Annotated in this window: 196 protein-coding genes, 2 pseudogenes and 2 riboswitches (2 of these 200 running past the window's edge); of the genes and pseudogenes, 116 read left to right on the forward strand and 82 right to left on the reverse strand. The window is 63.8% G+C overall.

Annotation, left to right across the window (positions count from 1 at the left end; all coding sequences use genetic code 11):
- The 17 genes from CLU91_RS01260 to CLU91_RS01340 form a co-directional block, all read right to left on the reverse strand.
- On the reverse strand, nt 1-181 hold the start of the coding sequence (locus CLU91_RS01260) for a glycoside hydrolase family 73 protein (protein WP_100872637.1). 572 nt of this gene lie to the left of the window's left edge; the window shows 181 of its 753 coding nt (coding positions 1-181); its start codon is at nt 179-181; the stop codon falls past the left edge of the window.
- Nucleotides 168-608 carry a flagellar export chaperone FlgN gene (flgN, locus tag CLU91_RS01265; RefSeq protein ID WP_100872638.1) on the reverse strand — a complete coding sequence of 147 codons (441 nt, stop codon included), beginning with the start codon at nt 606-608 and terminating at the stop codon, nt 168-170. The genes CLU91_RS01260 and flgN overlap by 14 nt, the downstream gene beginning before the upstream one ends.
- The gene (gene flgM / locus CLU91_RS01270) at nt 605-895 is read right to left on the reverse strand and encodes a flagellar biosynthesis anti-sigma factor FlgM (protein WP_100872639.1); all 291 of its coding nucleotides are present in this window, start codon (nt 893-895) and stop codon (nt 605-607) included. The genes flgN and flgM overlap by 4 nt, the downstream gene beginning before the upstream one ends.
- A gap of 16 nt (nt 896-911) precedes the next feature.
- Nucleotides 912-1916 (reverse strand): flagellar motor protein MotB, encoded by a 1005-nt coding sequence (locus CLU91_RS01275; protein WP_232730579.1) that lies wholly within the window; start codon nt 1914-1916, stop codon nt 912-914.
- The gene (motA, locus tag CLU91_RS01280) at nt 1900-2814 is read right to left on the reverse strand and encodes a flagellar motor stator protein MotA (protein ID WP_099764161.1); all 915 of its coding nucleotides are present in this window, start codon (nt 2812-2814) and stop codon (nt 1900-1902) included. The genes CLU91_RS01275 and motA overlap by 17 nt, the downstream gene beginning before the upstream one ends.
- 68 nt (nt 2815-2882) lie before the next feature.
- Nucleotides 2883-3626, reverse strand: a complete 744-nt coding sequence (locus tag CLU91_RS01285; RefSeq protein ID WP_100876526.1) for a FliA/WhiG family RNA polymerase sigma factor — start codon at nt 3624-3626, stop codon at nt 2883-2885.
- 33 nt (nt 3627-3659) lie between these two features.
- Nucleotides 3660-4124 carry a flagellar basal body-associated FliL family protein gene (locus tag CLU91_RS01290; protein ID WP_232730580.1) on the reverse strand — a complete coding sequence of 155 codons (465 nt, stop codon included), beginning with the start codon at nt 4122-4124 and terminating at the stop codon, nt 3660-3662.
- A gap of 11 nt (nt 4125-4135) precedes the next feature.
- Complete coding sequence (locus CLU91_RS01295; RefSeq protein WP_100872642.1) at nt 4136-5287, reverse strand: flagellar hook-length control protein FliK; 1152 nt, start codon at nt 5285-5287, stop codon at nt 4136-4138.
- On the reverse strand, nt 5284-5592 hold the full coding sequence (locus CLU91_RS01300; RefSeq protein ID WP_100872643.1) for a hypothetical protein: 309 nt from the start codon (nt 5590-5592) through the stop codon (nt 5284-5286). Before CLU91_RS01300 ends, CLU91_RS01295 begins: the two co-directional genes overlap by 4 nt.
- Nucleotides 5585-5971, reverse strand: coding sequence for a flagellar export chaperone FliS (fliS, locus tag CLU91_RS01305; RefSeq protein ID WP_198521208.1), 387 nt, complete (start codon nt 5969-5971; stop codon nt 5585-5587). Before fliS ends, CLU91_RS01300 begins: the two co-directional genes overlap by 8 nt.
- A 72-nt stretch (nt 5972-6043) precedes the next feature.
- Nucleotides 6044-7447, reverse strand: coding sequence for a flagellar filament capping protein FliD (fliD, locus tag CLU91_RS01310; protein WP_100872645.1), 1404 nt, complete (start codon nt 7445-7447; stop codon nt 6044-6046).
- An 86-nt stretch (nt 7448-7533) separates the two neighbouring features.
- Complete coding sequence (locus tag CLU91_RS01315) at nt 7534-7971, reverse strand: flagellar export protein FliJ (protein WP_100872646.1); 438 nt, start codon at nt 7969-7971, stop codon at nt 7534-7536.
- Nucleotides 7972-7979: 8 nt separating this feature from the next.
- On the reverse strand, nt 7980-9290 hold the full coding sequence (gene fliI / locus CLU91_RS01320) for a flagellar protein export ATPase FliI (protein ID WP_100872647.1): 1311 nt from the start codon (nt 9288-9290) through the stop codon (nt 7980-7982).
- Nucleotides 9287-9976 (reverse strand): flagellar assembly protein FliH, encoded by a 690-nt coding sequence (gene fliH, locus CLU91_RS01325; RefSeq protein ID WP_099759565.1) that lies wholly within the window; start codon nt 9974-9976, stop codon nt 9287-9289. The genes fliI and fliH overlap by 4 nt, the downstream gene beginning before the upstream one ends.
- Complete coding sequence (locus CLU91_RS01330) at nt 9973-11016, reverse strand: flagellar motor switch protein FliG (protein WP_100872648.1); 1044 nt, start codon at nt 11014-11016, stop codon at nt 9973-9975. Before CLU91_RS01330 ends, fliH begins: the two co-directional genes overlap by 4 nt.
- Nucleotides 10991-12727 carry a flagellar basal-body MS-ring/collar protein FliF gene (gene fliF / locus CLU91_RS01335; RefSeq protein ID WP_100872649.1) on the reverse strand — a complete coding sequence of 579 codons (1737 nt, stop codon included), beginning with the start codon at nt 12725-12727 and terminating at the stop codon, nt 10991-10993. Before fliF ends, CLU91_RS01330 begins: the two co-directional genes overlap by 26 nt.
- 60 nt (nt 12728-12787) lie before the next feature.
- Nucleotides 12788-13126: a flagellar hook-basal body complex protein FliE gene (locus CLU91_RS01340; RefSeq protein ID WP_100872650.1), complete on the reverse strand. Its 339-nt coding sequence runs from the start codon at nt 13124-13126 to the stop codon at nt 12788-12790.
- A gap of 551 nt (nt 13127-13677) precedes the next feature.
- Between CLU91_RS01340 and CLU91_RS01350 the strand changes: the two genes are divergently transcribed.
- The 7 genes from CLU91_RS01350 to CLU91_RS01380 are packed head-to-tail and all read left to right on the forward strand — an operon-like array spanning nt 13678 to nt 19992.
- Nucleotides 13678-14556, forward strand: coding sequence for a FliM/FliN family flagellar motor switch protein (locus CLU91_RS01350; RefSeq protein ID WP_198521209.1), 879 nt, complete (start codon nt 13678-13680; stop codon nt 14554-14556).
- Between the two features lies 1 nt (nt 14557).
- Nucleotides 14558-14923 (forward strand): FliM/FliN family flagellar motor switch protein, encoded by a 366-nt coding sequence (locus tag CLU91_RS01355; RefSeq protein ID WP_071077826.1) that lies wholly within the window; start codon nt 14558-14560, stop codon nt 14921-14923.
- The gene (gene fliP / locus CLU91_RS01360; protein WP_100872653.1) at nt 14920-15690 is read left to right on the forward strand and encodes a flagellar type III secretion system pore protein FliP; all 771 of its coding nucleotides are present in this window, start codon (nt 14920-14922) and stop codon (nt 15688-15690) included. The genes CLU91_RS01355 and fliP overlap by 4 nt, the downstream gene beginning before the upstream one ends.
- A gap of 3 nt (nt 15691-15693) precedes the next feature.
- The gene (locus CLU91_RS01365) at nt 15694-15966 is read left to right on the forward strand and encodes a flagellar biosynthetic protein FliQ (protein WP_100872654.1); all 273 of its coding nucleotides are present in this window, start codon (nt 15694-15696) and stop codon (nt 15964-15966) included.
- A gap of 12 nt (nt 15967-15978) precedes the next feature.
- The gene (locus CLU91_RS01370) at nt 15979-16776 is read left to right on the forward strand and encodes a flagellar biosynthetic protein FliR (RefSeq protein ID WP_100872655.1); all 798 of its coding nucleotides are present in this window, start codon (nt 15979-15981) and stop codon (nt 16774-16776) included.
- Entirely contained in the window at nt 16769-17908 is a 1140-nt protein-coding gene (locus tag CLU91_RS01375) for an EscU/YscU/HrcU family type III secretion system export apparatus switch protein (RefSeq protein ID WP_100872656.1), read from the forward strand. The genes CLU91_RS01370 and CLU91_RS01375 overlap by 8 nt, the downstream gene beginning before the upstream one ends.
- A complete protein-coding gene (locus CLU91_RS01380; RefSeq protein WP_100872657.1) occupies nt 17905-19992 on the forward strand; it encodes a flagellar biosynthesis protein FlhA in 2088 nt (695 codons plus the stop codon). Before CLU91_RS01375 ends, CLU91_RS01380 begins: the two co-directional genes overlap by 4 nt.
- Before the next feature lie 52 nt (nt 19993-20044).
- Here CLU91_RS01380 and CLU91_RS01385 read toward each other — a convergent pair whose 3' ends face one another.
- The 14 genes from CLU91_RS01385 to CLU91_RS01450 form a co-directional block, all read right to left on the reverse strand.
- On the reverse strand, nt 20045-21151 hold the full coding sequence (locus CLU91_RS01385; protein ID WP_198521210.1) for a hypothetical protein: 1107 nt from the start codon (nt 21149-21151) through the stop codon (nt 20045-20047).
- 98 nt (nt 21152-21249) lie between these two features.
- Complete coding sequence (locus CLU91_RS01390; protein WP_100872658.1) at nt 21250-22392, reverse strand: flagellin N-terminal helical domain-containing protein; 1143 nt, start codon at nt 22390-22392, stop codon at nt 21250-21252.
- A 228-nt stretch (nt 22393-22620) separates the two neighbouring features.
- Nucleotides 22621-23367 carry a tetratricopeptide repeat protein gene (locus CLU91_RS01395; protein ID WP_100872659.1) on the reverse strand — a complete coding sequence of 249 codons (747 nt, stop codon included), beginning with the start codon at nt 23365-23367 and terminating at the stop codon, nt 22621-22623.
- A 168-nt stretch (nt 23368-23535) separates the two neighbouring features.
- Nucleotides 23536-24213: a class I SAM-dependent methyltransferase gene (locus tag CLU91_RS01400; RefSeq protein ID WP_232730899.1), complete on the reverse strand. Its 678-nt coding sequence runs from the start codon at nt 24211-24213 to the stop codon at nt 23536-23538.
- Between the two features lie 173 nt (nt 24214-24386).
- Nucleotides 24387-25406: a fatty acid desaturase gene (locus CLU91_RS01405; protein ID WP_157814535.1), complete on the reverse strand. Its 1020-nt coding sequence runs from the start codon at nt 25404-25406 to the stop codon at nt 24387-24389.
- A 1-nt stretch (nt 25407) separates the two neighbouring features.
- Complete coding sequence (locus tag CLU91_RS01410) at nt 25408-26148, reverse strand: class I SAM-dependent methyltransferase (protein WP_100872662.1); 741 nt, start codon at nt 26146-26148, stop codon at nt 25408-25410.
- Nucleotides 26149-26165: 17 nt separating this feature from the next.
- On the reverse strand, nt 26166-27287 hold the full coding sequence (locus tag CLU91_RS01415) for an FkbM family methyltransferase (protein ID WP_100872663.1): 1122 nt from the start codon (nt 27285-27287) through the stop codon (nt 26166-26168).
- 39 nt (nt 27288-27326) lie between these two features.
- The gene (locus tag CLU91_RS01420; RefSeq protein ID WP_100872664.1) at nt 27327-27569 is read right to left on the reverse strand and encodes an acyl carrier protein; all 243 of its coding nucleotides are present in this window, start codon (nt 27567-27569) and stop codon (nt 27327-27329) included.
- Between the two features lie 21 nt (nt 27570-27590).
- Nucleotides 27591-28742, reverse strand: a complete 1152-nt coding sequence (locus CLU91_RS01425; RefSeq protein WP_100872665.1) for a Gfo/Idh/MocA family protein — start codon at nt 28740-28742, stop codon at nt 27591-27593.
- Between the two features lie 3 nt (nt 28743-28745).
- Entirely contained in the window at nt 28746-30299 is a 1554-nt protein-coding gene (locus CLU91_RS01430; protein ID WP_100872666.1) for a class I adenylate-forming enzyme family protein, read from the reverse strand.
- Nucleotides 30296-30976, reverse strand: a complete 681-nt coding sequence (locus tag CLU91_RS01435) for an acetyltransferase (RefSeq protein ID WP_100872667.1) — start codon at nt 30974-30976, stop codon at nt 30296-30298. The genes CLU91_RS01430 and CLU91_RS01435 overlap by 4 nt, the downstream gene beginning before the upstream one ends.
- The gene (locus CLU91_RS01440; RefSeq protein ID WP_100872668.1) at nt 30973-32115 is read right to left on the reverse strand and encodes a DegT/DnrJ/EryC1/StrS family aminotransferase; all 1143 of its coding nucleotides are present in this window, start codon (nt 32113-32115) and stop codon (nt 30973-30975) included. Before CLU91_RS01440 ends, CLU91_RS01435 begins: the two co-directional genes overlap by 4 nt.
- Entirely contained in the window at nt 32112-34682 is a 2571-nt protein-coding gene (locus tag CLU91_RS01445; RefSeq protein ID WP_198521212.1) for a tetratricopeptide repeat protein, read from the reverse strand. Before CLU91_RS01445 ends, CLU91_RS01440 begins: the two co-directional genes overlap by 4 nt.
- A gap of 262 nt (nt 34683-34944) precedes the next feature.
- The gene (locus tag CLU91_RS01450; RefSeq protein ID WP_198521213.1) at nt 34945-36621 is read right to left on the reverse strand and encodes an electron transfer flavoprotein-ubiquinone oxidoreductase; all 1677 of its coding nucleotides are present in this window, start codon (nt 36619-36621) and stop codon (nt 34945-34947) included.
- Between the two features lie 251 nt (nt 36622-36872).
- On the opposite strand from CLU91_RS01450, the gene CLU91_RS01455 reads away from it, so the two are divergent.
- Complete coding sequence (locus tag CLU91_RS01455; RefSeq protein WP_034752351.1) at nt 36873-37649, forward strand: SDR family oxidoreductase; 777 nt, start codon at nt 36873-36875, stop codon at nt 37647-37649.
- Here the strand turns inward: CLU91_RS01455 and CLU91_RS01460 are convergent.
- Nucleotides 37646-38212, reverse strand: a complete 567-nt coding sequence (locus CLU91_RS01460; protein WP_100872671.1) for a LuxR C-terminal-related transcriptional regulator — start codon at nt 38210-38212, stop codon at nt 37646-37648. The two genes, CLU91_RS01455 and CLU91_RS01460, sit on opposite strands and share 4 nt — an antisense overlap.
- Nucleotides 38213-38359: 147 nt before the next feature.
- Here CLU91_RS01460 and CLU91_RS01465 point away from each other — a divergent pair, with 147 nt between their 5' ends.
- Together CLU91_RS01465 and CLU91_RS01470 are read left to right on the forward strand one after the other, a co-directional pair.
- Nucleotides 38360-39061: a CoA transferase subunit A gene (locus CLU91_RS01465; protein ID WP_100872672.1), complete on the forward strand. Its 702-nt coding sequence runs from the start codon at nt 38360-38362 to the stop codon at nt 39059-39061.
- Between the two features lie 20 nt (nt 39062-39081).
- Nucleotides 39082-39732: a CoA transferase subunit B gene (locus CLU91_RS01470; RefSeq protein WP_071077802.1), complete on the forward strand. Its 651-nt coding sequence runs from the start codon at nt 39082-39084 to the stop codon at nt 39730-39732.
- A 53-nt stretch (nt 39733-39785) separates the two neighbouring features.
- On the opposite strand, the gene CLU91_RS01475 is transcribed toward CLU91_RS01470, so the two are convergent.
- Complete coding sequence (locus CLU91_RS01475) at nt 39786-40196, reverse strand: DoxX family protein (protein WP_100876527.1); 411 nt, start codon at nt 40194-40196, stop codon at nt 39786-39788.
- A gap of 235 nt (nt 40197-40431) precedes the next feature.
- Nucleotides 40432-41769 (reverse strand): dicarboxylate/amino acid:cation symporter, encoded by a 1338-nt coding sequence (locus CLU91_RS01480; RefSeq protein WP_232730581.1) that lies wholly within the window; start codon nt 41767-41769, stop codon nt 40432-40434.
- A gap of 348 nt (nt 41770-42117) precedes the next feature.
- On the opposite strand from CLU91_RS01480, the gene CLU91_RS01485 reads away from it, so the two are divergent.
- The 3 genes from CLU91_RS01485 to CLU91_RS01495 are packed head-to-tail and all read left to right on the forward strand — an operon-like array spanning nt 42118 to nt 45689.
- Nucleotides 42118-42999 (forward strand): alpha/beta fold hydrolase, encoded by an 882-nt coding sequence (locus CLU91_RS01485; protein WP_100872674.1) that lies wholly within the window; start codon nt 42118-42120, stop codon nt 42997-42999.
- A 46-nt stretch (nt 43000-43045) separates the two neighbouring features.
- A complete protein-coding gene (locus tag CLU91_RS01490; protein ID WP_100872675.1) occupies nt 43046-43396 on the forward strand; it encodes a RidA family protein in 351 nt (116 codons plus the stop codon).
- 40 nt (nt 43397-43436) lie between these two features.
- Complete coding sequence (locus CLU91_RS01495) at nt 43437-45689, forward strand: RelA/SpoT family protein (protein WP_100872676.1); 2253 nt, start codon at nt 43437-43439, stop codon at nt 45687-45689.
- 80 nt (nt 45690-45769) lie between these two features.
- Here the strand turns inward: CLU91_RS01495 and CLU91_RS01500 are convergent, their stop codons facing one another.
- From CLU91_RS01500 to CLU91_RS01510, 3 genes are all read right to left on the reverse strand, one after another.
- Nucleotides 45770-46720, reverse strand: coding sequence for a cation diffusion facilitator family transporter (locus CLU91_RS01500; protein WP_100872677.1), 951 nt, complete (start codon nt 46718-46720; stop codon nt 45770-45772).
- A gap of 118 nt (nt 46721-46838) precedes the next feature.
- Nucleotides 46839-47714, reverse strand: coding sequence for a pirin family protein (locus CLU91_RS01505; RefSeq protein ID WP_100872678.1), 876 nt, complete (start codon nt 47712-47714; stop codon nt 46839-46841).
- A gap of 57 nt (nt 47715-47771) precedes the next feature.
- Nucleotides 47772-48371, reverse strand: coding sequence for an FMN-dependent NADH-azoreductase (locus tag CLU91_RS01510; RefSeq protein ID WP_100872679.1), 600 nt, complete (start codon nt 48369-48371; stop codon nt 47772-47774).
- A gap of 114 nt (nt 48372-48485) precedes the next feature.
- On the opposite strand from CLU91_RS01510, the gene CLU91_RS01515 reads away from it, so the two are divergent.
- Nucleotides 48486-49391: a LysR family transcriptional regulator gene (locus tag CLU91_RS01515; RefSeq protein WP_100872680.1), complete on the forward strand. Its 906-nt coding sequence runs from the start codon at nt 48486-48488 to the stop codon at nt 49389-49391.
- Between the two features lie 16 nt (nt 49392-49407).
- Here the strand turns inward: CLU91_RS01515 and asd are convergent, their stop codons facing one another.
- Nucleotides 49408-50256: an archaetidylserine decarboxylase gene (gene asd / locus CLU91_RS01520; protein ID WP_100872681.1), complete on the reverse strand. Its 849-nt coding sequence runs from the start codon at nt 50254-50256 to the stop codon at nt 49408-49410.
- Between the two features lie 386 nt (nt 50257-50642).
- Between asd and CLU91_RS01525 the strand changes: the two genes are divergently transcribed.
- The 6 genes from CLU91_RS01525 to CLU91_RS01550 all read left to right on the forward strand — a co-directional run bounded on the left by CLU91_RS01525 (nt 50643) and on the right by CLU91_RS01550 (nt 57791).
- Nucleotides 50643-52724 carry a TonB-dependent receptor plug domain-containing protein gene (locus CLU91_RS01525; RefSeq protein WP_232730582.1) on the forward strand — a complete coding sequence of 694 codons (2082 nt, stop codon included), beginning with the start codon at nt 50643-50645 and terminating at the stop codon, nt 52722-52724.
- Between the two features lie 117 nt (nt 52725-52841).
- The gene (locus CLU91_RS01530; RefSeq protein WP_100872683.1) at nt 52842-54080 is read left to right on the forward strand and encodes a DEAD/DEAH box helicase; all 1239 of its coding nucleotides are present in this window, start codon (nt 52842-52844) and stop codon (nt 54078-54080) included.
- A 53-nt stretch (nt 54081-54133) separates the two neighbouring features.
- Nucleotides 54134-54751, forward strand: a complete 618-nt coding sequence (locus tag CLU91_RS01535) for an LON peptidase substrate-binding domain-containing protein (protein WP_100872684.1) — start codon at nt 54134-54136, stop codon at nt 54749-54751.
- A 142-nt stretch (nt 54752-54893) separates the two neighbouring features.
- Nucleotides 54894-55637, forward strand: a complete 744-nt coding sequence (locus CLU91_RS01540; RefSeq protein ID WP_100872685.1) for a DNA-binding protein — start codon at nt 54894-54896, stop codon at nt 55635-55637.
- A 154-nt stretch (nt 55638-55791) separates the two neighbouring features.
- Nucleotides 55792-56784, forward strand: a complete 993-nt coding sequence (locus CLU91_RS01545; RefSeq protein ID WP_100872686.1) for a chemotaxis protein CheB — start codon at nt 55792-55794, stop codon at nt 56782-56784.
- A 59-nt stretch (nt 56785-56843) separates the two neighbouring features.
- Nucleotides 56844-57791, forward strand: coding sequence for a cupin-like domain-containing protein (locus CLU91_RS01550; protein ID WP_100872687.1), 948 nt, complete (start codon nt 56844-56846; stop codon nt 57789-57791).
- Here CLU91_RS01550 and CLU91_RS01555 read toward each other — a convergent pair.
- Complete coding sequence (locus CLU91_RS01555; protein ID WP_100872688.1) at nt 57788-58699, reverse strand: DMT family transporter; 912 nt, start codon at nt 58697-58699, stop codon at nt 57788-57790. The two genes, CLU91_RS01550 and CLU91_RS01555, sit on opposite strands and share 4 nt — an antisense overlap.
- A gap of 51 nt (nt 58700-58750) precedes the next feature.
- On the opposite strand from CLU91_RS01555, the gene CLU91_RS01560 reads away from it, so the two are divergent.
- On the forward strand, nt 58751-59308 hold the full coding sequence (locus CLU91_RS01560) for a helix-turn-helix domain-containing protein (protein WP_100872689.1): 558 nt from the start codon (nt 58751-58753) through the stop codon (nt 59306-59308).
- 19 nt (nt 59309-59327) lie between these two features.
- Entirely contained in the window at nt 59328-60251 is a 924-nt protein-coding gene (locus CLU91_RS01565) for an ADP-ribosylglycohydrolase family protein (RefSeq protein ID WP_100876528.1), read from the forward strand.
- A gap of 29 nt (nt 60252-60280) precedes the next feature.
- Here the strand turns inward: CLU91_RS01565 and CLU91_RS01570 are convergent, their stop codons facing one another.
- From CLU91_RS01570 to trpS, 3 genes are all read right to left on the reverse strand, one after another.
- A complete protein-coding gene (locus CLU91_RS01570) occupies nt 60281-61534 on the reverse strand; it encodes a voltage-gated chloride channel family protein (RefSeq protein ID WP_100872690.1) in 1254 nt (417 codons plus the stop codon).
- 36 nt (nt 61535-61570) lie between these two features.
- Nucleotides 61571-63160 (reverse strand): pyridoxal-dependent decarboxylase, encoded by a 1590-nt coding sequence (locus CLU91_RS01575; protein ID WP_100872691.1) that lies wholly within the window; start codon nt 63158-63160, stop codon nt 61571-61573.
- 124 nt (nt 63161-63284) lie between these two features.
- Nucleotides 63285-64361 carry a tryptophan--tRNA ligase gene (gene trpS, locus CLU91_RS01580; RefSeq protein ID WP_232730583.1) on the reverse strand — a complete coding sequence of 359 codons (1077 nt, stop codon included), beginning with the start codon at nt 64359-64361 and terminating at the stop codon, nt 63285-63287.
- 297 nt (nt 64362-64658) lie between these two features.
- Here trpS and CLU91_RS01585 point away from each other — a divergent pair, with 297 nt between their 5' ends.
- Nucleotides 64659-66602 (forward strand): CocE/NonD family hydrolase, encoded by a 1944-nt coding sequence (locus CLU91_RS01585; RefSeq protein ID WP_100872692.1) that lies wholly within the window; start codon nt 64659-64661, stop codon nt 66600-66602.
- On the opposite strand, the gene CLU91_RS01590 is transcribed toward CLU91_RS01585, so the two are convergent.
- The 4 genes from CLU91_RS01590 to CLU91_RS01605 form a co-directional block, all read right to left on the reverse strand.
- Nucleotides 66599-67456, reverse strand: a complete 858-nt coding sequence (locus CLU91_RS01590) for a DMT family transporter (RefSeq protein WP_100872693.1) — start codon at nt 67454-67456, stop codon at nt 66599-66601. The two genes, CLU91_RS01585 and CLU91_RS01590, sit on opposite strands and share 4 nt — an antisense overlap.
- Nucleotides 67457-67463: 7 nt before the next feature.
- The gene (locus CLU91_RS01595) at nt 67464-68285 is read right to left on the reverse strand and encodes a substrate-binding periplasmic protein (protein WP_100876529.1); all 822 of its coding nucleotides are present in this window, start codon (nt 68283-68285) and stop codon (nt 67464-67466) included.
- A 100-nt stretch (nt 68286-68385) separates the two neighbouring features.
- On the reverse strand, nt 68386-69666 hold the full coding sequence (locus CLU91_RS01600; protein WP_100872694.1) for a TCR/Tet family MFS transporter: 1281 nt from the start codon (nt 69664-69666) through the stop codon (nt 68386-68388).
- A gap of 72 nt (nt 69667-69738) precedes the next feature.
- Nucleotides 69739-70389, reverse strand: a complete 651-nt coding sequence (locus tag CLU91_RS01605) for an HD domain-containing protein (RefSeq protein WP_100872695.1) — start codon at nt 70387-70389, stop codon at nt 69739-69741.
- A 296-nt stretch (nt 70390-70685) separates the two neighbouring features.
- Here CLU91_RS01605 and CLU91_RS01610 point away from each other — a divergent pair, with 296 nt between their 5' ends.
- The 3 genes from CLU91_RS01610 to CLU91_RS01620 all read left to right on the forward strand — a co-directional run bounded on the left by CLU91_RS01610 (nt 70686) and on the right by CLU91_RS01620 (nt 74737).
- On the forward strand, nt 70686-71177 hold the full coding sequence (locus CLU91_RS01610; protein ID WP_100872696.1) for a chemotaxis protein CheW: 492 nt from the start codon (nt 70686-70688) through the stop codon (nt 71175-71177).
- A gap of 216 nt (nt 71178-71393) precedes the next feature.
- Nucleotides 71394-73022: a methyl-accepting chemotaxis protein gene (locus CLU91_RS01615; protein ID WP_100872697.1), complete on the forward strand. Its 1629-nt coding sequence runs from the start codon at nt 71394-71396 to the stop codon at nt 73020-73022.
- A 77-nt stretch (nt 73023-73099) separates the two neighbouring features.
- Nucleotides 73100-74737 carry a methyl-accepting chemotaxis protein gene (locus tag CLU91_RS01620; protein ID WP_100872698.1) on the forward strand — a complete coding sequence of 546 codons (1638 nt, stop codon included), beginning with the start codon at nt 73100-73102 and terminating at the stop codon, nt 74735-74737.
- A gap of 53 nt (nt 74738-74790) precedes the next feature.
- Here the strand turns inward: CLU91_RS01620 and CLU91_RS01625 are convergent, their stop codons facing one another.
- From CLU91_RS01625 to mgtA, 3 genes are read right to left on the reverse strand one after another with little or no spacing between them, the layout of a single operon-like run.
- A complete protein-coding gene (locus CLU91_RS01625) occupies nt 74791-75303 on the reverse strand; it encodes a ribonuclease HI family protein (RefSeq protein WP_100872699.1) in 513 nt (170 codons plus the stop codon).
- On the reverse strand, nt 75300-75641 hold the full coding sequence (locus CLU91_RS01630; protein WP_100872700.1) for a DUF6677 family protein: 342 nt from the start codon (nt 75639-75641) through the stop codon (nt 75300-75302). Before CLU91_RS01630 ends, CLU91_RS01625 begins: the two co-directional genes overlap by 4 nt.
- 36 nt (nt 75642-75677) lie before the next feature.
- Nucleotides 75678-78362: a magnesium-translocating P-type ATPase gene (gene mgtA / locus CLU91_RS01635; RefSeq protein WP_100872701.1), complete on the reverse strand. Its 2685-nt coding sequence runs from the start codon at nt 78360-78362 to the stop codon at nt 75678-75680.
- A gap of 463 nt (nt 78363-78825) precedes the next feature.
- Between mgtA and CLU91_RS27690 the strand changes: the two genes are divergently transcribed.
- Nucleotides 78826-79179, forward strand: a complete 354-nt coding sequence (locus CLU91_RS27690) for a hypothetical protein (protein ID WP_157814536.1) — start codon at nt 78826-78828, stop codon at nt 79177-79179.
- Between the two features lie 58 nt (nt 79180-79237).
- Here CLU91_RS27690 and CLU91_RS01640 read toward each other — a convergent pair whose 3' ends face one another.
- Complete coding sequence (locus tag CLU91_RS01640) at nt 79238-79846, reverse strand: TetR/AcrR family transcriptional regulator (RefSeq protein WP_100872702.1); 609 nt, start codon at nt 79844-79846, stop codon at nt 79238-79240.
- Nucleotides 79847-79871: 25 nt separating this feature from the next.
- Complete coding sequence (locus CLU91_RS01645) at nt 79872-81089, reverse strand: Bcr/CflA family efflux MFS transporter (RefSeq protein WP_100872703.1); 1218 nt, start codon at nt 81087-81089, stop codon at nt 79872-79874.
- A 146-nt stretch (nt 81090-81235) separates the two neighbouring features.
- On the opposite strand from CLU91_RS01645, the gene CLU91_RS27695 reads away from it, so the two are divergent.
- On the forward strand, nt 81236-81403 hold the full coding sequence (locus CLU91_RS27695) for a hypothetical protein (RefSeq protein ID WP_157814537.1): 168 nt from the start codon (nt 81236-81238) through the stop codon (nt 81401-81403).
- Nucleotides 81404-81581: 178 nt separating this feature from the next.
- Here CLU91_RS27695 and gcvP read toward each other — a convergent pair whose 3' ends face one another.
- The 3 genes from gcvP to gcvT all read right to left on the reverse strand — a co-directional run bounded on the left by gcvP (nt 81582) and on the right by gcvT (nt 86176).
- Entirely contained in the window at nt 81582-84482 is a 2901-nt protein-coding gene (gcvP, locus tag CLU91_RS01650) for an aminomethyl-transferring glycine dehydrogenase (RefSeq protein WP_100876530.1), read from the reverse strand.
- 118 nt (nt 84483-84600) lie between these two features.
- A complete protein-coding gene (gene gcvH / locus CLU91_RS01655) occupies nt 84601-84981 on the reverse strand; it encodes a glycine cleavage system protein GcvH (RefSeq protein ID WP_100872704.1) in 381 nt (126 codons plus the stop codon).
- 73 nt (nt 84982-85054) lie between these two features.
- Nucleotides 85055-86176, reverse strand: a complete 1122-nt coding sequence (gcvT, locus tag CLU91_RS01660; protein WP_100872705.1) for a glycine cleavage system aminomethyltransferase GcvT — start codon at nt 86174-86176, stop codon at nt 85055-85057.
- 79 nt (nt 86177-86255) lie between these two features.
- A riboswitch (glycine riboswitch) is annotated at nt 86256-86361 on the reverse strand.
- Between the two features lie 27 nt (nt 86362-86388).
- A riboswitch (glycine riboswitch) is annotated at nt 86389-86475 on the reverse strand.
- A 169-nt stretch (nt 86476-86644) separates the two neighbouring features.
- Here gcvT and CLU91_RS01665 point away from each other — a divergent pair.
- The 7 genes from CLU91_RS01665 to def all read left to right on the forward strand — a co-directional run bounded on the left by CLU91_RS01665 (nt 86645) and on the right by def (nt 96677).
- Entirely contained in the window at nt 86645-87229 is a 585-nt protein-coding gene (locus CLU91_RS01665; protein ID WP_232730584.1) for an ATP-dependent Clp protease proteolytic subunit, read from the forward strand.
- A 134-nt stretch (nt 87230-87363) separates the two neighbouring features.
- Nucleotides 87364-87999, forward strand: coding sequence for a phosphatase PAP2 family protein (locus CLU91_RS01670; protein WP_232730585.1), 636 nt, complete (start codon nt 87364-87366; stop codon nt 87997-87999).
- A 170-nt stretch (nt 88000-88169) separates the two neighbouring features.
- The gene (smc, locus tag CLU91_RS01675) at nt 88170-91697 is read left to right on the forward strand and encodes a chromosome segregation protein SMC (protein WP_100872708.1); all 3528 of its coding nucleotides are present in this window, start codon (nt 88170-88172) and stop codon (nt 91695-91697) included.
- A complete protein-coding gene (locus CLU91_RS01680; RefSeq protein ID WP_100872709.1) occupies nt 91694-92860 on the forward strand; it encodes a cell division protein ZipA C-terminal FtsZ-binding domain-containing protein in 1167 nt (388 codons plus the stop codon). The genes smc and CLU91_RS01680 overlap by 4 nt, the downstream gene beginning before the upstream one ends.
- Before the next feature lie 14 nt (nt 92861-92874).
- Nucleotides 92875-95226, forward strand: coding sequence for an NAD-dependent DNA ligase LigA (gene ligA / locus CLU91_RS01685; protein ID WP_100872710.1), 2352 nt, complete (start codon nt 92875-92877; stop codon nt 95224-95226).
- Between the two features lie 24 nt (nt 95227-95250).
- On the forward strand, nt 95251-96144 hold the full coding sequence (gene galU / locus CLU91_RS01690) for a UTP--glucose-1-phosphate uridylyltransferase GalU (protein ID WP_100872711.1): 894 nt from the start codon (nt 95251-95253) through the stop codon (nt 96142-96144).
- Entirely contained in the window at nt 96141-96677 is a 537-nt protein-coding gene (def, locus tag CLU91_RS01695) for a peptide deformylase (RefSeq protein ID WP_100872712.1), read from the forward strand. Before galU ends, def begins: the two co-directional genes overlap by 4 nt.
- A gap of 177 nt (nt 96678-96854) precedes the next feature.
- Here def and CLU91_RS01700 read toward each other — a convergent pair whose 3' ends face one another.
- The 4 genes from CLU91_RS01700 to map form a co-directional block, all read right to left on the reverse strand.
- Complete coding sequence (locus tag CLU91_RS01700; protein WP_100872713.1) at nt 96855-97619, reverse strand: flagellar brake protein; 765 nt, start codon at nt 97617-97619, stop codon at nt 96855-96857.
- Between the two features lie 130 nt (nt 97620-97749).
- Nucleotides 97750-98499 carry a pseudouridine synthase gene (locus tag CLU91_RS01705; protein WP_100872714.1) on the reverse strand — a complete coding sequence of 250 codons (750 nt, stop codon included), beginning with the start codon at nt 98497-98499 and terminating at the stop codon, nt 97750-97752.
- A gap of 41 nt (nt 98500-98540) precedes the next feature.
- Nucleotides 98541-101108, reverse strand: coding sequence for a [protein-PII] uridylyltransferase (locus tag CLU91_RS01710; protein ID WP_100872715.1), 2568 nt, complete (start codon nt 101106-101108; stop codon nt 98541-98543).
- Between the two features lie 36 nt (nt 101109-101144).
- Complete coding sequence (gene map, locus CLU91_RS01715; protein WP_096238442.1) at nt 101145-101957, reverse strand: type I methionyl aminopeptidase; 813 nt, start codon at nt 101955-101957, stop codon at nt 101145-101147.
- Between the two features lie 390 nt (nt 101958-102347).
- Between map and rpsB the strand changes: the two genes are divergently transcribed.
- From rpsB to CLU91_RS01815, 19 genes are all read left to right on the forward strand, one after another.
- Nucleotides 102348-103100 (forward strand): 30S ribosomal protein S2, encoded by a 753-nt coding sequence (gene rpsB / locus CLU91_RS01720; RefSeq protein WP_100872716.1) that lies wholly within the window; start codon nt 102348-102350, stop codon nt 103098-103100.
- 158 nt (nt 103101-103258) lie between these two features.
- On the forward strand, nt 103259-104170 hold the full coding sequence (gene tsf, locus CLU91_RS01725; protein ID WP_100872717.1) for a translation elongation factor Ts: 912 nt from the start codon (nt 103259-103261) through the stop codon (nt 104168-104170).
- A 148-nt stretch (nt 104171-104318) separates the two neighbouring features.
- Nucleotides 104319-105035, forward strand: a complete 717-nt coding sequence (gene pyrH, locus CLU91_RS01730; protein WP_100872718.1) for a UMP kinase — start codon at nt 104319-104321, stop codon at nt 105033-105035.
- Nucleotides 105036-105209: 174 nt separating this feature from the next.
- Entirely contained in the window at nt 105210-105770 is a 561-nt protein-coding gene (gene frr / locus CLU91_RS01735) for a ribosome recycling factor (protein ID WP_100872719.1), read from the forward strand.
- A 99-nt stretch (nt 105771-105869) separates the two neighbouring features.
- On the forward strand, nt 105870-106637 hold the full coding sequence (gene uppS / locus CLU91_RS01740; protein ID WP_100872720.1) for a polyprenyl diphosphate synthase: 768 nt from the start codon (nt 105870-105872) through the stop codon (nt 106635-106637).
- Nucleotides 106637-107470, forward strand: coding sequence for a phosphatidate cytidylyltransferase (locus CLU91_RS01745; protein ID WP_100872721.1), 834 nt, complete (start codon nt 106637-106639; stop codon nt 107468-107470). Before uppS ends, CLU91_RS01745 begins: the two co-directional genes overlap by 1 nt.
- Nucleotides 107471-107478: 8 nt before the next feature.
- Nucleotides 107479-108663, forward strand: coding sequence for a 1-deoxy-D-xylulose-5-phosphate reductoisomerase (gene ispC, locus CLU91_RS01750; protein ID WP_100872722.1), 1185 nt, complete (start codon nt 107479-107481; stop codon nt 108661-108663).
- A complete protein-coding gene (gene rseP, locus CLU91_RS01755) occupies nt 108660-110021 on the forward strand; it encodes an RIP metalloprotease RseP (RefSeq protein WP_100872723.1) in 1362 nt (453 codons plus the stop codon). Before ispC ends, rseP begins: the two co-directional genes overlap by 4 nt.
- Before the next feature lie 83 nt (nt 110022-110104).
- On the forward strand, nt 110105-112441 hold the full coding sequence (gene bamA, locus CLU91_RS01760; RefSeq protein WP_100872724.1) for an outer membrane protein assembly factor BamA: 2337 nt from the start codon (nt 110105-110107) through the stop codon (nt 112439-112441).
- A gap of 52 nt (nt 112442-112493) precedes the next feature.
- Nucleotides 112494-113012: an OmpH family outer membrane protein gene (locus tag CLU91_RS01765; RefSeq protein ID WP_100872725.1), complete on the forward strand. Its 519-nt coding sequence runs from the start codon at nt 112494-112496 to the stop codon at nt 113010-113012.
- Between the two features lie 25 nt (nt 113013-113037).
- A complete protein-coding gene (gene lpxD / locus CLU91_RS01770; RefSeq protein ID WP_100872726.1) occupies nt 113038-114093 on the forward strand; it encodes a UDP-3-O-(3-hydroxymyristoyl)glucosamine N-acyltransferase in 1056 nt (351 codons plus the stop codon).
- Nucleotides 114090-114584 carry a 3-hydroxyacyl-ACP dehydratase FabZ gene (gene fabZ, locus CLU91_RS01775; RefSeq protein WP_100872727.1) on the forward strand — a complete coding sequence of 165 codons (495 nt, stop codon included), beginning with the start codon at nt 114090-114092 and terminating at the stop codon, nt 114582-114584. The genes lpxD and fabZ overlap by 4 nt, the downstream gene beginning before the upstream one ends.
- On the forward strand, nt 114584-115375 hold the full coding sequence (lpxA, locus tag CLU91_RS01780; RefSeq protein ID WP_099759501.1) for an acyl-ACP--UDP-N-acetylglucosamine O-acyltransferase: 792 nt from the start codon (nt 114584-114586) through the stop codon (nt 115373-115375). Before fabZ ends, lpxA begins: the two co-directional genes overlap by 1 nt.
- Entirely contained in the window at nt 115359-116543 is a 1185-nt protein-coding gene (gene lpxB / locus CLU91_RS01785) for a lipid-A-disaccharide synthase (RefSeq protein ID WP_100872728.1), read from the forward strand. Before lpxA ends, lpxB begins: the two co-directional genes overlap by 17 nt.
- Nucleotides 116544-116580: 37 nt before the next feature.
- Nucleotides 116581-117219 carry a ribonuclease HII gene (gene rnhB / locus CLU91_RS01790; protein ID WP_100872729.1) on the forward strand — a complete coding sequence of 213 codons (639 nt, stop codon included), beginning with the start codon at nt 116581-116583 and terminating at the stop codon, nt 117217-117219.
- Nucleotides 117216-118001: a TrmH family RNA methyltransferase gene (locus tag CLU91_RS01795; protein ID WP_100872730.1), complete on the forward strand. Its 786-nt coding sequence runs from the start codon at nt 117216-117218 to the stop codon at nt 117999-118001. Before rnhB ends, CLU91_RS01795 begins: the two co-directional genes overlap by 4 nt.
- A gap of 224 nt (nt 118002-118225) precedes the next feature.
- Entirely contained in the window at nt 118226-118573 is a 348-nt protein-coding gene (locus tag CLU91_RS01805; RefSeq protein WP_157814538.1) for a hypothetical protein, read from the forward strand.
- A 73-nt stretch (nt 118574-118646) separates the two neighbouring features.
- The gene (locus CLU91_RS01810; protein ID WP_100872733.1) at nt 118647-118847 is read left to right on the forward strand and encodes a hypothetical protein; all 201 of its coding nucleotides are present in this window, start codon (nt 118647-118649) and stop codon (nt 118845-118847) included.
- Nucleotides 118847-119212: a hypothetical protein gene (locus tag CLU91_RS01815; RefSeq protein ID WP_100872734.1), complete on the forward strand. Its 366-nt coding sequence runs from the start codon at nt 118847-118849 to the stop codon at nt 119210-119212. The genes CLU91_RS01810 and CLU91_RS01815 overlap by 1 nt, the downstream gene beginning before the upstream one ends.
- A gap of 85 nt (nt 119213-119297) precedes the next feature.
- Here the strand turns inward: CLU91_RS01815 and ppsR are convergent, their stop codons facing one another.
- A complete protein-coding gene (ppsR, locus tag CLU91_RS01820; RefSeq protein ID WP_100872735.1) occupies nt 119298-120146 on the reverse strand; it encodes a posphoenolpyruvate synthetase regulatory kinase/phosphorylase PpsR in 849 nt (282 codons plus the stop codon).
- Nucleotides 120147-120297: 151 nt separating this feature from the next.
- Here ppsR and ppsA point away from each other — a divergent pair, with 151 nt between their 5' ends.
- From ppsA to CLU91_RS01845, 5 genes are all read left to right on the forward strand, one after another.
- A complete protein-coding gene (gene ppsA / locus CLU91_RS01825) occupies nt 120298-122730 on the forward strand; it encodes a phosphoenolpyruvate synthase (protein WP_035826959.1) in 2433 nt (810 codons plus the stop codon).
- A gap of 146 nt (nt 122731-122876) precedes the next feature.
- Nucleotides 122877-123374 carry a Dps family protein gene (locus tag CLU91_RS01830; protein ID WP_100872736.1) on the forward strand — a complete coding sequence of 166 codons (498 nt, stop codon included), beginning with the start codon at nt 122877-122879 and terminating at the stop codon, nt 123372-123374.
- Nucleotides 123375-123551: 177 nt separating this feature from the next.
- Nucleotides 123552-123968: an NfeD family protein gene (locus CLU91_RS01835; protein ID WP_100872737.1), complete on the forward strand. Its 417-nt coding sequence runs from the start codon at nt 123552-123554 to the stop codon at nt 123966-123968.
- A 15-nt stretch (nt 123969-123983) separates the two neighbouring features.
- On the forward strand, nt 123984-124928 hold the full coding sequence (locus tag CLU91_RS01840; RefSeq protein ID WP_100872738.1) for an SPFH domain-containing protein: 945 nt from the start codon (nt 123984-123986) through the stop codon (nt 124926-124928).
- A 613-nt stretch (nt 124929-125541) separates the two neighbouring features.
- The gene (locus CLU91_RS01845; protein WP_071077739.1) at nt 125542-125850 is read left to right on the forward strand and encodes an H-NS histone family protein; all 309 of its coding nucleotides are present in this window, start codon (nt 125542-125544) and stop codon (nt 125848-125850) included.
- A gap of 307 nt (nt 125851-126157) precedes the next feature.
- On the opposite strand, the gene smpB is transcribed toward CLU91_RS01845, so the two are convergent.
- Nucleotides 126158-126607: an SsrA-binding protein SmpB gene (gene smpB / locus CLU91_RS01850; protein ID WP_034752217.1), complete on the reverse strand. Its 450-nt coding sequence runs from the start codon at nt 126605-126607 to the stop codon at nt 126158-126160.
- Between the two features lie 93 nt (nt 126608-126700).
- On the opposite strand from smpB, the gene CLU91_RS01855 reads away from it, so the two are divergent.
- The 6 genes and pseudogenes from CLU91_RS01855 (at nt 126701) to CLU91_RS28165 (ending at nt 131919) form a co-directional block, all read left to right on the forward strand.
- Nucleotides 126701-127132 carry a type II toxin-antitoxin system RatA family toxin gene (locus CLU91_RS01855; protein ID WP_071077738.1) on the forward strand — a complete coding sequence of 144 codons (432 nt, stop codon included), beginning with the start codon at nt 126701-126703 and terminating at the stop codon, nt 127130-127132.
- A complete protein-coding gene (locus CLU91_RS01860; RefSeq protein WP_100872739.1) occupies nt 127125-127421 on the forward strand; it encodes an RnfH family protein in 297 nt (98 codons plus the stop codon). The genes CLU91_RS01855 and CLU91_RS01860 overlap by 8 nt, the downstream gene beginning before the upstream one ends.
- Before the next feature lie 134 nt (nt 127422-127555).
- Nucleotides 127556-129016, forward strand: a complete 1461-nt coding sequence (gene guaB / locus CLU91_RS01865; protein WP_071077665.1) for an IMP dehydrogenase — start codon at nt 127556-127558, stop codon at nt 129014-129016.
- A gap of 82 nt (nt 129017-129098) precedes the next feature.
- Nucleotides 129099-130709 (forward strand): glutamine-hydrolyzing GMP synthase, encoded by a 1611-nt coding sequence (gene guaA / locus CLU91_RS01870; protein WP_071077664.1) that lies wholly within the window; start codon nt 129099-129101, stop codon nt 130707-130709.
- A 141-nt stretch (nt 130710-130850) separates the two neighbouring features.
- Nucleotides 130851-130967, forward strand: a pseudogene (locus CLU91_RS01875) (IS110 family transposase); the annotation flags it as partial.
- 436 nt (nt 130968-131403) lie between these two features.
- The gene (locus CLU91_RS28165) at nt 131404-131919 is read left to right on the forward strand and encodes an FxDxF family PEP-CTERM protein (RefSeq protein ID WP_198521214.1); all 516 of its coding nucleotides are present in this window, start codon (nt 131404-131406) and stop codon (nt 131917-131919) included.
- Between the two features lie 244 nt (nt 131920-132163).
- On the opposite strand, the gene CLU91_RS01885 is transcribed toward CLU91_RS28165, so the two are convergent.
- A complete protein-coding gene (locus CLU91_RS01885) occupies nt 132164-132499 on the reverse strand; it encodes a hypothetical protein (protein ID WP_157814539.1) in 336 nt (111 codons plus the stop codon).
- Nucleotides 132500-132662: 163 nt separating this feature from the next.
- Here CLU91_RS01885 and CLU91_RS01890 point away from each other — a divergent pair, with 163 nt between their 5' ends.
- The 3 genes from CLU91_RS01890 to CLU91_RS01900 all read left to right on the forward strand — a co-directional run bounded on the left by CLU91_RS01890 (nt 132663) and on the right by CLU91_RS01900 (nt 137230).
- Entirely contained in the window at nt 132663-133091 is a 429-nt protein-coding gene (locus tag CLU91_RS01890) for a VOC family protein (RefSeq protein ID WP_100876531.1), read from the forward strand.
- Between the two features lie 516 nt (nt 133092-133607).
- On the forward strand, nt 133608-135179 hold the full coding sequence (locus tag CLU91_RS01895; RefSeq protein WP_157814540.1) for a phage tail sheath family protein: 1572 nt from the start codon (nt 133608-133610) through the stop codon (nt 135177-135179).
- Nucleotides 135180-135202: 23 nt separating this feature from the next.
- The gene (locus CLU91_RS01900) at nt 135203-137230 is read left to right on the forward strand and encodes an ATP-binding protein (RefSeq protein ID WP_100872742.1); all 2028 of its coding nucleotides are present in this window, start codon (nt 135203-135205) and stop codon (nt 137228-137230) included.
- Nucleotides 137231-137291: 61 nt separating this feature from the next.
- On the opposite strand, the gene CLU91_RS01905 is transcribed toward CLU91_RS01900, so the two are convergent.
- Both CLU91_RS01905 and CLU91_RS01910 read right to left on the reverse strand, forming a co-directional pair.
- Nucleotides 137292-137828: an ankyrin repeat domain-containing protein gene (locus tag CLU91_RS01905; RefSeq protein WP_100872743.1), complete on the reverse strand. Its 537-nt coding sequence runs from the start codon at nt 137826-137828 to the stop codon at nt 137292-137294.
- Between the two features lie 39 nt (nt 137829-137867).
- Complete coding sequence (locus tag CLU91_RS01910; RefSeq protein WP_100872744.1) at nt 137868-139067, reverse strand: YbfB/YjiJ family MFS transporter; 1200 nt, start codon at nt 139065-139067, stop codon at nt 137868-137870.
- Between the two features lie 311 nt (nt 139068-139378).
- On the opposite strand from CLU91_RS01910, the gene CLU91_RS01915 reads away from it, so the two are divergent.
- The 7 genes from CLU91_RS01915 to CLU91_RS01950 all read left to right on the forward strand — a co-directional run bounded on the left by CLU91_RS01915 (nt 139379) and on the right by CLU91_RS01950 (nt 144566).
- Nucleotides 139379-140053 (forward strand): CsgG/HfaB family protein, encoded by a 675-nt coding sequence (locus CLU91_RS01915; RefSeq protein ID WP_100872745.1) that lies wholly within the window; start codon nt 139379-139381, stop codon nt 140051-140053.
- 8 nt (nt 140054-140061) lie between these two features.
- A complete protein-coding gene (locus tag CLU91_RS01920; protein ID WP_425269243.1) occupies nt 140062-140430 on the forward strand; it encodes a DUF4810 domain-containing protein in 369 nt (122 codons plus the stop codon).
- Nucleotides 140427-141089 carry a DUF799 domain-containing protein gene (locus CLU91_RS01925; RefSeq protein WP_100872746.1) on the forward strand — a complete coding sequence of 221 codons (663 nt, stop codon included), beginning with the start codon at nt 140427-140429 and terminating at the stop codon, nt 141087-141089. Before CLU91_RS01920 ends, CLU91_RS01925 begins: the two co-directional genes overlap by 4 nt.
- 172 nt (nt 141090-141261) lie before the next feature.
- Nucleotides 141262-141615, forward strand: a complete 354-nt coding sequence (locus CLU91_RS01930) for a hypothetical protein (RefSeq protein WP_157814542.1) — start codon at nt 141262-141264, stop codon at nt 141613-141615.
- Nucleotides 141616-142060: 445 nt separating this feature from the next.
- Nucleotides 142061-142471, forward strand: a complete 411-nt coding sequence (locus CLU91_RS01940) for a hypothetical protein (RefSeq protein ID WP_157814543.1) — start codon at nt 142061-142063, stop codon at nt 142469-142471.
- A 125-nt stretch (nt 142472-142596) separates the two neighbouring features.
- Nucleotides 142597-143262, forward strand: a complete 666-nt coding sequence (locus tag CLU91_RS01945) for a response regulator transcription factor (protein ID WP_100872750.1) — start codon at nt 142597-142599, stop codon at nt 143260-143262.
- Nucleotides 143256-144566 (forward strand): ATP-binding protein, encoded by a 1311-nt coding sequence (locus CLU91_RS01950; protein ID WP_100872751.1) that lies wholly within the window; start codon nt 143256-143258, stop codon nt 144564-144566. Before CLU91_RS01945 ends, CLU91_RS01950 begins: the two co-directional genes overlap by 7 nt.
- A 69-nt stretch (nt 144567-144635) precedes the next feature.
- Here the strand turns inward: CLU91_RS01950 and CLU91_RS01955 are convergent, their stop codons facing one another.
- Together CLU91_RS01955 and CLU91_RS01960 are read right to left on the reverse strand one after the other, a co-directional pair.
- On the reverse strand, nt 144636-145274 hold the full coding sequence (locus tag CLU91_RS01955) for an NAD(P)H-dependent oxidoreductase (protein WP_100872752.1): 639 nt from the start codon (nt 145272-145274) through the stop codon (nt 144636-144638).
- A 120-nt stretch (nt 145275-145394) separates the two neighbouring features.
- Entirely contained in the window at nt 145395-146393 is a 999-nt protein-coding gene (locus CLU91_RS01960) for an aldo/keto reductase (RefSeq protein ID WP_100872753.1), read from the reverse strand.
- Nucleotides 146394-146493: 100 nt separating this feature from the next.
- Here CLU91_RS01960 and CLU91_RS01965 point away from each other — a divergent pair, with 100 nt between their 5' ends.
- Complete coding sequence (locus tag CLU91_RS01965; protein ID WP_232730586.1) at nt 146494-147381, forward strand: LysR family transcriptional regulator; 888 nt, start codon at nt 146494-146496, stop codon at nt 147379-147381.
- Here the strand turns inward: CLU91_RS01965 and CLU91_RS01970 are convergent, their stop codons facing one another.
- Both CLU91_RS01970 and CLU91_RS01975 read right to left on the reverse strand, forming a co-directional pair.
- A complete protein-coding gene (locus tag CLU91_RS01970; protein ID WP_100872754.1) occupies nt 147382-148467 on the reverse strand; it encodes an ATP-binding protein in 1086 nt (361 codons plus the stop codon).
- On the reverse strand, nt 148467-149219 hold the full coding sequence (locus CLU91_RS01975; protein WP_100872755.1) for a response regulator: 753 nt from the start codon (nt 149217-149219) through the stop codon (nt 148467-148469). The genes CLU91_RS01970 and CLU91_RS01975 overlap by 1 nt, the downstream gene beginning before the upstream one ends.
- 133 nt (nt 149220-149352) lie before the next feature.
- Between CLU91_RS01975 and CLU91_RS01980 the strand changes: the two genes are divergently transcribed.
- From CLU91_RS01980 to CLU91_RS02025, 11 genes and pseudogenes are all read left to right on the forward strand, one after another.
- Entirely contained in the window at nt 149353-150510 is a 1158-nt protein-coding gene (locus CLU91_RS01980) for an efflux RND transporter periplasmic adaptor subunit (RefSeq protein WP_100872756.1), read from the forward strand.
- A gap of 33 nt (nt 150511-150543) precedes the next feature.
- A complete protein-coding gene (locus CLU91_RS01985; protein ID WP_100872757.1) occupies nt 150544-153690 on the forward strand; it encodes an efflux RND transporter permease subunit in 3147 nt (1048 codons plus the stop codon).
- Entirely contained in the window at nt 153690-155054 is a 1365-nt protein-coding gene (locus CLU91_RS01990; RefSeq protein ID WP_100872758.1) for an efflux transporter outer membrane subunit, read from the forward strand. The genes CLU91_RS01985 and CLU91_RS01990 overlap by 1 nt, the downstream gene beginning before the upstream one ends.
- A 321-nt stretch (nt 155055-155375) precedes the next feature.
- A complete protein-coding gene (locus CLU91_RS01995) occupies nt 155376-156656 on the forward strand; it encodes an arsenic transporter (protein ID WP_100872759.1) in 1281 nt (426 codons plus the stop codon).
- 60 nt (nt 156657-156716) lie between these two features.
- Nucleotides 156717-157301 (forward strand): TetR/AcrR family transcriptional regulator, encoded by a 585-nt coding sequence (locus CLU91_RS02000; protein ID WP_198521216.1) that lies wholly within the window; start codon nt 156717-156719, stop codon nt 157299-157301.
- Nucleotides 157302-157372: 71 nt separating this feature from the next.
- The gene (locus CLU91_RS02005; protein ID WP_100872760.1) at nt 157373-158473 is read left to right on the forward strand and encodes an alkene reductase; all 1101 of its coding nucleotides are present in this window, start codon (nt 157373-157375) and stop codon (nt 158471-158473) included.
- Between the two features lie 31 nt (nt 158474-158504).
- On the forward strand, nt 158505-158888 hold the full coding sequence (locus CLU91_RS02010; protein ID WP_100872761.1) for a nuclear transport factor 2 family protein: 384 nt from the start codon (nt 158505-158507) through the stop codon (nt 158886-158888).
- 39 nt (nt 158889-158927) lie between these two features.
- Nucleotides 158928-159557 carry an NAD(P)H-binding protein gene (locus CLU91_RS02015; RefSeq protein ID WP_100872762.1) on the forward strand — a complete coding sequence of 210 codons (630 nt, stop codon included), beginning with the start codon at nt 158928-158930 and terminating at the stop codon, nt 159555-159557.
- Between the two features lie 47 nt (nt 159558-159604).
- A pseudogene (locus CLU91_RS28350) lies at nt 159605-160021 on the forward strand (GNAT family N-acetyltransferase); the annotation flags it as partial.
- Between the two features lie 9 nt (nt 160022-160030).
- Nucleotides 160031-160627: a flavin reductase family protein gene (locus CLU91_RS28355; RefSeq protein WP_232730901.1), complete on the forward strand. Its 597-nt coding sequence runs from the start codon at nt 160031-160033 to the stop codon at nt 160625-160627.
- A complete protein-coding gene (locus CLU91_RS02025; RefSeq protein ID WP_157814545.1) occupies nt 160611-161912 on the forward strand; it encodes a glycosyltransferase in 1302 nt (433 codons plus the stop codon). Before CLU91_RS28355 ends, CLU91_RS02025 begins: the two co-directional genes overlap by 17 nt.
- 9 nt (nt 161913-161921) lie before the next feature.
- Here CLU91_RS02025 and CLU91_RS02030 read toward each other — a convergent pair whose 3' ends face one another.
- From CLU91_RS02030 to gstA, 6 genes are all read right to left on the reverse strand, one after another.
- Nucleotides 161922-162869 carry a DUF2145 domain-containing protein gene (locus tag CLU91_RS02030; protein ID WP_442906396.1) on the reverse strand — a complete coding sequence of 316 codons (948 nt, stop codon included), beginning with the start codon at nt 162867-162869 and terminating at the stop codon, nt 161922-161924.
- Nucleotides 162866-163297 (reverse strand): hypothetical protein, encoded by a 432-nt coding sequence (locus CLU91_RS02035; RefSeq protein ID WP_100872765.1) that lies wholly within the window; start codon nt 163295-163297, stop codon nt 162866-162868. Before CLU91_RS02035 ends, CLU91_RS02030 begins: the two co-directional genes overlap by 4 nt.
- A 90-nt stretch (nt 163298-163387) precedes the next feature.
- Nucleotides 163388-164221, reverse strand: coding sequence for an HDOD domain-containing protein (locus CLU91_RS02040; protein ID WP_232730587.1), 834 nt, complete (start codon nt 164219-164221; stop codon nt 163388-163390).
- Nucleotides 164222-164310: 89 nt separating this feature from the next.
- On the reverse strand, nt 164311-165417 hold the full coding sequence (locus CLU91_RS02045) for an acyl-CoA dehydrogenase (RefSeq protein ID WP_100872766.1): 1107 nt from the start codon (nt 165415-165417) through the stop codon (nt 164311-164313).
- A gap of 61 nt (nt 165418-165478) precedes the next feature.
- A complete protein-coding gene (locus tag CLU91_RS02050) occupies nt 165479-167035 on the reverse strand; it encodes an FAD-dependent monooxygenase (protein WP_100876536.1) in 1557 nt (518 codons plus the stop codon).
- Nucleotides 167036-167309: 274 nt separating this feature from the next.
- Nucleotides 167310-167924: a glutathione transferase GstA gene (gene gstA / locus CLU91_RS02055; protein WP_100872767.1), complete on the reverse strand. Its 615-nt coding sequence runs from the start codon at nt 167922-167924 to the stop codon at nt 167310-167312.
- Nucleotides 167925-168156: 232 nt separating this feature from the next.
- Between gstA and CLU91_RS02060 the strand changes: the two genes are divergently transcribed.
- The 6 genes from CLU91_RS02060 (at nt 168157) to CLU91_RS02075 (ending at nt 172344) form a co-directional block, all read left to right on the forward strand.
- Entirely contained in the window at nt 168157-168951 is a 795-nt protein-coding gene (locus CLU91_RS02060) for a TOTE conflict system archaeo-eukaryotic primase domain-containing protein (RefSeq protein WP_100872768.1), read from the forward strand.
- 173 nt (nt 168952-169124) lie between these two features.
- The gene (locus CLU91_RS02065) at nt 169125-169637 is read left to right on the forward strand and encodes a DUF1579 domain-containing protein (RefSeq protein ID WP_100872769.1); all 513 of its coding nucleotides are present in this window, start codon (nt 169125-169127) and stop codon (nt 169635-169637) included.
- A 244-nt stretch (nt 169638-169881) separates the two neighbouring features.
- On the forward strand, nt 169882-170004 hold the full coding sequence (locus CLU91_RS28660) for a hypothetical protein (protein ID WP_269800617.1): 123 nt from the start codon (nt 169882-169884) through the stop codon (nt 170002-170004).
- 250 nt (nt 170005-170254) lie between these two features.
- Nucleotides 170255-170449: a hypothetical protein gene (locus CLU91_RS27700; protein ID WP_157814546.1), complete on the forward strand. Its 195-nt coding sequence runs from the start codon at nt 170255-170257 to the stop codon at nt 170447-170449.
- A 720-nt stretch (nt 170450-171169) separates the two neighbouring features.
- A complete protein-coding gene (locus CLU91_RS02070; protein ID WP_100872770.1) occupies nt 171170-172117 on the forward strand; it encodes an alpha/beta hydrolase in 948 nt (315 codons plus the stop codon).
- A 20-nt stretch (nt 172118-172137) separates the two neighbouring features.
- Nucleotides 172138-172344, forward strand: coding sequence for a hypothetical protein (locus CLU91_RS02075; RefSeq protein ID WP_100872771.1), 207 nt, complete (start codon nt 172138-172140; stop codon nt 172342-172344).
- A 52-nt stretch (nt 172345-172396) separates the two neighbouring features.
- On the opposite strand, the gene CLU91_RS02080 is transcribed toward CLU91_RS02075, so the two are convergent.
- On the reverse strand, nt 172397-173458 hold the full coding sequence (locus CLU91_RS02080) for an NAD(P)H-dependent flavin oxidoreductase (RefSeq protein ID WP_100872772.1): 1062 nt from the start codon (nt 173456-173458) through the stop codon (nt 172397-172399).
- Between the two features lie 87 nt (nt 173459-173545).
- On the opposite strand from CLU91_RS02080, the gene CLU91_RS02085 reads away from it, so the two are divergent.
- Nucleotides 173546-174421, forward strand: a complete 876-nt coding sequence (locus tag CLU91_RS02085; RefSeq protein ID WP_100872773.1) for a LysR family transcriptional regulator — start codon at nt 173546-173548, stop codon at nt 174419-174421.
- Nucleotides 174418-175548 (forward strand): YbfB/YjiJ family MFS transporter, encoded by a 1131-nt coding sequence (locus CLU91_RS02090; protein ID WP_100872774.1) that lies wholly within the window; start codon nt 174418-174420, stop codon nt 175546-175548. Before CLU91_RS02085 ends, CLU91_RS02090 begins: the two co-directional genes overlap by 4 nt.
- A 3-nt stretch (nt 175549-175551) precedes the next feature.
- On the opposite strand, the gene CLU91_RS02095 is transcribed toward CLU91_RS02090, so the two are convergent.
- Genes CLU91_RS02095 through CLU91_RS02105 form a run of 3 tightly spaced genes read right to left on the reverse strand, consistent with a single transcriptional unit; the run spans nt 175552 to nt 178399 of the window.
- Complete coding sequence (locus tag CLU91_RS02095) at nt 175552-176589, reverse strand: serine hydrolase domain-containing protein (RefSeq protein ID WP_100872775.1); 1038 nt, start codon at nt 176587-176589, stop codon at nt 175552-175554.
- Nucleotides 176580-177386 (reverse strand): alpha/beta fold hydrolase, encoded by an 807-nt coding sequence (locus tag CLU91_RS02100; RefSeq protein WP_100872776.1) that lies wholly within the window; start codon nt 177384-177386, stop codon nt 176580-176582. Before CLU91_RS02100 ends, CLU91_RS02095 begins: the two co-directional genes overlap by 10 nt.
- The gene (locus CLU91_RS02105) at nt 177383-178399 is read right to left on the reverse strand and encodes a M14 family zinc carboxypeptidase (RefSeq protein WP_100872777.1); all 1017 of its coding nucleotides are present in this window, start codon (nt 178397-178399) and stop codon (nt 177383-177385) included. The genes CLU91_RS02100 and CLU91_RS02105 overlap by 4 nt, the downstream gene beginning before the upstream one ends.
- Before the next feature lie 209 nt (nt 178400-178608).
- Here CLU91_RS02105 and CLU91_RS02110 point away from each other — a divergent pair, with 209 nt between their 5' ends.
- The 18 genes from CLU91_RS02110 to CLU91_RS02195 all read left to right on the forward strand — a co-directional run bounded on the left by CLU91_RS02110 (nt 178609) and on the right by CLU91_RS02195 (nt 221903).
- Nucleotides 178609-179331, forward strand: a complete 723-nt coding sequence (locus CLU91_RS02110) for a hypothetical protein (protein WP_100872778.1) — start codon at nt 178609-178611, stop codon at nt 179329-179331.
- Nucleotides 179328-179903, forward strand: a complete 576-nt coding sequence (locus CLU91_RS02115; RefSeq protein ID WP_100872779.1) for an RNA polymerase sigma factor — start codon at nt 179328-179330, stop codon at nt 179901-179903. The genes CLU91_RS02110 and CLU91_RS02115 overlap by 4 nt, the downstream gene beginning before the upstream one ends.
- Before the next feature lie 8 nt (nt 179904-179911).
- Complete coding sequence (locus tag CLU91_RS02120; RefSeq protein ID WP_100872780.1) at nt 179912-180883, forward strand: FecR family protein; 972 nt, start codon at nt 179912-179914, stop codon at nt 180881-180883.
- A 155-nt stretch (nt 180884-181038) separates the two neighbouring features.
- On the forward strand, nt 181039-193638 hold the full coding sequence (locus tag CLU91_RS02125) for a filamentous haemagglutinin family protein (RefSeq protein ID WP_100872781.1): 12600 nt from the start codon (nt 181039-181041) through the stop codon (nt 193636-193638).
- The gene (locus tag CLU91_RS02130; RefSeq protein WP_100872782.1) at nt 193635-194348 is read left to right on the forward strand and encodes an RNA polymerase sigma factor; all 714 of its coding nucleotides are present in this window, start codon (nt 193635-193637) and stop codon (nt 194346-194348) included. The genes CLU91_RS02125 and CLU91_RS02130 overlap by 4 nt, the downstream gene beginning before the upstream one ends.
- A 76-nt stretch (nt 194349-194424) precedes the next feature.
- A complete protein-coding gene (paoA, locus tag CLU91_RS02135; RefSeq protein WP_100872783.1) occupies nt 194425-195084 on the forward strand; it encodes an aldehyde dehydrogenase iron-sulfur subunit PaoA in 660 nt (219 codons plus the stop codon).
- Nucleotides 195081-196040 carry an FAD binding domain-containing protein gene (locus CLU91_RS02140; protein WP_100872784.1) on the forward strand — a complete coding sequence of 320 codons (960 nt, stop codon included), beginning with the start codon at nt 195081-195083 and terminating at the stop codon, nt 196038-196040. Before paoA ends, CLU91_RS02140 begins: the two co-directional genes overlap by 4 nt.
- Nucleotides 196041-196044: 4 nt before the next feature.
- Nucleotides 196045-198243 carry an aldehyde oxidoreductase molybdenum-binding subunit PaoC gene (paoC, locus tag CLU91_RS02145; RefSeq protein ID WP_100872785.1) on the forward strand — a complete coding sequence of 733 codons (2199 nt, stop codon included), beginning with the start codon at nt 196045-196047 and terminating at the stop codon, nt 198241-198243.
- Between the two features lie 125 nt (nt 198244-198368).
- On the forward strand, nt 198369-200006 hold the full coding sequence (locus CLU91_RS02150) for a response regulator (RefSeq protein WP_232730588.1): 1638 nt from the start codon (nt 198369-198371) through the stop codon (nt 200004-200006).
- Nucleotides 200003-201031 carry an ABC transporter substrate-binding protein gene (locus tag CLU91_RS02155; RefSeq protein ID WP_100872787.1) on the forward strand — a complete coding sequence of 343 codons (1029 nt, stop codon included), beginning with the start codon at nt 200003-200005 and terminating at the stop codon, nt 201029-201031. The genes CLU91_RS02150 and CLU91_RS02155 overlap by 4 nt, the downstream gene beginning before the upstream one ends.
- Before the next feature lie 10 nt (nt 201032-201041).
- On the forward strand, nt 201042-203555 hold the full coding sequence (locus CLU91_RS02160) for an ATP-binding protein (protein ID WP_100872788.1): 2514 nt from the start codon (nt 201042-201044) through the stop codon (nt 203553-203555).
- A 147-nt stretch (nt 203556-203702) separates the two neighbouring features.
- Entirely contained in the window at nt 203703-204689 is a 987-nt protein-coding gene (locus CLU91_RS02165; protein ID WP_100872789.1) for a magnesium and cobalt transport protein CorA, read from the forward strand.
- 141 nt (nt 204690-204830) lie between these two features.
- Nucleotides 204831-205838, forward strand: a complete 1008-nt coding sequence (locus CLU91_RS02170; protein ID WP_100872790.1) for a helix-turn-helix transcriptional regulator — start codon at nt 204831-204833, stop codon at nt 205836-205838.
- Nucleotides 205839-206051: 213 nt separating this feature from the next.
- Nucleotides 206052-206786, forward strand: coding sequence for an STN domain-containing protein (locus tag CLU91_RS02175; RefSeq protein WP_157814547.1), 735 nt, complete (start codon nt 206052-206054; stop codon nt 206784-206786).
- The gene (locus CLU91_RS02180; protein WP_100872792.1) at nt 206776-207318 is read left to right on the forward strand and encodes an RNA polymerase sigma factor; all 543 of its coding nucleotides are present in this window, start codon (nt 206776-206778) and stop codon (nt 207316-207318) included. The genes CLU91_RS02175 and CLU91_RS02180 overlap by 11 nt, the downstream gene beginning before the upstream one ends.
- 14 nt (nt 207319-207332) lie before the next feature.
- On the forward strand, nt 207333-208280 hold the full coding sequence (locus CLU91_RS02185; RefSeq protein ID WP_100872793.1) for a FecR family protein: 948 nt from the start codon (nt 207333-207335) through the stop codon (nt 208278-208280).
- A gap of 211 nt (nt 208281-208491) precedes the next feature.
- Complete coding sequence (locus tag CLU91_RS02190; protein ID WP_232730589.1) at nt 208492-221301, forward strand: filamentous haemagglutinin family protein; 12810 nt, start codon at nt 208492-208494, stop codon at nt 221299-221301.
- Nucleotides 221298-221903 (forward strand): RNA polymerase sigma factor, encoded by a 606-nt coding sequence (locus CLU91_RS02195; RefSeq protein WP_100872794.1) that lies wholly within the window; start codon nt 221298-221300, stop codon nt 221901-221903. Before CLU91_RS02190 ends, CLU91_RS02195 begins: the two co-directional genes overlap by 4 nt.
- A gap of 21 nt (nt 221904-221924) precedes the next feature.
- On the opposite strand, the gene CLU91_RS02200 is transcribed toward CLU91_RS02195, so the two are convergent.
- Genes CLU91_RS02200 through CLU91_RS02220 form a run of 5 tightly spaced genes read right to left on the reverse strand, consistent with a single transcriptional unit; the run spans nt 221925 to nt 228290 of the window.
- The gene (locus CLU91_RS02200; protein ID WP_100872795.1) at nt 221925-222467 is read right to left on the reverse strand and encodes a cytochrome b; all 543 of its coding nucleotides are present in this window, start codon (nt 222465-222467) and stop codon (nt 221925-221927) included.
- 49 nt (nt 222468-222516) lie between these two features.
- Nucleotides 222517-223752: a TolC family protein gene (locus CLU91_RS02205; protein WP_100872796.1), complete on the reverse strand. Its 1236-nt coding sequence runs from the start codon at nt 223750-223752 to the stop codon at nt 222517-222519.
- Nucleotides 223749-224075, reverse strand: coding sequence for a DUF3240 family protein (locus tag CLU91_RS02210; RefSeq protein ID WP_099764025.1), 327 nt, complete (start codon nt 224073-224075; stop codon nt 223749-223751). The genes CLU91_RS02205 and CLU91_RS02210 overlap by 4 nt, the downstream gene beginning before the upstream one ends.
- Nucleotides 224062-227166, reverse strand: a complete 3105-nt coding sequence (locus CLU91_RS02215) for an efflux RND transporter permease subunit (RefSeq protein WP_100872797.1) — start codon at nt 227164-227166, stop codon at nt 224062-224064. Before CLU91_RS02215 ends, CLU91_RS02210 begins: the two co-directional genes overlap by 14 nt.
- Nucleotides 227166-228290 (reverse strand): efflux RND transporter periplasmic adaptor subunit, encoded by a 1125-nt coding sequence (locus CLU91_RS02220; RefSeq protein ID WP_232730590.1) that lies wholly within the window; start codon nt 228288-228290, stop codon nt 227166-227168. The genes CLU91_RS02215 and CLU91_RS02220 overlap by 1 nt, the downstream gene beginning before the upstream one ends.
- Before the next feature lie 161 nt (nt 228291-228451).
- Here CLU91_RS02220 and CLU91_RS02225 point away from each other — a divergent pair, with 161 nt between their 5' ends.
- The 3 genes in view from CLU91_RS02225 to CLU91_RS02235 are tightly spaced (at most 10 nt apart) and all read left to right on the forward strand, a layout consistent with a single transcriptional unit that may run on beyond the window.
- Nucleotides 228452-229147, forward strand: a complete 696-nt coding sequence (locus CLU91_RS02225) for a response regulator (protein ID WP_100872798.1) — start codon at nt 228452-228454, stop codon at nt 229145-229147.
- On the forward strand, nt 229147-230541 hold the full coding sequence (locus CLU91_RS02230; protein ID WP_232730591.1) for an ATP-binding protein: 1395 nt from the start codon (nt 229147-229149) through the stop codon (nt 230539-230541). The genes CLU91_RS02225 and CLU91_RS02230 overlap by 1 nt, the downstream gene beginning before the upstream one ends.
- A gap of 10 nt (nt 230542-230551) precedes the next feature.
- On the forward strand, nt 230552-230686 hold the 5' end (the start) of the coding sequence (locus CLU91_RS02235) for a VIT1/CCC1 transporter family protein (RefSeq protein ID WP_071077573.1). 564 nt of this gene lie beyond the right edge of the window; 135 of the gene's 699 nt are visible here — the first part of the coding sequence; the start codon lies at nt 230552-230554; the stop codon falls past the right edge of the window.

Genomic DNA, 230686 nt, shown 5'->3' on the forward strand with positions numbered 1-230686 from the left:
TGCCGCCGCCCTGTTCGATGAAGCGGGCCACTTCGCCCTGCACTTGCCGGAACACGCTACTGAAGTTGCCGTCGGAGCCGGTGGCGTCGGTGGCGCGCATATTGCTGTGTACGGCGGATGTGGCCGCCGTCGATGGCGTCGCCGCCATGGCGCGCAGTGTGGGGAAATCAGCCTGGCGCATACGTATCTTCCTCGCCATGCAGCACGCGCTGCATGATGCTGTACTGCTCTGTTAATAAATCGCTGTTGCGGGCATTCAGGCGTTTGGATTCCAGCACCATCTGCTCGAGCGCGACCCAGTCGCGCTCGGCGGTGGTGCGCGCATCTTCTTGCAACAACGCAAACAATTGTGCCATATCGCCTTGCGGGCCCAGCAGGGCAGTGACGAGGCTGACGCGCTGGCGGCGGCGCGCATCGAGCGGCTCGACGGCGGCGATGACTTGCTCGGCCAGCGCCGTCAGCTGCGCGCTCTGGTGCTGCAAGGTGGCCTGGAATTGCGCTTCCAATAAGGATTGCAGGGCGGCATAGCCGGCGCGGTCATCCACCATGCCTTGCAGCACGCGGCGCACGGCTTCCTGGCGCGTGATGCCCTTGCGCGGCGCGGTCACGATTCGCCGCCGTGGAAGCGCTGGATCAGGCCGGCCAGTTTCGATGGATCGAAGGGCAATTCGCCCTTGGCCAGCGCATCGCGCAGCATGGCCACGCGCTCGTGGTCGATTTCGGGCATGGCGCGCAGGGCGGCCATGGCCGGTTGCAGCACGGCCGATTGCAGTTCCGCCCCGGCCGACGAGCCGGCCATGGCGCCGGCGGCGCCTGCGTTCTCGGCGATCGCCTCGGCCGGCGCGACGGCGCTGCTGCGCACGGCAGCACCGGTATTGCCGGAGGAGATTTTCATACGTTGTCCCTTGCCCTTAATTTGCATGCTCATCGCGCTCCTTCTTTGCGGGCAGGCCCAGTTTGTCGCGCAGGCGCTGCAAGGTTCCCGAGTCCGGTTCGCCCACTTGCAGTTCGTCGCCTTGCGGCTTTTGTCCGGCCATGCCGAACATGGCGGCGATGCTGTCGGCCTGGCCACGCGTCAATATTAACAGTTCGATGCGGCGGTTGATGCCGGCGCTGGCATTTTTCACGTCCAGCGGCGCGCGGTCGGCCATGCCGACTACTTGCAGCACGCTGTCAGGACTCATGCTGCCGATCAGCAATTGCGCGCGTGCCGACATGGCGCGGTTGGCCGACAGGGTCCAGTTCGAATAGCCTTCATAGCCGGTATTGGCGTATTGCATCGAGTCGGTGTGGCCGACGATCAGCATCTGGTTTTCCATTTGCGCGAATACCGGGCCCATCTGGCGCAGCAGCTTGCGGAAACGGTCGGTCGGCACGGCGCTGCCGCGCACGAACATGCCTTGCTTGTCCGTATCGTGCAACATGACGCGCAAGCCGTACGGCGTGATCACCGATTGCAGATTGCTCTTCAGTCCTGCTTCGTCGCTGAGCTTGTCGAGCGCGCGCGACAGCGAAAGCAAGTCTTCCGGCGACTGGTAGCTGACCTTGGTCTGGTTTTGCGGCGCCGCGCCGGCCTTGCCTTCCTGTGTCTGCTTGCCTTCCGTGCGCGTATCGCCCGAGCCCTTGCGGGGCATGGGGAAGCGCTCGATCAGGCTGCCGCGCGGACCGCCGCTCTGTTCCGGCATGACGCCCTGGCCTTCGCCCTGGCGGCTGCTGGCCGACGCGTCCATCATGATTTCCTTCATCGCCTGCTGCTCGCGCGCGGCCATCAGCCACAGCACGAGGAAGAGCGACAGCAGGGCCAGGCAAAAGTCGGCGAACGCCACTTTCCAGGCGCCGCCATGGCCATCGTCGTCGTGCTTGCGACCGGCACGCTTGATGATGGCCTGTTCATGTTTCTCATGCGGCTTTAGCACGGCGGCCTCCCCGGCCTTGGCCCTGCTCTTGTTCGGCGCCGCCACCTTCGAGCGCAGTGATCCAGCTTTCCAGCTGGGCGAAGCTCGGCTTGATGTTCAGTTGCACCAGGCGGCGTCCCGCATCGATCGCCAGCAGGGGCGGCTTGCCCGCCACGTGCGTGACCAGCACCACTTTCACGCATTCCATGGTCGAGCCTTCCTCGCCCACCAGCTGTTTCATCATGTTGCACATCGGATCGAGCACGCCGTAGCAAAAGAAGATGCCGATGAAGGTACCGACCATGGCGGCGCCCACTTTTTCCGAAATTTCCGCCGCATCGGCGCCGTCGGCCACGGAATTCATGGCCATCACGATACCCAGAACGGCGGCCAGAATACCGAAGCCCGGCATCGCTTCGGCGATCTTGTGCAGGGACTTTGACGGTTGCAGCAGTTCGTCGTGGATGGCTTCGAGTTCCTGTTCCAGCACGCCTTCGAGCTCATGCGCGTTGATCTTGCCCATCGCCATCAAACGGAAGTTGTCGACGATGAAGGCCAGCAGCTTCGGCTCTTCCAGCACCAGCGGATAGCGCTGGAACAGGGCGCTTTCGCGCGGCGCCTCGACGTGCGCGTCGAGCGCTTTCAGGCCGCCGGCGGCCGTTTGCAGCAGTTCATACATCAGCAGCAGCAACTGGCGCTGGAATTCCGAGCCTTGCTTCTTGTGCGTGACGATCTTGCGCATCTGGTGCAGCATTTCCCCGAGTACATGCTTGGGGTTGCCCAGCACCAGGGCGCCGACGGCGGCGCCGATGATGATGATCAACTCGACCGGTTGCCAGATCGCGTGGACGGTGCCGCCCATCAGGGCGAAGCCTCCGAATACACACCCCATCACGATTAAGATACCGATAATTACCATGTCAACTGCCTTTCTGCGTCATTGTGCTACATCAATTTGATGGGTCTTGCTGAAACTACTGCTTCACTTTACGTATCTTGCAGCATGGCTTTCATCTTGCCCAGTGCCGTCTTGTTCAGCTGGCAGACGCGGGCGTCGCTCAGGTCCAGCACGGCGGCAATTTCTTTATAGCTCAGTTCGAACTCGTAGTACATCTGGATCACGCGCTGCTCGCGCTCGTCGAGCGTACGCAGCGCCTGTTCCAGGCTGCGCCGCACCATCAATTGCTCTTCCGGACTCGGTGCGCTGTCGGCCTGTCCCAGGCTTTCCTGCAGCACTTCGTCGAAACTGACGATCAGCTCGGCGTTCTCCGCCAGCTGGTATTCCTGGAAGGCTTCCGGCGTCAGCTTCAGGGCGGCCATGATTTCCGCGTCCAGCGGCTCGCGCCCCAGGCGCCGGGTCAGGGCGCGCACGCTGTCGCGCAATCGATGGCTTTCCTGGCGCACGGCGCGCGGGCGCCAGTCCTGGCGCCGCAGCTCATCGAGGATGGCGCCGCGGATGCGCAGGCTGGCATAGCTGCCGAAAGACTGGTCTGGCACGCCGTAGCGGCGCAAGGCTTCGAGCAAACCCATCAGGCCGATCTGTTCCATGTCGTCGCGGTCGATGGCGCCCGACACCTGCGAATTGAGCTGGCGTACGATGCGCTTCACCAAAGGGGCATACGCCACCAGATGTTGTTGCTCTTCAGCAACGCTGAGCACGGCCGCGCAAGCGCTGGCGGCGGCATATTCGCCGGCGCCATACGCTTCCTGGTATTGCTCTGCATAGGCCACGGGGTCTCCCACTAGGTCGGCTGGCGTGTTGGCTTATTCAATGATCAGCTTGCCGACCATGACTTCGGTGTAGGGCTTTTCCATCTGTTCGCGTTCATAGCTGACATTGAATGCCTTGTTGATCTGTTCGGCAAATTGCTCCACCGTCATGGTCTGTGCCTTGTCCATCGGAAAGCTCGACAAGGTACTCACGGCGATCGAGCGCATCAGCGGCAAGTGGTCCTTGGTCAGTTTTTCCTTTTCCTCGGTGGTGGCGATCACCAGGTCGGCCGACAGGTAATGCGTATCGCTGTCGCCGGGTCCGCGGCGCAGCATCACGATGACCTTGTCGAGGGTGATGAACTTGCGCGCCTTCTTGCCCGTGGCGGGCGGTGGCGAGGCTTTAGTTTCGGCAGCCTCGGCATGGCCGGCGACCGGCTTGGCCAGGTACCACATGGCGCCACCGGCCGCGCCGGCAGCGAGCACGGCCACGGCGATGAAGCCGGCTATCAATTTCATTTTCGTATTCATCAGGCGGTATCTCGCTCATCCATGGCGTAAGTGGTAGCGGCAGTGCTGCCGTCGGACAGGGCGCGCCCAGGTTCGGCGTCGTCGTTCTGGCGGCCTGGCTGACGCTGGCCGCGCGCATCGCCTTCGGCAAACGCCTGGGCGGCAGGGCTGCGCGGGGTGGCGCTGATATTGACGGCCACATCGGTGTACTGGCGCTGTGCCAGGTCGCTGCGCATGTTTTCGCCGATGCCTTGCAACTGGCGCAACACTTCCGAGTTCGACGCCGTGACGTTCACTTGCAGCGCGCCGGCCGTGTGGCGGATGGAAATTTCAATGCGGCCCAGCATCGGCGGATCGAGGCGGATCGTCGCGTGTTCGCTGTTGCGCCCGATCTGTGTCTGCAGGCGTTCGCCCAGCGCTTCGCGCAACGGTTCCTGCCATTGCTGGGCAGGGCCGTTGAGTTTGATCGTGTCGGCGCCCGGCGTTGCAGCGGCGCCATTGTTTACGCCGGTGGCCGGGCCCGGGCTGACGGGCGTGGCCGCAACAAGGCCGCGCTCGCCATCGCGCGTGGCGGCGGGTGCCGCTGCCGCCGGCGTGGCCGTCATGGCCGGCGCCGCATCGAAGCTGGCGGCTGGCAGCGCGGTCTTGCTGCCGGCCGCAGACGCTGGTGTTGGCTGGGCTGCCGCTACCGGTTCGCCCAGATCGCGTGCTGGCGCCATCCTGGCCGTCTGCACATTGAAAGCAAGGGCATCGGGATGCAGGCGGCTGTTCAGGTCCAGGGTCTGCTGTGCATTGCCTTGTTGCGTAGCGGCTACGTCAGCGTTTCCCTTGGCGGCGGCAGCGTCAGCTTGGGGCGACACGGGCAGCATGGGCGCCATCAGCGGTGGCGTCATGGCGGGCAGGCCCGCGTCCTGCGTTGTCGCAGCCTGAGCGATGTCGGCAGCTACGTCCGTGGCGGGGACGCCATCGTCCGTCACGTCCGCGGCCAGGTCTTGCGCCAAGGCGGCATCGCTGGCGACCGTTCTCTGCGCTGGCGTGGGCAGGGAGAACAGGATGTTGCGCGCGGTGCCACTCTCGGGCGCGTCCTTGCTCACGGACGCGTTAACGCCCGCCTCGGCGCTCCTCGATGGCGTGGTCGCAGTGCTCTGTGTTGGGTTGAAGCTCATTTTCATGCTGGATTCTCATCTTGATACATGGCATTTTCAATCGCATACGCGACCCAGCCTTCTTGTTTCGAATGGATTTCGCCCAACTGCATGCCCAGGCGATATTTTTCGTCGGAACACGCCTGGTATGCCTGCGCATGCGCCTTGCGCAAGGCGAGCAGGGCGGCTTTTTCACGTTCGCTCAATATGCCCAGGCTGGCAAGGTGCTGCGCCAGTTTTCTGTCGAGTAATTCCAGCGCATCCCAGTTCTGGCTGGCACTGGCCGCCAGTACTTCGCGGGCCAGCTGGAGCGACAAGGGGGTGCTATCCATTCTTGGCCTGGACGCCGAGCCAGCCTTGTTTGATCGTCGTCAACAGCGTGGTCACCTCGTCGATCAGGGCCGGATCGAGCGTGATGCCGGCCGAATACAGGCGGCCGGTGCAGTACTCGTACAGGCGGCCCAGATTGCCGACGACTTCGCCGCCATTCTCGAAATCGAGCGAGCTCGACAGTCCGTTGATGATTTCCGTACATTTGTTCAGGCTGATGGCCTTTTGTTCATAGCGCTTGCCGACGATATGTCCGCGCGCGCGCGCCAGTTCTTCCAGCAAGCCGTCGGTGAGCAGCAAGACCAGTTCGACCGGGGTGGCGCGCGACGTCTGCGCATCCAGGTTGACGGCGTGGTAATTACTGTATGCATCGTGATTCATTATTTTTTCTCACTGTAAAAGCTTGGTGCGGCTGGAAGGCCGGCGCCGCCGTCATGCAGACGGCGCCGGCCTCTATTTAGTCTTGTCGCTGCTGAACAGGGCATCGAACATATCGGTCGTTTGCGCCATGCGTGCCTGCAACGATTGCAGTTGGGTGAACTGCGCCTTGTAGCGGTTGTACATCGCCGTGTAGTCGGCCTCGAACTTGGTCTGGCGTTCGCCCAGCGATTTTTGCAGCTTGGATACCGAGGTTTCGCGTTGCGTCAGCATGCCGTTGGAGGAAGTCCAGCTGTCGACGAACTTGTTGAGCTTGCCTGCGATGCCGCTCGGTGTGTTGCTCGAGTAGTTGCCGATTGCCTTGTCCAGCCCGGCCGGATTGGCTTTCATCGCCGCTTCGAACTTGGTCGTATCGAGCGCCAGCGTGCCGTTGCGCTGCGCCGTGATGCCGAAAGTGGCCAGCGATCCCGCGGCCGTTTCGCGCAGGGTGCGCACCAGCTGGTCGCGCAGCACGCGCACGCCGCTGTCGGTGGAAAAGACGCCTGCCGCCTTACCGGACGATGGATCGCCCGGATCGGTCAAACCGTCGAGTACGGCCTTGAGCTTGTTGTAGGCGGTGACAAAGCTCTGCGCATTGGTCGTCGTGGCGGACGAATCGAGCGCCACGGTCAGTGTCATCGGCGCGTCGCCGATGGCCTGGGCCTTGGTAAACGTCATCTTCACGCCGTCGATGTTGCTGAAGGTATTCGACGATTGCTCGACGCGGCTGCCATTGTCGACCCCATCTACAGGCCGGGCGCCGACCCAGAGGATGGCGTTTTTGGCCTCGACCAGCTCTTTCGGCTTGGGTGTCATCGCCGTTCCCAGGGCACCGCTACCGAGCGCACTAGTGTCAAAGTCCAGTTTTCCTTCCGCGCCGCTGACATTCGAGGTCAGTACCAGCTGGGCCACGCCGCCGATGGTGATGACGGAGGCGGTCACGCGCGAGTTGTTTTTGGGTTCCGCATTGATGGCGGCGGCAATTTCCTTGACCGACAGCAACTGGTCACCATTGTTGTTGGCCTTGCTCAAGTCCACCGTGAAATCACCGGTGCCCACCTTGATTTTCAGTGTGCCAGCCTCGGCGCTAGGGGTATCCCCCAGGTTACCGAACGACACCTGGTGATTTGTGGCGACCTGTTCCACGAACAGCGAATAGGTGCCCGCTGCCGCCGTCGAAGAAGTCGTGGCGCTGCCCAGCGCAGTGTTGCTGAGGGCGGCGCTCTGCGTCAGCAGGGTCTTGCCGTTAGTCAGTCCCAACAAGCTGGAGCTGAAGGAGGTCAAGGCCATTTTCAGGTTCACCAAGCCACCCGAAGTGGCTGTGGCGGCCTTGGTCTGGGCAGTGATGCGCGCCTGCAGATCGGCCGTGTATTTGTCGGTCAATGCCTGGGCAGACGCCGTCGGGTCGTAGGTATTCGAAGCGGAAGTGGAAAAGGCCATGTCAAACTCCTAAAATTAGCATGCAGGATATACCCAATGACAAGGCGACCAAATATTCACTTTTCTGAAATTATTTCTGTAAAACATTATTTTACCTGCCCGCGGAACCAGAACTGCGTCGCCAGCTCATCTTGTCGCTTGGCATCGACACGTTGTTGCTCGTTTGCAACATGCTTTTGTTTTTGCGTCAACACCTGGTCCAGCACCTCGCGTTTCGCCCAGGCCGTATTCAAGGCGCGCTGCGAGACGGCCATGTTGGCTTCGTGCAGGTGCAAATCGGTACGATGCTGGTCGGCCATCTGCATGACCGCTTGCTTGAAGTTGCCGCAATTGACAGACAGGGCCAGGGGCAGGGCGCCGCTGGGGCCGCTATCCGTGTACAGGCCCGTCAGGCGCTCCAGGTTTTTATGGTAGCGTTCGCGCACGGCCGTCTGCGCCGCCATTTCGCCTTGCAGGCGCTCCACTTCGGTGCTGCGCAGGCCGACCAGGGTGGTCAGGTTGCGGATGGTATGCGCGTCGCTCACATATGCTCCTAGGCCATGATTTGTTCAAGTTGTTCGATGCACGGCCCCATCGGCGCCTCTTCCTTGGTGCCCTGGCACAAGAAGGCTTCGATGGGGGCGTGCAGCTGTACCGCGCGGTCGGTAATCGGATCGGCGCCCGGCACGTAGGCGCCCAGCGGGATCAGGTCGCGCACGCGCGCATGGCGCGCCATCGACGCTTTCAGCGCGCGCGCCGCCTGCATGTGCTCGGGCGTGATCACCTGCGCCATGCAGCGGCTGATCGAGGCGGCGATGTCGATGGCGGGGTAGTGGCCCCGCTCGGCCAGTTCGCGCGTGAGCACGATGTGGCCGTCGAGAATCGCGCGCGCGGTGTCGACCACCGGGTCTTGCTGGTCGTCGCCTTCGGCCAGCACCGTGTAGATGGCGCTCATGCTGCCATCCTGGTGGGCGCCGTTGCCGGCGCTTTCCACCAGTTGCGGCAGGTTCGAAAAGACGGAGGGCGGATAGCCGCGCGTGGCGGGCGGCTCGCCCAGGGCCAGCGCCACTTCGCGCAAGGCCATGGCGTAGCGCGTCAGCGAGTCGACCAGCAGCAGCACGTGCTTGCCCTGGTCGCGGTAATGCGCGGCAATCGAGTGGCACAGTTCGGTGGCCATGATGCGCATCAGGGGCGACTCGTCGGCCGGTGCGATCACCAGCACGGCCTTCTTGAGACCTTCGGCGCCGAGCGACTTTTCGACGAATTCGCGCACTTCGCGACCGCGTTCGCCGATCAGGCCGACGACGACGACATCGGCCACCGTCTGGCGCGTGATCAGGCCCAGCAGTACGCTTTTTCCCACGCCGGAGCCGGCCATCAGGCCCACGCGCTGTCCCTTGCCCAAGGTCAGCATGCTGTTGATGGCCCGCACGCCCACGTCGAGCGGCTCGACCACCGGTTGTTTCTTCAGGGGATTGATCTTGGGTGGCGTCACTTCCAGGACGTGCTCGCCGCCGAGGCGGCCCAGATCGTCGATCGGCTCGCCCAGGCCATTGACCATGCGGCCCAGCCACGAGGGGCCGATCTGCAGGCTGGCCTTGTCGGGCAGGGGCAGCACGCGCGCGCCCGTGGTCAGGCCGGTGGCCTTCTTGAAGGGCATCAGGTAGGACAGTTTTTCGCGAAAGCCGACGACTTGCGCGTCGAGCCACTCGCCGCTCACAGTTTCAATTTGACAACGCTGGCCCGTGTGCAGCCGGCAGCCGGCGCTTTCCAGCAGCAGGCCGGAAGCGCCGACCAGGCGGCCGGTCGGTGTCGCGACCGGAATATCGCCGATCTCGAAACTGCGCAGCGTGTCGGCGATCATGCAGGCGCGCCCTGGTCAGCGTGTTCGGCGGCCAGCGCCAGGTGGCTGCTGACTTGCTCCATGCAGGCCGACAGGCGCTGGTGGCAGCCCGCGTCGACTTCATTGTCGCCCGCCTTGATGCGGCATTCGCCCGCGTCGAGGCGCGCGTCGGCGATCAGGTTCCAGCGCTTGGCGCGCTTCGGATCGAGTTCGCTGATGCGTTTGAGTTCTTCCGGATTGAGGAAGACGTCGATTTCTTCGCGCGTGGGCGGCATCGAGGCGAGGGTCTCGTCGACCAGGGCCAGCAATTGCACCGGCTGCAGCGCCAGTTCCGCGCGGATCACCTGGCGCGCCACCTTGGCCACCAGGTCGACCACTTCCTTGCGCTGCGCTTCGCGGTAGTCGGCGCGCACTTTTTTCAGGTCGCGCAAAATCGCGTCGACGGGACGCGCCAGCCGGTCCAGCGCCACCAGGGTTTCATTGCGGCCTTCTTCGCGGCCCTGCACCATGCCATCGCTGCGTCCGGTGTCGTAGCCGTCCTGCTGGCCTTGCACCAGGCCCACTTCGTAGCCGTCGCGCTGGCCCTGCTCGAAACCTTCCGAGACGGATGCCTGCCACTGGCCATCCGTATCCTCGTTGGAGGCACGCTGGCCGGCGGCGATGAATTGCGACAGGGGCGGGAAACGATACGAGCGGAAGTGTTTCATTCGATCACCGCTTCGGCAAACAGTTGCACTTCGATCTCGCCCGCATCGGCGAGGCCCTTGACGGTGGCCATGATTTCCTGGCGCGTCTGTTCGATACGCGACAGTGGCACGGGGCCGGAACGGCGCATCATGTCTTCGAAGCTCTGCGCCTGGCGACGCGGCATGGTTTTCAGCACGGCATCGCGGATCGCCGGTTCCGCGCCCTTCAGGGCGATGGCCCACTGTTCCATCGGCACGTCTTCCAGGATGCGCGTGAGCGTGACATCGCTTTGCGTGGACAGGATCAGGAAGTCGTACATGCTCAGTTCGATTTCCGAGACCACGTCCGGGTCGTGCGCGCGCAGCAATTCGACCAGCGCGGCGCGGTTGCCCGGCATGCGGTTGAGGATTTCGGCGGCCTGGCGTATGCCTTCGACGCTGGTGCTTTGCGTGTCGAGCGTGCCCAGGCAGCGGCCCACCAGTTCATCGAGCTCGACCAGCAGGTCGCGGTCGATCTCGTCCAGGCGCGCCAGGTTCAGCAAGACCAGGTCGCGGCCTTCGACGGGCAGGGCGTCAAGGATCTGGCCGGCCAGCGCGGGCGGCAAAAAGGCCAGGAACACGGCTTGCATCTGCACGTGCTCGTTGACGATGTATTCGGCCAGCCATTTTGGCGAGGCCCACTGCAGGCGCGCCATTTTTGGACGGATGGCGTCGCCATAGATGTTGTTGAGCACGCTATTTGCGATATCGCTGCCCAGCGCCATGTCCAGCGAGCGCTTCAGGTAGCTGCGCGAGGCGCCGTGCACGCCGCTTTGCTGGCGGTAGTCGTCGAAGAAGGTCTGCATGGCCGTTTTGACGGATTCGACCTTGATGCCGCTCATGCGCGACATCACTTGCGTGACTTCCAGCAATTCTTCGCGCGACAGGCAGCGCAGCACGTTGGCTGCCTGTTCCTCGCCTATGCTCAGCAGCACGATGGCGGCCTGCTCCACGGGATTCAGGCTGGCGCTTTCGTACTCGGCGCCGTCGGAAGGATTATTGTTGTTGTTGAGTTCGGCCATTTTTCTGCATCCATTGTTTGACGACTTCGGCGACACGCTCGGGTTCTTTTTCAGCCAGCACTTTCAGGTGATCGACCATCACGTCGACCGCCGAGCCTGGTGGCGGCAAATCATAGTTTTCCAGCAGCGGTACGACCGGCATGCTGCCAGTGCCGGTCGCTTCGCCTTCGAGCGCCAGCGGGCTGCCATTCACGCCCAGAGCTGGCGCGCCAGCGGCTGCCACGCCAGTCGTGCCGGCGGCGCTGCTGCCGCCCAGTGCCGGCGCAGGATCGAGTTGTTTCAGTGCCGGCGGCGTCATGCGCGTGGTCAGCAAACGCATCAGCGGACGCAGGATCAGGAAGTAGCCGAGCACGGCGCCCAGGGCGTACAGCAGCCAGCTGCTGAAATCGACGACGGTATCGCGCTCTTCCCACCACTGCGCCACGGGCGGCTTGGCAGGGAAGGCCAGCGCAGTCAGGCTCAGGCTGTCGCCGCGCTGGGCGTTGATGCCCAGGCCGCTGTTGAGCATTTTTTCAATATTGCCCAGTTCAGCAGGGGTCCAGCCGGTTTTCGGATTCGGTGCGGCGGCGCTGTTGAGTACGACGGCCACGCTGAGTTTTTCCAGGCGGCCACGGCTGCGCTTGATCTGCGTGATGCTGCGGTCATACGCGTACTGGCGCGTGGTGGCGTTCTTGCGTGCAGTGCCGTCGTCGGCCGCTTTCGGTGCGCCATTGGCCGGCGCGGCGCCGGCGGCGTCGGCCGGTGCCGGCACGGCGGCCGCTGGTGGGCGATTCGACAGGCTGCCGGGAACGCCGGCCACGGTGCGGTTGCGCTCCTGCTCTTCGCGCATCGCTTCGCTCGTCACTTTCGGGGCTTCGCCGTATTTTTCCAGCGTTTCGTCCACACGGTCGTTGTTCACGGCGGCCGTCACGCTGAGCTTGAAGTTGTCTTCGCCGATCACAGGACCGAGCAGGCCCGTGACGTTGCGGCGGATTTCATCCTGGAATCGCTTCGCGCCTTCATTGCCAGCGGCCGAGGCGTCGAAGCCGTCCGTCAGGTCGACGTGCGAGGACAGCAGGTTGCCGCCCTGGTCGACCAGGCTCACGCGCGTAGGCGCCAGGCTGGCGACGCTGCCGGCCACCATGTTGATGACGGCGGCGATCTGTTCCGGCGCCAGGGTGCGGCCCGGTTTCAGCGCCACGACGATCGAGGCGGAGGACTTGTCACCATCGCTGGCGACAAACGAGGTCGACTTGGCAATCGACAGATGGACGCGCGCCGAAGCGATCGCGTCCATCGTCATGATGCTTTGCGCCAGTTCGCCTTCCAGGCCGCGGCGGAAGCGCACGTCCTGCACGAATTGCGATACACCCAGCGGGTCATTCTTGTCCATCAGCTCCAGCCCGGCCGGCAACTGCGCCGTCACGCCCTTCGAGGCGAGCAGCATGCGCACCTTGCCCAGCATGGCATCGGGCACCAGCACCTGGCCGCTGTCCGGATGCAAACGGTAGGGGATGTGCTCGGCGTCCAGCGTGGCCATCATGTCCGTCACGGCCACTTTTTCGCGCGCGCCAAACACCGGCTTGTAGTTGGCCTGGTCGCGCCAGGCATACATGGTCACCATGGCGGTGATGCCGATGGCCAGCACGACGATGGGAACCAGGTTTTTCAGCAGGGCGGGCGGGATGGCGGGCTGGGCACTAAGGCGCCAGCGCGCAAATGCGGACTTCATGGGGGTAATCACTTGGGGTAACTTTCGCTGGGAGGCTGGGCGTGGATCAGGGCGTGAAGATTACAGGGGCAGTTTGATGAGTTCGTCGACGGCGCCCATGACCTTGTTGCGCACCTGCATCAACATGGAGAAGGACAGGCTCGCTTCCTGGCTGGCCAGCATGGCGCCTACCATATCGTCACTCTTGCCACTGTCGACATCGCTCATTTTCTGCGCTGCCATGCGGTCGTCGCCGTTGACCTTGCCGATGGCGTCTTTCATGCTTTGCGCGAAGGAGAAACCGGATGGCTCCTGCGTGCCGAACTGGGCGGCGGGCGCGATGCTGGCGCCCAGGGCGTGCGCGTCATTGCTCAGTGCTGCCAGATCGGCCTTGATCAGACCTGCGAGTTCGTTGCTCATCTTGCCCTCTACTTTCAATATGCGGTGACGTATCAATCAGAATTACTGGTGTTGCCAATCCGGCAGTCGTGCATGTAAATGCCATCCTGCGCGGCCCGATCCGCAAGGCCCATCAGTTTTATCAGTTGCCACACCATCCGCTCAAGCAGACTCAAACAAACCCGGTAAACTCACTGCGAGATGATTTACATGGCCATGATAACTAATAATTAACTGATAAAAGTTTCTGCTGGTGGCAATAACAAGGACTGAAAACTGCCATAAAAACCGGAATCAGGTAAGCGCAATGGCGCACTGCAAATCACTATTTTGTCACTGTAAGCTTACCTCGCGGCAACTATAAAGTAAAGAGAGGATTGGCTCAAGGAATATTGATACATGGCAATATTCAGCTTTTTCATGTATTGTTCAGCACCGTAGTCATCTAGCATGCGATACGATGCGCAATCGTTTGCTTGCGCACCTGTCGGCAAAGCCAAGATGATGCTGTATTTAATTTCGGGCGATCCGTATAATTTGTTCTGCCACCGCAATACCGACATGACTACTACATGACAATCATTACCAAGACAGATCAAACTGCGCGCCATCAAGTCCTCGATTCCTGTCTGCTTGGACGTCCTGTCCATTTGCTGCATGTATTCGGCGCCCAGCTGCGCGACGACCTGGCTACGGCCCTGCGCCAGCCGATGAGCCGTCGTTACTGGGGTAATTTCCAGATCGACGCGGTGACGTTGGCGCGCGCGGAAAACGAGGACAGCGTGAATCGCTGGCTGAATTTTTCCACGTCCGCCGGCCAGACGGGCTTTACGCTCGAACGGCAGATACTCTTGAGCGTGCTGAACTATCGTTACGGTAGTGCCGGCGCCAAGGGCGTGCTGCCCGATCCGGCGCAGGTGCGCGTGACTGCCACCGAGGAGCGCCTCGCTGTGGTGCTGGGACAACAGTTGGTGAACAGCTTGTTTACCCGCATCCACAAGAATTTGCAAAGCGTGGGCAAAAGCAGCGACATCGACACCAGTGCCGAGGTCGCCGTGCAACCGGGCGTGCATCCGCCGCGCGGCAGCTGGGTCGTCAGCGTGGCGCTCAGCGATGTCGCGGCGGGGCAGAGCGGCCACTTCTGGTTCTCGCTGGACAAGCGGCTGATGGCCGACGTGCTGCGCGGCTTGCTGCCCGAGCGCGCGCAGGCGAAGAAAGCCTTGCGCGGCAGTGTGCGCCCGCTCGCTTCGCGCCTGCAAGTGACCCTGGAAGGGCGGCTCGTCAGCAAGCAGGTGCAACTGGGCGCCTTGTTCGACCTGCGCGTGGGCGATGTGATTCCCGTCAGCCTGAGCCGCACCGACGTCATGCTCGACGATTCCCGTTTATTTACAGCGGCTGTTTCCGAACACAAGGGCAAGCTCTGTTTAACCTCATTTGAAGATGTCGAATAATATGAATATCACCGATACCAACCAGAGCGAAACCCTGCTGGAAGACCTGGGCGATGACATGATCATCGACCAGGGCGACATGTCCGACGTGGCCAGCACCCGCGCGCGGCGCGATATTCCGCAGATGATGCGCAAGATTCCCGTCACCCTGACCTTGGAAGTGGGCTCGGCCCGCATTTCGCTGGAAGAACTGATGGCCATCGGCCCGGAAAGCGTGATCGAACTCGACATGCTGGCCGGCGAACCGCTGGTGATCAAGGTCAACGGCACGCCGATCGGCCGTGCCGAAGTGGTGGTGGCCGGCGAGAACTATGGCCTGAAAGTCATCGACCTCGACGGTCTCAATCTCGACCTGATGACAGCATGAAGCTGGCGGTACCCGGTTTGAGCCGGCGCCGTGGCGCGCTGGCTGCCGCGCTGGCTGTCCCCATTCTGATGCTGTGCTGCAGCGCCGCCGGGGCGCAGGATTTGTTGTCCGGCGTGGTGCCTGGCGCGAAGACCGACCTGTCGGTGAAGATGCAGATCCTCGTCGTCATGACCCTGCTCGGGCTGCTGCCCGTGATGGTCATGATGATGACCAGCTTTACCCGCTTCGTCATCGTGCTGTCGCTGTTGCGCCAGGCCCTGGGCCTGCAGCAGGGTTTGCCCAACCGTATCGTCACGGGCATCGCCCTGATTCTCACCTTGCTCGTCATGCGCCCCATCGGCGAGCAGGTGTGGAAGGACGCGTTCGTGCCCTACGACCGCGACCAGATCGGCATGCAGGAAGCGCTGAAGATCGCCGAAGTGCCGATTTCGCGCTTCATGCTGGCGCAGACGAGCAAGGCTGCGCTGGCGCAGATCGCCCACCTGGCCGGCGAGCCGGCTAGCATGCGCCCGCAAGACCACAGTTTCACGGTCAAACTGGCGGCGTTTGTGTTGTCCGAACTCAAGACGGCGTTCCAGATCGGCTGCATGCTGTTCATACCGTTCCTCATCATCGATCTGGTGGTGGCGTCCGTGCTGATGGCGATGGGCATGATGATGCTCTCGCCGCTCGTCATTTCGCTGCCGTTCAAGCTGCTGCTGTTCGTGCTGGTCGACGGCTGGACCCTGACCGTCAACACCCTCGTTACCAGCATACAGGGCTATTGATCGATGTTTACCCCTGAAATCGCCGTCGACCTGATCATTGAAGCGTTGCATGTCGTCATGCTGCTGGTGGTGATCCTGGTCGTGCCAGGTTTGCTCATGGGCTTGCTGGTTGCGCTGGTGCAGGCGGCCACCTCGATCAATGAACAGACCATGAGTTTCCTGCCGCGCCTGCTGGTTACCCTGTTGGCGCTGATCCTGGCCGGACGCTGGATGGCCGGTTACCTGATGGATTATTGCGTGTCCATTTTTCAGCGCGCGGCGACCCTGGTCGGATAGCGCCACGCGCCCATGGATCAGATTTTCAATCAGGTGCTGCCGTTTCTGCTGGCCGTGTGGTGGCCGTTCTGCCGCATCCTGGCCATGCTCAGCGCCTCGCCCGTGATCGGCGACGGCGCCGTGCCCGTCACCGTGCGCATCCTGCTGTCGCTGGTGCTGGCGATCCTGATGCTGCCCGTGATGCAGGCCTCGGGCATCTCGCAGGACTTGTTGAAAATCGATCCATTTTCCCTGTACGCCATCGTCGCCACCCTGGAGCAGGCCGTCATCGGTTTCGTCCTTGGCCTGGCCTTCCACTTCGCCATGTCGGTGATGTCGGTGCTCGGCTACATGGTGTCGAGCCAGGTGGGCTTTTCCATGGCCGTCATGAACGATCCACTCAACGGCACCTCGTCGGACGTCATCACGGGCCTGCTCACCATCATGTGCATGATCGTCTTCTTTGCCGTCGACGGCCATCTGGTGCTGACGGGCGTGATCGGCGCCAGTTTCAAGGCCTGGCCCGTGGGGCAGGGCTATGCCCCGCTGCTGCTGCAGACGGTGGCGTACAACGTGGCGTGGATCTTCGCCGCCGCCATGCTGCTGGCCTTGCCCATCGTCTTTTCCACCATGGTGGTACAACTGGGCTTCGGCTTCCTGAACCGCGTGGCGCCGTCGCTGAACCTGTTTTCGCTGGGCTTTTCCATGATCACCGTGTTCGGCCTGCTGATGCTGGGGCAGATCGTGCGTTTTATTCCCGAGCACTACATCGCCATGACGAACCGCGTGCTCGACATGATCGCCGAACAGATGCGGGTGGCCCATGGCTGACAATAGCACCGGCGACAAGACCGAAAAGGCGTCACAGCAAAAGCTGAAGAAATCGCGCCAGGAAGGGCAGGTGGTGCGTTCGCGCGACCTGTCGACGGCGCTGGGCATCCTGATCAGCATGAAGCTGTTCGTGTTTCTGCTGCCTTCTTATCTGGATACCTTCCGCGGACTGTTCGCCATGGCTTTCATGCCGCTCGACAGCAAGGGCGCGCTCGACAATGCCATGTCGATGGCGTTTACCACCTCGGTGGGCTTGCTGATCAAGATGATCGTGCCGCTGTTCTGCGTGCCCCTGTTTGTCGTGCTCGGCTCCTTGATTCCCGGCGGCTGGGTCATCAGCACGAAGAACTGGATGCCGAAGATGGAGCGCCTGAGCCCGGCCAAGAATCTGGGCCGCCTGGTGTCGCCCAAGCATGGCTTTGAATTCGGCTTGTCCATCGCCAAGGCCGCCGTGCTGGGCATGGTGATCGTGCATGTCTGCCGTTCCAGCCTGGTGCAGTACGTGGATTTGCAGCACCGGCCCCTGCAGCAAGCCATGCTCGATGGCTCGGCCTTGATGCTCGACGGCCTGATGGCCCTCATTTCCGTCTTCATCCTGTTTGCCATCATCGACGTGCCGGCGCAGGCCTTCTTTTTTGCCCGCGACCAGCGCATGAGCAAGCAGGATCTCAAGGAAGAGCATAAAAGCAGCGAAGGCCGGCCCGAAGTGCGCCAGCGCATCCGCCAGTTGCAGCAGCAGATCGGCCGGCGCAGCGTGCGCAAGACCGTGCCCGACGCCGACGTGGTGATCGTCAACCCCGAGCATTACGCCGTTGCATTGAAGTATGACCAGGACCGCGCCGAGGCGCCGTTTGTCGTTGCCAAGGGCGTCGACGAGATGGCGCTGTATATCCGGCAAGTGGCGAAAGAACATCATATTGAAACGCTGGAGTTGCCGCCGCTGGCGCGCGCCATCTACAACACCAGCCAGGTACAGCAGCAGATTCCCGTGCAGCTGTACCAGGCCGTGTCGCAGGTGCTTAACTACATACTGCAGCTGAAAGCATTCCGGTCCGGGCAGCGTGCTGCCCAGCCCGTATTACCCACCGAGATGGCCGTGCCATCTCATCTGAGCGAGGTAGTCCCTTCATGAATTTCCTGAACCGGTTGGTTGCCGAAATGCGCCGCCACAAGTTCGCCACGCCGCTGTTCCTGCTGGTGATCCTGGCAATGATCATCCTGCCGCTGCCGCCCGTGCTGCTCGATATCTTGTTCACTTTCAATATCGTGCTGGCACTGATCGTCATCCTGGTCAGCGTGTCGGCCAAGCGGCCGCTCGATTTCTCCGTCTTCCCGACGGTGATCCTGGCCACCACCATGCTCAGGCTGACGTTGAACGTGGCGTCGACGCGCGTGGTGTTGCTGCACGGACATACAGGCGCGGACGCGGCCGGTAAGGTCATCGAGGCCTTCGGTAACGTGGTGATCGGCGGTAACTTCGTCGTCGGTATCGTGGTCTTCGTGATCTTGATGATCATCAACTTCGCCGTCGTCACCAAGGGTGCCGAGCGTATTTCCGAGGTGTCCGCGCGCTTTACCCTCGATGCCTTGCCGGGCAAGCAGATGGCCATCGATGCCGACCTGAACGCCGGCCTGATCAACCAGGAAAAAGCCCAGATCCGCCGCAAGGACGTGGCCGCTGAAGCGGATTTCTATGGCGCCATGGACGGCGCGTCGAAGTTCGTGCGCGGCGATGCCGTCGCCAGTATTTTGATCTTGATCATCAACATGGTCGGCGGCGTGGCCATCGGCTCGCTGATGCACGACCTGTCGTTCGGAGATGCTTTCCGTCAATACGCACTGCTGACCATCGGTGATGGTCTGGTGGCGCAGATCCCGGCGCTGCTGCTGTCGGCCGCCGCCGCCATCCTGGTGACGCGTATCAGCGATTCGGGCGACTTCGAACAGCAAGTGGCGGGCCAAGTGCTGACTTCGCCAACGGTGATCTTCAGCGCGTCCGGCATGATGGTGGCGCTGGCCTTGATCCCGGGCATGCCGTGGTTCATGTTCATGACCTTTGCCGGCGTGCTGGCCTTCGTCGCCTGGCGCCTGACCAAGCGCGTGAAGGGGCCCGATACGGCCGGCATGGCGGCCATCGAGGCGGCCTTGCGCGAGGACAAGCCTGCCGAGATGGAGTGGCAGCAGCTGCCTGCCGTGCAACCGCTGATGGTGATGCTCGGCTATAAACTGGTGGGCATGGTGGATAAAACGCAAGGCGAACCGTTGACCAAGCGCGTCAAGGGCGTGCGCCAGAGCCTGTCCGAATCGATGGGCTTGCTGCTGCCGAATATCGGCGTGCGCGACGACCTGGCCCTGAAGCCGTCGCAGTATGCGATCGTGCTGTCGGGCACCGTGGTGGCGCAGGCGGAAGTGCAGGCCGACCGCCTGATGGCGATCCCGTCGCCGAACGTGTATGGTCAGCTCGATGGCATTCCCGGCATCGAACCGGCCTACGGCATGCCCGTCACCTGGATCGAACCCGGTGAAAAGGCGCATGCGCTGGGCCTGGGCTACCAGGTCATCGAGGCGCCCAGCGTGATCGCCACGCACTTGTCGAAGATGGTGCGCGAATACTTGCCGGAACTGTTCCGCCATGAAGACGTCTCGAATATGATGGAGCGCCTGACGGCCCTGTCGCCCAAGCTGGCCGGCGCGCTGGACAAGGCCCTCACGCACACGCAGATGCTGCGCGTGTTTCGCGTCTTGCTGGCAGAAAACGTGTCACTGAAGGATATCGTGCCCATCGCCACCACCTTGCTCGACAGTTCGGAAACCACCAAGGACCCGATCCTGCTGGCGGCCGAAGTGCGCTGCGCGCTGCGGCGCCAGATCGTCAGCGGCCTGTTTGGCCAGAAGATGGAAATGCAGGCGTTTAACCTCGGTGGCGAGCTGGAAAACATGCTGCTCGGTTCGCTGAACCAGGCGCGCCAGTCCGGCAAGGTGACCCTGGATAATTACCCGATCGACCCGCACCTGCTGTCGCAGCTGCAAGTGAACATGCCGGTGGCGCGCGAGCAGATGAAGCAGCAGGCCACGCCGCCGCTGCTGCTGGTGCTGCCGCAGATCCGTCCGCTGCTGGCCCGCTATGCGCGCCTGTTCGCGCCTGGCCTGCATGTGCTGTCGTATAACGAAATCCCGGAAAACCGCGAAGTGAGCATCATCGGCACGGTGGGGTAAACGGTGGAATAAACAAAAAACGGCGCTGCGGGCGCCGTTTTTTTATGCTGCATCAATCTTGCTCGTCGATCGGTGGCAGCAGCTCGTGCTCCTGGCCGTCGGCCAGCAGCAGCACGGTGCGGCCTTGCGCCGTTTCTTCCTCATCGCCATAGTCGTAACCGAGCGGCGCCGCCACTTCCTTCGAGACGATGATGGGCTCCTCTTCGGCTTCGGCTTCGGCGGCGTGTGCCGCGGGCGCTTCGGGATCGGCCGCCGCTTCCGCTTCCGGCTGCGTCAGCAGCAGGGCCACTTCGGCCATGGCACGGAACAGGGGCAGCGACAGCGAGGCGGCGCCCGCTTGCATCGGGTAGTTGCCATGCACGCGCTGCGCGTGCAACTGGCGGTTCAGGCGGCAGCGCACCAGACGCAGCCCGGCGCGCCGCACGGCGTCGGCGATTTCGGGCAGGGCCAGGCGCAAGTGGCGCAGCGCCGCTTCCTCGTCGGCCGCCAGTTCCAGCAGCACGCCGTCGCCGGACGGCTCCATCTGGATCACCACCCGGCCGATGCCGATGATGATCAGTTCGACGCGCAGCGCCACCTTGCCGCGCCGCCTCGGTGTTGCGTCCTCGTCTTCATCGCTGGGCAGCACGCGCAGCAGCAGGCGCTGGCCGCCCCAGCCATACACGGCAAAGCGCCACGCTTCGCTGTCGACCGTCAACGGTGGACGGGCGCCTTCGCGCAGCAGGGCCGGTTGCTGCTCGGCCATGAACAGATTGCCCGGCACGTGCTGGCCGCGCGCCTGTTCCTGCAGGGCGGCATATTGTTCGCCATACGTCTTGACCATCACGCGCCACGAGGCGGCCAGCTGCGCCGCGTCGGGCGGTAGCCAGACCAGCTGGCGCGTGAAGAACAGTTGATTGACCTGCATGGCGCTGCTGTCGCGCGGCAGGGCGCCGCCCGTGCCATCGGCATTCGGCTTGATCAGGGATGCCAGGCTGTCCTGGCCTTTTTGCGCCAGTTGCGCGGGCAGGGTGCCGGCGTCGGGCGCTGGCGCCATGTAGGGCCCGATGGGCACCAGCGGCTGCACCACGCCCGGTGTCATCGGCGTAGCAGGGCTGACGTCGAAGCGCTGGGTAATCAGGGGCAGGGGATTGCCTGCGGACACACGCTCTATCGCCATTGCTGCTCCTCCCGCATGGGATGAATAAAAAAAAGCCAACTGCTTGCGCAGTTGGCTCTGGTCGGCCTGACCTGAGCCAGGTCAGGACGCGCTTACTATTATTGCAGCAGGGACATGACCATCGAGGACATGCTGTTGCTTTGTTTCAACATGGCGGTACCAGCTTGCAGCAGCATTTGCGAAGCGGTCATGTTCGAGCTTTCGGTCGCGAAGTCGGTATCCATGATGCGGCCCGAAGCAGCTTGCGTGTTGGTGCTGACGTTGGCCAGGTTGGTGGCAACGTGGTCCAGACGGTTACCTGCGGCACCCAGTGCCGAACGCAGCGAGCCCAGCGCATCGATCGCCGTCGACAGCTTGTCGATCATGGGCGACGCGGTGCCTGCGGTCAATTCGGTACCGGTGACGCCGCTTGCAGCGCCGAAGCCGTTGAAGTTGACGCTGGTTGCCTTGACCGCCGTTTGCATCGTGGTCAGGGTGGTGGAGACGTTCAGGCCCATGGTTTCCGACGTCGAAGCGCCGATCTGGAAACTGAGGGCGGTGGAAAATTTGCCGCCATTGCCAGCTGCCGTCGCCGCCGTCTCGTAGGCGATTGCTGCGGTGCTCTTGGCGCTGGCGGTGGTCGCTGCCAGCTGGTCCTTGTTGTACTGTGCCTGAGCGAGGTTCATAGCGTCGGCGTCGGCGACGGTGCCGGAACCCGCGTAGGTTGTTTGCGCAGTGTTATAGGTGGCCAGCGACGTGGCGGCAGTGGCGCTGGCGGTGGTGGCGGCGGTCGCGGCTGTAGTTTTGGCCAGGGTCGCTGCGGCAATGTCGCCTGCGCTTGCCGCGCTGTTCAGCAGCTTCTGGCCGCCGAAAGAGGTGTTGCCCAGGATGTTGGTCAGTTCGGTGCCCAGCGCATCGTATTCCGACTGCATGGCGACCTTGTCGCTGGCATTGGCGGAGCTGTCTGCAGCTTGGGTCGCCAGGTCTTTCATGCGCACCAGAATGTTGTTCGCTTCGCCCAGTGCGCCGTCGGCGGTCTGGATCATCGAGGTGGCGTTTTGGGTGTTGCGCATGGCCATGGCCATACCGCTGGTTTGTGCTTTCAGGCGGGTTGCAATTTGCAGGCCGGCAGCATCATCCATTGCCGAGTTGATGCGGTAGCCGGTGCTCAGGCGCGTCATCGAAGTCGACAGCGATTGTTGGGTTTTGGAGATGGAATTTTGTGCGGACAAGGCCGCGGAGTTGGTGTGAAGGCTCAGCATGAAAGATACTCCAGTTAGTTGGTTGCGTTTCGGAGCAGCATTTTTGCGCTCTCCCAAGTACAAGACGACCATTCCCTCAGGAAAATTAAATTCTTATGAGAAATTTTTTAAATTTATTTGGCAGTCAGGATTCGGATGGCCTTGCGCCAGCGCTTGCGAATGCGAAAAACTGGCATGCACTTCTTCAATGCGGGCCGTTGCCTGCAGTACCTGGCCCAGGTCGTGATGTCATTGTGGGGCCTCGGGAACCAACGCGCGTGCCTGCCGATAGTGCGTGGCCGCGCCATCGAAGCGATGCTTCGGCCAACGTTGGCTCAAGCTCAACGCGCGCCGATAACATTCAATGGCGGCGCGGTAATCGCCGGCATCCTGGCATGCATTGCCAGGGTTGCCATGTGCCTGGGCGTCTGCGGGACTGAGCTTTACCGCGCGTTGCAGCACCGCCAAGGCGTCCTTGCCCTGCGCTTGCAGAGCGGTGTCGAGGCAGACGTCAACCAGCCGGTGCAAAGCCAGATAATCAGATGTACTGGTGATGTCATGAAAATTCAGGCGTTCGGCCGTGATGCTTTCTTCTGCAAACCACCCCAGCAGCATGTTGCGGAACTGTTCACTGGGCATAGCTCCGACGACCATTCGGGCTTGCGGTACGGCACCTAGCAGCGCAGACCAGCCGGCGATAACTTCGCGGCTGAGCTTGTTGGCGCGATTGAAGCTGCCACAGGTGAGGTGGCCGTGCGCCAACGCTGGTGCTGTGGCGATCGCTGGTTCGTTATGAATCGATGGTTCGTCAGCTTGAAGCAGCAAAGCGGCATCGTAGGCAAGGATGGCTTCTTCGTGGCGGCCCGCAGCGCTCAGCCGTTCTGCCAGTTTGCACTGCGCTACTGCATCATGAGGCAGCGCACTTTGCGCCTGCTGGTTCTTGTCGACAGCAGATTCTGGGCGGCGGCCGATAGGTGACGAATTGTTTGCGCGCATATGGATGGACTGTCAGGAGGAGGAAGGGTAGAGCCACCGGATTGTTCGTTATAAACATGCCACAGAGAAACTCTCCTTGAAGAATATGCCGGCGCGATGGGGCATGGGCATTCGCACACACGAGAGGCAGGCGCCTGCCTTCGCACAGCCCGGCGTGCCGGATGCGCTTCAGCGCAGTTGGAGGAACAAGGCGGTGCCCATCACAAATGCCGAGCTGATCCGTTGTTGTTGTTGTTGTTGTTGTTGTTGTTGTTGTTGTTGTTGTTGTTGTTGTTGTTGTTGTTGTCGCGCCAGGAACTCATCGCCGGCCCGCTGCGGCCCGTCGCCATATGGCCAGACATAATCGTCAATGATGATCCAGCCGCCGGCGACCACATGCCTCTCCCAGGCGGCGATATCGGCCTTGGCTGCCTCGTAGGCATGGTTGCCGTCAATGTGTAGCAGTGCAATACTGCCGGCATAGTTGGTGGTGCCGAAGGACGGGCTATGCACGGCTGCCGTCTGGCGGTACTGCTGCTCCGCCGCGACCGAGGGCAGGCGCAGATAGTTGATATCGTTGGCGCTGTAAGGTAGCAGGTTCATCTCGAACACGCGCAGAGCTTCATCGTAATCGTAATGGTGGATGCAGTTGTCGACCAGGCCGCCAGTGTCGTTTTGCACCACGTACTCACTTTGCCAGGGGGCGATGCACAAGGTGTGGCCGATGTCATGCTGGCGCGCCAGGCGAGCCAGCACAAACGCCGACTTGTCCCATGCGCTGCCGATCTCGACCACGTCGCCGCGCACGCTGTGGCGGGCAATTTCGTAGAGGGCGCTGATTTTCTCGTCATCGCACATGCCTGGCATCACATTGGCATTCCGGATAGGCAGGCTTGCTGACATCGTCGGCGAGCGACGAGGCGACGATTACGGTGTGTCCATCGCGCTTGCAGCGCTCCAGATAGTCGAGCGAGCGAGGCATGCCTGCAGGAAAAATGGACGAGGCATGGATGGAGATTCCTTGTTGGGTAAATCGGACGTTACTGAAGGGCGCTGTCAGCCTGGGTGCGCGGTGGCATGGCCGAGTCGCGCTCCTGTTGCCGCTTGATGGCGGCGATGTCGCGCAGCAGGGCGCGCATGCCGCGCGATGCTGGCGGCAGGTCGTGCTCGATCTGGCCGCGCAGCGCTTTCAGCTGGTAGAACGGTACCGCCGGGTACATATGATGTTCGATGTGGTAATTCATCTGCCAATACAAAAAAGCCAGGAAAGGGTGCAGCAGGACCGTGCGGCTGTTCAGGCGGAAATCGTCGACATCGGGCTGCATGCCGAAGTGCTGCGCCAGCGCCAGTGTCTTGTTGAGCCAGTCCGCGATAAAGGTGGCGAATGTGACGAGCAATAATAGCGGCCAGTGGCCACTGGCAACAAAGGCGGCGGCCATGGCAAGATGGCCGAACAGGATGATGCGGGCAAACCGGATGACGGCCCGGCGCGATGCCTGGTCCGGGAACAGCTGGGCACCCCACTGGCCGCGAATGATGCCTAGGCTGTTTTCCACCACGATCTTGATGGCCCGGTAGCCGGCCGGCAAGTCGAACGACAGCGCCCAGAACCATTCCCTGTAGCGCAGCGTCTGCGGCAAGCGGACTTCACCGTCCTGGCCGGTGAGCACGGTTTTCTGGTGATGGCGGATATGGCTGGCCCGGAAATACACATAGTTATTCCAGGTCAGGAACGCGAACAAGGCCAGGAAGACATCGTTGTACACACGCGTCTTGAAGACAGTGCGGTGTACCAGTTCATGCCCTGCCCCTGCCCAGCCCAGGAAGGAAAAAAAGCTGCCATGAAGGAAGAGTGCTGCCAGGGCCAAGCCATGATGGCCGTTCAGGAAGGCACAGTACGCCAGCGTTCCGGTGCCGCAGAGCAGCAGCAGATGGCTGGCGACATGCAATGCACCCTGCATGTCGCTGCGTCGCATCAAGGCCGACAGTTCGGTGCCTGTCAGTTTGCTGCGGTACCAATTGACACGGGTTGGTGGCTTTGCACCGATTTTTTCTGTCATGTTATTGTGCGAGCAGGTGCTTGAAGTTGCCATTCAGTATAAAGGCCAGCATGGTATTTTCAACATGGATCACGGCCCGGTCGCCACTGAAATCATCGACAAAGCGGGTCACGTCGCCATGGATCTTCGAGCGGTAGTCGTGCCACAGGATAACGGAGTCAGGCTTGGCCATGGCCAGTGCGTTGGTGGTATCGATCGCCACCGTCTCGTAATCATGGCCGCCATCGATGAAGATGAAATCGAATTGACCGCTCAATTGCTGCGCTTGCGGATCGAGCTTGCGGCTGTCCAAGTGCAGGCGGGTAATTGCGGACTGGACGTCGGCTGGCGCGCGGTCGATGTAGAACGCGCCTTTTTCCGCAAACTGGCGGCGCAGGTAATTGTCGTTTTCCGTGTCATTTTGCAGGATCAGGGCGGCCGTGTCGCCGCTGACGGCGGTCAGGTCGATCTCGGCAGGCGGCAGGTCCAGCGTGGTGACATGGGCGCCGGGCGGCGCGTTGCTCGCCAGTAAAACCGAGGTGGCGCCCATGTAGGTGCCGAATTCAAAAAAAGTCTGCGCCCCGGTCAGCTTCGCAAGGCTGACCAGGATCGAGCTTTCCAGCAGCGTCATGCCGCCGATGGCGCTGCTGGGGATGCTGACGCTGAACATGATGTTTGCGTCGGGAAAGGTCGTTTCAACCTTCTGGAAAAGAACTTTGGGGCGTATCGCGCTGACCTGGGGGGCGCTGGTGGTGGTAGGCATGATGGATCCTGTTATTGTTAAGCTGCTGATTCCGCGGTGGTTTGAGCGGTATTGCGGCGTGGCACGAAGTACATGATCGTTTCCGACCAGCCCTGCGTGTAATGGCGCAAATACAGGTCGTAGTCCTGGCGGATGCTGGCGATATAGTCGGGAATGCGATGGAAATCGGCGGCGCTATGGTAGACGGAAATGGCCAGCTTGGGATGCTCGTCGCGGATATGGCGCTGCGAGCCGGCCAGGGCCTGCATTTCCCAGCCCTCCAGATCCATCTTGATGAAACTGACTGCCTGCGTGATGGCCAGGTCGAGGGTGGTTACCTCGATACTGCTGGAGCCGGCCACACTGACTGCGCTGGCCGAACCTGCATCCGGATTGAACCACAAGGTACCGGCCTGGTCGGAAATGCCTTGTTCGATGAAGCTGATGCCGTGCCGCTGCGCCAGGCGCGTTTTTGCGTCCTGCATGTTCTTCGCTGACGGTTCGAACAGGAACACGGCCCGGTAGTCGGGATAGCGTTCGCAGAACAGCTCGGTCGTATCGCCGTCGAATCCGCCGGCGTCGACAAACACTTCGCCCGACAAGCACAGGAAGTCCTCGAAATACTGCTCCGAGAATCGCACCTCGTAGCTTGCCATGTGGCGCGGGTCGGCAGTGAGCCGGTATTGCACCACATGGTCGAAGACCGCCCTTGACTCCTCATCGGCAAATTGGGCGCGCAAGTGGTCCCAGCGGGGACGGTTGGCGGCGACATCGGCACGCATTTGCGCGACGAAGGCGGGTACCGGCACCAGGTCGGGGCGCGCTGCCAGCAGGTCGGCATAGCTGAGCCTAGCCTTCACCGGCTGCTGCGCCAGCTTGCGGGCGGCCGCAACCGGTGCAATCGACATGGCGCAATTGACCACCATGGCATCGGACGGGAGTTGCTGCATGGCGATGACCGGCTTGCCATGCCATTGCGTGCCACTGGCGCCGTCGTCGACGATGCCGTCAATCGGGATGTCCAGCGTCGACAGCAGGGCCAGCGCATGTTCATTACGTCCCAGCAGGAAGCGCGGCGCGCTCACCAGGGCCGATAGAAACGCTTGCGCCTGTTCGTCCGCGACGGCGTGCCGCGTGATCGGTATTGCTGTAGCTGACATGGTTAATCTCCGTGCATGGGATGCTCGATGTGCATCTCTTCAGGCGGTTTTGTTGTCGATCAGGGCAAGCAAGCCCCGTACCGAGCGGAATTGTTGCGACTCGATATCATCGTCGTCCAGGGTGATATCGAAGCGCGCTTCCAGTTCCAGGATGAACTTGATGATGGCCATCGAGTCGATGATGCCGGCGGCAAGGAAGTCGTCGTCGTCGTTGAAATCAGCAGGCAACGGTGATTTCCTGGCCAGCAGGGTGAGGATGAATGCACGGATATCGTCTTGCATGGTGTTGCTTTCTTTGTTGGTTCAGGCCTGGATGGTTTCCCAGCGGCGGCTTTGCGAGGATGCGACCATGGCTTCGAGGAAATGCATGCCTTCCAGGGCCAGTTCCGCACTGTACACAGCGCCGCCCTGCCATGGCAGGCCTTGTTGAAATTGCCTTACTCCAACGGCTATATCGCCGTACAAATTGGCGAAGGCTTCGATGAAACCCGCCGGGTGGCCGGCCTTGAAGCGGTTGTAGCGCAGGGCGTTGGTAACTTCGACCTGGCCTGCCCGGTCGATGATCTCGCGTCGGCCGTCGACATGCGACAGGGTCAGTTCCTCAGGCTGTGCCTGATACCACTCGGCAGAGGCCAAGTCGCCATAGATGCGGATGCGCAAGCCGTTGCGATGGCCCAGCGCCGACTTGCTGAACCAGAATTGGCCTTGAATGTTGCCGCTGTACTGGCACAGGCAGCCCGCGTTGTCGACCACCCCGGCGAACCAGCCATAGTGATTCTGGTCCGATACCAGTTCCAGCGGCTTTTCGCCTGTCAGGTAGGCTACCATCTGGTGCAGGTGGACGCCGAGATCCAGATGCAAGGTCGGGATGGCGCCATCGGCCAGTCGCCACGCCTGCGGTGTCGGCTTGTTGCCCCTGGCGTCGACGCGGACAAAGCCTTCCTGCGGCATTTCGGCCTGGAAGTGCAGGATCTTGCCCAGTTTTCCATCGCGGATCTTGCGCTCGAGTTCGCGCAACATCGGATAGCCAGCATAGTTATACGTCACTGCCAGGAAGGCCTGGTGTGCGTCGCGTACGGCGATGATCTGGCGCGCCTGCTCACTGCTGACGGCAAGCGATTTTTCGCAGATGACGGCGATGCCGGCACGCATGCAGGCCAGTACGCTGTCGACATGTGACGGGGTCGGGGTCAGGATCACGACAGCATCGATGTTGCCCTGTTCGCTGGCCAGCAACGCTTGCCAGGTGTCGTAGATGCGTTCCGGATGGACGCCGTACACCTGTCCGCTTTCCTGGTTGGACTCGGCATGGCGGCTGAAGCAGCCAGCAACCAGTGTCCACAGCCCATCCATGGCGCTCGACACAAAATGTGAATAGCCAACGGCGGAACTGCGCGAGCCGCCGATAAACGCCAGCCGCAGCGGTGCCAGGGGCACTGTGTTTGTATTTTCCATGTTCTATTCCCGCTCCGGGGAGCTTGCGTATGTCTGGACAAGTTGAAATTTCATCAGTTTGCCCATGCTGTTTTTCGGTAGCTGCTCAACAACAAAAAAGCGCCGCGGCTGCTGGAAGTCCGCCAGCGCATGGGCGCAGTGAAAGCGCAGCTGGCGCAGGTCGAAGCTGGCGGGATCCCTGGCGACCAGGGCCACGGCCACCACTTCGCCCAGCCTGGCGTCGGGAAAGGCAAAGGCGGCGCTTTCCGTGACGGAACCGTGCGAGCCGATCGCTGCCTCGATGTCCGCAGGATAAATATTGATGCCGCCGCTAATGATGACGTCTTTTTTTCGTCCCAGAAAGTACAGATAGCCGTCTTCGTCCAGCTTACCGATATCGCCGGTACGGAAATATTCGCCACACATCGCTGCGCGGGTCAATTCGGGCAGTTGAAAATAGCCGCCAAACAACATGGTGGTCTTGCAGACGATTTCGCCGGCCTGGCCTGACGGCAATTGCTCATCGTTTTCACCCAGGATGCGCAGTTCGACCCCGGGCGCAGGTCGGCCCACCGATTGCAGTTTGGTGCGCGCCGCATTGCCATCGAGATTGGTGGCGATGGCGATTTCCGAGGCGCCATAGCATTCATGGAAATCGCAGGAAAAGCGCGCCAGCAGATCGATTTTTACAGCGTTTTCCAGCAGGGCAGAGGATGACACCAGGCAGCGCAAGCTGCTGACGTCGTGTTCGTCCTGCGCCATGTGGGCGGCAATCTGCTTGAGTTGCGACGAGACCGCAATCGTGAAGCTGACCTGTTGCGCCTGCACGCAGCGCAACCATGCCTGGGCCGAGAAATGGGGCATCAGCACGGCGCTGCCGCCGGTCAGCAGTGGCAGCAGTACCAGGCGCTCGGCCAGGGAGTGATACAGCGGCGTGGCGGCCAGGGTGCGATCCTGCGCCGTGATGCCGTAAAGCTGTACCGCCGCGCGTAGACGATTGAGTTTGGTGCGCTGGGTCAGCACGATGGGCTTGGGGCTACCCGTCGAGCCGGAGGTCATGGTCAGGATCAGGGCGTCATCTGCCCGGCCCGCATATAAAGGCAGTGCATCGGCCGGCGCCGCCTGCAGCACCTGGTCCAGCGTGGTGGTGCCGGCGCCGGCGGCATCGATGCTGAGCCAACACCCATGCACAGCGTCGCTGCCTGGCTCTGCGCGCAGGGCCGCCAGTTGTGGTGACGTTGACACCAGGTGCCTGGCCTGCGCTGCCTGCAAGGAGTGCAGGGCGACCGCCGGCGGCAAGGCCGGATTGAGCGGTACCAGCCCGGCGCCAAGGTCGGCGGCCACCAGTATCAGGGCAACAAATTCCACATTGTTGGGCAAGATGACGCCGATCTGGTCGCCGCGTCGCACGCCGTTGGCCGCCAGCGCGTTCGACCAGCGCGCCACCAGTTGCGCCAGCGTCGCGTAACTGATTTCCCGGCCTTCGCAGGCAAGCGCGATTTTTTCCGGCGTGGCCGCGGCGTGGGCAAAGAAAATGCCGCTGATGCTCTCCGGTACTGACTGTCGAGGCTGCATCATGCCTGACCTGCCATGCCGGAAAATTTAAGGAAGGAGCTACTTTTCAGGCGGAACAACTGGCCTGCTTCGGACAGATAGACCTGGTCGTCGAGGGTATCCCGGTTGATCAAGGTATTGGCTGCAATGAAATTGCGCGCACCCAAGCGCAAGCCGTGCGCGGTCGAGGAGTTGACGCCGAAAAAGCAGGCGTCACCAATGCTGCAGCCACCTGCGATAGCGATGCCGGCGTTGATCCAGTTGTAGGTGCCGATCACGCAATCGTGGCCGAGATTGACGTTGCTCGAAATAAAAGTGCCACGTCCGATGCGGCAGCCGGGATGGATAGATACATGGTCCAGGATGATGCAGCCGTCCTCGATCAGCACGTCATCGTGACGCAGCACGGAGGCGTGCACAAAACTGGCCAGGCGGTAGCCTTTTTCCTCGGCTTCGCGGTGCTTGCGCGCCCGTAAGGCATTCATTTCCAGGAATCCCACCGCGATCAGCATATCGTGGTCATCGGGTGGCAGCTGCAGCGCAACCTGGCTGAATGGCAGCAATGGCAAGCCCAGGAAGCTGGTCGTGGCGTCGTCGATACAGGCATCGTCGACTGTGAAGGCGACAATGTCCATGCTGTGGCGTGCGTAGGAATATAACAGTCTGGCAATGGCGCCATTGCCGTAAATAATGGTTTTCATGATGGCTTGGTCATGCAACTTGCCAGGCGAATGACGTCGACCACGCGATCTTGCTGCTCCGCCTGCAGCTCGGGATAGATCGGCAGACAGATGACCTGGCTGGCCACTTCACCAGCCAACGGCAGATTCGCGCGGGCTGCCGAGGGCATGTTGCGGTACATTGGAAAATCGCTGATCAGGGGATAAAAGTAACGGCGTGCAATGATGCCGGCCTGGCGCAAAGTGTCGAACAGGGCATCGCGCGACAGGGCGTAGCCCGGCTGCACCAGAATCGGGAAGTACGAGTGGTTGGCGCGCGTCTCGGGCGCATCGGGCGGACAATAAATGCCGGCGATGCCTGCCAGTTGTTCGCGATAGCGGCGTGTAACCTTGGTGCGTTCGCGCAGCGCGGTGTCGATGTTTTTCAACTGCAGCAGCCCAAACGCGGCGCTGACCTCGTTCATCTTGCCGTTGATACCGGCCGCGACCACCGTCACTTCATCGATAAAGCCGAAGTTCTTCAGATGGTCGATATGGCGCTTCATCTTGGCGTCGTTGCAGACGATGGCGCCGCCTTCGAAGGTATTGAATACTTTGGTCGCGTGAAAGCTCAGTACCGACAGGTCGCCATGTGTGAGCAGGCTGTTGCCCTGGTAGTTGACGCCGAATGCATGGGCCGCGTCATAGATGACTTTCAATCCATAATTGGATGCAATTTCATCGATCGCAGCGACGTCGCATGGCCTGCCATAGCAGTGCACGGGCATGATGGCGGTGGTCTGTGGCGTGAGCGCCGCTTCGATTTTCCTGGGGTCTATATTGAAAGTACCTGGTTCAATATCGACAAATACGGGCTTGATGCCATTCCATAGCAGTGAGTGTGCAGTGGCGACGAAGGAATATGGCGAGGTGATCACTTCTCCCGTGATACGCAGCGACTGCAAGGCGGTCATCAGCGCCAGGGTACCATTGGAAAACAGCGAAATGTATTTCACGCCCAGATAATCGGCCAGGGCCTGCTCCAGTTGGCGATGGAAAGGCCCGCCGTTGGTGAGAATCTTGTTATTCCAGATCTGCTCCAGGTAAGGAATAAATTCCTCCAGGGGCGGCAGAGTGGGCTGTGTAATGTAGATAGGCGTATTTTTTTCTTCTTGGGTCATGGTTGCCCTTCCTCTTGCGGTTCCCCTAGAATACCGCTACTTGTCGCTTCAAAACTTGCCGGCATCTCTCCCGTACACCAGCGTTGCCACATATGACGCAGGGCGACTTCCAGCCCCTGGGCAATCTCGTCCGGTCGCCCGCTGACCGCGTTGTGCAGCCGCTCGCGCATTTCCAGGCGAATGCCGGCAAGCTGGCCGGGATCTCTGGCGTGCGCCACTCCTTTGGCGAGAAATTCTTCTTCTCCATGGGCGATGAAATCCTGCAATCCCGCATGCGACAGGATGGCGGCACTGGAGTAGCCTGGCAAGGTGGAACCCACCATGGTCAGTGTGGGCACGCCCATCCACAAGGCGTGAAAGCCGGTGGTGCCGCTGGTGTACGGGAAGGTGTCGAGGCAGAGGTCGACCTGGCTGTGCAATGCCAGGTAATCGTGCATATTGGTGTAGCCATGAAACGTCAGCCGGTCCGCGTCGATGCCCTCGCGGGCAAACCACGAACGCAGCCTGTCGCTGGCCTGCTTGTTGGGCATCGCCGCGAGCAGCATTTTTGCCTCTGGCACCATGCGCAACAATGCGGACCAGCGGGCGATGACTTCGCGGCTCAATTTGCCCGCACGATTGAAACTGCCAAAAGTGATGTAGCCATTTTCGATCGCCGGTGCCGGGCTGATCGCAGGCGCTTCGGGAGATGGCAGGAAAGGCGCGGTAGCAGGCAAGCGCACCAGCTTCTCGGTGAACTGGTCGTCAAGTTCGCCGGGCGGTGAAAAATAGCGATCCGTCAGAAAATAGTCCATCGCCTGCAAACCTGTCGTCCCTGGATAACCGATCCAGGTAAGCTGCAGCGGTGCTGGCTTGCGCGCAAAAGTGGGCAGGCGATTGAAGCCGGTATGGCCCGACAGGTCGATCAGGATGTCGATGGCGTCACTGGTGATCAGCTGCGCCAGTTCCGCATGGCTCAGTTTTTCGACCTGGCGCCAGAGCGCGAACAGGCCGTGCAGGTGCCGGCTGACAAGGTCATCGTGAAAGCTGTTGGCATAGGCCACGATTTCCACTTGCCGGGATTGGCTCAAGTATTCGAGAATGGGTGTGATGAAATTGGCTACGGCGTGGTTGTACAGGTCGGCGGAAACAAAGCCGATGCGCAGGCGGCGCTCGGGATCGCGCGTGTTGCCGTGCTGCGGCCAGGAGGCGCGCAGCGGCGCCTCGAAATGCTCGGCATAGCGCACATGCTCCGCAAACAGGGCTGTGGCATCGAGATCCTGGCTATGCGTCAGGTAGAACAGCAGGTTGCTGTGCAATTCATCCCAGTCCGGGTTGATCTTCAGTGCTTTGCGGCAATGCACGATGGCTTGGTCGATACGGCCCAGGCGGTTCAATGCGGCACTGATATTGACATACGCCCGACGGTGATGCGGATCGAGTTTGACCACGGTTTCAAAACTGTTGACGGCTTCGCTCAGGCGGCCCATCTCCATCAGGCAAGTGCCCAGGTTGACATGCGCGGCGGTCGATTTTGGCCCCAGCTTCACGGCGCGCCGGCAGCTTTCCAGCGCGGCTTCGCGCTGTCCCATGTCGTTCAGGGCGGCGGCAATATTGCTGTGGGTGACAGGATTGTCCGGTGCCAGCAGGGCCACTTGCCGGAACGACGCCAGCGCCGCCTCCAGTTGGCCGTCTTCCTGCAGGGCCATGCCGAGGTTGTTGAGGGCGTCGATATTATTGGGTTCCAGCAGTAGCACCGCCTGGTAGATGGCGATGGCTGGCTCCTTGCGCCGGGTTTCACGCAACAGGTCTGCGTAATGCAGCATGGGTGCGGCGAGCGAGGCGTCGAGCGCGATCGCTTGCCGGTACGCGCTCTCGGCCTCGGCCGTTGCGCCGAGCGCATGCAAGCTGCGCCCCAGGCCATGGTAGTGTGCCGCGTTTGCCGTCGGCAACGCCGTGGCGCTGCGATAGCTGGCCGCCGCCTGCGCATTGCGATCCAGCCGGAACAGCACATTGCCCATGCCGCCATGCGCCATGGCGTTTTCAGGATCCACTTCCAGCGCTGCCGCATAGCTTTGCAGCGCCGCATCCGGCCGGTTCAGGGCGACGTGCACGTCGCCCAGCTTGCGATGAGTGTCGGCTGCGCCCGGTTCCAGTGTCAGCGCCTGGCGATAGCTCGACTGCGCCGACTGAAATTGTTGCTGCGCCACCAAGACATCGCCCTTGCCACGATGCGCCATGGCCAGCGCGGGATCGATCTCCAGCGCGCCGCCATAGCATTCCGCAGCTTCCTTCGGGTGACCTTGCGCTTGCAGCACGTCGCCCAGGCGGCTGAGCGCTTCGGCAAAGGCTGGCGCCAGTTCCAGGGCGCGCATGAAATACGGCATGGCCAGGTCGGGATGGCCGCCATCCATATGGGCATTGCCCAGGTGCAGATGGGCTTCGGCGTCGTCGGGTGCCAGTTCCACCGTCTTCTGCAGGGCCGGCAAGGCGTCCTTGCCCTGCAGCCGCAAGGCCATGCCCAGCACGCTCCAGGCCAGCGCCGACATGGGCCAGGCGTCCACCAGGGCGCGTGTCGCCTCCTCCATCTGGGCCTGCTCGCCGCTTTCATACAGGCGTACGATGTGATCGATTTCCTGTTGACTCGGCTGTTGAACGTCGCTCGGCGGCGATGTTGCGGGATCGGTAGCGTGCATGAGAGGAGGGGAGAGTGTATGCCACCTTCAATTGTAACGGTTGGCAGTGCTTTATAGAAACATCTTCTTCAGAAAGTTCAGTTTGAAAAAAATGGCGTGTCCGTCTTGCGACGTCCACGCCATTCCACATACCGGCTTGCCAGGAATCAGCAGTTTACATATTCGGATAATTCGGTCCGCCGCCGCCTTCCGGCGTCACCCACACGATGTTCTGCGTCGGGTCCTTGATGTCGCAGGTCTTGCAGTGCACGCAGTTTTGCGCATTGATCTGCAGGCGTTCGGCGCCGTCGTCATTCTTCACGAACTCGTACACGCCGGCGGGACAGTAGCGTGCTTCCGGACCCGCATACATGGCCAGGTTGACGTCGACGGGCACGCTGGCGTTCTTCAAGGTCAGGTGGATCGGCTGGTCTTCCGCGTGGTTGGTGTTCGAGATGAAGACGGACGACATCTTGTCGAAGGTCAGCTTGCCATCGGGTTTCGGATACACGATCTTTTTCGACTGGGCCGCCGGTTTCAGGCATTCGTGGTCGCCATGCGTGTGGTGCAGGGTCCATGGCGCCTTGCCGCGGAAGACGATCTGGTCGATGCCCGTCATCAGGCTGCCCAGGTACAGGCCTTTCGACAGCCAAGGCTTGACGTTGCGCGCCACGTGCAGCTCTTCATGCAGCCAGGATTGTTCAAACGCGACAGGGTAGCTGGACAGTTCGTCGTGCTGGCGCTGTTCGCCCAGGGCGCCGAAGGCCGCGTCCGCCGCCAGCATGCCGCTCTTGATGGCCGCGTGGCTGCCCTTGATGCGGCTCATGTTCAAAAAGCCCGCATCGCAGCCGATCAGCGCGCCGCCAGCGAACACCAGTTTCGGCAGCGATTGCAGGCCGCCGGCCGTGATCGCGCGCGCGCCGTACGAGATGCGCTTGCCGCCTTCGAAGAACTTGCGGATTTCCGGATGCGTTTTATAGCGCTGGAATTCTTCGTATGGCGACAGGTAGGGATTGTCGTAATTGAGGCCGACCACATAACCGACCATGACCTGGTTGTTTTCCAGGTGGTACAGGAAGGAGCCGCCATAGGTCTTCGCGTCCAGCGGCCAGCCCGTCGAGTGGATCACCAGGCCCGGCTGGTGCTGCGCCGGGTCGATTTCCCACAATTCCTTGATGCCGATGCCGTACGATTGCGGATCCTTGCCGGCGTTCAAATCATACTTGGCCATCAATTGCTTGCCCAGGTGGCCGCGCGCGCCTTCGGCGAACAGGGTGTACTTGGCGTGCAACTCCATGCCCAGCTGGAAGTCGGGACCCGGTTCGCCGTCGCGCTTGACGCCCATATTGCCGGTCGCCACGCCTTTCACGGAGCCGTCGTCGTTGTAGAGGATTTCCGCGGCAGGGAAGCCGGGGAAGATTTCCACGCCCAGGTTTTCCGCCTGCTGGCCCATCCAGCGCACCACATTGCCCAGCGAGACGATGTAGTTGCCGTGGTTTTCAAAGCAGGCCGGCACTGCGAAGTTTGGCGTTTTATACGCTTTGGTTTCCGTCAGGAACAGGATGCGGTCTTCCGTCACTGCCGTGTTCAGGGGCGCGCCCAGTTCTTTCCAGTTCGGTATCAGTTCGCTCAACGCTTTCGGGTCCATGATGGCGCCGGACAGGATATGCGCGCCCAGTTCGCCGCCTTTTTCCAGCACGCAGACGGACACTTCCTGGCTCTTTTCAGCGGCCAGCTGCTTCAGGCGGATGGCCGCCGCCAAGCCTGCGGGGCCACCGCCGACGATCACCACGTCATACTCCATGGTCTCGCGCGGTCCGTACTGTTCAACTAAGTTATTAGGCTGTGTCATGGTCTCGATTGTTAGTCACTAAATGGGTGGGTGAGGAATCTTCGGATAAATTTAAGCACGAGTGTGCTTGTTTTTGGCGAGGATTGCAACTTTGGCGCCATTTTGCGTGACATTGCCCCTCGCCGCAATCTAAATCCGGCCATTTTGTGTAATGATGGCGTTTACCTTTGCTCAAGTGTGACGCAGGGTATTTTGCCCCTGTGCCAGTGGCACGGTGTAAAGTGTTGTCTAAAATAAAACAGGAGTAGCTCGTGGGCATAGAAGTCAATTTCGAGGGCAAGATTGCCCTGATTACCGGCGCATCGAGCGGCCTCGGCGCGCGTTTTGCAAAAGTGCTGGCCCAGGCGGGCGCGCAGGTCGTGCTGGCGTCGCGCCGCACCGAACGCCTGAAGGAGTTGCGTGCCGAAATCGAAGCCGATGGCGGCGCCGCGCACGTGGTGTCGCTCGACGTGACCGACTTCGCCAGCATCAAGTCGGCCATCGCGCATGCGGAAACGGAAGCGGGCCCCATCGATATTCTCGTCAACAATTCCGGTGTCTCCACCACGCAACGCCTGGTCGACGTCACGCCCGAGGATTACTCGTTCGTGATGGACACCAACCTGCGCGGCTCGTTCTTCGTGGCCCAGCAGACGGCCAAGCGCATGATTGCGCGCGCCAAGGGCGACCCGAAGAAACAGCACCGCATCATCAACATCGCCTCGATGGCGGGCTTGCAGGTGCTGCCGCAGATCGGCGTGTATTGCATGAGCAAGGCGGGCATGGTGCACATGACGCGCGCCATGGCCGTGGAGTGGGGCAAGTATGGCATCAACACCAACGCCATCTGCCCCGGCTACATTTCCACGGAAATCAATGAAGATTACTTTGCCACCGAGCAGGGCAAGAAGCTGATCGAGATGCTGCCGAACAAGCGTCCGGGCAAGCCGGAAGACCTCGATGGGCTGCTGCTGCTGCTGGCGGGCGAGGATTCGCATTTCATCAACGGCGCGATCATTTCCGCAGACGGTGGAATGAGTACTTTCTAACCTTGCAGCTGCAGTCCCACCAGCTTGTGCACCAGCTCGGACGAGGTCGCGGCCGCAAACTTGCGCATCAGCTTGGCGCGGTGCATTTCCACCGTGCGGGGGCTGAGGTCGATCTGGCGGGCGATGATCTTGCTGGTCTTGCCTTCCACTAGCAGCGCGGCGATTTCGCGCTCGCGCGGGGTCAACTGGGCCGTCACGGGGCGTTTCTCGCTGACATCCTCGAACGTCCAGATGCCCGCTCCCAGTGGCTGGCCCGGCAGCATGGCGTGGCCCGTCACATGGCACCAGAACAATTCACCATTACTGCGGCGCATGATGCGTTCGTCCGAATAGCGGCCCTTGGCGTTCATGATGGGGATGATGCGGTCACCCGTGCGCAGGAATTCGTCGTGCGTGGGGTAGAGTACTTCGAAGGACTGGTCGTCGAGCTGGGCGCGCGCATAGCCGAACATGGATGCCAGCGCCTCGTTGCAGCTGCGCATGATGCGGTTTTCCGACATGCACATGCCCACGGGCGCGTGCAGGAAGATGCTTTCATAATCGATGGCTGACGCGGCGTTCATCTGATACGTATCACTCTCACAGGGGGATTGCCGGCACGGCGCCGGTAGTTCTACGGTATTGTACTTTCCACTCGCGTATTTTATGCTGAGTCGCTGCCTGAGTCATGGACTCAAGACCAAAGCTTAACAAAAGATAGAGGGACACCCATGAATAAAGTTTATCCTGACGCCGTCTCGGCGCTGGCCGGTATCGTCCAAGATGGCCAGACCATCGCCGTTGGCGGCTTCGGCCTGTGCGGCATACCCGAAGCCCTGATCGCTGCCTTGCGCGATTCGGGCGTGACGGGTTTGACGGCCATTTCCAACAACGCCGGCGTGGACGGCTTCGGCCTGGGCCAGTTGTTGACCACGCGCCAGATCAAGAAAATGATTGCCTCCTACGTGGGCGAAAACAAGGAATTCGCGCGCCAGTACCTGGCCGGCGAACTGGAACTGGAATTCACGCCGCAAGGCACCTTGGCTGAAAAACTGCGCGCCGGCGGCGCCGGCATTCCCGCCTTCTTCACCAAGACGGGCGTGGGCACCATCGTTGCCGACGGCAAGGAAATCCGCGAATTCGACGGTGAACAATACGTGATGGAACGCAGCCTGGTGGCCGACGTATCGTTGGTGAAAGCCTACATGGCTGACCGCGCCGGCAATCTGATCTATCGCAAAACGGCGCGCAATTTCAACCCGAACGTGGCCATGGCCGGCAAGATCACCATCGTCGAAGTGGAAAAACTGGTAGAAGTGGGCGAGATCGACCCGGACCAGGTCCACACGCCGAGCATCTTCGTGCACCGCATCGTGGTCAACGCGAACCCGGAAAAACGCATCGAGCAGCGCACCGTGCGCGCCGAAGCATAAAACAGAATACGGAGATTATTATGGCTTGGACACGTGACGAAATGGCCGCGCGCGCGGCGAAGGAATTGCAGGATGGCTTTTATGTGAACCTGGGCATCGGCTTGCCGACCCTGGTGGCCAACTATGTGCCGGATAATATGGAAGTGTTTTTGCAGTCGGAAAACGGCTTATTGGGCATTGGCCCGTTCCCCACCGACGCAGAAGTCGATGCCGACCTGATCAACGCCGGCAAGCAGACGGTGACGGCCTTGCCCGGAGCCGCCTACTTCAGCTCGGCCGATTCCTTCGGTATGATCCGTGGCGGCAAGATCAACCTGGCCATCCTGGGCGCCATGCAAGTGTCGGAAAAGGGTGACCTGGCGAACTGGATGATTCCAGGCAAGATGGTCAAGGGCATGGGCGGCGCGATGGACCTCGTCGCCGGCGTCAAGAGAGTCGTCGTGCTGATGGAGCACGTGGCCACGGCCAAGGATGGCACGACGTCGCATAAACTGCTGAAACAGTGCGACCTGCCGCTGACGGGCGTGGGCGTGGTCGACGTCATCATCAGCGACCTGGGCGTCATCGACGTGACGGAAAACGGCTTGAAGCTGGTGGAACTGGCGCCGGGCGTGACCAAGGAACAAGTGCAGGCGGCCACGGGCGCTGAGCTGGACGTATCCGCCGTGTAAGCCAGGCGGATCGTCGAATGGAAGCAGGGCGGACAGCGATGTCCGCCCTTTTTTTATGCGCCGGCCTTGCCGCGCAAGCCGTCGAGGCTGTAGGCGCCGGCACCCGCTGCGGCGAAGTACAGGAAGCTGAAGCAGTACATCACGGCCATTTCGCCGCCGTTCAGGATAGGCAGGAAACCTGCTGGTGCATGCGCCATGAAATAGGCGGCCGCCATCTGGCCCGACAGGATGAAGGCGACGGGGCGCGTGAACAGGCCCACCAGCAGCAAGGTACCGCCGACCAGTTCGATGACGCCGGCCGCGCCCATCACGGACAACAGTTGCAAGCCATCGAACATGGCCACATGCGGCGCGCCGAACAGTTTTGCCGTGCCGTGCTGCAGGAAGAGGAAACCGAGGATGATGCGCAGCAGACCCAGCAAGCGTGGGGACCAGGTGGCGTAAAAGGCGGGCGAGAGGGACATGGCGTACTCCATTCAAAGGTGGATGGTTCGGTGTCAGGCTTGCATTAACGCAATGTCATTATGCGCGAGCCTGGCGGCGAACAGTAAGTCAGTACTGTAATGGTTTTTGATTCATTGATCATCATGATAAATATTGATGCATGATTTACTATTGGTTGATGATGCGATATAGCCCGCGCGCAATGAAAAAAGCCCCGCGGATCGCTCCGCGGGGCTTTTCAAGTGCTTGAGGCGCTTACTTGACGATATTTACGGCCGGCGCAACAAACGCGTCATCGGCGGGATGGGTAGGATGGGCCAGCTCGCTGTGCAGCTTGTCCATGTCCAGTTCTTTTTCCCATTTCGACACGACGATGGTGGCCACGCCGTTGCCGACGAAATTCGTCAGCGCGCGGCATTCGCTCATGAAGCGGTCGATGCCCAGGATCAGCGCCATGCCGGCCACGGGGATCGTCGGCACCACGGCCAGGGTGGCGGCCAGGGTGATGAAGCCGGCGCCCGTGATGCCGGACGCGCCTTTCGAGGTCAGCATCGCCACGCCGAGGATGGTCAGTTCCTGCCAGATGGTCAGTTCCGTGTTGGTTGCTTGCGCCACGAACAGGGCGGCCATGGTCATGTAGATATTGGTGCCGTCCAGGTTGAACGAGTAGCCGGTAGGCACGACCAGGCCGACGACTGGCTTGGAGCAACCCAGGCGTTCGAGTTTTTTCATCAGGGCCGGCAGGGCCGATTCCGACGAGCTGGTACCGAGCACGATCAGCAGTTCTTCCTTGATGTACAGCAGGAAGCGGCCGATCGAGAAGCCCGTGTACCTGGCGATCAGGCCCAGCACGACGAAGACGAACAGGAAGCAGGTCAGGTAGAACGAACCCATCAGCTTGGCCAGCGGGATCAGCGATGCCAGGCCATATTTACCGATGGTAAAGGCCATCGCACCGAACGCGCCGACGGGAGCGACTTTCATGATGATGTTGACCATGCCGAAAATGGCATGCGACAGCTCGTCGATCAGCTTGGTAACGGGACGGCCGCGCTCGCCCAGCAGCGACAGCGAGAAGCCGAACAGGATGGCGATCAACAGTACTTGCAGGATGTCGCCCTTGGCGAAGGCGTCGACGAAGGTCTTCGGGATGATGTTCATCAGGAAGTCGACGGTCGTCAAGCCTTCGGCGTGCGTGTATTGCGCAATCGACTTGGCGTCCAGGTGGGCCGGATCGGCGTTGAAGCCGGCGCCCGGTTTGAGGATGTTAGCAACCAGCAAGCCGATGGCCAGCGCGAAGGTTGAGACCACTTCGAAGTACAGCAGCGCCTTGCCGCCGACTCTGCCGATTTTCTTCACATCCTGCATGCCGGCGATGCCGGAGACCACGGTACAGAAGATCACCGGGGCGATGATCATCTTGATCAGTTTGATAAAGCCGTCGCCCAGCGGTTTCATGTCGACGGCGTTCGATGGGTAGAACACCCCCAGCAGCACGCCGGCCACGATGGCGAACAGCACCTGGACATACAGGATTTTATAGAATGGTTTTTTCACGAGTGGTCTCCTCTTGCGCGTTGATGCTTTAATCATCCGCCCATTGCCGGGCCGGCTCAATTGTGGATAACCGCAGATATGCAGTTTCGCTATATCGGGTATTGCGCCATGACGAAGGTGCCAGTGCTGTGCTGCGGCGCAGCATTTCAGCCGTGCGCTTGGAGCATTGCCCGCGCTGCGCTACACTGCCGTAGCGTCGCGCGCGAGGCAACCGGCAAATCGCCGGTTTCTTTGTTTTTACTACCAAATAACGACGCCGGACAAAACCGTAGCGAGCGGAAGGTAGTTGTGGCCGAGAAGCGCAACCGTACTGAAGTACGGTGAGCATCGCAGGCCGCAACCACCGACGCGCAGTAGGTTTTCTCCGGTGTTATAAGGAATGGCATGATCGAAGCGAGCATCAAATCCGTGCAATGTATTTCCCCCGCAGGCTTGCACACCATGTCGTACAAGGAGTGGGGCGCGGCCGATAATCCGAACGTGCTCGTCTGCGCCCATGGCGTGACGCGCGTGGCGGACGATTTCGACAGCCTGGCGCGCGCCATGGCCAGCGATTACCGCGTCATCTGCCCCGACGTGGTCGGGCGCGGGCGCTCGGGCTGGCTGGCCAATCCCCAGTTTTACCGCGTACCGCAATATGTGAGCGACATGGTGACCCTGCTGGCGCGCGTGCTGGCCAATGGCGAGCGCCAGACGGTGGACTGGTTCGGCACCTCGATGGGTGGCTTGATCGGCCTGGGCCTGGCCTCGTTGCCCAACAGCCCGATCAGCAAACTGGTGCTGAACGATATCGGCCCGACCCTGGCGCCAGAAGCCTTGCAGCGCATCGGCGACTACATCGGCCAGGACTTGCGTTTCGAAACGTTCGAGCAGGGCGCCAAGTTCGTGCGCGACGTGTCCGCCAGCTTCGGCCCGCATACGGACGCGGAATGGCATAAACTGGCGGTGGATGTGTTGCGCCAGGATAAGGATGGCCATTGGCGCCGCCACTATGATATGGGACTGGCCATGCCGTTCCGTTCGGCCACGCCAGAATCGGCGGCCAGCGACGAAGCCATGCTGTGGGCCGCGTATGATGCCGTGCGCTGCCCCACCTTGCTGGTGCGCGGGTCGGAATCGGACCTGCTGTCGCATGAAACAGCCACGCTCATGCTGGGTCGCGGCCCGAAAGCGGAACTGGTGGAAATCGCCGGCGTGGGCCATGCGCCCACTTTCGTCCATGACGACCAGATCGCCATTGCCCGCAAGTTTTTGCTGGGCAAGTAATAATCAGTAACGCTGTACAGATTTTGAAACAACCGAAAGAAGAAGCATGGAAATTACACGATTGCACGTAGGCAAACGCCTCTCCGAAGTAGCGATACACAACAACACCATCTACCTGGCCGGCCAGATCGCGGAAGACACCACGCAAGGCATCGTCGGCCAGACGCGCGAAGTGCTCGGTCACGTCGACCGTTTGCTGGCGGAAGCGGGCAGCGACAAGACTTGCATCCTGTCGTGCCAGATCTACATCGCCGACATGAAAGACTTCGATGGCATGAATGAAGTATGGGATGACTGGGTAGCGTCCAGCCACACCCCGCCGCGTGCCACCGTGGAGGCGAAGCTGGCCAATCCGGCATGCCTGGTTGAAATCGTCATCATCGCTGCAGAGCGCTAGGTTATTCAGTTATTTAGTTTTTCAGTTTATAAGGCATTACATGGTTTCCATCTCGGCCCCGAATAGCGTCACCTCGGAACAACTGGTAGAGGGCTTGAGTGCGCCGGACAGCGCGCGCGTGCTGGACGCGTTCGCGTATGCCACCGAAGCGTATGGCGACAAGCAGACCTTTGCCGGCCGTTCTGCGCTGGAATTTGCCATCGGCGTGGCCACCACCCTGGCGTTCCTGCGCAGCGATGCGGAAACGCGCATCGCAGGCCTGATGTTCGAGCTGACCCTGCTGGAGCCCGATACGGCGGCCGATATCGAGCCGCGCTTCGGCAAGCAGGTGTGCGACCTGGCAACAGGCGTGCGCCAGCTGATCCGTTTGCGCGCGCTGACCCAGGCGCAGCACGGCGGCGCTGGCGGTCGCGGCAAGAATGCGGCGCAGCAAGCCGTGGCCCAGGTGGAAACCTTGCGCAAGATGCTGCTGGCGATGGCGTCCGACATGCGTGTCGTGCTGGTGCGCCTGGCCGCTTGCGTGACGACCTTGCGCTATTTTGCCGAACTCAAGCTGTTCAACGAAATGACGCGCGAGTACGGCAAGGAAACGCTGGATTTGTACGCGCCGCTGGCCAACCGCCTCGGCATCTGGCAGCTGAAGTGGGAACTGGAAGATTTATCGTTCCGCTTCATCGAGCCGGAAGCGTATAAACGCATCGCCAAGATGCTGGAAGAAAAGCGCATGATGCGCGAGGGTTTTGTTTCCTCGGCGATTTTGCGCCTGCAGACGGAACTGGCTTCGGCCGGTATCCAGGCGGAAGTATTTGGCCGCCCGAAACACATTTACAGCATCTGGAACAAGATGCGCGGCAAGGAACTCGATTTCACGGCCCTGTACGACGTGCGCGCCTTCCGCGTCATCGTTTCCGACGTGAAAACCTGCTACACGGTGCTGGGCGTGGTGCACAATATCTGGACCCCCATCCCGAAAGAATTCGACGACTACATTTCGCGGCCGAAACCCAACGGGTATCAGTCGCTGCACACGGTGGTGACGGCCGAAGATGGCCGCCCGCTGGAAGTGCAAATCCGCACCAATGAAATGCACAGCTTTGCCGAATACGGCGTGGCCGCGCACTGGCGCTACAAGGAAGAGGGCGGCTCGAACTTTGCCGGCCAAAAATACGACGAAAAGATCGCCTGGCTGCGCCAGTTGCTGGCGTGGAAGACGGAAGTGGCCGACGCCGTCGTGGGCCAGGAAGAAATCCAGCGCGAATGGGTGGAAAAGCTCAAATCGGCCACCTTGGACGACCGCATCTTCGTCATGACGCCGCAAGCGCGGGTGCTGGAATTGCCCGTGGGTGCCACGCCCGTCGATTTTGCCTATCACTTGCACACGGACGTGGGCCACCGCTGCCGCGGCGCCAAGGTCGACGGCATCATGGTGCCCCTGAATACGCAATTAAAGAATGGCCAGACCTGCGAAATCATTACGGCCAAGGGTGCGCCGGGCACGGCCGGTCCATCGCGCGACTGGCTGGGCGCCGGCTACGCCGTCAGCACGCGCACGCGCTCGAAGATCCGCGCCTGGTTCCACGCCATCGACATGCAGGAAACCCTGGCCCACGGCCGCGCGCTGGTGGAAAAATCCCTGCAGCGCGAAGGCAAGACGGCCGTCAACCTCGAAGCGCTGGCGCAAAAACTGGGCTTTGCGAAAGTCGACGAGCTGTTCCTGTCGGTGGGCAAGGATGAATTCAGCCTGCGCCACGTGGAGCAGGCGCTGCACGACAATGGCGAAGTGGTGGTGCCGGAAGACGCAGTACTCGTGGGAAAAAGCCGCGCCTCCAGCGTGGAGCAGGGCGCCAAATCGGGCGTGCTGGTGGTGGGCACGGAAGGCCTCATGACGGTGCTGGCCAAGTGCTGCAAGCCGGCGCCGCCGGACAGCATCGTCGGCTTCGTTACGCGCGGCAAGGGCGTGTCGATTCACCGCGCCACTTGCAAGAATTTCGAGGAAATGCGCGCCAAGTCACCCGAGCGCGTGATTTTTACAGAGTGGGGCAGCACGGGCGGGCACGACACCGTGTATCCGGTCGACATTTTCATTCTGGCCGGCGACCGCCAGGGCTTGCTGCGCGACATCTCCGAAATCTTTTCGCGCGAAAAGATTAACGTCATCGGCGTCAACACCCAAAGCGCCAAGGGCCAGGCCCGCATGACCTTTACGGCCGAGATCAGCTCGACGGCGCAGTTGCTGAAGGCGCTGAATGTGATCAAGGATGTGAGCGGGGTTCTGGAGGCACGCCGAAGTTAGCGTATCTTGGGGTCAGACCCCCAAGCCCGCTAACGCAGAGCTCTGCGCTAACGTGGCCGGGGGTCTGACCCCTGTCCTTGCTAGTGGGTTTTGTCACCCTGATGCAACCCCGCCATCGCCGCCGTCTCCGGCTGCAAAGTAATATGGTCGATGCCATGCTTACTCAGTAACATCTTCTTGATCGCCCGCAAGACCTTCGGCCAATGGTCGAGATGCTCGATTTCCACGTGGCCGATCAGGGCCGGCTGGCCTGGCGACATGTCCCACACATGCAGATCGTGCACGGAAATCACGCCGTCCACTTGCTCCACATCCGTGCCCACGGCGATGTAGTCGATGTGCATGGGTACGCCTTCCATCAGGAAGTGATACGACTCGCGCAGCACGCCGAAGGTCGACTTCAAAATCAGCAGCGACACCAGCACGGACAGCAGCGGGTCGATCTGCATCCAGCCCGTGAAGTAAATCACGGCGCCGGCGATGATGGCGGCGACCGAGCCGAGCAAATCGCCCATCACGTGCACGAGGGCGGCGCGCGTGTTCACGCTTTGCTTGTCTTTCGACAAGACCCACGCCACCACCACGTTGATCGCCAGGCCGATGAAGGCGACGATGAAGACCATGCCGCCCTTGACGGGTTGCGGCGCGGAAAAACGCAACACGGCTTCATAGCAGATCCAGCCCACCACGCACAGCATGGCCAGGCCGTTGACGAAGGCGGCCAGCGCCTCGGCGCGGCCGAAGCCGAACGAGTGGCGCGGCGAGGGCGGGCGGCGCGCGATGATTTGCGCCAGCAGGGCCAGGCCCAGAGCGGCCGCGTCCGTGACCATGTGGCCCGCGTCGGAAATCAGGGCCAGCGAATTGGACATGAAACCGGCGATGACCTCGATGCCGGCAAACGACAAGGTCAGCCCCAGCGCCCACGCGAGGATGCTCTGGCTGCGCCCCTCGAACGAGTGGGTGTGCTGGGCGTCGCCCTTCAGGTGGGCGTGCAAATGGGTGGCGTCGTGTTCGGTGTGCGTCGGCTGCATGGCATGCTTTGTGGAATGAGGTTGCCGTCAGTGTAATTGAAAAGCAACAACATAGTCGGCACGTAAAAAAAACCTGCAGGCCGCGAGGCACTGCAGGTTTTACCTGGAGCAAATAACTTTACTGCGCAGCAGTCTCGCCAAACTTGCCTTCACGGAAATCCTGTACTGCCTGGAATACTTCCGCCTGGGTATTCATGACGAACGGGCCATACTGCGCGATCGGCTCGTTCAAGGGCTGGCCGGCGACGAGGATCACGCGGCCGCCTTCGGGCGCTTCGATGCGCACGCCGTCGCTGCCCGGCGTGTTGGCGAAGATGGCCATGCGCAGGGCGGGCACGGCCTTGCCGTCCACCTGCACTGTGCCACGGAACGTGTAAATGAAAGCGTTATGGCCTGGCGGCAAGGGCTGCTCGAAGCTGCTGCCGGCCGGCAAGTCGATATCGAGGTACAACGGTTCCGTCAGTTCGCGCTGCACGGCGCCCGTCACGCCATGGCTCTCGCCGGCGATCACTTGCACGGCTACGCCAGCATCGGTCGTGTAGCGGGGGATGTCGCTGCTGGTAAAATCGCGGTACCACGGCGTGCGCATCTTGTCGCGTGCAGGCAGGTTCAGCCACAACTGGAAACCTTCCATCACGCCTTCTTCCTGCTCCGGCATTTCCGAATGGATCACGCCGCTGCCGGCCGTCATCCATTGCACGCCGCCCGAGGTCAGCAAGCCTTCGTGGCCCGCGCTGTCCTTGTGGCGCATGCGCCCCGTGATCATGTACGACACGGTTTCAAAACCACGGTGCGGATGCTCGGGGAAGCCGGCGATATAGTCGTTCGGCTTGTCGCTGGCGAAATTGTCGAGCATCAAGAACGGGTCGAGACGGCGCTGCAGCTGCTGCGTCAGCACGCGGTTGATCTTCACGCCGGCGCCATCCATGACGGCTTGGCCGGCGATCACGCGCTCGACGCCGCGTGGCTTGTTGACGGTGGTGATATCGCTCATTGCTTTCTCCTCTAGGCCAGGACGGCGCCAGTGCGCCGCCCCTTTCACTGCTGGGAATTACACCAGGATCGCGTTGATCTCGGCGTCCGCTTGCGCTTGCGCCTTGGCCACGGCTTCCGGACCCATGCCCATGCCTTCCGAATACACGTATTGCACGTCGGTCAGGCCCAGGAAACCGAACATGGTGTTCAGGTAAGGCACCTGGCTATCGTTGGCGCTGTCGCGGTGCAAGCCGCCGCGGGACAGGCCCACGTAGACTTTCTTGCCGGTCAAGAGGCCAACGGGGCCGTTTTCCGTGTACTTGAAGGTGACGTTGGCGCGGGCAATCGCGTCGAACCAGCTTTTCAGTTGCACGGTGATGCCGAAGTTATACATCGGCGCGCCGATGACGATCACGTCCGCTGCTTGCACTTGCGCAATCAGCGCGTCGTCCATGGCGATGCGGGCCGCTTGTTCCGGCGTGCGCTTGTCGGCCGGGGTGAACAGCGCTTGCAGGGTCGGCTCGTCGAGCACGGGGTGCGGTGCGGCAGCGAGGTCGCGGCGCGTCAGATTTGCTTCAGGGTTGGCCGCTTGCACGCGGGCGACGATGGCGTCAGCCAAACGGGTCGAGGCGGAACCGGTGCTGCGGGCGCTGGAATTGATTTGCAGGATGTTCATCTTGTTTTCTCCGTTGTGAGGTGTCTTGCGATGGATGAACTATAGCAATTCCAAAATTGATGCGGAAGCCGTTAAAATGGATAACATTAATCCATTCATGGAACAATAAAAAGTATGGATATCGATCCCGGAGATTTGCTGCTGTTCGCGCGCGTTGTCGAGTGCGGCAGTTTCAGTCGCGCCGCCCAGCGCGTGGACTTGCCCAAGTCGACCCTGTCGCGGCGCATCTCGCTGCTGGAAGCGAAACTGGGCGAACGGCTGCTGCTGCGCACCACGCGCAAGCTGGCGCTGACGGAGTTTGGCGCCAGCCTGCTCGAGCACGCGCGCAAGGTGGTCGAGGAAACGGAGGCGGCCGGCGCGCTGGCGCAGCACCGCCAGGCCGGTCCCAGCGGCTTGCTGCGCATTTCCATGCCGGCCGACTTCGGCGACGCGCTGATGCGCCAGGTGCTGGCCGAGTTTGTGCGCCGCTATCCGGCCATTTCGCTGGAACTGGACTTGTCGGCGCGCAGGGTGGATTTATTGGAAGAAAATTTCGACCTGGCCATCCGCATGGGCAACTTGCCCGACGATGCCAGCCTGGCCGCGCGCCGCGTGGCTTTCAGTACCCTGGCGTTGTACGCCTCGCCGCAGTACACGAGCGTGCACGGCTTGCCCGAACATCCCGACGATCTGTACGGCCATGATTTATTGAGCTTGCCACGCGCTGTACATGGCCTCGTGCACTGGACTTTGATTCGAGGCAAGACGACGTGGGAGCGCGATCTGCCCGTGCGCCTGCTGGCCAATTCGCCGGAATTGCTGGTGCGCATGGCCTGCACGGGCGTGGGCATCGCGGCCAGCACGGACCGCTTTGCCAAGACCTATGTGGAGACGGGGGAACTGGTGCGCGTGTTGCCGGAATGGAGTTTTCCGTTGGTAACGGGCTGGGCCGTGTTTCCCGGCCGGCGCTTGATGCCAGCCAAGACGCGCGCATTCCTGGACTTGATGGAAGAGATGTACAAGACGGACGCGCCCGTGTAGCGCGCGTCCGGATGCCTTACTTGGGCAAGTTGCCCATGACTTCGCCCAGCTGCACGGGGCCGGCCGGTTGCCAGCTGGCATTGAACGTCACGGTGTCTTTCGGGAACAGCATGACGACGGTGGAGCCGAGCAGGAAGCGGCCCAGTTCTTCACCCTGTTTCAGCACCACATTGTCGTTCGCATAGCTCCAGTCGCGGATCTCACCCGTGCGGGGCGGGTTGACGACGCCGTGCCAGACGGTGGCCATGCTGCCGACGATGGTGGCGCCGACCAGGGTCATGACGAAGGGGCCGTTGGCCGTGTCGAACACGCAGACGACGCGCTCGTTACGGGCGAACAGGCCGGGAATGCCGCGCGCCGTCGTCGGGTTGACGGAGAACAATTCACCGGGCACATAAATCATGCGCGTCAAGCGGCCGTCGCACGGCATGTGGATGCGGTGGTAGTCGCGCGGGCTCAGGTACAGGTTGGCGAAGCTGCCGTGTTCGAACTGGGCCGCCAGTGCCGCATCGCCGCCGACCAGGGCCGTGGTGCTGAAGTTGTGGCCCTTGGCCTGGAAAATCTGGTCCTTGTCGATCGTGCCGAACTGGCTGATGCGGCCATCGACGGGGCAGATGTAGTCGGCCTTGGCCAACGGGCGGGCATCGGGGCGCAGCGCGCGCGTGAAAAAGTCGTTGAAGCTCGTGTAGTGCGTGATGTCCGGATCCAGCGCCTCATCCATGTTGACGTTGTAGCGGCCGACGAACCAGCGGATCAAACGCGTGGTCATGGCGCCGCCTTTGGCGCCAGCGATTCGGCCGGCAAAGTTGGTCAACGCTCCTTTTGGAAGCAGATATTGAGGCAAAACGGCAAGACGGTCAGACACGATGGGAAGCCTTTGACGGGGTGATGGGAACAATGCTGAAAACGCATTATAGCGGCGATGTGGCGCGCCATGATATGCGCCGTACGCAAGGGCGCGTATCGCAGCCTGCCGCCGAATTTAATTTGCTATAAGAAATATTTTCAGGAAACTGTGCCAGTCGGAAAAAATTGCAGCACAATACGGCGGCCTGTTTTTTAGCTTTTAGCCATTTTTATTCAGCCAACTTTTTTAGCCAGGTCATGATGCCACGCCGTTGCCTCCGTCTTACCGTCCTTTGTTCCGCTGTTTTACTTGCCTGGAATGCCCAGGCCCAGCAATCCGAAACGCCCGCCGCCTCTGAGGCCGCCGCTGCGCCGCTGAAGGCTGAAAAGCCAGCCGCGCCCGCCATGCAAACCGTCGAAGTCAAGGGCAGCGGCTATGACCCGCGCCGTGACGATACGGCCAGCAAGATGGTCGTGGGCAGCGAGGAAATCCTCAAGTATGGCGACACGAATGTCACCGACGTGCTCAAGCGCTTGCCCGGCATCACCGTGTCCGGCGCGGCCGGGCGCTCGGGCGGCGAAATCCGCATGCGCGGGCTGGGCAGCGGCTACACGCAGATATTGCTCAACGGCGAACGGGCGCCGGCCGGTTTCTCGCTCGACACCCTGTCGCCGGACGTGATCGAACGCATCGAGATTTTGCACGCGGCCAGCGCCGAATACAGCACGCAATCGATCGCCGGCACCATCAACGTGGTGCTGAAAAAAGCCGTCAAAACAGCACAGCGCGAGCTCAAGCTGGGCGTACAGGGCAGTGACGTGAGCTTTTCGCCCAGCGTCAATCTGCAACTGTCCGACCGCGACGGCAACTTCTCGTATTCGATGGCCGCCTCCTTGTTCCGCTACGATTACCACTACGACAATCCGGCTCTGGAACTGGGCTACGCGCCCGATGGACGGCAAAATCTGGTGCGCCGAACGAATGGCACCGGCGATGGTCGCCCGGAAGGCATCAACCTGTCGCCGCGCCTGAACTGGGTGCTGGCCAATGGCGATAACGTGACGGCGCAATTCTTTTTCAATGGCGGTCGCTCGGACCACCGCAATTTCAGCCGCGCGCAAACAGAGCAGGGCATGCGCCCCGACTACGACACCAGCACGGGCAGTTCCAGCAACCACAATGCCTTCGGCCGCAGCGACCTGACGTGGATGCACAAGCTGGCCGGCGGCGCCCGGCTGGAATTGAAAGTTGGCGCCTCGGCCGCCCGCAACACGTCCGACAGCCTGCAGCAGGGCTTTATCGATGGCAGCGGCCTGGCGCTCGACCGCCGGGTGGGCGTGAAGGCGACGGAAAACGGCGTCAGTTCCACCGGCAAGTATTCCACGCCTTTGCTGCCCGGCCACGCCCTGTCGATGGGCTGGGACGGCGCTTACACCGAGCGCGAGGAAACGCGCCGCCAGCGCGAAGCGGCCCTGGCTGCCTTGGGCGCGCGCCCGCCCGTCAACAGCGACGAAGGGTTCGACGCCACCATCAAGCGCCTGGCCCTGTTCGTGCAGGACGACTGGGAAATCACGCCGCGCTGGTCGATGTATGCGGGCGTGCGCTGGGAAGGCATCGACACGCGCAGCGCGGGCAATACCTATGATGAAGTGAACCAGCGCACCAGCGTGTGGAGCCCGCTGTTGCAAACCCTGTGGAAGTTGCCAGATACCAAGGGAGACCAGGTGCGCCTGGCCCTGACGCGCACCTACAAGGCGCAGCCCACGGCAAGCCTGATTCCGCGCCGCAATACCTCGACCAACAATAGCCAGACGGACCCCGACCGCGAAGGTAATCCTTATCTGAAACCGGAGCTGGCGCTGGGCATCGACGCCTCGTACGAACATTACTGGGCCGAAGGCGCTTTGCTCAGCGCGCGCGCCTCGGCCCGCCGCATCGACGGCTATACGCGCCAAGGCTTGCTGTTCATCAATGACCGCTGGGTATCGACGCCCGTCAACGACGGCCGCGCCAATACGCAGACACTGGAACTGGAAGCGAAGTTCCCGCTGCGCGCCGTATTGTCCGCGCCCGTGCCAGCCATCGACTTGCGCGCCAGCGTCAGCCGCAACTGGTCGCAGGTGGAGCAGGTGCCGGGGCCAAACAACCGGCTCGACCAGCAAACGCCCGTCAGCGGCAATTTCGGTCTCGACTACAAGACGCCTGATGGCGTGCTGACCACGGGTGGCAGCTTCAATTTCCGCAATGGCGGCCCCGTGCGCATCACCGAGCGCCAGAGCGCCTATACGTCGCCGCGGCGCGACGTCGATATTTATGCGCTGTGGAAATTCGATGCGAAGAACCAGCTGCGCCTGGCCGTGTCGAATCTGCTGGCGCAAGACTTCGAAAGCACCACAGCGTATGCGGACGCCAGCGGCACGATAGTGCGCAACAGCATTTCACCGAGTTCGCCGCAGGCGCGCGCGACCCTGGAAATGAAGTTTTGACGCGTTTGTTTTAACGGTGAAACCCCGGCCGGCATCCCCGCTGGCCTATAATCTCGGCAATTGCGCGCACGGCCCGTCCGTGCGCGCCACCTTTTACTTTGCCAAGATTGCTTCCCCATGACGTTTTCCTCCCTCGGCCTGATCGATCCCCTGGTCCGCAAACTCGATGAGCTCGGCTACGCCAAGCCCACGCCCGTGCAGGCGCAAGCGATTCCTGCCGTGCTGGCCGGCCGTGACCTGATGGCCGCCGCCCAGACGGGCACGGGCAAGACTGCCGGTTTCGCCGTGCCGCTGCTGCAGCGCCTGACATTGGAAGGCGTGGTGGCGCCCCAGTGCGTGCGCGTGCTGGTGCTCGTGCCCACGCGCGAACTGGCCGAGCAAGTGTATGCCAGCTTCCGCAGCTATGGCGGCAACTTGCCGTTGCGCAGCTTTGTCGCGTATGGCGGCGTGCCCATCGAGCCGCAGATCAGCAAGCTGCGCAAGGGCCTCGACGTGCTGGTGGCCACGCCAGGCCGCTTGCTGGACTTGCAGACGCAGGGCGCCGTCAAGTTCGAGCAAGTGCAGACGCTGGTGCTGGACGAGGCGGACCGCATGCTGGACCTGGGCTTCGAGCGCGAGCTTGATATCTTGCTGATGACGATGCCCAAGCAGCGCCAGACCTTGCTGTTCTCGGCCACCTTCTCGGACGCCATCCGCGCCATGGCGAAAACCATGCTGAAAGACCCCGTCTCGGTCGAGGTGAGCGCGCGCAACAGCACGGTCAAGGCCGTGAAGCAATCGGTGATCGTGTGCGACAAGAAACGCAAGCCGGAACTGTTTCTGCACCTGCTGAAGAAAAAGCGCTGGGGCCAGGTCCTGGTCTTCGTCAAGACGCGCAAGGGCGTCGAGCTGCTGGTGAATACCTTGCTGGAGCAGGGCGTGCGCGCCGATTCGATTCACGGCGACAAGACGCAGCCGAACCGTCTGCGCGCGCTGGCCCGTTTCAAATCTGCCGAGGTGCAAGTGCTGGTGGCTACCGACGTGGCCGCCCGCGGCCTCGACATCGATCAATTGCCCGTCGTCGTCAATTTCGACTTGCCCACCGTGGCGGAAGATTATATCCACCGTATCGGCCGCACGGGCCGCGCGGGCGCTTCGGGCGAAGCTATATCGCTCGTTTGTGCCGACGAGGTGGAATTGCTGTCGGCCGTGGAAGCGTTGACGCGGCAAACCCTGAAACGCAACGAGGAGCCCGGTTACGAGGCCGAGCACCGCGTGCCGGGCACGTCCGCAGGCGGCACGATCCAGAAAAAGGCCGTGAAAGTGCTGGCGCCGAAGGCGGCGGAGCGGGCCAAGAAGCGCCGCTTTTATAAATAAGAGTAGGGCACAAGGCGCGCTGCACGGATATCGCATTCGTGCCATCATGCGCCATGACCTCGATACCTTTGTTCCCGCTCAATACGGTGCTGTATCCCGATGGCTATCTGCCCCTGCAGATCTTCGAGGTACGCTATCTGGACATGATACGTCAGTGCATCATGGGCGAGCAGCCGTTCGGCGTGGTGCAATTGCTGGACGGCGCGGAGGTGCGCAAGCCGGGCCAGCACGAGACGCTGGCGCCAGTGGGCACCCTGGCGCGCATCGTCGACTGGGCCGCACCCCTGTCGGGCTTGCTGCAAATTAAATGCATGGGCCTGCAGCGCTTTCACATCGTCTCCAGCGAGCAGCTCAAGCACGGCTTGTGGATGGCGCAGGTCGAAACCCTGGCGCCCGATAAAACCATTCCCATCCCGCAAGAGCAGCAAAACGTCGCCGACGCGCTCGGCGCGCTGATCCGCACCTTGCAGGAGCAAAAGATCCCGCCCGAGCAAATGCCGCTGCAGCCGCCGTACCGGCTCGACGAGTGCGGCTGGGTGGCGAACCGCTGGTGCGAGCTGCTATCCCTGAGCGCCATGCAAAAGCAACTGCTGCTGAGTCAGGACAATCCCGTGCTGCGACTGGAACTGGTGCAAGACATGCTCACTGAAAATGGCCTGCTCGAAGAGTAAATCAGCTGAAGCCGCATGTTTTCTCACGCTTGCGTTGTGCAATTGCAATCTCTATTGAGAAATACTTTACGCTTTGCCGCTGCTGGCATAAGATAGTGCCCCTGGGCAAGATTGCCTTGGGCAACATTCAAGAGCAGACGACATGGCTAAAGTAAGCGCGGAACAGATCAATGCGGCAATGGAAGCGATGGCGGGTGAAGGCCATGCCATCACGGTGCGCGCCTTGCGTGAACGGCTGGGCAACGGCGCCTGTCTGGGCACGATCAGCAAGCTCTTGCTACGCCGCAAGGCCGGTGCGCAACGCCAGATCGCTGCCGCCGCCGAACTGTCGCCCGTGCTGCAGCAAGCCATCCTCGATTATGTAGGACAGGAATTAAGCGCCAGCCACAGCGCGCATGAAGCCGAGATGAACGACAATCAACAGGAATTGATGGACCTGGCCAGCGAGAACGAGCGCCAGCAAGAGTTGCTGGACTTGCAGGCGGGCGAACTGGAAACCTTGCGCGAGGAACTTGAACGCGAGCGGCAAGTGGCGAACCAGGCCCGCACGGACCTGGCCAAGGCGCAGCTGCGCCTGGAAGGCTTGCCACGCCTGGAAGAAGCGGCCGAGCAGGCGCGCATGGACCTGGCCAAGGCGCAATTCAAGCTCGAAGGCATACCACGTCTGGAAGAGGCTGCCGAAGCGGCGCGCGCGGAACTGATCCAGGCCCAGCTGAAGCTGGAAAGCTTGACGCGCGTGGAAACGGAATTGGCGGCCGCGCGCCTGGAACTGGAAGCGGAACGCGAAGAGCTGGGTGAAACGCGCGCCGAACTCGATGAAGAGCGCACCTTGCGCATCAAGGCGCAGCAGTTCATCGTCGACCCCATCTTCAAGACGCCTGTCTGAGGACACCCTGACCAAACCTGCTGCGCGACGGTTTCGTCAGGTGTCGTGACGTCTCTGTTCTAAGCTAACGCTGCGTACAGTGTTAGCCGGCGCACTGAATCTTGTTATTAGGTGCGGCAAACTAGTTCAGTGATCCAGGCGCGAAAGGGCTGGCATGGAAACGCTGATCGTCATGGGGGCCTCGGTGGGCGGCGTGAGCGCACTGTCCACCATCTTTGCCGCCTTGCCGGCGAATTTTCCCGCGGCAATCCTGGCCGTCATGCACGTAGGCGCGCGCAACAGCGTGCTGCCCGATATCCTTGGCAAAACTTCCGCCTTGCCCGTGCGCTTTGCCGAAGCGCGCGAACCCGTGCGCGCGGGGCGCATCTTGCTGGCGCCGCCGGACCGGCACATGCTCGTTGCCAACCTGGCCGGCCAGGCAACGGTCGAGCTGACCCGGGGACCGAAGGAAAACCATACGCGTCCCGCCATCGACCCCCTGTTTCGCAGCGCAGCCGCCGCCTTTGGAGCGAAGGTGGTGGGCGTGATACTCAGCGGCTACCTCGATGATGGCACGGCAGGCTTGCAGGCCATCAAGGCTTGCGGCGGCAAGGCGCTGGTGCAGGAGCCGCAGGACGCGGTGGCGCCGTCGATGCCGCAAAGCGCGCTCGACTATGCCGAAGTGGACTGGCGTCTGCCGTGCGCCGAGATCGGCCCGGCCCTGCTGGCGCTGGCCAACGGCACGCTGGCGCCGGCCAGCGCCGCGCCGTCCTTGCCGCCCGTACCCCAATGGATTGCCGTGGAAAACCGTTTTGCCCGGGGAGTGGGGAATATGGAGCAACTGGAAAAAATTGCCACGCCATCGACGTTCACCTGTCCTGAATGCCAGGGCACCCTGTGGGAACTGCATGGCCAGCAGCCGCAGCGTTTTCGCTGCCATACGGGCCACAGTTTCACGGCGAAGATGCTCGGTGAGTTGCAGCATGACAAGGCGGAAGACGCCATCTGGGCCGCCGTCAGGGCGCTGCAGGAAAAAGAAAAACTGTATCTGAACCTGGCCGCCAAGGCCCAGGTCTGGCAGCATCCGGGCACGGCCAGCGAGTATGCGGCCAAGGCGCGCCAGGCAGGCGAGCAGGCCGATGTGCTGAAACGGGCCTTGCTGGATTAAAATAGCGCACTGTCGTGCCATGCCGTATGCCGTATGACGCCTGATCGCAAAGAAGGTTTATGTCTGTAGAAAAAGAAGTGCCGCTCCCGCTTGCGGCCACCCCCATCGCGCCGCGCGCCTTGCCGCCCAGGCCGCCAGCAGAATTCAGTTCGCCCGAAGCGGCACTGGCGCGCAAGCAGGCGCGCGAAGACAAGGATGCGCAGGTGCGCGGCGTCACGTCCATCGACGCCATGCGCGAGGCCATCAAGCAGGCGGCGCGCGACTTGCCTGCCATTACTGCCGTGCCGCGTCTGGGCATGCTGGACGCCGCCGCCTTCCGCGCGCGCGCCGCGCTCGGTTTGCCATTCCTGATGCGCGGACTGGTGCGGCGCTGGCCTTTGTCCCAGCTGGCGCCTGACGTCTTGCGCGAGCAGTTCAGCCATGTGCCCGTGCGGGCGCGGGTGGGCGACTACATCAACACGGCCTTTGCGGCCGACCGCGCCATGCAGGACATGTCAATGGGGCAATACCTGGATCTGGTAGCAGAGGGCAGGTACGCGTTGCCGCCTTACCTGGGCAACCTGGAATTGCGCGAACTGAACCGCCTGTGCCACTGGCCCACGTATTTCGACAAGATGGGCCCGCCGCGCTTCTGGGTGGGACCGGCGGGCACGGTGACGCCCTTGCATTGCGATTACGACGACAATATCTTCGCCCAGGTGTGGGGCCGCAAGCGTATCTTTTTATCGCCGCCGCACCACGATGTCTTTCTGTATCCCAGCGAGGCGAATGCCATCCTGTTCGGTTCGCCGTTCGATCCGGAAGCGCCCGATTTCCAGCGTTTTCCGCTGGCGCGCCAGGCCACCATGATCGAATGCCTCGTCGAGCCGGGCGACATGCTGTACGTGCCCGCTGGCTGGTACCACCAGGTGCGCGCGCTGACGTTTTCGCTGTCCTCGAATCGCTGGGCCAGGGCCGTGCCGCTGGCGCTGCATGGGGATGCTGCGCTGCGGCGTACCGAGGCTTAATCTGATGGCGCGATGGCCTTGCCATCGGCGCGCAGGCGTTTCGGCCTCCACTCGCTGAGGATGCCAGCAGCGATGATCAATATCCCCCCAACGATGGCCAACGCGGGCATGCGTTCACCGGCGATGCGCCCAATGACACCAGCCCAGACTGGCTCGCCCGCGTAGATCAGGGTGGCCTTGGTGGCGGAAATGCGCTTTTGCGCCCAGTTCATCACATATTGAATCAGCGCGCTGGCGCAGCCCAGGGCCAGCACGCTGAGGATGAACGTCTGGCTCAGGGCGGGTGGCGCTTCACCCATGACGGGCATCAGCAGCAAGGCGATCAGGGATGCGGTCGCCAGTTGCACGATGGTCACGCGCAGGATGTTCAATTGCGGCGAGACGCGGCTGATCAAAATAATTTCCAGCGCGATCGCGATGGCGCCTACGGCCGTCATCAGCTCGCCTTTGCCCAAGCCCATGCTCAAGCCATCCGTGCCCGTGAGCAGCAGCAAGCCGACGAACGCCAGCACCACGGCTACCCAGACGGCGGCGCGGGGCCGCTGCTTGAAGACCAGCCATTGCACCAGCGGCACGATGGGGACATAGAAGGCTGTGATGAAGGCCGATTTACTGCTCGTGATATGCATCAAGCCATAGGTTTGCAGCGCGTAGCCGCCAAAGATGCTCACGCCGATGGCCATACCTGTCAGCAATTCGGCCTTCGTCAGGTGGCGCAGCTGGCCCCGGCAAGCGAGGGCGCCGATGCTGGCGGCCACGGCGAAGCGGGCAGCAACAAAGGCCAGCGGTCCGCTGACCGTCACGGCATGCTGCACGATGAGAAAAGTGCCGCCCCAGATGAAGGTAATGGCGATCAGGGCCAGTTCGGGCAGGCCGAGGGCGGGCGGGGGACTTGCGTGTGTTTTCATGGGGCGCTATGCTATGAGCAAAATATTTCCCATCATAATAGGAGCAATATATTGCGCAGTCAAGCCGAGGCCGGTGGCGTGCTGGCACACCTGGCCACCAATCTGCGGCGCTTGCGCCTGGCCGCCGGCCTCAGCCAGGAAGAGCTGGCGCGTCTGTCGGGCCTCAGTCGGCGCATGGTCAATGGCGTCGAGGCGGGCAGCACCAACATCAGCCTGGCCAACCTCGACCATGTGGCGGCCGCCTTGAAAGTTGCCTTTGTCGACCTGGTGCAGCCGCCGCAGCAGCCGCACGACAGCCTGCGCGTGCTGATGTGGCAAAGCGCATCGCAGGCCAGCCAGGCCGTGCTGCTGGGCGCGGCACCCGCCAGCCGCCAGGTGGAATTGTGGTCGTGGACCCTGGCGCCAGGCGAGCGCTATGATGCGCAAGCCGACCCGGCCGGCTTCAGCGAAATGCTCTACGTGCTCGAAGGCGAGTTGCAACTCGTGCTGGCGGCGCAAACCAGGCACCTGGCCACAGGCGATTTTTTCGTCTTCAGGAGCGCGCAAGCGTATGCCTACGTGAATGCGGGTGCATCCACCTTGCGCTTTACGCGCAATGTGGCCAGCTAGGAATCAAGGGAGAATCATGATGACGTCAACTATATACCAGCCGACTTTGCATGACCGTTATCTGGGCGCCATGCTGGGACTTGCCTGTGGCGACGCCGTCGGCACGACCGTGGAGTTTTCCCCGCGCGGCAGTTTTGCGCCCGTGACGGACATGACGGGCGGCGGCCCATTCGGCTTGCAGCCGGGACAATGGACGGACGATACCTCGATGGCGCTGTGCCTGGCCGAGAGTCTGGTATTGAAAGGGGCGTTCGATCCGGCGGACCAGATGGTGCGGTATTTGAACTGGTGGCAATGGGGTTACCTGAGTTCCACCGGCACCTGCTTCGATATCGGCGGAACGGTAAGGGACGCGCTGGCCAGTTTCCAGGAAACGGGCGACCCCTGGAGTGGTTCCACCGCGCCTGACACGGCGGGCAATGGCTCGCTCATGCGCCTGGCCCCGGTGGTGCTGTTTGCCTATCCGGATGTGGCGGCAGCCGTGGCCTGCGCCGCCGACAGTTCCCGCACCACCCACGCGGCGCCGGAAGCGGTCGAAAGCTGCCAGCTGTTTGCCGCCTTGCTGTGCAGCGCGCTGGCGGGCACGGCGAAGGAAGCGTTGATGGGCAGCATCGCGTACCGACCTGCCGAACCGAAGTTGAGGGAGCTGGCAAGCGGCAGTTTCATCGGTAAAACGGAGCAGCAGATACGCGGCACGGGCTATTGCGTGGAATCGCTGGAAGCGGCGCTCTGGTGCTTCTTCAATACGGATTCACTGGAAGAGGCCGTATTACGCGCCGTCAACCTGGGTGAGGATACCGATACGACCGGCGCCATCGTCGGCCAGCTTGCCGGCGCCTATTATGGCGCCCATGCAATCCCTGCGCGCTGGCTGGAAATGCTGGCCATGCGCGGAGATATCGAAGAGCTGGCGGGCAAATTGTTCGAGCGGGCGCGGGGCTAAGAAGGCGTCGTTGTCGTAGGTATTCTGTGTCATGTATCGAGATCCTTGCTGGCCGTGCGCTTGGCATGGCCGCTGCGTTGCGCCCGGTAAATGCCCGCGTGGCCGGAAAACAGATAGGCCACGACGCAGGCGATGGCTGCGTACACGCCGATCTCGGCGCCGAACAGTTCCATCGCCATCAGGGTCGAGGCGATCGGCGTATTGGCGGCGCCCGCAAACACGGCAACAAAACCGATGGCGGCCAGCAAGGCGGCGGGCTGGTGCAGCAGCGGCCCCAGCGCATTGCCCAGGGTCGCGCCGATGAAGAACAATGGCGTCACTTCGCCGCCCTTGAAACTGGTGCCCAATGAAACAATGGTAAACGCCATCTTGCCGAGAAAATCGTATGCGGGCAACGGTTCCTTCAGCGCATCGACGATGGTGGGGATGCCCAGTCCGATGTACTTGTCCGTGCCGATCAGCCATACGGCGATAGCGACGACGAGGCCGCCTATCAGCGGGCGCAGCGGCGCGTAGGCTATCGAGCGTTTTATCAGTGCGCTCAAGCCGTGCGTGGCTTGCGCAAACAGTTTGCCGGTCACGCCGAACAGCACGCCGGCGATCACCATGGCGGACAAAGTCCAGACAGAAAGGGCGGGGATCAGCGGCACGGCATAATGTGTATGGTGAATGTTGAATAACTGCCCCCACAACAGGCCCACCTGGTCGGCGATGACGGCTGCGGCCAGGCAGGGCAGCATGGCTTCGTAGCGCAGGCGGCCGATGGCCAGCACTTCCAGGCCGAAGAGGGCGCCCGCCAGCGGTGTGCCGAAGACGGAGGCAAAGCCGGCGCTGATGCCGGCCATCAGGATGATGCGGCGGTCTTCGTTGTTCAGGCGGAACAGGCGCGTGAGCTGGTCGGCCAGCGCCCCACCCATCTGCACGGCCGTGCCTTCGCGTCCGACCGAGGCGCCGAACAGATGCGAGATGACGGTGCCGCCCAGCACCAGCGGTGCCATGCGCAAGGGGATGATTTTTTTCGGGTCGTGGATTTCATCGATGAGCAGGTTCGCGCCGCCTTCGACGCTGCTGCCGTAGCGCAGATACAGCCAGCCGACGGCAAAGCCCGCCACGGGCAGCAGCCAGATCAGCCAGGCGTGCGCCAGGCGCGTGCGCGTGGCCCAGTCAAGGGCGAACAGGAAACCGGCCGAGGCGGTGCCAGCCAGCACGGCCACGATGGCAGTGAGCAGCAGCCATTTCAACAGATGCTGTAACAGGTCGGTGAGGGCGCTCAGGCGGTGCATAGTGCATCCAGTCAGGGCTGATGGGTGGGTGTTTCCTTACAGGCCCAGTTCCGCCACCAGCGCCTGGCCGATGGCGCGCTGTTCGCCCAGGATGGCATGCAAGTGGTGGGGGCGCGTCTTGACATTCGTCATGACCACGCGCAGTACATTGGTCGGGCCGGGGTAGCGCGTCGATTCGAGCACCGTGCGCGAGACAAAGCTGTGGCCTTGCGCCTTTTGCCGATTTTGCAGCTTGGCGGTCAAGGTGTTCAGCTGCTGGTTCAGTTCCGTCGCCGCATCGAGCTGGCCGCTGGCCAGCAAGCTTTCCATGCGCTGGCGCAAGTGCGCAGGCACGTAGCGGTAGGTCAGAATGAAGGTGTCCGAGCGCGTGACGAGTTCGAAATCCTGCTGCTCGGCCAATAAATCCTGCAACTGGCCGGACAGGGTGGCCGCCTGCTGCAGCAAGGTCGTGTAGCCGGACACGCCGAGCACCTTGAACGAAGTCCACAGTTTCAAGGCGTCGAAGCGGCGCGAGCCTTCCAGCGACGTCTGGCCCAGGTCGCCCGAGTTGTCGCGCAAGATGTAATTGGCGTTGTGCTTGAGCAAGTTCAGGCTGGCGCTGTCCTTGAACAGCACCATGCTTTGCGCCATCGGCACCCACAGCAATTTATGCCCGTCGATGACGACGGAGTCGGCCAAGGCAATGCCGTCGTACAGCGCGCGGTACTCATCGGCGATCAAGAGCGCGCCGCCCCAGGCCGCGTCCACATGGAACCAGATGCTTTCTCGCGCGGCAATCGCCGCCATGGCGGCCAGCGGGTCGATGGCGCCTGTTTCCGTCGTGCCGGCGATGCCGATCATCGCGACGACCTTGATCTTGCGCTGTTTTAGATCGGCAATGGTCGCTTCCAGCGCGGCCACGTCGATGCGGTTGTCGCGGTCGACGGCCACCAGGTGCAAGGCGTTTTCGCCGAGGCCCAGGGTGGCCAGCGCCTTTTTCACGGAATAATGGCTGCGGGCCGAGCCGATCACGGCCAGCCCTGCGTAGCCGGAGTCCTGCATGGCGGCAAACAAACCGCGCTTGCGCGTGCCGGGCAGTTGCTGCTCCAGCGCCACGGCCAGCGCCGTCAGATTGCCCATGGTGCCGCCATTGACGACATTGCCCAGCGCGCCGCTGGTGGCGGCCATCGCCTGCGTGTAGACGGCGTCCGGTTGCTGGTAGACCTGGCGGTGCAGCCAGCCGAGGATCTGCTTTTCGATCAGGGTCGACACATACGCCGTTTCGATCTTGACCTGGTTCTGGTTCAGGGTGGCCGTAAACGCTTCGGCCAGCACGCTGATCCATGGCAAGGCCTGCGTCATGTGGCCGATGTATTGCGGGTGGTTCAGCTGGGCCGTATTGGCCAGCACGGTGGTGTCGAGTTCTTGCAGGAAATCTGCCACGGCCATGCCGTGTGCGGGCAGGCTGGTGTCGGACAGTTGCGTCAGCAGTTCCGCATACGGCGTGTGCGGATAGGCCGTGTCGCGTTCGGCGGCCAGCCAGCCGCCCAGCATGCGCAGCGCCTGCCGCAGGGGCGCGGGTGCCTGTTGCAGCGCATCGATGGAAAAATGCTGCTGCAGCAGCTGTTCGATAGCGGTATCGGTCATTGCACGTTGTTTTCTTTGCTGATTGCTGATTGCTGAGGCCATGGCCATAAATGCGTTGCGCCCAGGCGGAAGCGGGATTTTACCCGACTCCGCCTGGGCGCATCAGTTTGCTCGCTGCCGTTGATCAGAAGTAGTTGAGACCCAGCGCCGACTTGACTTCATCGGCCGTGCGGGCCGCCACTTCGCGCGCCTTGAACGTGCCTTCTTTCAGCATCTGGATGACTTGTCCCTTGTCTTTGGCGAACTCTTCGCGGCGGGCGCGGATCGGCGCCAGCATTTCCTGCAAGACCAGGTCCAGGCGCTTCTTGACGATGCTGTCGCCCAGGCCGCCACGCACATAATGGGCTTTCATTTCGGCCAGCGCTGCTTTTTCCGGGTCGAACGCGTCCAGGTAGGTAAAGGCGATGTTGCCTTCCAGGTGGCCCGGGTCTTCCACGCGCAGGTGCAGCGGGTCCGTGTAGACTTTTTTCACGGCAGCCGTGATTTCAGCCGAGGTCGCGCCCAGGTTGATGGTGTTGCCCAGCGACTTGCTCATCTTCGCCTTGCCGTCGATGCCGGGCAGGCGGCCGATGTCCGGTACCAGCGCCTTGCATTCCATCAACACTTCGCGGTTGTACATGCGGTTGAAGCGGCGCACGATTTCATTCGTTTGCTCGATCATCGGGATCTGGTCTTCGCCCACGGGTACCACGCCGGCCTTGAAGGCCGTGATGTCGGCCGCCTGGCTGGCCGGGTAGGTCAAAAAGCCGGCTGGAATGTCGCGCTCGAAGCCGCGCAGGCGGATTTCTTCCTTGACGGTAGGGTTGCGCTCGAGGCGCGCCACGGTGACGATATTCAGGTAGTAAAAGGTCAGCTCGGCCAGTTCCGGGATCTGCGACTGGATGAATACCGTGGTCTTGGTCGGGTCGATGCCGACGGCCAGGTAGTCGAGCGCCACTTCGACGACATTGCGGTGCACCTTGTCGATGTCATCCATATTGTCCGTCAGCGCCTGCGCGTCGGCCAGCATGATGAATTGCTTGTAGCTGTTCTGGTAGCGGACCCGGTCGCGCAGGCTGCCCACGTAGTGGCCCAGGTGCAGGGGGCCGGTCGGGCGGTCGCCCGTCAGGATCACGGATTGCGAGGCGATGGCGGCGGCGGACAAGGGCGCCGCTGGCGTGTTGTCGGTGTCGGGAGTGTCTGTGGTGTTAGGCAAGCTCATCAAGTTTCCTTTTGAGCCGCCTGCATCGGGGATGATCCAGGCTGAGCCTGTTACGCCACCGATCGAGGCGGCGTGGATCAAATTCACATCACTATAGAGTGGCCGCGCGAAAGTGAGCGGGACCACCAATTCAAGCAGGCGTGTTGTGACGGGATAAATTTCATGGCGTTATGGTTGCAGTTCGTGCGCGTTCTGTCAAGTTGCGCCCCGATTTATCTGCCGCGCAGGTGGCTGCTGAATTTCTGTCAACCTTGCTTTGCGAGTACTATTGCCGACATGAATCTTTTGGAGAAGCGTATGCCTGTCGTAGCCCCCATCCGCCTGAGCAGCCTGGCCTTGCTGCTCAGCACCTTGTTCAGCGCCCCCGCGCTGGCGCAAACGCCGCCGATGACGCCCGATATCGGTGCCAAACTGGTGATGCCCGACCTGAACGACTATGTCAAGCGCGTGGTGATGATCCCCATGCGCGACGGCGTCAAGCTGTACACGGTGATCGTCGTGCCGAAAGGCGCGCAAAAAGCGCCGATCATGCTCACGCGCACGCCCTACAATGCGGCCCGCCGCGCCCAGCGCGCGGCCAGCCCCAGCATGCTGGCCACCTTGCCGCAGGGCGACGATACCCTGGTGGAAAACGGCTACATCCGCGTCTTCCAGGACGTGCGCGGCAAGCATGGCTCGGAAGGCGATTACGTGATGACGCGCCCCGTGCGCGGCCCGCTCAACCATACCAAGGTCGACAACGTCACCGATGCCTGGGATACCATAGCCTGGCTCGTCAAGAATGTGCCGGAAACGAATGGCAAGGTGGGCATGCTGGGTTCCTCGTATGAGGGACATACGGTACTGATGGCCCTGGTTGACCCGCATCCGGCGCTGAAGGTGGCCATACCGATGAGCGCCATGGTCGACGGCTGGCGCGGCGACGACTGGTTTCATAATGGCGCCTTCCGCATGCCCAGCCTGTCGTACATCGCGGGGCAGACGAGCGTGCGCGGCAGCGGCGAATCGCCGGCCCTGGGCGTCTACGACGATTACGAGGCGTATCTGCGCATCGGCTCGGCGCGCGACTTTGCGAAGAAATTCGGCATCGACAAGCTGACCTATACGAAAAAACTGTTCGAACACCCGGCCTACGACAGTTACTGGCAGGAGCAGGCGCTCGATAAAATCCTCGCAAAACGCCCGCTGATCGTGCCCACCATGCACGTGGTGGGGCAGTGGGACCAGGAAGATATCTATGGCCCCTACGCCAGCTACTGGGCCATGGAAGGGCGCGACACGCGCAACAACCTCAATTACCTGGCCATCGGCCCGTGGCGCCACAGCGGCGTCAACTATGACGGCTCCAGCCTGGGCGCCTTGAAGTTTGACGGCGATACGGCGCGCCAGTTCCGTGAAAAAGTCATGCAGCCATTCCTCAATCAATACTTGAAGGATGGCGCGCCGGAAGCGAACACGGCGCCCGTGGTGTCGTACCAGAGCGGCACCAACCAGTGGCAGCGCCTGCAACAGTGGCCGCTGGCCTGCGAGACCTGCGACACGAAGCTGACGCCGATCTACCTGCACGATGGCTTCCAGCTGGGCTTTGCGGCGCCATCGGGCGCTGCGGATGCGGCGGAAGGTGCCTTCGACGAATACGTGTCCGATCCCGCGAAACCCGTGCCGTTCGTACCCCGTCCCGTGCGCCTCAATGACGCCGACGTGTGGAAGCCATGGCTGGTCAGCGACCAGCGCGGCTATGCGGACCGCACGGACGTGCTCAGCTATGTTTCCGAACCGTTGAAGACGGCCGTGCGCATCGCCGGCGCGCCGATGGTGAACCTGTTCGCCGCCACCAGCGGTACGGATGCGGACTGGGTGGTAAAACTGATCGACGTGTATCCGGACGAGGTGCCGTCGCAGCCGGCCATGGGCGGGTATCAATTGGGCGTGGCGATGGATATCTTCCGCGGCCGCTACCGTGAGAGTTTCGAGCACCCGTCGATGATAACGCCGGGCAAGGTGGAGCGCTACCGCTTCGCCTTGCCGAACGCGAACCACGTCTTCCTGCCCGGCCACCGCATCGCCGTGCAAGTGCAGTCGAGCTGGTTCCCCCTGTACGACCGCAACCCGCAAAACTACGTGCCGAACATCTTCCTGGCCGACCCAGGCCATTACAGAAAGGCGACGCAGCGCGTGTACCACGCGACAGGGGCGGCCAGCGCCATCGAGTTGCCGATTGCGCCGCTCGACGCCCGCTAGGCCATGCGCATGAGAATGGCGCCCGCCGCGATCAAGGCGATGGCCAGGTAGCGGCGGGGGCTGATTTTTTCGCGCAGGAACAACGCCGCGATGGCGATGGCGAACAGAATCGACGTTTCGCGCAGGGCCGCGATGGCGGCCACGGGCGCTTGCGTCATGGCCCACAGGGCCAGGCCATACGACGCGAGCGTGCCGAAACCGCCGATGGCGGCCAGGCGCCATTGCGTTTGCGCATACGCAAACAAGTCGGTCGGACGGCGCAAGGCCGTCCACAGCAGCAGTCCCGTGCCGTTCAAGACAAAAATCCACATCGTGTAGGCGGCCGGTGCGCCCGACAGGCGCACGCCGATGCCGTCGATCAGGGTATAGCTGGCGATGACGCAGGCATTGGCCAGCGCAAAGGCGGTGGCGCGTCCCGTGTTGTTCGGCGCCTTGCCGATAGCGCTGGTGCGCGCGGCAACATACAGGCCGAGGATGCCCGCGCAGATGCAGGCCACGGCACCCATCTGCATGGCGGACAGGCGCTCGCCGATCAGCGGCCAGCTGGCCAGCGCCACGAGCAACGGTGCGCTGCCGCGCATCAAGGGGTAGGCATGGCTCATGTCGCCGGCCTTGTAGGCGGCCGCCAGCAGCGAGTAATAAGCCAGCTGCGCCACGGCCGAGGCTGCCATGTAGGGCCAGCTGGCGGGCGCGGGAGAGTTGACGAAAGGCAAGACGGCCAGCGAAATCAGGGCCGCGCCGGCGGACACCAGCACGGTCGTGAGGAAAGTATCCTTGCCCGACTTGACGATGGCATTCCAGCTGGCGTGCAGCAGGGCGGCAAACAGGACGACGGCGACGACCAGACCGGACATGCCAGCCTTAGCGGGGGCGTATGCTGAGCGAGAGCAGTTCCTGGCGGTGATGGCGCTGGAAGCCTTCCATCAGGATGCCCGAGCGGCCCGCTTTTTCCAGCAGTTCGCGCAGGGTGGCCTGGTCTTCCGCCGTCAGCGACTTGCGCGACAGGTAGACGCCACTCATGCCCCATGGCAGCTCCGGCAAGGCTTCCAGGCGCAAACGGTCGGCCAGGCCGTACACGCGCGCATCGTTTTGCGCCACGCCCGACAGGATGGTGGGACTCATGATGGTGGCGTCGATGAAGCCGCTTTGCATCAGGCGCGCCACGGATAGCGCATCGACTTCATAGAACAGGCGGCCCTGGCTGCTCAGTTCCTTGGCCAGCGCCTGGTACGGCGTGCCGTAGTCGTAGCCGCGCACCAGCGCCACGCGCAATTCGCGCCGCTCGATCAGTTCCTGCATGGTGTTGATGGGCGTGCGTGCGCCCTGCAGCGAAATCAGCAGGGGACGGTTGCCCATCAGGGGAATGAACAGGCCATGCTGGTCGCGCCGCGGCGTACTGTTGGCGGGGATCAGCAAGTCTGCCTTGCCCGCCTCGAACATCGCTTCCAGGCGCGCGCGCGGCACGGGCGTGAAGATGAAGTTGCAGCCGAGCTTGGCGCCCATGCTGCGCAGCAGGTCAGGGTAGATGCCGCTGATCGTGGCGCCATTGATCACCACGCTGGCGCCGATGGCCGAGACGGGCACCTGGATGTCGCGCGAGCATTGCGCGCCCGCCAGCGACGGCAGCGCCAGCGCCAGCAGGGCTACGGTTCGGCGCCAGGCGCTGGAATAAAAGTCAGTCATACCCATCCTTGCTTGCCATCGAATCGCGGGCGTCGGCAACGCCCGCTTGATTATCCCATTCTCGCCTATCTATTTCCCAAATGCAATATTATCCCAGCGACTACTTTGTGGTGGAAACCGCAAGTCTGGCCTGGCGTTGTGCCTTGAAGTAGCGCCAGGCCACCAGGATGCCCAGGGTTTGCATGATGGCACACAGATAGAAGGTGCTGCCGATGCGCCAGTCCTGTGGCGGCAAGTGGCTCACTTCGCCGAGGATCATGCTGCCGAGCAAAGGCATGATGATGATGCCCAGGCTGCTGATCGACTGCAAAGAACCCATCAGTTCTCCCTGTTCGCTGGCGTTTGATGATTTCGAGATGATGCCTTGCAGGGCCGGGGCGGCGGCAAAGGCCAGCAGGTTGCACAGGATCAGCGCATACATCATCCAGCCTTGCGTCGCCAGGCCGTACAGCAAATAGGTGAGGGCGCCCGAAGCCATGCCCAGCAGGGACAAACGCACTTCGCCGAAGCGCTTGATGAGGATGCCCAGCAAGCCCGCCTGCACCACGGCCGCGCACAGGCCCACGCAGAACAGGGCGATGCCGTTCTGGCGCGGCGTCCAGTCAAAGCGGAAATGGGTATATAGCACCCAGGTGGTGTTGAGCATCATTTGCGCAAACGTCATCAGGCCGAAGGCCAGCACCAGGCCGCGGATGTCCACGCGGCGCACCAGTTTCAGCAGGGCGGCAAACGGATTGATGCGCGCCCAGGTAAATGGCGCGCGGGGCCCTGGCTGCAGCGATTCGGGCACGCAGAAATAGCCGTAGATGAAATTGGCTGCCGACAGGCCCGCCGCCACGTAAAACGGCAGGTGCAGATTGATCTCGCCCAGCAAGCCGCCCAGCATGGGGCCGCAAATGAAGCCCAGACCAAAGGCGGCGCCGATCTTGCCGAAGCTCTTGGCGCGGTTGTCGTGCGTGGAAATGTCGGAAGCATAGGCGGACGCGACCGACATGCTGGCCGACGAGACGCCGCCGATGATGCGGCCGATGAACAGGCAGGCGAGGTTGGGCGCCCAGCCCGTGGCGAGGAAATTGATGCCCATGCCGGCCATCGAGTACAGCAGCACGGGACGGCGTCCCACGCGGTCGCTGATGGCGCCCAGCATGGGCATGAAGATAAACTGCAGCAAGCCGAAGACGGCCGCCATGATGCCGTACCAGAACGCTTGTGCTTCCTTGCCGTTGACAAAGTCGCCGATCAGGATGGGCAGCACGGGCACCACCAGGCCGATGCCCAGCATGTCGATGAAGACGCAGACGAGGATGAAATTGAGGTTGCCGGCGCTCTTCAGGGCGGGGGAGGACGGGGAATGGCTGACGTGGCTGGTTTTATCGGACATGCATGCTTTCGGCGCGATAGCTGAGGCTTGCATTATAGACAGCATGCGCGCTGCTGGCTATCGCCGCCAATGTTATGCGCGCATTCCCCATTCGTCGGCAAAGGCTGCGCGGAAATCCGTCAGCACGGCCAGCCGCTGTTCGGCCAGCGCGCGGCCCGCCGCCGTCTGCATCTTGCCGGGCAGCTTGTCGAGCTTGGTGACGATATGGTCGAGCGCGTAGGCCTTGTCGTCGAGTTCACGATGCTGCGCCAGCGGGTCTGCGCCATGCGCGAGCGCACTATCCATGCGCGCCGCCGTGTAAAACAGGCGCGCCAGTCCCACGGCGCCCAGCGCGTCGATGCGGTCGGCATCCTGCACGATTTGCGCTTCGATCGTGTGCGGTGGCAAGTTGGCGGAAAAGCTGTGCGTCTCGATGGCGTGGGCCACGCCGGCCAGTTTTTCTGCTGGGAAATCCAGTTCCGCCAGTTGGCGGCAAGCCTGCGCGGCCGCCTGGCGCGAGGCCAGGTGGCGTTCGGGGTGGTTTTTCGGCAAGTTGACGAGGTCGTGCAAATAGCAGGCGGCCATCACGGTGAGGGCATCGGCCTGCTTATGCTCTTGCAGCAGCACACTGGCATTGCGCCAGACGCGCTGCAGGTGGTTGAGGTCGTGGGCGCCGTCGTCGCCCAGGCCGGCCGTGGCCAGCGCCTGCAGGCGTGGTTGCCATTGAGAAAGCAAAGAGTGCATGGTTCAAGGTCGTAAAAAGCAGGGGCCGCCAGTGTGGCATAAAACGCCGCCGCGTGCGGCGGGGAGGCCGGCGCGCCGGCGTGCCGTATTCGCCACACAGATTATCTTTTTGGAAATTTTCATTCCAGCAATTGCTCTTTTTTAGTGCATGTAAAATTTACATGGGGTAACATTGCCGCACGGAAATTAGAAGCATAAGCTAATTGCGAGAAAGTATTTGCAAAAACATACAAGTGGCCGCCATGCCATCGTGCATGTCTGGCCTGCGCCCCAGGCGAGTTAACCAAAGGATTATCATGAACACCAATTCCAGCGACGCTGGCGCAACCGTTGCCAAGGCTGCCGAATACCTGGCTTTTACCCTGGGCCAGGAAGAATACGGCATCGACATCCAGAAAGTCAGCGAAATCCGCAGCTATGAAACGCCGACCCGCATCGCCAACGCGCCCGAGTTCGTCAAGGGCGTGGTCAACTTGCGCGGCATTATCGTGCCGATCGTCGACATGCGCATCAAGTTCAACCTGGGCACGCCCAGCTATGACCAGTTCACCGTCGTCATCATCCTCAATATCGGCAACCGCGTGGTCGGCATGGTCGTCGACCGCGTCTCCGACGTCACCACGCTGATGCCGGAACAGATCAAGCCGGCGCCGGACATGGGCCGCTCGATCAACACGGAATATGTGATCGGCCTGGGGACCATCGACGAGCGCATGCTGATCCTGGTCGATATCGACCAGCTGATGTCCAGTGCCGAGATGGGCTTGATCGAGAAACTGGCGGCGTAATGCCGCAGTGATGAGAATTTCCCTGCATATTGTCAAAAACTATTGATATTAAGTATTGCATATCGTTTCCGCAGGGAGCACGCTAGCGCATTTTCCTGGCGCACGGTTCAACCGAACCGTGCGCCAGTTTACTTGGCGGGACAGATTTGGCGGCGTCCGCCATGCTGTTCCAGGCGCTGGCTGCAGGGCCTCTCTTCAGGATATTAGGATAGTCACATGAATTTGTTAAGAAACGTCAGCATCGGGGTCCGTCTGGGACTGGGCTTTGCCGTCATTTTGCTGTTTTCCATGATCATCACCGGCATCAGTGTCTGGCGTCTGCATGACGTGGCCAGCGCCACGCGCACGATGATGGAAGAGCCGCTGGCCAAGGAGCGGTATATTTCCGACTGGTATACGCGCATCGACAGCGCCGTGCGGCGCACGATCGCCATCGCCCGCAGCAGCGACACCTCGCTGAGCGGCTTTTTCGCCGAAGAGTCGAAAGTGTCGAGCGCCAGCTCGGCTGTCCTGCAAAAGAAAATCGCGGCGCTGCTCAAAGATCCGAAAGAACAGGCCATGTTCGCCAGTTTGCTGGAATTGCGCGAAGTGTATGTCGGCTCGCGCGACCAGGTCTACAAGCTCAAGGGCGAGTCCCAGTCCGAGGCCGCCAACGAAGTGTTTGAAAAAACCTTCGTGCCCGCCGCAGCCAAGTACCAGAAGATGGTCTACGGTTTGCTGGAGCACCAGCGTGCCACCATCGACGCCACCGCGCGCCAGATTGATGACATCGCCAGCACCAGCCGCAACCTGCTGTTATTGCTGTCGACGCTGGCGCTGGCTTTTGGCGTCGTGTGCGCCTGGCTGTTGACGATGGGCATCGTGCGTCCGCTGCGCACGGCCGTGGACATCGCCCGCAAAGTGGCCGATGGCGACCTGACGGCGCAGATCGACGCCAGCGCCAAGGATGAAACCGGGCAACTTTTACTGGCGCTGAAGGACATGAACACCAGCCTGCTCAACATCGTCGGCGAAGTGCGCAGCGGCACGGACAGCATTGCGACGTCCTCGACGCAGATTGCCGCCGGCAACCAGGACCTGTCTTCCCGCACGGAAGAGCAAGCGGGTTCGCTGGAAGAAACGGCCTCGTCGATGGAAGAGCTGACCAGCACCGTGAAACAGAATGCGGACAATGCGCGCCAGGCGAATCAATTGGCGGCGTCGGCGGCGCAAGTGGCCGTCAAGGGCGGCGAAGTGGTGGCGCAAGTGGTGGGCACCATGCAATCGATTAATACGTCCTCGAACAAGATCGTCGACATCATTGCCGTCATCGATGGCATCGCCTTCCAGACCAACATTTTGGCGCTGAATGCGGCCGTGGAAGCGGCGCGCGCGGGCGAGCAGGGCCGCGGCTTTGCCGTCGTGGCCTCGGAAGTGCGCAACCTGGCGCAGCGCTCGGCGTCGGCGGCGAAAGAGATCAAGACCCTGATCGGCGCGTCCGTGGAGCAAGTCAATGCGGGCAGCATGCTGGTGGCGCAAGCCGGCTCGACCATGAACGATATCGTCGACAGCGTGCAGCGCGTGAGCGACATCATCACGGAAATCACGGCGGCCAGCAGCGAGCAAAGCGTGGGCATCGACGAGATCAACCGCGCCATCGGCCAGATGGATGCCGTGACGCAACAAAATGCGGCCCTGGTGGAGGAGTCGGCTGCTGCCGCCGAATCGATGCAGCACCAGGCGCACAACCTGGCGCAAGTCGTCAGCGTGTTCAAGCTCCATGGCCAGCAGGCCAAGGTAAGTGGCGCGAGCACGCTGAAGCAGCCGGCAGCGCCGCAAACCGCCTTGCGCCTCGGCGCACGCTGAAAGCTGCGGCTGCCCCGTGCAGCCGCAGCTTTCAGCTCCTTTTATATAGTCTGGTTCCGATTTTTCAGGATATTCACATGAATTTGTTAAGAAACGTCAGTATTGGTGTGCGGCTCGGCCTGGGTTTTGCCGTCATTTTGCTGTTTTCCCTGGTCATTACCGGCATCAGCGTCTGGCGTTTGCACGACGTGGCCACCGCCACGCGCACCATGATGGAGCAGCCGCTGGCGAAGGAACGCTATATTTCCGACTGGTACAGCAAGATCGACAGCGGCATCCGCCGCACCACGGCCATCGTGCGCAGCGCCGACACCTCGCTGGGACCGTATTTTGCGGAAGAAGCGAAACAGTCGTCCGTCGTTTCGAGTGAATTGCAAAAGAAGATTGAAGCCCTGATTTCCGGCCCGCAAGAAACGGAACTGTTCCGCCAGGTCAGCGAAATGCGCAAGGTGTATCTGGATTCCCGTGAGCAAGTCTCGAAGCTGAAGGCGGCCGGCCAGACGGAAGAAGCGGAAAAGGCCTTCCAGGCCGTGTTCGTGCCCGGCTCGACGAAGTACCAGAAAGTCATCATGAATATGCTGGAACACCAGCGCGCCAGCATCGACGCCACCGCGCGCGAGATCGATGCCGTCGCCAAGACCAGCCGCAACCTGCTGCTGGTGCTGGCCGCGCTGGCACTGGGCTTTGGCGTCGTGTGCGCCTGGGTCTTGACGATGGGCATCGTGCGCCCCTTGCGCACGGCCGTGGAGATTGCCCGCAAGGTGGCCGATGGCGACTTGACGGCGCAGATCGATGTCAGCGCCAAGGATGAAACGGGGCAATTGCTGCAAGCGCTGAAGGATATGAACACCAGCCTGCTCAATATCGTTGGCGAAGTGCGCAGCGGCACGGACAGCATCGCAACGTCCTCGACGCAGATTGCCGCCGGCAACCAGGACCTGTCTTCCCGCACGGAAGAGCAAGCCGGTTCGCTGGAAGAAACGGCATCGTCGATGGAAGAACTGACGTCGACCGTGAAACAGAATGCGGACAATGCGCGCCAGGCGAACCAATTGGCGGCGTCGGCCGCGCAAGTGGCCGTCAAGGGCGGGCAAGTCGTGGCGCAAGTGGTGGGCACGATGGAATCGATCAATGCCTCGTCGAACAAGATCGTCGACATCATCAGTGTCATCGATGGCATCGCCTTCCAGACCAACATTTTGGCCCTGAATGCGGCCGTGGAAGCGGCGCGCGCAGGCGAGCAGGGCCGCGGCTTTGCCGTCGTGGCGTCCGAGGTGCGCAACCTGGCCCAGCGTTCTGCTTCGGCTGCGAAAGAGATCAAGACCCTGATCGGCGCGTCCGTGGAGCAAGTCAACGCGGGCAGCATGCTGGTGGCGCAAGCCGGCTCGACCATGAATGATATCGTCGACAGCGTGCAGCGCGTGAGCGACATCATCACGGAAATCACGGCGGCCAGCAGCGAGCAAAGCGTGGGCATCGACGAGATCAACCGCGCCATCGGTCAGATGGATGCCGTGACGCAACAAAATGCGGCGCTGGTGGAAGAGTCGGCGGCCGCCGCCGAATCGATGCAGCACCAGGCGCACAATCTGGCGCAAGTCGTCAGCGTGTTTAAATTGAATAGCCAGCAGGCCAGTGTCAGCGGCTTGAAGGGTGTAAAACGTCCGGCAGGCAAGGAAGCCAAGGCTAGCTTGCGGATCGGCCGCGCCGCTTAAGTTGCTTGCCCCGTAACGGCTGGGGTCGTACCCTGAGGGTACGGCCCCGGTATTTAAGCCTCTGGGGTGAAGCCGGCGATCGCCAGCTGCGACAGCCGGTCCGCCTCGCCATTCCTGTGGCGCGGTAGCCAGCGCAAGCTCACATCGTTGAATTGTTCTAGCAGGGCCACTACGTTGGCCCTGTGCATTTCCAGCCCCTTGGCGCCGACCGGCGTCGTTCCCAGCACATCATTGATCACTACCTGGCTGTCGCCGAACAGCAGCAGTTGCTCGGGCGGCGGGCGCACGGCCTGCGCCGCCTGCAGCACGGCGATCAGGGCCGCATATTCGGCGTCGCTGCTGCTGCCATAACCGGCCGCCTGGCTCACTTCGATGCGCTCGCCGTTCGGCCCCAGCAGCAGGGCGCCTATGCCCAGCTTGCCCGGGTTCGGATGGGCGGAACCGTCGAACCAGCCGCGCCAGGCTTGCGGGCCGCCATGGTCCTGGCGGCTGAGCGCCAGCTGCGCGCGGCGCGCCTGCATCTTCGCTTCCTTGCGCAGTTTTCGCGCCTCTGCTTCCGGCGTCATGGCTTGAGGAACCAGGTATCGATCAGGCTGCCGATCCAGCAGGCCACCAGTACGCTTACGGCCACGGTCATGGCGGGGCCGTCATTGGCGGACAGCGCATCGACTTTTTCCACGATCAGCTGCACGTCGAGGGGCAGGGCGCCACTGTCGATCTGTGCCATAACCTGGTCCAATCGTGCCATGATCTGGCGCAATACGAGCACCAGCGCGACCAGCGCGGGCACGAGGAAGAGGCAGCCGCGCGCCTTGCGTTTCAATAGGAAATGCCCGCTGCCGGGAAAGACGAGGGCCGACAGCAGCAGGGGGAGATTGCGCTTGGAAAGGGGGGAACCGCTCATGCGTGCCTTTGTGAGGAGAAAGAGCGTTCCATCATACTATTGCCAGCCGAATTTGCGCAGATACACGCGTTTCATGAACGTCGTCAGCACCGTGTAGCAGACGAGGATGCCCAGCAGCCAGGGGAAGTAGCCCAACGGCAGGGCTTGCAGCTTGAAGTAAGTCGCCAGCGGTCCCATCGGCAGGAACACGCCCGCGGCCATGATGAGGGTCGTGGCCACCAGCAGGGGTACGGAGGCGATGCTGTCGATGAAGGGCAGCTTGGGCGTGCGGATCAGGTGCACGATCAGGGTTTGCGTCAGCAGCCCGACGACGAACCAGCCGGACTGGAACAGGGTCTGCTGTTCCGGCGTATTCGCGCCAAACACATGCCACATCAAAATAAAGGTGCTGATGTCGAAGATCGAGCTGATGGGCCCGAAGAACATCATGAAGCGGCCGATGTCGCGCGGGTTCCAGCTCAAAGGCTGCTGGATCAGTTCGGCGTCGACATTGTCGAAGGGAATGGCGATCTGCGACACGTCATACAACAGGTTTTGCACCAGCAGGTGCAGCGGCAGCATGGGCAAAAACGGCAAGAAGGCGCTGGCCACCAGTACGGAAAACACATTGCCGAAGTTCGAACTGGCCGTCATGCGGATGTATTTGAGCATGTTGCTGAAGGTGCGCCGGCCTTCCAGCACGCCTTCTTCCAGCACCATCAGGCTTTTTTCCAGCAGGATGATGTCGGCCGCTTCCTTGGCGATATCGACGGCCGAATCGACGGAAATGCCGATGTCGGCCGCGCGCAGGGCGGGCGCGTCGTTGATGCCGTCGCCCATGAAGCCGACGATGTGGCCATTGCCGCGCAGGGCGCGCACGAGGCGCTCCTTGTGCAGCGGGCTGAGCTTGGCAAACACCGTGTTGTCTTCAGCCGCGCGGGCCAGCGTGGCATCGTCCATGTCGTCGAGTTGCGGGCCTTGCAGCACGCCATGCACGGCCAGGCCCACTTCGCGGCAAATCTTCGCCGTCACCAGGTGGTTGTCGCCCGTCAATACTTTCACGGTGACGCCATGTTCGGCCAGCGCGCGCAGGGCGGGCGCCGTCGATTCCTTCGGCGGATCAAGAAACGCCACATAGCCTATCAGGGTCAGCGCCGTTTCATCGGCCACGCCGTACACGGTTTTATGCGGCGGCACTTCCTTGACGGCCACGGCCACTACGCGCAAGCCTTCCGCATTCAGGCCCTGCGTGGTGTCCAGCACCTTGTCCAGCAGGGCAGGATCGAGCGGAATGTTCACGCCGCCCAGGCGCAAATGGCTGCAGGCGGCGAGAATTTCCTCGACGGCGCCCTTGCAGATCAGCTCATGGTGATCATTCTTTTCAGAAACGACGACGGACATGCGGCGGCGCACGAAATCGAACGGGATTTCATCGACCTTGAGGTAATCGCGCGCCAGCTGCATTTCCGTTTGCAATTCCACATGGTCGAGCACGGCGCGGTCGAGCAGGTTTTTCAAGCCCGTCTGGTAGTGGCTGTTCAAGTAAGCGAACTGCAGCACTTCATCGGAGGGCTGGCCAAACACGTCCGTATGGCGCTCGAGCACGATCTTGTCCTGCGTCAAGGTGCCCGTTTTATCTGTGCACAGCACATCCATGGCGCCGAAGTTCTGGATCGCATCGAGGCGTTTCACGACGACTTTCTTTTTCGACAGTTTCACGGCACCCTTGGCCAGGGTGCTGGTGACGATCATGGGCAGCATTTCCGGCGTCAGGCCCACGGCGACCGACAGGGCGAACAAAAACGCTTCCATCCAGTCGCCCTTGGTCCAGCCGTTGATCAGGAACACGAGCGGCGCCATCACGAGGGCGAAGCGGATCAAGAGCCAGCTGACGCTGTTCACGCCCGCTTCGAACGCCGTCGGCGTGCGCTCGGTGGCCGTCACTCTCGTGGCGATGGTGCCGAAATAGGTGCGGTTGCCGGTTGCCAGGACCAGCGCCGTGGCCGCGCCCGAAATCACATTCGTGCCCATGAACAGCAAATTGGCCAGTTCCATCGGGTCTTTGCCATGGGCGTCGGCCAGCTCGGCCATCTTTTCCACCGGCAAGGACTCGCCCGTCATGGCGGCCTGGCTGACGAACAGGTCTTTCGCGGAAAGCAAACGGCAGTCGGCGGGAATCATGTCGCCGGCCGACAGCACGATGATGTCTCCCTGCACCAGCTGGCGGATGGGCAGCTCGATCTGCTGGCCATTGCGCAGCACGGTGGCCGTATTGCTGACCATGGCTTTCAGGCGCTCGGCAGCGCGGTTCGAGCGGCCTTCCTGCACGAAGCGCAGCAAGGTCGACAAAATCACCATGGTGCCGATGACGATGGTGGCCTTCGGGTCTTCCGTCAGGTAGGAAACGATGGCCAGCACGGTGAGCAGCAGGTTGAACGGATTCTTGTAGCACAGCCACAGGTGCTGGTACCAGGCCAGCGGTTTTTCATGCTCGACTTCATTCGGGCCCGTTTGCGCGCCGATGACTTGCGCCTCGGCATCGCGCAAGCCTTCGGCCCGCGTGCGCAGGCGGTTCAGCGCGCTGTCCAGGTCTTCATGGGCGGCGGCCAGCAGCTGGCGCGCCAGGTGGTCGGGCACGGGGCGGGCCGTGCTGTTTTCCAGCGGCATGGCGCGCCGGCGGAAATGGCCGGCCGTATGGCGCTTGCGCAGGAACGATTCGAATAAGCGGGTGAAGAGATTCATGGCTCTTCCTTTCACGACGAGGTGTTGACGGGCGGCGCAGCCGCAGGCAAGACTTGCGTGCCGCCAAGACACAATAGTGCTGGCGGGCAATCCGAGTCAGTAGCCGGTCGCGATCGGAAAGAGGGGGAGAGGCGCACGGCCAGACTTGCCGCGAGACACCGCACCTTGCTCAGCAAGGCACGGAGGAAAGAGAGTTCCGCGTTGCTTGCTGTTTAGCTGCCGAGGCAATCACCGATACAAGATCGGCTACTGTCACTAGAACAAGTACCCACGTGGGACTCCGTAAATGAATAATGGGGGCATCTTATGGATGGGCTGCGAGGGTGTCAACTGAAGAAATCTTAGGTTTCCAAAGTGTAATGTGACAATCTGTGATTTTTGCCGTTTGGCAATCCGTTATGCTCGGGTACGCTGATTGGCTGGAAGTAGCCACGGTAAACTCTATGCAAATACAGAAAAATACATGTCTATGGAATTCATCGTCGGGGCAGTCATAGCGGGACTTGTCGTCATGCTCTTTGCCGGCAAGCACTTTTCAAAAAAACTGCCGAAAGAAACACATTTCGAATGTGCCCGTTGCGGCACGGTTGCACGCCATACCGATCGAACGATTGAAGCCTGGCGCAACAACAAAACCACATTCTTTTGCCAGTCCTGCCATCTTAAATGGGTACGTGCCAGGGCGCCACGCGAGCGTGAGCCTGGCACTTCTCCTGCAGGGTCCAGATCTGGAGCGGGATCGGGTTGCCTTGGCATTGTTGTGCTGTTAGCCGTCGTTCCGCTGGCTGGCTTTTTATTGGTGCACGCTTATGCCTGAGCCAGTTTTCGCGCAGTGAGCCTCGCCGAAAACCATGTGGCCTTCACCTTATGCCGCATCAGGCGGTTTGCACCGCCATCGCCAGCGAATCGGACAATATCTGCCATAACGCAGCGTGGCGCTGCTGCAGCGCGGCGCCACCCGCATAAATGAGTTCCACGTGCAGGCTGTCGACGATGCCCAGGTAGGCTTGCGCGTACAGTTCGATGCGCTGCGGCGGCAGGGATGGCGCCAGGCGGCCCAGGCTGGCCATGTAGTGCTGCTGCAACTGCGCCAGCAAGGCTTCATAGCCCGTGCCGACTTCGATGCGCAGGGGCGCGGGCGGTAAATATGCCGTGCGCAGCAAAAAGCGCAAATGGGCCGACTCCGCGTAGCGCTGCGCCATGCGGTCGCAGTACAAGGCACCGGCCAGTTGCCCGCCGGGCGCCGCCAACGCCGCTTCATCGGCGAAGCAGCTGTCCATGAAGGCTTGCTCTTCAGCCAGCGCATCGGCAAAGACGTCGAGGAAGAGGGCATCCTTGCCGGCGAAGTGCGAATACAGCGAGGCCTTGCGCATGCCCGCCTGCCCGGCGATGTCGCTGAGGGACGAGGCGTCGTAACCATGTTCGGAAAAGTGCACGACGGCAACGGCGCAGATGTTATCGGCCGAGGCCGAGCGTTTCTTCATATGAGGCTAATGGTTGGGTGAAGCGTCAGTGCGCGCCCAGGTTGGTGGCGGTTGCCGGATGGACGCGCGCAGTGGCCAGGGTCAGCCATGATACCAGCAGGCCGGCCACGGTCAAGAACAGCAGCCACGGCAGCGGCCCCTGTTCGGACAGGCTGGCCGCCAGCGGCGTGGCCAGGGACGACAAGGTCATCTGGATGGCGCCCAGCAATGCCGCCGTGGAACCGAGCGCGCGCTGCTGCGAACCCATGGCCATGGCCATCAGCGCCGCTTCCGCGATGCCCAGGCCAAACAGGGCCACGAACATGCCGGGCACGACGGCGGTGATGCCGAAGCCCGCCCAGGCGCCCAGCAAGGCCAGCGCGGCGCCGCCCAGCATGGCCACGCTGCCCGCCACGCAGAGGCGCGCCACGCCATGCCTTTCCACCATCCGGCCGCTGGCCATCGCACCGAGCAGCACGGCCACGCCCGTGGCACCGAACACCAGGCCGAAATTGCTGGCGGACAGGCCGAAATCGCGCTGGTACACGAGCGAGGCGCCGCCGATATACGCAAACAGGAAGAAGAAAGCGGCGGACAGGGCCAGCGCGGGCAGCAGGAAGGCGCGGTCCAGCGCGATGCGCGCATAGGTGCGGTGCAGGCCCTTCGGTGAAACGCGGTTCTTCAGTGGTAAGGTTTCCGGCAAGAACAGCGCGCTATTGAGCAGCGTCAAGGCGCCCAGCGCGGCCAGGGCCAGCATCACGGCGCGCCAGCCATAGTGCGCATCGAGCAAGCCACCCACGGCCGGGGCCAGCACGGGCGCCAGGCCCACGATGGTCATCAGCAGGGCAAACAGCTGCGCCGCTTTGACGCCATCGGCCACGTCGCGCACCATGCTCATCACCACCACTAAGGTCAGCGCCGCGCCCAGGCCCTGCAGCAAACGTGCCAGCAGCAGGGTCGACAATTGATCCGCCTGCGCCGCCCACACAGCAGCAAGAATGTAGACGGCGATGCCGGCCAGGAGCGGACGGCGCCGGCCCAGCATGTCGGTCAGCGGACCGCACAGCAGTTGCCCTGCACCCAGGGCCAGCAGGAAAACGGTCAGGCTCAGCTGCACATTCGCATACGAGGTGTGCAGTTCGCGCGCCATGGCGGGCATCGACGCCAGGTACATGTCGATGCCGGCCGGACCGAGCACGGCCACCAGGGCCAGGGAAGCCGCCAGCCCGAGACTGGCGGCGGGGAAAGTGGTTTGCTGCTGCATTGCGATTCCTTCGTGTCATCAAAAAAACGGGGCATGGACGCCGCCGTGTTTTTTATTGTACACTCACTGCCTACCGGTAGGTAGCTTGTGCAGTCAATGAAAAGGATGAGACCGATGAAAAAAGAATCAATTGCGGGAGAGTTGGCATGACGGAAGTGGGAATTGCGCTCAGCGGCGTGGCCGTCGCGTTGCTGTTTGCCGCCTGGAGCTCGCACCGCACCCGCTGCGAGCGGCGCGATGTCATGTTGCTGACGATACTGGGCACGACCCTGGGACTGCCGGGCGCCGTCCTGCTGGCGTTGCCGCTTGCGTAGGTCGGATTAGCGTAGCGTAATCCGACAACATTGTTGGCGAGGCCGGTGGTGGTGTCGGATTACGCGCTTGGGCGCTAATCCGACCTACGCAGTGATGTTCATGCGAACATGAAAAAAGGCAGGCCGTGTGGCCTGCCTTCTTGTCGTCGACACGCCCGCCGAAGCGGGCGCGTGGCGCTTACTCTTCTTCGTAAGAACTGATCGGAGCACAACCGCAGAACAGGTTGCGGTCGCCGTAGACGTTGTCGGCGCGGCCGACCGGTGGCCAGTATTTGCGCTGGCGCAGGGAAGCGACGGGGTAGGCCGCGATTTCACGGCTGTACTTGCGTTCCCAGTTGTCCGACATCAGCACCTGTGCCGTGTGCGGCGCATGTTTCAACGGGTTGTCGTCGTGGTCGAATTCACCGCTGGCGACCTTGGCGATTTCCGCGCGGATGGCGATCATGGCGTCGATGAAGCGGTCGATTTCCACTTTCGATTCGCTTTCCGTCGGCTCGATCATCAGGGTGCCCGGCACGGGGAAGCTCATGGTCGGCGCATGGAAACCGAAGTCCATCAAACGCTTGGCCACGTCTTCGTTGCTGATGCCGGTGGCGTCCGTGATCGGGCGCAGGTCGAGGATGCATTCGTGCGCGACCAGGCCGTCGTGGCCCGAGTACAGCACGGGATAGTGCGGCGCCAGGCGGCGCGCGATGTAGTTCGCCGCCAGGATCGCCGTCTCGGTCGCTGCGGTTAATCCCTCCGCGCCCATCATGGCGATATACATCCACGAAATCGGCAGGATGCTGGCCGAGCCGAATGGCGCGGCGCTGACGGCGCTGATGCCTGCAGCATCGCGCTGGTAGCCGGAGGAACGCTGGTTCGGCAGGAATTTCGCCAGGTGGGCGCCCACGCCGATCGGGCCGACGCCTGGTCCGCCGCCGCCGTGCGGGATGCAGAAAGTCTTGTGCAGGTTCAGGTGCGACACGTCGCCGCCAAACGAGCCGGGAGCGGCCACGCCGACCAGCGCGTTCATGTTGGCGCCGTCGATGTAGACCTGGCCGCCGTGCGAGTGGATGATCTCGCACAGTTCCTGGATGCCTTCTTCAAACACGCCGTGGGTGGATGGGTAGGTGACCATCACGCAAGCCAGGTTGGCGCTGTGCTTTTCCGCTTTCGCTTTCAGGTCGGCCAGGTCCACGTTGCCGTTGGCGTCGCAGCTGGTGACGACGACCTGCATGCCGACCATATTGGCCGATGCGGGGTTGGTGCCGTGCGCCGACGATGGAATCAGGCAGATATTGCGGTGGCCTTCGCCACGCGATTCGTGATACGCCTTGATCACCAGCAGACCCGCGTATTCACCCTGCGAGCCGGCGTTCGGCTGCAGCGAGACGGCAGCGTAGCCGGTCAGCGCGCACAGCATCTCTTCCAGCTGCGAGATCATTTCGCGGTAGCCGACCGTTTGCGCGTCTGGCGCGAACGGGTGGATGTTCGAAAACTCGGGCCAGGTGACGGGAATCATTTCGCTCGTCGCGTTCAGCTTCATGGTGCACGAACCGAGCGGGATCATGGTGCGGTCCAGCGCCAGGTCCTTGTCGGCCAGGCTGCGCAGGTAGCGCAGCATTTCGTGTTCCGAGTGGTAGCTGTTGAAGACGGGGTGCGTCAGATACGCGCTTTCGCGCGCCAGATTCGCCGGCAGCGCGCTGGTCACGGCTGCTTCAACTGCGTCCAGGTCCGGGGCGGCAGGCGCGTTGGCCAGGCCGTGCGCGAACACTTTCCACAGCAGCGCGATATCGTCGCGCGTGGTGGTTTCGTCGAGCGACACGCCGACGTGGGTGTTGTCGATCTTGCGCAGGTTGACGCCGTGGTGCATGGCCGTCGCGTGCAGTTGCGCCGCATCGGCCACATGGATGGTCAGGGTGTCGAAGTAGCTCGCGTTGACGACGCCATAGCCGAGGGTCTTCAGGTTGGCGGCCAGCACGCCCGTAAAGCGGTGCACGCGCTGGGCGATCTGCAGCAGGCCGGCAGGGCCGTGGTAGACGGCGTACATCGAGGCCATCACGGCCAGCAGCACTTGCGCCGTGCAGATGTTGGACGTCGCTTTTTCGCGGCGGATATGCTGTTCGCGCGTTTGCAGGGCCAGGCGATACGCCTTGTTGCCTTGCGCATCGACGGTCACGCCGACCAGGCGACCCGACATATTGCGCTTGAATTCATCGCGCGTGGACAGGTAGCCCGCGTGCGGGCCGCCGAAGCCGAGCGGCACGCCGAAGCGCTGGCTGTTGCCGACGACGACGTCGGCGCCCCATTCGCCAGGAGGCGTCAGCATGGTCAGGGCCAGCAGGTCGGCAGCGACGATGACCATGGCGCCATTCGCATGCAGTTTTTCCACGCCGGCGCGGTAGTCGCGGACTAAACCGTTGACGCCAGGGTATTGCAGCAGCACGCCGAAGCAGGCGTCCAGCGACTCGATTTCAGCCGGGTCGAACGTACGCACGTCGATGCCGATCGGCTGGGCGCGCGTCTGCACCACTTCCAGCGTTTGCGGCAGCACGTCATTGGCGACGTACAGCACGTTCGACTTCGACTTGCCCACGCGCTGGATCAGGGTCATCGCTTCGGCGGCGGCCGTGCCTTCGTCCAGCATCGAGGCGTTCGAGATGCCCATGCCGGTCAGGTCCGTGATGACTTGCTGGAAGTTCAAAATCGCTTCCAGGCGGCCTTGCGAAATCTCTGGCTGGTAAGGCGTGTAAGCCGTGTACCAGGCCGGGTTTTCAAAGATGTTGCGCAACACGACGCCAGGTGTGAAGGTGTTGTAATAACCCTGGCCGATCAGCGATTTGAGCACCTGGTTCTTGCCGGCGATGGCTTTCAGGCGCGACAACGCTTCCTGTTCCGGCATCGGCTGCGAGTAGGCGCCCAATGGCAGGGCGCCCTTGTTGCGGATGTTGGCCGGCACCAGGGCGTCGATCAGCGCGGCGCGCGATGGATAGCCGAGGGTCGCCAGCATGACTTGCTGTTCGGTGGCGGAAGGGCCGATGTGGCGGGCGATGAAGGCATCGCGTGCTTCGAGTTGGGTCAGGCTGGTGCGGGTCATGATATAGAGGCCAAAAAAGACTGAAAAACCGGGATGCGGCGCGCGGGCGCGGCGGCGGGGCATAGCTACAAAATTAAATGCAAACGGGCCGCAAACGCGGCCCGTGAGTCAAACGCGATTACGCGCTGGTGCTGGCGCCATAGGCGGCAGCGTCGAGCAAGCCGTCCAGGGCCGACACGTCGGCTGGCTTGATCTTGAACAGCCAGTTGGCGTAGGCGTCGGCGTTGATCGACTCGGGCGAGTTGACGACGTCGTCGTTGACGGCCACGACTTCGCCGGCGATCGGCGCGTAGATGTCGCTGGCGGCTTTCACGGACTCCACCACGGCGGCGTCGTCGCCGGCGCCGTAGGTATTGCCCACGGTTGGCAGTTCGACGAAGACGATGTCGCCCAGCGCGTCCTGCGCGTACTCGGTGATGCCGACGGTGATGGTGCCGTCGCCTTCAAGGCGTACCCATTCGTGGGAAGCGGTGTACTTCAGGTCTGCAGGAATGTTCATGTGTGGCTCCAGATGGTAAGTGTTCGTTATTGATTATGGTTGTACGGTCTTGTGGGCGGCTCTATAAATACGCTTACGCAGCCAGGATTTTACCGTTACGCACGAAAGGCAGCTTGACGACCGAAGCGGCCAGCTGCTTGCCGCGGATTTCCACGTGCACGCTGTCGCCCACGTTCACGCCGTTGGGCACGCGCGCCAGGGCGATCGCTTCCTGCATGGTCGGGCTGAAGGTGCCGCTGGTGATTTCGCCTGTTTGCTCGTTACCGGCGATGATGACTTTCTGGTGGGCGCGCAGCACGCCGCCTTTTTCGCGCAGGATCAGTCCCACGAATTGCGCATTCTGGCCTTTGGCCAGCAGGGCGGCCTTGCCGATGAAGTCGCGCTCGCTGACCAGGTCGATGGTCCATGCCAGGCCCGCGTCGAGCGGGTTGACGCTTTCGTCCATGTCCTGGCCGTACAGATTCATGCCCGCTTCCAGGCGCAGGGTGTCGCGCGCGCCGAGGCCGGCCGGCTTGACGCCGGCGGCGATCAAGGCGTTCCACAGCGCTTCCACCTGGGTGGCGGCCACGCCGATTTCAAAGCCGTCTTCGCCCGTGTAGCCGGTGCGCGCCAGCATGACTTCGCCAAAAGCCGTGTCCTTGACGATGACGACGTTGAACGGCTTGATGGCTTCGGACGCGGCTTGCGTTTCGGGCAGCACTTGCCATACCTTGGCGCGCGCGTTCGGGCCTTGCACGGCCACCAGGGCCATCGGATCGTTGGCATTGCGGCGTTCGGTGATCGTCAGGCCGCTGTTGGTGGCGGTGTTTTGCTGCTGCATCCAGGCCACGTCTTTTTCCGCCGTGCCCGCGTTGACGACGAGGCGGAACCAGTTTTCATTGAAGAAGTAGACGATCAGGTCATCGATGACGGTAGCTTCGGCATTCAACATGCACGAGTACAGCGCCTTGCCCGACACTTGCAGCTTGTCAACGTTGTTGGCCAGCAAGCCGCGCAGGAAGGCGCGCACGTTCGGGCCTTCGATATCGACCACGCACATATGCGACACGTCGAACATGCCAGCATCGCCGCGCACGGCGTTGTGTTCTTCGATTTGCGAGCCGTAGTTGACGGGCATGTCCCAGCCGCCGAAATCGACCATGCGGGCGCCGAGGGCACGGTGGGCGTTGTTGAGTGGGGTCGCTTTGAGCGTCATGGATTCCTCGGGACGAAGGTAAAGGGGAAGTTAACAGAACACAGAATATCGAGAGCCAAAACGGCACTCCATCGTGATCACTGACCCCCCTGTCCTTTGTACCTGAGAGATTACGGGGGCTTGCCCCGTGCGCCCCTTCGGTGGGCCGCCGGCAATAGCCGCGGCCGCTCTCCAGAGTTGAGCTAAAGATGTCGCCAAAGCAACAGCTTCAGTCCGCCTGATCGGTCCTTTTGCCTGAGAGTTTTTGGGTAGTGCCCCTTCGGCGGCAACGCTGGGTTGCCCTCTCCCGATCAAGTGTGAGGAATATATGTCAGCAGGGGTATTCTGTCAATCTGTAAAGACGTTGCCAAATTGCCGCAAAACCCCCGATTTGCGGGGCTGGGCAGGGGGCTGATCCACTGCAACAGGGCGCCCGGCCGCGCGGGAATGCGCTATGATGAAATCCTGGCTTTCTTGCGGGTGGCTGCCATGAATACGACACAAAGCGGGACACAGCACGAGACACAAAACAACACCGAGCAGCACGGTTACTTTACCCTCTCGGGCGACGTCAACAGTGACATGGTGCGGCGCGTCTTCAACGCCGTGGCCGACATCACGGAAGACAAGCTCACCACCGCGCACATCCTGATCCAGTCGAACGGCGGCTATGTCAGCGATGGCATCTGTCTGTACAACTTCCTCAGCAAGTTGCCGCTTGACATAGTCACCTATAACGCGGGCGCCGTAGCGTCCATCGCCGTCACCCTGTTTTTGTCGGGGCGGCATCGCCATGCCAGCGACACGGCCCGCTTCATGGTGCATAAGTCGCATGCGACCGCCTCGCCCGGTTCGCGCCCCGATGCGCTCAGCATCATCGTCGAGGGCTTGCGCGCCGACGACATGCGTACCGAGCGCATCCTGCGCGGCCACGTCAACCTGACGGAAGAGCAATGGCAGGTGCATGCGTATTCCGACCTGCACCTGACGGCCGACCAGGCGCTGGAAGTGGGCATGGTCGAATCGATCTGCGACTTTGCGCCGCCCAGGGGCAAGCGCCTGACGAATATCTGACGCCCAGGCGGCTGGTATTGACGAGGAAATTTTGTAATCGAATGTAATTCTTCGCTGCAGCACAGCAAAAGCCGCGCGGAACAGGGCACAGTCGTGGCATAGTGCAAGCTGATCATGAAATAAGCGCGTGCACGATGACTTGGTGGAATGGGATTTCTTTTGCGGCCGATATGTCCGTCATGGGGCCGGCCGGCGTGGCGATTGCCCTGTGGCTGCTCGTCTCGCGCCAGTGGCGTTTGGTGCTCAGCTGGAGCCTGTGGTACGGCGGCGGCCTGGCCCTCGTGGTGCTGTCGAAGCTGGCCTTCATGAGCTGGGGCGTGGGCAGCAGCGCGCTCGATTTTACCGGTTTCAGCGGCCACGCCATGCGCGCCGGCGCCGTGTTTCCCGTGCTGATGTATGTGCTGCTGCAGCGGGCCGAACCGCGCTGGCGCCATGCCGGCGTGCTCGTCGGCGTGGCCTTTGCCGTGCTGGTGGCCATTTCGCGCGTGGTCGTGCATGCGCACAGCGTGTCGGAAGCCGTCAGCGGCTGCGTGCTGGGCCTGGCGCTGGCGCTGGGCTTCATGTGGAATGCCCGCGGCGCCGTCCATTTCGCCGTCAGCCATGCGCTGGCGCTGGCCAGCCTGCTGCTGATGGTGGTGCTGAGCTTCAAGGCCGAGCCCATGCCGACCGAGCAGTGGCTGCAAAAACTGGCCATGGTGCTGTCCGGCCATGAGCGCGTTTTTTCCCGTGAAGACTGGAAACTGGCGCAGGATGGCCGCCCAGCCCCTTGATCTGGGGCCGGCCAGCACTCGATGCCGCTGTTTTTTGGCCAGAAAAGCATCAGGAAATGGTATGATGAACCACTTTTTTGCGGTGAGCGGCCAGACTGCCGTCGCCATGGTGCATCTGAACCGGGTTCGCCGATCTCAACCGCCAGCATAGGCCAGGAACTCTAAAACACGTGCGTCTCTCTTCCATCAAGTTGTCGGGATTTAAGTCTTTCGTCGATCCCACCAATTTCCAGGTGCCAGGCCAGCTCGTGGGCGTGGTTGGGCCGAATGGCTGCGGCAAGTCGAACATCATCGATGCCGTGCGCTGGGTGCTGGGCGAATCGAAAGCGTCCGAATTGCGCGGCGAATCGATGCAGGACGTCATTTTCAATGGCTCCACGCACCGCAAGCCCGCCGGCCGCGCTTCCGTGGAGCTGGTGTTCGATAACAACGACGGCAAGGCCTCCGGCCAGTGGGGCCAGTACGCCGAGATCGCCGTCAAGCGCACGCTGACGCGCGACGGCACGTCCACCTATTACATCAATGGCCAGCCCGTGCGCCGGCGCGATATCCAGGATATCTTCCTCGGCACGGGACTCGGTCCGCGCGCCTACGCCATCATCGGCCAGGGCATGATTTCGCGCATCATCGAATCGCGCCCCGAAGAATTGCGCGTCTTCCTCGAAGAAGCGGCCGGTGTCTCCAAATACAAGGAACGCCGCCGCGAGACGGAAAACCGCTTGCAGGACACGCGCGAAAACTTGCTGCGCGTGGAAGACATCTTGCGCGAACTCAATGCCAACCTGGAAAAACTGGAAGCGCAGGCGGCCGTGGCCACGCGTTTCCACGCCTTGCAGGCGGACCAGGAAGAAAAGCAGAAATTGTTGTGGCTGCTGCGCAAGAACGAGGCGCAAAACGAGCAGACGCGCTATTTCCGCGAAGTGGAACAGGCGCAGACGGACCTGGAAGAGCAGACGGCCAAGCTGCGCAACGTGGAACTGACGCTGGAGCAGATGCGTCAGGCGCACTTTGCCGTGGGCGACCGGCTGCATACGGCGCAGGGTCATCTGTACCAGACGAATGCGGAAATCGGCAGCCTGGAAGCGCAGATCAAGTTCGTCATCGAATCGCGCGCCCGCCTGCAGGCTCAGCTGGCCACCCTGACGGCCCAGCGCGACCAGTGGAACAGCCAGGGCAGCGAATACCAGGAACAGATCGAAGAGGCGGAGTTCCACCTCGAAGAGCTGGCCGCCAAGGTGGAACAATCGCAGATGATGGCCGAGCAGAAGGGCGAGCAATTGCCCGAGCTCGATGCCGCCTGGCGCGCCGCGCAAAACAAGAGCACGGAATCGCGCGCGAAGATCATGCAGGCGCAGCAGCAGCTGGAACTGGAATCGGCGCACCAGCGCAACGCCTCGAACATCCTGGCCAGCCTGCTCACGCGCCGCGAGCGCCTGCAGCAGGAAAAGAACAGTCTGAGTTTGCCTGACAGCAGCCATCTGGAAAACCTGAAACTGCAGCTGGAAGAAAAGCAGCAAACGCTGGAAGAGCAGGGTTTTTACCTGGAAGAAGCGCTGGAGCAGCAGCCCAAGCTGGAGCAGGAGCGTGCCGAGGCGCAGGCGCAAGTCAATGCCGAAACGGCCGCCAATGCCCAGCTGGAAGCGCGTCTTTCCGCCTTGAAACAATTACAGGAACGGGTGCAGACGCAGGGCAAGGTCCAGCCGTGGCTGAAAAAGCACGAGCTCGACACCTTGCCGCGCCTGTGGCAAAAGCTGCAGATCGAGGCGGGCTGGGAAGCGGCCATGGAATCGATCTTGCGCGAGCGCACGTCGGCCTTGCAACTGTCGAACATCGACTGGGCCAAGGCTTTCTTTGCCGACGCGCCACCGGCCAAGCTGGCCCTGTACGCGCCGTCCACGGTGGCGCCGCTGCCGATGCCGGATGTGCCAGGCCTGAAACCGTTCCTGAACTTGTTGAAACTCAATGATCCGGGCTTGCGCGGCTTGCTGCAGGACTGGCTGTACAACGCCTACGCCGTGGAAGACGCGGCCGAGGCGCTGGCCGAGCGCGCCAAATTGCCGCCGGGCGGTTATTTCGTCACGCGGCTTGGACACGTGGTCACGGCCACCAGCGTGCGTTTCTATGCGGCCGATTCGGAGCAGGAAGGCATGCTGGGGCGTCAGCAGGAAATCGAGAATATCGGCAAACAGTTGCGCGCCCAGCAATTGCTGGCCGAAGAGGCGCGCGCCCGTTCCGTGCGGGCCGATGCAGCCGTGGGAACCTTGACGCGCAACCTGTCGGACTTGCGCCTGCGCATACAGCAGCTCACGTCGTCCGTGCATACTTTGCAACTGGACGTGGTCAAATTGTCGGAAGTCGAAGCGCGTTTCAACCAGCGCAGCACGCAGATCGGCGCGGACCTGGCGGAAATCGCCGCGCAGGAAGCGGAGCAAATGCAGACCAAGCTGGAATCGGAAGAGAAATTCGAACAGCTGGACATGGAACTGGGCAACTTGCAGGAAGCGCACGAAGACGGCCATACGGATTTCTTGCAAAAAGAACAGCGTCTGGCCGAAGCACGCGAAGCCTTGCGCGACCTGGAACGGGCTGCCAAGGATACGGAATACGCGGAAAAAGCCCACCGTGCGAAGATCGAGGAATTGCGCCGCAATATCGCCACGGCCAGTACGCAGGCGCAGCAAGTGACGGCCAGCCTGCAGGCGGGCGAACTGGAACTGGCCAACCTGGAAAGCGGCGCGGCGGCCGACGGCTTGCAGGATCTGCTGGAGCGCCGCACCACGCAGGAGCGGGCGCTGGCAGACGCGCGCCATGAACTGGACCAGATTACGCAGCAGCTGCGCCTGTCCGAAGATGCGCGCACGCAATCGGAGCGCAGCTTGCAGCCGCAGCGCGACAAGATCATGGAAATGCAGCTCAAGGAGCAAGCCGCGCGCCTGAACCAGGAGCAATTCGCCCAGCAATTGCTGGAATCGGGCGCCGATGAAGCGGCCCTGACGGAAAAGCTGCACCCGGACATGCGTCCATCGTATCTGCAGGGCGAAGTGACGCGCCTGACGAACGCCATCACGGGCCTGGGCGCCGTCAACCTGGCCGCGCTGGACGAACTGGCGCAGGCGTCCGAGCGCAAGAATTTCCTCGATGCCCAGAATGCCGACCTGACGGAAGCGATCAATACCTTGGAAGACGCGATCCACAAGATCGACAAGGAAACACGCGACTTGCTGCAAGACACGTTCGACAAGGTCAACCATCACTTTTCCGAGCTGTTCCCCATCCTGTTTGGCGGGGGGCAGGCCAGGCTGACCATGACGGGCGACGAGATTCTCGATTCCGGTGTACAAGTCATGGCGCAGCCTCCTGGCAAGAAAAATGCCACCATCCACCTGTTGTCCGGTGGAGAAAAGGCGCTGACCGCAACCGCATTGGTGTTTTCCATGTTCCGCCTGAATCCGGCGCCGTTCTGCCTGCTCGACGAAGTCGATGCACCGCTGGACGATTCGAACACGGAACGCTTTTGCCGCATGGTCAAGCGCATGTCCGACCAGACCCAATTCCTTTTCATTTCGCATAACAAGATTGCGATGGAAATGGCCCATCAATTGATCGGTGTGACGATGCAGGAGCAGGGCGTATCGCGCATCGTGGCGGTGGACATGGAGTCCGCCGCAAATTTTGCAACCGAGGCACAAGCAGCATGACAGACTTACAAATTACCTTGTTCGGCGCCGGCGGCGTCTTTATCGTCGGCGTTTTCTCGTACAACAAATGGCAGGAATACAAGGCCAAGAAAAGCGTGGAACGGGCTTTTTCCACCGACCACGACGACGTGCTGATGCGCGAGGGCGACGCCCCCGCAGTGGAAGCCCAGGAACCCGTGCTGCGCCAGGAACCGCGCTTTGACGCCGCGCCTGCCGCCAAGGCCGAGCCGTCGTTCGGCGCGCCGCCAGCCGCGCCCGTGTCCGACGCCCCCGTGCATGCGGAACCGTCGCTGGGGGATATCCCTGCCGAGACGGTCGCGGCAGCCGCCGCCGAGCCCGTGCAAGAAGTGAGCGCTGCCAGCGAACAGGCGACCAGCCTGGTCGACCCGCTGATCGATTGCCTGCTGCCTTTGTCGCTGGAAGCGCCCGTGCGCGGCGACAAGATCCTGCCCGTGCTGCAAACCCTGCGCCTGGTGGGCAACAAGCCCGTCCACTTCATCGGTTTGCACGTGAATGGCGACTGGGAACCGATCACGCATGGCGGTGTCTATACGAAGATGCAGGGCGGCGTGCAGCTGGCCAGCCGCAGCACGGCCTTGAATGAACTCGAATACTCGGAACTGGTCACGCGCTTGCGTGGCGTGGCCGACGAGATCGGTGCCGAGCCGGAAGTGCCCGACATGATGGAAGTGATGGCCGAAGCGCGCACCTTGCACCGCTTCGTTGCCGGCCACGACGCGCAACTGGGCGTCAACCTGCACACGAACGGCGCGCCGTGGGCCATTTCCACCTTGCTGTTTGCGCTGGAAAAGCAGGGCTTCGACGTGCGTCCGGACGGCCGCTTCGTCATGCCCGATGGCGACGGCAGCTATCTGTTCTCGCTGTCGACGAATGTCACCCTGGCCGAGGAAACCACGTCGCGCCTGACCCTGTTGCTGGACGTGCCCTGCGTGGCGCCCGCGCGCGACGGCTTCGGCGCCATGGTCGCTTGCGCCAAGGCACTGGTGGGCCGCCTCGACGCGACCATCGTCGACGATTACAACCAGGCCCTGTCCGATGCTGCGCTGGCCGAGATCGCCGGCCAGGTGCAAGAGTTTTACCAGGAAATGGACGCGGCCGATATTCCCGCCGGTTCCACCCGCGCCCTGCGTTTATTTAGCTGAAGAATCCCGCAATAATGACTGATCTGACCAACCAGGACGCTGCTGCCCGCGTCCTGGCACTCACGGCCGAACTCAATCGGCATCTGCACGCCTACCACGTGCTCGACAATCCCACCATTCCCGACGCCGAGTACGACAAGCTGTTTGTCGAACTGCAGGCGCTGGAAGCGGCCCATCCTGAGTTGCTTCAACCAGATTCGCCCACCTTGCGCGTGGGCGCGGCGCCGTTGCCGCAATTCGAGCAAGTCACGCACACGGTGCCGATGCTGTCGCTGAACAATGGTTTCACCGATGACGATATCGTCAACTTCGACCGCCGCGTACGCGAAGGCCTGGACCTTGACGGTGCGGAAGTCGACTATGCGGCCGAAGTGAAATTCGATGGCCTGGCCATCAACCTGCGCTATGAAAACGGCCTGTTCGTGCAGGCCGCCACGCGCGGTGACGGCGCCACGGGCGAAGACGTGACGGCGAATATCCGCACCATTTCCGGCATCCCGCTGCGCCTGCATGGCGACAAGATTCCCGCCGTACTGGACGTGCGCGGCGAAGTGATGATGTTCAAGGCCGATTTTGCCCGCCTGAACGAACGCCAGCGCGACGCGGGGCAGAAGGAATTCGCCAACCCGCGCAATGCGGCCGCCGGCAGCCTGCGCCAGCTCGATTCGCGCATCACGGCGCAGCGCAAGCTGCGTTTTTATGCGTATGGCATCGGCGCCCTCGATGGCGCCGCCATGCCCGTGTCGCATTCGGCCTTGCTGGACTGGTACGAAACGCTGGGCATCCCAGTGTCGAAGGAGCGCCGTGTGGTGCCGGGCGCGCAGGGCTTGCTGGCCTACTACGCCGATATCGGCGCGCGCCGTCCCGCCTTGCCGTATGAAATCGACGGTGTGGTCTACAAGGTGAACGCGACGCAAGACCAGCAGGAGCTGGGATTTGTGTCGCGCGCGCCCCGTTTTGCGTTGGCGCACAAGTTTCCCGCCGAAGAAGCCTTGACCGTGGTGCTGGGCATCGATATCCAGGTGGGCCGCACGGGCGCCATGACGCCCGTGGCGCGCCTGGCGCCCGTGTCCGTCGGCGGCGTGACGGTGACGAATGCCACCTTGCACAATGAAGACGAGGTGCTGCGCAAGGATGTGCGCGTGGGCGACACCGTCGTCGTGCGCCGCGCCGGCGATGTGATCCCGGAAGTGCTGTCCGTGGTGCTGGAGAAGCGCCCGGACCCGGCGCCGCTGCCGTTCAAAATGCTGGAGCGCTGTCCCGTCTGCGATTCCCACGTGGTGCGCGAAGAGGGCGAGGCGATTGCCCGTTGTTCGGGCGGCCTGTTCTGTTCGGCCCAGCGCAAGGAAGCGTTCCGTCACTTTGCAGGGCGGCGCATGATGGATATCGAGGGATTGGGGGAACGTTATATCGATACCCTGGTCGAACTGGAATACGTGCATGGCCTGGCTGACCTGTACAGCCTGACCCTGGATAAACTGCTGGAAATGAAAGTGCGCGCCGACGAGCGCGATGGTTCGACGCCAGAAACAGTGCAACAAGGCAAAATTCCCACCAAGTGGGCGGAAAACTTGCTGGCCGGCATAGAAGCGAGCAAGCGCCCGCCGCTCGAACGTTTCCTGTTCGCGCTCGGTATCCGCCACGTGGGCGAATCGACGGCCAAGACCCTGGCCGAGTGGCTCGGCAGCTTGGCGTATGTGCGCAAAGCGCCGGCGGCTTTGCTGCGCGTGCTGCCCGACATCGGCGGCACCGTGGCCCAGTCCATCGCCGACTTTTTTGCCGAAGAAAAGAACCAGCAGGCGCTGCAGGCATTGCTGGACGCTGGCGTCACGCCGCAAGGCGAACACGCGCCCAGCGCCAAGCTGCGCACGCAGCTGGAACAAACGACGTTGCTGGCGGCCATCGGCATCCCCAAGCTGACGGAACCGCGCAGCAAGCAGCTGGTGGAGCGGGGCGTGACCCTGGCCAGCCTGGCCGCGCAAGGCGCCAGCTTCCACGCGGGCTTGCCCGCCGCCGTGGCTGAAGCGCTGGCGCAATGGCTGGCCGACGAGAACAATGTCAAGCTGCTCGCTCAACTGGACGCCCTGCGCACTGAATTACTGTCACAATTGCCTGAAATGCCAGCCGCTGGCGGCAAGCTGGACGGCAAGACTTTCGTCCTGACGGGCACCTTGCCCAATATGAGCCGCGACGAGGCCGCGGAGCTGATCGAGGCGGCCGGTGGCAAGGTCAGTGGCTCCGTGTCGAAGAAGACAGGCTATGTCGTGGCCGGTTCTGACGCTGGCAGCAAGCTGGCCAAGGCGCAGGAACTGGGTGTGGCCATACTCGACGAGGCTGGTTTGCTGGCCTTGCTCGCGCAAGACTAATCATTAAAATATTACACAAGACCCATGAAAAAAATCAGAAAAGCAGTTTTCCCCGTCGCTGGCCTGGGCAGTCGTTTCTTGCCTGCAACCAAGGCGCAGCCGAAGGAAATGTTACCGATCGTCGACAAGCCATTGATCCAGTACGCAGTGGAAGAAGCGGTGGCGGCAGGCATCACGGAAATGATCTTCATTACGGGCCGCAACAAGCGCGCCATCGAAGACCATTTCGATACCGCCTATGAGCTCGAGTCGGAGCTGGAAGCGGCCGGCAAGCGCCAGTTGCTCGAGATGGTGCAAAACGTCATTCCCAAGCATATCAACTGCATTTACATCCGCCAGTCGGCGCCGCTGGGCCTGGGGCATGCCGTGCTGTGCGCCCGTCCCGTGATCGGCGACGAGCCGTTTGCCGTCTTGCTGGCCGACGATTTCATGGATGTGGAAGAGGGCGTGCGCCCCGTGCTGGCGCAGATGACCGATGTTTTCCAGTATGAAAATTGCTCGCTGCTAGCGGTGCAGGACGTGCCGCGCGCGGAAACCAAGCAGTACGGTATCGTGTCGGCAAAGAATTATCAGCCGGACCTGGAACTGGTCTCGGCCATCGTGGAAAAGCCGGCACCCGAGGAGGCGCCGTCGACCCTGGCCGTGGTGGGCCGTTATGTGCTGACCAGCCGTGTCTTCGGTCACCTGGAAAACCTGGGTACGGGGGCAGGCGGCGAAATCCAGTTGACGGACGGCATCGCCGCCCTGATGCGCGAAGAGCGCGTGCTGGCTTACCGCTATCAGGGGCAGCGCTATGATTGCGGCTCCAAGCTCGGCTATCTGAAGGCTACGACGGCGATGGGCATGAAGCATCCGGAAACGGGCGCCGCGTTCCGCACTTACCTGCAACAACTGCAATCGGCACTGGAAGCAAAATGACCGTACGTGAAATCCTCAAGATGGGCGATCCGCGCCTGCTGCGCATGGCCGAGCCCGTGCGCGAATTCGATACGCCCGAACTGCAGGCGCTGATTGCCGACATGTTCGACACCATGCATGCGGCCAATGGCGCGGGCCTGGCGGCGCCGCAGATCGGCGTCAACCTGCAGCTGGTGATCTACGGCTTCAAGCAGAATCTGCGCTACCCTGACGCGCCGCAAGTGCCGGAAACCGTGCTGATCAACCCTGTGCTGACGCCGTTGACGGAGCGCAAGGAAGAGGGCTTTGAAGGCTGTTTGTCCGTGCCAGGTTTGCGCGGCAGCGTGCCGCGCTGGAGCGAGCTGCACTATGAAGGTGTGGACCAGTTCGGCCAGCCCATCAGCCGCGATTGCGACGGCTTCCATGCCCGCGTGGTGCAGCATGAAGTGGACCATTTGCACGGCATTCTGTATCCGATGCGTATCGTCGATTTCACGCAGTTCGGCTATACGGAAGTCATGTTTCCGGACCTGGATCCGAACGACGACGATTGATCGGCGCCTGAGAAAACGTCCATGGCGGCGTTGCATTGCCTCGCCGTACTATTCGTACTGTCTTCGGCAATGCGCCTTGCCCTGAACATTTTTCAGGCGCCTCGTGACTTTGGCTGTTAAACAAAAAATGGCCGCGCAGCATGAGCTGGGCGGCCATTTTTTATACGTGAAGCGAACCTAGCGCACCTTGCGGCTGCTGCCCAGGTTATCGAGCAGCGTCTTCAATTCATCCTGCATGGCATCCGTCAGGTTCAGGAAGCGGCAGCCGATCTGCACTTGCTCGCCCAGCAGGAAGGAGCGGAAGGTGCGCGAGAGGCGGATTTCCAGGTCGGCGATCATGACCTTGTCCGGCCCCAGTTCCAGCCGTACGCGCGACAGCTTGCGGCCCACGTACAGGCCGACCGTATCGCGCGGGTGGGCACGCATGCCGATGCCACCGGCGGAGAAATCATACAGCTGCAATTCATACGGCCGGCCTTCCAGCACGAAGGCAGCCAGGTAGTACACGCCCAGCGGCGTTTCCAGGCGCGCCGATTCGCGCCGTTCCAGCACCAGGCAATGGCTGGGGAAGTTCGTCAGGTAGACGTTCGGCCGCTCGGGATACGCTTGCCATTCGCCATTGATGGTAAATTGCAGCTTGGCGCTTTGTACCCACGACACAAACGTGGCGCCGCCTTCGGGCAGGGTAGCGCCCTCATTGAGTTCCAGCACGAATTGCGGCAAGTCGTCGTCGACGGACAAGATGCGCGCCATGATGACGTCTTCGCCGCCTGTCGGGTAAATGGAAATGGCGTCGCCGTTATCAGCCAGGCTGCACAGGGTTTCGCCGATATCCCACGGATCGCTCATATGGTGCGGCTTGGTGCCTGGCTCCATCGGCTCGGCCACATCGGCCAGGCTGGGCGCGCCTTTGCGCAGGGGATTAGGAATGGGATCGTTCACGACAGCGTATCTCTTGTAATTTCTAATGGGGAAGAGTGTATAGGTTCAAGGCAATATTTGCTAACTAAATCACAATAATTGCCTTTATTCCACTATTTTTGTTGCCTGCTGGATATAGATCCCGGCACGCTTAAAACTGTTCGTCCGCACTCAGGTAACGCCATTGGCCCGTCGGCAAGTCGCCCAGCTTGACCTTGCCGATGCGCACGCGTTTCAGGCCCAGCACTTTCAGGCCGACGGCTTCGCACATGCGGCGGATCTGGCGTTTCTTGCCTTCGCGCAGCGTAAAGCTCAGCTGGTCTTCGTTTTGCCAGCGCACCTTCGCCGGCAGCAGTGGCTTGCCGTCGAGCCACAGGCCGTGGTTGAGCTTTTTCAGTTCGCTGTCGGGCAGGACGTCGCCCTTGGTGTAGCTGACGCGCACCAGGTATTCCTTGTCGATATCGGTATCGTGGCCGATCAGCTGCTTGGCCACGCGGCCATCCTGGGTCAGCACCAGCAAGCCGACGGAATCGATGTCCAGGCGGCCGGCGGCCACCAGGCTGCGCAGCTGGGTCGGGTGGAACTGTTCCGGGCTGCGGTCTTCCGCCCAGCGGTTTTCCGCCTTGATCAGGGCCACGGCGGGCGTGTAGCCGTCTTCGGCCTGGCCGCTGACGTAGCCGACGGGTTTGTTGATCAGTACGGTGACGCGCTTCGATTGCTCGGCCGCCGCCTGGCGTTCCACGGTGACTTTCTGGCTCGGGTAAACCTTGCTGCCCAGCTCGGATACCACCTTGCCGTCAACGCGGACCCAGCCGCGCGCGATCCATTCATCGGCTTCACGGCGCGAGGACAGGCCCAGTTCGGACATGCGTTTGGATAAGCGTAATAATTCTTCGGTCATGTTGTTTCAGTTTCAGTAAGGGTAGGCGCTGCGCACCAGGTTTACACCTTCAGCGCATCGAGTAAATCGGTTTCCAGCAATATCTGGTTGCGGGCATTGTTGAGCGCGGGGCCATCGACGAGGAAGACGTCTTCGACCCGCTCGCCCAGGGTCATGATCTTGGCCGTGTGCAAGTTGATGCGGTACTTGGTCAGCACATTGGCGATCGCATACAGCAGGCCCGTGCGGTCGTTGGCGGCCACCGACAGCAGGTAGTACTGGCCCTTTTCATCGGGCCGCAAGTCCACGGTCGGCTGGAAGGGGAAGGTGCGCGACAGGCGCGACAGCCGTCCCTTGCCCGGCTGCGGCAGCGGCGTCTGCGACTGCAGCAGTTCGCCCAGCTCATGCTCGATCAGGCTGATGATGTCACGGTAGCTCTTGGCGAAGTTCTGCTCCGTGACGAGGAAGGTGTCGAGCGCATAGCCGTTCTTCGTCGTGTGGATCTTCGCGTCGAGGATGCTGAAATTCTTGCGGTCGAAATAGCTGCAGATGCGCGCGAACAGGTCGGGCTGGTCGGCCACGTAGACGGCCACCTGCAGGCCTTCGCCGATGGGCGCCAGCCGGCATTTTACCACCGGCAACTTGCTGTCGAGCTTGTCATACAGCGAGCGCGTCTGCCAGGCGATGTCGGAAGCGTCGTGGCGCAGGAAATACGCCACATCGAGCTGTTGCCACAGTTTCAGGTGGGCATCGGGCGGCAAGCCGTACAGGCGCAGGGTGGCCAGCGCTTCCTGCTGGCGGTTTTTCAGTTCGCGGTCGGCCGTGTGCGGCTCGCCGCCCAGCACGCGCAGGGTGATCTTGTACAGGTCTTCCAGCAGCTTGCCCTTCCACGCGTTCCACACTTTCGGGCTGGTGCCGCGGATGTCGGCCACCGTCAGCAGGTACAAACCCGTCAGGTGGCGCTCGTCCCTGACCACCTTGGCAAATGCGGCGATGACGTCGGGATCGGACAGGTCCTGCTTTTGCGCCACTTGCGACATGGTCAAATGATTTTCCACCAAGAAAGCGATCAGTTCCGTGTCATCAAACGACATGCCGTGCTCCTGGCAGAACTGGGTGGCGTCGGCCACGCCCAGCTTGGAATGGTCGCCGCCGCGGCCTTTGGCAATGTCGTGGAACAGGGCCGCCACGTACAGCAGCCACGACTGCGAGAAATCGGCCATCAGCTGGCTACAGAACGGGTATTCGTGTGCATGTTCGCTCATGGTGAAGCGGCGCATGTTGCGCACCACCATCAAAATGTGCTGGTCGACCGTGTACACGTGGAACAGGTCGTGCTGCATCTGGCCCACGATGCGGCGGAAATTCGGCAGGTAGCGCCCCAGGATGCTCATCTCGTTCATGCGCCGCAGCGCGTGGATGATGCCCACGGGTGCTTTCATGATGCGCAGGAACAGGGCGCGGTTGACGGGGTCCTGGCGGAAGGCGGCGTCGATCTTGAAGCGCGCGTGCCACAGGGCCCGCGTGGCGCGCGAGGTCATGCCTTTCAGGGCCGGGCGCTCCGTCATCAGGACGAAGATTTCCAGCACGGCCGACGGGTATTGTTCGAAGGTATCGTCGGCGCTGATGTCGATCAGGCTGTTGACTTCATTGAAGCGCTCGTTGATGGGCACGGCCACGTCGTCTTGCGGGAATAGCCGTGCCTCGATGTTTTGCAGCAAAATCGTGTTGAGCTGGGTCACCGTCTTGGCTGCCCAGTAATAGCGCTGCATCAGGAATTCGCTGGCGCGGCGCATGTGCGGCCCGCTGCCCGTCGCTTGCAAGCCCAGCGATTCGGCGATCGCCGTCTGCACGTCGAACACGAGGCGGTCTTCGCGCCGTCCCGCATGCAGGTGCAGGCGCACGCGGATATCCTTGAAGGCGCGCTCCTTTTCCATCAGCTGGCGCGCTTCCGTCAGGGTGATCAGGCCGCCCGTGGCCAGGGTGCGCCACGAATTGGCCAGGCCGGCCGCCTTGGCCACCCACAAAATCACTTGCAAGTCGCGCAGGCCGCCCGGGCTTTCCTTGCAGTTCGGTTCCAGGCTGAAGGCCGTGTCTTCGTACTTGGCGTGCCGCTGGCGCATTTCCGCCGTTTTCGCCTGGAAAAACGCCTGCGGGTCCATCGCCGCATCGTAGCGCCGCTGCAATTGCGCGAACAGGTCCGCGTTGCCGCACACGAGGCGCGCTTCGAGCAAGCTCGTTTGCACGGTGATGTCGGCCTTCGATTCGAGCATGCACTCATCGACCGTGCGGATGCTGTGACCGATTTCCAGGCCCAGGTCCCACAGCAGCTGCACCAGTTCTTCCAGTTTTTCCTGCGCGGCGGCGTCCGGCGATTGTTGCAGCAGGATCAGCAGGTCGACGTCGGAATACGGAAACAGTTCCCCGCGGCCATAGCCGCCCACGCCTACCAGTGAAGTGCCGGGCGGCAAACCCGCTTCCTGCCAGGCGCGCGCCAGCACGCCATCGACGCTGTGGCGCAGGCTGCGCAGCAGTTTTTCAGGCTTGCCGTCGGCCTGGAAGGCCGCAATGACGACCTGGCGGTCGGCTTTCAGTTGCTGCTTCAGCTGTTCCCGAATCTGCTTTTTCATCTGGGCCCTGGGGTGGCGGTGCGTGGGATGGGAGAATCAGGCTTTGTTCAGGATCAGGGCGGGCGGTGGCGGCATGCCGGGCGAGACGGTCAGCACTTCATAGCCCGTTTCCGTCACCAGCACCGTGTGTTCCCATTGCGCCGACAGGCTGCGGTCCTTGGTTTTGATGGTCCAGCCATCGTTCATTTCGCGGATCTCGCGGCGGCCCGAGTTGATCATCGGTTCCACCGTGAAAATCATGCCCGCTTCCAGGCGCTCCAGGGTGCCCGGTTTGCCGTAGTGCAGCACTTGCGGTTCTTCATGGAAGACCTTGCCGATGCCGTGGCCGCAGAATTCGCGCACCACGCTGTAGCCGGCTTTTTCCGCATGCTGCTGGATGGCGTGGCCGATATCGCCCAGGTGGGCGCCTGGCTTGATCTGGTCGATTCCCAGCCACATGCATTCATAGGTGATTTCCGACAGGCGCTTGGCCAGGATGGTCGGCGTGCCGACGAGGAACATGCGGCTGTTGTCGCCGTGGTAGCCATCCTTGATGACGGTGATGTCGAGGTTGACGGAGTCGCCGCTCTTCAAGACCTTGTCACCGGGAATGCCGTGGCAAATGACGTCGTTGACGGAGGTGCAAATGGCTTTCGGGTACGGCGTGTAGCCAGGAGGACAGTAGTTCAGCGGGGCAGGGATGGTGCCTTGCACGTTGACCATGTATTCGTGGCACAGGCGGTCCAGTTCGCCGGTCGTGACGCCGACCTTGACGAAGGGAGTGATGTAATCGAGTACTTCGGCGCCGAGCTTGCCGGCAACGCGCATGCCTTCGATGTCGGCGGCGCTATTGATACGGATGGTGGACATGGTGTGATTCGCAATCTGCAAGATGTTCGGGTGAAAAGCACAGACGATTCTCAGCGTATGAGGAAAAGTCTGCAAATATGTCGAAATTATAAACGAGGCGCCCGGCATCCGCCGCCTCCATCCTATGGCTGGCAGGCGATTTTTGCGGGAAAACCCATGGGCGATACGCCTTGCACCAGCGTGGTGCAACGCTTGCCGTCGCTGCGCGCGCGATTTGCGCCGTGGACTTGATGGAATGGGCATTTCAGTGTAGAATCCCGGGTTGCTTGAATTCTCTTTTGGGCAATGCAGTAAAACAGTGTCTTTAATTTATATAAACACGCGAATCCGGTCGACAAGGGTGCCTGTATGGTGACTGATCGGATTCCAGACCCAACCCTGGAGTTAATAATGTCCGTAACAATGCGCGAAATGCTGGAAGCCGGTGTCCACTTTGGTCACCAAACCCGTTTTTGGAATCCAAAAATGGCACCGTTCATCTTCGGCCATCGCAACAAGATCCACATCATCAACCTGGAAAAAACCATGGCGATGTACCAGGACGCAATGAAGCACGTGCGTCAACTGGCTGCAAACCGTGGCACCATCCTGATGGTTGGCACCAAGCGTCAAGCTCGCGAAATCATCGCTGCTGAAGCACAACGCGCTGGCGTGCCTTTCGTTGATCAACGTTGGTTGGGCGGCATGCTGACCAACTTCAAAACGATCAAAACCTCGATCAAGCGTCTGAAAGACATGGAAGTCATGGTTGAAGATGGTTCGATCGAGAAGCTGTCGAAAAAAGAAGCGCTGATGTTCTCCCGCGAAATGATCAAGCTGCAAAAATCGATCGGCGGCATCAAGGACATGGGCGGCATTCCTGACGCAATCTTCGTCGTCGACGTCGGCTACCACAAAGGTGCGATCACCGAAGCAGCTAAACTGGGTATCCCGGTCATCGGCGTTGTCGATACCAACCACTCCCCAGAAGGCGTGAACTTCGTGATCCCAGGTAACGATGACTCCTCGAAAGCCATCATGTTGTACGCTCGCGGTGTTGCTGATGCAATCATCGAAGGCCGTGCAGCTGCCGGTAACGAAGTTGTTGAAATGGTTAAAGCAGCCGCTGGCGACGAATTCGTCGAAGTAAGCGAACAGGCTTAATGGCCAGGCTATCGCGAGGTAGCCGTTTGTAAGCACAGCAGTAAGGGAAAAGGGGTGGCAGCAGCTCCCCCTTTTTTTTAACAAAAAAACGATAGTGACCGCTGGCGAGGCATATCTGCCCGGCCGCGACTATCGACTCACCGAATCAGGAGAAACACATGGCAGCGATTACAGCAGCGATGGTAGGCGAATTGCGCGGCAAAACCGACGCACCAATGATGGAATGCAAAAAAGCACTGACCGAAGCCGAAGGCGACATGGCGCGTGCGGAAGAGATCCTGCGCGTCAAACTGGGCGGCAAGGCATCGAAAGCATCGGCACGCATCACCGCTGAAGGCGTCGTGGCAACCTACATCGCCAATGGCGTAGGCGCCCTGGTCGAAGTGAACTCGGAAACCGACTTCGTTGCGAAAAACGACGATTTCCTGGCACTGGCCAACAACGCTGCCCGTCTGGTAGCGGAACACAACCCGGCTGACGTCGCTGCCCTGCTGGCCCTGCCACTCGATGGCAAGACCCTGGATGAAGTGCGCGCTGCCCTGATCGGCAAAATCGGCGAAAACATGACCATCCGCCGCTTCCAGCGTTTCGAAACCAGCGCCAAGCTGGCATCGTACCTGCACGGTGCGCGCATTGGCGTGATCGTCGAATTCGACGGCGCCGATGAGCAAGTGGGCAAAGACGTGGCCATGCACATCGCTGCCATGAAGCCAGTGTCGCTGTCGTCGAACGAAGTTCCAGCGGAACTGATCGAAAAAGAGCGTTCGGTTGCCCAACTGAAAGCCGAAGAAGATGCAGCCAAAGCGGCCGCCGAAGGCAAGCCAGCGCAATCGCCGGAAATTCTGGCCAAGCGCCTGGAAGGTTCCGTACAGAAGTTCCTGAAAGAAGTATCGCTGCTGAACCAGGCTTTCGTGAAAAACGACAAGCTGTCGGTTGAGCAAATGCTGAAGGCGGCTAACACCAGCGTCAAAGGTTTTGCCATGTACGTGGTAGGCGAAGGCATCGAGAAGAAGCAAGACGACTTCGCAGCAGAAGTCGCAGCACAGATGGCTGCCTCCCAGGGAGCGTAAGTAAAGCGGGCCGTGAGGCCCGTTTTTTTGGCCCGCCCGCACCTGTCGTGCCGGGCGGCGGCATGGGCAGCTTCCTCCCGCCTATCCGGCGCTGCAAGGCGCTGCGCCATGTCATACTCGAATAACCTCATTTATGGAGCCCCAGCTCATGTCAAAACCAGCCTACAAGCGCGTCCTCCTCAAGTTGTCCGGCGAAGCCCTGATGGGCGATGATCCCTACGGCATCAACCGTGCCACGATCGAGCGCATGGTGGCCGATGTGGCCGAGGTGGCGAAATTGGGTGTGGAACTGGCAATCGTGATTGGCGGCGGCAATATCTTCCGCGGCGTCGCGCCTGGCGCGCAAGGCATGGACCGTGCCACCGCCGACTACATGGGCATGCTTGCCACCGTGATGAATGCACTGGCCCTGGCCGATGCCATGCGCCACGTCGGCATCGTCGCGCGCGTCATGTCGGCCATCGGCATCGAGCAAGTCGTCGAGCCGTACGTGCGTCCGAAAGCCCTGCAATACCTGGAAGAAGGCAAAGTGGTGGTCTTCGCCGCCGGCACCGGCAATCCGTTCTTCACCACCGACACGGCAGCTGCCCTGCGCGGTGCCGAGATCAGCGCCGAGATCGTCCTGAAGGCCACCAAGGTCGACGGCGTCTACACGGCCGATCCGCAGAAGGATCCGAACGCCACCCTGTTCCACACGATTACGTTCGACGACGCCATCGCCAAGCACCTGCAAGTGATGGATGCGACCGCATTCGCCCTGTGCCGCGACCAGAAACTGCCAATCAAGGTGTTTTCGATCACCAAGCCAGGCGCGCTGATGCGCGTCATCATGGGCGAAGATGAGGGCACGCTGGTTCACGTATAGAAATAAGGAGCACCGAGAAACCGTCCATGGCTGCGTTGCAGCGCCTCGCCGTACATTCGTACTGTCTTCGGCGCCGCGCCTTGCCCTGAACGGTTTTCGGCACTCCCGACTGAGCTAGTGTTTTCATCGCAAGCGCAGTAGAAATATTCATTATTATCAAGATTGGAGAGCAGCATGTCCTTAGCTGACGTTAAAAAGAACACCCAGGAACGCATGACGAAGTCGCTGGAAACACTGAAGGCCGACCTGGCCAAAGTGCGTACCGGCCGCGCCCATACGGGTATCCTGGACCACGTGATGGTCGATTACTACGGTTCGCCGACGGCGCTGACCCAGGTCGCCAACGTGACCTTGATCGACGCGCGCACCATCGGTGTGCAGCCGTACGAAAAGAAGATGGCTTCGACCATCGAAAAAGCCATCCGCGACGCCGACCTGGGCTTGAACCCATCGGCACAGGGCGACCTGATCCGCGTCCCGACGCCGCCGCTGACGGAAGAGCGCCGCAAGGAAATGGTCAAGCTGGTCAAGAGCGAAGCGGAAGACGCGAAGATTGCCGTGCGTAACATTCGCCGCGATGCGAACGAGTCGCTGAAGAAACTGGTCAAGGAAAAAGCCTGCTCCGAGGACGATGAGCGCCGCTCGTCGGAAGAAGTGCAGAAACTGACGGACAAGTTTATTGCCGACATCGACAAGATGGTCGTCGACAAAGAAAAAGAAGTGCTGACGGTCTAGTTTTCAGCCCTTTTGACGCTGCCCGGGAAAGCATGGCTTTTCCGGGCAGTGCTATTTGGCGCATAATAGTCATCTTTTATTTTTGGTATTCGTGTTTTCATGATCTATTCGAGTTCGACAACGGCAGTACCTGAGGTTGGCACTGTGCCGCGCCATGTGGCAATCATTATGGATGGCAATGGCCGCTGGGCAACCAAACGCTTCCTGCCGCGCGTGGCTGGCCACGTCAAGGGCGCTGACGCCGTGCGCGGTGTCGTCGAGACCTGCCTCGAACGCGGTGTCGAATATCTGACCCTGTTTGCCTTCAGTTCGGAAAACTGGCGCCGCCCGGAAGAAGAGGTGTCGATGCTGATGCGCCTGTTCGTCACCATGCTGGAACGCGAAGTGGTCAAGATGCATGCCAACGACATCCGCCTGAAAGTGGTGGGCGACCTGTCGCGCTTCAACGAGCAGCTGCAAACCCTGATCGCCAATGCCGAGCGCAAGACGGCGAACAACACGCGCCTGACGGTGTCCATCTGCGCCAATTACGGCGGGCGCTGGGATATCATGCAGGCAGTCAATAAAATGACGGCCGAGGCCGTTGCCAATGGCCAGCCTGCCGGACAGGCTTACACGGAAGAACAACTGGCGCCGCACCTGGCCATGGCCTATGCGCCCGAGCCTGACCTGTTCATCCGCACGGGCGGCGAGCAGCGCATTTCCAATTTCCTGCTGTGGCAACTGGCGTACACTGAGCTGTTTTTCACCGAGACTTTCTGGCCCGACTTCAATGACGAGTGCCTCGACGCGGCAATCGCGTCTTACCAGCAGCGCGAACGGCGCTTTGGCCGTACCAGCGCGCAATTAACTGAAAAGACAAACTGATGCTGAAAACACGGATAATCACCGCCCTGGTCCTGTTGGCGGTCTTGCTGCCGGTTCTGTATCTGAATTATTTCCCCGCCTTCGCCGTGATCGCCACGGCGTTCTTCGGCGCCGCCGTCTGGGAAAGCTTCCGCATCTTCAAAAATCGCCAGGCGCTCTTGATTGCCGCCGTCTGGACTGCCGCCTTCGCGTATACGTTTTTTGTCGCTAACGGCATGGCGCAGCTCAATTTCTGGTTCGCCCTGTGCGTGGCCATCTGGCTGATCCGCTTCGTGCCCTCGCTGGCGACGGGCTTGCCGCCCACCGAAGGCCTGGGCAATACCTTGCTCAGCCTGGTGTACCCGGTGACCATCGTCGGCTGTTTTGTTGCCATCATCGCCTTGTTCCTGCATAGCCCCTTGTACCTGCTGTCCGTGATGGCCCTCGTGTGGATCGCCGATATCGGCGCGTATTTTTCGGGCAAGGCGTTCGGCAAGCGCAAGCTGGCGCCCAGTATTTCCCCAGGTAAATCCTGGGAAGGCGCCATCGGCGGCGGCATCGCAGTGCTCGTCATCGCCGCCATCACCATCGTCGCCGCGCCATCGCTGCCGGTGCTGCAAGACACCTTCGCCGTGCAGCTGCAATTGCGCCGCGGTTGGCTCGTGGCCTTGCTGGTGCTGCTGCTGATCGTCGCGGCCAGCATCGTCGGCGACCTGTTCGAATCCCAATTGAAGCGCCGCGCCGGCATCAAGGACAGCAGCAATCTGCTGCCTGGCCATGGCGGCGTACTCGACCGTATCGATGCCTTGATCCCGGTCCTGCCATTTGCCGCCCTCGTGGCCAGCTGGCTTTAAGGAAACACATGCAATACATTACCATCCTTGGCGCGACCGGCTCGATCGGCGTGTCCACCCTGGACGTGCTCGCGCGTCATCCCGAGCAATACAGCGTATATGCGCTGAGCGCGCACAGCCGCGTGGCCGAACTGGCCGCCCAGTGCCTGCAGTTCCGTCCCCAGCGCGCCGTCGTCGGCACAGCGGACGCCGCCCTTGAACTGACGCGCTTGCTGCGCGGGCAGGGCGTCGCTACGCAAGTCGAGTACGGCGTGGAAGCCCTGTGCGCCATCGCCAGCGCGCCGCAAGTGACGGGCGTGATGGCGGCCATCGTCGGCGCGGCCGGCCTGGCGCCCACCCTGGCGGCAGCGCGTGCTGGCAAGAAAGTATTGCTGGCCAATAAAGAAGCGCTGGTCATGTCCGGCCAGCTGTTCATCGATGCCGTGCACGATAACGGCGCCGTGCTGCTGCCCATCGACAGCGAACACAACGCCATCTTCCAGTGCCTGCCGCACGCCCATGGCCGCGCGCCAGGCGCCGCGGGCGTGGCGAAAATCGTGCTCACCGCTTCCGGCGGTCCCTTCCTCACGCGCGACGTCGAGACGCTCGACGCTGTCACGCCGGACCAGGCCTGCAAACATCCGACCTGGGCCATGGGACGCAAGATTTCCGTCGATTCGGCCACCATGATGAACAAGGGCCTGGAAGTGATCGAAGCGCACTGGCTGTTCGGCGCGCCGGCCGAGCAGATCGAAGTGCTGATCCACCCGCAAAGCGTGATCCATTCGATGGTGTCGTATATCGATGGTTCCGTGCTGGCCCAGCTGGGCAACCCGGACATGCGCACGCCGATCGCCCATGCGCTGGCCTATCCGCAGCGTATCGCTTCCGGCGTGGCGCAACTGGACCTGGCGCAAGTGGCGACCCTGCAGTTCGAGCGTCCCGATTTCCGCCGTTTCCCTTGCCTGGCGCTGGCCTTCGACGCCTTGCGCGCGGGCGGCACGGCACCGGCCTTGCTCAACGCGGCCAACGAAGTGGCCGTGCAAGCGTTTCTTGACGAACAGATCGGCTTCCGCCAGATCGACAGAGTCATCGCCCACGTGATCGAGACGGTGCCGCATGGCGCCGCTTCCAGCATCGAGGCCGTGATGGAGCAGGACCGCCTGGCCAGAGCAGCCGCGCACGCGTACATCGCCCAGAGGCTGGCCGCATGACGCTCATTACCACCTTGCTGGCCTTTATTGTCGCGCTCGGTTCGCTGATTACCCTGCACGAGCTGGGCCACTATCTGGTGGCGCGCTGGTGCGGCGTGAAAGTGCTGCGCTTCTCGATCGGCATGGGAAAAGTGGTGTATTCGCGCAAGTTTGGCAAGGACCAGACGGAGTGGGCGATTTCCGCGCTGCCGCTGGGCGGCTATGTGAGCATGCTCGACAGCCGCGCGCAAGACCTCAGCGACTTGCCGGAAAGCGAATTGCGCCGCGAATTCACGCGCCAGAGCGTGTGGCGCCGCATCGCCATCGTGGCCGCCGGCCCGCTGGCCAATTTCCTCGTCGCCATCGTGCTGTATGCGGGCCTGTTCATGCATGGCATCGAAGAGCCGTCGAGCAAACTCGGTCCCGTGGCCGAGCAGACTCCAGCCTACATGGCCGGCTTGCGCAGCGGCGATACGGTGGAAACCGTCAATGGCAAGGCCGTGGCCAGCTGGTCCGAGCTGCGCTGGGAACTGATCCAGGCCACCCTCGACAAGCAGCCGGCGCGCATCGAAGTGCGCCGTCCCGACCGTGGCCAGCAGGAAGCGACCTTGCCGACGGCCAGCCTGACGGAGACGGACCTGGAAGGCGACGTGCTGGGCAAGCTGGGCCTGACCCTGGCCCGTTCCGCGCCCACCCTGATGGAAATCATGCCCGGTGGCGCCGCCGCGCGCGCCGGTCTGCAGAAGAACGACCAGATCCTGGCCATCGACGAGCAGCCCGTGCACGACGTGGCGGCCGTCATCGCCACCCTGAGCCAGGCGCCTGGCCGGACCTTGCACTTGCAACTCTTGCGCCAGGGCCAGGACCTGACCTTGCCCATAACGCCGGACGCCGTGCCGGGTGCGGGGACAGAGGGAGCTGTAACAGTTGGTAAGATCCAGGCAAAGCTGGGGCAGGTGCCGGATATGATCAACGTGGCCTCCGGACCGTTCTCTGCCGTGGGCAAGGCGTCCACCAAGGTCTGGGATACCAGTGTCATGAGCCTGAAAATGCTGGGCAAAATGATCACCGGCCAGGTCTCGCTGAAGAATGTGACGGGACCGATTACCATCGCCGATTATGCGGGCCAGACGGCGCGCACCGGCCTGGTAAGCTACCTGAGCTTCATCGCCTTCATCAGTATCAGTCTGGGCGTGATGAATTTGCTACCCATTCCTGTTCTGGATGGCGGGCATTTGCTGTATTATTCGCTGGAAGTTTTGACCGGACGCCCCTTGCCGGAGCGCGTAGGCGAGATTGCCCAGCGCCTGGGGATCGGTTTGTTGCTGACCTTGATGGTGCTTGCCGTCTTTAATGACGTGTTGCGATTGCTGAATTAGGGCGGTGGTTGATGCCATTGCGTGAGTCGCACAAGCAATCTTTTGTGTATGTTGTCCATTGATTTACCCATTGAATAACCCCAATGAAATTACATTCTGCTCGTTTTGCCTTGCCTTCCTTTCGTCGCAGCCTGATCGGCGCCGCCGTCATGGCCTTCTGTGCCGGCCATGCGCTGGCGGTCCAGCCATTTACTGTCAAGGACATCCGGGTCGAAGGGATCCAGCGTACTGAAGCGGGTACTGTTTTCAGCTACCTGCCGGTGCGCGTCGGCGAAACGTTCTCCGACGAGAAGAGTATCGCCGCCATCAAAGCCTTGTACGCGACGGGTTTTTTCAAGGACGTGCGCCTGGAAGTCGATGGCGACGTGCTGGTGGTGCTGGTCGAGGAGCGCCCGGCCATCGCTGCCGTGGAATTCACGGGCACCAAGGAATTTGAAAAAGACGTGCTGGTCAAGGCATTGAAGGAAATCGGCGTGGGCGAAGCGAAGATCTTCGACAAGGCTTCGGTCGACCGCGCGGAGCAGGAGCTCAAGCGTCAGTATCTGTCGCATGGCCTGTACGGCGTGAAGATCACCACCACCGTCACGCCGATCGAGCGTAACCGCGTCAACGTGGTGTTCGCCGTCGACGAGGGCGACGTGGCCCGCATCAAGCAGATCAACATCGTCGGCAACAAAGCCTTCACGGACAAGGAACTGCGCGATCAGCTGGCCCTGAACACGGGCGGCTGGTTCAGCTGGTACACCAAGGCCGACCAGTATTCGAAGACCAAGCTGACGGGCGACATCGAGTCGCTGAAGTCCTACTACCTGGACCGCGGCTATATCGAGATGCAGGTCGACTCCACGCAAGTGTCGATCACGCCCGATAAAAAAGACATTTACCTGACGATCAATATCACCGAAGGTGAAAAGTACAAGATCGCCGGCACCAAGTTCGAAGGCGAGATGTTCGGCCGCGAAGAAGAGCTCAAAGCGCTGAACCTGATGCGCGAAGGCGAGATCTATTCGGGCGCGCGCCTGACGGCCACGAATAAACGCATCCAGGACCGCCTGGCCACGTTCGGCTATGCCTTTGCCAACGTCAATGCCAATCCCGAGATCAACCGCGACAAGCATGAAGTCGGCTTTACCTTCTTCATCGATCCGGGCAAGCGCGTCTACGTGCGCCACATGAATATCGCCGGCAACACCACCACGCGTGATGAAGTCATCCGCCGCGAATTCCGCCAGTTCGAATCGTCCTGGTACGACAGCAACAAGATCAAGCTGTCGCGCGACCGTGTCGACCGCCTCGGCTACTTCAAGGACGTGACCATCGACACGCCGGAAGCGCAGGGCACGACCGACCAGGTTGACGTCAACGTGACGGTGGTGGAAAAACCTACGGGTAACTTCCTGATCGGCGGCGCGTTCTCGCAGTCGGAAAAATTCACGCTGTCGGCATCGATTTCGCAGGCCAACTTCGCCGGTAGCGGCAACACGGTCGGCATCGAACTCAATACCAGCCATTACAGCCGCACGATCGCGTTTTCGCAAACCAATCCGTATTTTACGGACGATGGCATTTCGCGCAGCTTTGAAGTCTACCTGCGCACGACGGAACCGCCGGCGCTGAACATCGGCAGCTACAAGATCAAGCAAACCGGTGGCCGCGTCAGCTTCGGCGTGCCATTCTCGGAAGTCGACACCATCTTCTTCGGCATCGGCGCCGAGCGTTCGCGCATCGAAACCGACATCACCAGCCCGATCCGCTTCAAGCAGTACGTGGTCGACAATGGCGGCCCATCGGACGGTATCGGTTCGGCCACGACGAATTCCATCCCGCTGACGGCGGCGTGGCAGCGCGACAGCCGCGACAGCGCCCTGACGCCATCGATCGGCCGCTACCAGCGCGTCAACCTGGAGGCTGACCTGATCGGCGACCAGAAATACTTCCGTGCCATTTATGAGCACCAGTATTTCCGTCCGCTGTTCAGCAAGGTCACCCTGGCGCTGAGGGGCGAGATCGATTACGGCCACGGCATCGGCAAGCACGTGTACCCGGTCTTCAAGAACTTCTACGGCGGCGGCATCGGTTCGGTGCGCGGCTACCTGAGTTCCTCGCTGGGCGCGGTCGAACCGAGCACCAACGATGCACTGGGCGGCGCCTCGCGCATGTTCGGCAACGCGGAACTGCAGATGCCATTCCCCGGTTCGGGCAATGACCGCAGCCTGCGCTGGTTCGGTTTCCTTGACGGCGGCCAGGTCTACCAGGAAGGCGAAAAAATGCGGATCTCGCAATTGCGCTATTCTGCTGGCTTGGGCATCAGCTGGATTTCGCCGGTGGGCCCGCTCAAGCTGAGCTACGCCAAGCCGCTGAACGCCAAGCCGACGGACCGCCTGGAGCGCTTCCAGTTCCAGATGGGCACCGGTTTCTGACCGGGCCATCTGAACCGGGGCGACAGCTTTTACCTTTTGACCATGGAGTATCATGAACACCGCATCCGCTACCCTGCCCAAGACCCTTGCCGTGATCGCATTGTGCTGGAGTTCGCTGTTGCCGGTGCAGGCGCAGGCTCAGGAGTCGAAGATCGCCTGGATCAGCAGCGAACGTATTTATAACGAATCGAGGCTGGCCAAGCTGGCCAGCGCCAAGCTGGCCGAAGAGTTCCGCTCGCGCGAAAAAGCCGTGCAGGAACTGGGCAGCCGCTTCAAGGTGGCCAACGAAGCCCTGGAAAAGGACATGCCCACCCTGAGCGAGGCCGAGCGCGCCAAGCGCCAGCGCGAATTCTTCGAGCTGGACAAGGAACTGCAACGCCGCCAGCGCGAATTTCGCGAAGACCTGAACCAGCGCACGAACGAAGAGCGCAGCGCCATCGCGGAAAAAGCCAACACCATCATCCAGCAGATGGCGCATATCGAAGGATATGACATCGTGCTGCAGGAAGCCCTGTGGGCCAGCCCGCGCATCGACATTACCGACAAGGTCTTGAAGGCGCTGGACAAGTAACGGTAATTTATTAAGGGTCTTATAGATGGGCACTCGACTAGGTGAATTGGTCGAACGCTTCGGCGGGCAGTTGGCGGGCGATCCGAACCTGGAAGTTTCAGGGATCGCGCCGCTGGCCGACGCCGGCGCTTCGCACATCAGCTTTCTCAGCAATAGCAAATTTCGCGCGCAGGCCGCCCAGAGCGGCGCTGCGGCGCTGATACTCACGCCGGCCGACGCTGCGCTGATCGGTGCCGAGTATGCCGGCGCGCGCATCGTCACACCGAATCCCTATGTGTATTTCGCGCGCGCGGCGCAGTATTTCGCCGCCCTGCACGAGATCAAGGCGCCAATCGGCATCCATCCGGGCGCCTTTGTCGACGCCAGCGCGCAGGTCGATGCCAGCGCCTCTGTCGGCGTGCATGCGGTGATCGAGGCCGGCGCCATCGTCGGTGCCGGCTGCGTCATCGGCCCCGGCTGCGTGGTGGGGCGCGACGCCGTCATCGGCGCGGGCACGCAATTGCTCGCCAACGTGACCTTTCATGCGCGCTGCGTGATCGGCCAGCGCGGCATCATCCATTCCGGCGCCGTGATCGGCACCGACGGATTCGGCTTCGCCAACGAAGGCGGCGTGTACATCAAGATTCCGCAGACGGGCAGGGTGGTGATCGGTGATGATGTCGATATCGGCGCCAATACCACCATCGACCGTGGGGCACTGGCCGACACCATCATCGAAGATGGCGTCAAGCTCGACAACCAGATCCAGATCGGCCACAACTGCCACATCGGCGCGCACACGGCCATGGCCGGCTGCGTCGGCGTGGCCGGCAGCGCCATCATCGGCAAGTACTGCACCTTCGGCGGCGCCGCCATGGTGCTGGGCCACCTGACCATCGCCGACCGCGTCCATGTCGGTTCGGGCAGCATGGTCTCGCGCTCGATTCTTGAAGCGGGCCAGTACACGGGTTTTTATCCGCTGGCCAAGAACGCCGACTGGGAAAAGAGCGCCGCCATCGTGCGCAACCTGTCAAGCATGCGCGAGAAGATCCGCGCGCTTGAAAAAACAATTAAAACACTGACCACGCAAGACGAAAAATGACTACTGAAAAAAAGACCCTCGACATCCTGGCCATCAAATCGCTGCTGCCGCACCGCTATCCGCTGCTGCTGGTTGACCGCGTGCTGGACTGGGAAGCGAACAAAACCATCACCGCCATCAAGAACGTGACGGTCAACGAAGAGTTCTTCCAGGGCCATTTCCCGCACAAGCCGGTCATGCCTGGCGTGCTGATGATCGAAGCGCTGGCGCAAACGGCGGCCTTGCTGTCGTTCCTGTCGATGGGCGTGAAACCGGACGAAAATTCGGTGGTGTACTTTGTCGGCATCGACAATGCGCGCTTCAAGCGTCCCGTCGAACCGGGCGACCAGCTGAAGATGGATGTGGAAATCCTGCGCGTTTCGCGCGGCATCTGGAAATACAAGGCAGTCGGCTCGGTCGACGGCAAGGTCGCGCTGGAAGCGGAACTGATGTGCACCATCCGCAGCGCGCAGGATGCGAGCCAGTCTGCGAGCCAGCCAGCGGTGCAGTGATGGCGGCCATCCACGCTACGGCAGTCATCGATCCGAAGGCTGAGCTCGACAGCTCGGTCGAGGTGGGTCCGTACACCATCATCGGTCCACATGTGCGCATCGGCGCCGGCACCAAGGTTGGCCCGCACGTGGTCATCGACGGCCACACGACGATAGGCTCCGACAACCACCTGTTCCAGTTTTCTTCCATCGGCGCGCAGCCGCAGGATAAAAAATGGGCGGGCGAGGCGACGCGCCTGGACATCGGCGACCGCAACACCATCCGCGAATTTTGCACCTTCAACACGGGCACCGTGCAAGGTGGCGGCGTGACGCGCCTGGGCAATGACAATTGGATCTCGGCATATGTGCACCTGGCGCACGACTGCCTGGTGGGCAACAACACGATTTTCTCGAACAATGCCCAGCTGGCGGGCCACGTGGAGATCGGCGACTGGGTCATCATGAGCGGCTTCGCCAATGTGCACCAGTTCTGCAAGATCGGCGCGCACGCCTTTGTCGGCATGAGCACCAGCCTGACGCAGGACGTGCCGCCGTTCGTGCTCCTGAACGGCAATCCGGCGCAGGCGCATGGCGTCAATATCGAAGGCTTGAAACGCCGCGGCTTTACGCGCGAGCAGATCAACGGCATCCGCACCGCGTATAAGCTCATCTACCGTTCCGGCCTGACCCTGGAAGAATCCAAGGCGGCCCTGTTCGAAGAAGAGCAGGCCTCGTCGCCGGAAGTGGCGCAACACATACGCGCCATGCGTGAATTTTTGGGCGTGGCGTCGCGTGGCATCGTCCGCTGACCAGGGCAGCGGCCTGCCGGTCGCCAACGTCGCCATCGTCGCCGGCGAGGTGTCGGGCGACCTGCTGGCCAGCCGGCTGCTGTCCGGCCTCGTGCCGCAGCTGCCCGGCGCGCGCTTCCACGGCATCGGCGGCGAGCACATGGCCAAACAGGGCTTTGTGTCCGACTGGCCGCTCGACAAGCTGACCGTGCGCGGCCTGTTCGAGATCATTCCCCGCTACCGCGAAATCAAGGGCATCCAGAACGCGCTGCGCGACCAGTTGCTGGCCGAGCGTCCCGCCGTTTTCATCGGCGCCGACTATCCGGGTTTTAACCTGGGGCTGGAACAGCAGCTCAAGGAAGGCGGCATCCCCACCGTGCACTACATCGGGCCGCAGATATGGGCCTGGCGCGGTGGCCGCATCAAGAAAATCATCAAGGCCGTCTCGCATATGCTGGTGATCTTCCCCTTCGAGGAAGAGATCTACCGCAAGGCGGGCGTGCCCGTCACCTATGTCGGCCATCCGCTGGCCGAAATGATCCCCCTGCAGCCCGACGAAGCGGCCGCGCGCCGCACCCTGGGCTTGCCGCAAGACGCCAATGTCGTGACCCTGATGCCGGGCAGCCGCATGGGCGAACTCAAATACAATACGGTGGCGTTCGTGGCCGCCTGCAAGCTGCTGCTGGCGCGCGACCGCTCCCTGCGTTTCGTCGCACCCATGGCCGGCGAGAAGCAGCGCCAGTACTTCCTGCAATTGATAGCGCAAGCGGGCTTGCAGGACGTCGAGATACTGCTCACCGACGGCGGCTCGCACACGGCCATCTGCGCCGCCGATGCGGTATTGGTGGCGTCCGGCACGGCGTCGCTGGAAGTGGCGCTGTACAAGAAGCCGATGGTCATCGCCTACAAGATGATGCGCGCCTCGTGGGAAATCATGCGCCACATGGGCTACCAGCCGTGGATAGGGCTGCCAAACATCCTGGCACGCGACTACCTGGTGCCCGAGCTGCTGCAAAACGCGGCCAGCCCGGAAGCGCTGGCCGAGGCCATGTGGCAGCAGCTGAGCGACGTGCCGGGCCGTCTGCGCCTGGTGCAGCGCTTCACGGACATGCACCACAGCCTGCTGCGCGATAGCGCGCGCGAGAGCGCCAACGCCGTCATGCAAGTCATCGCCGCCAACCGCAATTAAGCACCGTTTCAATCGCAGTTCCTACCAAAGATTCAACGTGAAAAATATCTATCCCGGCCTGTTTGACGACTTGCCATTCTCGCTCGATGAAATCATCTGTGGCGTCGACGAGGCAGGGCGCGGTCCGCTGGCCGGCCCCGTGTTCGCCGCCGCCGTGATCCTCGACCCGCACCAGCCGATCGACGGCTTGCGCGATTCGAAAAAGCTCAGCGAAGCGAAACGCGACTTGCTGGCGCCGCAGATCAAGGCCAAGGCCCTGGCCTGGGCCATCGCCGAAGCGTCCGAAGAGGAAATCGACCGCCTGAACATTTTGCAGGCATCGATGCTGGCCATGCGCCGCGCCGTCGAGGCCTTGAGTACCGTGCCGACCCTGGCCCTGATCGACGGCAACCGCTGCCCCGTGATGCCGATACGCGGCATGGCCATCGTCGGTGGCGACGACAAGGTCGATTCGATTTCCGCCGCCTCGATCCTGGCCAAGACGGCGCGCGACGCGGCCCTGGTGCACCTGCATGCGGCCTATCCCGAGTACTGCTTCGACCAGCACAAGGGCTATGGCACCAAATTGCACCTGGAACGCCTGCACCTGCACGGCGCCTCGCCCGTGCACCGCCGCTCGTTCGCGCCCGTGCGCAACGTGATCGCCCTGTTTGGCGCGCAGGAGGTGGTGGCATGAAGACGATTACCTCGCGCGACAACGCGCAATACAAGGAGCTGCTGAAACTGGCGGGCAGTTCGCAGGCGCGCCGCAAGTCCGGCCGCACCTTGCTCGACGGCGTGCACCTGTGCCAGTCGTATCTGCAGCTGCGCGGCATGCCGGAGCAGTGCATCGTCAGCGAAAGCGCCTTGCGTAACCCGGAAGTGGCGGACATCGTCGGCCAGCTGGAAAGCCAGCGCGCGCATGTACTGGGCTTGCCCGATGCGCTGTATCACGCTGTGAGCCAGGTCGAACACGGCGTGGGCGTGATGTTCCTCGTCGAGACGCCGGAACGGGCCGTCACGCAGCCGCTGAGTGTGTCGGCCGTGCTGCTCGATAACCTGCAGGATCCGGGCAATGTGGGATCGATTTTGCGCAGCGCGGCCGCTGCCGGCATCACGCAGGTGTACTGCAGCGCCGGCACGGCCTTCTGCTGGTCGCCGAAGGTGCTGCGCGCGGCGATGGGCGCGCACTTCGTGCTCGACATCTTTGAAAACGTCGACCTGGCCGCGCTCGTTGCCAGCGCCACGGTGGCGACCCTGGCCACCAGCGGCTACGCCACGCAGCAGCTGTACGACGTCGACCTGCGCCAGCCCGTCGCCTGGCTGTTCGGCCATGAAGGGCAGGGCGTGGCCGGCGACCTGCTGGCTATGGCGACGCACCAGGTGGTCATTCCCCACCTGGGCCAGATCGAATCGCTGAACGTGGCCGCCTGCGCCGCCGTGTGCTTCTTCGAGCAGCTGCGCCAGGGGCGTACTTGACGGTGACATCATGCCTGCGCGGGCGGCGCGGCTGACGTTGGCGCGAGGAAATGAAGGGGGAAAGCAATGGCAGATGACTATTTCGACACGACCTTGACTGCTATGGAGCAGCTTTTGTTGGGTACGAAAATAGCTGTTGAGCATTTTAATGGAAGATTCCACAGCATTCATGGGAGCCGATTGCAGAAGTCGAGATTCGAGGCTTATGGGATCATGCTGTCGTCATGGATAGCGCCACGGTGGCCAGGCTTTTGATGATACCGGATAGCTCTAGCGTCGCTTTTGGGAAAGTTGCGGAGCAGCTGGATGGGGCGCCAACCGGTTTTAGTGCCAGATTCTTCCATGCGTATACGAGGGACGAAGAGACCAACTCCGTGATTGCTTTCATGGACAATGACGGCGCAATGGTTTCAATCGAATCTCTTTACGTGCAGCGGATAATGTTAAATGTGTTGGCGCCTAAATATTTTTGCACTGTGGCATTTGGGCTGATGGCGATAACGGCATATCGGCATATCGGCATATCGGCATGGTTTCAGGAAGATTTCCCTGGTTGCTGCCGGCAGCGGTAAGGAACTTGCCGCCGATCCGGACGCACTGGCCGGCTATGACGTCTGGCCAAAATTCGGTTTCGACGCGCCGCTCATGCGGGTTGATCTGCAGCGCAATGCTCTGCATGCACTGAAGGATTGCCAGTCTGTCCAGGAGGTTTTGGCCATTGTGCCGCAGTGGTGGGCAGATAATGGCACTCCTCGCGAGATGCATTTCGACCTGACCGCCGACAGCAGATCGTGGGATATTCTGCTAGACTATCTGACAGCAATGTTGGACAAAGGAGAAGTCTGATGACTACACATTTAAAGAAACCTGCAAAGGTTTTGTGTGATGATCCGTCCGCGTCGAAGGCTGCGCTGCGGCTGCAGAAATTGCAGAGATTGCTCGTTTCGCGGCCGACAGTTCATGTGGCAGCACCGGAAGCCGCTACAGCGAATAAGAAAAATATTGACCATAAGGCGTCTTACAAAGGATCGCTGGCTTTTGCAGAGCAAGCACGGTCGCACTTTTTTGTTCAAGACGCGGTGCTTAAAGATGGTAGAGTTTCCATCACGGTGTCAGGCAAACCTATTTCTGATGTTCAACGCGCGCAGATGGTTTATGGGTCGAAGATAGACATCCCGGAAATCAGGCGATCCGGGAAAACCCAAAAGTAAAAAACGGTCTGCGGACCGTTTTTTTTGCTTATGGGGGTGAGTGCCATGTTTCTATGCATGTTCACTTGCAATTCCTGCCTGGCGTTCAATACTCGCGGCGGTTCGGCTTGATCTCTTGCAGGATCGTCGTGGAGATCTCTTCGATCGACTTGGTGGTCGACGACAGCCAGCGGATACCTTCGCGTTTCATCATTTTTTCCGCCTCGTTGACCTCGTAACGGCAATTTTCGATGGCCGCATACTTGCTTCCAGCCCTTCTTTCGTTGCGTATTTCCGACAAACGTTCGGGCGTAATGCTTAATCCGAAAATTTTATTCTTAAATTCCAGCAGGGCGGAAGGCAGCTTGTCGCGCTCGAAATCGTCGGGAATCAGCGGATAATTGGCCGCCTTGATACCGTATTGCATGGCCAGGTAGAGGCTGGTCGGGGTCTTGCCAGAGCGCGAAACACCCACCAGAATGACATCGGCCGAGGACAGGTTCTTGTGCGACTGGCCATCGTCGTGCGCCAGCGAATAGTTGATCGCCTCGATGCGGTTCTTGTATTCCTCGCTGTCGACGATATTGTGCGAGCGCCCGATGGTATGGGTCGACATCACGCCCAGTTCCTGCTCCAGCGGGGCGACAAAGGTCTGGATCAGGTCCATGTGCATGCCGCTGGACTTGCGGATCACGGCCGACAGGTCGTTCTTCACCAGGGTGGAGAAAATGATCGGGCGCTGGCCATCGGTGACGAAGGCTTCGTTGATCTTGCGCGCCGCCTCGTAGGCCTTGTCCATGGTATCGATGAAGGGCAGGCGGATCTGGCGGAAACGCAGATCGAACTGCGTCAGCACCGAGTGGCCGAAGGTCTCGGCGGTGATGCCGGTGCCGTCGGAAACGAAGAAGACGGTGCGGGCCGCGGAGGGCAGGGGGGGGCGTGGATCTTGTGTCATGGGTTTTCGATCAAGATTGTGCGTCGTCAATTTGCGCCGCACAAGGTAAAATGGCTGCAACGGTATGATTGTGCTGCACGACGCCAAGAATAACAAGAAGACTGTCCGTGCACCGCGCGTAAAGATTTCTATCATCAGTAAGGGTGTCATTATGACCAACGCAGTATCGCAACAGCAGGAAGACAAGGACGCGGTGTATGTTGCCTCGTTCGAGCATTTGCGCATGACGGATGTCGAATCCGTCGGCGGCAAGAACGCCTCCCTGGGCGAAATGATCAGCCAGCTGGCGGAAGCCGGCGTGCGCGTGCCCGGTGGCTTTGCCACCACGGCGCAGGCATTCCGCGATTTCCTGTCGTATAGCGCCAATGGCGGCTTGCCGCTGGCCGAACGCATCGCCCAGCGCCTCGAAGGGCTGAACATCGATGACGTGCGCTCGCTGGCGCAAGCCGGCGCCGAGATCCGTCAATGGATCGTGGAAACGCCATTCCAGCCACGCCTGGCCGCTGAAATCGACCAGTTCTACGCCAAACTGGTGGCCGATTCCGATACCGAAATGTCGTTTGCCGTGCGCTCCTCGGCCACGGCGGAAGACTTGCCGGACGCTTCTTTTGCTGGTCAGCAAGAAACCTTCCTGAACGTGGTCGGCATCGACAACGTGCTCGACGCCATGAAACAGGTGTTCGCCTCGCTGTACAACGACCGCGCCATCTCGTACCGCGTACACAAAGGCTTTACGCACGCGGAAGTGGCCTTGTCGGCCGGCGTGCAGCGCATGGTGCGTTCCGACCTGGGCGCGGCCGGCGTGATGTTCACCATCGACACGGAATCGGGCTTCAAGGACGTGGTCTTCGTCACCTCCAGCTATGGCCTGGGCGAAACCGTGGTGCAGGGCGCCGTCAATCCCGACGAATTCTATGTGCACAAACCGATGCTGGAAAAAGGCAAGTCGCCTGTGATCCGCCGCAATATCGGCTCGAAGCTGCTGAAGATGGAATTTACGAACGAAGCGAAAGCTGGCCGTTCCGTGAAAACCGTCGACGTGCCCGTCGAAATGCGCAACCGCTACTCGCTGAACGACAGCGAAGTGGTGGAGCTGGCAAAGTACGCCGTCATCATCGAAAACCACTACGGCCGTCCGATGGACATCGAGTGGGGCAAGGATGGCCGCGACGGCAAGCTGTACATCCTGCAAGCGCGTCCTGAAACCGTCAAGTCGCAGCAAAAGGCGACCGACGTGCAGGAGCGCTTCAAGCTGAAAAGCACGGGCACCGTGCTGACGTCCGGCCGCGCCATCGGCCAGAAGATCGGCGCCGGCCCCGTGCGCGTGATTCACGACCCGGCCGACATGGAACGCGTGCAGCCCGGCGACGTGCTCGTTGCCGACATGACGGACCCGAACTGGGAGCCGGTCATGAAGCGTGCATCGGCCATCGTCACCAACCGTGGCGGCCGTACTTGCCACGCGGCAATTATTGCTCGTGAACTCGGCGTTCCTGCCGTCGTCGGCTGCGGTAACGCCACCGACGTGCTGAAAGACGGCACCTTCGTCACCGTGGTGTGCTCCGAAGGCGACGAAGGCAAGATCTACGATGGCTTGCTGGAAACGGAAGTGTCGGAAGTGTCGCGCGGCGAATTGCCGAAGCTTGACACCAAGATCATGCTCAACGTGGGCAATCCGCAGCTGGCGTTCGACTTCCAGTCCGTGCCGAATGCCGGCGTGGGCCTGGCGCGCCTGGAATTCATCATCAATAACAATATTGGTGTGCATCCGCGCGCGATCCTGGAATACCCGAACATCGATGCCGACCTGAAAAAGGCCGTGGAATCGGTGGCGCGTGGCCACGCTTCGCCAAAAGCGTTCTACATCGACAAGCTGGCCGAAGGCATCGCCACCATCGCTGCCGCGTTCTGGCCGAAAAAAGTCATCGTGCGCCTGTCCGACTTCAAGTCGAACGAGTACAAGAAGCTGATCGGCGGTTCGCGCTACGAGCCGGACGAGGAAAACCCGATGCTGGGCTTCCGCGGCGCGGCGCGCTACCTGTCGGCCGACTTCTCCGAAGCGTTCAACATGGAATGCGAAGCGATGAAGCGCGTGCGCAACGACATGGGCCTGACGAACGTGGAAATCATGGTGCCATTCGTGCGCACCCTGGGCCAGGCCGAGAAAGTCATCGACCTGCTGGCGAAAAATGGCCTGAAGCGCGGCGAGAACGACCTGCGCGTCATCATGATGTGCGAAGTGCCGTCGAACGCCATCCTGGCCGACCAGTTCCTCGACCATTTTGACGGCTTCTCGATCGGTTCGAACGACCTGACCCAGCTGACCCTGGGCCTGGATCGCGATTCCGGCATGGAATTGCTGGCCGCCGACTTCGACGAACGCGATCCTGCCGTGAAAGCCCTGCTGGCGCTGGCCATCAAGGCTTGCCTGGCGCGCGGCAAATACATCGGCATCTGTGGCCAGGGTCCTTCCGACCACCCGGACTTCGCCGTCTGGCTGATGGAACAGGGCATCGAATCGATGTCCCTGAATCCCGACTCGGTGATCGACACCTGGCAAAAGCTCGCTGCGCTGAAAGCGTAAGCATCTTTATCGCCCGTTGAAAACCCGCTGCCGCTCACCTGGCAGCGGGTTTTTTTATGTCCATCACGCGGCGCACGGCAGTATCCGATGGGCTTGCGCCAGATCAGCTAAAATGATTCCACCAATACATTGAAACGGGAGTTCTCATGGCAAGCAAGAAACCGAGCAAAGTGGCAAAGATCGACATCGGCATTTCCGAGGCGGACCGCGCGAAGATCGCGGAAGGCCTGTCCGGCCTGCTGGCCGACAGCTACACCTTGTACCTGATGACCCATAATTTTCACTGGAACGTCAAGGGGCCGATGTTCAACACCCTGCACCTGATGTTCATGACGCAATACACGGAGCAGTGGGGCGCGCTGGACCTGATCGCCGAGCGCATCCGCGCCCTCGGCTATCCGGCGCCGGGCACCTACAAGGAATTCGTCAAGCTGGCCTCGATCAAGGAAATCGACGGCGTGCCGCCGGCGCTGGACATGGTCAGCCACCTGGTGGCGGCACAGGAAGCGACAGCGCGCACGGCGCGCCGCCTGTTCCCGCTGCTGGATAAAGCCAATGACCAGCCGACGGCCGACCTGATCACGCAGCGCCTCGATTTGCATGAAAAGACGGCGTGGATGCTGCGCAGCCTGCTGGAGGAATAAAAGCCGGGCCGGCGGCGCTAATTCGCCCCTGCCTATTGACGCCATCAGGAATTGCGTTAGACTGCTTGTATATAGGTGTTTGGCAAGAAGAATATCAGGCAGCACTGCGCATTAAACCCCGTCGCTTATATAGGCTGCGGGGTTTTTTATTTTCGGATTCGCAAAGATGGAGGCATCATGGCTGAATGGGTAGGCTGGTTTGTGGCGGCTGGCGCGGTATTGATCCTGGAGTTGTTTACGGGCACGTTTTATTTGCTGATGATCGCCATCGGCATCAGTGCCGGAGGACTGGTGGCGCTGGCGGGCGGTAATGGCAGCTGGCAGGCCGTGACAGCGGCCATAGTCGGCGTGGCGGCCACCCTGTTATTGCGGCGCAGCCGTTTTGGCAAGGCGGCGCGGCGCGATGCGGCGCAGGATCCGAATGTGAATCTCGATATCGGCCAAAGCGTGGCGGTCGCGCATTGGGTTGATGGCGCGGCGCGCGTCATGTACCGCGGCGCCTTGTGGGATGTGGAATTGATACCCGGCAGCGATACGCAGGCCGGCCATTACACCATACGTGCCGTGCGTGGCAGCCGTTTGATTGTTGGATAACCTGGAGAGTAGATTATGGAAGTAAACATTGGAAGCGTGTCGCTGATCTTGTTATTGCTGGCATTGGTATTTGTCTTCAAGACGGTCAATGTGGTGCCGCAGCAGCATGCCTGGGTGGTGGAACGCCTGGGCAAGTTCCACGCGGTATTGGGTCCTGGCCTGAATATCGTTGTGCCTTTCGTCGACCGCATCGCTTACAAGCACGTGCTCAAGGAAATTCCACTCGACGTGCCGCCGCAGGTGTGCATTACGCGTGACAATACGCAATTGCAGGTCGATGGCATTCTGTATTTTCAGATTACCGATGCCATGCGTGCTTCGTATGGTTCGTCGAATTATATTGCCGCCATTACGCAGTTGGCGCAAACCACCTTGCGTTCGGTGATCGGTAAAATGGAACTCGACAAGACATTTGAAGAGCGCGACCATATTAATACGGCCATCGTGAATGCCATCGATGAATCGGCGGCGAATTGGGGGGTCAAGGTATTGCGCTATGAAATCAAGGATTTGACGCCGCCGAAGGAAATTTTGCATGCGATGCAGGCGCAGATTACGGCCGAGCGCGAAAAGCGCGCCTTGATTGCCGCTTCGGAAGGACGCAAGCAAGAGCAGATCAATATTGCCAGCGGTGAGCGCGAAGCGAACATTGCCCGCTCGGAAGGCGAAAAGCAGGCATCGATCAATCGCGCCGAAGGCCAGGCTACGGCCATCGTCGCGCTGGCGCAAGCCAGTGCCGAGGCGCTGCGCCAGGTGGGCGCCGCCATCCGCGAGCCGGGCGGTGAAGATGCCGTCAATCTGAAAGTAGCCGAACAGTATGTGGGCGCGTTCGCGCAATTGGCAAAAACGAATAACTCGATTATCGTGCCGGCCAATCTGGGCGATATGAGTGGCTTGATCGCCACGGCGATGCAGGTGGTGAAAACGCAGAAGCCGAAAGGCAGCGTGACCATGCCCTGATTATCGGATTACCTGGCTGGCTGGGTGAATAGCAAGCTTGTAGCAAGGTTTCGTCAATACTGCCCGCTGTATAGCGGGCAGTTTGCATTTGCGGGTCTGGAATAGGTGGCGGTGGCCAGGCTGGAATATTAGCGCCTGCATGAATTACGTTGAAAATATTTTCTTCATGCTATGCTATGCGCACTTTGAGGATTATATGCGGCCATGCGGCGCTTATGTCTCTGATCGGCGTCACATTTGCCGCGCAGGCTCCCCGGCTAGCGTTTGCGGGGGATGTGCGATTGGCGATAGTATTGGACCCATGTATATTTTGAATTGCCATTTATAGTTGTTATAAATTGCAATGAAACAGAAAGTACTGCAGAATAAATACGGCCGATGGCGTTGTATGGAATCGTAGCCGTACACGGCAGGGGTATCGCGCAGGCAGTCCATGGCTGATGTGTGCTCCCGTGACTGAAGACTGGCATCGTTTGAAAGTCCGGAAAACGGGGTTTTTGGTAAAAGAATTGAAAAAAACAATCAAATCTTCAGAAAAATCACCTCAGTCGCGTTACAATTGGATAGAATTTAACTGTTCAGTTATATTTTTCAACTCACACAAGGAAATATCATGGATTTGTCGAACTTATCCCTGTCCGAACTGCGCACCTTGCAGGACGACATCAAGAAGCAAATGAAGAAACGCGAACAGGATGATCTGTCCAAGGCGCGCGAGCAAATCCTGGCGATAGCCCAGAGCGTTGGCGTTTCCGTAAAAGATCTGGTTGGTACAGGGATTCGCGCTAAAACCGGTACGGTCGCTGTGCGCTATCGCAATCCGGATGATGCGACGCAGCAATGGACTGGCCGTGGCCGTCAACCGAAATGGGTCAAGGAGTGGACCGATTCGGGTAAGTCGCGCGATCTGCTGAAGGTGTAATGCTGAAGGTTTAAAAACCGTTCATTCGGATGCTTGTCCTGTGAAGTGGTACAGGTGTAGTACAGGCAGCATGCAAGCATCCGGAACTTTGTTGATTCGTTCTCGTTGGCCAGCTCGGCCAGGCTGATTTACCTCGGCTTATCTCCATGGTATTTTTGTTAATGCCAGTCTTTTCCCCCGCCTTACCTTATCTGATTCTTTCCCTGCTTTAATCCTTTTTCCGTTTGCCGCAGATAGTGGCAAAATAAAACCCGGCATATAGCCGGGCTTGTTGATATGCACGCAGCACGCTGCGCGTCATGGCGGATCAGCGGCGGTGTGACTTCATTGCCGCCTGCACTTCGCGCGCGCCATCGCGGTCGCGTTCTGCGGCCCGCTTGTCGTGCTGTTTCTTGCCCTTGGCCAGGCCGATTTCGCATTTCACGCGGCCGCCCTTGTAGTGCAGGTTGAGCGGCACCAGTGTGTAGCCGGAGCGCTCCACCTTGCCGATCAGTTTATCCATTTCCGTGCGGTGCAGCAGCAGCTTGCGCGTGCGTACGGCTTCCGGATGGATATGGGTGGAGGCGGTCGGCAGGGCGCTGATATGCGCGCCGAACAGGAAGAGTTCATCGCCGCGGACGACGACGTAGGCTTCCTTGATTTGTACGCGGGCGTCGCGGATGGCTTTGACTTCCCAGCCTTCCAGCACGATGCCCGCTTCGTAGCGATCCTCGATAAAGTAGTCGTGGAAGGCTTTTCTGTTGTCTGCTATGGTCATGAGATGGTAAATGTGCGCGGGTCGGTTAAACTACTGTCTCGCGCAAGCGCGATCAAATCAAATGTATCCAACATCATAGCAAATGGTTCTTCAATGGCAGTAGTACATAAATCAGTTTTTCTCGGCTATAGCGCCGAACAAATGTTCGCGCTGGTGGCGGCGGTGGAGGATTATCCCAAATTCCTGCCCTGGTGCGGTGCGGTCGAGGTTCGCGAACGGGGCGAGAACACGGTCGTTGCCAGCGTGGGCATACATTACCACGGCGTGCGCCAAAGCTTCACCACGTCCAACGAAAACGTGCCGCCGACTTCCATCAAGATGAAGCTGGTGGACGGTCCTTTCAAGACCCTCGACGGCGTGTGGACGTTCAAGGCCCTGCGTGAAGATGCCTGCAAGATCGAACTGGACCTGCACTACGAGTTTTCCAGCCGCGTGCTTGAGCAGATCATCGGTCCCGTCTTCGGCATGATCGCCAACAGCATGGTCGATTCCTTCTGCAAGCGCGCGGAGACCGTATATGGCTGAGGCCACCATCGAGGTGCAAGTTTGCTACGCCTTGCCGGATAGCAGCTTCCTGCGCTCCCTGAGCGTGCCTGCAGGCACCACCATCGGGCAGGCGGTGGCGCAGAGCGGCTTGCTGCAGGCTATCCCCGGCATCGACCTGGCCATCAATATGGTGGGCATCTATGGAAAGAGAAGGCCGCTCGATGCCGTATTGCGCCAGCACGACCGGGTGGAAGTGTACCGCCCCTTGCAGGCGGACCCGAAGGAGGCGCGCCGACGCAGGGCGGGCAACAAGCCTGCCAAGGCTTGAGCGGGCAGGGCGGCCGCCGCGCAGCCCTTGCCTGGCGAGCGCCATTTTTGCTTTTTTCAAATATCTTTTCTATGCTGCAAGGACGGAGGGTACTTTTTTCTGTATAATCTGCTTTTGCGCCAATAGGAAATGCTATGCGTCTACTTCAAAAAGCACTCACATTCGATGACGTGCTGCTCGTCCCAGCCTACTCCAACGTTCTCCCCGCCGATACGTCCCTCAAAACTCGTCTGACCCGCAATATCACCCTGAATATTCCCTTGCTGTCCGCAGCCATGGATACGGTGACGGAAGCCCGTCTGGCGATCGCGATGGCCCAGGAAGGCGGCATCGGTATCATCCACAAGAATTTGAATCCGAAGGACCAGGCACGTGAAGTGGCCCGTGTAAAACGTTTCGAAGCTGGCGTGCTGCGCGACCCGATCACGATTCCGCCGGACATGAAAATCCGCGATGTGATCGCGTTGACGGAACAATACGGCATCAGCGGTTTCCCTGTCGTCAAGGGCAAGGAAGTCGTCGGTATCATTACCAACCGCGATTTGCGCTTTGAAAAGGAACTCGACGCGGAAGCTTCCGCCAAGATGACCCCGCGCGAAAAACTCGTCGTCGTCAATGAAGATGCCGATACGGCCGAAGCCAAGCGCCTGATGAACAAGCACCGCCTCGAGCGCGTGCTGGTCGTCAATGACGCGTTCGAATTGCGCGGCCTGATCACCGTCAAGGATATCCAGAAGTCCACTTCGCACCCGTTCGCGTCGAAAGACAGCCAGGGCAAGCTGCTGGTCGGCGCTGCCGTCGGCGTCGGTGCCAAGGATGAAGAGCGCATCGACCTGCTGGTCGCCGCCGGCGTCGACGTGCTGGTGGTCGACACGGCCCACGGCCACTCGCAAGGCATCCTCGACCGCGTACGCTGGATCAAGACCAAGTACCCGCAAGTCGAAGTGATCGGCGGCAACATCGCTACCGCCGCTGCCGCCAAGGCGCTGGTGGAATACGGCGCCGATGCCGTCAAGGTCGGCATCGGTCCTGGCTCGATCTGCACCACGCGTATCGTCGCCGGTGTGGGCGTGCCGCAAATCACGGCCATCTCGAACGTTGCCGAAGCACTCGAAGGCACGGGCGTGCCATGTATCGCCGACGGCGGTATCCGTTTCTCGGGCGACATTTCGAAAGCACTGGCCGCTGGCGCCTCGACCGTCATGATGGGTTCCATGTTTGCCGGTACGGAAGAAGCGCCAGGCGAAGTGATACTGTACCAGGGCCGCAGCTACAAGTCGTACCGCGGCATGGGCTCGCTGGGTGCGATGTCCGATGGTTCGGCTGACCGTTATTTCCAGGACGCCACCATGAAGGCCGACAAGTTCGTGCCTGAAGGTATCGAAGGCCGCGTGGCCTACAAAGGCAGCGTGCTGGCGATCATCTTCCAGCTGGTGGGCGGCGTGCGTCAATCGATGGGTTACTGCGGTTGCGCCACCATCGACGAACTGCGCGAAAAAGCGGAATTCGTGGAAATCACCTCGGCCGGCATGCGCGAGTCGCACGTCCATGATGTGCAGATCACGAAAGAAGCGCCTAACTACCGCTCTGAATAAGCCGTAGCGATAGTCCAGACCGGCGCAGGGGTGAAACACCCCGGCGCCGGTTTTGCAATAGCCTCCAGATAAAGTCCCCATCATGCATTCTAAAATCCTCATTCTCGATTTCGGTTCCCAAGTCACCCAGTTGATCGCCCGCCGCGTGCGCGATTCCGGCGTGTTTTCCGAAGTCTTCCCGTATGACGTCAGCGACGAATTCGTGCGCAACTATGGCGCTGCAGGCGTGATCCTGTCGGGCAGCCACAATTCCACGCTGGACGGCGACTCGCCGCGTGCGCCGCAAGCCGTGTTCGAGCTGGGCGTGCCCGTGCTGGGCATCTGCTACGGCATGCAAACCATGGCGGCCCAGCTGGGCGGCAAGGTGGAAAACGGCCTGGTGCGCGAATTCGGCTACGCCGAAGTGCGTGCCCGCAGCCACACCAAGTTGCTCAACGGTATTGCCGACTTCGTCACCGACGAAGGCCACGGCATGCTGAAAGTGTGGATGAGCCACGGCGACAAAGTGCTGGAAATGCCGCCAGGCTTCAAGCTGATGGGCAACACCCCGAGCTGCCCGATCGCCGCTATGGCCGACGAAGAGCGCCAGTTCTACGGCGTGCAATTCCACCCGGAAGTGACGCACACGGTGCAAGGCAAGGCCATGATCGGCCGTTTCGTGCATGAAATCTGCGGCTGCAAGTCGGACTGGAACATGCCCGACTACATCAGCGAAGCGGTGGAAAAAATCCGCGCGCAAGTCGGTACCGATGACGTCATTCTGGGCCTGTCCGGCGGCGTCGATTCTTCCGTCGCCGCAGCGCTGATCCACCGCGCCATCGGCGACCAGCTGACCTGCGTCTTCGTCGACCACGGCCTGCTGCGCCTGGACGAAGGCAAGATGGTGATGGACATGTTCGCCAAGAACCTGGGCGTGAAAGTCATCCGCGTCGATGCGGAAGAGCAGTTCATGGGCCACCTGGCCGGCGTCACCGACCCCGAGCAAAAGCGCAAGATCATCGGCCGCGAATTCGTCGAAGTGTTCCAGGTCGAATCGGGCAAGCTGGTCAACGCCAAATGGCTGGCGCAAGGCACGATTTACCCGGACGTGATCGAATCGGCGGGCAAAGGCAAGAAGGGCCAGACCATCAAGAGCCACCACAACGTGGGCGGCTTGCCGGACACCATGAAGCTCAAGTTGCTGGAACCCTTGCGCGAACTGTTCAAGGACGAAGTGCGTAAACTCGGCGTGGCCCTGGGCTTGCCGCATGACATGGTCTACCGCCACCCATTCCCGGGCCCGGGCCTGGGCGTGCGCATCCTCGGTGAAGTCAAGAAAGACTATGCCGACCTGCTGCGCCGCGCCGATGCCATCTTCATCGAAGAACTGCGCAACACTCCGTATGAGCCGGTCGTGGTTCCTGGCTTCGACCAGGACAGCGTTCCGACCAACTGGTACGAAGCGACGAGCCAGGCGTTCGCCGTCTTCCTGCCCGTCAAATCGGTGGGCGTGATGGGCGATGGCCGCACCTACGAATACGTGGTGGCCCTGCGCGCCGTGCAAACGCAGGACTTCATGACGGCCCACTGGGCGCACCTGCCGCACAGCCTGCTGGGCAAGGTATCGAACCGCATCATCAATGAAGTGCGCGGCATCAACCGCGTCGTCTACGATATCTCGGGCAAGCCGCCGGCGACGATCGAGTGGGAATAATCTCCCATCCGGCAGCGTAAGGTAACGCCGGGTCATTGAAACAGCCAAGCCCCTGATTTTTCAGGGCCTAATGAGATGCTCACCCTCCACCCTATAAGTTACTAAACTTATAGGGTGTTTTCATTTCTGAAAGAGGCCATCATGGAAAACGATATGCTCATCGGCATCGATCTCGGCAAACACAGCTTTCATGTCCACGGACAGGATCGCCAAAGTAAAACACTGCTGCGCAAAAAGTTCAGCCGCCCGAAACTGCTCTAATGACAGCGTGACAGCGCGGCGCTGCGACCCTGGCGTATCTCTGGGCGTCTCGGTGCGCTGCGATTGCTGATGTGCTGAAATGAATGCCTCATCGCCTAGCAGAATCTGGTTAGCTCGCAGGCGGGGCACAGGCTCTGGATGGCGGCGGTGCGAGGATACGCCGGTAGAGTTGCTGCTGATCAGAGACGCGCTGGCGCGCGAAATCGCCGCGGCCCACGAAGGGCCGCATCACCATGGCCAACCGCGATGGCGGCGGGCAGGTCGTCACGATCCTGCTTCCGGTGTCGCCAATCAAGAGCCAAGCTGCGCCCGCCCACCAAATCCCGATATCGCTTTCAAATGACGAATCAACAATATTTTTTACTATTTGATAATTTATATTAAATTTCGATGTATGCTCCTTGTTTGTGGTGTACCTACGGGGTTTAAAAATATGAAACTAAAAACAATCATGCTAGCGGTCACGCTGGCCGCGTCATTTACCGGGGTCCACGCGGGCAACATCAATGGCGTGCCAACGCCTGATGTGCCCCTGCTCTCCAACGGCACGAACCCGCTGCAATACAGCGGCCATTTCGTCAACGACCCGAGGGGGATCTTCGCCGACGTCTTCACCTTCACGCGACTGGACAAGTCTGGCAGCATGGCCAGCGCCGAGTTCAGCATTGACCTGGACAGCGCCGCCATCATCTCCTTCGGTGGTGCCACATTGAATGGCGTCGCCTTCACCCAGACCGGCATCGACCGCTGGTCGCTGGCCAGCACCCTGGTTCCGGCCGGCAATCTTACGCTGAGCATATGGGGCGACGCCAGCGATGGCGGTTCCTACGGAGGCTACCTCAACGTGTTGATGGCGGCGGCCCCGGTCCCCGAGCCCGAAACCTACGCCATGCTGCTCGGCGGCTTGGCCCTGCTTGGCATGGCCGCGCGCCGCCGCAAACAGGCTTGACCAACTGAGGACGTCCGGCACTGCCGCGAAGACGCTTCGGCGTTTTTTTTCTGAGGCAACTGACAATCTGACGCTGCTGCGATGCTGTCATCGGATGGGCTTAGGCGTCCGACCTCAGGCATAGCTATCGATAGCTGCTCGCGTTGCAGGCAAACAGTGGCATACCATTCATGAACTTGTCAGGTGAAGTCCCGATTTCCCGAGCAAACACCTTTGGGGTATGTGTACTTTGCATGCCATCGTCCTATTGAATATCGCCGCTGGCTGCCTGGCGATCCTGGCGGCGGTGGCCGTGTGGACCATGCTGCGACAGGCCCAGCCGGGTACCACGCGCGGATTGCAGCAAGTACCTGCGGTGAAGCCCCTGCTGTTTCGCGTTCTGGCCCAGTAGCAGCTCGTGCAAGCGCTGCGCCTGCTGCTGCGCATCCCACTCACTGGCCAGCCCGGGATGGCGGGTACGCAGCGTGCGCGTGGCCAGTTCCTCGATGCGCATGGTCGAGCTCTGTCCGCAACTCAAGCGCAGCGGGCCGGGGTCAGATACCGTCTTGAATGACAAGTCCTTTTGCCAAGTAATGCGCATCAAAGGGCCTGCCAGCGAGCCCGGGGTCAGATACCATTCTTGATGGCAAGGAGCGGCGGGGAAAGGTGGCTATAATTATTTTGCAACGCTGGCAAACGACGCTTGCCGTTTATTCAGAATGGTGCGAAGCACCGACCGTCCCATTTTCACGGAATCAACCATCATGGAAACCAATCGACTTCATCGCGGCCGCCTGATTGACCACATACAGCTTGTGGTGCGCGATCTCAATGCAAGCGAAAATTTTTACAAGGCGGTCATGTCCGTGTTGGATATACCGGTTTTCAGCACCGAAAGTGACTACTTCGTGGCCGATGAGCTTGTCGTATCCTCCTCAGACAGCGTGACAGCTTCGGGCAAGTTGACTGGACGGCATCATCTGGCTTTTCAAGCGAAAGATCGCGCGACGGTTGATGCCTTCTACAACGCTGCGTTGGCGCACGGAGGGCACGATAATGGCCCACCGGGCGTGCGGGCCTACCATCCTGGATATTACGCTGCCTTCGTACTCGACCCCGATGGGAATAATATTGAGGCCGTTTACCAAGGAGTAGCAAAGCGCAGCGCGCCGTCAGTTACCCTTGATTTCTAAACTTTTTTCGCCATGCCCGTTGCGGAAAAGTGTACGACAAACCGGCAATAAGGAATTTTGCAGGGGAGGGTATTTTTGAGAGGTATCGATAACTGAATGGTTTGGAACGCACCGAAAAATCAATGGCTTAGCGACTTCATTGAGCATCGAGTGAGTTTTCCGCGGAAACTCTGCATGTCGGAATGACTGAGTAAGTAAAAGCCCTGTTTTTACAGGGCTTTTTTATGCGGCCCGCCGCCCTGCAGAAGTACGTTGAACGCGAACAAGCGCCGATGGCATTTCCTCGACGCTATTTTTGCGCAAGGTCTTTTTCAGCTGCGGAGACAGCAGTATTTTTTAATTTATTAAAAAACAAAATTTCATATTAAAATTCCTGCTTGGTCGCCAAGTTGGCAGCAACTTGGCTTGCTCACAAATCACTGACACGGCGATTCTTGCCGTTGTTTATCGTATGTTGACATTCAGCTTGCGGCCGCCGCGACAGCCTTCAAGCCCAGTACCGGACAGGGAGCGATGATGCAATTGAAGACCCCCGGCGTGTATATCGTCGAGCAGGATGCATTTCCCAATACGGTCGTCGAGGTGCCCACGGCGATACCGGTGTTTCTCGGCTACACCGAGAAGGCTGCCGACGGAGCTGTTGCCAAGGCAGGCATCCCCACCCGTATCGGCTCGCTGATGGACTATGTGCGTATCTTCGGAGGGCCACCGGTGCCGAGTTTTTCGCTGGCCCCCGGCACCGACCAGAAGCTCCTCACCGCCGCATTGGCGCAGCAGTTTTTCCTTTACCACGGTGTGAAGCTGTACTTCTTGAACGGCGGCGGACCGGCCTACGTGATATCGGTGGGAACCTTTGCCAGCGTCCAGGCGAATGGCATCCAAGCCTCGGATTTTATGCCGGAGCCTGATCCCGCCGGCGTCAGGGAAGCACCGTTCGATGTCTTGAAAAAAGTGCTGGATGTGACGCTGATCGTGGCGCCGGACAGCGTCTTGCTCGCTAGTGCGGACGATTGCTACCAGTTCTGGCAGGCGGCGCTCCAGCATTGCGGCAGCATGCAGAGCCGCATGGCGCTGATCGACATCCATGGCGGCGGCACGCAGCGTAGCTATGACCCGGACGGTGATGTTATTTCCGGCAAGATGGATGGCTTGCGCGAGAAAATCGGCAGCAATTTCCTCCACTACGGCGCGGCCTATTATCCATGGCTCAATTTTGATGTGGTCGACGAAGGCAGCATCACCTACGACAGCCTGCAAGACGCAGGGCTGGCGGTGCTGGCTGACGCTCTCAAGGCCGAACTGGCGGCGATGAAGCCGCAACCCTCCGCGCAGATGCAAGGCAACATGAACACACTGTATGCCGCCATCCACCATCGGCTGCCGGCCGACGCCGTTCCGCTGCCAGCCGGCACGCAAAGCCGCACGGCGGTGATTGCACGCTGTCATGACCAGCTTCGGCAGGTGAGTCCCCTGTACCAGCGCGTGGTGGCAGACATGCTGGCGCTGGCCAACCAGTTGCCGCCGGCCTGCGCCATGGCTGGCGTGTACGCGCGGACGGATGAAAGTGCTGGCGTGTGGATGGCGCCGGCCAACACCAGCATCATGGGGGCGCTCTCGCCGATGGTGGATATCTCGCATGAGGACCAAGAGGATTTGAACATGCCGCTCGACGGGCGGGCGGTCAACGCGATCCGCACGCTTCCCACGCGTGGCCTGGTGGTGTGGGGCGCGCGCACGCTCGATGGCAACAGCGATGACTGGCGCTACATCAACGTGCGCCGCACGCTGATCATGCTGGAGCAATCGATCAAGAACGCGATGCTCGCCTATGTCTTCGCGCCCAACGTGGCCACGACCTGGGTGGCGGTGCAGAACATGATCTCCAACTTCCTGACCCAGCAGTGGCAGAGCGGGGCGCTGGCCGGCGCCAAGGCGCAGGATGCGTTCAGCGTGCAGATCGGTCTGGGCAGCAGCATGAGCGGCGACGATATCCTGAACGGTTATTTGCGCGTGTCGATACGCGTGGCATTGCTTCATCCGGCCGAATTCATCGTGCTGACATTCCAGCAGCAACAGCAGGTTTCCTGATCGCTTATCGAGGAGTTAATGTGATGGCAGGTGAAGCGCAAGACCCAGGCATATGGCCGCTGGGTGGCAAGACCGGCCTGGTGTCGATGACGGTCACGCTGAACGGGCATGCCATGCCGGATGACTATGCAGTCGAAAGCATACATGTCACGCGCGAGCTCAATCGCCTGGGCACGGCACGCATCGTGCTCGCCGACGGCGATCCGTCCACGGGGGGATTCGAGCTCGGTACGGCAGACACGCTGCTGCCCGGCGTGATGGTGGAGGTCGCAATGGGCTACCACCCGAACACCAGTACCGTCTTCAAGGGCATCATCGTCAAGCACGGCGTGCGGATGCGCGGACAGGGCCGCTTGCAGCTGGTGCTGAGCTGCACCGAGGTCGCCATCGAAGCGCCGGTGCAAGCCGACAACAGCTGCGGGCTGGTACTCACCTGTGGCGAGTCGATCATCGCGTTCAATGCCGAGCTGGACGCGCGCACCGGCGTGTGCGGTACGGTGAGTTTCCCGGGCAATGCGCTGGCGGTACCGGGCAAGACCATCGAACTGGCCGGACTGGGTGGGCGCTTCGACGGCGACGTGTATATCGCCCGTGTGGAGCACACGCTGGAACAAGGTAACTGGATGACCGAGGTCACTTTCGGCTTGCCGCCACGCTGCGTCGCCAGTGACGGCGTGGCCCTGTGCGGCGAGACCCGGCTGCCCCTCGGCGCCGACGAGGACATCGAGATCACGGCCGCCAAGGCCCTGGAGGCCGAACTGGCCTGGCTGGATGCCGTCATCGCGGCGTCGATGGCGCAGTATTTCCAGCGCGCCGACGCTCCTCGCATGCCGGAGCCGCCGACCTTGCCGGCGCACGCGCCGTATGCCTTGGCGTTGCGCAAATGGGGGCTCAGTGCCGAGGAGCGGCTGGTGCTGATTCTCGCGCTGGCGCCGCATGTGCGTCCGCAGGCGCTGGACAGCTTCCTGATTCGCAACGCCAGCCTGGATTTGCCGTTCAGCGAGTTTGGCGGGCAGGGCGGCAGCCACCGGGGCTTCTGGCCGACCGCCGAGACCGCGTCATTTCTGCTGGCCGGCGACCGGCTGGCGGCACGCATGGCCACGCATCGCCTGTTCGGCGCCGGCGCGCCGCTGCGCAGGCTTGGCTTGCTGGCATGGGACGAGTGGCCAGCCGACGGCGCTGCTCCCCGGACCCTGCTCGGTCATCCGCTGCAGCTGGGAGGCGAGGCGCTGTCGTTGCTGGTCACCGGCGAGTCTTGCCAGCCCGACTACGACGGCGGCTTGCCGGCCCGGCGCCTCAGTACCACCTTGGACTGGGAACAGCTGGTGCTGGCGCCGCAGCTGCAGGACAAGGTGGACGACATCCGCGCCTGGATCGAACACCGCGACACGCTGCTGCGCGGCTGGGGGCTGGAACGGCGCATCAAGCCGGGCTTTCGCAGCCTGTTTTATGGCCCGCCCGGCACCGGCAAGTCGCTCACCGCTGCGCTGCTGGGCAAGCAGAGCGGCTTGCCGGTGTACCGCATCGACCTGTCGATGCTGGTGTCGACATACGCGGGCGAAACGGAGAAAAACCTGGCGCGTGTATTTGAGCAGGCCGGGCAGCAAGACTGGATCTTGTTCTTCGACGCGGCCGATGTACTGTTCGGCAAGCGCGGCGCCAACGAGGATGTGGCCCGCCTGTTGCAGCGGATCGAGGATTTTCCCGGCGTGGCCATTCTGGCGAGTAATCTCAATGTCAATATTGACGAGGCCTGCGCGGGGCGCTTCCAGTCGATGCTGCATTTCCCGATGCCCGGCCGCACCGAGCGCCTGCGGCTATGGCAGGGCGCCTTCGCGCCGCCATGCCGGCTGGCGCCGGACTGTGCGCTCGATGCGCTGGCCGATGAATTTGAACTGAGCGGCGGCGCCATCATCAACGTGCTGCGCCACGCGGCGTTGGCTTGCCTGCGTCGCGGCAGCGAGGAAATCGGCATGGACGACGTACGCCAGGGCGTGCGGCGCGAGTTGCGCCAGGACGCTTGCCTTGCCCCTCTGGAGAAACGATGTTAGCGCAGAGCGTTTCCTGAACTCTCCAATGGCAGTCGCAAACTGCCGGCGATACCTGCATCGACTACGCTGTCGTCTGCCCCAGGCCGGCCAGACGGGCCAGCGTCTCCTGTGCATTCATTGACTTTGCCAGTGACACGGCAGTCATGCCGCGGCTGTCCACGGCATCGATGCGGGCGCCGTGTTGCAGCAGCAGGTCGAAGATGGCCAGGCGGTTGAACATGGCGGCCATCATCAACGGTGTCTTGCCGTCGGGACTGTTGCCTTCCACCTTGGCGCCATGCCGCAGCAGCAGTTCGGCGATCTCCAGGTTGCCCTTGTAGGCCACGCCGGCCAGCGGCGTCTGGCCCTGGTCGTTGGGCACGTTGGCGTCGGCGCCCGCTTCGAGCAGCAGGCGCGACGTTTCCAGGTGGCCGAGGTAGCTGGCCAGCATGATCAGGCTGTCGCCTTTTTCGTTGCGGAAGTTGACGGGTACGCCTTGCGCGAGCATGGCGCCCAGTTGCTGCGTGTCGCCTTCGCGCACCAGGGCAAACAGGCCCTGGATGAATTCCAGCGTTTCGGCATCCATCGTTGCCGGGGCTTTTCGTGCATCGGTGTTCATCGTGATCTTTCTGCGCAGGTGGGCTATGCCAGCAGTCTACTATGCGGCTGGCGCCAGCGCCTTTTGCCGCGCGGCCAATGCGGCGCCGATGAAGAGGGCGATGGCTGAGGCGATCAAGCCCCGCTCCAGTCCTGCCGGGCCGTCCGCGATCCAGCCGACCGCGATGGGGCCGACGATCTGGCCCAGGGCGAACACCGTCGTGTAGGCCGTTATGCCGGCCGTCCACGATTGCTGCGGCAGATTATGCCGCACCAGGGCCGTGGTCGACGCCACCACCGACAAGAAGACGGCGCCGAAGACGAGGCCGGAGAGGAACACGACGGGCGCAAAGTGCGTCAGCGCGGGCAGGATGGTGACTGCGCCCAGCACGCCATTCAATATCGCCAGCGATTCGCCGCCCTTGTAGCGGTCGAGCATGCGCGCCCAGATGCGCGACGACGCCACCACCGCCAGCCCCAGCAAAGTGTAGAACACGGTGATCAGGGTAGCGCTCATGCCTTGCTGCTTGAGCAGGGCGATGACGAAGGTCATGTAGCCGATGTAGCCGACGCCAAACATGAAATAGCCGGCCAGGCTGGGGGCAAAATCGCGCCAGGCGAAGCGCCGTGGCGTGTCGAGGGCGCGCGGCGCTTCGCCGATGGCTTTCGCCGGCAAGGCCATGATGGCGGTGGCGAGCAGGCAGGCGATGCCCAGTGCCAGCCAGGGCCATTGCCAGGCATGCGCGGCGCCATGCTCTTGCGCAGCGGCCAGTGCGGCCGGCACCAGCAGGGCAGACAGCGCAATGCCGAAACCCGTGCCGCCGTAATACAGGCCGATGTAGAAGCCGGCGCGCTGGCTGTGCATGGAACCGAGCCGCGCCGCCAGCACGCCGCCGGCGATGAAAATGAAGGCGCTGGCCACGCCCGCGCACACGCGCTGCAGGAACAGGGCGGTCGTATCGCTGACGAGGCCCGACATCAGCATGAAGATGCTGGCCAGCACGGAACCAATGATGAGCAAGCGCCATACGCCCAGGCGGCGCATCAGCGCTGGCGTGGCCAGGGCGCCCAGAAAATAGCCGAGCGCATTGAAGGTGTTCATGGCCCCTGCCAGCAGGTAGGACCAGCCCAGGTCGGCGCGCATGGGCGGCAGCAGCAAGCCATACGAAAAACGCGACAGGCCCAGCGCGACGGCGGCGCCCAGCGACAGGGCCAGCGCGGTGGCCAGCGGATGGGCCGGGGAGTGATCGTGTGTGGGCATGGCCTGGTGACCCGTCTATGTGAACAGCGTGGCGTTGGCGCCGGGGTGGAGCAGGCCGGCGGGCGAGGTCTGTGAGGGACAGTGACATAGGGCGCTGACGACACGCTTTTTTACTGCCAAGTTAATGAATTGGAACAGGGATGTCAAGCAGGGCCACACCTGTGTATGGCAGGCAATAGTGCAATCCTTGCCATCGTTACTTTTGGAGAGAATTATGAGACATGCAATACCATATAATTGCAATTAGGAAATTAACTTGCTTAAAATCAATTTCGCAGGTGGCTCCTGATCTTCCATCTCATAAGGGCACTATGAACAAGAATAAACCCGGCGCGTTGTTGGTTGCAGCGCTGATTGGCGCGGCCTTGGCTGGCTGCGCTTCCGAATCGTCGCAAGCTTTGGCTGTCCCCACGGTTGCCAGCGCGGCCCGTCCCTACGTTGGTCCACGCACGCTGATCGCTGTCGGTAAATTCGACAACCGCTCGAACTTCATGCGCGGCATCTTTTCCGATGGCGTCGACCGCCTGGGCAGCCAGTCGAAAACGATCCTGATTGCGCACCTGCAGACGTCCAACCGTTTCAACGTGCTCGACCGCGACAACATGGCCGAGCTCAAGCAGGAAGCCGACTTCAAGAAGCAGGGCCAGAATATCAAGGGCGCGGACTTCGTCGTGACCGGCGACGTGACCGAATTCGGCCGCAAGGAAGTGGGCGACAAGCAATTGTTCGGCATCATGGGCCGCGGCAAGACGCAAGTGGCCTATGCCAAGGTGACCTTGAACGTCGTCAATATCGCCACCTCGGAAGTCGTGTACTCGGCTGGCGGAGCCGGCGAATACAGCTTGTCGAACCGTGAAGTGCTGGGTTTTGGCGGCACCGCCAGTTATGACGCCACCTTGAACGGCAAAGTCCTGGACCTGGCCATGCGCGAAGCGGTCGAGCGCCTGGTGGCTGGCGTCGAAGCAGGCGCCTTGCGCAAACAATAAGGTATCCCATGAAAACAATGATGAACAAGGGCGCAGCCCTGCTGGCGATGCTCGCCTGTGCGGCCCTGACCGGTTGCGCCACGCAATCGAAGACGCTGTACCAATGGGAAGGCTACCAGCCGCAAGTGTACGAGTACCTGAAAGGTGAAAGCCCCGAGCAGCAGATCGCCGCCATGGAAAAAGACTTGCAAGTGATCGCTGCGAAGGGCAATCACGCGCCGCCGGGCTACCACGCCCACCTGGGCATGCTGTACTCGATCGCCGGCAAGCCGGAGCAGGTCGCCGCGCAGTTCGAAGACGAGAAAAAACTGTTCCCGGAATCGACGCCGTACATGGACTTCCTGTTGGGTAAATTGAAAAAAGGCGAGAAATTATGATGTCGCGCATGTTGAAAATGGCCCTGTGCCTGGGTCCCGCCATCTTCATGGTCGGTTGCGCCACCAAGCAGGCAGCCTACGATTACACCGCATTCAAGGCAGCCAAGCCCCGCTCGATCGTGGTCTTGCCGCCGCTGAACAACTCGCCGGAAGTCAATGCCGGCAACAGCGTCTACGCGCAAGTGACGTATCCGCTGGCCGAAGCGGGCTACTACGTGCTGCCGGTGGCCGTGGTCGGTGAAACCTTCAAGCAGAACGGCTTGACGAACGCCGCCGATATCCACGGCGTCGATACGAAAAAGCTCAACGAGATCTTTGGCGCCGATGCGGGCCTGTACGTGACGATTTCCAAGTACGGCACCACGTATGCCGTGATCGACAGCGTGACCGCGGTATCGGTCGATGCCAAGCTGGTCGACCTGAAGACGGGCGCCTTGCTGTGGCAGGGCGCGGCCAGCGCATCTAGCAACGAAGGCAATAACAGCGGTGGTGGCGGCCTGATCGGCGCCCTGGTGACGGCGGCGGTCAAGCAGATCATCAACACCAGCACCGACGCCAGCCATCCTATCGCCGGCACGGCGAATGCGCGCTTGCTGTCGGCCGGCGTGCCGAATGGCTTACTGTACGGCCCCCGTTCGGAACGCTACCTGGCGCAGTAATCGTCTGGTAGCTGCCGCACAGGTCCTGCATCCGCCAGGGCCTGTTGCAGGCAGTGCCAGGCGAGCGCCGCCGCATCGTTTGCAGTGATGACCAGCGCCAGAGGAAATCGCGGACTCATCGTCCGGCGCTGTTTTTCTTGAGTCCGGGCAGAGCCAGAGCAGGGAGCAAATGATGGTTACGAAAATTGACACCAGCGACAACGTGGAATCGGACGAGATGCGAGGCAAGACCGTGCCGGGCACCAGCGAAGCGTTCGTCTGCGATCATTCAAGCCCGCCCGACGTGCACAGTCATGGCGCCGGCGACGACATGAAGATGACGCCGGAGCGCCAGTCACAGCAACCACAGGCCAGTCTGACGCAGCAGCAGGACGGCGCGATCACCAAGACCAATCCCTACAGCCAGTTTGACAGCGACTGGTACGTCAACGCCAGGCCCGTCATGACCATGCAGCCTGACGATACGCACGCTGCCACGGCGCAATCCGTGGTGCCGGCCACGGCCACGGAAGGGGACGTGAACTAGAAGCGCTGCCGGGGCTATTCTAGCGAAGGCGGTGCACTTTGCGAGGCGCGGGCCGCCGTATGCTTTTCCAGCGACTGGCTGCTGCAGCATCTGGAATTGCGCGGCGATCGGGAGCGTCTGCTGGAGATGATGCGGGGAGGAAAAAAGTTTCCACTTGAGAACTTTAAGAATCTTGCGCAATGCAGGGCGGCCCCGCGTTTTCTCCTGTATGAAGCGCAACTGGCGTGTGTGGTCTTCGACGCAATCAGGTACGCGAAGGTCCGTTCGCTGTTGCAAGAGCTGCCGCGCTTGGCATTGCTCGATTTCAAGCACTGCCCGGACCGCACATCGTTGTCGAGCGTACGCGCGTGGATAGCCCGCTTGCCGAGACCATCATCGTGAAGTGACGGCAGCGGCCGGTGGAATATTTCCGGCAAAATTGCATGGACTGCCAGGGGAGTTGAAGATGGACGACAGATTGCAAATAACGGCTGCGGCGTTGCGCAAGATGGGCTCTGCACAGGCGGCTGACTGCCTTATCACGCGGTATCCAGTGGATTCGCCCGATTATTGGGATGTGTTTCAGGTGCTGCCGCATGTGTCGTGGAAGCGGGCGGATCAGATTCGCCTGGCGCAGCAGTATCTGCAGAAAATGCCCTTTGCCAGCGCAAAGCCATATGAAATTTTTGCCGCGCTCATGGCTTTCGATGCCTTGATCGGCGTTTTGCACGCACAACTTCCTGTCCAGGAGAGCAAGCGCGATTTGCTGCTTTATTATCTGCAACCCGTGCTGGAGGCATCTGCCAGGACGGATGCGCAGCGCGAGCGTCTGCGCCTGTTTCTGGCTGACGTCAATTATCCGCAGGAGGCTGCTTAGGCGTACAGGAACATTGGCAACCCTTGCCACCTGGTGTGGATGGCCTCGGTAGCGCAGCCAGCGCCAAGCCGGCTTGCGCCAGCCAAGGTAAGATGTCGCTATTTTATGCGATTGTGAGGGTCCGGGTGCGCGTGTTGCTGGTGGAAGACGATCCGATGATCGGGGAAAGCCTGGTCGAGGGCTTGCGCGGCGAGTGCTATGCCGTCGACTGGGTGCGCGACGGCCACGATGCGGAGCTGGCGCTGGCTGGTTTCGCCTACGATTTGATGCTGCTGGACCTGGGCTTGCCCGGCAAGCAGGGCATGGACGTGCTGCGCAGCATGCGCGCGCGGGGCGCCGAGTTGCCCGTGCTGATCGTCACGGCGCGCGACGGCACGCCGGCCCGCGTGGCAGGCCTGGACAGCGGCGCCGACGATTACCTGGTGAAACCGTTCGACCTTGACGAGCTGCTGGCGCGCATCCGCGCGCTGCTGCGCCGCCGGGTCAGCCGTTCGCGTTCCGTCATCGAGCATGGCGCGCTGATCCTGGACCTGGCCAGCCACGACGTCACCTACGAAGGCGCACAGGTCAAGCTGGCGCCGCGCGAGTTTTCCGTGCTGCGCGCCTTGCTCGACCATCCGGGCAAGGTGGTGTCGAAGCGCCAGCTGAGCGAAAAGCTGTACGGCTGGGATAGCGAAGTGGAAAGCAATACCGTCGACGTCTACGTGTACCAGCTGCGCAAGAAATTCGGCGCGGACTGCATCCAGACCGTGCGCGGCGTGGGCTACAAGATGCGGGCAGTATCTTGCTGACCATCCGCCGCCAGTTGTTGCTCGGTTTGCTGGCGGCCACCTTGCTGTGCGTGCTCGGTGCCGGCATTTCGCTGTTCCGCTCGCTGTTGGAAGAAGCCAATGAACTGGCCGATTTGCAGCTGCGCCAGCTGGCCGTGGCCTTGCCCGACGAGTTCGAGCCGCAGACGGACTCGCCGGCCGCGCAAGAGCCGGAAGAAGCGTTCGTGCTGCAGGCGTGGGACGAGGATGGACAGCCCTTGCCCGTCTTGCCTGACCAGCCGGTACTGCCGCGCTATGCACTGGCCGGCTTTGCCGATGTCACGTTGCGCGGCGAAGACTGGCGCCTGTACGGCGAGACGCGGCGCGGCCGCTACGTGCAGGTGGCGCAGGCGCAAGCCGTGCGCGACCAGCTGGCCTGGCAGATGACCATGCGCGCTGGCGCGCCCCTGCTGGCGTTCGCGCTGATCCTGGCGCTGCTGATCGTCGCCGTCGTGGGTCGCGCGCTGGCACCGCTGCACCGGCTGGCCGAATCCGTGGCGGGCCGTTCGCCCGACGCACTGACGCCGCTGGCGGCCGACGACATGCCGCCCGAGTTGCGGCCCGTGGCGCTGGCGCTGAATGGCTTGATGCGGCGGTTCGAGGCGGCGCTGACGGCGCAGCGCACCTTTGTTGCCGATGCGGCGCATGAATTGCGCTCGCCGCTGACGGCGCTGAAACTGCAGCTGCAAGTGGCCGAGCGGGCCGGCAGCGAGGAAGAACGCCGCGTGGCGCTGGCGCGGCTGCACGAAAGGCTGGACCGCAGCACGCACCTGGTGCGGCAATTGCTCAGCCTGGCGCGCCATGAAACGGCGCTGACGGCCAGCCAGCTGCACACGGTGGACCTGGGCCAGTTGCTGGAAGCGGCCGTGGCCGACCACAGCGCGCTGGCCGATAGCCGCGACATCGACCTGGGCGTGGTGGAAGCGTCGCCAGCCAGGATATTGGTGCAGGCCGATCCCGACGGTTTGCAAGTGCTGCTGAATAACCTGATCGACAACGCCTTGCGCTATACGCAGCAGGGCGGCAGGGTCGATTTGCAGGCGGCGCTGGAAGAGGGCAGGCCGCTGCTGCGCGTGTCCGACAACGGCCCCGGCGTGCCGCAGCAGCACCATGCGCGCCTGTTCGACCGCTTCTTCCGTCCCGACGGCAACGACGCCTGGGGCTGCGGCCTGGGCCTGTCCATCGTGCGCCACATCGCCGAGCACCACCAGGCCGATATCGCGCTGGCCGACGGCGAGGCGGGACGGGGACTGCAAGTGACGGTGCGCTTTCCGCAAGCGGCGTGAACGGTCAAAAAAAAGCGGATGCCGGCGAGGGCATCCGCTTTTCAGTCAAGGGCGAGGCGCTGAAAACGCTCAGGCCAGCTCGGTGATGAACTGTTCGCGCGCAGGGCGCACTTTTTTCAGGTCCACCAGCCAGTCGCCTTCGTCGGCGCGGTAACCGAGCGGCAGCATGACGACGGAACGCAGGCCTTTTTCACGCAAGCCCAGGATCTCGTCGACCTTGGCCGGATCAAAACCTTCCATCGGCGTCGAATCGACTTTTTCCTGCGCCGCTGCGATCAGGGCCGTGCCCACGCCGATATACGCCTGGCGCGCCGCGTGCTGGTAGTTGGTTTCCGCATCGCGCTGCGGGTACGCGGCCAGGATTTGCTGGCGGTACGCTTCCCAGCCTTCATTCTTGAAGCCGCGCACTTCATTGACCAGGTCAAAGCGCGCGTTGATGCGTTCTACCGTGTAATTGTCCCAGGCGGCAAACACCAGCAGATGCGAGGCGTCCGTCACTTGCGACTGGTTCCACGCATGCGGCTTGATCTGTTCGCGCAGGGCCGGATTCGTCACGACGAACACTTCATACGGGTGCAGTCCGCTGGAGCTGGCCGTCAGGCGCACGGCTTCCAGGATGCGCTCGACCTTGTCTTGCGGCACCGTTTTCGTCGGGTCCATCTTCTTGGTGGCGTAGCGCCATTGCAGTGTTTCGAGCAGTGCGGACATGTCAATCTCTTTCATAATGAATAGTTCAGATTGGAAATGATAGCGGATTCGGGCATTTCAAGTGCAAAGGTGCAAAGAATTGCTTGTCGTACTCAAGTTAGCGCACTCAAGGCCTGTTGTCTACAGGCCAAGCATGGCAAGCTCATGTTGCGGGTAGCGCGCGCCCTGCACGCTGGCGGGCGCGATGGCCGCGCCGATGGCAGCCAGCTCGGCGTCGCTCAATTTGATCTGCGCGGCGGCCACGTTCTCTTCCAGGTGCGCCACGCTGCGGGCGCCGGGAATCGGCACGATGTCAGTACCTTGCGCCAGCAGCCAGGCCAGCGCCAGCTGCGCCGCCGTCGCGCCGCGCGCCGCCGCCAGGCGCCGCAGTTCGGCCACCATGGTCGCGTTGGCCGCCATCGCCGGCGGCTGGAAGCGGGGCAGGCTGTGGCGGTAATCGTCGGGCGCCAGCGCGGCGGCGGACGCAAGCTGGCCCGTCAAAAATCCCCGGCCCAGCGGGCTGTAAGGGACGAAGCCGATGCCGAGCGCGCGGCAGGCGGGCAGCACCTCCGCTTCCACGTCGCGGCTCCACAGCGAGTATTCGGACTGCACGGCCGCAATCGGGTGCACGGCGTGGGCGCGGCGCACGGTGGCGGCCGACACTTCCGACAGCCCCAGGTGGCGCACCTTGCCCGCCCGCACCAGCTCCGCCATGGCGCCGACCACGTCTTCGATGGGCACGGCGGGGTCCACGCGGTGCTGGTACAGCAAGTCGATGCATTCGATGCCGAGCCGGGACAGCGAACCTTCCACGGCTTGCACGATGTGTTCGGGCCGGCTGTCGACACCCGCCATGCGTTCCACGCCCTGGCCGTGCGGCAATATCTTGAAGCCGAACTTGGTGGCGATGTGGACCTTGCCGCGCAGCTGCTTCAGGGCGCGCCCTACCAGTTCCTCGTTGGCGTAGGGGCCGTAGACTTCCGCCGTGTCGATCAGGCTCACGCCCAGTTCCACGGCGCGGTGCAGCACGCGCAGCGAGGTGGCCTCGTCCGCGCCGCCATAGGCAAAGCTCATGCCCATGCAGCCCAGGCCGATGGGGGCGACGCGCAAGCCGGTGTTGCCCAGTGTTCTGTGTTCCATTTTTCACTCCTCTTCAAAAAAAGATGCAAGGAGTATGGGTGAAGCAACAGCATGCGATAAGATGGTTAATCCTGCATGTATTGCTGAATGAAACTCATGAATGATGGCTGACCTCAACGAATTGACGGCCTTTGCCGCCGTCGCCCGCCTGCGCAGTTTTCGCCATGCGGCGCTGGAACGTGGCGTGTCCGCCTCCGCCCTCAGCCACGCGCTGCGCGCGCTGGAAGAGCGCCTGGGCGTACGCCTGCTGAACCGCACCACGCGCAGCGTCACGCCGACCGAGGCGGGCCGGCAGCTCCTGGCGCGGCTCACGCCGGCCATGCGCGAAATCGACGACGCCTTGCAAGACTTGAGCACCTTGCAGGATGTGCCCACAGGCAAGCTGCGCCTGAACGTGCCCCGTCCGGCCGCGCGGCTGCTGCTCGCGCCCATGCTGGCCGGTTTCGTCGCCCGTTATCCGCGCGTGCAGGTCGAGGTGGTGACCGACGACGGCATGATCGATATCGTGCGCGATGGTTTTGACGCGGGCATCCGCTTCGGCGAACAGGTCGCGGCCGACATGATCGCCGTGCCCGTGGGCGCGCCGCAACCGTTCGTGGTGGTGGGCTCGCCCGCCTACCTGGCGGCGCATGGGGCGCCAAGCATGCCGCGCGACTTGCTGGAACACGCCTGCATAGGCCGGCGTTTTCCCAGCGGACGCCAGTATGCGTGGGAGTTCGGGCAGGACGGGGAGGGTGTCAGCATTGCCGTCGGCGGGTCGCTCGTGTTCGACGACGATGCACTGATGCTGCGCGCGGCGCGCGATGGCGCGGGGTTGGCCTATGTGTACGAGGCCGATGCGCGCGCCGATATCGCGGCAGGGCGCCTGGCGTGCGTGCTGGAGCACTGCCTGCCGCCGCCGTCGCGCTACTTCCTGTATTACGCGGGCCGGCGGCAGATGCCGGCCGTCTTGCGCGCTTTTGTCGACATGCTGCGCGCGCCGGCGTAGTCAGCCGGCGGGCGGCGGCGGGGCATGCTCGACCGGCCACTTCACGGTAAACACGCTGCCGCCCGCCTTGCCGCGCGTGCAGACGGCGCTGCCGCCGTGTGCGCGCGCGATGGCCTCGACCACGGCCAGGCCCAGGCCGCTGCCGGCATGCAGGTCGGCGCCGTCGCTGTCACCGCGGCGAAACGCCTCGAATACATGCTGTGCCAGTTCCTCGGCAATGCCGGGCCCCGCATCCTCGACGCTCAGGTAGTACTGGCCAGCTTGCACGCGCGTGCGCACGCGCAGCAGGCCCGGATGCGCATAGCGGCGCGCGTTGTCGAGCAGGGCCAGCACGATCTGCCGGATGCGCGCCGCGTCGCAGCAGACGGGATGGTCAGACAGGTGCAATTGCAGGGTAAAGCCGGCCGCGGTCATCTCCGGCGCCAGCAGCCGGCGCACTTCCTCGATTTCCAGGGTCAGGTCCGTCCACGCCATGCGCAGCTGCATGTGGCCGCTGTCGGCCAGGCTCAGGGTACGCAGGTCCTCGATCAGGCGGCCCAGGTCCTCGACTTGCGCCAGCAGGCTGGAAAACGGCACTTCCTCGGGCTTGAAGACGCCGTCGACGACGCCTTGCAAGGTGCCGCGCAGGATGGTCACGGGCGTGCGCAGTTCGTGCGCGATGGCCGCGTTCCACGTTTCGCTTTCCTTGGCGCCCCGCTGCAGGCGCTCGGCCATGCTGTTGAAATCATCGACCAGCATGGCCGTTTCGCCCAGGCTGCGGTCGCCGGCAAACGCGCGCGCGGACAGGTCGCCATGGGCCACGCGGCGCACGCTGTCCATCACGGAATTGATCGGTTTCAATATGCGCGAGGCCAGCTTGAGGGCGAAAAACGCGGCCAGGCCCAGGCCGAAGATGGTGATGGCGAAGATCCACAGCCATTCGACGGTGCTGGGCGACCAGTCGTCCGGCTCGGACAGCATGCCGGGATCGATCTTGAAGGCGATGGCAAAAAACATCCAGGAACCGATCCAGATGATCAGGATGCTGCTGACCATCAGCACGGACATCGACAGGATGATCTGCCGGTTCAGGCCCGTGAAGCGCATCAGTCGCTTTCCAGCCGGTAGCCCACGCCGCGCAGGCTGGCCGGCATGTTCATCACGCCCGCTTCTTCCAGCTTCTTGCGCAGCTTGCTGACGTGGCTATCCACCGTGCGTTCCATCGAATTGCTCTCGGGCATGCACGACTCCAGCAATTCCAGGCGGCTGCAGACGCGGCGCGGCGTGCGCGCCAGGTGCGCCAGCAGGCGAAATTCCGTCAAGGTCAGGCTGAGCATGAGAGGCTGGGCCATGCCATCCTGCAGGACGCTGGCCACATACGTTTCCTGGTCGATTTCGATGGGGCCGCAGCGCAGGCGCTGGCCGCCCACCGGGTGATGGCGCACGCGCGAGCGGCGCAGCACGGCCGCCACGCGGGCCACCACTTCGGCCGGATTGAAGGGCTTGATGATGTAGTCGTCGGCGCCCACGCGCAGCGCGGCCAGCTTGTCGGCATCCTGGTCGCGCGCCGTGAGCATGATGACGGGCGTTTCGCCGCGCCGCCGCACTTCCGTCAGCACGCCCCAGCCATCGACACGGGGCATCTGCACGTCGAGCAGCAGCAGGTCCGGCGCCAGCGCCAGGTGCTGCTGCAGCGCTTCCTGGCCATCGAGGGCGAAGGCCGTGCGGTAGCCGTCGCGCTCGAGGTAACCGGCGAGGATGCGGGCGATTTGCGGTTCATCTTCGGCGATCAGGACGAGGGCGGAAGGCGGCGTGGTGGCAAGGAAGGACGGCTGGCTGGCGCTGTGATGATAGTTCATGCGCGGAGTCTAGCATTCTTCGCCGTCTCCATCGAATCTCCACATTTCTTTGACGGAACATCCACGCAAGGCTTTTATGCTGCGCGTATCTGTCGACCGGACCGCCGGTTGGGATCTGCCATAGAGAAAGACCATGCATCCGAGCTTCTTCACCAAAAAAAATAGTTTGATCGCCGCGGCGCTGCTCAGCCTTGCCGCCTGTTCCCAACCCGCGCCGGAAGAAGGCGCGGCGCCGCCCGCCGCCGTCACCGTGCTCAAGCTGCAAGCGGCGCCCGTGGTCCTCAGCGACGAATTGCCGGGCAGGGTGGCGGCCTTCCGCACGGCCGACATCCGCCCGCAGGTGGGCGGCATCGTGTTGCGCCGCCAGTTCGAGCAGGGCGCGGAAGTAAAAGCGGGGCAGAAGCTGTTCCAGCTCAATCCCGCGCCGTTCCAGGCGGATGTCGATTCGGCCGCCGCCGCCCTGCAGCATGCGGTGGCCACGGCGAAGCGCGCCAGCAGCCAGGCCGACAGGTTAACACCGCTGGTGGAAGCGGACGCCATCAGCCGCCAGGCGTATGACGACGCCGTGGCCCAGCGCGAGCAAGCCGTGGCCACCGTGGCGCAGGCGCGGGCCAGCCTGGCGCGGCGCCGCCTGGACCTGGCCTTTGCCAGCATCGAAGCGCCCATTGCCGGGCGCATCGGCTCTGAACTGGTGACGGAAGGCGCGCTGGTGGGCCTGGCCGATGCCGCGCCGATGGCGCGCATCCAGCAGATCGACAAGGTGTATGTCGACGTGCGCCAGCCGGCCGCCGCGCTGGCCGCGCTGCAAGCCTCCGGTAACGGAGGCGCGGACAAGCTGCCCGTGACCATTCTGGGCGCCGATGGCCAGCCGCATCCCGTCACGGGCCGCATCCTGTTCTCGGGCATCAGCGTCGATGCGGGCACGGGCGACGCCGTCGTCCGCGTGCTGGTCGACAATCCGCAGCGCCAGCTGCTGCCGGGCATGTTCGTGCGCGCCCGCATCGCGCGCGCCGTGCAAGCCAATGGCGTGCTGCTGCCGCAGCAAGCCGTCTTGCGCAGCAGCGATGGCCAGGCGCAGGCCTGGGTGCTCGATGGCACGAACAAAGCGAGCCTGAAACCGATCGCCGTGGGCGACGTGGTCGAGCACCAGTACGTGGTCAATGGCGGCTTGAAAGCGGGAGACACCGTCGTCATCGAAGGCCAGGAACGCTTGCAGCCGGGCGCCACCGCCGCGCCGCAGCCGTGGAAGCCGGCCGTCGTGGCAACGGCGGCTGCCGCCAAGGCCCGTTGATGCCCACTTTGAATACAATGAAAGCCTAACGACATGCCTCAATTTTTCATCAACCGCCCCGTCTTTGCGTGGGTGGTGGCGGTCTTCATCGTCCTGTTCGGACTGATCGCCATACCGCAATTGCCGATTGCGCGCTTCCCTTCGGTGGCGCCGCCCAGCGTCAGCATCAGCGCCAACTACCCTGGCGCCACGCCGCAAACCATGAACGATTCCGTGGTGGGCCTGATCGAACGCGAACTGTCGGGCGTCAAGCACCTGCTGTATTTCGAGTCGTCCACCGATACCTCGGGTTCGGCCTCGATCACCGTCACCTTCCAGCCCGGCACGAACCCGGAAATGGCGCAGGTGGATGTGCAAAACCGCCTGAAAGCCATCGAGCCGCGTTTGCCGCAAGCCGTGCGGCAAAATGGCTTGACGGTGGAATCGGCGTCGTCAGGCTTCCTGATGATCGTCAGCCTGATTTCCGACAATGGCCAGCACGATGAAGTGGCGCTGGGCGACTACCTGGCGCGCAACGTGACGGAAGAACTGCGCCGCATTCCCGGCGTGGGCAAGGTGCAGCTGTTCGGCTCCGAGCGGGCCATGCGCATCTGGGTCGATCCGGCCAAGCTGGTGTCGTACAACATCGCCATGGGCGAGCTGACGGCCGCCATCGCGCAGCAAAATGCGCAGATCGCCCCGGGCCGCCTGGGCGATTCACCCGCCGTGCACGGCCAGCGCGTCACCATCCCGCTGACGGTGCAGGGCCAGTTGCAAACGCCGGCCGAATTTGCCGCCATCGTGCTGCGCGCGAATGCGGACGGCTCGAAAGTGACCATCGGCGACGTGGCGAAAGTGTCGCTGGGCGCGCAAAGCTTCAACTTCAGCATCCGTGAAAACGGCCAAGCCGCGTCGGGCGCCGCCGTCATGCTGTCGCCCGGTGCCAACGCCGTGCAGACGGCGGCCGCCGTGCGCGCGCGCATGGCCGAACTGGCGCACACCATGCCGGCCGGGATCAAGTATTCGGTACCGTTCGACACGGCGCCGTTCGTGAAAATCTCGATTGAAAAGGTGATCGTCACCCTGCTGGAAGCGATGGTGCTGGTCTTCCTCGTCATGTACCTGTTCCTGCAAAAGATACGCTACACCCTGATACCCGCCATCGTCGCGCCGATTGCCCTGATGGGCACCTTCACGGTGATGCTGCTGGCCGGCTATTCCGTCAACGTGCTGACCATGTTCGGCATGGTGCTGGCCATCGGCATCATCGTCGACGATGCCATCGTGGTGGTGGAAGCCGTCGAGCGCCTGATGGCCACCGAGGGCTTGTCGCCGAAGGAAGCGACGTCGAAAGCGATGCGCGAAATTACCGGTGCGGTCGTGGGCATCACCCTGGTGCTGACGGCCGTGTTCATCCCGATGGCCCTGGCCAGCGGTTCCGTGGGCGCGATCTACCGCCAGTTCACCCTGGCGATGGCCGTCTCGATTTTGTTCTCGGCGTTCCTGGCCTTGACCCTGACGCCGGCCCTGTGCGCCACCATGCTCAAACCCATCGGCCCGCACGACCATGACAAGAAGGGCTTCTTCCTGTGGTTCGACCGCCAGTTTGAGCGCATGACGGCGCGCTATGAAAAAGGCGTGGTGGCGATGGTCAAACGCGCCGGCCGCTCGATGGTCGTATATGGCGCCATCGTCGCGGCGCTGGGCGTCGCTTTCATGCAGCTGCCATCGGCCTTTTTGCCGGAAGAAGACCAGGGATACTTCATCACCTCGATCCAGCTGCCGTCCGACGCCACCATGGAGCGCACGCTCGATGTCGTCAAGCTGTACGAGCAGCACGTGGCCACGCGGCCCGGCATCGAAGTGAACCAATCGATCCTTGGCTTCAGTTTTTCCGGCGCGGGGCCGAATGCGGGCCTGGCGTTCACCATGCTGAAGGACTGGAAAGAGCGCAACGGCGCCACGGCGCAGGAAGAAGTGGCGCTGGCGCAGGCCGCCATGTCGCAGGCGAAGGAGGGCGTGATCATGAGTTTGATGCCGCCCGCCATCGATGAACTGGGCAACTCGTCCGGCTTTTCCATGCGCTTGCAAGACCGCGCCAGCCAGGGCATCGCTGCCCTGCAGGCGGCGCAGAACCAGCTGCTGGGCCTGGCCGCGCAAAGCGGCAAGGTGGCCGGCGTGTATCCGGACGGCTTGCCGCCGGGCGCCAGCGTGCGCCTCGATATCGACCGCACCAAGGCCGAAGCGCTGGGCGTGTCGTTTACGGCCATTGCCGACATGCTGACGGCGGCCATGGGTTCGACCTATGTCAACGATTTCCCCAACGCTGGCCGCATGCAGCAGGTGATCATCCAGGCCGATGCGCCGTCGCGCATGCAGTTGAACGACGTACTGGCCCTGCGCATCCGCAATAACGCGGGCGGCATGGTGGCGCTGGGTGAACTGGTGCGCCCCGTGTGGAGCGAGTCGCCGCTGCAGCTGGTGCGCTACCAGGGTTACCCTGCGGCGCGCATTTCGGGCAGCGCGGCACCCGGTGTGTCGAGCGGCGACGCCATGCTGGAAATGGAGCGGCTCGTGAAGCAATTGCCGCCCGGTTTCGCGCTGGCGTGGACGGGCCAGTCGCTGCAAGAGAAGGAATCGGCGTCGCAAGCACCGATGCTGATGGCGCTGTCGATGCTGGTGGTCTTCCTCGTGCTGGCGGCCCTGTATGAAAGCTGGTCGATTCCCGTCTCCGTGATGCTGGTCGTGCCTTTGGGCTTGCTGGGCGCCGTGCTGGCCGTGATGTTGCGCGGCATGCCGAACGACGTGTTCTTCAAGGTGGGCATGATCACGATCATCGGCCTGTCGGCGAAGAATGCGATTTTGATCGTCGAATATGCGCGCCAGCTGCAGGCGCAAGGGCGTGGCTTGGTCGAAGCGACGGTGGAAGCGGCTAGATTGCGCTTGCGCCCGATCTTGATGACGTCGCTGGCATTTGCGCTGGGCGTGGTGCCGCTGATGCTGGCCACGGGCGCCAGCGCCGAGACGCAGCACGCGATCGGCACGGGCGTGTTCGGCGGCATGATTACCGCCACCGTGCTGGCCGTGTTTTTCGTGCCCGTGTTTTTTGTCGTGGTGCTGGGCGCCGTCGACAAGATGGGCGCGTACTTCAAGAAACGCAATAATCACACTGCGCTTAAAGCGGTGGAAGGAGAGTTGTAATGCGTTTATTCTTTATCACGCCGCTGGCCGCGCTGGCCTTGTCGGCGTGTTCATTGACGCCGCCGCTGGTCAAGCCGGCGGCGCCTATCCCTGCCAGCTATGGCGAACTCGCTGCGCAGGGTAGCGCCGCGGACCTGGGCTGGCGCCAGATGCTGCTCGATGCGCGCCTGCAGCGCCTGGTCGGCATCGCGCTGGAAAACAACCGCGACTTGCGCGTGGCGTCCCTCAACGTGGAAGCCGTGCGGGCGCAGTACCAGATCCAGGATGCGGGCCGCACTCCCGCCATCGGCGCGAATGCGGGCGGCGTGCGCCAGCGCGGCGCCGACGCGGTAACGCAAAACCAGTTCACGGCCGGCATCGCCATGAGCGCGTTCGAGATCGACCTGTTCGGCCGCCTGCGCTCGCTGTCGGACGCTGCGTTCGCGCGCTACCTGGCCACGCAGCAGGGCCAGCGCGCCGCGCACATGGCCCTGATCGGCGCCGTGGCCGACGCCTATCTGGAACAGCGGCTGGCCGAGGAGCAGCTGGCGCTGGCGCGGCAAACCCTGCTCGACTGGCGCCAGGCTTTAGTCCTGACGCAGCGCCTGCACGGCGCGCAGCAGGGCAGCGGCCTGGACGTGGCGCAGGCCGAAGGGCAGGCGGCGACGGCGGAAGCGGACGTGCAGGCGCGCGAGCGGGCCAGTCTACTTTCGCGCAACAACCTGGAATTGCTGCTCGGTGCGCCGTTGCCAACGGATTTGCCGGCTGGCCGGCCTCTCGATGGCCAGCCCGTGCTGACGCAGCTGCCTGCCGGCCTGCCGTCGGACTTGCTGGCGCGCCGCCCGGACATTCTGCAAGCGGAATACGCGCTGGTGGCGGCGAATGCGGAAATCGGCGCCGCGCGCGCTGCTTTCTTTCCGCGCCTGTCCTTGACGGCGTCGCTGGGCTTTGCCAGCCCGGAACTCGGTGACCTGTTCCGCGGCAGCGCGCGCAGCTGGTCGTTCGCGCCGCAAGTGACGCAGCCGCTGTTCCAGGGCGGCCAGCTGCGCGCGGAATTGCAGTTGTCGCGCTTGCGCAAGGACGTGGCCGTGCTGCAATACGAACAGGCGATCCAGGCGGCGTTCCGCGACGTGCGCGACGGCCTGGCCGGCAGCGCCACGTATGCGCAGCAGATCGCTGCGCAAGAACGCGTGGTGGTCGCGGCGCGGCAGCGTCAGCGCCTGTCACAGCTGCGCTACGACGCGGGCCAGGACAGCCGCCTGGAACTGCTCGACGCGCAGCGCCAGTCGTACGCGGCGCAGCAAACCCTGCTCGACGCGCGGCGCGACCAGTTCAAGTCGGCCGTGGCCTTGTACAAGGCGCTGGGGGGAGGGCTGGAAGAGTAGCAGCGCGGATCTGCTCCCCTGCAATGGCTTCATTCAGGAGAAATCATGCGAGACAGCGATCTTTTAAGCAAGATCAACGACGGTGTATTTTTTGAAAGCATCTTCGGGCCGGAGCGCGATTGGATGCGGCGCTCGATGCCAGCGACGCCATCGCATTCGATAGCGCCTTTATCGACAGCTTGTGGGATTGCTACGCCCGCGGGGGAGTTTTCCGCATAGCAGGCGCGCAGGGACGCGGCGGCATTGATACGGCATTGGTTTAATTCAATATTTCCAGTATTATGGAATAATTGAACACGCCAGTGACCCGGAACTTACGCCATGCTCATCGCTTCCCTCATCTTCCTTGCCACATTAACCCTCGTCATCTGGCAGCCGCGCGGCCTGGGCATAGGCTGGAGCGCCGTCATCGGCGCTGGTGTCGCCTTGCTGGCCGGCGTCATCCATTGGGGCGACATCCCCGTCGTCTGGCATATCGTCTGGAACGCCACCGGCACGTTTGTTGCCGTGATCATCATCAGTCTGCTGCTGGACGCGGCCGGCTTCTTTGAATGGGCCGCCTTGCACGTGGCCCGCTGGGGAGGGGGCAGCGGACGCAAACTGTTCTTGCTGCTGGTCTTGCTGGGCGCGCTGGTGTCCGCCGTGTTCGCCAATGACGGCGCCGCGCTGATCCTGACGCCCATCGTCATCGCCATGCTGCGCGCGCTGAAATTTTCCGCCAAAGCTACGTTGGCCTACGTGATGGCGGCCGGTTTTATTGCCGACACGGCCAGCCTGCCGCTGGTGGTGTCGAACCTGGTCAATATCGTCTCGGCCGATTTCTTCAAGATCGGCTTTGCCGAGTACGCTTCCGTGATGGTGCCCGTCAACGTCGTCGCCGTGGCCGCCACCTTGGGCGTCTTGCTGCTCTTTTTCCGCCAGGATATTCCCCGCGACTACGATGCCTCGCAACTGAAGCGCCCGCACGCCGCCATCCGCGACCTTGCTACCTTCCGCGCCGGCTGGCTGGTGCTGGCGCTGCTGCTGGTGGGATTTTTCTCGCAAGAAGCCTTGGGCGTGCCCATCAGCCTGATCGCCGCCGTGGGTGCCGCGCTGCTGCTGGGCGTGGCGGGCAAGGGCCAGGTGATTTCCACGCGCCACGTGATCCGTCATGCGCCGTGGCACATCGTCGTCTTTTCGCTGGGCATGTATTTGGTCGTGTACGGCTTGCGCAATGCGGGCTTGACGGCGTACCTGACGGGCATGCTGAACCACTTCGCGCAGTACGGCGTGTGGGGCGCAGCCATGGGCACGGGCGTGCTGACGGCCTTATTGTCTTCGGTGATGAACAACCTGCCGACGGTGCTCGTGGGCGCGCTGGCCATCGACCCGACGACGGCGCAGGGAGCCGTGCGCGAAGCGATGATTTACGCCAACGTCATCGGCAGCGACCTGGGACCGAAGATCACGCCCATCGGCAGCCTGGCTACCTTGCTATGGCTGCACGTGCTCGACAGCAAGAACATCCACATTTCCTGGGGCTACTATTTCCGCGTCGGCATCGTGCTGACCATGCCCGTGCTGCTCGTGACCCTGGCGGCGCTTGCGCTGCGCCTGGGGTGATGGCGGAGCAGGCAATGGTTTACTAGACGACCGGTCAGATTTTTTTGCTATACTGGCCGCATGAGCAAAAAATCTTCCGCTGACATGCGCCAGCACCTGATCGATATCGCCAAGGCCCTGATGGCCGAGAAGGGCTATACGGCCGTGGGCCTGGCCGAACTGGTGGCGGCGGCCGGCGTGCCGAAAGGCTCGTTCTACTATTACTTCAAGTCGAAGGAAGAGTTTGGCCAAGCCTTGCTCGACGATTATTTCACCACTTATCTGCAGACAGTCGACGCCTTGCTGGGTGGCGCGGGCACCGCCCGCGCGCGCCTGCTCGCGTATTTTGACTACTGGCGCGCGACGCAGGCCGGCAGCGCGCCGGAAGGCAAATGCCTGGTGGTCAAGCTGGGCGCCGAAGTGTGCGACCTGTCCGTGGACATGGGCGCCGTGCTGCAGCAGGGCACGGGCGCCATCCTGGACCGCCTGACGCAATGCATCGAAGCGGGCCACCTCGACGGTTCCGTGGCGTCGGCGACGCCCGCCCGCGTGCTGGCCGAATCGCTGTACCAGCTGTGGCTGGGCGCGTCTCTAATGGTCAAGGTGGCCAGGAACGGCGGACCGTTCGACGCGGCCATGTCCACCACGCAACGGCTGCTGTCCTAGCCGTTTTTTTACCTATTAACTAGACGACCGGTCAGTTATATTGACCTCTCGCACAATATGAAAGCAGTACGATGACGGAACAGCATGAAAGCGATCTATTTTCTCCCGTCGACCTGGGCGCGCTGGCCCTGGCCAACCGCATCGTCATGGCGCCGCTCACGCGCAGCCGCATGGGCGACGATGGCGTGCCGAACGCCTTGCACGCCGAGTATTACGCCCAGCGCGCCAGCGCCGGCCTGATCATCAGCGAAGCGACGAATATCTCGCCCCAGGCGCGCGGCTATGCGATGACACCGGGCATCTGGACGGACGAGCAGGTGGCGGGCTGGAAGCTGGTGACGGACGCCGTGCATGCGGCCGGTGGCAAGATCGTTTGCCAGCTGTGGCACGTGGGACGCTTTTCCCATACGAGTCTGCAGCCCGGCGGCGCCGCGCCCGTCGCGCCTTCCGCCATCCGGGCCGAGGGCAGCACCTACATGGCCAGCGGCATGCAGCCCGTGTCCATGCCGCGCGCGCTGGACACGCGGGAAATCGCCGGCATCGTTGCCCAGTACGCGCATGCGGCCGCATGCGCGCTGCGCGCCGGTTTCGATGGCGTCGAGGTGCATTCGGCCAATAGCTACCTGCTCGACCAGTTCCTGCGCGATTCCACCAACCGGCGCACGGACGCTTATGGCGGCAGCATCGACAACCGCGCGCGCCTGACCCTGGAAGTGACCGACGCCGTGGTGCAAGTGTGGGGCGCAGCAAGGGTAGGCATCCGTTTGTCGCCCGTCACGCCCGACGCGGGCAACACGCCCGTCGACAGCGACGTGATGGCCACCTATGGCTACCTGATCAAGCAACTGAACCGCCACGCTCTGGCGTATCTGCACTTCGTCGAGGGCGCCACGGCCACCTCGCGCGACGTGCCCGATGGCGTCGATCTCGATGCGCTGCGCGCGCTGTTCACCGGCCCCTACATCGGCAACAACCATTACGACTTGCCGCTGGCGCAGGCGCGCCGCGCGCAAGGCAAGGTCGATGCGGTGGCGTTTGGCCGTCCCTTCATCGCCAACCCGGACCTCGTGGCGCGCCTGCGCCATGGCGTGCCGCTGACCGTGGCGCCGCGCGCGGCGTATTACGGCGGCGGCGCCGTCGGCTACACCGACTGGCCACCCAGCCAGTCCTGATTTTTCTTTTCACCCACCCAAGGAGCGCAACATGAACACCACCACTTATGTGCAGGATTACCAGGCCATCGTCGCCGTGCTGAATCAATACAATGCGGGCGGCGCGCAGGCCGACAGCAGCATCATGCGCCCGGCCTTCAGCGGCGAGGCCACCATTTTCGGCGTCGACGGTGAAGACAAGCTGACGGGCGGACCCATCGAAGGCCTGTTCGAAATCATCGACAGCGCCTTCCGTCCATCGCCGCAGGCAAGGGCGGCCATCGCGCGGATCGATATCGTGGGCACGGCGGCCAGCGCGCGCGTCGATACGGACGACATCTCGGGCTTCCGCTTCACCGACTTTTTCAATCTGCTCAAGGTGCAGGGCGAGTGGACCATTGTCAGCAAGATCTATCACACGCACGCGGGCGCCTGATACTGTATCGTGTGGCGTCCAGTGCATGCGGGAGAAGGAATGAAACTGATACTGATAGGCGCCACGGGCCTGGTGGGCCGCGAAGTGCTGCGCCTGGCGCTGGCTGACGGTCGCGTCACGGCCATCGTCGCGCCCGTGCGCAAGGTCTTGCCAGCGCATGCCAAATTGGAAGCGCCGCGCGTCGACTTCGACCGCTTGCCGGCGGACGCGCCATGGTGGCAGGCGGACGCCGTCATCTGCACCCTGGGCACGACCATGAAGGTGGCGGGCACGCGGCAGGCGTTCTTGCGCGTGGACCACGACTATCCGCTGGCCGTGGCGCGCCTGGCGCTGGTGGCCGGCACGCGCACGTATGCGCTCAATTCGGCCGCCGGCGCCAACGCCGCCTCACGCTTCTTCTACAACCGCGTCAAGGGAGACCTGGAACGCGACCTGGAGCAGCTGGGTTTTGCCTCGCTCACGCACGTGCGGCCGGGACTGATCGGCGGCGAACGCGAGGAGGCGCGGGCGGGCGAGGGTGCCGCCTTGCGCCTGCTGCGCGTGCTGGGGCCCGTGCTGCCGGCGCGCTGGCGCATCAATCCCGCGCCGCGCATCGCCAGCGCCTTGCTGGAAGCGGCGCTGGCCGGCGCGCCGGGCGTGCACGTCGTCGGCCCGGAACAACTGGCTTGACCGCGCGCCGCTTATAATTGCCATTCATGTTTTTTTAAGTACAAAAAATGCAAACAGTGCGTCCTTACCAGGCCGGCGACCGCGATGCCTGCCTGGCTCTTTTCGACGGCAATACGCCGCGCTTTTTCGACCCGTCCGAGCGCGCGGACTTTGCCGCCTGGCTGGAAAATTCGACACATCCGTATCTGGTCATCGAACGCGACGGACGCATCGTCGCCTGCGGCGGCCATGCGCTGGAGGCGGGCGGCACGGTGGCCAGCCTGTGCTGGGGCATGGTGGCGCAGGACGTGCAGGGCCAGGGACTGGGCCGCGCGCTGACACAGGCGCGCCTGGACGCCATCCGCGCCGTGCCGGGCGTGGCCGAGGTGAGCATGAACACCAGCCAGCACACGCAGGCCTTTTATGCGCGTTTCGGCTTTGAACCAGTCAAGGTGACGCCAGACGGCTTTGGGCCCGGCATCGACCAGTGGGACATGCTGCTGTCGCTAAATGAACGGGACCACATCGCCGCCGTGCCGCTGGAAAAAGCCTACCGGCTGCTCAATCACGGCCCGTCCATTCTCGTTTCGGCGCGCCATGCGGGCGTCGACAACGTGATGGCCGCCGCCTGGGCTTGCGCCCTCGATTTCTCGCCGCCGAAACTGACCGTGGTGCTGGACAAGGCGACGCGCACGCGCGCGCTCGTCGAAGGCAGCGGCACGTTCGTCATCCAGGTGCCGACGGCGGCGCAGCTGCAGCTGACCCATGCCGTCGGCACGCACAGCCTCGATGCGCAGCCCGACAAACTGGCGCGCGCCGGCGTGCGGCTGTTGCACATGGACGGCTATGATTTGCCGTTCGTGGCCGGCTGTTCCGCCTGGCTGGCCTGCCGGTTGATCCCCGAGCCGCACAACCAGACCGCATATGACCTGTTCATCGGCGAAGTGGTGGGTGCCTGGGCCGACACGCGCGTGTTCCGCGACGGGCACTGGCATTTCGAAGACGCCGATCCAGCCTGGCGCAGCCTGCACTATATCGCCGGTGGGCGCTTCTATGCGATCGGCGAGGCGCTCGATGCCGCCCCGGGCTGACCCGCTGGCGGGCCAGGCCGCCGTCACGCCGCTCGTCATCGTTGCCAGCAGCGGCACGGGCGGCGACATGCAACCGTTTATCGCGCTGGCGCAAGCCTTGCAGCAACGGGGGCGGCGCGTGCTGCTGCTCGTGCCAGGCTGGCAGGAAGCGGCAGCGCAGGCGTCCAGGCTGCCGTATCGCACCTTCAGCAGTGCGGCAGAGGGCCAGGCCATGCTGGGCGATCCGGGCCTGTGGGATGAGCGCAAGGGCTGGGGCGTGGTGTGGCGGGGCCTCGTGCCGCACCTGGGCACCGTGCGCGACGTGGTGCAAGGCTTGCGGGACGGTGAAGATTGCGTGGTGCTGTGCCACCCCTTCCTCGTGCCGATGGCCGCGCTGGCACGCTCCGTGCGTCCTGACTTGCGCATCGTCGCGGCGTATCTGGCGCCATCGAACCTGTGCAGCAGCCATGATTTCCTGGCGGCCGGCTCGCTGCGCATTCCCGCCTGGGTGCCGCTGGCCTGGCGCCAGGCCCTGTGGCGGCTGATCCACCGCGGCATGGTCGACCCGGTGCTGCTGCCTGGCCTGAACGGGGCGCGCGCGCAGCACGGGCTGCCGCCCGAAGCGCATTTTTTTGCGCACATGCTGGCCGCGCCGGATGCCTCGCTGGGGCTGTTTCCCGCCTGGTTCGCCGCCCCGCAGGCGGACTGGCCGCCGCATTTCGTGCAAACCGGTTTCCCCGGCGCGGCCCCGCATGGTGCTGCGGCGCTGCCACCGGAGCTGGAACGCTTTCTGGACGAGGGCGAGCCGCCCATCGTCTTCACGCCCGGTACCGGGCACCAGCACGCGCAGCGCTATTTCAGCATCGCCCTGGAAGTGTTGCGGCGGCTGGGACGGCGCGGCCTGTTCCTCACGCCCCATGCGGCGCAAGTGCCGCAGCATTTGCCCGCCAGCGTGATGTGGCAGGCGCACGTGCCATTTGCGGCCCTGCTGCCGCGCGTGGCGGCCGTGGTGCACCACGGCGGCATCGGCACCAGCGCGGACGCTTTCCGCGCGGGCATTCCGCAACTGATCGTGCCGTTCGCGTACGACCAGTTCGACAACGGCTGGAGGATCAAGCGGCTAGGCGTGGGGGATGTCTTGCTGGCCAGGCGTCTGTCGGCGGGACGCATGCGGCGGCAGCTTGCGCGCCTGCTGGCCGCGCCCGAGGTCCAGCTGGCGTGCGTCGAAGTGGCCCGCCGGATGGGGCAGGGATTGGCGCCAGCACAGTTGCTCGATCAGGTCGAAGCGGCGCTGGCCGCTGCTTAGGGACTGTCGTCAGGGAGTGTCGTGCTGCGTATCGTCGAGGGCGATGACCCGGTCGTTCGGGCCGGGCACGCAGCCGTCGGCGATCGCATCCCAGCCACGGTGCACCACCACCTGCTTGCCGTCGTGGCAGATTTCCACGCGCTCGCTGGCGGGCAGGCGCTGGCGCGCAAACGCTTCCAGGCTGGCCGGCAAGCTCACTTCCAGCTGCATCGTGCCGATGGCTTCCTGCGGGTGGTCGTCCATGTGCACGAGGGGCACGAAGATCGATCCCAGCATCAGCCAGCGCGCACCCACATCGACGGGAGCGGGCTTGTAAGGCGCGGCGCGCAGCCAGTCCTGGGCGCGCGCGCGCAAGTCGCCGCCGGCCGCCAGTTCGCCCCAGGCGGCGGCCAGCATTTCCGCCACCCACTGATTGCAATTCTGGTATTTCAGGCTGTAGGCATAGGCATTGGCGCTGTAGCGGCCCGCCAGCAATTGCTGCACGCGCACGGGGTCGAGCAGGGCGCGGCGCAGGGGCGGCACGCTTTCGGCCGGCAGTTTCACGACAGAGATGTAGCCAAGAGATGGGTTTGCCGTGCCCATGGCGAAACCGGCCGTGCCCTGGTCGAAGATGCGCGGGCGGCCTTCGTCGCAGGCGTAGTACAGCTGGCGCGCGGACCAGCCGCGGTCATTGTCGTGGCGCCAGGCCAGCGCCGCATGCGAATAGCGGATGCCGAAGCGCGCCAGGTCCAGGCCGGAGCGGCTGATCAGGGCCACGCTGCCTTCGCTGGCGGCCAGTTCCTCGCGCACGACGGCGGCAAAGCGCAACAGCCGGTCTTGTTCCGTGGCCGTGAGTTCCTGCGCGCGGTCGCAAAAGCGCGAGGAGGCGAGCGAGGTGCCCGCCTGCGCCGCGCCGGCGCCGACGATGGCGCAAACGCCCAGCAGCAGTGCCGGGAGTCTCGCGAGAAAACGGATCAAAGGCTGACGGGACGCGTGGCCATTTCGCCGTACCAGTCGTCGGCCAGCACGAGGAAGAAGGCGGCGCGCGTGTCGTTGCGCGAAAATTCGATGCCGTAGGCGCGGTTTTGCGCATGCACCACGTCGCCCTGCGCCAGCTGCTGCTTGTCGAGCGCCGCCTGCGGCAAGTCCAGCACCAGCGGCGTTGCCGTGGCGTCGGCCTGCATGGTCAGACGCGTCATGCCGTCGCGGCCCGGCAGGACGGCCACGTCGATGATGCGGTAGGGGCCATTGGCCACCTTGTTGTCGCGCGAGGAGCTGTTGCTCGAACCGTTGAGCGAATCGGAAATGCTGCCGCTCGACTGGGAGCCGGCGCTGGAGGCCGAGGAAACGAAGCTGTCGGCGTTGGCGTTGCACGCCATGGTCAAAGCTGCGGCCAGGCCGAGCATGCGTAGGGAGGTAGTCAAGGCAGTTTTCCAGTGCACGTCAATGAAAGCGCCGGGTCCATCCCGGCCTGCGCCATGATAGCAGATCGGCCATCAGCTGAGCAGTACCTCGATCAGGCCCTTCGCTTCGGCTGACGGCTGCGTGCGCAGCATCTGCAGCACGGGATCATTGTCCAGGTAGGCTTGCAGCGGCGCGCTGACGGTGATGCCGGCCTGCGGCAGCGGCGAGGGCACGGGTGCCAGCGCCTTGGCCAGCAGCAGGGTGTCGCGCAAGCCCTCGGGCGGCAGCATGATGGTCGAGCCGGGCAAGGTATTGACGGCATCGGCCACGGGCAGCGGCACGCCCAGCTGGCGCATCAGCGCGCGGCCGATCACTTCCAGCGCGGACGCCATCTGCGTTTCCAGGTGGGCGTACAGGCCCGGGGTCTTGTCGGCCTGGGCCAGCAAATAAAAGCCGGCCACTTCATGCACGATGCCGGCGAACAGGGCCGTATCGGCATCCGTGTGCGTGACGGCGCCTGCCAGCGCATGCGCCAGCGCCGCCACGTGCACGGTGTGCGCCCACAGCTGGGTGGCGCGGGCGCGCAAGGCTTCGTCGCGGATGCCTGCGTTCAGCTGGCGGATGACGGCCGCCGTCGCCAGCGCATACAGGTTGCGGTGCCCCAGCCGCTCGACGGCGGCGCGCACGCTGGTGATGGCGCTCGCCTGGCCGGGCGCGAACAGGGCCGAATTGGCCAGCGCCACGGCGCGCGCCGACAAGGTCGGTTCGCACAGCAGCAGGCGGCTGATGTCGGGCGAGTGGCAATCGGGGTTGGCCAGTTCCTTTTGCAGCAGCAGGGCCGTATTAATGCTGGTGGGAAAGGCCAGGGTTTCCGTTTCGGCGCTGGCCAGGAGTTGCGCCAGGCTGCTGAGCGTGTTGACGTGCATGGGTAGGGGAGCGGGAAGTAGCAATGCTCCCATAGTATCAGGCAATCCGGCCTGCATGGCGCCCGGCAGCCTTTTCAGCCATGCGCCTGTCAGGGCAGCAGCAATGCATGCTGGCTGGCCGTGTGAAAATCGCGCCAGACGCGGTTGATGGTGCTGTCTTCGCGGGCCGCGTACAGGCCGCAATACGGATACAGGCCATCGACGGCCGCGCGGCAGGCGGCGACCAGGTCCAGTGAACTCGTCTGTACGGCCCGCATGGCGTCCGCCTCGAGCGCCACGCCGCCCGCTACCTGGGCCCAGCTGGCATCCAGCACGGCATAAAAGCGGACGCGGGCGGCGATAAATGCGTCTTTCTTGCCTTGCAGCATGGCGGCCACTTCCGGCACGTCGAGCAACGGCAAGCCGGCGCGCGCATGGCGGCGGTGGCGCATGCACTCTTCGGCCAGTTGCATGAAATGCGCTGCCATGCCGGCCACGTTGGCGGCCAGGGTCACGTAGGCGAGTGAATAGAAAGGGTAGCGGTACAGGGGACCGCCGGCCGTCGCGGCGCTGGCGTCGATGGTGAAACCATGTTCCTTGGCAAGCCACTGGCCGTCGATCCGGTAGCTGTGCGAGGCGCTGGCGCGCATGCCGAGGCTGTTCCACGAAGGCAGCAGCTGCACCAGCGCGGCGGGCACGAGGAAGGCGCGGATGCGCGGATTGCCTTCGTCATCGAGCAGGGGCTGGCCATCGCGCCGCAGCCGGGCGTTCAGGGTGAAGTGCGTGGCCATCGGCGCGCCGCTGGCGTAGTCCCAGCTGCCCGTGATGCGGTAGCCGCCGCCTTCTTCCTCGGCATCACCGGTGGCCGCGCCGCTGCCGCCCAGGCAGACGCGCGGCGTGCCGATGATGGCCTGCGCCATGCCGGGTGCCAAAAACCCCGCAAACCAGCCTGCGCCCGCGCACAGGGTCAGCACCCAGCCCATGCTGCCATCGACGGCGGCCACGGCTTCTTCCAGGCGCACCACTTGCGGCAGGGGCAGCTCGGCGCCGCCCGCGCTGCGCGGCGCCAGCATCGTCAGCCAGCCGCGCCGGTGCAGCAAGGCTTGCTGCACCGGATGCAGGAAGCGGGCCGCATCGGCTGCCTGGGCGTGGCGCGCGATGCGGCGCGTGTCGCGCTCGGAAAGGGTAGCAATGGTAGCGAGGGCAGCGTGCGGCATGGGTAACATCCGTCTATGGCAGAGGCGGGCATTTTCGCACAGCGCGGCGCCGCCGTTGCCGTCAGCCGTGCGGCAAGGCGATTTTTTCCATCACGGCGTGCAGCAGCGTGGCATCCGGCATGTCGGCCGGGGCCGAGCGCCAGGCGATGATGCCGTCGGGCCGGACGATCACGGCGCCGTCATCGCCTGTGCCGAAAGTGTCGCCGAAGCCCTGCTCGGAGGGGAAGAGCACGTCGGCGCCGGCCAGCAAGGTCTTCAACGATAGGTGCGCGGCGGCGGCGGACCAGCGGGGATCGGCCGTCAGCAGCACGAAATCCTCGGTCAACAGGTCGATGCTGGAGATGCTGTTGCCCCGATGCCGGACCCATACGTGGGGCGCGCGCGTGCCTGGCTGGCCGGCCCAGTCGCGCGGATGGGCGGCCGGTGGCAGCGCCGCGCCAGCGCCAAGGATGGCGCCAGATCGCGTCAACTGGCCCAGTTCCATCGCCAGGTTGCCATACAAGGGTTCGTTCTGGTAGCCGTCGCCGACCCATTTCGCGTAGTCCGGCCGGGCGAAGGTTTGCTGGTGCCGCAGCCAGGCGATGGGCCGGCGCTCATCCGTATAGGTGTCGAGCAGGGCGGGGCGCGATTGCTGCCGCACGACCCTTTGCAGCTTCCATGCCAGGTTGTAGACGTCGTCGATGCCCGTGTTGGCGCCGTAGCCACCGCGCGTGGGCGGCAATTGATGGGCCGCATCGCCGGCCAGGAAAATGCGCCCCTCGCTGAACCTGTCCGCGATCAGGCCGGCCAGCTCCCAGCGCCCGGTGGTGATGAGTTCGAACGCCATGTCCTTGCCCAAGGCCTGGCGGACCAGCGCCCGCAATTGTTCGTCGGTGCTCTCGCTTTGCTCTTCAAACATGAGGAACCAGCGCCCATCGGAATATGTGCCCAGGAAACCCTGAAAGCCTGGCTGGTCGATGTCGAACTGACGGATGCCCCGTTCCAGAAAGGCGTCCGCCTCCGCGCAGCGGAACAGCACGCTGCGCAGCACGCGCAGGGGACCGGCCCCCTGGCGCGCGATGCCCAGCTGTTCGCGGATGGGGCTGGCCGCGCCATCGGCGGCGATCAGGTAATCGGCCGTGACGGCATAGCATGCGCCCGTGTCGCGCTGGCGCAGCTGCGCCGTGACGCGCTGCGCATCCTGCTGCACGGCCAGCAGTTCCACGCCCGTGCGCAGGTCGGCGCCGCGTGCGCGGGCAGCTTCGCGCAGTATCGGTTCCAGCAAGTCCTGGGCGATGGCGGCGCCGGTCGTGGGCGAAGCCTTGCCGTCGCGCTCTTCCGGCTGGCCTGGCGTCCATGGCAATTCTTCGAAGTGCTGACCCGCCAGGCTTGCCACGCGGGCGCGGCGCACGGTGGCGCCGTGCGGCACCTGGGGAATGCGTTCGGCGATGCCGGCGGCGCGGAAAAATTCCAGCGTGTGTTCCGTAAAGCCCGTGGCGCGGGGGTGGGCGGCGCTGCCGTGGTGTTTTTCAACGAGAATATGCGGCACGCCCCGCCATGCGAGGAAGAGCGAGGCTGAAAGTCCGACGAGACTGCCGCCGATGATGAGTACAGGGGTGTGGATTGAAGCTGGGTTCATGATGTCGTCCTGGATGTTGTGCAGAGCACACTCGGTCAAGGACGTGGTGAATTTTCGCGGCAGGCGCAACGCCGTTCAGGCTGCAGGGTGACGGAACGCACGCCGACGAAAAAACGGCGCACGTCCGCTTTTCGTCGTGGTCCGCGGCCCCCAGGGCTGGAATATGACCGTCCGCAGGCGGACGGCTGACCGGGGCTCACCACGCCGGTCCACCTTTTTCGACGCCACGATCTTAGCACGGGAGCCAGCCCAGGGAAACCCCGTGCAACGGCGTTCAGACGGCCTTGGCCAGTCCTTCCGCTTCCCAGGCAGCCTTGACGCTGTCGCGCTGGGCGACTCTTGCCAGGAAGGCTTGCACATTCGCCAGCGCGGACAAATCCACGCCCAGGCCCGGCGCCCAGCCCGTGATGACGAACAGGTAGGCGTCGGCCACCGTGAACGTGTCGCCCGTCAGGTAGTCCTGGCCTTCCAGGCGGCTATCCACCCATTTGTATTTCTTGCCCAGTTGCTCAATGAATAAGGCCTTGGTGGCCGTGTCGATGCGGGAATCGAACAGGGGGCTGAACGATTTATGCAGCTCGGACGTGATGTAGTTCTGCCACTCCAGCACCTTGTAGCGGGCCAAGCTGCCCACGGGCGGCAATAGATCCTGCTTGCCGGCCCGTTCGGCGATGTACTGGGCGATGACGGGGCCTTCGCTCAAGGTCGTTCCATCGTCGAGTGCCAGCAGCGGCACTTGTCCCTTCGGGTTGAGTTCATAGTAATTGCCGCCTTCCTGCGTGCGGTGCTGTCCCAGGTCGACCTTGACCAAGGTGAATGGCGTGCCCGTTTCGCGCAGGATGATGTGCGGCGCCTGCGAGCAGGCGCCCGGCGAGTAAAAGAGTTTCATGGCGATCCTGTCCTTGAAAAGGTGGGGAAGATGCCACTATAGACCTGCGCCGTCGCACGGTAAACGCATGTTCGCGTGGCGACTATTTCTGCCCGGTGCACGATTGCGCTGGCTCAAACGGCCATCGGCCGCGCCGGCGGAACGTCATCGCATCAGGGAACTTCTTTGGGCAGGGGAGGCTATAATCCGGGCACGTTGACAAGTGTTGCTCAACGTCATTACGAGGCCGCCCATGCATAAACTGATTTCCGAACTCACCCGACTGTACCTGTTCGAGGAACAGCAGCACTACGTCGATGCGCAGGGCGGCGCGCAGCCGTTGACGCCGGCCGTGCTGGCGCGCCATCTGTCGGGCGAACAGACGGTGGCCGTACAACTCGTGACCGAAAGCGGCCTGACGCGCGCGCTGGTGCTGGAGTTTGGCGGCAAGGGCGGCGGCGAAGCGCACTGGAGCGCGCTGTGCACGATTGCCAATGCCGTGCAGCATGAGCTGGACTTGCCGGCGCCCGCCGTCAGCATCTCGGGCACGGCGTTCCAGCTGTGGCTGTCGCTGGCCACGCCCGTGCCCGTCGCCCAGGCGCGCCAGTTCGCGCAGCTGCTGCGCTCGACCTTTTTACCTGCCTCGACCGACATCCTCGCCACCGCGCCGCCAGACTACGTGGAGCAGGTGGCGCTGCCGCCATGTTTGCAGCCGTCGGGCAAGTGGGCCGCCTTCATCCACCCCAGCATGGGCGCCGCCTTCGTCGACGAACCTGGCCTGGACATGCCGCCGCCGCCATCCGCCCAGCTGGGCTTCCTGGAAAGCTTGCGCAGCATCAACCCCGCCCAGTTCGCGCAGGCGCTGGCGAAATTGCAGGGACATGCGGGGCTGGCTGTCGCCGTGCCCGCTCCCGTCGCCGCCGTATTGCCAGTGATAACGTCCGCCACTGCGCCGGGCTTGCTGCTGCAGGACGCCACGCTGGAAGACATCGTGCGCTGGCTGCATGCGCGCAATATCGAGCCGACGTTCCGGCACAGCTTGCCGTAACGGGGCGATTGCGGATGTTGGCGGCAGGCGGCCAGCAGCGGACATCTGACGGATGTGACAATGTATGTATTTTTCTTACCCGCAATTTGCTATTCTCTACGGCCGCGCTGGCCCATGTCGGCAATGCAAAGTCAGGCCGAGCAGCGTCCTATATTAATTCCAGGAAACCATCAATGCACTTGCCCGCCGAGAAAAACGCCCCCCTAGATTTTGATTTCATCATCGGCGATTGGCTGGTGAAACATCGCCGGCTCAATTCCAGATTCACCAATTGCAAGGAATGGACGGAGTTTGACGGGCTCTCTTCGACCGTCAAGACACTGGGTGGCTTTGGAAACCTGGAGGACAACGTTCTCTATTTCCCGGAAGGTAGCTTCCGGGCCCTTGCCCTGCGCTCGTTTTGTGTGAAATCCGACGCCTGGTCGATCTGGTGGCTCGATGCACGCAAGCCGACGACGCTCGATGTCCCTGTCGTTGGAAAGTTTTCCAATCACATCGGCGTATTTTTTGCAGATGACCTACTCGATGGCCAGGCAATAAAAGTACGCTTTACCTGGACTGCCACCCCTGGGGAAAATCCCCGTTGGGATCAGGCTTTTTCCAAGGACCAAGGAAGAACATGGGAAACGAACTGGACTATGGACTTCGTGCGCGCCACACAGGAAATGGCAGCCATTCAGCCTTGAAGGCTGAGACTGCCAACGGCGGCAAGCGTCCAGAAGAGGCCGGTCGCGCTTTTAGCTCTTCCTTCAGCCGAGCTTAGCTGCGCCGCTGATCATTTACATTAGGCTGCTCGTGAGAACAAATTTTCATTGCACCTCGATCGAAGATTATGGCAACGGCCGGTTGGCAATTGTTCGTGGCTCATTATCGTCGGGAACTGTATCCACTGAGATGTCACTTCATATTGGATTGAGTGGCACATTCGGCATGACGATTCCAATCACTGACATACTCGATTCCGGCGAGCTATTGATTGACTGCGACGATCAAGAAGGCGTGGAGATGCTTCTTGCATTTGAGGTGGTGCACGAAGATCTCGATCTTGGGTAGAACTCAATATCATCATGCCTACGCTCAAGTGTCCGTTTTGGGGCTGAAGCCGGCAGCGACGGCAACCGGCCAAGAGCGGACGTAACGTTTCCTTCTACAAACCACATTCCTAACGTATGAGTTATTCAATTCAAGCCATTATCGCCAAGCAAGGAATTTTTGCTAAGGGGCTCTACAGAATATATGTTCCACGCTTGGCGCTCACGGGCCAGTTGCATATATCGAAGCAGAGTTCTTCGGTGGAAGTGGCATGCAAGCTCACGTATTGATTCCAGGGCAAGGCGCCGATACGCTCGTTGTCGTTTCAGACGACGCCATCAATCTGGCGCTTGGTTGGCTTGGTTGGCTTGGTGTGCAGCCTCTCGACAACGAAGATCAGTTTGATACAGTTGGGCTTAACAAGCATCGAGAAACCGATTCGTGGATTGTCGGCAGTCATCCTTAAGGTATGCAACGGGGTGGAACCTGGCCACTACGGCAACCGGCCAGTATCAGCGGTTTCGAACAGAAGGATTGAGACATGGACCCGATTCTACTTTTTATAGTCGAGGATGCTTTTCAAATTACCGGTCGTGGATGCGTTCTTGCCCCTGGGCCCTCGGCAGAGCAAGGTAGCCAACGAGTTCGAATCGGGGATGGTCTGCGCTTGCGCAAGCCAGATGGGCATAGCTTTGACACTGTGATTCAAGGCGTGGAAATGATAGGGCGCCGTCCCAGACCAAAGGTCATCACAGCGCCAATCCTTTTGCCAAGAAACGTTAAGAAAGGTGATATTCCAATAGGAACTGAAGTGTGGCTTCTTCCTTCAACCTGATGTCAATGTACTCAACGCAGTTCAACGCCTGAAATAGGCATTGCGCTCATCTGCATAGTCCTGTGTCCGCTTTGGGACTATTGTGTTGAAAAACGCGGGTACGTTGACGATTACATAGAAATCCTGCCAGCCTGGACTGGCCAGAACCACCGCTATTGAACGATCACCGACTGCTTGGAGGTCCGAGGCATCCCGGAATGGTTGCCGCTCGACAATGTCAAGACAATAGGCCAGAAGCAGTCAGTCAGTCAGTCAGTCAGTCAGTCAGTCAGTCAGTCAGTCAGTTTGACTGGCTTACCCTGATTTCGGCATCAAATTTTTGTCGGCTCACCATGTCTGGAATGAAATCCTGTGAAATATCTTTTCAGTATTATCGCGGTGTTTGCTTGTACGAATGTGCATGCTGCTGCATGGCAGCCTGCCAGCGGATACCAGCAATTGCCGATCTGGCCAGGAGTGATACCTGACGCGAAATCAGCCGCCGGGCCGGAAGACGAGGTGACGTTACGGGAAGATCGGCTCATCGCAGGAAGGCCCTGGCTGGAACTGGATAACGTCACGCGGCCGACGATGACAATTTACTCGCCAAAGGGAAGAAACACGGGCGCTGCCGTTATCGTTTTTCCCGGCGGAGGCTATTGGGGGCTGGCCATCGACCTGGAAGGAACGGAAGTTTGTGACTGGCTGACATCGACTGGTATTACGTGCGTGCTGTTGAAATATCGTGTCCCCGGATCAGGTCCCCACTGGGACCAAATCCGTAATGTCCGTGTCATTCCAAGGACGCATACGGCGTTGCAAGATGCACAGAGAACGTTGGGCCTCGTTCGCCATCATGCCGTTGACTGGAAAATTGACCCGAACAAGATCGGGGTGCTGGGGTTTTCTGCCGGCGGTCACCTGGTCGCGTCTATCAGTACGCATCATCAGCGGATATATGCGCCTGTCGACAAGGCAGACGAGGAAAGCTGTCGTCCCGATTTTGCGGTGTCTCTTTATCCTGGCCATATGTCGGTCAACTATAGAGACGACCTTTCAAGGCTGAACCCAAGCATTGAAGTCACCAGTCAAACACCTCCGACCTTCCTGCTGCATGCGCAAGACGATCCGGTAGACCCGGTAGAGTTTTCTCTTCTTTATTATGCGGCCCTGAAGAATGCGAATGTACCCGTTGAGATGCATTTGTTCGCCGAGGGAGGGCACGCGTTCGGGCTCCGTCCTACGCAGTTTCCAATCACGAAGTGGCCCACCTTGGTTGAAACGTGGCTGGGTACGATGGGAATGATACCGAAGAAATAATAATGCATGCAATCTGGCCTATGAATATCAACTACACATCCGATCAGCCATGCGCCGAGGCGTTCAAGGCACTGTACGACAGTTCCATTCTTGACGATTGTCGCGACGCCGGCATTGCGGATGTCCAGCTTTTCAGCGCCAAAGGCAAGTCGCTATTCTACGAAAAACTGGAATTTTCCTCGCGACCGGAAGATGCGCCCGGCATGCAATTCAGGACCGCCACCTGAGTACTGCGGCCGCAGCCTCGCGCCAGATATCTCTCTGGCCGGCATGCTGACTTCAAGCCGCCATTTCCCTGGCCAAGGTCAACACCAGTTCCGCCGCCCCCATTTCCCGCGCCAGCGGGGCGCCCTGGCCGGCCCACTGTGCGGCAAATTCGCTGTTGCCGTGCTGGCTGGCCAGCGCGTTCAATTGTTTGGCGGCATCGTAGGCGACGGGGTAGTCGGCTGGCGGCGGGCTGCCTGGCGCCTCGCCATACTCGATCAAGCGGTTCACCATGCCGCGCGCCAGGCGGCCCGAGAGCACGCTGGTCAGGCGCGTGGCCGATGCCCGCGCGCTTTTCAGGTTGGCCCGATAGCCGGCATTGGCCGACGATTCCGGGCACAGCACGAACGCCGTGCCCAGCTGGGCGGCTGCGGCGCCCAGGTCCAGCGCGGCGCGGATACCTTGTCCATCCATGATGCCGCCGGCGGCGATCAGGGGTAGCGTGGTGTGGCCCGCCAGCAGGCGCAGCAGCACACTGGTGCTGTGGTGCTCGTCCGGCGCTTGCGGGTCGAAAACCCCGCGATGTCCACCCGCTTCCACGCCTTGCGCCACGATGGCGTCGACTCCCGCCTGTTCGATCAGGGTCGCTTCGCGCAGATTCGTGGCCGTGGCCATGGTGTAGATGCCGGCCTGGCGCAGGGCGGCAATCTGCTGCTGCGTCGGCACGCCGAAATGAAAGCTGACGACGGCGGGGCGCTGTTCCAGCAACAGGGCGAATGCCGCCTCATTGCCGATGAACGTTTCGTAGATTTCGTCGAGCGCCACGGGCGCGGCCGCGCCCAGCTCGGCAAACAGGGGCGCCAGATGGGCCAGCCAGGCCGCTTCGCGCTGCGCATCGCGCACGGCCGGCGCATGGCAAAACACATTCACATTGAAGGGGCGGTCCGTCAGCGCGCGCGTGTCGACGATCATCTGGCGCGCCTGCGCCACCGTGCCCGCGCCGATGGCGAGCGAGCCGAGACCGCCCGCGTTCGAGACGGCGGCGGCCATCCGGGGCGTGGAGATTGCGGCCATCGGCGCCTGGATGATGGGAAATTGCAAGCCGAGACGGTCGAGGAAGGGCTGGATTGAAGTCATGATGTTTCCTTCATGAAGTTGAGGATGCTGCATTCAATTCGTATTTTGAGAATATAATAGCAAAATCATTTTCAAAGGGGGAATACGATGGAGTCCGAATCATTGCGGATTTTTTGCTCTGTCGCCAGTGAACTGAGCGTCACCCAGGCCGCAGCCCGGCTGGGCCGGGCGCCGTCCAGCGTCACCACGCGCATCCAGCAGCTCGAAGCCGATATCGGCGCGCAATTGTTTGTGCGCGCGAATAAACGCATGGCCCTGACGGCGGCGGGCGAGCGCTTTCTCGATTACGCGCAGCGTTTGCTGGCGCTGGCGGAAGAAGCGCGGCACGTCGTCACGGGCGGGCGCGAGGGCGGCACCTTGCGCGTGGGCAGCATGGAAAGCACGGCGGCCAGCCGCCTGCCGGCGCTGCTGGCCGCGTATCACGCCCGCCATCCGGCGACGCGTTTGGCGCTGAGCACGGGGCCGTCGCGCCCCCTGATCGAGCAAGTGCGCACGGGTTTGCTCGACTGCGCCTTCGTCGCCTTGCCGCCCGCCTTCGGCGGCGCCGTCGCGCTGGAGGAACTTGGCCTGGCATCAACGGCCGTGTGGCGCGAAGAACTGTGTTTGCTGCTGCCGGCCAGCGAAGGGCCGCTGCGCCGCGCCGTGGACGTGCGCACGCGCTCGCTGGCGGCCTTTCCGCAGGGCTGTACCTACCGTGGCATCGCCGAAGAGCTGCTGGGCGTGGCCGGCAGCACGCAGTGGCAGGTGCAGGAAATGAGCTCGTATCACACCATGATCGCCTGCGTGGCGGCCGGCGCCTGCGTGACCGTGTTGCCGGCCAGCGTGCTGGCGCTGTCGGATGCGCCTGCCACCCTGAAAACACTGTCGGTTGGGCACGCCGACACCATGCTCGTGTGGCGCGCCGGGTTCGACGTGCCCGCCTTCCAGCAGTTGCTGGCGCAAGTGGACCAGGCGTCCCCATGAGCGCGGGCGCCAGGCTGCGCGCGGCCATCGCGGCGGCCGTCATTCTCGCCATCGGCATGGGCTTTGGCCGTTTCGCCTTTACGGCCATCTACCCGCACATGGTGGCGGAAGGCATCTTGAGCTTGCGCGACGGCAGCCTGGCCGCCTCGGCCAACTATGCCGGTTATTTGCTGGGCGCCATCCTGGCCATGCGCGCGCGGGCCCACAATGCGCACCAGCTGTGCCTGTGGTCGGTGGCTGGCACGGCGCTGTGCCTGGGCGTGCTGGCCTTGACTATGCCCGTCTGGCTCATCGTGACGGTACGGGGCGTGGCGGGTGTCTTCAGCGCCCTGGCCATGGTGGCCGCCTCGCTATGGCTGCTAGTGCAGCGCGGACATGGTCGCGGCACGCCGCTGCTGTATGCGGGCGTGGGCGCGGGCATCGCCGTGTCGGCCGAATTGCTGGTGCTGGCTTCGCAACTGGGCTGGCACAGCGCCGGCATGTGGCTGCTGCTGGCCGGCGTCACCGCGCTGCTGGGGCTGGCGGCCGCGCCCGCCATTGCCGCCAGCGGCCAGGCGACGCTGGACGTGCCGGCGCAAGTTGGCGCAATTGCGCTGGCGCCCGTGGCGCCGTGGCCGCTGGTGCTGATCTACGGACTGGCTGGGCTCGGTTACATCGTCACGGCCACGTATTTGCCCGTGCTGGTCGGCACGGCCTTGCCCGGACTCAATTCAGCCCACGTGTGGGCCGTGTTCGGCCTGGGTGCGGCGCCCTCGTGTTTCCTGTGGCACCGCCTGCACGAGCGATTTGGCACGCGCCAGGTGCTCAGGCTCAATTTGCTGCTGCAGGCGCTGGGCGTGGCCTTGCCCGTGCTGGCGCCCTCGGCCGCCGGTTACTTGCTCAGCGCCATCCTCGTCGGCGGCACGTTCGTCGGCACGGTGACCGTCGCCATGCCGGCCGCGCAACGGGCCGCCGTCAAGGCAGGGACCAGCATGATGGCCGTCATGACGGTGGTGTATGGCGTGGGCCAGATCGTCGGCCCCGTGCTGGCCGGCAGCCTGTATGCGCAGTCGCACAGTTTTAATAGCGCGCTGCTGGCGGCGGCCGGCGCGCTGCTGCTGGCCATAGTCGTGAGCTTGCGGCTGTAAGACTCAGAGACCGAAGGCGCAGCGCATGAAGTCGCCCCGGATGTCGTTGATCCTGTCGAACGCGCGCGTGTAATACAGCTTGTTCGTCAGCAGCACTGCATAGCGGCCGCGCCGGGGGCTGAGCCACATGGCCGTGCCCGTGAAGCCCAGGTGGCACCAGACGTCGTCTTGCGGCCCGGTGCCTGCCGCCGGGTGCCAGAACAGGCCACGCGATGGAGTCAAGGACCCCGTCCGCACCGTCAGCGATTCCCTCACCCAATCGGCGTCGAACACCGCGCCATGCGGAATCAGCATTGCCCGCAGGAAGCGCTGCAGGTCCGGCACGTTGGAAAACAGGCCCGAAATGCCGCACACGCCGCCCAGCAGCCGGGTTGAAAAGTCATGCACCGTGCCGGCAAGATGGGCGCCTGCTTCGTCGCAGTACTCGGTCGGCGCGACCAGCTGGCCTTGCCGTGGCGCCACAGGACCATAGCCCGTGGCGGCCATGCCCAGAGGCTGCAGCACATGCTCGGCCAGCGCCAGGTCCAGCGGCATGCCCAGCAGCCTCTCGATGACCAGGCCGAGGATCAGGGCTGCACGGTCCGTGTATTCCACGGCTACGCCCGGCGTGCCTTCCAGCGGCTCGCGCAGCACGCCGCGCACGATATCGTCGTACACGTCGCCATAGCTGGCGCGCAGGCGGGCGCGCAGCGGCAAGCCGGCCGTGTGCGTCAGCAGCTGGAAAACCGTGATGGGCGCCAGTGCATAGCCTGCCGTGCCGGGCAGCAGGTCGGCCAGCCGGCTGTCCAGGGCCAGGCGTTTCTGGCCAATCAGCCTGCCGATCAGCGACCAGACGCTGATGATCTTGGTCAGCGAGGCGATGTCGAACAAGGTGTCGACCTGCATCGCGGCGCTGGCGGGCTCGGGCGTGAGCCGCCCGGCCGCGCCCATGATGTGGTGGTCGACGCTGCCCACGGCCCAGGCCGCGCCCGGAAAAACGTGTTCGCGTACGCCGGCTTGCGCCAGCGCCGTCAGTTTGTCTGCCAGGTGTGCTATTGGCATATTGATTGTGTCGTGGATATCTTGCGATGCTCTGCCGCTGCGCCCCCTAGCCAGCGCGCCACCGACTGCGCCACCCATTCCCCCTCGTCCAAGGGCAAGTCGTGGCCCGCGGCGCCGTGGATCAAACAATCGGCTTGCCAGGCGCGCGCCAGTTGCTGCGAGCAGCGGTGGTCGACCAGCCGGTCTTGCGCGCCGGCCATCACCAGCACGGGCATGGTGGGGCGGCTTGCGGGTGCGCGGTAGCGGGCGGCCGACAGCAGCTGGCGCAGCGCGTTGCGCCGGCTGACCGGGTATTCTTGCTGAAAACTGAGCCAGTCGGCCAGCAGCGCGGGATTGCCGCCAGCATGCCGCTGGCTGGTCAGGCGCAGGATCAGACTTTCCTGGCTACTTTTGTCGCCCAGCAGCAGCTGGCGCAGCAGCGCGCCATAGTTCTGCCAGCGCAGGCGCCGGTAAAACGGACTATACGGCCGCATGCTGGTGTTGATCAGTACGCAGCGGGCGATTTCCTGCGGGTAGCGGCTAGCCCATTCCACGGCCACCATGCCGCCCAGCGACAGGGCCAGCAAGTGGTACGGCGCGGCGACGCCGCGGGCCAGCAAGTCTGCGCGACAGTCTTCCACCATGGCGGCCACGCGGGTGGCGCTGTCCTGCGCGTGGTGCGTGCCGTTGCCGGGCAAATCGGGCGTGACGATGTGGGCGCCGCGCAAGGCGCGCGCGAGGGTGGCGGGAAAGCTGCCCCAATGGCGCTGTTCGCGCATCAGGCCGCGCAATAAAACCCAGGTGTGCGCTCCGTTCATGATTCGTACCATTGCGCCAGCGCGCGCCGGCGCTGGGCCTTGCGCAGCAAGCCTTCCGGCATCCAGCGGCCGTGGCTGCTGGCGGCGCGCATGAGGAAATCGAACCACACGAGGTGCCGGCGCAGCACGCGCTGCAGCCGGTGCGCGGCCGTGGGATTAAAGATGCTGACCCGGTTGAACAGCTGGCGCGGGTTTTTCTTGACCCATAGCCACGATCCCATTTCCAGCGTCAGCGGCAGGAACACGCGCCCGCTGTAGCTGGTGCCGTTCAGGTACAGATAGTCCCACAGGTCGCCATGCGTGCGGTATTGCCGGCTTTGCGGCTCGAATACATAGTTGTGGTTGGGGTAGCTCTGGCTGAACAGCTCTTCCAGTGCGCCGATCTCGGCCAGGTGTTCGATGGGCACCTTGGTGTGCGCATGGGGAAACCAGATGCGGTCGCGCAAGCCGAAGCCGGAATGGCAATCGAGGGCGATGCTGAACTGGCGCGACAGCAGTTCGCGCTCGACGAGGTCGCACACGGCCTGGCTTTCCGCTTCCATCGGTCCCTCCGCCGCGCCGCGGTACCAGGGCAGGCGCGCGCTGTAGCGCTGGCCACCGAGCATGAACGGCACTTTTTCGCGCGCGCTCAATGGCGCATTGCGCATCAGGTCCACGCCTTGCGGATTGCAGCGCGTGGCTTGCCACATGCCGCCCGGATTGACCAGCGGCATGAACACGAGGCGCATGCTTTCCAGCTGCTGGTGCAAGGTGGCGTCCCAGCGCAGGCGCGCGATCAGGCTTTCCAAAAAGGAGAGCAGCACTTGCGTGCCGATGCGTTCGAGGCCGTGGATGCCGCCAAAAAAGCCCAGCACGGGCACGTCGGGGCTGGGATTGCCCATGGCGATCGAGTACACGGGAAACTCGCGCCCATCCATGGCGATGCTGCAGGGCGCGGCCACTTCCAGGTGGCTGCCGCCCTCGTCGATGAGGCGTTTCAGCATGACCAGCTCGGGCAGATTCTTTTCGATCATCAGGCGTCTGAAAGGGAGAGTAGCAGCCAGTGTAGCCGAAATCGCCGCCGCGCCCGACGTCCCGCATGGCGAAATTTGCGCACGCTGCTGATGTCACGAAGCCGTCATGTTTGCTGTGTAGGCTATTGCAGTTGACGCAAGAATTATTACTTGGCAATACCCCATTTCCACGCAGTTCCACCCTCACACGATAGCGACACGATAGCGATATGACAGGCAGCCCGGCATCCGTGCATGTGCTAGCGCTGGCGGGATACCTGGTACTGCTGGGTTTCCTGACCGCGGTGGGACCGGTGCGGGCGCAACCGGCCGATGGTCCCGTGCTGCAGTTCGATATCGCCGCGCAAAACCTCGGCGATGCGCTCGACCTGTACAGCCGCCGCACGGGCATTGCCGTGCTGATGGACCAGCGCTACGCGCAGCGCCAGTCGGCCGCCGTGCGCGGCCCCCATGCGGCGGACGCGGCCCTGCAAGTTTTGCTGGAAGGCACGGGCCTGCTATCGCGTCTGTCCGATGCGCAAGCCGTCATCGTGTATGCGCCGGCCGCAGCTGAATTGCCGCAAGTCAGCGTCGTGGCCGCCGCCGATATTCCCGGCGCCACGCAGGGCGGCGGCGACCATGCGGCCTATGTCAGCCGCTTGCAGCACGTGCTGCTGGGACTGCTGTGCCGCGCGGCGCAGACGCGTCCCGGCGGCTACCGGCTGGCGCTGCAACTGTATCTGAACCGCGCCGGCGTGGTGGACCGCGTGCACCTGCTCGACAGCACGGGTTTGCGCGCGCGCGACACGGCCATCGCGCGCGTGGTGCTGGGCATGCGCGTGGGCGCCGCGCCGCTGCCCACGATGCCGCAGCCCGTCTCCATCCTGCTGCTGCCGCAAGGGCCGGGCAGCGAAGTCGATTGCGCCGGTGTGCCGGGTAGAAACGCGCCATGAGCCTGCCCGACCTGCGCACCAAGCTCAAACGCCACCTCAGTTCGCGCTACGCCGTGCTGCGCTGGCGCCTTGAAAGGGTGGTCGGCTGCAAGCACCATGCGGCCGATGCGCTGCAGGAAACCTGGCTGCGCCTCGAAGCGATGGTGGCGCCGGGGCCGGCCGCCGCGCCCGTCCACAATCCCGACGCCTATCTGCTGCGCATGGCGGCCAATATCGCCACCGATGCCTACCGCCGCGACCGCATCATCGTCACCGAGCGCGAACGCGAAGAGCTGATGCACATGGCCGATGAGGCCGGCGACGACATCAGCGACCCGGCGCGCATCGTCTCGGCGCGGCTCGACGTGCAGGCGCTCGACTCTGCGCTGGCGGGCCTGTCGCCGCGCCGCCGCGCCATTTTGACCGGCGCCAGGGTCGATGGCTTGCTCAATGAAGAAATTGCCGAGCGTTTCGGTATTTCCGTGGCGATGGTGAAGAAAGAATTGCAGGCCGCCATGCAACACTGTAAAACGTGCATGGCCGACGCCGAGGCCGTCCAGCGCAGCGATGTGTCGGGCCGCCGTAAATATTGATGAAACTGATGACTGCACCTGACCGCGATCCACGCGACCCTCTAGAACATAGCGACACTGCCATCGGCCAGCAAGCCGCCGCCTGGTGGGCGCGCCTGCGTTCCGACGATTTCACGCAGGCCGATGCCAAGGCCTTGCGCGCCTGGTGCGCGCGCAGCCCCGAGCATGCGCGCGCCTGGCGCGAACTGCAACACCTGTGGCAGGCGCTCGATCCTGCCTTGACCCGCGCCGCCGCGCCACAGCGGGCGAACGTGCTGGCGTTTCCCCTCCGGCCGGGACGGCGTGCCTTCCTCGGCGGCGCGCTGGCCGCCGGCGTGGCCGTGCTGGCCCTGCGTCCGCCGCTGGGTGCCTGGCCTTCGCTGCAAGAGTTCGCCGCCGACTACCGCACTGGCACGGGCGAGCAGCGGCAAGTGGCCCTGTCGCAGCAGATGTCAGTGCAGATGAATACGCAGACGCGCATCGATGTGCGCGCGCCGGAAGCGATCGAACTGCTGGGCGGCGAAGCGGAAATCCTCGCCAGCGGCGCGCGCCAGCCCGTGACGGTGCTGGCGGGGGCGGGGCGCATGCTGGCGCAGTCGGCCCGCTTCAATGTGCGCCACACGGACGCCGCCGTCTGCGTCACCTGCCTGGCGGGCGCCGTGGAAGTCGTCTGGCAACAGCGGCGCCAGACTCTCGATGCGGGGCAGCAACTGGTGTACGACGAACGGGGCGTGCAGGCGGCCACGGCCGCACCAAAGGGCGAGGCCAGCGCCTGGCGCACGGGTGCGCTGTCGTTTGTCGGCAAGCCGCTGGCCGACGTGGTCGATGAAATCAACCGCTACCGGCCCGGCCGCGTGCTGCTGCGCAATGCCGAGCTGGGCCGGCGCCTGGTGCGCATGCGTTTTTCCATCGGGCAAACCGATGGCGCGCTGGCGATGATACGCGACCTGTACGGCGCGCAAATGACCAGCCTGCCAGGCGGCATCGTGCTGCTCAGCTGATCCCGTGTTTCCCTTTGGCAGGTTGATTTAAGAATATTTGAAAATATTTTTCAAAAATCATTATCCCTTCCGCCATCGAGCTACGTCATGGAGGCATGGACGCCTGCGCCACCGCCAGGCTCCGTTCCCTACTCTCTAGCCAGGAAACCATTGCCATGACCAAGTTTTACACTGCCCAGCGCCCAGTCCCGAACGTCGACACGGGCGCGCAGCGATCCTCCACGCTGGGCAGCCGCTTGCGGCTCACGCCGCTCGCTTACGCACTGACCACCATGCTGATGGCGGGCGCCTTCACCACGCCGGCGCGCGCGCAGCAGGCGTTCAGCGGCGGCTGGTTCGCGGCCAAGGGCGCGGCGCAAAACACGGCTTCGACGTCGGGACGCCTGCCGAATGGCCAGCCGCTGCCGCTGGGCAGCCGTCCCGACGGCCAGCAACAGCAGGCGAACCAGCAGTTGCAGCGTTCGCTCAACAACCTGAACCTGGCCGCGCGCGCCATCGCCGCGCAGCAAGCATCCCAGGCGCAGGCGCGCCAGGCGGCAGCCGGCGGCGCCAGTGTGCCAAATGGCCTGGCGCAGGGCGGCTTGCAGGTCGACACCAACAGCCTGACGGCCGGCTGGCTCAATGCCCAGGGTCCCGTGCAGACGGTGGCGAACGGCAAGACGGCCGTGGTGGTGCAGCAGACGGCGGACAAGGCCATCCTGAACTGGGAAACTTTCAACGTGGGCAAGGACACGACCTTGACCTTCCAGCAGCAAAAGGATTGGGCCGTGCTGAACCGGGTCAACGATCCGCTGGCGCGTCCCAGCCAGATCCAGGGCCAGATCAAGGCCGACGGCACGGTGATGCTGGTCAACCGCAACGGTATCGTGTTCAATGGCACGAGCCAGGTCGACACGCGCAGCCTGGTGGCGGCAGCGGCCCGCATCAGCGATGCGCAATTCCAGAAAAACGGCATCTACAGCCCCGGCACGGCCGGCGCCGCAACGTTCACCGATGCGGACGGCAAGGTACAGGTGCAGGCGGGTGCGCGCCTGGCCAGCAACGCTCCCAAGGGCAGCACGGAAGGCGGCGGTTACGTGATGCTGCTGGGTAAAGAGGTGCACAACGGGGGCGAGATCAATACGCCCAAGGGCCAGGCCCTGCTGGCCGCCGGCGACAGTTTTACGATTAAAAAAGGCGTGGGCACGGATGGCAATCCGCTGTCGAGCACGCGCGGCAGCGAAGTCACGCCGCAGTTCGCGGCCGGCGGCACGGCGGGCAAGGTTGTCAACACGGGCCTGATACAGGCGCGTGAAGGCGACATTACCCTGGCGGGCCGCGACGTGCGTCAGGAAGGTGTCGTTCTCGCCACTACCACGGCCGCCACGCGCGGCACCGTGCACCTGAACGCCCTGGGCAGCGACGCTGCCGTCACCGTGGGACGCGGCGCCACCACGGCCATCCTCGTCGAAGACGATGGCAAGACGACGGCGCTCGACAGCCAGCGCGACGCCATGCGCGGCCCGGCCGTGTCGGCGGAGCAGAATATCTCGCTCGTCAACGACCGCCGCGACCAGTCGCGCATCGAGATCGGCAGCGCCGGCACGGTGGAATTCATCGGTGACTCGCTGACCCTGGCCACGGGCGGCCAGATCGCCGTCAATGCGGCCAGCCGCAGCCTCGTGCGCGATGGCGCCCAGCTTGACGTGTCCGGCGCCGTGGGCGTCAAGGTGGCCATGGCGGCCAACAATATCGAAATCAATGTGCAGGGCAACGAGCAGCGCGATGCGCCCGTCAACCGCGACGGCAAGGCCCTGATCAACAACAGCATCTGGGTCGACCGCCGCAAACTCGTGTTCGTACCGAAGGGCACGAACGGCTACGACAGCGACCGCTGGTACACGGCCGGCGGCTTGCTGGAAGTGGCCGGTTATCTGGGCACGCAGGGTCACTCCGTCAGCGAATGGATGGCGCAGGGCGGCACGGTCAGCTTCGGCGGCAAGGATGTCGTCACGCAGGCCGGCTCCGGCATCAATCTGTCGGGCGGCACCCTCGACGTGCAGACGGGCGCGCTGCGCCAGACCTGGCTGAAAGGCGCGGACGGCAAGCTGTACGAAGCGGGCAGCGCGCCGGCCGACCTGGCCTATCTTGGCGTGTACAAGGGTTACGAGGAAGAACACGCGCGCTGGGGCAAGGATGCCAGCGCGTTTTACGCCAGTCCCTTGATCGCCGCGCAAAAACGCCTGGAAAACGGCTACACGGTGGGCCGCGACGCGGGCAAGCTGGTCATCGCCACGGGGTCGGCCGTGCTGGAAGGGGCGATTGCTGGCGAGGTCTTCCAGGGCGAGCGCCAGACGCAGACACCGCAAGCGCTGCTCGACGGCTACCAGCAGTCGCAGCTGGCGGCCGCGCAGCGGGGTCAATTGATCGTCGGCCAGTACCAGCCGATGTTCGACAAGCGCACGGGCGTGCTGCAGCATGCGCTGTCGGCCGTCATGGACGAGGTGCGCCTGACGCGCGTGCAGGACGGCATCGCCGCCGGCCTCGGCGTGACTGGCGCGCTGGACGCTGAACGCGAGGGCAGGCTGCTGCTCGACACCAATTTACTGAACAGCCAGCAACTGGGCGCCATCCGCCTCGCCGCCAAGGGCGCGATCACCGTCGACAGCGCGCTGCAAGTGGCCGACGGCGGCAACATCACCCTGTTCGGCAATGACGTGGCCATCAACAGCAGCTTGCGCAGCCATGGCGGCAGCATCCTGGCCGGCAATGTGCTGAACCAGATCGGCGCGCTGGGCATGTTGGACACCGTCGTCAACCCGGGCGGGCCTGCGGGCAAGCTGCTGCTGGCCGATGGCGTGACCCTCGATACCAGCGGTCTGCTCAGCAGCGTGCTGCGCGACCCGCTGGCCGCCGCCGGCCTGCCGTACCTGAACGGCGGCACGGTATCGTTGCGCGCGTTTGGCGACGTGCGCATCGGCAATGGCAGCCTGATCGACGTGACCTCGGGCGCGGCCATCCTGTCGCAGGCGAAACAGCAGGGCGGCAAGGGCGGCAACGTGGCCCTGGCCAGCTATGGGCCGGAAGCCGACCTGGTGCTGGGCGAGGGCGCACAAGTGCGCGGCCACGGCGTGGCCGGTGGCGGCAAGCTGGAATTGCAGGCGAACCAGATCGTGATCGGCCACATGGAAAAACCCGGGGCAGGCACCCTGCAGCTGGGCGGCGACTTCTTCGACAAGGGTTTTTCCAGCTACAGCCTGCTCGGCAAGCAGGGCGTGACGGTGGCGGACGGCACGCAGGTCGACGTGCGCATGCCCGTGCTGCGCGTGGTGGACAATGAAAAACTGGCGCTGTGGACGCCGGAACAGTTTACGGAAAACGCGCTCAAGGGCACCTTGACTCAGCGCAAGGGCGCCAGCCTGGCCCTGCAGGTGGGCGACGTGCAGTCCGATGCGGCCGACATGGCCAGCGCCGAGCTGCTGGTCGGCAAGGGCGCCGTGGTGAATGTCGATGCGGGCCAGTCCATCAAACTGGCCAGCGTGGGCCAGCTGACGGTGGAAGGGCGGCTGAACGCCTGGGGCGGCAAGATCAGCCTCGGCGGCGTGGGCGTTGCCGTGAATGTGTCCGAAGCGGTGGAAGCGGCCGGCCATGGCCGTTCCCTGTGGATAGGCGAAACCGCCGTGCTCGACGTGGCCTCGCGCGCCGTCACGGCCACGGACGTGCAGGGCCGGCGCTACGGCAAGGTGATCGATGGCGGCAGCATCGTCATCGGCGGCGAGATCGACCATGCGCAGGGCAGCACGTCGGCGGCCAGCCTGTTCGTCGTCGTGCGCGACGGCGCCGTGCTCGACGCTTCCGGCGCGCACGCGGTGCTCGATGTGAACGGCGCGGCCATCGACGTGGCCAGCGCGGGCGGCAGCATCGCGCTGGCGTCGAACAATGGCTTGTACCTGGACGGCCAGCTGCTGGCCCGGGCGGGCGGCGCGGGCGCGGCGGGCGGCAGCCTGTCCGTGGCCACGGGCACCCCCGTCTACCTGAAAGTGCTGGCCACGGACAAGGTGCTGCAGGGACGCCAGCTGGCGCTGACGCAGCGCCAGGGCGCCAGCGACCTGGCTGAACACGTGAGCGCACGGGACGCGGCGGCAACGCTGCAGTACGGCCACGGGCGTTTTTCCGTCGAGCAAGTGGAAGCGGGCGGCTTCGGCAGCCTGGCCCTGCTGGGCGCCGCCTCCTTCGATGGCGACGTGTCGCTGCATCTGCAGCAAAGCTTCCAGCTGTACGGCGCGCCCGTGCTGACACCAGGCAGCAAGCCCGGCGCGAAGGTCAGCGTTACGGCGCCGTACGTGCGCCTGGCCAGCATCAAGCCGGCCGGCAAGGATTTCTATGTCACGCCAGGCACGGCCGGGGAGTCGCCGATGGCTGGCCAGGTCAGCATCGCGGGCGACCTGATCGACGTGCGTGGCCTCGTCAATATCGTTGCCGACGACGTGCGCCTGAGCAGCCGCGGCGACTTGCGTTTCCTGCTGTCCCCGCTGGGCTGGGGCGGCGCGGAGGCGACGACGGTGCTGTCCTCGCCGGGCGACATGACCCTTGCTGCGGCCCAGCTGTACCCGGACACGGGCGCCGGCGCCGCCGTACGCGTCGGTTATGGCCGCACGGATGGAAAGTTCGGCTACGATCCGGCGCGCAGCCTGCGCATCGCCCGCACGACGGATAGCCTGCCGGCCATGCCGTATTCCGCCTTCGGCTCGCTGGAACTGGAGGCCGCGCATATCGAGCAGGGCGGCGTGGTGCGCGCACCGCTGGGGCGCCTGGCCATCGGCGCGGCCCGCTATGAAAATGACAAGAGCCTGAGCGTCAATCTGCTGGCCAACAGCATCAGCTCCGTCAGCGGCGCCGGCCTGGTCATGCCGTATGGCGGCACCGTCGATGGCCAGAGCTGGAACGTGGACGGCAAGCTGGCCACCTTCATGGGCGTGGGCGGCTTCAATGCGCAGGGCGGCTTGCGCGTCGGCGTGGAAATGGCCGGCGTGGCCGTGCAGGTGCAGCCGGGCGCACTGCTCGACCTGTCGGGCGGCGGCGAACTGACGGGCGCCGGCTTCATCGCGGGCCGCGGCGGTTCCACCGATGCGCGCTATCATCCGCTGGCGCAAGTGAATGCGAACGGCGGTTTCATCCTGCCGGGCCTGGCGACGAATCCCGTGTACGCCATCGTGCCCGGTGTGCAGGCGCCGCAAGCGCCTTCGGGCGCCGCCGATGCGGCCATCGGCCGGCAGGTGACGATAGGCAACGGCGTGCCTGGCCTGGCGGCCGGCACCTATACCCTGATGCCGTCGACCTACGCCCTGCTGCCGGGCGCCTTCCGCGTGGAACTGAACGGCCTGGCGGGGCAGGGCAGCGCCGGTACGCTGGCGCAGCCGCTGCGCAACGGTTCCTGGGCCGCGCCCGGCACCTTGTCGATCGCCGGCACGGACATCCGCGCGCCGCTGGCCAGCCAGCTGATCATCACGCCGGCCAAGGTCGTGCGCACGTATTCCCAGTACAACGAAATGGGTTATGCCGCGTTTGCCCTGGCCGATGCGCAAACGCGGGGCATTCCCCGCGCGATGCTGCCGGCCGATGCGAAAACGCTCAAGCTGAACCTGGCGCCCGGCGGCGGCCTGGAGACGTTCCAGTTCCACGGCACGGGCAAGTTCGGCGCGGCCGAGGGCGGCTATGGCGGCACCGTGGTGCTGATGTCGAGCAATACCTCCGCTGGCGAGATCGAGCTCCTCGCCGATGGCGCGCCGGCCAGCGGTGACGCGAAACAGGTCAGCATACGCGCTTCCAGCCTGAACAATATCGGCGCGGCCCGCATCGTGGTGGGCAATGCGCCCACGGTGGAATATGGCCAGGGCGGCAATTACGTGAACTTCGGCGTCCAGTCGGCGCGCGCCATCTACCTGCGCGCCGGCGCCGTCCTGTCGGCGCCCGAAGTATTCCTCGTCGCCCAGGATCCGGGCAATTCTGAACTGGGCGACGGCGTGATCGATATCGCGCCCGGCGCCGGCATCAACACCCTGGGACGCGGCAAGGCCGCGTACGACGCCAATGATGGCTTTATCTACCAGAGCCGTCCGGACGTGCACGTGCTGGCCGCGTCGAACGGCTTGCTCAATGTGGCGCCCGTCAGCGGCGCGACGCGCGGCGGCATCCGCATCGGCATGTGCGCCGCCGCTTGCGCCGGCACGGCCAGCCTGTATTCGGAAGGCACCTTGCTGCTGGCGACCAGCGGCAGCTTCCAGCTCGACGACACGGCCCGCTACGGCACGCGCAACCTGAGCCTGGCTGTGGGCGCCATCAATATCGGCTCGAACGAGGCGCTGGCGGCGGCCCAGGCCGGCGGCACGCGTCCCGCCGGTCTGACCCTGAACCAGGGTCTGCTGGACCGTTTGCTGCGCGGCGACACCAGCACGGGCGCGCCAGCGCTGCAGGCGCTGATGCTGAACGCGGCCGACAGCGTCAATTTTTATGGCGACGTGGTGCTCGACACCTACGACAAAGTCAGCGGAAAATCGAACCTGGAGCGCCTGGTGCTGACCACGCCGGCCATGTATGGCCAGGGCGGTGCCGGCACGGTGGCGACCATCCGCACGGCCAACCTGATCTGGGGCGGCGCCCTGTCGGCGCCCGGCAATGTGATCGCGCGCGGCGCCGGCACGGGCAGCGGCACCCTGAACCTGGAGGCCGAACGCATCGATTTCGGCTTCGGCCCCTTCACGCAGCCGGCCGGCGTCGCCACCTTCGACCGCATGGCGCTGGGTTTTGGCACCGTCAACCTGAAAGCGTCGGGCCAGGTCACGGCCAACCACAAGGGCAGCCTGTCCGTCTACGAGGCGCAGGGCGCGTATGAAACGGGCAAGGGCTTCCGGTACAGCGGCGGCAACCTGAACATCAGCACGCCGCTGCTGACGGGCGAGGCCGGTTCGTCGCACAGCTACACGGCGGGCGGCGCGCTGGCCGTGACGGCGCCGGCCGGCGCGCCAACCCCTTTCGCCAAAACTAACGCCGCGCTGGGCGCCCAGCTGGCCTTGAACGGCGACAGCGTGACGGTGGCGACAGCCGTGGTGTTGCCAAGCGGCAAGCTGACGATCAGCGCGCAGCACGACATCACTGTGGCCGACGCCGCGCGCATCGACATGGCGGGCCGCAAGAGCACTTTCTTCGACGTGGATAAATACAGCTGGGGCGGTGACGTGACCCTGGACAGCCGCGTCGGCGATATCCGCGCAGCGAACGGCAGCGTGATCGACCTGTCGGCCGAGAACAACCGCGCCGGCAGCCTGAAGGCCGTGGCCCTCGATGGCGCGGCCGGCATGGTGGAGCTGCAAGGCAAGATACTCGGTGGTGCCAGCGGCAGCTACGACGCGGGCGGCACCGTGGTGCCGTACAAGCTGGGCAGCGTGGACGTGCGTGCGCAAACCCTGGGCCCAAGTGGCACCCTGGACAGCCAGTTCGCGTCGCTGAACAAGCGCCTGAGCGAAGGCGGCGTGACGGGCGGGCGCAGCTTCCAGCTGAAGCAGGGCGACCTGACCATCGGCAATGAACTCAAGGCAGGCGAAGTGCAGGTATCGCTCGACAACGGCCGCCTGACGGTGGCCGGCGTGATCGACGCCAGCGGCGAGCGCGTGGGCAGCATCCGCCTGGCCGGCAAGCATGGCGTCACTCTGGCCAACAACGCCGTGCTCGACGCGCATGGCACCGTCTTGCGCGTCGACAGCTATGGCAAGATCATCGATAGCCCGAACCGCGCCACGGTGGAACTGAACGCGGGCGAGGGCGTGCTGGACCTGGCCGGCGGCGCGCAGATCGACGTGCGCCACGGCACGGCGGCCGTGCTTGGGAAGGGCAAGGGTGAATACGACGGCGCCGCGCGCGGCACGGTGGAATTGACGGCGCCGCGCCTGGGCAGCGGCGGTTCCCGCACGGACGCAGACGCGGCCACCTTCGGCGACGTCGCCATCGCCAGCGGCAGCGGTTTTACCATCCGCGGCGCGAAATCCATCGCCATCAATGCCATGCAGCGCTACGACGATGCGGCTTATGCCACGGACCTGTCGGCCAGTGGCCGCCCGTATCAGGTGGTCAACCAGGCATACCTCGACAGCAAGCATGCGGACAGCACGGCGTTTATCAATGCGGCGCTGGCCAACACGAACTTGCGCAACAGCAAGCTGGCGGGCTTGAACACGGCCGCGTATGCCGAGGCGCTGCACTTGCGTCCCGGCGTCGATATCGTCAGCAAGACGCCAGACGGCGACCTGGTGGTGCAGGGCGACCTGGATTTGTCGGGCATGCGTTACGCCAGCCTGAACCCGCGTTTTCAAGTAACGAATGCGCGCGGCTCTGGCGAGGTGGGCAGCCTGCTGCTGCGCGCCGGCGGCGATTTGAATATCTATGGCAGCATCAATGACGGCTTCGCGCCGCCGCCGTCCACGCAGGACGACAAGGGCTGGTTGCTGTTGCCGGGGCGAGACATCAACGGCAGCGACGTCATCGTGCCGGGCACGGGCGTGACCATGGCCGACGGCACCATCTTCCCGGGCGGCGTCACACTCAATTACGACGTGCCCGTCAAGGCGCTGAGTTTCCGCGCCAACACGCGCCTGCCCGTGGATGTGGTCCTGAACCAGGTGCTCACCTTGCCGGCCGGCACGGTCCTGGCGGCCGCCGTGCGCGACAGCGCCGGCAATATCGTCCACGCGGCGGGTACCTTGCTGGCCACGGAACAGACCTTTACTGCCGGCATGCGGCTCGACGCGGGCAGCGTGGTCGCGCAAATGGTCAAGGTGCGCGCCATGACCTGGCCGAAAGGCGTTGCCTTGCCGGGCTTGCTGGGTGAGCGCAACGTGGTCACCCTCAGTGGCAAAGTGGAGCTGCCCGTCGGCGCGCTGATCCCGAACGGCACGGACGTCAAGCTGTTGCCCGGCGTGGATGCCATCGAACTGCGTCCGGAAGAGGCGGGCCGTCAGGGCAAGCTGTGGGCCATCGCACCGATGCTGGCCGAAGGTTCGCAATCGTGGGGCATGCGCCTGGCGGCCGGCGCCGACCTGGACGCTGCCGACACGCGCAGCGTGCAGGCGCACCCGTCGCACGGCACCTTGCGCCTGGCCGACAGCCATTACGGCATGTATGGCATCATGATCCCGCCGAAAGGGGTGCAGTACTGGACGCAGGCGGCGCAGGAGCTGGGCGAGCGCGAAGGCATCGTCGGCATCGTGGCGGGCGAACCGATCACCGAGGAATTCATCAGCCAGTTCGGCCAGACCGTGGCGGAATTTTGCGCTGGCGACGCCAGCATGTGCGTGCTGAAGCTGGCCTATGTGTGGACCAAGGCCGGCGCCGAAGAATTCGCCGACCCGAGCGTGAAGGCGGGCGACGTGGTCGACCTGGCCGGCCTGGGCTGGCCCACCATGTGCGAGGAAAACCCCACCTGGTGCGGCACATCCAACCCCACGTATGACAACAAGGCGTCCAGCCTGCGCTACAGCGTGCTGCGCACGGGCACGGGCGACCTGGATCTCGTCAGCGGCGGCGACTTGCGCATGGACAGCCTGTACGGCGTGTACACGGCCGGCATGTCGTCGGTGGCGACGGCGGCCGGCGACCCGTACAACCTGCCGCGCGCGCGCAATCTGGACGGCACGGTGCTGTCCAACCCCGATGGCGCGCATGAGCGTCTGGTCGATGGCGGCGCAGACAGTCTCTACCGCGCCTGGTATCCGGACCAGGGTGGCAATCTGCTGCTGCGGGTGGCCGGCGACCTGAGCGGCTCGCTGGTCGGCGCGTCCGCCGCCACCAACGGGCGCCCCGTCAGCAAGGATGGTCCCGGCGATTCGGTGGCGGTGGGCAACTGGCTGTGGCGCCAGGGCAGCGGTGGCGTGGACACGGGCGGTCCGGCCCAGCCGACGGCGTGGTGGATCAATTTCGGCAGCTATGTGGGCCGCGATACCCTGGCCGATACCGTGCTGGGCTTTACGGGCTTCGGCACCTTGGGCGGCGGCAATGTGCGCGCCGAGGTGGCGGGCGACGCGGGCGTGCTGGCACCGAAGGTTGCCACCGTGTATGACATCAGCATCAATCCGCGTTCGCAGGGCTTGCTGCTGGCCGTGGGCAGCACGGGCCGCGTGCTGGCCGACGGCAGCCTGCAACTGACGGGCGGCGGCGACCTGGACCTGCGCGTGGGTGGCGGCCTCAATCCGGCCAGGCAGTCCGGCGGCGGCCACTTGAATGGCGCGCTGGCCGACTTGCGCGGTCACGTGGAGGTGGCCGCTGCCCAGCTGGGCAAGGTCGCGCTGCAGTACGGCACGCGCTCGACCGACCATGTGCCGCTGGAAACGCGCGCCTTCGACGCCTTCCGCGCCACCCGCGCCACGCCGCAGGGCGGCATGACCCTGGTGCCCGGCGACGCCACTTTCAATGTGGCCACCCTGGGCGACCAGGTGCTGCAGGATGTGGCCGACCCCGGCCGCGTACCGATGTTCAACGCCGCGTCGTATACGAGCGCAGCGGGCGAAGCGGGCGCCGGCTACAGCTGGTTCAGCCTGTGGACGCCGCGCACGGCGCTCGACCTGTTCTCCGCCGGAGGCAACATGACGCCGCTGACCGCGCCGATCGGCACGGCCACCGACCTGGCCGTCGTCTATCCCTCCATCGTGCGGGCCGCGGCCGCGAATGGCAGCTTGTACTATGGCAAGACCATCACGGACTGGGGTGGCGCAACCGCGTATGCCGATCCTTTGCTGCTGGCGCCGTCGCCAAACGCCCAGCTGGAATGGCTGGCCGGCGATTCCATTTATGCGGGCGGCTACGCCGTCAGCCAGTCCGGCGCGGCCGCCGACAGCATGGCGACGCCGTTCAAGCCAGCCTTCGCGGCCTGGAACCTCAGGCCCGGCAGCCAGACTGCCCTGGGCGGCAATGTTTCGAGCACGGGCGTGCCGTCGTCGCAGTGGAACGCTCCGCTGTTCGCCTTCGGCCCCGATTCCGCCGCCGGTCCGGCCAACAGCGGCACGCAAGCGGCGCGCATCTACGCCGTGAAGGGCGATCTGATCGGCGTCAATAGCGGCCGCATGGTCGCGTTCTACGATGCCAAACACGCAGGCGTCACCTGGTACGAGGGGGCGCAACCGGTGTGGATGAAGGCGGGCCGCGATATCGTCGGCAGCGGCACGGCGCTGCTGGAAGCCATCGACGGCACGGGCGGTGGCGACATGATGTTCAGCAATTACAGCAACCTGTTCGTGCACAACAACGCGTTCGACGTGTCGGTGGTCTCGGCCGGGCGCGATATCCTGAACAGCTCCTTCAACGTGGCCGGCCCCGGCACGCTCGACATCAGCGCCGGACGCAACATATTGATGCAGGACAAGGGCAGCGTCGTCAGCCTCGGTCCCGTCGTCGCGGGAGACAAGCGCCCGGGCGCCGGCATCGCCATGCAGGCCGGCGTGGGCGCGGCCGGTCTCGACTACCTGCGCTTCGTCAAGCCCTATCTTGACCCGGCGAACGTGGCGCAGTCGGGCGTGCCGCTGGCCGAGCAGGCCGGCAAGGTGGTGAAATCGTACGGCGGCGAACTGGCCACCTGGCTCGGTGAACGCTACGGCTTCAAGGGCACGGCCGCCGAGGCGCAGGCCTTTTATCTCGCCTTGCCCGAGCCGCAGCAGCGCGTGTTCGCCCGCGACGTGTATTTCGCGGAACTGAAGGCGGGCGGGCGCGAGTTCAACGATGCGGACAGCGCACGCTATGGCAGCTTCCTGCGCAGCCGCAACGCCATCGCGGCCCTGGCGCCGGCCACGGACGCGAACGGCAAGGCGATTGCCTATGCGGGCGACATCATCATGTACCGCGGCCTGTATTCCAAGTGGAACGACGGCGAGCAGCGCAGGGATTACTTCCCCCGCAGCGGCTACGTGCACACCAACTTCGGCGGCGGCATCCAGATGCTGACACCGGGCGGCAAGCAGGTACTGGGCATCGAAGGCGAGGCGCCGCCGTCGACCTCGGGCGTCATCACCAAGGGCGGCGGCAACATCGACCTGTTCTCGCACGGTAGTATTTTGCTGGGCCAGAGCCGCATCATGACGACGTTTGGCGGCGATATCCTCGGCTGGTCGTCGGCGGGCGACATCAACGCAGGCCGTGGTTCGAAGTCGACCATCGTCTACACGCCGCCCAAGCGTGTGTATGACAACTGGGGCAACGTGACCCTGTCGTCCGACGTGCCGAGCACGGGCGCCGGCATCGCCACGCTGGCGCCGATTGCCGAAGTGCCGGCCGGCGACGTGGACTTGCTGGCCCCGCTGGGTACCATCGATGCGGGCGAGGCGGGCATCCGCGTGTCGGGCAGCGTCAACCTGGCCGCGCTGACCGTGATGAACGCGGCGAATATCCAGGTCAAGGGCGAATCCAAGGGCATGCCGACGGTGGCGTCCGTCAACGTGGCCGCCATGACGAACGCCAGCGCGGCTGCCACGCAGGCGACGGCGGCGGCGCAGGACGTGGTGCAGCGCGAGCGCGCCGCCACCCGTTCCGCGCAGCCATCGGTGTTTACGGTACGCGTGCTGGGCTTTGGCAGCGACGCGCAGCCCGACAGCGCGCAAGCGGCGCCGCAGGACGGCGCGCGCACCGAGGCGGCCGACTACAACCCGCGCAGCGCCGTGCGCGTGCTGGGCCTGGGCCCGCTGCCGGAATCGGCCACGCGCCAGCTGACGGCGCAAGAGCGCAGCAGGTTGTCGCCATGATGGCCCGTCTGGCGAGTACGGTTGATCCCTTGCGCATGGTGGGCATGCAGTGGTACCGGCCCGCCATCCGGCCCCGCTTGCAGGCGGCCAACGACGTGGCGGCGCCAGGGCAGGGCGCCCAGCTGCAAGCGGTGCTGGAAAGCAATTATGCAGGCTTGCACCGGCGCCTGACGCGCCACCTGGGTTGCGCCGAACTGGCCAGCGACAGCCTGCATGACGCCTGGCTGCGCCTGGGCGCGTGGACGGCATGGGACGGCGCGGCGCTGGCGCACAGCCCCGTCGCCTATGTGTTCCGCGTGGCCTGCAATGCGGCCATGGACAGCCTGCGCCGCAACCGCGCCTGGCTGTATGCGGACGAAGGCGATGGCGGTGGAGCTGGCGCTGGCGCTGCCGGCCTCGTCGATTTCCTGGCCGATACGGCGGCAGGGCCGGAACGCCTGGCCGAGCTGCAGGCGGACGTGCGCCGGCTGGCGCAGGCCGTCGCGCTACTGCCGCGGCGCCACCAGCAAGTGCTCGAAGCGCTGCGCGTGGACGAGCTGACCCGGCAGGAGGTGGCCGAGCGGCATGACATGTCGCTGCGCAATGTCGATACGGCCTTGCGCCAGGCGCTCGACCACTGTGCGCGCCACACGGGCCATGCGGCGCTGGGCGGCGCCGGCACGCCCCGGCGCAGTCTGAGGCTGAAGGTACGTTCGCGTACAGACGCGTAGCACTCCTGTCGCCAGACTGGTGCTTCGGGCCTGCATGCGCCCACCCAGCCAGTCCATAGCCAGGAGGAAGCGCGAGATGACAGAGTGTAATCACATCAATGCCGGCCGGCGCGGCGTGCTGATCGCCGGCGCGCTGTCGGCCACGGCCGTGGCCGTGCCCAGTGTGGCGGGAGCGGCGGGAGCGGTGAATACGGCGACCCAGGCCGGTGTTTCTCCCCCGCCCGTGCTGATGCAAGTCAGCTTCGACGTCAACGGCCGGCGCCACAGCCTGGAACTCGACACGCGCACCAGCTTGCTCGACGCCTTGCGCGAACATTTACAGCTGACGGGCACCAAAAAGGGCTGCGACCACGGCCAGTGCGGCGCCTGCACCGTCATGCTTGACGGCCAGCGCATCAATGCCTGCCTGACCCTGGCCGTGATGCATGACGGCGCCAGGGTCACCACCATCGAGGGACTGGGCACGCCGGACAAGCTGCACCCGATGCAAGCCGCCTTCATCGCGCATGACGGCTTTCAATGCGGCTACTGCACCCCGGGGCAGATCTGCTCGGCCGTCGCCGCGCTGGCAGAACTCCGCCAGGGCATCCCCAGCCACGTCAGCACCGACTTGAACGCGGCCCCGCAGGCGACACCCGAGGAATTGCGCGAACGCATGAGCGGCAACATCTGCCGCTGCGGCGCCTACTCCAACATCATCGAAGCGATCACCGAGGTGGCGGGGAGGCCGGCATGAGAGTGTTCAGCTACCAGAAGGCTGCCACGCCGGCCGAAGCGGCGGCCGCCGCCGTGAACACGCCGGGCGCTCGCTTCATCGCGGGCGGCACGAATCTGCTCGACCTGATGAAGCTGGAAATCGAAACGCCCGCGCATCTGATCGACGTCAATGGCCTCGCGCTGGACAAGGTGGAGGCGACGAAGGACGGCGGCTTGCGCATCGGCGCCCTGGTGCGCAACACGGCGCTGGCAGCCCACGCCACGGTGCGCCGCGACTATGCCGTGCTGTCGCGCGCCTTGCTGGCCGGCGCCTCGGCGCAATTGCGCAACAAGGCGACGACGGCGGGCAACCTGCTGCAGCGCACGCGCTGCCCTTACTTTTATGACACGAACCAGGCCTGCAACAAGCGCATGCCGGGCAGCGGCTGCCCGGCCATCGCCGGTTTCAGCCGGCCGCTGGCCATTCTGGGCGGCAGCGAGGCCTGCATCGCCACGCACCCGAGCGACATGGCCGTGGCCATGCGCGTGCTCGACGCCGGCATCGACACGGTGCGGGCCGACGGCAGCACGCGCACGATCCCGATTGCCGACTTTTACCGCTTGCCGGGCAATATGCCGCACGTGGAAACCGTGCTGCAGCCGGGTGAGCTGATCACCAGCGTGACCTTGCCCCCGCCCGTCGCCGGCACGCACGTCTACCGCAAGGTGCGCGACCGCGCCTCGTACGCGTTTGCGCTGGTGTCCGTGGCGGCCATCATCTTGCCCAACGGCACTGGCAAGCTGGCCCTGGGCGGCGTCGCGCCGCAGCCTTGGAGAAACACTGCCGCCGAGCAGGCCATGCCCGAGGGCGCGGCCGCCGTGAGCGAACGGCTGCTGGCCGGTGCCCATCCCACCGCCGACAACGGCTTCAAGCTGATCCTGGCGCAGCGCACGATAGCGGCCGTGCTGGCGCAAGCACCCGACCAGAAAGGATAGCGCCATGAAATTTACGACACCGGCGACCACCAATCCCATCGACCAGCTGAAAGTCGTGGGCCGCCCCACGGACCGCATCGACGGCCCCCTGAAAACCACGGGCACGGCGCCGTATGCGTATGAACAGAACAAGGCCGCGCCGCACGCCGCCTACGGTTACGTCGTCGGCGCGGCGATTGCCAAGGGGCGCATCGCCTCGTTTGACACCAGCGCGGCGCGCCGGGCGCCCGGCGTGCTGGCCGTGGTCACGGCGGAATCGGCTGGGAAATTGGGCAAAGGCAAGATGAACACGGCCAAGCTGCTGGGCGGCCCGGAGATCGAGCACTACCACCAGGCCATCGCGCTGGTGGTGGCGGAAACCTTCGAACAGGCGCGCTCGGCCGCGCAGTTGCTCGACGTCAAGTATGTCGAGCAGCCGGGCGTTTTCGACCTGGCCAAGGCAAAGCATACGGCCACCAAGCCGAAGGATGGCAAGCCCGACAGCAAGACGGGCAATTTCGCCAGCGCCTATGCGAATGCCCCCGTGCGCCTGGACGCCAGCTACACGACGCCTGACCAGTCGCACGCCATGATGGAGCCGCACGCTTCGATTGCCGCCTGGGAAGGCGATACATTGACGCTGTGGACGGCGAACCAGATGGTGGACTGGGGCCGTGGCGACCTGGCCCGGACGCTGGGCATACCAAAAGACAAGGTGCGCATCGTCTCGCCGTATGTCGGCGGCGGCTTCGGCGGCAAGCTGTTCGTGCGCGCGGAAGCCTTGCTGGCGGCCCTCGGTGCGCGCGCGGCGCAGCGTCCCGTCAAGGTGGCCCTGACGCGGCCTTTGATGTTCAACAACACCACGCACCGGCCCGCCACCATTCAGCGCCTGCGCATCGGGGCCACGCGCGACGGCAAGATCACGGCCATCGGCCATGAATCGTGGTCGGGCGATTTGCAAGGCGGGCAGCCGGAAACGGCCGTGATGCAGACGCGCCTGCTGTACGCGGGGCCGCACCGCATGACGGCCATGCGCCTGGCCGTGCTCGATTTGCCGGAAGGCAACGCCATGCGCGCGCCGGGCGAGGCACCGGGCCTGATGGCGCTGGAAATCGCCATGGACGAGCTGGCGGACAAGCTGAACATGGACCCCATCGTCTTGCGCATCCTGAACGACACGAAAGTGGACCCGGAAAAACCGGGCAGGCCGTTTTCCCAGCGCCGTTTGATCGACTGCCTGCGCACGGGCGCCGTGGAATTTGGCTGGAAAGAGCGGCAAAGCCGGCCCGGCACGCGACGCGACGGCCGCTGGCTCGTCGGCATGGGCGTGGCGGCCGCTTTCCGCAACAACCTCGTCATGCAGTCCGGCGCCAGGATGCGCCTCGATGGCAATGGCGTGATCACGGTGGAAACGGACATGACGGATATCGGCACGGGCAGCTATACCATCATCGCGCAGACGGCGGCGGAAATGCTGGGCGTGACCTTGAACAAGGTGGTCGTGCGCCTGGGCGATTCGGATTTTCCCGTCTCGGCCGGTTCGGGCGGGCAGTGGGGCGGCAACAGTTCCACGGCCGGCGTGTACGCGGCCTGCGTGCGCCTGCGCCAGGCCATCGCCGGCAAGCTGGGCTTCGATGAGAAAGAGGCGCGCTTTTCCGACGGCCAGGTGAGCCAGGGCGAGCGCAGCGTGCCGTTGGCGCTCGCGGCGGCGAACGGCGACATCGTCGCCGAAGACCACATGGAATACGGCGACCTCGATAAAAAATTCCAGCAATCGACGTTCGGCGCGCATTTCGTCGAAGTGGGCGTGGACGGCGACACGGGCGAAGTGCGCGTGCGCCGCATGCTGGCCGTCTGCGCGGCAGGCCGCATCCTGAACCCGAAAGCGGCGCGCAGCCAGGTGATCGGCGCCATGACCATGGGCGTGGGCGCGGCCCTGATGGAAGCACTGGTGGTCGACCGGCGCCGCGGCTTTTTCGTCAACCACGACCTGGCCGGCTACGAAGTGCCCGTGCACGCCGACATTGCGCACCAAGACGTCATTTTTCTGGACGAAACGGATCCCATGTCCTCGCCCATGAAAGCCAAGGGCGTGGGCGAACTGGGCATCTGCGGCGTGGCGGCGGCGATCGCCAATGCCGTCTACAACGCCACGGGCGTGCGCGTGCGCGACTATCCGCTCACCTTGGACAAGCTGCTGCGGGGACTGCCCGAGCTTACTTAGCCCCTTGCGCCACCGTGCGCGTGACAATTCGTGTATTTTTGGCAATTCGCAAGTGTTATGCTCGAAACGCATCTTGCAGGCCTGCCTCCGCTCCGCGAGGCGCAGGTGGGGCGCCAGGAGAATGCATGAACAGCTCATCAATGCCGCCGCGTATCCTCATCGTCGATGACGAGCTGGCGCACGTGCGCGCGCTGTGCGACACCTTGCGGGGGCAGGCCTACGACACGACGGGGATCGCTTCGGGCGAGGCGGCGCTCGCCTTGCTGGCCGTTGAATCGTTCGACCTGCTGCTGGTCGACCTGATGATGCCGGGCATGAACGGCATCGCCGTGGTGGAAGCGGCGCGCAAGATCGATCCGGACCTGGCCTGCATCATCATGACGGGCGAAGGCACGATCGCCTCGGCCGTGCTGGCCATGCAGGCCGGTGCGCTCGACTATGTCGTCAAGCCGTTCAAGGTGTCGGGCATCCTGCTGATACTGGCGCGCGCGCTGGAGACGCGCCGGCTGCGCATCGCCAATGCGCGCCTGGAACTGCTGCTGCGCCAGCACACGGCCGAACTCGACGCCATGAACCAGGATCTGCGGCTGGCGCGCGAGGTGGCCGAGCGGGCGAACCAGGAAAAGACCAATTTCCTGTCCAGCATGAGCCACGAGCTGCGCACGCCGCTCAACGCCATCCTGGGCTTTTCGCAGATGCTGATGTCCGACTCCATCCCCTCGACGGCGCAGGAAAAGAAAATCTTTGCCTCGCACATCTTCGGCGCGGGCCGGCACCTGTTGACTTTGATCAACGATATCCTCGACATCGCCAAGATCGAGTCGGGCAATATGTCGCTGTCGATGGAGCCCGTGGACCTGGCCAGCATCTACCACGAGTGCTGGCAAATGATGGAACCGCTGGCGCAGAAGCGCGGCATCACCCTGACGTTCGTCGAAGCGGTCGGCCTGCATGTGCTGGCCGACCGTACGCGCCTCAAGCAGGTACTGCTCAACTTGCTGTCGAACGCCGTCAAGTACAACCGGGAACAGGGCGAAATCCACGTCGATTGCCAGCCCGTCGACGCGCGGCAGCTGCGCCTGTCCGTGCGCGACACGGGCGGCGGGCTGAGCGCCGCGCAGCTCGAAGCGCTGTTCCAGCCCTTCAACCGCCTGGGACGCGATGCGCGCGACGAAGAGGGCACGGGCCTGGGGCTGGTGGTCAGCAAGCGCCTGGCCGAAGCCATGCAGGCCAGGCTGGGCGTGGCCAGCACGCCCGGACGCGGCAGCACCTTCTGGCTCGATATCGCCAGTTGTCCGGCGCGCCAGCCGCTGCAGGAAAGTGCGCGCCTGTCCGCCATTGCCCGGCCCGCGGAAACGGTACGGCTGCCGGACCGCAAGACGCTGCTGTATGTGGAAGACAATCCCCTGAATCTGGCCCTGGTGGCGGGCCTGATCCATTTTCGCCCCGACCTCGACCTGCTGTCGGCCGGCGACGGGCAAACGGGCCTGGACCTGGCGCGCCGCCACCTGCCGCAGCTGATACTGATGGACAGCGACCTGCCCGACATCAGCGGCACGCAAGTCATGCAGCTGCTGCGCGCCGATGCCCGCACCGCGCATATTCCCGTCATCGCCCTGACGGCCGTGGCCGGGCCGGGCGATATCCGCCAGGGGCTGGCGGCGGGCTATTACCGCTACCTCACCAAGCCGATTGACGTGCAGGCGTTTTCCGAAGCCATCAACAGCGCGCTGGAGTCGGCCACGGCGCAGCGCAGCGCATGAACGGCGCCGCGCCGGTGCGGCTGGCGGCCTGGCTGGCGGCCATCGCGCTGTTGCTGGCGCTGGCCGCCGCGGCCATCTGGCGCCTCTATGCCCGTCCCGCTGCGCCGCCCGGCCCGGTGGAAGTGCTGCGCCTGGCCGTGAATGCGGAATACGTGGGCAGCTGCCCCGTACTGGCCGCGCACGCACACGGCTATTTCGCGCGCGAGGGCATCGACGCGCGGCTGCAGGCGTATTCGTCGGGCAAGGCGTCGCTGGAAGCCGTGCTGCAGGGCAGGGCCGACCTGGGCACCGTGTCCGATATTCCCGTGGTGCTGGCCAGCCTCCAAAACCAGTCCGTCGTCATCATCGCCAGCATCTTCGAGGCCGAGCGCGACCACGGCATCGTGGGGCGCCTGGACCGCGGCGTGTCCACGCCCGCCAGCCTGAAGGGCAAACGCATCGGCGTCACCCTGGGCACCTCGGGCCAGTTCACGCTGGACGCTTTCCTGAACCGCCAGAAGCTGCTGCCCTTTGAGGTCACCGTGCGCAACTACGCGCCCGAGCAGCTGGCCGGGGCGTTGGCGCGCGGCGAGGTCGACGCGGCGGCCGGCTGGGAACCGTTCCTGACGGGCATGACGCAGGCCACTGCGGGCAAGGCGGCCATCTTCTATGGCGAGGACGTGTATGCGGGCCTGTTCAACCTGGCCGGCACGGGCGACTTTGTGCGCAGCCACCCGGCGACGATGCGCAAGGTGCTGCGCGCGCTGATCGCCGGCGCGCGTTTTTGCCAGGACCAGCCCGATGCCGCGCGCGCCCTGTTTCGCACGGCGTCGGCCGGCGAGACGGCGCGCCTGCGGGCGGCCTGGCACGGCTACCGCTTCGGCGTCGTGCTCGACCAGGGCTTGCTGCTGGCGCTGGAAGACGAGGCGCGCTGGGCCATCAAGAGCCGGCTGGCCGAACGCGGCGACATGCCGAACTTCCTCGATGCCGTCTACCTGGACGGCCTGGAAGCCGTGGCGCCATCGGCCGTCACGGTCATTCATTGAAAAGGCCACCGTGAAAATCGTCACGCGCTTCAAGCTGGCCGAACTGTTTTGCGTGGCGCTCGTGGCCATCATCGTCGCCGTGCTGTTTTCCACCAGCATGGCGATGCAGCGCGAACTGGCGAAGAACAAGGCGGCGGCCGATATCCTGCAAGCCGTCACGTCGCTGCGCTACCTGTCGATCGAATATGCGCTGCACCATGGCGCGCGCACGCGCGCCCAATGGCAGCTGCGCAGCGCATCGCTGGCCACGGGCTTGCTCGCCACGCCCGCCTTCAGCGCCGGCGAGGAGCGCGCGCTGCTGCGCGAATTGCAGGGCGACCTGGCCCGCGTGGGCGGCCTGTTCGAGCTGTTCGTGGCGAATCACCGCGAGCTGGGGCAGGACCCGCAGCGGCGCGAGGTGCTGGGCGAGCTGGAGTCGCGCCTGTCGGGCCAGATCATGGGCAAGGTGCAGGGCATGATTTCGGATGCGATGCGGCTGTCGGAATTGAGCCGGCAAGGCGTGCTCGATACGCAGCAGCGGGCCAACGTCGCCGTGATGCTGTTTGGCGGCATGATCATCGCGCTGGTGGCCGGCTTGATCTATTTCACCATGACCAGCGTCACGGGGCCGCTCGAAAAGCTGCGCCAGGGGACCCTGATCGTCGGCGCCGGCAAGCTCGATTTTGCGCTCGGCGTGCACACGAAGAATGAAATCGGCGACCTGGCGCGCGCCTTCGACGGCATGACGGAAAAGCTGCGCCGCACCACCGTCTCGCGCGACGAGCTGGCGCGCACGAATGCCGCCCTGGAAACGCAGATCGCCGAGCGCCAGCTGGCCGAGCGCAAAGTGCATGAGCAGCTCGAGCGCCTGAACCTGCTGCAGCAGATCACGCGCTCGATCGGCGAGCGGCAGGACTTGCGCAGCATCTTCCAGGTGGTGGTGCGCAGCCTGGAAGACCAGCTGCCCGTCGATTTCAGCTGCATCTGCCTGTACGAACCGTCGCCGCACGCGCTGCAGGTGACGTGCGTGGGCGTGCGCAGCGAGGCGCTGGCGCAATCGTTCATGATGGGCGAGCAGGCGCACATCCCCATCGACGAGAATGGCCTGTCGCGCTGCGTGCGCGGCAAGCTCGTATATGAAGCCGACATCGCCGAAGTGGCGTTTCCGTTTCCGCAGCGGCTGGCGCAAGGGGGGCTGCGCGCCCTCGTCATGGCGCCGCTGCTGGCCGAAAACACGGTGTTCGGCATCCTGATCGTGGCGCGCCGCGCCGCGCACAGCTTTACCAGCGGCGAATGCGAATTCCTCAGCCAGCTGAGCGAGCATGTGGCGCTGGCCGCCAAGCAGGCGCAGCTCTACGGCGCGCTGCAGTGCGCGTACGACGATTTGCGCCAGACGCAGCAGTCGGTAATGCAGCAAGAGCGCCTGCGCGCACTGGGGCAGATGGCCAGCGGCATCGCGCACGACATCAACAACGCCATTTCGCCCGTGGCCCTGTACACCGAGTCCTTGCTGGAGACGGAAACCAATCTCAGTCCGCAGGGCCGGCATTGCCTGGAAGTCATCGAGCGCGCCATCGACGACGTGGCCGCCACCGTGGCGCGCATGCGCGAATTCTACCGCCAGCGCGAACCGCAACTGGTGCTGTCGCCCATCGACGCCAACCTGGTGGCGCAGCAGGTGCTGGACCTGACGCGCGCGCGCTGGAGCGACATGCCGCAGCAGCGCGGCATCGTCATCGCCCTGCGCACGCAGCTGGCGGACGCGCTGCCCATGCTGCCCGGCAGCGCGGGCGAACTGCGCGAAGCGCTGACGAACCTGGTCTTCAACGCCGTCGACGCCATGCCGGACGGCGGCACATTGAGCGTGCGCACCAGCTGCAGCGGCGCTGCGGGAGAGGCGCGGCGGGTGCGCATCGAGGTGGCCGACACGGGCATCGGCATGGACGAGAATACGCGCCGCCGCTGCCTGGAACCGTTTTTCACCACCAAGGGCGAGCGGGGCACGGGCCTGGGCCTGGCGATGGTGTACGGCATGATGGAGCGCCATGGCGCCAGCATCGACATCGTCACGGCGCCGGGGCAGGGCACGGCGGTGCGCCTGGATTTCCCCGCCTGCGCCGCAAACGAAAGGGAGGATGCGCCCGACACGGCCCACCTTGTGCCGCCGCGCCTGCGCATCCTGGTGGTGGACGACGACCCGATGGTGCTCAAGGCGCTGCGCGACATCCTGGAAATCGATGGCCACGAAGTGGTGTCCGCCGATGGCGGCCAGGCCGGCATCGACTGCTTCCTGGCCGCGCGCGACAGGGGCGAGCATTTTGCCGTGGTCATCACGGACCTGGGCATGCCCCACGTGGACGGGCGCAAGGTGGCCAGCGCCGTGCGCCAGTGCTCGCCGGCCACGCCCATCATCATGCTCACGGGCTGGGGCCAGCGCCTGGCGGCCGACAGCGACTATCCCGAACACGTCGACTGCGTGCTGGGCAAGCCGCCCCGGCTGAAGGAGTTGCGGCGCGCGCTGAATGCGGTCATCTCGACGGTATAGGCCGCCGAGGTCGTTCACTCCCGATTATCCTTTTCAAATTTTTGTGTTGGCGTATCCGCATGTCAATGCGCCCGCTCAGTTGGCATGGTTATCCTGGTCTCCGCTATACTGGCCCCCCGATATTGCCGCCCTTAGCCGAAAACCATCATGGACCTGAGTACCCACGCCGCCGTCGTCAATTGCGAAGCGTATCGCGATGGCAGGAAGATCGCCCATTTCGACATCGACAAGGTGGGCGACTTCCTCGGCGATCCCGATTGTTTCGTGTGGATTGGCATGGCCGGCCCCGACGCCACGGCCATGCAGGCGCTGCAATCGGCGTTTGGCTTGCACGAACTGGCCGTCGAGGATGCGCAGGGGGCGCACGAGCGGCCCAAGCTGGAAGAGTACGGCGACACCCTGTTCATGGTGATGCACACGGCCACCCTGGACGGCGAGGCCATCGTCTACGGCGAAACCCACGTCTTTCTCGGTCCCCGCTTCATCATCACGGTGCGCCACGGCCCCTCGGCCGGTTATGCGAAGTTGCGCGAACGCAAGGAAAGCGTGCCCGAGAAACTCGCCAGTGGCCCTGGCTACGTGCTCTATTCCATCATCGACTTCATCGTCGACCAGTACCAGCCCTGCATCGACCATTTGCAGTCGCGCTTCCAGCACTACGAGCTGCAACTGTTCCAGCCCAGTCTCTCCGAAGACAAGCTGCAGGATTTCTACCAGCTCAAGACGGAACTGCTCAAGCTCGACGCGGCCGTCAATCCCCTGCATGACATCTGCACCCAGCTGATCCGTTTCCATGGCGACATCGTGCCCAAGGAAAACCGCATCTATTACCGCGACATTCTCGACCACGTCAAGCGCGTCACGCACACGGCGGGGCAGATGCGCGAACTGGTCAATTCGGCCATGCAGGTGGCGCTGGGGCAAATCTCGATCCGCCAGAACGAGGTGGTCAAGCGCCTGGCCGCCTGGGCGGCCATTCTGGCCGTGCCCACCATGGTCTTCAGCCTGTACGGCATGAACTTCGAATTCATGCCGGAACTGAAGTGGCGCGGCAGCTATCCGGCCGTGATCGTCGTCATCATCGGCGGCTGCTACTGGCTGCACCGGCGCCTGAAGCGCGAAGGCTGGCTGTAGCGCTCAAAGCAAGGGCGAGTACATTTATTGCAAGAAAAATTGCCACGAATAGTATGAAATAAATAAATATTGCTTTTCTCTTTCTAAAAATTCTCATAGGAAATAAAATGCTGCGTTAGTTAAAATGCAAAGGATACTGTCGTGGCAACGAATCAGCAGTCCCTACTGCGCCAGTGGCACATGCTGCAGGACATCCCGCGTGCGCCGAGCAAGGTGTCGGTAGAGAATATTTGTGTGCGCTTGAAGGCGCTCGGCTATGTGGTGACGGCGCGCACTGTCCAGCGAGACTTGCAGGCCTTGCGCGACGTGTTTGCGCTGGAAGTGGACGCGCGGGAAAAGCCATTTGGCTGGAGCTGGCGCCGTGATGCGCCGCCTTTCAGTATTCCAGGCGTGACCATTCCCGAAGCCTTGACGCTCAAACTGGTGGAGCAGCATCTGCATCACCAGCTGCCTCCGCATACGGCACAGGCCTTGCGCCCCCATTTTGCGGCAGCGGAGCGCACGCTGGCCACCCTCGATAGCTCGGAGCCTTCGAATGCGTGGCTGGACAAGATACGCCATATCCCCTCGATGCTGCCGCTGTTGCCTCCGGTGCAGGACGAGGCGGTGCGCAACAGTGTCTATGAGGCCCTGATGCAGGATTGCCAGCTCGGGCTGAGTTACCGCCGGCGCGACGCGGCAGCGGCCACGGACTATCCCGTTGTGCATCCGCTGGCCATCGCCCAGCGTGCCGGTGTGGTCTATTTGATCTGCATGTTTGCCGACTATACCGATATCCGCATGCTGGCGCTGCACCGCATCGAACATGCGCAGCGGCGCTATGAGCCGGCGCGCAAATGCCCGGACTTCAATCTCGATGCCTACATCGCCGCCGGCCATCTCGGTATTGTCAGTGGCGCGCCCCTGGCGCTGCGCGCCACGTTTTCCAGCGCGGCAGGCGCCCACCTCTACGAAACGCGGCTGCACGCCGAACAGACGCTGGAGCGGGCGGCCGATGGTTCGCTGACCTTGTGCGCCACCGTACCCAATACGCAGGCGCTGCGCTGGTGGTTGCTGGGCTTTGGCGCGGGCGTCAGCGTGCTGGAGCCGGCAGCGCTGCGCAGCGAAATGGCCGCCATCGCGCAGCAGATGGCTGCGTCCTACGCGTAGATCCCCCCCAAACTGTAGAGCAGCGGGCGCCGGCGGACGTGGAAAGGCGAGGCCTTGTCTGTGCCGGCCATGCTGTCTTCCTCCTCGGGTGAAAGGCATGGGTGAAGGCGGCTGGTCACGGCGTGTCACGATGGTGTCACTTTTGCCGTGTAGCCTGCTGCTGTCGATGGAGCATCCGTCGGCAACGGCCCATTTCGAGAACAGGACGATAGCGTGATGACAGCAAGCCCGGCGTCGCTCAGTGTGCTGGCGCTGGCCGGATGCCTGCTGCTGGCCGGCTTCGCCGCGACAGGAACGGCGCACGCCGCGCCGCCGCTGTATGCGTTCCAGATTCCTGCCCAGCCGCTCGCCGACGCGCTCAGGGCGTATGGCCTGATCACGGGGATTTCCGTGCTGGCGCCCAGTGGCGTCCTGCGCCAGCGCTACAGCAGTGCCGTGGAAGGCAGCTTTGCGGCGCCGGAGGCGCTGCAGCGCATGCTGTCGGGCACCGGCCTGCAGGCCCATTTTCCAGCGGCGAATGCCGCCATCATCCAGCTGCCTGCCGGCGAGCCCCCGGCTGCGCCGCCGCTGCCGCCGGAAAGCGGCGCCATCGCCCTGGACGCCATCGATGCTGTACATGCGGACGGTGCTGATTATGGCGCTTATGTCAGCGGCGTGCAGGCGCAATTGCTGCGCGTCCTGTGCCGCTCGTCCCTGACGCGCCCCGGCAGCTACCGTCTGGCGCTGCGCTTGCGCATCGCCGCGTCGGGCAGCGTGGCGACGCTGAAACAGGCGGGCAGCACGGGACGCCCGCTGCGCGATGCCGTGATCTCGCGCAGCTTGCGTGCACAGGTATTCGAGCCGCCACCACCGGCCATGCCGCAGCCGATCACCATTCTGCTGCGCCAGGATGACGCTGGCAGTGCCTGCCAGCCGGCCCCCTCGAAGGACCAGGCTGATGCCCGATAGCTTGCGCGCGCGCCTGCGCGGCGTGCTGGTGACGCGCTATGGCCAGCTGCGCCGCAAGCTTGAATACATCGTCGGCACCGGGGAGCGCGCGGCCGATGCCTTGCAGGAGACCTGGCTGCGCCTGGAGTCGATGCCCGGCAATACCGCCGTGCGCAATCCCGACGCCTACCTGCTGCAGATGGCGGTCAACGTCGCCACCGACCAGTACCGCCGCGAACACCGGAAATTGAACGATGCCGATATCGACGCCCTGTTCGACGTGGAAGACGAACTGGCCGATCCCGAACGCATCGTCGCGGCGCGCAGCGAGATCATCGCCCTGGAAGCGGCGCTGCGCCAGCTTACGCCGCGCCAGCGCGAGATTCTGCTGGCGGCGCATATCGATGGCCAGCTCAACCGCGAGATCGCCGCGCGCCTGGATATTTCGCTGAGCCTGGTGGAAAAAGAGTTGCGGCACGCCCTGCGACATTGCCAGCAATACGTGGGCGCCCCGGCCGACATGGCCGCCCGTGGCGGCCCACGCCGTTTCTGATACGATTCTTCATCATGACCCAACACAGCAACGACAGCTACGGCGATATCGAGGAACAGGCGAGGCAATGGCTGGTGCGCCTGCGCTCGGGCCGGGCGAGCCAGGCCGATGCGCAGGCGTTCGCCCGCTGGCGCGCGCAAAGTCCCCGCCACGCCCGGGCGGCGCGGGAACTGGGACAGCTGTGGCGCGGCCTGCGCATGGCGGCGCCCGCGGTGGCGCGCGAGCAGGCCATGCGCGCACCGTCGCGCGGCCGGCGCGCCTTCCTGGGCGGCGCGCTGGCCGCGGGCGTGGCGCTGCTGGCCTTGCGTCCGCCGCTGGCCCTGTGGCCGTCCGTGGGCGAACTGGCCGCCGACTATCGCACGGGCACGGGCGAGCAGCGCCAACTGGCGCTGGCCGGCGGCGCACAAGTGCGCATGAATACGCAGACACGCCTGAACCTGCGCGGCGCGGATGACGCCGCGTTCATCGAATTGCTGGCTGGTGAAGCGCAGATCGTCACGGGTGGCCGGGACGCGTGTACCGTGCTGACTGGCGGCGCGCGGCTGCAGGCGCGCGCCGCCAGTTTCAATGTGCGCTGCCTTCCGGATGGTGACGTGGAATTGAGCTGCCTTGAAGGCCGGGTCGAAGTCGACCACCCGCAGCGGCGCACCACCTTGTCCGCGTCGCAGCAGTTGCGCTACGGCCCGGCCGCGCTGCGCCTGGCAGCGCCGGCCGATTCGAATGCCGTGCTGGCCTGGCGCCGCGGCCTGCTGCTGTTCAATGACACGCCGCTGGCGCAGGTGGTCGAGGAACTCAACCGATACCGGCCCGGCAGGATCTTCCTGCAAAGCGAAGAGCTGGGCATGCGCCGTGTCCAGGCGCAGTTTTCCATCGAGAAGCTCGATGTCGCCCTGGCGCTGATCCGCGACCTGTACGGCGCCCGGCTCACCTACTTGCCTGGCAATCTGGTCCTGCTCAGCTAGGCCTTGTCACGCGCGCGCGCATCAAGCCGGGCGTGGACCGCAGTATCGCACCTTCCACTACGGGAACGCTCCCAGCGTTGCCTTCGATAGTGTTTCTGGAAAAAATAAATGCGGGTTAGGCGGACAGCATGCGTCCCAGTCATGAGCAGCGCATTTTCAGCGCGCCTTCCCTGACCAACCAGCACGTTCATTTTTCCAGGAAATCATTGCCATGACCATGTTTCACACTGCCCCGCGCAAGACCATGACACAGACGCTGCGCGTGCGCGTGCCCGTGCCGCAAGCGGCCATGCGCCTTACGCCCCTCGCGTATGCCGTGGCCGTGCTGCTGGCGGCGGGCGGCACGGTGCAGCAGGCGCAGGCGCAGCAGGCGTTCAGCGGCGCCTGGTTTGCCGGCAAGGGTGCAACGCAGGCGACAGCGGTGCAGACGGGGCGGCAGCCCGGCGGCGTGCCGCTGGCCGGCCGGCCGGCGGCGCCCGGCCCGCAGACTGGCGAGCAGTTGCAGCGTTCGCTCAACAACCTGAATCTGGCCGCGCGCGCCATCGCTGCGCAGCAGGCGGCGCAGGCACAGGCGCGCCAGGCGGCGGCCACTGCGCCCGGCGTGCCCGACGGCCTGGTGAATGGCGGCCTGAAGATCGATGCCAACAGCCTGACGGCTGGCTGGCTCAACGCCCAGGCTCCCGTGCAGACGGTGCAGGCAGGCAAGACGACGGTGCTGGTGCGGCAGACGGCCGACAAGGCCATCCTGAACTGGGAAACGTTGAATGTCGGCAAGGATACGACCTTGTCCTTCCAGCAGCAGAAGGACTGGGCCGTACTGAACCGGGTCAATGATCCGCTGGCCCGTCCCAGCCAGATCCAGGGCCGCATCGAGGGCGATGGCACGGTGCTGCTGGTCAACCGCAACGGCATCGTCTTCCATGGCGCCAGCCAGGTCGATACGCGCAACCTGGTGGCTGCCGCCGCCGGCATGGGCGACGCGCAGTTCCGCGAGCGCGGCATTTACAGCAATGGCAGCGTGCCATCGATCAGTGATGCACTGGGCAAGGTCGATGTGCTGCGCGGCGCGCGCCTCGCCACGCGCGCGCCCGCCAATTCCACCGAGGGCGGCGGCTATGTGCTGCTGGCTGGCGCCGAGGTGCATAACGGCGGCGAGATCCTGGCGCCGAAGGGACAGGCGCTGCTGGCCGCTGGCGACAGCTTCGTCATCCGCAAGGGCGTGGGCACGGATGGCAATGCGCTGTCCACCACGCGTGGCAATGAGGTCGTGCCGCGCTTCGGCGCGGCGGGGGCGACAGGCAAGGTCGCCAATTCGGGGCTGATCCAGGTGCGCGAAGGCGATGCGACCCTGGCCGGGCGCGAGGTGCGCCAGGATGGCGTGCTGCTGGCCAGCACCAGCGTCAATGCGCGCGGCACGCTGCACCTGCAGGCGCTGGGCGAGCAGGCCGCCGTGGTGCTGGGGCAGGGCGCCACGACAGCCGTCCTGATCGAGGAAGCGGCGGGCAATACGGCGCTCGACAGCCAGCGCGACGGCTTGCGCGCCCCGGCCGTGGCCGGCGCCGGGTCCATGCTGCCGCTGGCGGACCGGCGCGACCAGTCGCGCATCGCCATCGACAGCGCCGGCATGGTGGATTTCCAGGGAGCGTCGCTGACGCTGGCCACGGGCGGGCAGATCAGCGTCAATGCGGCCGGCCGCAGCCTGGTGCGCGATGGCGCACAGATCGACGTGGCGGGCGCGGCGGGTGTGCGGCTGGCCATGGAAAGCAACAACGTCAAGGTCAACGTGCAGGGCAACGAACAGCGCGACGCACCCGGCAACCGTGATGGCAAGGGGCTCAATAGCAGCGATATCTGGCTGGACAGGCGCAGCCTGGTGTTTGTTCCCAAGGGAACGAACGGCTATGACAGCGACCGCTGGTACACGGCGGGCGGCTTGCTGGAGGTAGGCGGCTACCTGGGCATGCAGGGACACACGGTGGGAGAATGGATGGCGCAGGGCGGCACGCTCAGTTTTGACGGCAAGGACGTCGTCACGCAGGCCGGTTCCAGCATCAACCTGTCGGGCGGCACCTTGCGGGTGGAGGGCGGCTCGATCCGCCAGACCTGGGTGAATGGGGCCGACGGCCGCCAGTACGAAGCATCGCGCGCCCCCGGCGATTTGCTATACACGGGCCTGTACCGGGGCTTTGAAGAGCTGCACGCGCGCTGGGGCGAGTCCGCCACGGCTTCCTACCGCAGTCCGCTGATCGCGCCGCTGCAGCGGCTGGAAAACGGGTATACGGTGGGGCGCGATGCCGGCAAGCTGGTGATCGGCACGCAGGCGGCCGTGCTGGAAGGGGTGATCGACGCCAGCGCCGTCCAGGGGCCGGGCCAGCAGCAGGCGGCGCAGGCCGGTGTCGATGGCTATCATCAGTCGCACAAGGCCGCCGCCACGCGCGGCCAGCTGATCGTCGGGCGCTCCGTGCCCATGTTCGAAAAGAGCACGGGCCTGACGCACGACAGCCTGGGCGCCGTCATGCGCGACGTGCAACTGGCCGGCGGCGCGGACGATATCGCCGCAGGCCTGGACCTGGGCACGCTGCTGCCGACCTCGCGCCAGGGGCGCCTGGTGCTCGATACGGCACGCCTGAACGGCTTCGAACTGGGCGCCATCCGCATTGCCGCCACGGATACGATCGCCGTCAATGGCGCCGTGCGCGTGGCCGACGGCGGCAACGTGACCCTGTACGGCAGCGACGTGGCAGTCAATGCCGACGTGACGGCGCACGCGGGCGGCATCCAGATCGGCAATATCCTGCGGCAGGCCGTCAACGGCCGTATCGAGGACAGCGTGCTGAAGGCGCCCACCGGCGGCAAGGCCGGCGTGCAGGTGGCCGGCGGCGTGACGTTCGATGCGAGCGGCTTGTGGAGCCAGTCCCTGCAGGATGAGGAATCATTGCCTGGCGCCAGGCTGGCATACCGGCATGGCGGCAGTGTTTCCCTGCGCAGCAGCGGCGACGTGCTGCTGCGCCAGGACAGTCGCATCGACGTGCGCTCGGGTGCGGCGCAGCTGGCCGGTGGTACGCTACGCGGCGGCAAGGGCGGCAACGTGACGCTGGAAACGCGCATGCAGGGCAGCGAGCGCGCGGCCAGCCTGGGTTTCGACGGCGCGCTGCTGGGCCAGGGCATGGAGGGCGGCGGCACGCTGCAGGTGCGCGCGGCGAAGGTGCTGATCGGCGGAACGGCGCGGGCGGCGGCCGACACGCTGCAGCTCGACAGCGGCTTTTTTGACAAAGGGTTTTCCCGCTACGATATCGGCGGCAATGGCGGCTTGACGGTGGCCGACGGCGCGCAGGTGGCGGTGACGATGCCGCTGCTGCGCCTGGCCGGGCAGGAGGTGGAAGCGTGGCTGTCGCCCGTATACCGCGAAGACGCGAGGAAGGGCGTGCTGACGCAGCGCCTCGGCGCCAGCTTGCGGCTGCAGGCCGGCGTGGCGGACGTCTCCGGCGGCGCGGATATGGCCAGCGTCCAGGCGCGCATCGGCCACGGCGCCGTGCTGGAAGTCGATCCCGGCCAGTCGATCACGCTGGCCAGTGTCGGCCAGCTGACGCTCGATGGCCGCCTGAATGCCTGGGGCGGCAAGATCGTGCTGGAAGGCATGGCGGGCGATGTGCAGGCGGCCGAGACGGCCAACGGCGCCGGGCATGGCCGCTCGATCTGGATCGGCGACGGGGCCGTGCTGGACGCGGCGGCGCGCGCCGCCACGGCCGTCGATGCGCGCGGCCAGCGCTATGGCCTGGTGCGCGACGGCGGCAGCATCGTGGTGGGCGGCACGCTCGACCAGGCCACGGGCAAGGCAGATGCGGCGCACCTGTTCGTGGCCGTGCGCGAAGGCGCGCTGCTCGACGCTTCCGGCACGCAGGCGCAGCTCGACGTGGCGGGCCTGGGCGCCACGCAAGTGGCCAGCCGTGGCGGCAGCATCGCGCTGGCGTCGAACAACGGCCTGTATCTTGACGGCCAGATGAAGGCCGGGGCGGGCGGCGCCGGCGCGGCCGGCGGCACGCTCGCCCTCGCGCTGGAAACGCCGCAGTACCGCGATACCGCGGGCGCGCGCGTGCGCCAGGCGCGCGAGTTCATGCTGCGCCAGCAGCCGGCCGGCGGCACGCTGGCTGCCACCCAGCCGGAACAGGCGGCCGCGCAGTTCGCGTATGGCCACGCGGCGCTGGCCGCCTCGCAGGTGGCCGCCGGCGGCTTCGGCAATCTGTCCATCCTCAGCAACGGCATGCTCGGCTTCGATGGCGACCTGTCCCTGTCGCTGGGCCAGAGCCTGCATCTGTACGCGCCCACCCTGGTACTGGCCGACGGCGCGGCAGCAGCCACGCGCGTGCTGCTGGCGGCGCCGTACATGCGCCTGGCCGGCATCGGCGCCGTTGGCGCGGGCGATGGCCAGATACGTCCCACTGTGACGGGCGGCGTATCGACGCAGCCGGCCGCAGGCACCTTGCGCCTGGAAGCCACGCAGCTGCTCGACGTGCGCGACGTACTGACGACGGGTGCGCATGGGGGTAAGGAGCGTGCGCAAGGACTGCCGATGGTGCTCGACCGGCGTGCCTTCGACAGCGTGGAACTGGCCAGCCAGGGCGACTTGCGCTTCCTGGGCGCTACCGTCAGCGGCCAGAATACCGTTCTCAACACGCCGGCCGACCTGGCGCTGACGGCGGCGCGCATTTATCCGGCAACGGGGGCCAACGCCATCGTGCGGGCCGGCTACCTGGGCGGGGGCAGCGATTATGCGCAGCAGCGCCTGCTGCGCATAGGCCGCGCCGGCACGGATGGCGCAGCGCTGCCGCCATCTTCCGCCTTTGGAAAGCTGACCCTGGGCGCCGCCGCGATCGAGCAGGGCGGAGTGTTGCTGGCCCCGCTGGGCGGCCTCGTGCTGGGCGCCAGTACGGGCGCCAGCATGTCGGATACGCGTTCCCTGCGCTTCCTGCCGGGCAGCGTGACGTCGGTCAGCGGCGCCGGCCTGATGCTGCCATATGGCGGCACGGCCGATGGCGTCAGCTGGAGCTACGATGGCCAGGATGTCAGCTTGCTGGGCGCGGGCGGCACCTATGGCACGACGGCCAATCTGAAAGTGGGACTGGCGATGAAGAGCCGCGCGGTCGACGTGCAGCCGGGCGCCGTGCTCGATCTGTCGGGTGGCGGCCAGTTGCTGGGCGCCGCCTTCGTGGCCGGCCGTGGCGGCTCCACTGATGCGCGCTACCATCCGCTGGTGCAGACGCGGGCCAACGGCGGCTTCATCCTGCCTGAACTGGCCAGCAATCCCGTGTACGCGATCGTGCCGGGCGCGCAGGCGCCGGTGGCGCCCGCCGATGGCGAGCGCGGCGCCAGTGTGCCCGTGCCGGGCCAGCAGGTGACGATAGGCGCCGGCGTGCCCGGTTTGCCGGCCGGCAGCTACACCTTGCTGCCGTCGACCTACGCCTTGCTGCCGGGCGCCTTCCGCGTCGAGTTCAATGGCCAGGCCGGCATCGCGCCGGCCGCGCCGAATGCCATGCGCAACGGTTCCTGGGCCGCCAGCGGCCGCCTGTCCGTGGCAGGCACGGACATCGGCGACGCCCTGTCGCGACAGCTGATCGTGACGCCGGCCAGCGTGTTGCGCAGTTATTCGCAGTACCGGGAAACCAGCTATGCCGATTTTGTGCGCGCCGACGCGGCCAGGCTGGATGTGCCGCGCGCCATGCTGGAAGCGGATGCGAGGACCATGGTGGTCCAGTTGATGCCAGGCAATGGCGACGCCATCGATTTCCATTTCCAGGGCCAGGCCCGCTTTCAGCCCGCCGACAAGGGACATGGCGGCACGCTGGCCTTCCCGATGGACGGCGGGCATCTGGAAGTGCTGGCGGCCGCTGGCCAGGCCGGCGCCGACATGGGCAGCGTATCGCTGCGCGCCGTTGACGTCAACGCCGTGGGCGCGGCGCGCCTGTCGCTGGGCAGCTTGCCCGTGGTGCGCTACGGCCAGGGCGGCAACTTGCTCGACTTCGCCACTGGCGGGGCAGCCGGCGCCATCACCGTGCGTGACGGGGCGTCGCTGTCGGCCGCCGAAGTATTGCTCATCGCCAACTCAACAGTGGCAAACCAGGGCGCCGGCATCAAGGTCGAGCAGGGGGCGGCCATCAGCACGCTGGGGCGCGGCAGGTCCGCCTTCGATGCCGACGACGGTTTCGTCTACCAGCCCGGCTACCGTGGCGTGCTGGCCGTTTCCAATGGGCGCCTGCAGATGCTGGCGCCGGAATACGATAGCGTGGGCACGCCGGCCAGCATCCGCATCGGCACTTGTGCGCAGGTAGCTTGTGCGGCAACCACCTCGCTGTATTCGGAAGGCTCGATCGCCTTTGCCACCAGCAGCGCCTTCGAGCTCGGCGACGCCGTGCGCTACGGCACGCGTCACCTGACCCTGGCGGTCGGCGGCATCAACGTGGGCAGTGCGCAGACGCTCGATGCGACCGCCGCGCGCGGTGCCCTGCCGCCGGGGCTGAGCTTGAACCAGGAGGTCCTGGACCGCCTGCTGCGCGGCGATGCCGGCACGGGCGCGCCGGCCTTGCAGACCTTGTCGCTGACGGCGGCCCAGTCGCTCAATTTTTACGGCGACACGACCCTGAGCACCATGGATGCCAGCGGAAAGTCGCTGCTGGACAAGTTGTCGCTGACGACGCCGGCCATGTATGGCGGCGGCAAGGCGGGCGAGGCGGCGCGCATCGTCACCGACACCCTCGTCTGGAATGGCGGCACGGCCGGCCCGGCAGCGCTGCCCGGCGCCGTGCTGGCCGGCGGCGCCGGCACGGGCAGCGGCACGCTCGACGTGCGTGCGCGGCGCATCGAGTTCGGCTATGGCCCCGACACGCGCCCGGACACGCTGGCCGACGCGCAGCGCCTGATCCTGGGCTTTGCCGACGTCAGGCTCAATGCCAGCGAGCGCATCACGGCCAACCACAAGGGCAGCCTGGCCGTGCACCAGTCGCAGGGCGCGTATGCGACGGGCAAGGGCTACGCCTACGCCGGCGGCGACCTGTACCTGAACACGCCGCTGCTGACGGGACAAGCCGGTTCCGTCAACCGCATCACGGCAGGCGGGGCGCTCAATATCGCGGGAGCGGGCTCTGGCGGGCCGGCGGCGCTTGCCGGCAGCGACGCGCTGGGCGCGGAACTGCTGTTGGCGGGCAATAGCGTGACGCTCGATACGGCCGTGGTGTTGCCTAGCGGCAAACTGACCCTGGCCGCCACGGGCGACGTGCGCCTGCTGGACGGCGCGCAGCTGGACCTGGCAGGGCGCAAGGTCAGCATCCACGATGCGGACAAATACAGCTGGGGCGGCGAAGTCATACTGACCAGCCGCAGCGGCAATATCGCGCAGGCGGCCGCCGCCGGCATCGATGTGTCGGCCCGCAACAACCAGGGCGGCAAGGTGCAAGCCATCGCCCTCGATGCGGCCGCAGGCAAGGTCGACTTGCAGGGCCGGCTGCTGGGCGGCGCCAGCGGCCGCTATGACGCCGGTGGCACCGTCTTGCCCTACAAGGGCGGCGCCGTGGATATCCGCGCGCAGGACGTGGGCGATTTCGCGGCCCTGAACCGGCGCCTGAACGACGGCAAGGTGGACGGCGAACGCAGTTTCCAGATCAAGCAGGGCGATCTGACCATCGGTGACGAGATCAGGGCGGGCAGCGTCAATGTTTCGCTCGATAATGGCCGCCTGACGGTGGCGGGCGCCATCGACGCCAGCGGCGAGCGCGTGGGCGCCATCCGCCTGGCGGGCAAGCATGGCGTGACGCTGGCCGGCACGGCCGTGCTCGACGCGCATGGCAGCGTGCTGCGCGTCGACAGCTATGGCAAGATCATCGATGCGCCGAACCGGGCGATGATCGAAATCAATGCGGGCGATGGCGTGCTGGCCCTGGACGGCGGTGCGCGGCTCGATGTGCGCCACGGCACGGCGGCCGGCAGCGGCGCGGGCAAGGGCCGGCATGACGACCAGGCGCGCGGCACCCTGGACTTGCACGCGGCGCGCCTGGGCAGCGCCGGTGGCGCCAGCGACGCCGACGCGGCCACGCACGGCGACATCGCCATCGCGGCCGGCGCAGGCCTGCGCATCGAAGGCGCGCGCGAGATCGCCGTGCACGGCACGGCGCGCTACGGCGATGTGCCACAAGGCGTGCTCAAGGATGCTAATGGCCAGGTCGTGCCGGGCACGGACGGCTTGCCGCAGGCGGACCTGGCGGCGGGCGGGCGGCCGTACCAGTTCATCGACCAGGCTTACCTCGATAGCAAGCATGACGACAGCACGGCCTTCATGGCGGGGGCGCTGGGCAACGCCAATTTGCTGGGAAACAAACTGGCCGGCTTGCGCACGGCCGCATATGCCGAGGCGCTGCATGTGCGCCCCGGCGTGGAGATCGTCACGCAGGGCGACCTGGTGGTCAGCGGCGACATCGACCTGTCCGCGCACCGCTATGCGGGTCTGAACGCGAAGACGCCAAAAACCGTCGTGGCCGGCTCGGGCGAACCGGGCAGCCTGGTGTTGCGCGCGGGCGGTAATCTCGACATCTTTGGCAGCATCAACGACGGTTTTGCGCCGCCGCCCGCCACGCCGGACGACAAGGGCTGGGTGCTGACGCCGGGGCGCCAGGCCTACGGCGGCGACGTGGTGGTGCCGGGCCATGGCGTGGTGCTGGCCGAGGGAACGTTGTTTCCTGCCGGCAAAGTCTTGAATTATGCCCTGCCGATCCAGCCGGTGACGCTGGCCGTGGGTACCGTGCTGCCGGTGGCGGCCAGCCTGGCGGCGGCGCTGGAAGTGCCAGTCGATACGGTGCTGCGCGCGGACGTGCGCGACAGCGCCGGCCGCCTGCTGCATGCGGCCGGCACGCTGGTTGCGGGCCAGCCGCTGCTGCTGCCGAAAGGCACGCAGCTGGGCGCCGGTTCGCAGTTGTCCGGGACGGTTGCGCTGGAAGGCCTGACCTGGCCGGCCGGCGTGCCACTGCCGAGCCTGGCGCAGTTTGATAACTACCTCAAGCCGAACGGGGTCATGCTGGCCAGTGCGCTGGCCTTGCGCGTCGGTGCGCTGATCCCCGCCGATACCCGCGTCAAGCTGCCGGGCGGCGCCCTCAGCGTGCCGCTGCGCGCCATCACGGGCGGCGTGCAGGGGCGTAACTGGGCGGTGGCGCCCATGCTGCCGGAAGGCTCGCTGTCGTGGTCGATGCGGCTCGTGTCCGGCGCCGATACCGGCGCGGCCGACACGCGCAGCATCCGGCCCGTGCTGGCGGGCGACCTGCGGCTGGCCGACAGCCATTACGCGCTGTATGAAACGTATGACCGGAAAATCATCCCGGGCACGCCGGCGCGGCCGGGCGGTGCCTGGTTCTGGAATGCGCTGGGCGGCGAGCTGGGCTACGAGCCAGGCACGCCGGTGGCGCCCGATCTTGAAGACTGGTGCGACGCAGGCGCCTGCGACCGCTACAACTATGCCTGGAGCGACAGCGCCAGCCTGTTTGATCCCGCCTGGCTGGCCGGCAAGCCGGTGCCGCTGGATGTGGAAGGACAGTGCGACCCGGACCTCTGCATCCCGCTGGGCAAGGCGATTCCCGGCACGCCGGACCGGGTGGAAATCGGCGCGCTGAAAAGCGTGACGCCAGCAACCCAGCATTTCAGCGTGCTGCGCACGGGGACGGGCGACCTGGACCTGATTGCGGCCGGCAACGTCAGTACCCTGTCGCCATATGGCATCTATACGGCGGGTACCTCCACCGCCAGCCTGGGCAATGCCGCCTACAATCAGGCGCGCGGGCGCGCCGGCGACGGCGCGACGGTGCTGGGCAGCGGCGGCGCCGCGTATGAATCCCTGGTCGATGGCGGCGTGGCCAGCGCCTATGCGGCCTGGTACCCCGACCATGGCGGCAATCTGCTGCTGCGCGCGGGCGGCAACCTGACGGGCGACATCGTCAGTGCGTTCGGCGTTGCGCGCCAGGAAGACTTGCGCAGGCAGGCGGGCAGCGCCAACGTAGGCAACTGGCTGTGGCGCCAGAGCACGGGCGGCACGGCCGGCGTCGACCCCATACCCGCCAGCTGGTGGATCAATTTTGGCACGTATATCAAGGAAGCCGGTGGCGCGAGCGTCTTGCAGCCCGACCAGGCGATCATCGACAAGCTGCCCATGCTGGTGGGCTTCACGGGCATGGGCACGCTGGGCGGCGGCAACCTGAGCGTCGATGTGGGCGGCCATGCGGGCATGCAGGCGCGGCGCGGCTCGGCCGATGGCGACCAGTCGCCGCGCAGCGAAGGACTGGTGCTGGCCGTGGCCGGCACGGGCCGGGTCGGCGCCGACGGCGGCCTGCTGCTGACGGGCGGCGGTGACATGGACGTGCGCATCGGCGGCGACATCAATCCCGGCCTGCAGGCCAGGGCGGCCGTCAACAACGGTTTTGGCATGCAGCTGGGCGCGGCGACGGATTACCAGAACCAGAACCTGAACCTGAACGGCGCGCTGAGCAATCTGCGCGGTGCCCTGGCCCTGCAAACGGGCAGCCTGGGCGGCGTCGCCTTCAATTATGGCGGCATGCCGCAGCAGCACGACAGCAAGGAGCAGCGCGCCTACGATCCCTACGGCGCCACGCTGGGCACGGCCACCGGCGGCGCGACGTTGATGCTGGGCGATGCGGCGGCGCGCGTGTCCACGCGCGGCGACCTGGTGCTGGCCGGCACGGGCGACCCGGGCCGCGTGAAGACAGCCCATACGTCCGCGTTCACGGCCAATGGCAAGGCCCATGCGCAGGGCGGCCATGGCTGGTTTTCGCTGTGGACGGACGGTACGGCGATCGACCTGTTCTCCGCTGGCGGCAGCCTGGCGCCGAGCGTGCAGCTGGGCGATGTCGATTTTGGCAGGACACCGGCCAGCCAGGGCAACCATGCCGATTCGGACGGGCGTTTCCTGTTCCCTTCGCAGCTGGGGGCGGTGGCCGCGAATGGCAGCATCTTCCTGGGCAAGTCGGCGCTGGGCGGGCAAGACTATTACGCACCCGGCTATTCCATGCTGCTGGCGCCATCGGCCAACGGCCGGCTCGACTTGCTGGCGGGCGATTCGCTGTATGCCAGCGGCTATGCCGTGAGCCGCTCGGGCGCCGCCGCATCGAGCCTGCCCACGCCCGTTCATCCCGCCTTCGCCGGCTATGAGCGTGATGTTCTGAACGGCCAGCAGGTCTACGTGGCGGGCAATGGCGGCGTGGACGGCATCGTGTCGAGCCTGGTGCGCTTTCCCCTGTTCGCGTTTGGCAGCCCCAGCGCCGTGCCGCTCGGCGACGCCGGTACGCCGTCGCGCCTGTACGCGGGCAAGGGCGATATCGTCGGCTTGCGCAGCGGAGAAATCCTGGCGTTTGTCAACGGCCAGCGGGCCGGACAGATGTGGTACGAGGGTGCCGCGCCCGTGTGGATGCGGGCCGGGCGCGACATTGTCAACTCCGGCACGCAGCCGGGCCAGCCGACGGCGCTGCCGAATGCCATCACCAATACCCGCGAGAACGTGTCTGGCAACGGCGTCAGCACGGGCAACCTGTTCGTGCATGCGCGCGCCACGGACGTGTCCATCGTCGCGGCGGGCCGCGACATCCTGCATAGCAGCTTCAGCGTGGCCGGTCCCGGCACGTTGGAACTGACGGCGGGGCGCCATATCCGCATGGAAGAGCAGGGTGCGCTGGTCAGCCTGGGCGCCGTGGTGGCTGGCGATCAACGTCCCGGCGCCGGCATCGTGCTGCAGGCGGGGCTGGGCGAAGCCGGCGTGAATGGCGTCGATTTCGCCGCCTTCGCGCAGCGCTACCTGGACCCGGTCAACCTGGCCCAGGCTGGCGTGCCATTGGCACAACAGGCGGGCAAGGTCGCCAGAACCTATGCGCCGGAGCTGGCCGCCTGGCTGGCGGCGCGCGAGGGTTTCTCCGGCACGCCGCAACAGGCGCGCACGCGTTTTGCCGCCTTGCCGCCCGAGCAGCAGCGTATCTTCGCGCGCCAGGTCTTCTTTGATGAATTGAAGGCGGGCGGGCGCGAATACAACGATGCGCAAGGTGCGCGTTTCGGCAGCTACCTGCGCGGCCGCAACGCCATCGCGGCGCTGTTCCCTGCGCAGGATGCGCACGGCGCGCGCATCGGCTACCAGGGCGATATCAGCCTGTATGGCCCGTCCGGCGTCAATACCCTGTTCGGCGGCGACATCAGCATGCTCGCGCCGGGCGGCAAGCAGGTCTTCGGCACGGAGGGCCAGGCGCCGCTCGCGGTGCCTGGCCTGGTGCCTGGCGTACTCACGCAGGGTGCGGGCGATATCGCGCTGTACGCCCAGGACAGCATGCTGCTGGGCCAAAGCCGCATCATGACTACCTTCGGCGGCGCCATCCTGGCCTGGTCGGCGCAGGGCGACATCAATGCGGGGCGCGGGTCGAAGTCGACCATCGTCTACACGCCGCCCAAACGCGTGTATGACCAATGGGGCAATGTGACGCTGGCGTCTGACGTGCCCAGCACGGGCGCCGGCATCGCCACGCTGGCGCCGATACCGGAAGTGCCGGCCGGCGATATCGACTTGATCGCCCCCCTGGGCACCATCGACGCGGGCGAGGCGGGCATTCGCGTGTCGGGCAATATCAACCTGGCGGCGCTGCAGGTGGTGAACGCGGCGAACATCCAGGTGCAGGGGAAATCGAGTGGCATGCCGGTGCTGGCCGCCGTGAACGTGGCCGCCCTGAGCAACGCCAGTGCGGCGGCGTCGCAGGCGACGGGCGCGGCGCAGGAAGTGCTGCAGCGCGAGCGGGCGGCGGCGCGCGGCAGCCTGCCATCGATCTTTTCCGTGCGCGTGCTGGGCTTTGGCGACGAGCCGGTCGAGGACGGCGACAAGCGCGGCAAGGCGGCCAGCTACCGGCCGGACAGCCCCGTCGCCATCCTCGGCCTCGGCGGCACGGGTGCCACTCAGCGCGCCCACCTGACGCGCCCGGAGCAGCAGGAGCTGGACCTGTGACGGCCAGCGTGGAAGCGTTGTCGCCATGCCTGCAGGCGCACTTGGCCACGCACTACGCGCGCCTGCACCGGCGCCTGACGCGCTACCTGGGCTGCGCGGAGTTGGCCAGCGACAGCCTGCACGACACCTGGCTGCGCCTGGCGGGCAAGCCGGCACCGCCCGCCAGCAGCATGGATGCCTACGTCTGCCGCGTGGCGTGCAACCTGGCCGTGGACCGGCTGCGCCAGGCGCGGCCCTGGCACTACGCGGACGGCGCCGAAGCGCTGCTGGAACAGTTGGCAGATGGCGCGGCTGGACCGGCCACGCTGGCCGAAGTGCGCTCCGAGCTGGCCGCCGTTGACCGGGCGGTGGCGTGCCTGCCGCGGCGCCACCGGCAGGTGCTGTTCGGCTTGCGCCTGGAAGACGCCACGCGCGACGAGGTGGCCGCGCGCCACGGCATTTCGCTGCGCAGCGTCGACACCCTGCTGCGGCAGGCGCTCGACCACTGTGCCGCGCAGACGGGGCAGACCGTCAGCGGCGGCATCGGCAAGGCGCGCCGGGCGTTGCGCACGGCGCGGGCTGGTTTCCAGCCGGGAGCGCCATCGTTTGCTGTTGCCTCATAAGCGTCATGGCGCGCCAGCCGTCTACAGCATGCGCTGGAAGACGCCGTCCTTGTCCAGCAGCAGATGCTTGAGGCCGGCAAGGGCGTGCAGGGCGATCAGCGCGGCCAGGGTCCAGGCGGCCAGTTCGTGCAGTCCGAAGCATAGTTCGGCCAGCGCGTGGTCGGGCGCGAAGCAGCGCGGCAGGGCCAGGCCGAAGAAGGCTACGCCGCTTTTGCTCAGCAGCGCGCCGGCCAGGCCCGTGGCCGGCACCAGCAGCATGCCCGCGTACAGCAAGCCATGGCCCAGACGCGACAGGCGCGCTTGCCAGGGCGCCACGGACGGCGGCAGGCTAGCCGGCCTGTGGCCCAGGCGCCAGGCGGCGCGCGCGGCGAGCAGCAGCAATAGCAGCAAGCCCAGCGATTTATGCAGATTGAAATACACCTCGCTGCCGGGATCGTCCTCGACCTCCATCATGGTCCAGCCCAGGGCCAGCATGGCGGGGATCAGCACGGCCATCAGCCAGTGCAGCAGGCGCGCCGGGGCTGCATAGCGCCAGCCTTGCGTCGTCAATTTCTCGGTGTTCATGGTGTTTCCTTCTCGGTCAATTGCGTGGATGAATCGTGTTGGCGCCGCATCAGTCGATGGACCAGATGGCGTGCGCGTCGAGTTGCAGGCGCGCCTGGGCCGCCAGCGCCTCGATCTGGGCCGTCTGCGCCGTCAGCGCCGCGTCGAGCGCCTGCCGCCTGCCGGCCAGTGCTACGGCCAGCGTGCATTCGCCCGCCTGGTAGGCGCGCTGCATCAGTTCCGCCTGGCGCATGGTGTGTTGTTGTACGTCTTGCAATGTCGTCCATATTGCGTGGCTATGCACGCTGTCGCTGGCGGCACGCCGGGCCGCCAGGGCGACGCGCAGCCGGGTCTGCGCCAACCGTTCGCGCGCCATCGAGGCCTTGATGGCCGCCGCCGACCGGTCCGCCGTGCGTCCGGCGCCGGGCAGGGGAAACGACAGGCTGACGCCGAACACCCGCTCCTGGCCGTCGCGCTCGCGCGCGGCGCGCAGTGCCAGCGTCGGGTCGGGCATGGCGTCGCTGGCCAGCCGGCTGGCGCGCATGGCGTACAGGTCCGCCTCTGCCTGGGCCAGCTGCAGTTCGTGGCTATCGTGCTCGATATGCACGATGCGCTCGGCCCAGCTGGCTGCGGCCTCGCTGCCGGCTTGCGGCAGTGGCAGCGAGTCGGCCTGCGGACGCGGCAAGCCGGGGTAGCTGATGGCCAGCAGCGCAAGCGTCTGCTCGCTGCGCTGGCGTGCCTGTTGCAGCAGGGCCAGCACGCGTTGCTGTTCCGTGTCGGCTTGCAGCAAGTCGAGCGCGGCGCCGTCGCCCGCCTGCACGCGGCGCGCGGCAATCGTTTGCAAGCGCTGCGTCACGGCCAGCTGTTCTTCCAGCCGCGCCACGCCGGCCAGCTCGCGCAGCGCGTCGAACCAGTCGCGCAGCAGGGCGCGTCCCGCCTCGTGCCAGGCGTCGCCATGCAGCGCGCGCGCCACGGCCAGGCCTTGCTCGCCCAGCGCCTGGTCCAGGCTGGCCTTGCCGAACCAGCGCAGGGGCCGCTCCAGCGCCACTTCCTGTTCCCGGTAGCGTTCTGCGCCGGGGACGCTGCGCTGGCTGGCGCCCGCGCGCACCGTCCATTCATAGGGCCCGGCGGCCAGCTTGTCGCGTTCCGCGCCGGCCAGTTGCGTATTGAGTACCCCCTGGCGCAGCGCCGGCAGGCTGGCCAGCACACGCCGCACCTCGGCTTCGGGCGGCAGCGCGGTAGGGGCGCCAGGCGCCGCCTGCGCTCCCGCCGCAAGGAACAGCAGGGCCAGGACGCGCGTCTTCATGCCAGCCTCCCGTGGCACAGCACGGGGCTGATCCAGTAGGCGATGTCGGGTTTGGGCAGCTGTGCCGCCAGCGCCTGCACCAGCAGGCGCAAGTCGGTGTCGGCGCCGGCGACCAGGACCAGCTTGCGCCGTCCCCGGCCCCGTACCTGTTCCAGGCTGGAGGGGTAGGCGGCGCCCGGTCCCATGCCTTGCGCATCGAGCACCGAAAAACCGGCCGCCCAGGCCGGGTGCAGCAGCAGGAAATCGAGGACGTCCTCTTCGAGGGCTACGGGCATGGCCAGCGTCAGCATGGCGTCGCAGGGGGAATGGTCAGGGTGCTGCATGGTGGGCTCCAGTGTGGGCAATGCTAGGGACAGATGGCTGCGCCACGCCGTAGCGGCGGAACAGCAGGGGCAGCAGTACGAGGGTCAGCACGGTGGCGCTGAGCAGGCCGCCGATGACGACGATGGCCAGTGGCTTCTGGATTTCCGAGCCGGGTCCCGTGGCCAGCAACAGCGGCACCAAGCCCAGGCCCGTGATGCAGGCCGTCATCATGACGGGGCGGAAGCGCCGCACGGCGCCTTGCAGCACCAGTTCGCCGACCGGCACGCCGCGCGCATGCAGGTCGTTGAAGCAGGTGATCATCACCAGGCCATTGAGCACGGCGATGCCCATCAGCGCGATGAAGCCCACCGAGGCGGGCACGGACAGGTACTCGCCCGTCAGGGCCAGTGCATACACGCCGCCCGTCAGCGCGAACGGGATGTTGACCAGCACCAGCAGGGTTTGCCGGATGCTATGCAAGGTCGTATACAGCAGCAGGAAGATCAGCGCCAGCGCGATGGGCACGACCAGCGCCAGGCGGGCGGCGGCGCGCTGCTGGTTTTCGAACTGGCCGCCCCAGGCGATGCGGTAGCCGGGCGGCAGCGGCACTTGCCGCGCCACCAGGGCCTTGGCTTCGTCGACGAAGCCGACCAGGTCGCGCCCGCGCACATTGGCGCGCACCACCACCAGGCGCGAGGCGTTTTCGCGCTCCACCTTGACGGGGCCGTCGACCGTGCGCAGGCTGGCCACCTGGCTCAGGGCGATGGCGGGGCCATCGGCCATGGGCAGGCGCAGCTGGCCGAACAGATCGGCCGACAGCTGCAGTTGTTCGCCGCCGCGCAGCAGCAGGGGCAGCCGCTTGCCGCCTTCGATGACGATGCCAGCCTGGCGCCCTTCGATCAGGGTGCGCAAGTCGCCCTGGACCTGCTCCACCGAAAGGCCCAGGCGGGCGGCCGCCACGCGGTCGATATCGACTTGCAGGTATTGCACGCCCGAGTTTTGCGTCGTCAGCACATCCTCGCTGCCGGCCAGCGTGCGCAGCTGGGCCACGATGCGCGCGGCCAGCGCGCCCAGCGTCTTGCTGTCAGGGCCGTAGATCTTGACGGCCACGTCGCCGCGCACGCCGGACAGCATTTCCGAGGTGCGCATCTCGATGGGCTGGGTAAAGCTGATATTGACGCCCGGAAAGCTCGCCGTGGCCGCGCGCAGGGCATCGATCAGCGCATCCTTGTTCGCGCTGTGCCATTGCGCGCGCGGCTTGAGCACCAGGAAGGAGTCCGTTTCGTTCAGGCCCATGGGATCGAGTCCCAGTTCATCGGAGCCCAGGCGCGCCACGATGCGGCGCACGTCGGGCACTTGTTCCAGGATGCGGCGCTGGATGGCCATGTCCAGGCGCGCCGACTCTTGCAGGTTGACGGACGGCAGTTTTTCGATCTGCATGATGATGTCGCCTTCGTCCAGCGTGGGCATGAACGATTTGCCCACCTGCAGGAAGACGCCAGCGGCCAGCAGCAGGGCCGCCACGGCCACGCCGCCGATCAGGCGCTCGCGGCGCAGGGCGCGCCCGAGCAGGGCCAGGTAGGCCGCTTCCATTTTTTGCACCAGGCGCGGCGTACCCGCGTGGCTTTCGGGCAGCAGCAGCGAGGCGAGCACGGGAATGACGGTCAGCGACAGCAGCAGGGAAGCGGCCAGCGCGAAGAGGATGGTCAGCGCCACGGGCGCGAACAGCTTGCCTTCCAGTCCCTGCAGCGTCAGCAGGGGCAGGAAGACGATCATGATCACCAGCATGCCTGCGCTGACGGGCAGCGCTACTTCGCGCACGGCCCGGTAGATGCGGTGCAGGCGCGGCACGCCCGGTTGCGCGTGGGCGCCATGGGCTTCGATGTTTTCCACCACCACCACGGCCGCATCGACCAGCATGCCGATGGCGATGGCCAGGCCGCCCAGCGACATCAGGTTGGCGCTCAGGCCATACGCCTGCATCAGCAGGAAGGTGCCCAGCGCCGCCAGCGGCAGGATGCAGGCGACCACCAGTGCCGAGCGCAGGTTGCCCAGAAAGACGTACAGCAGCACGATCACCAGCACGGTCGCTTCAGCCAGCGCGCCCGTGACGCTGGCCACGGCCCGCTCCACCAGCTTGCCGCGGTCGTAGAAGGTGCTAATGGTGGTGCCCTTGGGCAGGCTGGGGCCGAGCGCGTCGAGCCGCGCGCGCACTTGCTGCACCACTTGCTGCGCATTCGCGCCGCGCATGGCCAGCACCAGCGCCTGCACGGCTTCGCTGCGCCCGTCCTGGGTGACGGCGCCATAGCGCGTCAGCTGGCCGATGCGCACCGTGGCCACCTGGCCCACGTTCACGGCCATGCCGCCGCGCCGGTCGATGCCGATGGCGCGCACGTCGTCCAGCGTGCGGATGCCCGCGTCGCTGCGGATCAGCAGTGCCTCCTCGCCGCTGCCCAGGCGGCCCGCGCCGTCGCTGCGGTTGTTCGCTTCCAGCGCCTGCTGCAGCTGCGCCAGCGACAGGCCGCGCGCGGCCAGGGCGGCCAGGTCGGGCACCACTTCGAAGCTGCGCACCATGCCGCCGAGCGAATTGACGTCGGCCACACCGGCGATGTTGCGCAGCTGGGGGCGGATGGTCCATTCGAGCAATGTGCGTTTTTCCATCAGGCTCAAGGGTCCCTCGATGGTGAACATGAAAATTTCACCGAGCGGCGTGGTGATCGGCGCCAGGCCGCCGCTGACGGAGGCGGGCAAGTCCTTCAGCACGCTGGCCAGCCGTTCACTGACTTGCTGGCGCGCCCAGAAGACATCCGTGCCTTCCTGGAAGTCCAGCGTGATGTCGGCGATCGCATATTTGGACTGCGAGCGCAGCACGGCCTGGCGCGGGATGCCCAGCAATTCCTGCTCGATGGGGGCGACGATGCGCGCCTCGACCTCTTCCGGCGTCATGCCGGGCGCCTTCAGGATCAGCTTGACCTGGGTACCGGAGACATCGGGAAAGGCGTCGATGGGCAGCGCGCGGAACGCCTGCACGCCGGCCGCGGCCATCAGCGCGGCCAGCACCAGCACCATCAGGCGCTGCGACAGCGACAGGGCGATCAAACGGGCCAGCATCACTTGCCTCCCTGGACGGGCGCGTCCGCAACCGCTCCCAGGCCGCTCCAGCTGCCTTTCAGCGCCGCCAGGCCGCGCACGGCCACCGCGTCGCCTGGCAGCACAGCGCCGCGTACCCAGGCCATGCCGCCGCCGGCCGGCGTCGCTTGCACCGGCACTGCCGTGTAGCCCCTGGCATTGGCGACAAAGACGTACTCCTGGCGCGCCTCGCCCATGCGCCGCACCAGCGCCGCCGCCGGCACGGCCACGCCGCCCGGCATTTGCGCCGGGCGCAGCAGGCGCACTTCGACAAAGGCATTCACCTTCAGGCATGGCTCCTGGCCCACTTGCTGTGCGCGCAGCTGCGCGCTTTGCGTGGCGGCGTCGACGACGGGAGAGATGGCCGTCACGCGCAGCCTGGCGCAGCCGTCGACCTGCAGCAGGTCGCCCACGTGCAGCAGCGGCAGTTGCGCCCGGCTCGCCTGCAACTGCACCCACAGGGGCCCGCTGGCGGCCATGCGGGCCAGCAGCGCGCCCGCTTCGACGTGCTGCCCCGCCTCGACCGGCAAGGCCAGCACGCTGCCGGCGCGGCTGGCGCGCACCGTCAGCAGGGGCGACAGCGTGCGTTGTTCGCGCAGGCGCCGCAGCGCCACGCCATCGAGGCCGGCGCTGCGCAGCGCCTGTTCGCGTTCGCTGGCCGCCAGCGTGGCCAGCTGCGCCGCATCGCGGCTCTCATCGAGACGGGCACGGGCGATGATGCCGTCGCCGTACAGTCCTTCGTCGCGCGCCAGTCTGGCTTGGGCCAGGCGCGCCGCGCTGGCCTTTTCCAGGTAGGCGCGCTGCCACTCCAGCCAGCCCTGGCTGTACAGGGTCAGCAGCGGCATGCCGGCGCGCACCTGCTGCAGCGGCGTCACGTGCACCTGTTGCACTACGCCGTCGAGTACGGCGCTGGCGACGGCGCCCGAGCCGGGCGGCGCTACCACGGTGCCTGACAGGACCAGGTCGTTGCCTGCCGGCGTCCCTTCGCCGGCCAGCGTGGCGAGCGCCGGCGTGGTGGCGATGCCGGCATGGCTGATTTGTTGCGAACTGAGCAGCAGTTGCTGCGGCGCGGCGGCCGACAGCAGCGGCCAGCCGAGCAGGGCCAAGATTGGCCAGCAAGGCTGGCAGCGGTTAAGATGGGGGAAAGCGGGCATGGGAGGCAGCCGGAAGTGGACGATGGATCGATGGTCGCCAGCAGATGTTAAGAAGTTCTTAATGTCCGGCGCCTACGCTGCCAGCATGAAATTCCCCGACAGGACAGGCCACGATGCGCATATTGCTGATAGAAGACGACCCCCAGCTGGGGCGCGCCACGCAGATGGGGCTGGAGCAGGCCGGCTATGCGGTCGACTGGGTGCAGTCGGCTGAAAGCGCGCATATGGCCGTGCGCCTGCACCGCTATGGCTGTCTGTTGCTCGACCTGGCCCTGCCGGGCGAGGATGGCATGCAGGCGCTGGCGACCTTGCGCCGCGGCGGCTATGGCGGGGCGATCCTGATCGTCACGGCGCGCGATCAGATCATCGACCGGGTGACGGGCCTGGATGCGGGCGCGGACGACTTCATCGTCAAACCCTTCGATCTCGATGAGCTGGCGGCGCGCATGCGCAGCGCCTGCCGCCGCGCGGCCGGGCGCACGCACGAAGAACTCGTGCATGGCGATATCGTCATCGACGTCGCCGCGCGCCAGGTGCACCAGGGCGGCGTGGCGGTGCCCGTGACGGGCAAGGAGTTCAGCATCCTGCTGATGCTGGTCGAGCAGCGCGGGCGCATCCTGAGCCGCGTGCAGCTGGAAGAGGGCGTCTACAGCTGGGGTGAGGAAATCGACAGCAACGCGCTGCAGGTGCATATCCACCATTTGCGGCGCAAACTGGGCAAGGCGCTGATCCGCACCGTGCATGCCATCGGCTACAGCATCGACAAGCCCGCTACGCCTGATACGCCCGACACGCAGGCGTGTCCGTGATGCCCGCCATCCCGGGCAACGCGGGCGCATGGTCGCTGCGGCGCACGCTGCTGGCCGTGCTGCTGGGACTGACGTTCACCTTATGGGGCTTCAGCGCCGCCATCGTGTATCTGGAAGCGGGGCGCGAAAGCCAGGAACTGTTCGACCAGTCGCTGGCCGAGACGGGCCATTTGCTGCTTGCTTTGGCCGAGCACGAGGTGCAGGAGCATGGCGCGAGCGCGTCGCTGGTGATGCCGGTGGCGCAAAACCGCAACCACCGCCAGTATCTGCTGTTCCAGGTGTGGGATGCGCAGCAGCGCCTGCTGTACAAGAACGCCGGCGCGCCGGACCAGGCATTCGCCGCGCCGGCCGATGTGGGCTACAGCTGGCACGACAACGATGGCCGGCTGTGGCGCATCTATACGAGCTGGAATCACAATGCGCAGCTGCAGATCCAGGTGGCGGAACCGGCCAGCCACCGCCAGGAAATCAGCAGCCGCTTCGCCGTGAAGCTGCTGGCCATCGGCTTGCCGATGGCGGCCCTGGCGGCCCTGGCCATCTGGTGGAGCATCAACCGCGTGTTTCGCGCCTTGCGCCGCAGCGCCGATGAAGTGGCGCTGCGCACGCCCGACGATCTGGCCAGTGTCAGCGTGACGGGCGCGCCGCTGGAAGTGCAGCCGCTGCTGCAAGCCATCAACCGCCTGTTCGTGCGCGTGCGCCAGACGCGCGAGCAGGAGCAGCGCTTCACGGCCGATGCCGCGCATGAACTGCGCACGCCGCTGGCGGCCATCAAGACCAACCTGCAGGTGCTGCAGCGCGCGCGCAGCGATGCCGAGCGCAAGGAATCCGTGACGGGCCTGGGACTGAGCGTGGACCGCGCCACGCGCCTGGTGGGGCAGTTGCTGACCTTGTCCCGGCTCGACCCGCAGTCGCAGCCGCCGCCCGACCTGCCCGTGCTGGACCTGGCCGCCGTGCTGGCCGAACAGCTGCCCGCCTGGATGGCGCAGGCGCAGCGCCAGGATCTGCTGCTGCGGGCCGACCTGGCCACGGCGCCGTGCCGTTTGCAGCAGGACCATGTCCTGATCCTGGCGCGCAACCTGATGGACAATGCCATGCGCTATACCCCGGCCGGCGGCACGCTGGCGCTGGACTGCCGCACCGAGGCCGGCGGCGTGCTGCTGCGCGTGAGCGACACGGGGCCCGGCATCGCCGAACAGTTGCGCGAGCGCGTGTTCGAACGCTTTTTCCGCGCCGCCGGCGCGCAGCAGCCGGGCAGCGGCCTGGGCTTGTCGATCGTGCGGCGCATCGCCGAGACGCATGGCGCCAGCGTGCAGCTGGCCGCCGGGCCCGATGGCGCGGGCCTGGTGGTGACGGTACGCTTTCCCGCGCCCGCCGGCGCGCCCATGCATGCATAAAGGAGCGAATATGCCATTGCGACACCGCGAGTTTCACCGGATGGACAACGTGGGCTGGCTGCGCGCCGCCGTGCTGGGCGCCAATGACGGCATCGTCTCGACGGCCAGCCTGGTGCTGGGCGTGGTGGCGGCGCACGCCACGCAC

Source organism: Janthinobacterium sp. 64, assembly GCF_002813325.1.
In the GTDB taxonomy this organism is placed as follows: domain Bacteria; phylum Pseudomonadota; class Gammaproteobacteria; order Burkholderiales; family Burkholderiaceae_D; genus Janthinobacterium.

Excerpts from the sequence above, each read along its gene's own strand:
- smpB (WP_034752217.1), bottom strand. The coding sequence starts at position 126,607 with ATGACCATAGCAGACAACAGAAAAGCCTTCCACGACTACTTTATCGAG.
- CLU91_RS01815 (WP_100872734.1), top strand. The coding sequence starts at position 118,847 with ATGACTACACATTTAAAGAAACCTGCAAAGGTTTTGTGTGATGATCCG.
- CLU91_RS01985 (WP_100872757.1), top strand. The coding sequence starts at position 150,544 with ATGCCTCAATTTTTCATCAACCGCCCCGTCTTTGCGTGGGTGGTGGCG.
- CLU91_RS02185 (WP_100872793.1), top strand. The coding sequence starts at position 207,333 with ATGACCCAACACAGCAACGACAGCTACGGCGATATCGAGGAACAGGCG.
- CLU91_RS01940 (WP_157814543.1), top strand. The coding sequence starts at position 142,061 with ATGGACGACAGATTGCAAATAACGGCTGCGGCGTTGCGCAAGATGGGC.
- CLU91_RS01855 (WP_071077738.1), top strand. The coding sequence starts at position 126,701 with ATGGCAGTAGTACATAAATCAGTTTTTCTCGGCTATAGCGCCGAACAA.
- CLU91_RS01475 (WP_100876527.1), bottom strand. The coding sequence starts at position 40,196 with ATGTCCCTCTCGCCCGCCTTTTACGCCACCTGGTCCCCACGCTTGCTG.
- CLU91_RS01960 (WP_100872753.1), bottom strand. The coding sequence starts at position 146,393 with ATGGAACACAGAACACTGGGCAACACCGGCTTGCGCGTCGCCCCCATC.
- CLU91_RS27690 (WP_157814536.1), top strand. The coding sequence starts at position 78,826 with ATGTCTATGGAATTCATCGTCGGGGCAGTCATAGCGGGACTTGTCGTC.
- CLU91_RS01605 (WP_100872695.1), bottom strand. The coding sequence starts at position 70,389 with ATGCACTCTTTGCTTTCTCAATGGCAACCACGCCTGCAGGCGCTGGCC.
- CLU91_RS02060 (WP_100872768.1), top strand. The coding sequence starts at position 168,157 with ATGCATAAACTGATTTCCGAACTCACCCGACTGTACCTGTTCGAGGAA.
- CLU91_RS28660 (WP_269800617.1), top strand. The coding sequence starts at position 169,882 with ATGACGATTCCAATCACTGACATACTCGATTCCGGCGAGCTATTGATT.
- CLU91_RS02230 (WP_232730591.1), top strand. The coding sequence starts at position 229,147 with ATGCCCGCCATCCCGGGCAACGCGGGCGCATGGTCGCTGCGGCGCACG.
- guaA (WP_071077664.1), top strand. The coding sequence starts at position 129,099 with ATGCATTCTAAAATCCTCATTCTCGATTTCGGTTCCCAAGTCACCCAG.
- CLU91_RS01545 (WP_100872686.1), top strand. The coding sequence starts at position 55,792 with ATGGAAACGCTGATCGTCATGGGGGCCTCGGTGGGCGGCGTGAGCGCA.
- CLU91_RS01885 (WP_157814539.1), bottom strand. The coding sequence starts at position 132,499 with ATGCGCATTACTTGGCAAAAGGACTTGTCATTCAAGACGGTATCTGAC.
- rpsB (WP_100872716.1), top strand. The coding sequence starts at position 102,348 with ATGTCCGTAACAATGCGCGAAATGCTGGAAGCCGGTGTCCACTTTGGT.
- CLU91_RS01330 (WP_100872648.1), bottom strand. The coding sequence starts at position 11,016 with ATGGCCGAACTCAACAACAACAATAATCCTTCCGACGGCGCCGAGTAC.
- CLU91_RS01795 (WP_100872730.1), top strand. The coding sequence starts at position 117,216 with ATGAAGACGATTACCTCGCGCGACAACGCGCAATACAAGGAGCTGCTG.
- CLU91_RS02120 (WP_100872780.1), top strand. The coding sequence starts at position 179,912 with ATGACTGCACCTGACCGCGATCCACGCGACCCTCTAGAACATAGCGAC.
- ppsA (WP_035826959.1), top strand. The coding sequence starts at position 120,298 with ATGACCAACGCAGTATCGCAACAGCAGGAAGACAAGGACGCGGTGTAT.
- CLU91_RS02115 (WP_100872779.1), top strand. The coding sequence starts at position 179,328 with ATGAGCCTGCCCGACCTGCGCACCAAGCTCAAACGCCACCTCAGTTCG.
- CLU91_RS01900 (WP_100872742.1), top strand. The coding sequence starts at position 135,203 with ATGGCAGGTGAAGCGCAAGACCCAGGCATATGGCCGCTGGGTGGCAAG.
- CLU91_RS02000 (WP_198521216.1), top strand. The coding sequence starts at position 156,717 with ATGAGCAAAAAATCTTCCGCTGACATGCGCCAGCACCTGATCGATATC.
- CLU91_RS01355 (WP_071077826.1), top strand. The coding sequence starts at position 14,558 with ATGAATATCACCGATACCAACCAGAGCGAAACCCTGCTGGAAGACCTG.
- CLU91_RS01930 (WP_157814542.1), top strand. The coding sequence starts at position 141,262 with ATGGTTACGAAAATTGACACCAGCGACAACGTGGAATCGGACGAGATG.
- fliP (WP_100872653.1), top strand. The coding sequence starts at position 14,920 with ATGAAGCTGGCGGTACCCGGTTTGAGCCGGCGCCGTGGCGCGCTGGCT.
- CLU91_RS01390 (WP_100872658.1), bottom strand. The coding sequence starts at position 22,392 with ATGCTGAGCCTTCACACCAACTCCGCGGCCTTGTCCGCACAAAATTCC.
- CLU91_RS01615 (WP_100872697.1), top strand. The coding sequence starts at position 71,394 with ATGAATTTGTTAAGAAACGTCAGCATCGGGGTCCGTCTGGGACTGGGC.
- CLU91_RS01600 (WP_100872694.1), bottom strand. The coding sequence starts at position 69,666 with ATGTCCGATAAAACCAGCCACGTCAGCCATTCCCCGTCCTCCCCCGCC.
- CLU91_RS01805 (WP_157814538.1), top strand. The coding sequence starts at position 118,226 with ATGGATAGCGCCACGGTGGCCAGGCTTTTGATGATACCGGATAGCTCT.
- tsf (WP_100872717.1), top strand. The coding sequence starts at position 103,259 with ATGGCAGCGATTACAGCAGCGATGGTAGGCGAATTGCGCGGCAAAACC.
- CLU91_RS02150 (WP_232730588.1), top strand. The coding sequence starts at position 198,369 with ATGAACAGCTCATCAATGCCGCCGCGTATCCTCATCGTCGATGACGAG.
- CLU91_RS01990 (WP_100872758.1), top strand. The coding sequence starts at position 153,690 with ATGCGTTTATTCTTTATCACGCCGCTGGCCGCGCTGGCCTTGTCGGCG.
- lpxD (WP_100872726.1), top strand. The coding sequence starts at position 113,038 with ATGGGCACTCGACTAGGTGAATTGGTCGAACGCTTCGGCGGGCAGTTG.
- bamA (WP_100872724.1), top strand. The coding sequence starts at position 110,105 with ATGAAATTACATTCTGCTCGTTTTGCCTTGCCTTCCTTTCGTCGCAGC.
- CLU91_RS02090 (WP_100872774.1), top strand. The coding sequence starts at position 174,418 with ATGAGCGCGGGCGCCAGGCTGCGCGCGGCCATCGCGGCGGCCGTCATT.
- CLU91_RS02210 (WP_099764025.1), bottom strand. The coding sequence starts at position 224,075 with ATGCAGCACCCTGACCATTCCCCCTGCGACGCCATGCTGACGCTGGCC.
- CLU91_RS01915 (WP_100872745.1), top strand. The coding sequence starts at position 139,379 with ATGAACAAGAATAAACCCGGCGCGTTGTTGGTTGCAGCGCTGATTGGC.
- CLU91_RS02100 (WP_100872776.1), bottom strand. The coding sequence starts at position 177,386 with ATGAACGGAGCGCACACCTGGGTTTTATTGCGCGGCCTGATGCGCGAA.
- CLU91_RS02205 (WP_100872796.1), bottom strand. The coding sequence starts at position 223,752 with ATGAAGACGCGCGTCCTGGCCCTGCTGTTCCTTGCGGCGGGAGCGCAG.
- pyrH (WP_100872718.1), top strand. The coding sequence starts at position 104,319 with ATGTCAAAACCAGCCTACAAGCGCGTCCTCCTCAAGTTGTCCGGCGAA.
- CLU91_RS01920 (WP_425269243.1), top strand. The coding sequence starts at position 140,062 with ATGAAAACAATGATGAACAAGGGCGCAGCCCTGCTGGCGATGCTCGCC.
- CLU91_RS01965 (WP_232730586.1), top strand. The coding sequence starts at position 146,494 with ATGATGGCTGACCTCAACGAATTGACGGCCTTTGCCGCCGTCGCCCGC.
- paoA (WP_100872783.1), top strand. The coding sequence starts at position 194,425 with ATGACAGAGTGTAATCACATCAATGCCGGCCGGCGCGGCGTGCTGATC.
- CLU91_RS01365 (WP_100872654.1), top strand. The coding sequence starts at position 15,694 with ATGTTTACCCCTGAAATCGCCGTCGACCTGATCATTGAAGCGTTGCAT.
- CLU91_RS01565 (WP_100876528.1), top strand. The coding sequence starts at position 59,328 with ATGACGTCAACTATATACCAGCCGACTTTGCATGACCGTTATCTGGGC.
- fliH (WP_099759565.1), bottom strand. The coding sequence starts at position 9,976 with ATGAAACACTTCCGCTCGTATCGTTTCCCGCCCCTGTCGCAATTCATC.
- fliS (WP_198521208.1), bottom strand. The coding sequence starts at position 5,971 with ATGAATCACGATGCATACAGTAATTACCACGCCGTCAACCTGGATGCG.
- CLU91_RS02025 (WP_157814545.1), top strand. The coding sequence starts at position 160,611 with ATGCCGCCCCGGGCTGACCCGCTGGCGGGCCAGGCCGCCGTCACGCCG.
- CLU91_RS01400 (WP_232730899.1), bottom strand. The coding sequence starts at position 24,213 with ATGCCAGGCATGTGCGATGACGAGAAAATCAGCGCCCTCTACGAAATT.
- CLU91_RS02125 (WP_100872781.1), top strand. The coding sequence starts at position 181,039 with ATGACCAAGTTTTACACTGCCCAGCGCCCAGTCCCGAACGTCGACACG.
- CLU91_RS27700 (WP_157814546.1), top strand. The coding sequence starts at position 170,255 with ATGCAAGCTCACGTATTGATTCCAGGGCAAGGCGCCGATACGCTCGTT.
- ppsR (WP_100872735.1), bottom strand. The coding sequence starts at position 120,146 with ATGACACAAGATCCACGCCCCCCCCTGCCCTCCGCGGCCCGCACCGTC.
- CLU91_RS01810 (WP_100872733.1), top strand. The coding sequence starts at position 118,647 with ATGCGGGTTGATCTGCAGCGCAATGCTCTGCATGCACTGAAGGATTGC.
- CLU91_RS01440 (WP_100872668.1), bottom strand. The coding sequence starts at position 32,115 with ATGACCCAAGAAGAAAAAAATACGCCTATCTACATTACACAGCCCACT.
- map (WP_096238442.1), bottom strand. The coding sequence starts at position 101,957 with ATGTCCACCATCCGTATCAATAGCGCCGCCGACATCGAAGGCATGCGC.
- fabZ (WP_100872727.1), top strand. The coding sequence starts at position 114,090 with ATGACTACTGAAAAAAAGACCCTCGACATCCTGGCCATCAAATCGCTG.
- CLU91_RS02140 (WP_100872784.1), top strand. The coding sequence starts at position 195,081 with ATGAGAGTGTTCAGCTACCAGAAGGCTGCCACGCCGGCCGAAGCGGCG.
- CLU91_RS01680 (WP_100872709.1), top strand. The coding sequence starts at position 91,694 with ATGACAGACTTACAAATTACCTTGTTCGGCGCCGGCGGCGTCTTTATC.
- CLU91_RS01860 (WP_100872739.1), top strand. The coding sequence starts at position 127,125 with ATGGCTGAGGCCACCATCGAGGTGCAAGTTTGCTACGCCTTGCCGGAT.
- CLU91_RS01645 (WP_100872703.1), bottom strand. The coding sequence starts at position 81,089 with ATGCAGCAGCAAACCACTTTCCCCGCCGCCAGTCTCGGGCTGGCGGCT.
- CLU91_RS01890 (WP_100876531.1), top strand. The coding sequence starts at position 132,663 with ATGGAAACCAATCGACTTCATCGCGGCCGCCTGATTGACCACATACAG.
- CLU91_RS01575 (WP_100872691.1), bottom strand. The coding sequence starts at position 63,160 with ATGACCGATACCGCTATCGAACAGCTGCTGCAGCAGCATTTTTCCATC.
- CLU91_RS01460 (WP_100872671.1), bottom strand. The coding sequence starts at position 38,212 with ATGAACGCCGCGTCAGCCATCGATTATGAAAGCATCTTCCTGCACGCG.
- CLU91_RS02155 (WP_100872787.1), top strand. The coding sequence starts at position 200,003 with ATGAACGGCGCCGCGCCGGTGCGGCTGGCGGCCTGGCTGGCGGCCATC.
- CLU91_RS01505 (WP_100872678.1), bottom strand. The coding sequence starts at position 47,714 with ATGAGCGATATCACCACCGTCAACAAGCCACGCGGCGTCGAGCGCGTG.
- CLU91_RS01425 (WP_100872665.1), bottom strand. The coding sequence starts at position 28,742 with ATGGAAAATACAAACACAGTGCCCCTGGCACCGCTGCGGCTGGCGTTT.
- CLU91_RS01630 (WP_100872700.1), bottom strand. The coding sequence starts at position 75,641 with ATGAGCGGTTCCCCCCTTTCCAAGCGCAATCTCCCCCTGCTGCTGTCG.
- CLU91_RS01480 (WP_232730581.1), bottom strand. The coding sequence starts at position 41,769 with ATGATTAAAGCATCAACGCGCAAGAGGAGACCACTCGTGAAAAAACCA.
- gcvH (WP_100872704.1), bottom strand. The coding sequence starts at position 84,981 with ATGAACATTCCTGCAGACCTGAAGTACACCGCTTCCCACGAATGGGTA.
- CLU91_RS01555 (WP_100872688.1), bottom strand. The coding sequence starts at position 58,699 with ATGAAAACACACGCAAGTCCCCCGCCCGCCCTCGGCCTGCCCGAACTG.
- rseP (WP_100872723.1), top strand. The coding sequence starts at position 108,660 with ATGACGCTCATTACCACCTTGCTGGCCTTTATTGTCGCGCTCGGTTCG.
- gcvP (WP_100876530.1), bottom strand. The coding sequence starts at position 84,482 with ATGACCCGCACCAGCCTGACCCAACTCGAAGCACGCGATGCCTTCATC.
- CLU91_RS01290 (WP_232730580.1), bottom strand. The coding sequence starts at position 4,124 with ATGAAATTGATAGCCGGCTTCATCGCCGTGGCCGTGCTCGCTGCCGGC.
- CLU91_RS01410 (WP_100872662.1), bottom strand. The coding sequence starts at position 26,148 with ATGCCTACCACCACCAGCGCCCCCCAGGTCAGCGCGATACGCCCCAAA.
- CLU91_RS02035 (WP_100872765.1), bottom strand. The coding sequence starts at position 163,297 with ATGCTCGGCCTGGCCGCAGCTTTGACCATGGCGTGCAACGCCAACGCC.
- CLU91_RS01840 (WP_100872738.1), top strand. The coding sequence starts at position 123,984 with ATGGAAGTAAACATTGGAAGCGTGTCGCTGATCTTGTTATTGCTGGCA.
- CLU91_RS01970 (WP_100872754.1), bottom strand. The coding sequence starts at position 148,467 with ATGCGCTTCACGGGCCTGAACCGGCAGATCATCCTGTCGATGTCCGTG.
- CLU91_RS02015 (WP_100872762.1), top strand. The coding sequence starts at position 158,928 with ATGAAACTGATACTGATAGGCGCCACGGGCCTGGTGGGCCGCGAAGTG.
- CLU91_RS01435 (WP_100872667.1), bottom strand. The coding sequence starts at position 30,976 with ATGAAAACCATTATTTACGGCAATGGCGCCATTGCCAGACTGTTATAT.
- ligA (WP_100872710.1), top strand. The coding sequence starts at position 92,875 with ATGACTGATCTGACCAACCAGGACGCTGCTGCCCGCGTCCTGGCACTC.
- uppS (WP_100872720.1), top strand. The coding sequence starts at position 105,870 with ATGATCTATTCGAGTTCGACAACGGCAGTACCTGAGGTTGGCACTGTG.
- CLU91_RS01590 (WP_100872693.1), bottom strand. The coding sequence starts at position 67,456 with ATGTCCGGTCTGGTCGTCGCCGTCGTCCTGTTTGCCGCCCTGCTGCAC.
- CLU91_RS01995 (WP_100872759.1), top strand. The coding sequence starts at position 155,376 with ATGCTCATCGCTTCCCTCATCTTCCTTGCCACATTAACCCTCGTCATC.
- CLU91_RS01830 (WP_100872736.1), top strand. The coding sequence starts at position 122,877 with ATGGCAAGCAAGAAACCGAGCAAAGTGGCAAAGATCGACATCGGCATT.
- CLU91_RS01910 (WP_100872744.1), bottom strand. The coding sequence starts at position 139,067 with ATGCCCACACACGATCACTCCCCGGCCCATCCGCTGGCCACCGCGCTG.
- CLU91_RS02080 (WP_100872772.1), bottom strand. The coding sequence starts at position 173,458 with ATGACTTCAATCCAGCCCTTCCTCGACCGTCTCGGCTTGCAATTTCCC.
- CLU91_RS01905 (WP_100872743.1), bottom strand. The coding sequence starts at position 137,828 with ATGAACACCGATGCACGAAAAGCCCCGGCAACGATGGATGCCGAAACG.
- CLU91_RS01385 (WP_198521210.1), bottom strand. The coding sequence starts at position 21,151 with ATGGCGATAGAGCGTGTGTCCGCAGGCAATCCCCTGCCCCTGATTACC.
- CLU91_RS01845 (WP_071077739.1), top strand. The coding sequence starts at position 125,542 with ATGGATTTGTCGAACTTATCCCTGTCCGAACTGCGCACCTTGCAGGAC.
- CLU91_RS01570 (WP_100872690.1), bottom strand. The coding sequence starts at position 61,534 with ATGCACCGCCTGAGCGCCCTCACCGACCTGTTACAGCATCTGTTGAAA.
- CLU91_RS01380 (WP_100872657.1), top strand. The coding sequence starts at position 17,905 with ATGAATTTCCTGAACCGGTTGGTTGCCGAAATGCGCCGCCACAAGTTC.
- CLU91_RS01610 (WP_100872696.1), top strand. The coding sequence starts at position 70,686 with ATGAACACCAATTCCAGCGACGCTGGCGCAACCGTTGCCAAGGCTGCC.
- fliF (WP_100872649.1), bottom strand. The coding sequence starts at position 12,727 with ATGAAGTCCGCATTTGCGCGCTGGCGCCTTAGTGCCCAGCCCGCCATC.
- CLU91_RS01490 (WP_100872675.1), top strand. The coding sequence starts at position 43,046 with ATGGAAATTACACGATTGCACGTAGGCAAACGCCTCTCCGAAGTAGCG.
- CLU91_RS02225 (WP_100872798.1), top strand. The coding sequence starts at position 228,452 with ATGCGCATATTGCTGATAGAAGACGACCCCCAGCTGGGGCGCGCCACG.
- CLU91_RS02180 (WP_100872792.1), top strand. The coding sequence starts at position 206,776 with ATGCCCGATAGCTTGCGCGCGCGCCTGCGCGGCGTGCTGGTGACGCGC.
- fliD (WP_100872645.1), bottom strand. The coding sequence starts at position 7,447 with ATGGCCTTTTCCACTTCCGCTTCGAATACCTACGACCCGACGGCGTCT.
- CLU91_RS01300 (WP_100872643.1), bottom strand. The coding sequence starts at position 5,592 with ATGGATAGCACCCCCTTGTCGCTCCAGCTGGCCCGCGAAGTACTGGCG.
- CLU91_RS01710 (WP_100872715.1), bottom strand. The coding sequence starts at position 101,108 with ATGAAAAAGCAGATTCGGGAACAGCTGAAGCAGCAACTGAAAGCCGAC.
- CLU91_RS28355 (WP_232730901.1), top strand. The coding sequence starts at position 160,031 with ATGCTGCTGTCGCTAAATGAACGGGACCACATCGCCGCCGTGCCGCTG.
- CLU91_RS02050 (WP_100876536.1), bottom strand. The coding sequence starts at position 167,035 with ATGAACCCAGCTTCAATCCACACCCCTGTACTCATCATCGGCGGCAGT.
- CLU91_RS02010 (WP_100872761.1), top strand. The coding sequence starts at position 158,505 with ATGAACACCACCACTTATGTGCAGGATTACCAGGCCATCGTCGCCGTG.
- CLU91_RS02005 (WP_100872760.1), top strand. The coding sequence starts at position 157,373 with ATGACGGAACAGCATGAAAGCGATCTATTTTCTCCCGTCGACCTGGGC.
- CLU91_RS01430 (WP_100872666.1), bottom strand. The coding sequence starts at position 30,299 with ATGATGCAGCCTCGACAGTCAGTACCGGAGAGCATCAGCGGCATTTTC.
- CLU91_RS01495 (WP_100872676.1), top strand. The coding sequence starts at position 43,437 with ATGGTTTCCATCTCGGCCCCGAATAGCGTCACCTCGGAACAACTGGTA.
- fliI (WP_100872647.1), bottom strand. The coding sequence starts at position 9,290 with ATGATCGCCGACACGCTGCGCAGTTTCGAGATCGGCGATATTCCGGTC.
- CLU91_RS01295 (WP_100872642.1), bottom strand. The coding sequence starts at position 5,287 with ATGAAAATGAGCTTCAACCCAACACAGAGCACTGCGACCACGCCATCG.
- gstA (WP_100872767.1), bottom strand. The coding sequence starts at position 167,924 with ATGAAACTCTTTTACTCGCCGGGCGCCTGCTCGCAGGCGCCGCACATC.
- CLU91_RS02165 (WP_100872789.1), top strand. The coding sequence starts at position 203,703 with ATGGACCTGAGTACCCACGCCGCCGTCGTCAATTGCGAAGCGTATCGC.
- CLU91_RS01340 (WP_100872650.1), bottom strand. The coding sequence starts at position 13,126 with ATGAGCAACGAACTCGCAGGTCTGATCAAGGCCGATCTGGCAGCACTG.
- CLU91_RS01420 (WP_100872664.1), bottom strand. The coding sequence starts at position 27,569 with ATGCAAGACGATATCCGTGCATTCATCCTCACCCTGCTGGCCAGGAAA.
- CLU91_RS01370 (WP_100872655.1), top strand. The coding sequence starts at position 15,979 with ATGGATCAGATTTTCAATCAGGTGCTGCCGTTTCTGCTGGCCGTGTGG.
- CLU91_RS01620 (WP_100872698.1), top strand. The coding sequence starts at position 73,100 with ATGAATTTGTTAAGAAACGTCAGTATTGGTGTGCGGCTCGGCCTGGGT.
- CLU91_RS01535 (WP_100872684.1), top strand. The coding sequence starts at position 54,134 with ATGACCTCGATACCTTTGTTCCCGCTCAATACGGTGCTGTATCCCGAT.
- CLU91_RS02085 (WP_100872773.1), top strand. The coding sequence starts at position 173,546 with ATGGAGTCCGAATCATTGCGGATTTTTTGCTCTGTCGCCAGTGAACTG.
- CLU91_RS01375 (WP_100872656.1), top strand. The coding sequence starts at position 16,769 with ATGGCTGACAATAGCACCGGCGACAAGACCGAAAAGGCGTCACAGCAA.
- CLU91_RS01670 (WP_232730585.1), top strand. The coding sequence starts at position 87,364 with ATGACTTGGTGGAATGGGATTTCTTTTGCGGCCGATATGTCCGTCATG.
- CLU91_RS01550 (WP_100872687.1), top strand. The coding sequence starts at position 56,844 with ATGTCTGTAGAAAAAGAAGTGCCGCTCCCGCTTGCGGCCACCCCCATC.
- CLU91_RS01705 (WP_100872714.1), bottom strand. The coding sequence starts at position 98,499 with ATGACCGAAGAATTATTACGCTTATCCAAACGCATGTCCGAACTGGGC.
- CLU91_RS02130 (WP_100872782.1), top strand. The coding sequence starts at position 193,635 with ATGATGGCCCGTCTGGCGAGTACGGTTGATCCCTTGCGCATGGTGGGC.
- mgtA (WP_100872701.1), bottom strand. The coding sequence starts at position 78,362 with ATGAATCTCTTCACCCGCTTATTCGAATCGTTCCTGCGCAAGCGCCAT.
- CLU91_RS02075 (WP_100872771.1), top strand. The coding sequence starts at position 172,138 with ATGAATATCAACTACACATCCGATCAGCCATGCGCCGAGGCGTTCAAG.
- flgM (WP_100872639.1), bottom strand. The coding sequence starts at position 895 with ATGAAAATCTCCTCCGGCAATACCGGTGCTGCCGTGCGCAGCAGCGCC.
- CLU91_RS01500 (WP_100872677.1), bottom strand. The coding sequence starts at position 46,720 with ATGCAGCCGACGCACACCGAACACGACGCCACCCATTTGCACGCCCAC.
- CLU91_RS02200 (WP_100872795.1), bottom strand. The coding sequence starts at position 222,467 with ATGAACACCGAGAAATTGACGACGCAAGGCTGGCGCTATGCAGCCCCG.
- CLU91_RS01980 (WP_100872756.1), top strand. The coding sequence starts at position 149,353 with ATGCATCCGAGCTTCTTCACCAAAAAAAATAGTTTGATCGCCGCGGCG.
- CLU91_RS02065 (WP_100872769.1), top strand. The coding sequence starts at position 169,125 with ATGCACTTGCCCGCCGAGAAAAACGCCCCCCTAGATTTTGATTTCATC.
- CLU91_RS01470 (WP_071077802.1), top strand. The coding sequence starts at position 39,082 with ATGGCTTGGACACGTGACGAAATGGCCGCGCGCGCGGCGAAGGAATTG.
- CLU91_RS01485 (WP_100872674.1), top strand. The coding sequence starts at position 42,118 with ATGATCGAAGCGAGCATCAAATCCGTGCAATGTATTTCCCCCGCAGGC.
- trpS (WP_232730583.1), bottom strand. The coding sequence starts at position 64,361 with ATGAGCTTGCCTAACACCACAGACACTCCCGACACCGACAACACGCCA.
- CLU91_RS01350 (WP_198521209.1), top strand. The coding sequence starts at position 13,678 with ATGACAATCATTACCAAGACAGATCAAACTGCGCGCCATCAAGTCCTC.
- CLU91_RS02215 (WP_100872797.1), bottom strand. The coding sequence starts at position 227,166 with ATGCTGGCCCGTTTGATCGCCCTGTCGCTGTCGCAGCGCCTGATGGTG.
- CLU91_RS02040 (WP_232730587.1), bottom strand. The coding sequence starts at position 164,221 with ATGCACGTCAACACGCTCAGCAGCCTGGCGCAACTCCTGGCCAGCGCC.
- CLU91_RS01540 (WP_100872685.1), top strand. The coding sequence starts at position 54,894 with ATGGCTAAAGTAAGCGCGGAACAGATCAATGCGGCAATGGAAGCGATG.
- CLU91_RS01955 (WP_100872752.1), bottom strand. The coding sequence starts at position 145,274 with ATGTCCGCACTGCTCGAAACACTGCAATGGCGCTACGCCACCAAGAAG.
- CLU91_RS01465 (WP_100872672.1), top strand. The coding sequence starts at position 38,360 with ATGAATAAAGTTTATCCTGACGCCGTCTCGGCGCTGGCCGGTATCGTC.
- CLU91_RS01450 (WP_198521213.1), bottom strand. The coding sequence starts at position 36,621 with ATGACACAGCCTAATAACTTAGTTGAACAGTACGGACCGCGCGAGACC.
- CLU91_RS01975 (WP_100872755.1), bottom strand. The coding sequence starts at position 149,219 with ATGAACTATCATCACAGCGCCAGCCAGCCGTCCTTCCTTGCCACCACG.
- CLU91_RS01525 (WP_232730582.1), top strand. The coding sequence starts at position 50,643 with ATGCAAACCGTCGAAGTCAAGGGCAGCGGCTATGACCCGCGCCGTGAC.
- def (WP_100872712.1), top strand. The coding sequence starts at position 96,141 with ATGACCGTACGTGAAATCCTCAAGATGGGCGATCCGCGCCTGCTGCGC.
- CLU91_RS01595 (WP_100876529.1), bottom strand. The coding sequence starts at position 68,285 with ATGACTGACTTTTATTCCAGCGCCTGGCGCCGAACCGTAGCCCTGCTG.
- CLU91_RS01395 (WP_100872659.1), bottom strand. The coding sequence starts at position 23,367 with ATGCGCGCAAACAATTCGTCACCTATCGGCCGCCGCCCAGAATCTGCT.
- CLU91_RS02190 (WP_232730589.1), top strand. The coding sequence starts at position 208,492 with ATGACCATGTTTCACACTGCCCCGCGCAAGACCATGACACAGACGCTG.
- CLU91_RS01765 (WP_100872725.1), top strand. The coding sequence starts at position 112,494 with ATGAACACCGCATCCGCTACCCTGCCCAAGACCCTTGCCGTGATCGCA.
- CLU91_RS02095 (WP_100872775.1), bottom strand. The coding sequence starts at position 176,589 with ATGCCAATAGCACACCTGGCAGACAAACTGACGGCGCTGGCGCAAGCC.
- CLU91_RS01925 (WP_100872746.1), top strand. The coding sequence starts at position 140,427 with ATGATGTCGCGCATGTTGAAAATGGCCCTGTGCCTGGGTCCCGCCATC.
- paoC (WP_100872785.1), top strand. The coding sequence starts at position 196,045 with ATGAAATTTACGACACCGGCGACCACCAATCCCATCGACCAGCTGAAA.
- CLU91_RS02105 (WP_100872777.1), bottom strand. The coding sequence starts at position 178,399 with ATGATCGAAAAGAATCTGCCCGAGCTGGTCATGCTGAAACGCCTCATC.
- lpxA (WP_099759501.1), top strand. The coding sequence starts at position 114,584 with ATGGCGGCCATCCACGCTACGGCAGTCATCGATCCGAAGGCTGAGCTC.
- CLU91_RS01895 (WP_157814540.1), top strand. The coding sequence starts at position 133,608 with ATGCAATTGAAGACCCCCGGCGTGTATATCGTCGAGCAGGATGCATTT.
- ispC (WP_100872722.1), top strand. The coding sequence starts at position 107,479 with ATGCAATACATTACCATCCTTGGCGCGACCGGCTCGATCGGCGTGTCC.
- CLU91_RS02110 (WP_100872778.1), top strand. The coding sequence starts at position 178,609 with ATGACAGGCAGCCCGGCATCCGTGCATGTGCTAGCGCTGGCGGGATAC.
- CLU91_RS01835 (WP_100872737.1), top strand. The coding sequence starts at position 123,552 with ATGGCTGAATGGGTAGGCTGGTTTGTGGCGGCTGGCGCGGTATTGATC.
- CLU91_RS01665 (WP_232730584.1), top strand. The coding sequence starts at position 86,645 with ATGAATACGACACAAAGCGGGACACAGCACGAGACACAAAACAACACC.
- CLU91_RS01510 (WP_100872679.1), bottom strand. The coding sequence starts at position 48,371 with ATGAACATCCTGCAAATCAATTCCAGCGCCCGCAGCACCGGTTCCGCC.
- CLU91_RS28165 (WP_198521214.1), top strand. The coding sequence starts at position 131,404 with ATGAAACTAAAAACAATCATGCTAGCGGTCACGCTGGCCGCGTCATTT.
- frr (WP_100872719.1), top strand. The coding sequence starts at position 105,210 with ATGTCCTTAGCTGACGTTAAAAAGAACACCCAGGAACGCATGACGAAG.
- CLU91_RS01405 (WP_157814535.1), bottom strand. The coding sequence starts at position 25,406 with ATGACAGAAAAAATCGGTGCAAAGCCACCAACCCGTGTCAATTGGTAC.
- gcvT (WP_100872705.1), bottom strand. The coding sequence starts at position 86,176 with ATGACGCTCAAAGCGACCCCACTCAACAACGCCCACCGTGCCCTCGGC.
- CLU91_RS01415 (WP_100872663.1), bottom strand. The coding sequence starts at position 27,287 with ATGTCAGCTACAGCAATACCGATCACGCGGCACGCCGTCGCGGACGAA.
- CLU91_RS02045 (WP_100872766.1), bottom strand. The coding sequence starts at position 165,417 with ATGCCGCACGCTGCCCTCGCTACCATTGCTACCCTTTCCGAGCGCGAC.
- CLU91_RS01640 (WP_100872702.1), bottom strand. The coding sequence starts at position 79,846 with ATGAAGAAACGCTCGGCCTCGGCCGATAACATCTGCGCCGTTGCCGTC.
- galU (WP_100872711.1), top strand. The coding sequence starts at position 95,251 with ATGAAAAAAATCAGAAAAGCAGTTTTCCCCGTCGCTGGCCTGGGCAGT.
- CLU91_RS01515 (WP_100872680.1), top strand. The coding sequence starts at position 48,486 with ATGGATATCGATCCCGGAGATTTGCTGCTGTTCGCGCGCGTTGTCGAG.
- CLU91_RS01530 (WP_100872683.1), top strand. The coding sequence starts at position 52,842 with ATGACGTTTTCCTCCCTCGGCCTGATCGATCCCCTGGTCCGCAAACTC.
- CLU91_RS01585 (WP_100872692.1), top strand. The coding sequence starts at position 64,659 with ATGCCTGTCGTAGCCCCCATCCGCCTGAGCAGCCTGGCCTTGCTGCTC.
- motA (WP_099764161.1), bottom strand. The coding sequence starts at position 2,814 with ATGGTAATTATCGGTATCTTAATCGTGATGGGGTGTGTATTCGGAGGC.
- CLU91_RS01445 (WP_198521212.1), bottom strand. The coding sequence starts at position 34,682 with ATGGAGGAGGCGACACGCGCCCTGGTGGACGCCTGGCCCATGTCGGCG.
- CLU91_RS27695 (WP_157814537.1), top strand. The coding sequence starts at position 81,236 with ATGACGGAAGTGGGAATTGCGCTCAGCGGCGTGGCCGTCGCGTTGCTG.
- CLU91_RS01745 (WP_100872721.1), top strand. The coding sequence starts at position 106,637 with ATGCTGAAAACACGGATAATCACCGCCCTGGTCCTGTTGGCGGTCTTG.
- guaB (WP_071077665.1), top strand. The coding sequence starts at position 127,556 with ATGCGTCTACTTCAAAAAGCACTCACATTCGATGACGTGCTGCTCGTC.
- CLU91_RS01625 (WP_100872699.1), bottom strand. The coding sequence starts at position 75,303 with ATGACGCCGGAAGCAGAGGCGCGAAAACTGCGCAAGGAAGCGAAGATG.